The sequence below is a fragment of the Pseudomonas sp. TS_SC_3 genome, assembly GCF_056156225.1.
In genome coordinates this window covers 821,400-1,044,435 of record NZ_CM149586.1, presented here as the reverse complement: position 1 = coordinate 1,044,435, position 223,036 = coordinate 821,400, and the positions used below count along the sequence as shown (strand labels likewise).

Annotated in this window: 237 protein-coding genes, 6 tRNA genes and 3 pseudogenes (2 of these 246 only partly in view); 85 read left to right on the top strand and 161 right to left on the bottom strand. The window is 58.4% G+C overall.

Translation table 11 applies throughout. From position 1 onward, the window contains the following. From AC0J6G_RS05220 to AC0J6G_RS05210, 3 genes are all read right to left on the bottom strand, one after another. Positions 1–1,854, bottom strand: the 5' portion of a protein-coding gene (locus AC0J6G_RS05220; protein ID WP_475251939.1) for an NERD domain-containing protein. Its footprint begins 276 nt before the window's first position; only the first 1,854 of its 2,130 coding nucleotides appear in the window; it begins with the start codon at positions 1,852–1,854; the stop codon falls past the left edge of the window. Between the two features lie 113 nt (positions 1,855–1,967). Further along, a complete protein-coding gene (locus tag AC0J6G_RS05215; protein WP_475251937.1) occupies positions 1,968–3,335 on the bottom strand; it encodes a hypothetical protein in 1,368 nt (455 codons plus the stop codon). Positions 3,336–3,409: 74 nt separating this feature from the next. Continuing rightward, positions 3,410–4,288, bottom strand: a complete 879-nt coding sequence (locus AC0J6G_RS05210) for a tetratricopeptide repeat protein (RefSeq protein WP_475251935.1) — start codon at positions 4,286–4,288, stop codon at positions 3,410–3,412. Positions 4,289–4,371: 83 nt separating this feature from the next. Here AC0J6G_RS05210 and AC0J6G_RS05205 point away from each other — a divergent pair, with 83 nt between their 5' ends. From AC0J6G_RS05205 to AC0J6G_RS05180, 6 genes are all read left to right on the top strand, one after another. Next, positions 4,372–5,364, top strand: a complete 993-nt coding sequence (locus AC0J6G_RS05205) for a helix-turn-helix transcriptional regulator (protein WP_475251933.1) — start codon at positions 4,372–4,374, stop codon at positions 5,362–5,364. A 243-nt stretch (positions 5,365–5,607) separates the two neighbouring features. Then, on the top strand, positions 5,608–6,396 hold the full coding sequence (locus AC0J6G_RS05200; protein WP_475251931.1) for a hypothetical protein: 789 nt from the start codon (positions 5,608–5,610) through the stop codon (positions 6,394–6,396). 114 nt (positions 6,397–6,510) lie between these two features. Beyond that, positions 6,511–6,846 carry a hypothetical protein gene (locus AC0J6G_RS05195; RefSeq protein ID WP_475251929.1) on the top strand — a complete coding sequence of 112 codons (336 nt, stop codon included), beginning with the start codon at positions 6,511–6,513 and terminating at the stop codon, positions 6,844–6,846. Positions 6,847–6,955: 109 nt separating this feature from the next. Continuing rightward, positions 6,956–7,924 (top strand): DUF932 domain-containing protein, encoded by a 969-nt coding sequence (locus AC0J6G_RS05190; RefSeq protein WP_475251927.1) that lies wholly within the window; start codon positions 6,956–6,958, stop codon positions 7,922–7,924. A 75-nt stretch (positions 7,925–7,999) separates the two neighbouring features. Next, positions 8,000–9,004, top strand: a complete 1,005-nt coding sequence (locus AC0J6G_RS05185; RefSeq protein WP_475251925.1) for a YqaJ viral recombinase family nuclease — start codon at positions 8,000–8,002, stop codon at positions 9,002–9,004. A 77-nt stretch (positions 9,005–9,081) separates the two neighbouring features. Further along, a complete protein-coding gene (locus AC0J6G_RS05180) occupies positions 9,082–9,975 on the top strand; it encodes a recombination directionality factor (RefSeq protein ID WP_475251923.1) in 894 nt (297 codons plus the stop codon). 337 nt (positions 9,976–10,312) lie between these two features. On the opposite strand, the gene AC0J6G_RS05175 is transcribed toward AC0J6G_RS05180, so the two are convergent. Beyond that, positions 10,313–10,660: a helix-turn-helix domain-containing protein gene (locus AC0J6G_RS05175; RefSeq protein WP_475251921.1), complete on the bottom strand. Its 348-nt coding sequence runs from the start codon at positions 10,658–10,660 to the stop codon at positions 10,313–10,315. 177 nt (positions 10,661–10,837) lie between these two features. Between AC0J6G_RS05175 and AC0J6G_RS05170 the strand changes: the two genes are divergently transcribed. Both AC0J6G_RS05170 and AC0J6G_RS05165 read left to right on the top strand, forming a co-directional pair. Further along, a complete protein-coding gene (locus AC0J6G_RS05170) occupies positions 10,838–12,028 on the top strand; it encodes a hypothetical protein (protein ID WP_475251919.1) in 1,191 nt (396 codons plus the stop codon). 101 nt (positions 12,029–12,129) lie between these two features. Continuing rightward, the gene (locus AC0J6G_RS05165) at positions 12,130–12,624 is read left to right on the top strand and encodes a JAB domain-containing protein (protein ID WP_475251917.1); all 495 of its coding nucleotides are present in this window, start codon (positions 12,130–12,132) and stop codon (positions 12,622–12,624) included. 180 nt (positions 12,625–12,804) lie between these two features. On the opposite strand, the gene AC0J6G_RS05160 is transcribed toward AC0J6G_RS05165, so the two are convergent. From AC0J6G_RS05160 to AC0J6G_RS05150, 3 genes are all read right to left on the bottom strand, one after another. Further along, positions 12,805–12,999, bottom strand: a complete 195-nt coding sequence (locus AC0J6G_RS05160; RefSeq protein WP_475251915.1) for an AlpA family transcriptional regulator — start codon at positions 12,997–12,999, stop codon at positions 12,805–12,807. A gap of 34 nt (positions 13,000–13,033) precedes the next feature. Beyond that, positions 13,034–13,711 carry an inovirus Gp2 family protein gene (locus tag AC0J6G_RS05155; protein WP_475251913.1) on the bottom strand — a complete coding sequence of 226 codons (678 nt, stop codon included), beginning with the start codon at positions 13,709–13,711 and terminating at the stop codon, positions 13,034–13,036. Positions 13,712–13,934: 223 nt separating this feature from the next. After that, positions 13,935–15,179, bottom strand: coding sequence for a hypothetical protein (locus AC0J6G_RS05150; protein ID WP_475251911.1), 1,245 nt, complete (start codon positions 15,177–15,179; stop codon positions 13,935–13,937). 90 nt (positions 15,180–15,269) lie between these two features. Here AC0J6G_RS05150 and AC0J6G_RS05145 point away from each other — a divergent pair, with 90 nt between their 5' ends. The 5 genes from AC0J6G_RS05145 to AC0J6G_RS05125 all read left to right on the top strand — a co-directional run bounded on the left by AC0J6G_RS05145 (position 15,270) and on the right by AC0J6G_RS05125 (position 19,686). Further along, positions 15,270–15,869: a hypothetical protein gene (locus AC0J6G_RS05145; RefSeq protein WP_475251909.1), complete on the top strand. Its 600-nt coding sequence runs from the start codon at positions 15,270–15,272 to the stop codon at positions 15,867–15,869. Between the two features lie 1,145 nt (positions 15,870–17,014). Further along, positions 17,015–17,323, top strand: a complete 309-nt coding sequence (locus AC0J6G_RS05140) for a hypothetical protein (RefSeq protein WP_475251907.1) — start codon at positions 17,015–17,017, stop codon at positions 17,321–17,323. 67 nt (positions 17,324–17,390) lie between these two features. Then, positions 17,391–17,786, top strand: coding sequence for a hypothetical protein (locus tag AC0J6G_RS05135; protein ID WP_475251905.1), 396 nt, complete (start codon positions 17,391–17,393; stop codon positions 17,784–17,786). 2 nt (positions 17,787–17,788) lie between these two features. Then, complete coding sequence (locus AC0J6G_RS05130) at positions 17,789–18,448, top strand: hypothetical protein (protein ID WP_475251903.1); 660 nt, start codon at positions 17,789–17,791, stop codon at positions 18,446–18,448. 230 nt (positions 18,449–18,678) lie between these two features. After that, positions 18,679–19,686, top strand: coding sequence for a helix-turn-helix transcriptional regulator (locus AC0J6G_RS05125; RefSeq protein ID WP_475251901.1), 1,008 nt, complete (start codon positions 18,679–18,681; stop codon positions 19,684–19,686). Positions 19,687–20,384: 698 nt separating this feature from the next. Here the strand turns inward: AC0J6G_RS05125 and AC0J6G_RS05120 are convergent. Further along, positions 20,385–20,903, bottom strand: a complete 519-nt coding sequence (locus tag AC0J6G_RS05120; RefSeq protein WP_475251899.1) for a DUF2514 family protein — start codon at positions 20,901–20,903, stop codon at positions 20,385–20,387. Then, positions 20,903–21,340: a cell wall hydrolase gene (locus AC0J6G_RS05115; protein WP_475251897.1), complete on the bottom strand. Its 438-nt coding sequence runs from the start codon at positions 21,338–21,340 to the stop codon at positions 20,903–20,905. The genes AC0J6G_RS05120 and AC0J6G_RS05115 overlap by 1 nt, the downstream gene beginning before the upstream one ends. 56 nt (positions 21,341–21,396) lie before the next feature. Between AC0J6G_RS05115 and AC0J6G_RS05110 the strand changes: the two genes are divergently transcribed. Continuing rightward, on the top strand, positions 21,397–21,627 hold the full coding sequence (locus AC0J6G_RS05110) for a hypothetical protein (RefSeq protein WP_475251895.1): 231 nt from the start codon (positions 21,397–21,399) through the stop codon (positions 21,625–21,627). Positions 21,628–22,121: 494 nt separating this feature from the next. On the opposite strand, the gene AC0J6G_RS05105 is transcribed toward AC0J6G_RS05110, so the two are convergent. The 13 genes from AC0J6G_RS05105 to AC0J6G_RS05045 form a co-directional block, all read right to left on the bottom strand. Further along, positions 22,122–22,829, bottom strand: coding sequence for a hypothetical protein (locus AC0J6G_RS05105; RefSeq protein ID WP_475251893.1), 708 nt, complete (start codon positions 22,827–22,829; stop codon positions 22,122–22,124). Between the two features lie 23 nt (positions 22,830–22,852). Then, entirely contained in the window at positions 22,853–24,292 is a 1,440-nt protein-coding gene (locus tag AC0J6G_RS05100) for a hypothetical protein (RefSeq protein WP_475251891.1), read from the bottom strand. A 72-nt stretch (positions 24,293–24,364) separates the two neighbouring features. After that, positions 24,365–26,002 (bottom strand): hypothetical protein, encoded by a 1,638-nt coding sequence (locus AC0J6G_RS05095; RefSeq protein ID WP_475251889.1) that lies wholly within the window; start codon positions 26,000–26,002, stop codon positions 24,365–24,367. Continuing rightward, positions 25,999–26,424, bottom strand: coding sequence for a hypothetical protein (locus tag AC0J6G_RS05090; protein ID WP_475251887.1), 426 nt, complete (start codon positions 26,422–26,424; stop codon positions 25,999–26,001). The genes AC0J6G_RS05095 and AC0J6G_RS05090 overlap by 4 nt, the downstream gene beginning before the upstream one ends. A gap of 1 nt (position 26,425) precedes the next feature. Further along, positions 26,426–28,150, bottom strand: coding sequence for a hypothetical protein (locus tag AC0J6G_RS05085; protein ID WP_475251885.1), 1,725 nt, complete (start codon positions 28,148–28,150; stop codon positions 26,426–26,428). After that, positions 28,150–28,656, bottom strand: a complete 507-nt coding sequence (locus tag AC0J6G_RS05080; RefSeq protein WP_475251883.1) for a hypothetical protein — start codon at positions 28,654–28,656, stop codon at positions 28,150–28,152. Before AC0J6G_RS05080 ends, AC0J6G_RS05085 begins: the two co-directional genes overlap by 1 nt. Positions 28,657–28,726: 70 nt before the next feature. After that, entirely contained in the window at positions 28,727–29,107 is a 381-nt protein-coding gene (locus tag AC0J6G_RS05075; RefSeq protein ID WP_475251881.1) for a hypothetical protein, read from the bottom strand. Positions 29,108–29,117: 10 nt separating this feature from the next. Next, complete coding sequence (locus AC0J6G_RS05070) at positions 29,118–29,927, bottom strand: hypothetical protein (RefSeq protein WP_475251879.1); 810 nt, start codon at positions 29,925–29,927, stop codon at positions 29,118–29,120. A gap of 298 nt (positions 29,928–30,225) precedes the next feature. Next, positions 30,226–33,390, bottom strand: a complete 3,165-nt coding sequence (locus AC0J6G_RS05065) for a tape measure protein (RefSeq protein ID WP_475251877.1) — start codon at positions 33,388–33,390, stop codon at positions 30,226–30,228. 101 nt (positions 33,391–33,491) lie between these two features. Then, positions 33,492–33,791 (bottom strand): hypothetical protein, encoded by a 300-nt coding sequence (locus AC0J6G_RS05060; RefSeq protein WP_475251875.1) that lies wholly within the window; start codon positions 33,789–33,791, stop codon positions 33,492–33,494. Positions 33,792–33,848: 57 nt separating this feature from the next. Then, entirely contained in the window at positions 33,849–34,664 is an 816-nt protein-coding gene (locus AC0J6G_RS05055; protein WP_475251873.1) for a hypothetical protein, read from the bottom strand. Positions 34,665–34,749: 85 nt separating this feature from the next. After that, a complete protein-coding gene (locus AC0J6G_RS05050) occupies positions 34,750–35,721 on the bottom strand; it encodes a phage antirepressor N-terminal domain-containing protein (protein WP_475251871.1) in 972 nt (323 codons plus the stop codon). Then, positions 35,718–35,858: a ribbon-helix-helix domain-containing protein gene (locus AC0J6G_RS05045; protein WP_475251869.1), complete on the bottom strand. Its 141-nt coding sequence runs from the start codon at positions 35,856–35,858 to the stop codon at positions 35,718–35,720. Before AC0J6G_RS05045 ends, AC0J6G_RS05050 begins: the two co-directional genes overlap by 4 nt. A gap of 70 nt (positions 35,859–35,928) precedes the next feature. Here AC0J6G_RS05045 and AC0J6G_RS05040 point away from each other — a divergent pair, with 70 nt between their 5' ends. After that, entirely contained in the window at positions 35,929–36,285 is a 357-nt protein-coding gene (locus AC0J6G_RS05040; RefSeq protein WP_475251867.1) for an Arc family DNA-binding protein, read from the top strand. Positions 36,286–36,303: 18 nt separating this feature from the next. On the opposite strand, the gene AC0J6G_RS05035 is transcribed toward AC0J6G_RS05040, so the two are convergent. Continuing rightward, positions 36,304–36,501, bottom strand: a complete 198-nt coding sequence (locus AC0J6G_RS05035; RefSeq protein WP_475251865.1) for a hypothetical protein — start codon at positions 36,499–36,501, stop codon at positions 36,304–36,306. On the opposite strand from AC0J6G_RS05035, the gene AC0J6G_RS05030 reads away from it, so the two are divergent. Further along, positions 36,500–36,820 (top strand): hypothetical protein, encoded by a 321-nt coding sequence (locus tag AC0J6G_RS05030; protein ID WP_475251863.1) that lies wholly within the window; start codon positions 36,500–36,502, stop codon positions 36,818–36,820. The genes AC0J6G_RS05035 and AC0J6G_RS05030 overlap by 2 nt on opposite strands. A gap of 19 nt (positions 36,821–36,839) precedes the next feature. Here AC0J6G_RS05030 and AC0J6G_RS05025 read toward each other — a convergent pair whose 3' ends face one another. From AC0J6G_RS05025 to AC0J6G_RS04900, 26 genes are all read right to left on the bottom strand, one after another. Further along, complete coding sequence (locus AC0J6G_RS05025; RefSeq protein ID WP_475251861.1) at positions 36,840–37,580, bottom strand: phage tail tube protein; 741 nt, start codon at positions 37,578–37,580, stop codon at positions 36,840–36,842. After that, on the bottom strand, positions 37,573–37,761 hold the full coding sequence (locus AC0J6G_RS05020) for a DUF7210 family protein (RefSeq protein ID WP_475251859.1): 189 nt from the start codon (positions 37,759–37,761) through the stop codon (positions 37,573–37,575). The genes AC0J6G_RS05025 and AC0J6G_RS05020 overlap by 8 nt, the downstream gene beginning before the upstream one ends. Before the next feature lie 3 nt (positions 37,762–37,764). Further along, entirely contained in the window at positions 37,765–38,229 is a 465-nt protein-coding gene (locus AC0J6G_RS05015; RefSeq protein WP_475251857.1) for a hypothetical protein, read from the bottom strand. Then, a complete protein-coding gene (locus AC0J6G_RS05010) occupies positions 38,226–38,546 on the bottom strand; it encodes a hypothetical protein (RefSeq protein ID WP_475251855.1) in 321 nt (106 codons plus the stop codon). Before AC0J6G_RS05010 ends, AC0J6G_RS05015 begins: the two co-directional genes overlap by 4 nt. Position 38,547: 1 nt before the next feature. Continuing rightward, the gene (locus tag AC0J6G_RS05005; RefSeq protein ID WP_475251853.1) at positions 38,548–39,546 is read right to left on the bottom strand and encodes a major capsid protein; all 999 of its coding nucleotides are present in this window, start codon (positions 39,544–39,546) and stop codon (positions 38,548–38,550) included. A gap of 71 nt (positions 39,547–39,617) precedes the next feature. Then, positions 39,618–40,253: a head decoration protein gene (locus AC0J6G_RS05000; RefSeq protein WP_475251851.1), complete on the bottom strand. Its 636-nt coding sequence runs from the start codon at positions 40,251–40,253 to the stop codon at positions 39,618–39,620. After that, positions 40,250–41,431 (bottom strand): head maturation protease, ClpP-related, encoded by a 1,182-nt coding sequence (locus AC0J6G_RS04995; protein ID WP_475251849.1) that lies wholly within the window; start codon positions 41,429–41,431, stop codon positions 40,250–40,252. Before AC0J6G_RS04995 ends, AC0J6G_RS05000 begins: the two co-directional genes overlap by 4 nt. Further along, positions 41,431–42,879 (bottom strand): phage portal protein, encoded by a 1,449-nt coding sequence (locus AC0J6G_RS04990; RefSeq protein WP_475251847.1) that lies wholly within the window; start codon positions 42,877–42,879, stop codon positions 41,431–41,433. The genes AC0J6G_RS04995 and AC0J6G_RS04990 overlap by 1 nt, the downstream gene beginning before the upstream one ends. Beyond that, positions 42,879–43,103, bottom strand: coding sequence for a hypothetical protein (locus tag AC0J6G_RS04985; RefSeq protein ID WP_475251845.1), 225 nt, complete (start codon positions 43,101–43,103; stop codon positions 42,879–42,881). Before AC0J6G_RS04985 ends, AC0J6G_RS04990 begins: the two co-directional genes overlap by 1 nt. Positions 43,104–43,114: 11 nt before the next feature. Beyond that, positions 43,115–45,025: a phage terminase large subunit family protein gene (locus AC0J6G_RS04980; RefSeq protein ID WP_475251843.1), complete on the bottom strand. Its 1,911-nt coding sequence runs from the start codon at positions 45,023–45,025 to the stop codon at positions 43,115–43,117. Next, positions 45,000–45,527, bottom strand: a complete 528-nt coding sequence (locus AC0J6G_RS04975) for a terminase small subunit (protein ID WP_475251841.1) — start codon at positions 45,525–45,527, stop codon at positions 45,000–45,002. The genes AC0J6G_RS04980 and AC0J6G_RS04975 overlap by 26 nt, the downstream gene beginning before the upstream one ends. 222 nt (positions 45,528–45,749) lie before the next feature. Continuing rightward, a complete protein-coding gene (locus AC0J6G_RS04970; RefSeq protein ID WP_475251839.1) occupies positions 45,750–46,541 on the bottom strand; it encodes a hypothetical protein in 792 nt (263 codons plus the stop codon). Positions 46,542–46,553: 12 nt separating this feature from the next. After that, positions 46,554–46,928: a hypothetical protein gene (locus tag AC0J6G_RS04965; RefSeq protein ID WP_475251837.1), complete on the bottom strand. Its 375-nt coding sequence runs from the start codon at positions 46,926–46,928 to the stop codon at positions 46,554–46,556. A 270-nt stretch (positions 46,929–47,198) separates the two neighbouring features. Further along, on the bottom strand, positions 47,199–47,531 hold the full coding sequence (locus tag AC0J6G_RS04960) for an antiterminator Q family protein (RefSeq protein ID WP_475251835.1): 333 nt from the start codon (positions 47,529–47,531) through the stop codon (positions 47,199–47,201). Between the two features lie 10 nt (positions 47,532–47,541). Beyond that, positions 47,542–47,862, bottom strand: a complete 321-nt coding sequence (locus AC0J6G_RS04955) for a hypothetical protein (RefSeq protein WP_475251833.1) — start codon at positions 47,860–47,862, stop codon at positions 47,542–47,544. After that, positions 47,859–48,227, bottom strand: a complete 369-nt coding sequence (locus AC0J6G_RS04950; protein WP_475251831.1) for a RusA family crossover junction endodeoxyribonuclease — start codon at positions 48,225–48,227, stop codon at positions 47,859–47,861. Before AC0J6G_RS04950 ends, AC0J6G_RS04955 begins: the two co-directional genes overlap by 4 nt. Then, entirely contained in the window at positions 48,227–48,460 is a 234-nt protein-coding gene (locus AC0J6G_RS04945; protein WP_475251829.1) for a hypothetical protein, read from the bottom strand. The genes AC0J6G_RS04950 and AC0J6G_RS04945 overlap by 1 nt, the downstream gene beginning before the upstream one ends. 2 nt (positions 48,461–48,462) lie before the next feature. Further along, positions 48,463–49,494, bottom strand: a complete 1,032-nt coding sequence (locus AC0J6G_RS04940; protein ID WP_475251827.1) for a tyrosine-type recombinase/integrase — start codon at positions 49,492–49,494, stop codon at positions 48,463–48,465. Then, positions 49,494–49,934 (bottom strand): dATP/dGTP diphosphohydrolase domain-containing protein, encoded by a 441-nt coding sequence (locus AC0J6G_RS04935; protein WP_475251825.1) that lies wholly within the window; start codon positions 49,932–49,934, stop codon positions 49,494–49,496. The genes AC0J6G_RS04940 and AC0J6G_RS04935 overlap by 1 nt, the downstream gene beginning before the upstream one ends. After that, positions 49,934–50,269 (bottom strand): hypothetical protein, encoded by a 336-nt coding sequence (locus tag AC0J6G_RS04930; protein ID WP_475251823.1) that lies wholly within the window; start codon positions 50,267–50,269, stop codon positions 49,934–49,936. The genes AC0J6G_RS04935 and AC0J6G_RS04930 overlap by 1 nt, the downstream gene beginning before the upstream one ends. Continuing rightward, positions 50,266–50,475 carry a hypothetical protein gene (locus AC0J6G_RS04925; RefSeq protein WP_425915958.1) on the bottom strand — a complete coding sequence of 70 codons (210 nt, stop codon included), beginning with the start codon at positions 50,473–50,475 and terminating at the stop codon, positions 50,266–50,268. Before AC0J6G_RS04925 ends, AC0J6G_RS04930 begins: the two co-directional genes overlap by 4 nt. After that, positions 50,472–50,840 (bottom strand): hypothetical protein, encoded by a 369-nt coding sequence (locus AC0J6G_RS04920; protein WP_475251821.1) that lies wholly within the window; start codon positions 50,838–50,840, stop codon positions 50,472–50,474. The genes AC0J6G_RS04925 and AC0J6G_RS04920 overlap by 4 nt, the downstream gene beginning before the upstream one ends. A gap of 133 nt (positions 50,841–50,973) precedes the next feature. Further along, positions 50,974–51,843 (bottom strand): helix-turn-helix domain-containing protein, encoded by an 870-nt coding sequence (locus AC0J6G_RS04915; RefSeq protein ID WP_475251819.1) that lies wholly within the window; start codon positions 51,841–51,843, stop codon positions 50,974–50,976. Next, positions 51,840–52,499 (bottom strand): phage antirepressor KilAC domain-containing protein, encoded by a 660-nt coding sequence (locus tag AC0J6G_RS04910; protein ID WP_475253601.1) that lies wholly within the window; start codon positions 52,497–52,499, stop codon positions 51,840–51,842. The genes AC0J6G_RS04915 and AC0J6G_RS04910 overlap by 4 nt, the downstream gene beginning before the upstream one ends. A 147-nt stretch (positions 52,500–52,646) precedes the next feature. After that, the gene (locus AC0J6G_RS04905) at positions 52,647–53,111 is read right to left on the bottom strand and encodes a YmfL family putative regulatory protein (RefSeq protein ID WP_475251817.1); all 465 of its coding nucleotides are present in this window, start codon (positions 53,109–53,111) and stop codon (positions 52,647–52,649) included. A 48-nt stretch (positions 53,112–53,159) separates the two neighbouring features. Further along, positions 53,160–53,381 carry a helix-turn-helix domain-containing protein gene (locus AC0J6G_RS04900; RefSeq protein WP_475251815.1) on the bottom strand — a complete coding sequence of 74 codons (222 nt, stop codon included), beginning with the start codon at positions 53,379–53,381 and terminating at the stop codon, positions 53,160–53,162. A 42-nt stretch (positions 53,382–53,423) separates the two neighbouring features. On the opposite strand from AC0J6G_RS04900, the gene AC0J6G_RS04895 reads away from it, so the two are divergent. The 5 genes from AC0J6G_RS04895 to AC0J6G_RS04875 all read left to right on the top strand — a co-directional run bounded on the left by AC0J6G_RS04895 (position 53,424) and on the right by AC0J6G_RS04875 (position 56,185). Continuing rightward, a complete protein-coding gene (locus AC0J6G_RS04895) occupies positions 53,424–54,212 on the top strand; it encodes an XRE family transcriptional regulator (RefSeq protein WP_475251813.1) in 789 nt (262 codons plus the stop codon). After that, positions 54,212–54,928 (top strand): zeta toxin family protein, encoded by a 717-nt coding sequence (locus AC0J6G_RS04890; RefSeq protein ID WP_475253599.1) that lies wholly within the window; start codon positions 54,212–54,214, stop codon positions 54,926–54,928. The genes AC0J6G_RS04895 and AC0J6G_RS04890 overlap by 1 nt, the downstream gene beginning before the upstream one ends. A 4-nt stretch (positions 54,929–54,932) precedes the next feature. Beyond that, entirely contained in the window at positions 54,933–55,106 is a 174-nt protein-coding gene (locus AC0J6G_RS04885) for a hypothetical protein (RefSeq protein ID WP_475251811.1), read from the top strand. 438 nt (positions 55,107–55,544) lie between these two features. Next, positions 55,545–55,982 carry a tellurite resistance TerB family protein gene (locus AC0J6G_RS04880; RefSeq protein WP_475251809.1) on the top strand — a complete coding sequence of 146 codons (438 nt, stop codon included), beginning with the start codon at positions 55,545–55,547 and terminating at the stop codon, positions 55,980–55,982. Between the two features lie 32 nt (positions 55,983–56,014). Further along, positions 56,015–56,185, top strand: coding sequence for a hypothetical protein (locus tag AC0J6G_RS04875; RefSeq protein WP_475251807.1), 171 nt, complete (start codon positions 56,015–56,017; stop codon positions 56,183–56,185). 58 nt (positions 56,186–56,243) lie between these two features. Here AC0J6G_RS04875 and AC0J6G_RS04870 read toward each other — a convergent pair whose 3' ends face one another. Beyond that, positions 56,244–56,453 carry a hypothetical protein gene (locus AC0J6G_RS04870; RefSeq protein ID WP_475251805.1) on the bottom strand — a complete coding sequence of 70 codons (210 nt, stop codon included), beginning with the start codon at positions 56,451–56,453 and terminating at the stop codon, positions 56,244–56,246. Positions 56,454–56,465: 12 nt separating this feature from the next. Between AC0J6G_RS04870 and AC0J6G_RS04865 the strand changes: the two genes are divergently transcribed. The 17 genes from AC0J6G_RS04865 (at position 56,466) to AC0J6G_RS04785 (ending at position 66,391) form a co-directional block, all read left to right on the top strand. After that, positions 56,466–56,645 (top strand): hypothetical protein, encoded by a 180-nt coding sequence (locus AC0J6G_RS04865; RefSeq protein WP_475251803.1) that lies wholly within the window; start codon positions 56,466–56,468, stop codon positions 56,643–56,645. 730 nt (positions 56,646–57,375) lie between these two features. Beyond that, entirely contained in the window at positions 57,376–57,669 is a 294-nt protein-coding gene (locus tag AC0J6G_RS04860) for a hypothetical protein (RefSeq protein WP_475251801.1), read from the top strand. Then, the gene (locus AC0J6G_RS04855) at positions 57,651–57,995 is read left to right on the top strand and encodes a LytTR family transcriptional regulator DNA-binding domain-containing protein (RefSeq protein ID WP_475251799.1); all 345 of its coding nucleotides are present in this window, start codon (positions 57,651–57,653) and stop codon (positions 57,993–57,995) included. Before AC0J6G_RS04860 ends, AC0J6G_RS04855 begins: the two co-directional genes overlap by 19 nt. 15 nt (positions 57,996–58,010) lie before the next feature. Then, positions 58,011–58,409 (top strand): hypothetical protein, encoded by a 399-nt coding sequence (locus AC0J6G_RS04850; RefSeq protein WP_475251797.1) that lies wholly within the window; start codon positions 58,011–58,013, stop codon positions 58,407–58,409. Beyond that, a complete protein-coding gene (locus AC0J6G_RS04845; protein WP_475251795.1) occupies positions 58,409–58,738 on the top strand; it encodes a hypothetical protein in 330 nt (109 codons plus the stop codon). Before AC0J6G_RS04850 ends, AC0J6G_RS04845 begins: the two co-directional genes overlap by 1 nt. A 55-nt stretch (positions 58,739–58,793) precedes the next feature. Continuing rightward, complete coding sequence (locus AC0J6G_RS04840) at positions 58,794–59,189, top strand: hypothetical protein (RefSeq protein ID WP_475251793.1); 396 nt, start codon at positions 58,794–58,796, stop codon at positions 59,187–59,189. 216 nt (positions 59,190–59,405) lie between these two features. Further along, a complete protein-coding gene (locus tag AC0J6G_RS04835; protein WP_475251791.1) occupies positions 59,406–61,214 on the top strand; it encodes a DNA cytosine methyltransferase in 1,809 nt (602 codons plus the stop codon). Between the two features lie 350 nt (positions 61,215–61,564). Next, a complete protein-coding gene (locus tag AC0J6G_RS04830; protein WP_475251789.1) occupies positions 61,565–62,203 on the top strand; it encodes a hypothetical protein in 639 nt (212 codons plus the stop codon). Beyond that, positions 62,200–62,325, top strand: coding sequence for a hypothetical protein (locus AC0J6G_RS04825; protein ID WP_475251787.1), 126 nt, complete (start codon positions 62,200–62,202; stop codon positions 62,323–62,325). The genes AC0J6G_RS04830 and AC0J6G_RS04825 overlap by 4 nt, the downstream gene beginning before the upstream one ends. Then, a complete protein-coding gene (locus tag AC0J6G_RS04820) occupies positions 62,322–63,008 on the top strand; it encodes a DUF551 domain-containing protein (protein WP_475251785.1) in 687 nt (228 codons plus the stop codon). Before AC0J6G_RS04825 ends, AC0J6G_RS04820 begins: the two co-directional genes overlap by 4 nt. Before the next feature lies 1 nt (position 63,009). Next, positions 63,010–63,552 carry an HNH endonuclease gene (locus tag AC0J6G_RS04815; protein ID WP_475251783.1) on the top strand — a complete coding sequence of 181 codons (543 nt, stop codon included), beginning with the start codon at positions 63,010–63,012 and terminating at the stop codon, positions 63,550–63,552. Between the two features lie 2 nt (positions 63,553–63,554). Beyond that, on the top strand, positions 63,555–63,758 hold the full coding sequence (locus AC0J6G_RS04810; protein ID WP_475251781.1) for a hypothetical protein: 204 nt from the start codon (positions 63,555–63,557) through the stop codon (positions 63,756–63,758). 6 nt (positions 63,759–63,764) lie between these two features. After that, positions 63,765–64,190, top strand: coding sequence for a hypothetical protein (locus AC0J6G_RS04805; protein ID WP_475251779.1), 426 nt, complete (start codon positions 63,765–63,767; stop codon positions 64,188–64,190). Further along, a complete protein-coding gene (locus AC0J6G_RS04800) occupies positions 64,187–64,633 on the top strand; it encodes a hypothetical protein (protein ID WP_475251777.1) in 447 nt (148 codons plus the stop codon). The genes AC0J6G_RS04805 and AC0J6G_RS04800 overlap by 4 nt, the downstream gene beginning before the upstream one ends. Before the next feature lie 51 nt (positions 64,634–64,684). After that, complete coding sequence (locus AC0J6G_RS04795) at positions 64,685–65,026, top strand: DUF4097 family beta strand repeat-containing protein (RefSeq protein WP_475251775.1); 342 nt, start codon at positions 64,685–64,687, stop codon at positions 65,024–65,026. A 40-nt stretch (positions 65,027–65,066) separates the two neighbouring features. Further along, on the top strand, positions 65,067–65,279 hold the full coding sequence (locus AC0J6G_RS04790) for a hypothetical protein (RefSeq protein WP_475251773.1): 213 nt from the start codon (positions 65,067–65,069) through the stop codon (positions 65,277–65,279). Next, positions 65,279–66,391 carry a phage integrase Arm DNA-binding domain-containing protein gene (locus AC0J6G_RS04785; RefSeq protein ID WP_475251771.1) on the top strand — a complete coding sequence of 371 codons (1,113 nt, stop codon included), beginning with the start codon at positions 65,279–65,281 and terminating at the stop codon, positions 66,389–66,391. Before AC0J6G_RS04790 ends, AC0J6G_RS04785 begins: the two co-directional genes overlap by 1 nt. Before the next feature lie 88 nt (positions 66,392–66,479). Here the strand turns inward: AC0J6G_RS04785 and AC0J6G_RS04780 are convergent. From AC0J6G_RS04780 to AC0J6G_RS04735, 10 genes are all read right to left on the bottom strand, one after another. Next, a tRNA-Pro gene (locus AC0J6G_RS04780) sits at positions 66,480–66,556 on the bottom strand. A gap of 81 nt (positions 66,557–66,637) precedes the next feature. Continuing rightward, a complete protein-coding gene (locus AC0J6G_RS04775) occupies positions 66,638–66,994 on the bottom strand; it encodes a MerR family transcriptional regulator (protein ID WP_475251769.1) in 357 nt (118 codons plus the stop codon). Then, positions 66,975–67,277 carry an integration host factor subunit alpha gene (ihfA, locus tag AC0J6G_RS04770; RefSeq protein WP_475251767.1) on the bottom strand — a complete coding sequence of 101 codons (303 nt, stop codon included), beginning with the start codon at positions 67,275–67,277 and terminating at the stop codon, positions 66,975–66,977. The genes AC0J6G_RS04775 and ihfA overlap by 20 nt, the downstream gene beginning before the upstream one ends. Positions 67,278–67,280: 3 nt before the next feature. Beyond that, entirely contained in the window at positions 67,281–69,659 is a 2,379-nt protein-coding gene (pheT, locus tag AC0J6G_RS04765; protein ID WP_475251765.1) for a phenylalanine--tRNA ligase subunit beta, read from the bottom strand. Between the two features lie 45 nt (positions 69,660–69,704). After that, positions 69,705–70,721 carry a phenylalanine--tRNA ligase subunit alpha gene (gene pheS / locus AC0J6G_RS04760; RefSeq protein WP_090256188.1) on the bottom strand — a complete coding sequence of 339 codons (1,017 nt, stop codon included), beginning with the start codon at positions 70,719–70,721 and terminating at the stop codon, positions 69,705–69,707. Between the two features lie 95 nt (positions 70,722–70,816). Then, a complete protein-coding gene (rplT, locus tag AC0J6G_RS04755; protein WP_040069108.1) occupies positions 70,817–71,173 on the bottom strand; it encodes a 50S ribosomal protein L20 in 357 nt (118 codons plus the stop codon). 25 nt (positions 71,174–71,198) lie between these two features. Further along, on the bottom strand, positions 71,199–71,393 hold the full coding sequence (gene rpmI / locus AC0J6G_RS04750; protein ID WP_079202156.1) for a 50S ribosomal protein L35: 195 nt from the start codon (positions 71,391–71,393) through the stop codon (positions 71,199–71,201). A gap of 60 nt (positions 71,394–71,453) precedes the next feature. Further along, a complete protein-coding gene (infC, locus tag AC0J6G_RS04745) occupies positions 71,454–72,005 on the bottom strand; it encodes a translation initiation factor IF-3 (protein WP_169852835.1) in 552 nt (183 codons plus the stop codon). Next, positions 72,005–73,927, bottom strand: coding sequence for a threonine--tRNA ligase (gene thrS / locus AC0J6G_RS04740; RefSeq protein ID WP_475251762.1), 1,923 nt, complete (start codon positions 73,925–73,927; stop codon positions 72,005–72,007). Before thrS ends, infC begins: the two co-directional genes overlap by 1 nt. A 242-nt stretch (positions 73,928–74,169) precedes the next feature. Next, positions 74,170–74,246 (bottom strand) — tRNA-Val (locus AC0J6G_RS04735). Positions 74,247–74,431: 185 nt separating this feature from the next. Between AC0J6G_RS04735 and AC0J6G_RS04730 the strand changes: the two genes are divergently transcribed. Continuing rightward, a complete protein-coding gene (locus AC0J6G_RS04730; protein WP_475251760.1) occupies positions 74,432–75,715 on the top strand; it encodes an NAD(P)/FAD-dependent oxidoreductase in 1,284 nt (427 codons plus the stop codon). 61 nt (positions 75,716–75,776) lie between these two features. Here the strand turns inward: AC0J6G_RS04730 and AC0J6G_RS04725 are convergent, their stop codons facing one another. Continuing rightward, complete coding sequence (locus tag AC0J6G_RS04725; RefSeq protein WP_475251758.1) at positions 75,777–76,466, bottom strand: PA2778 family cysteine peptidase; 690 nt, start codon at positions 76,464–76,466, stop codon at positions 75,777–75,779. A gap of 223 nt (positions 76,467–76,689) precedes the next feature. Here AC0J6G_RS04725 and cbpA point away from each other — a divergent pair, with 223 nt between their 5' ends. The 3 genes from cbpA to AC0J6G_RS04710 all read left to right on the top strand — a co-directional run bounded on the left by cbpA (position 76,690) and on the right by AC0J6G_RS04710 (position 78,694). Continuing rightward, a complete protein-coding gene (gene cbpA / locus AC0J6G_RS04720; protein ID WP_475253596.1) occupies positions 76,690–77,637 on the top strand; it encodes a curved DNA-binding protein in 948 nt (315 codons plus the stop codon). Beyond that, positions 77,637–77,936 (top strand): chaperone modulator CbpM, encoded by a 300-nt coding sequence (locus AC0J6G_RS04715; RefSeq protein WP_475251756.1) that lies wholly within the window; start codon positions 77,637–77,639, stop codon positions 77,934–77,936. Before cbpA ends, AC0J6G_RS04715 begins: the two co-directional genes overlap by 1 nt. Before the next feature lie 161 nt (positions 77,937–78,097). Next, positions 78,098–78,694, top strand: coding sequence for a nucleotidyltransferase family protein (locus AC0J6G_RS04710; RefSeq protein WP_475251754.1), 597 nt, complete (start codon positions 78,098–78,100; stop codon positions 78,692–78,694). 61 nt (positions 78,695–78,755) lie between these two features. Here the strand turns inward: AC0J6G_RS04710 and AC0J6G_RS04705 are convergent, their stop codons facing one another. The 8 genes and pseudogenes from AC0J6G_RS04705 to AC0J6G_RS04670 all read right to left on the bottom strand — a co-directional run. Further along, the gene (locus AC0J6G_RS04705; protein ID WP_475251752.1) at positions 78,756–79,094 is read right to left on the bottom strand and encodes a putative quinol monooxygenase; all 339 of its coding nucleotides are present in this window, start codon (positions 79,092–79,094) and stop codon (positions 78,756–78,758) included. A 26-nt stretch (positions 79,095–79,120) separates the two neighbouring features. After that, the gene (locus AC0J6G_RS04700) at positions 79,121–80,332 is read right to left on the bottom strand and encodes an XdhC family protein (protein WP_475251750.1); all 1,212 of its coding nucleotides are present in this window, start codon (positions 80,330–80,332) and stop codon (positions 79,121–79,123) included. A 13-nt stretch (positions 80,333–80,345) separates the two neighbouring features. After that, complete coding sequence (locus tag AC0J6G_RS04695; RefSeq protein WP_475251748.1) at positions 80,346–81,566, bottom strand: cytochrome c; 1,221 nt, start codon at positions 81,564–81,566, stop codon at positions 80,346–80,348. A gap of 10 nt (positions 81,567–81,576) precedes the next feature. Then, complete coding sequence (locus AC0J6G_RS04690; RefSeq protein ID WP_475251746.1) at positions 81,577–83,769, bottom strand: xanthine dehydrogenase family protein molybdopterin-binding subunit; 2,193 nt, start codon at positions 83,767–83,769, stop codon at positions 81,577–81,579. Between the two features lies 1 nt (position 83,770). After that, a complete protein-coding gene (locus AC0J6G_RS04685) occupies positions 83,771–84,232 on the bottom strand; it encodes a (2Fe-2S)-binding protein (RefSeq protein WP_475251744.1) in 462 nt (153 codons plus the stop codon). A 416-nt stretch (positions 84,233–84,648) separates the two neighbouring features. Further along, positions 84,649–85,242, bottom strand: a complete 594-nt coding sequence (locus tag AC0J6G_RS04680; RefSeq protein ID WP_475251742.1) for a TetR/AcrR family transcriptional regulator — start codon at positions 85,240–85,242, stop codon at positions 84,649–84,651. 223 nt (positions 85,243–85,465) lie between these two features. After that, a pseudogene (locus tag AC0J6G_RS04675) lies at positions 85,466–85,993 on the bottom strand (methyl-accepting chemotaxis protein); the annotation flags it as partial. Between the two features lie 591 nt (positions 85,994–86,584). Beyond that, positions 86,585–87,382 (bottom strand): annotated as a pseudogene (locus AC0J6G_RS04670) (cache domain-containing protein); the annotation flags it as partial. A gap of 683 nt (positions 87,383–88,065) precedes the next feature. Here AC0J6G_RS04670 and dusA point away from each other — a divergent pair. Further along, the gene (gene dusA, locus AC0J6G_RS04665; protein WP_475251740.1) at positions 88,066–89,067 is read left to right on the top strand and encodes a tRNA dihydrouridine(20/20a) synthase DusA; all 1,002 of its coding nucleotides are present in this window, start codon (positions 88,066–88,068) and stop codon (positions 89,065–89,067) included. 41 nt (positions 89,068–89,108) lie between these two features. Further along, entirely contained in the window at positions 89,109–90,032 is a 924-nt protein-coding gene (gene tal / locus AC0J6G_RS04660; RefSeq protein WP_475251738.1) for a transaldolase, read from the top strand. A gap of 48 nt (positions 90,033–90,080) precedes the next feature. On the opposite strand, the gene rssC is transcribed toward tal, so the two are convergent. Beyond that, complete coding sequence (gene rssC, locus AC0J6G_RS04655) at positions 90,081–90,563, bottom strand: anti-sigma factor antagonist RssC (protein ID WP_475253594.1); 483 nt, start codon at positions 90,561–90,563, stop codon at positions 90,081–90,083. A gap of 8 nt (positions 90,564–90,571) precedes the next feature. Further along, positions 90,572–91,756 (bottom strand): two-component system response regulator RssB, encoded by a 1,185-nt coding sequence (gene rssB / locus AC0J6G_RS04650; protein WP_475251736.1) that lies wholly within the window; start codon positions 91,754–91,756, stop codon positions 90,572–90,574. A 216-nt stretch (positions 91,757–91,972) separates the two neighbouring features. Between rssB and AC0J6G_RS04645 the strand changes: the two genes are divergently transcribed. Then, a complete protein-coding gene (locus AC0J6G_RS04645) occupies positions 91,973–92,272 on the top strand; it encodes a PilZ domain-containing protein (protein WP_475251734.1) in 300 nt (99 codons plus the stop codon). A gap of 99 nt (positions 92,273–92,371) precedes the next feature. Here AC0J6G_RS04645 and AC0J6G_RS04640 read toward each other — a convergent pair whose 3' ends face one another. The 7 genes from AC0J6G_RS04640 to AC0J6G_RS04610 all read right to left on the bottom strand — a co-directional run bounded on the left by AC0J6G_RS04640 (position 92,372) and on the right by AC0J6G_RS04610 (position 100,758). Next, a complete protein-coding gene (locus tag AC0J6G_RS04640) occupies positions 92,372–92,911 on the bottom strand; it encodes a DUF2058 domain-containing protein (RefSeq protein ID WP_475251732.1) in 540 nt (179 codons plus the stop codon). A 141-nt stretch (positions 92,912–93,052) separates the two neighbouring features. Continuing rightward, complete coding sequence (gene mazG / locus AC0J6G_RS04635; protein ID WP_475251730.1) at positions 93,053–93,883, bottom strand: nucleoside triphosphate pyrophosphohydrolase; 831 nt, start codon at positions 93,881–93,883, stop codon at positions 93,053–93,055. A 96-nt stretch (positions 93,884–93,979) separates the two neighbouring features. Further along, positions 93,980–97,048 carry an efflux RND transporter permease subunit gene (locus AC0J6G_RS04630; RefSeq protein WP_475251728.1) on the bottom strand — a complete coding sequence of 1,023 codons (3,069 nt, stop codon included), beginning with the start codon at positions 97,046–97,048 and terminating at the stop codon, positions 93,980–93,982. After that, positions 97,045–98,076: an efflux RND transporter periplasmic adaptor subunit gene (locus tag AC0J6G_RS04625; RefSeq protein ID WP_475251726.1), complete on the bottom strand. Its 1,032-nt coding sequence runs from the start codon at positions 98,074–98,076 to the stop codon at positions 97,045–97,047. The genes AC0J6G_RS04630 and AC0J6G_RS04625 overlap by 4 nt, the downstream gene beginning before the upstream one ends. A 90-nt stretch (positions 98,077–98,166) precedes the next feature. After that, complete coding sequence (locus tag AC0J6G_RS04620; protein ID WP_090251084.1) at positions 98,167–98,946, bottom strand: ABC transporter permease; 780 nt, start codon at positions 98,944–98,946, stop codon at positions 98,167–98,169. 11 nt (positions 98,947–98,957) lie between these two features. Continuing rightward, complete coding sequence (locus tag AC0J6G_RS04615) at positions 98,958–99,890, bottom strand: ABC transporter ATP-binding protein (protein ID WP_275961486.1); 933 nt, start codon at positions 99,888–99,890, stop codon at positions 98,958–98,960. Positions 99,891–100,098: 208 nt separating this feature from the next. Next, a complete protein-coding gene (locus AC0J6G_RS04610) occupies positions 100,099–100,758 on the bottom strand; it encodes a transglutaminase-like domain-containing protein (protein ID WP_475251723.1) in 660 nt (219 codons plus the stop codon). A gap of 151 nt (positions 100,759–100,909) precedes the next feature. On the opposite strand from AC0J6G_RS04610, the gene AC0J6G_RS04605 reads away from it, so the two are divergent. Together AC0J6G_RS04605 and AC0J6G_RS04600 are read left to right on the top strand one after the other, a co-directional pair. After that, a complete protein-coding gene (locus AC0J6G_RS04605; protein ID WP_475251721.1) occupies positions 100,910–103,357 on the top strand; it encodes an acyl-CoA dehydrogenase in 2,448 nt (815 codons plus the stop codon). A gap of 66 nt (positions 103,358–103,423) precedes the next feature. After that, positions 103,424–103,834 carry a PA2817 family protein gene (locus AC0J6G_RS04600; RefSeq protein ID WP_475251719.1) on the top strand — a complete coding sequence of 137 codons (411 nt, stop codon included), beginning with the start codon at positions 103,424–103,426 and terminating at the stop codon, positions 103,832–103,834. Between the two features lie 113 nt (positions 103,835–103,947). Here AC0J6G_RS04600 and AC0J6G_RS04595 read toward each other — a convergent pair. The 4 genes from AC0J6G_RS04595 to AC0J6G_RS04580 form a co-directional block, all read right to left on the bottom strand. Next, a tRNA-Gly gene (locus AC0J6G_RS04595) sits at positions 103,948–104,023 on the bottom strand. A gap of 21 nt (positions 104,024–104,044) precedes the next feature. Further along, positions 104,045–104,120 (bottom strand) — tRNA-Glu (locus tag AC0J6G_RS04590). A 43-nt stretch (positions 104,121–104,163) separates the two neighbouring features. Continuing rightward, positions 104,164–104,239, bottom strand: a tRNA-Gly gene (locus AC0J6G_RS04585). 41 nt (positions 104,240–104,280) lie between these two features. Then, positions 104,281–104,356 (bottom strand) — tRNA-Glu (locus AC0J6G_RS04580). Positions 104,357–104,581: 225 nt separating this feature from the next. Here AC0J6G_RS04580 and AC0J6G_RS04575 point away from each other — a divergent pair. Beyond that, the gene (locus AC0J6G_RS04575) at positions 104,582–105,349 is read left to right on the top strand and encodes a hypothetical protein (protein ID WP_475251717.1); all 768 of its coding nucleotides are present in this window, start codon (positions 104,582–104,584) and stop codon (positions 105,347–105,349) included. Positions 105,350–105,400: 51 nt separating this feature from the next. Further along, the gene (locus tag AC0J6G_RS04570; protein ID WP_475251715.1) at positions 105,401–106,063 is read left to right on the top strand and encodes a glutathione S-transferase family protein; all 663 of its coding nucleotides are present in this window, start codon (positions 105,401–105,403) and stop codon (positions 106,061–106,063) included. Positions 106,064–106,121: 58 nt separating this feature from the next. On the opposite strand, the gene AC0J6G_RS04565 is transcribed toward AC0J6G_RS04570, so the two are convergent. Together AC0J6G_RS04565 and AC0J6G_RS04560 are read right to left on the bottom strand one after the other, a co-directional pair. Then, the gene (locus AC0J6G_RS04565) at positions 106,122–106,604 is read right to left on the bottom strand and encodes a GAF domain-containing protein (RefSeq protein WP_475251713.1); all 483 of its coding nucleotides are present in this window, start codon (positions 106,602–106,604) and stop codon (positions 106,122–106,124) included. Further along, entirely contained in the window at positions 106,597–107,490 is an 894-nt protein-coding gene (locus tag AC0J6G_RS04560) for an ATP-binding protein (protein WP_475251711.1), read from the bottom strand. The genes AC0J6G_RS04565 and AC0J6G_RS04560 overlap by 8 nt, the downstream gene beginning before the upstream one ends. A 99-nt stretch (positions 107,491–107,589) precedes the next feature. Here AC0J6G_RS04560 and AC0J6G_RS04555 point away from each other — a divergent pair, with 99 nt between their 5' ends. Beyond that, the gene (locus tag AC0J6G_RS04555; protein WP_475251709.1) at positions 107,590–109,908 is read left to right on the top strand and encodes a hybrid sensor histidine kinase/response regulator; all 2,319 of its coding nucleotides are present in this window, start codon (positions 107,590–107,592) and stop codon (positions 109,906–109,908) included. Here AC0J6G_RS04555 and AC0J6G_RS04550 read toward each other — a convergent pair. From AC0J6G_RS04550 to msrB, 3 genes are all read right to left on the bottom strand, one after another. Then, positions 109,884–110,357, bottom strand: coding sequence for a MarR family winged helix-turn-helix transcriptional regulator (locus AC0J6G_RS04550; RefSeq protein ID WP_475251707.1), 474 nt, complete (start codon positions 110,355–110,357; stop codon positions 109,884–109,886). The two genes, AC0J6G_RS04555 and AC0J6G_RS04550, sit on opposite strands and share 25 nt — an antisense overlap. Then, the gene (locus tag AC0J6G_RS04545) at positions 110,354–110,839 is read right to left on the bottom strand and encodes a glutathione peroxidase (protein ID WP_475251705.1); all 486 of its coding nucleotides are present in this window, start codon (positions 110,837–110,839) and stop codon (positions 110,354–110,356) included. Before AC0J6G_RS04545 ends, AC0J6G_RS04550 begins: the two co-directional genes overlap by 4 nt. Positions 110,840–110,949: 110 nt before the next feature. Then, a complete protein-coding gene (gene msrB / locus AC0J6G_RS04540) occupies positions 110,950–111,345 on the bottom strand; it encodes a peptide-methionine (R)-S-oxide reductase MsrB (protein ID WP_475251703.1) in 396 nt (131 codons plus the stop codon). A 388-nt stretch (positions 111,346–111,733) separates the two neighbouring features. Here msrB and AC0J6G_RS04535 point away from each other — a divergent pair, with 388 nt between their 5' ends. The 4 genes from AC0J6G_RS04535 to htpX all read left to right on the top strand — a co-directional run bounded on the left by AC0J6G_RS04535 (position 111,734) and on the right by htpX (position 115,171). Further along, positions 111,734–112,945: a pyridoxal phosphate-dependent aminotransferase gene (locus tag AC0J6G_RS04535; RefSeq protein WP_090247908.1), complete on the top strand. Its 1,212-nt coding sequence runs from the start codon at positions 111,734–111,736 to the stop codon at positions 112,943–112,945. A gap of 12 nt (positions 112,946–112,957) precedes the next feature. Further along, positions 112,958–113,701: an SDR family NAD(P)-dependent oxidoreductase gene (locus AC0J6G_RS04530; protein ID WP_475251701.1), complete on the top strand. Its 744-nt coding sequence runs from the start codon at positions 112,958–112,960 to the stop codon at positions 113,699–113,701. Continuing rightward, positions 113,701–114,153, top strand: a complete 453-nt coding sequence (locus AC0J6G_RS04525; RefSeq protein ID WP_475251699.1) for a hypothetical protein — start codon at positions 113,701–113,703, stop codon at positions 114,151–114,153. The genes AC0J6G_RS04530 and AC0J6G_RS04525 overlap by 1 nt, the downstream gene beginning before the upstream one ends. 145 nt (positions 114,154–114,298) lie before the next feature. Next, positions 114,299–115,171, top strand: coding sequence for a protease HtpX (htpX, locus tag AC0J6G_RS04520; RefSeq protein WP_475251697.1), 873 nt, complete (start codon positions 114,299–114,301; stop codon positions 115,169–115,171). Positions 115,172–115,226: 55 nt separating this feature from the next. On the opposite strand, the gene AC0J6G_RS04515 is transcribed toward htpX, so the two are convergent. Then, positions 115,227–115,883, bottom strand: a complete 657-nt coding sequence (locus AC0J6G_RS04515; RefSeq protein WP_475251695.1) for a thiopurine S-methyltransferase — start codon at positions 115,881–115,883, stop codon at positions 115,227–115,229. A 408-nt stretch (positions 115,884–116,291) separates the two neighbouring features. Beyond that, positions 116,292–117,980: a DEAD/DEAH box helicase gene (locus tag AC0J6G_RS04510; protein ID WP_475251693.1), complete on the bottom strand. Its 1,689-nt coding sequence runs from the start codon at positions 117,978–117,980 to the stop codon at positions 116,292–116,294. A gap of 363 nt (positions 117,981–118,343) precedes the next feature. On the opposite strand from AC0J6G_RS04510, the gene AC0J6G_RS04505 reads away from it, so the two are divergent. After that, the gene (locus AC0J6G_RS04505; protein WP_475251691.1) at positions 118,344–119,135 is read left to right on the top strand and encodes a crotonase/enoyl-CoA hydratase family protein; all 792 of its coding nucleotides are present in this window, start codon (positions 118,344–118,346) and stop codon (positions 119,133–119,135) included. Positions 119,136–119,157: 22 nt separating this feature from the next. On the opposite strand, the gene AC0J6G_RS04500 is transcribed toward AC0J6G_RS04505, so the two are convergent. Then, positions 119,158–119,931 carry a spermidine synthase gene (locus AC0J6G_RS04500; RefSeq protein ID WP_475251689.1) on the bottom strand — a complete coding sequence of 258 codons (774 nt, stop codon included), beginning with the start codon at positions 119,929–119,931 and terminating at the stop codon, positions 119,158–119,160. 293 nt (positions 119,932–120,224) lie between these two features. Between AC0J6G_RS04500 and AC0J6G_RS04495 the strand changes: the two genes are divergently transcribed. The 3 genes from AC0J6G_RS04495 (at position 120,225) to AC0J6G_RS04485 (ending at position 122,780) form a co-directional block, all read left to right on the top strand. Next, positions 120,225–121,571, top strand: coding sequence for a class II 3-deoxy-7-phosphoheptulonate synthase (locus AC0J6G_RS04495; protein ID WP_475251687.1), 1,347 nt, complete (start codon positions 120,225–120,227; stop codon positions 121,569–121,571). 272 nt (positions 121,572–121,843) lie between these two features. Beyond that, positions 121,844–122,017 (top strand): DUF2897 family protein, encoded by a 174-nt coding sequence (locus AC0J6G_RS04490; RefSeq protein ID WP_475251685.1) that lies wholly within the window; start codon positions 121,844–121,846, stop codon positions 122,015–122,017. A 22-nt stretch (positions 122,018–122,039) separates the two neighbouring features. Beyond that, on the top strand, positions 122,040–122,780 hold the full coding sequence (locus AC0J6G_RS04485) for a lysostaphin resistance A-like protein (RefSeq protein ID WP_475253591.1): 741 nt from the start codon (positions 122,040–122,042) through the stop codon (positions 122,778–122,780). Here AC0J6G_RS04485 and AC0J6G_RS04480 read toward each other — a convergent pair. From AC0J6G_RS04480 to AC0J6G_RS04470, 3 genes are all read right to left on the bottom strand, one after another. Then, entirely contained in the window at positions 122,731–123,501 is a 771-nt protein-coding gene (locus tag AC0J6G_RS04480; protein WP_475251683.1) for an amino acid ABC transporter substrate-binding protein, read from the bottom strand. The two genes, AC0J6G_RS04485 and AC0J6G_RS04480, sit on opposite strands and share 50 nt — an antisense overlap. 122 nt (positions 123,502–123,623) lie before the next feature. Next, entirely contained in the window at positions 123,624–124,400 is a 777-nt protein-coding gene (locus AC0J6G_RS04475; RefSeq protein WP_475253589.1) for a substrate-binding periplasmic protein, read from the bottom strand. A gap of 119 nt (positions 124,401–124,519) precedes the next feature. After that, entirely contained in the window at positions 124,520–125,143 is a 624-nt protein-coding gene (locus AC0J6G_RS04470; protein WP_475251681.1) for a TetR/AcrR family transcriptional regulator, read from the bottom strand. Between the two features lie 242 nt (positions 125,144–125,385). Between AC0J6G_RS04470 and AC0J6G_RS04465 the strand changes: the two genes are divergently transcribed. The 8 genes and pseudogenes from AC0J6G_RS04465 to AC0J6G_RS04430 form a co-directional block, all read left to right on the top strand. Further along, on the top strand, positions 125,386–127,185 hold the full coding sequence (locus AC0J6G_RS04465; RefSeq protein WP_475251679.1) for an acyclic terpene utilization AtuA family protein: 1,800 nt from the start codon (positions 125,386–125,388) through the stop codon (positions 127,183–127,185). A gap of 2 nt (positions 127,186–127,187) precedes the next feature. Further along, positions 127,188–128,051, top strand: coding sequence for an SDR family oxidoreductase (locus tag AC0J6G_RS04460; RefSeq protein ID WP_475251677.1), 864 nt, complete (start codon positions 127,188–127,190; stop codon positions 128,049–128,051). A gap of 4 nt (positions 128,052–128,055) precedes the next feature. Beyond that, a complete protein-coding gene (gene atuC / locus AC0J6G_RS04455; RefSeq protein WP_475251675.1) occupies positions 128,056–129,672 on the top strand; it encodes a geranyl-CoA carboxylase subunit beta in 1,617 nt (538 codons plus the stop codon). Positions 129,673–129,778: 106 nt separating this feature from the next. Further along, positions 129,779–130,936, top strand: a complete 1,158-nt coding sequence (gene atuD, locus AC0J6G_RS04450) for a citronellyl-CoA dehydrogenase (protein WP_475251673.1) — start codon at positions 129,779–129,781, stop codon at positions 130,934–130,936. Positions 130,937–131,135: 199 nt separating this feature from the next. After that, positions 131,136–131,936, top strand: a complete 801-nt coding sequence (locus tag AC0J6G_RS04445; protein WP_475251671.1) for an enoyl-CoA hydratase/isomerase family protein — start codon at positions 131,136–131,138, stop codon at positions 131,934–131,936. Between the two features lie 137 nt (positions 131,937–132,073). Next, positions 132,074–134,062, top strand: a complete 1,989-nt coding sequence (locus tag AC0J6G_RS04440; RefSeq protein WP_475251669.1) for an acetyl/propionyl/methylcrotonyl-CoA carboxylase subunit alpha — start codon at positions 132,074–132,076, stop codon at positions 134,060–134,062. 139 nt (positions 134,063–134,201) lie between these two features. Continuing rightward, positions 134,202–135,026: an SDR family oxidoreductase gene (locus AC0J6G_RS04435; RefSeq protein ID WP_475251666.1), complete on the top strand. Its 825-nt coding sequence runs from the start codon at positions 134,202–134,204 to the stop codon at positions 135,024–135,026. A gap of 126 nt (positions 135,027–135,152) precedes the next feature. Continuing rightward, a pseudogene (locus AC0J6G_RS04430) lies at positions 135,153–135,260 on the top strand (cbb3-type cytochrome c oxidase subunit 3); the annotation flags it as partial. A 130-nt stretch (positions 135,261–135,390) separates the two neighbouring features. Here AC0J6G_RS04430 and AC0J6G_RS04425 read toward each other — a convergent pair. The 5 genes from AC0J6G_RS04425 to AC0J6G_RS04405 form a co-directional block, all read right to left on the bottom strand. Continuing rightward, a complete protein-coding gene (locus AC0J6G_RS04425) occupies positions 135,391–135,720 on the bottom strand; it encodes a hypothetical protein (protein ID WP_475251664.1) in 330 nt (109 codons plus the stop codon). 515 nt (positions 135,721–136,235) lie between these two features. Next, positions 136,236–137,675, bottom strand: coding sequence for an aminotransferase-like domain-containing protein (locus AC0J6G_RS04420; protein WP_475251662.1), 1,440 nt, complete (start codon positions 137,673–137,675; stop codon positions 136,236–136,238). 200 nt (positions 137,676–137,875) lie between these two features. Further along, positions 137,876–138,688 (bottom strand): OmpA family protein, encoded by an 813-nt coding sequence (locus tag AC0J6G_RS04415; RefSeq protein WP_475251660.1) that lies wholly within the window; start codon positions 138,686–138,688, stop codon positions 137,876–137,878. Beyond that, positions 138,685–139,041, bottom strand: coding sequence for a DUF4398 domain-containing protein (locus AC0J6G_RS04410; protein WP_475251658.1), 357 nt, complete (start codon positions 139,039–139,041; stop codon positions 138,685–138,687). Before AC0J6G_RS04410 ends, AC0J6G_RS04415 begins: the two co-directional genes overlap by 4 nt. Before the next feature lie 9 nt (positions 139,042–139,050). Further along, complete coding sequence (locus AC0J6G_RS04405; protein WP_475251656.1) at positions 139,051–139,878, bottom strand: substrate-binding periplasmic protein; 828 nt, start codon at positions 139,876–139,878, stop codon at positions 139,051–139,053. 108 nt (positions 139,879–139,986) lie between these two features. On the opposite strand from AC0J6G_RS04405, the gene AC0J6G_RS04400 reads away from it, so the two are divergent. Beyond that, the gene (locus AC0J6G_RS04400) at positions 139,987–140,220 is read left to right on the top strand and encodes a hypothetical protein (RefSeq protein ID WP_475251654.1); all 234 of its coding nucleotides are present in this window, start codon (positions 139,987–139,989) and stop codon (positions 140,218–140,220) included. Positions 140,221–140,423: 203 nt separating this feature from the next. Here AC0J6G_RS04400 and AC0J6G_RS04395 read toward each other — a convergent pair whose 3' ends face one another. Together AC0J6G_RS04395 and AC0J6G_RS04390 are read right to left on the bottom strand one after the other, a co-directional pair. Further along, the gene (locus AC0J6G_RS04395) at positions 140,424–141,353 is read right to left on the bottom strand and encodes an electron transfer flavoprotein subunit alpha/FixB family protein (RefSeq protein WP_475251652.1); all 930 of its coding nucleotides are present in this window, start codon (positions 141,351–141,353) and stop codon (positions 140,424–140,426) included. Continuing rightward, positions 141,354–142,103: an electron transfer flavoprotein subunit beta/FixA family protein gene (locus AC0J6G_RS04390; protein WP_475251650.1), complete on the bottom strand. Its 750-nt coding sequence runs from the start codon at positions 142,101–142,103 to the stop codon at positions 141,354–141,356. 320 nt (positions 142,104–142,423) lie between these two features. Between AC0J6G_RS04390 and AC0J6G_RS04385 the strand changes: the two genes are divergently transcribed. After that, positions 142,424–144,088: an electron transfer flavoprotein-ubiquinone oxidoreductase gene (locus tag AC0J6G_RS04385; RefSeq protein WP_475251648.1), complete on the top strand. Its 1,665-nt coding sequence runs from the start codon at positions 142,424–142,426 to the stop codon at positions 144,086–144,088. Between the two features lie 69 nt (positions 144,089–144,157). On the opposite strand, the gene AC0J6G_RS04380 is transcribed toward AC0J6G_RS04385, so the two are convergent. The 18 genes from AC0J6G_RS04380 to AC0J6G_RS04295 form a co-directional block, all read right to left on the bottom strand. Continuing rightward, positions 144,158–144,727, bottom strand: a complete 570-nt coding sequence (locus AC0J6G_RS04380; RefSeq protein WP_475251646.1) for a DUF1285 domain-containing protein — start codon at positions 144,725–144,727, stop codon at positions 144,158–144,160. Between the two features lie 3 nt (positions 144,728–144,730). Then, entirely contained in the window at positions 144,731–145,333 is a 603-nt protein-coding gene (locus tag AC0J6G_RS04375; RefSeq protein WP_475251644.1) for a DUF4823 domain-containing protein, read from the bottom strand. A 76-nt stretch (positions 145,334–145,409) separates the two neighbouring features. Continuing rightward, complete coding sequence (locus AC0J6G_RS04370) at positions 145,410–146,300, bottom strand: radical SAM protein (protein ID WP_475251642.1); 891 nt, start codon at positions 146,298–146,300, stop codon at positions 145,410–145,412. A 27-nt stretch (positions 146,301–146,327) separates the two neighbouring features. Continuing rightward, entirely contained in the window at positions 146,328–147,296 is a 969-nt protein-coding gene (locus AC0J6G_RS04365) for a GTP 3',8-cyclase MoaA (RefSeq protein WP_475251640.1), read from the bottom strand. A 79-nt stretch (positions 147,297–147,375) separates the two neighbouring features. Further along, complete coding sequence (locus AC0J6G_RS04360) at positions 147,376–148,014, bottom strand: TetR/AcrR family transcriptional regulator (RefSeq protein WP_475251638.1); 639 nt, start codon at positions 148,012–148,014, stop codon at positions 147,376–147,378. 729 nt (positions 148,015–148,743) lie between these two features. Beyond that, on the bottom strand, positions 148,744–149,526 hold the full coding sequence (locus AC0J6G_RS04355) for a TatD family hydrolase (RefSeq protein ID WP_475251636.1): 783 nt from the start codon (positions 149,524–149,526) through the stop codon (positions 148,744–148,746). Between the two features lie 61 nt (positions 149,527–149,587). After that, positions 149,588–149,944, bottom strand: a complete 357-nt coding sequence (locus tag AC0J6G_RS04350; protein WP_090238100.1) for a PilZ domain-containing protein — start codon at positions 149,942–149,944, stop codon at positions 149,588–149,590. A gap of 36 nt (positions 149,945–149,980) precedes the next feature. Beyond that, positions 149,981–150,967: a DNA polymerase III subunit delta' gene (locus tag AC0J6G_RS04345; RefSeq protein ID WP_475251633.1), complete on the bottom strand. Its 987-nt coding sequence runs from the start codon at positions 150,965–150,967 to the stop codon at positions 149,981–149,983. After that, positions 150,960–151,592: a dTMP kinase gene (tmk, locus tag AC0J6G_RS04340; RefSeq protein WP_475251631.1), complete on the bottom strand. Its 633-nt coding sequence runs from the start codon at positions 151,590–151,592 to the stop codon at positions 150,960–150,962. The genes AC0J6G_RS04345 and tmk overlap by 8 nt, the downstream gene beginning before the upstream one ends. A gap of 9 nt (positions 151,593–151,601) precedes the next feature. Next, on the bottom strand, positions 151,602–152,654 hold the full coding sequence (gene mltG, locus AC0J6G_RS04335; protein ID WP_475251629.1) for an endolytic transglycosylase MltG: 1,053 nt from the start codon (positions 152,652–152,654) through the stop codon (positions 151,602–151,604). A 3-nt stretch (positions 152,655–152,657) separates the two neighbouring features. Next, entirely contained in the window at positions 152,658–153,473 is an 816-nt protein-coding gene (gene pabC, locus AC0J6G_RS04330) for an aminodeoxychorismate lyase (RefSeq protein WP_475251627.1), read from the bottom strand. Further along, positions 153,473–154,717 (bottom strand): beta-ketoacyl-ACP synthase II, encoded by a 1,245-nt coding sequence (gene fabF, locus AC0J6G_RS04325; RefSeq protein ID WP_475251625.1) that lies wholly within the window; start codon positions 154,715–154,717, stop codon positions 153,473–153,475. The genes pabC and fabF overlap by 1 nt, the downstream gene beginning before the upstream one ends. Positions 154,718–154,824: 107 nt before the next feature. After that, entirely contained in the window at positions 154,825–155,058 is a 234-nt protein-coding gene (acpP, locus tag AC0J6G_RS04320) for an acyl carrier protein (protein WP_058066290.1), read from the bottom strand. A 197-nt stretch (positions 155,059–155,255) separates the two neighbouring features. Then, positions 155,256–155,999, bottom strand: coding sequence for a 3-oxoacyl-ACP reductase FabG (gene fabG, locus AC0J6G_RS04315; RefSeq protein WP_475251622.1), 744 nt, complete (start codon positions 155,997–155,999; stop codon positions 155,256–155,258). A gap of 15 nt (positions 156,000–156,014) precedes the next feature. Continuing rightward, on the bottom strand, positions 156,015–156,953 hold the full coding sequence (gene fabD / locus AC0J6G_RS04310) for an ACP S-malonyltransferase (RefSeq protein ID WP_475251620.1): 939 nt from the start codon (positions 156,951–156,953) through the stop codon (positions 156,015–156,017). Between the two features lie 104 nt (positions 156,954–157,057). Continuing rightward, positions 157,058–158,068, bottom strand: a complete 1,011-nt coding sequence (gene plsX / locus AC0J6G_RS04305; protein ID WP_475251618.1) for a phosphate acyltransferase PlsX — start codon at positions 158,066–158,068, stop codon at positions 157,058–157,060. A 3-nt stretch (positions 158,069–158,071) separates the two neighbouring features. Then, on the bottom strand, positions 158,072–158,254 hold the full coding sequence (rpmF, locus tag AC0J6G_RS04300) for a 50S ribosomal protein L32 (protein WP_475251616.1): 183 nt from the start codon (positions 158,252–158,254) through the stop codon (positions 158,072–158,074). A gap of 13 nt (positions 158,255–158,267) precedes the next feature. Further along, entirely contained in the window at positions 158,268–158,795 is a 528-nt protein-coding gene (locus AC0J6G_RS04295) for a YceD family protein (RefSeq protein ID WP_298188197.1), read from the bottom strand. Positions 158,796–158,915: 120 nt separating this feature from the next. Here AC0J6G_RS04295 and AC0J6G_RS04290 point away from each other — a divergent pair, with 120 nt between their 5' ends. After that, positions 158,916–159,494 (top strand): Maf family protein, encoded by a 579-nt coding sequence (locus AC0J6G_RS04290; RefSeq protein WP_475251613.1) that lies wholly within the window; start codon positions 158,916–158,918, stop codon positions 159,492–159,494. A gap of 50 nt (positions 159,495–159,544) precedes the next feature. On the opposite strand, the gene sppA is transcribed toward AC0J6G_RS04290, so the two are convergent. Genes sppA through rluC form a run of 3 tightly spaced genes read right to left on the bottom strand, consistent with a single transcriptional unit; the run spans position 159,545 to position 162,183 of the window. Continuing rightward, a complete protein-coding gene (sppA, locus tag AC0J6G_RS04285) occupies positions 159,545–160,522 on the bottom strand; it encodes a signal peptide peptidase SppA (protein WP_475251611.1) in 978 nt (325 codons plus the stop codon). Beyond that, positions 160,512–161,222, bottom strand: coding sequence for an HAD-IA family hydrolase (locus AC0J6G_RS04280; protein WP_475253587.1), 711 nt, complete (start codon positions 161,220–161,222; stop codon positions 160,512–160,514). Before AC0J6G_RS04280 ends, sppA begins: the two co-directional genes overlap by 11 nt. A 7-nt stretch (positions 161,223–161,229) precedes the next feature. Next, positions 161,230–162,183: a 23S rRNA pseudouridine(955/2504/2580) synthase RluC gene (gene rluC, locus AC0J6G_RS04275; RefSeq protein WP_475251609.1), complete on the bottom strand. Its 954-nt coding sequence runs from the start codon at positions 162,181–162,183 to the stop codon at positions 161,230–161,232. A 580-nt stretch (positions 162,184–162,763) separates the two neighbouring features. Here rluC and rne point away from each other — a divergent pair. After that, positions 162,764–165,877, top strand: coding sequence for a ribonuclease E (gene rne / locus AC0J6G_RS04270; RefSeq protein WP_475251607.1), 3,114 nt, complete (start codon positions 162,764–162,766; stop codon positions 165,875–165,877). Between the two features lie 101 nt (positions 165,878–165,978). Here the strand turns inward: rne and murB are convergent, their stop codons facing one another. From murB to AC0J6G_RS04230, 8 genes are all read right to left on the bottom strand, one after another. Further along, positions 165,979–166,998: a UDP-N-acetylmuramate dehydrogenase gene (gene murB / locus AC0J6G_RS04265; RefSeq protein ID WP_475251605.1), complete on the bottom strand. Its 1,020-nt coding sequence runs from the start codon at positions 166,996–166,998 to the stop codon at positions 165,979–165,981. After that, positions 166,995–167,459, bottom strand: coding sequence for a low molecular weight protein-tyrosine-phosphatase (locus AC0J6G_RS04260; protein ID WP_305589423.1), 465 nt, complete (start codon positions 167,457–167,459; stop codon positions 166,995–166,997). The genes murB and AC0J6G_RS04260 overlap by 4 nt, the downstream gene beginning before the upstream one ends. Further along, positions 167,459–168,223 (bottom strand): 3-deoxy-manno-octulosonate cytidylyltransferase, encoded by a 765-nt coding sequence (gene kdsB / locus AC0J6G_RS04255; protein WP_475251602.1) that lies wholly within the window; start codon positions 168,221–168,223, stop codon positions 167,459–167,461. Before kdsB ends, AC0J6G_RS04260 begins: the two co-directional genes overlap by 1 nt. Continuing rightward, a complete protein-coding gene (locus tag AC0J6G_RS04250) occupies positions 168,224–168,409 on the bottom strand; it encodes a Trm112 family protein (RefSeq protein WP_090387286.1) in 186 nt (61 codons plus the stop codon). A 61-nt stretch (positions 168,410–168,470) separates the two neighbouring features. Next, positions 168,471–169,472: a tetraacyldisaccharide 4'-kinase gene (lpxK, locus tag AC0J6G_RS04245; RefSeq protein ID WP_475251600.1), complete on the bottom strand. Its 1,002-nt coding sequence runs from the start codon at positions 169,470–169,472 to the stop codon at positions 168,471–168,473. Positions 169,473–169,485: 13 nt separating this feature from the next. After that, positions 169,486–169,914: an ExbD/TolR family protein gene (locus tag AC0J6G_RS04240; protein ID WP_339409735.1), complete on the bottom strand. Its 429-nt coding sequence runs from the start codon at positions 169,912–169,914 to the stop codon at positions 169,486–169,488. Further along, positions 169,911–170,543, bottom strand: a complete 633-nt coding sequence (locus AC0J6G_RS04235) for a MotA/TolQ/ExbB proton channel family protein (protein ID WP_475251597.1) — start codon at positions 170,541–170,543, stop codon at positions 169,911–169,913. Before AC0J6G_RS04235 ends, AC0J6G_RS04240 begins: the two co-directional genes overlap by 4 nt. 72 nt (positions 170,544–170,615) lie before the next feature. After that, positions 170,616–172,838 carry a DNA internalization-related competence protein ComEC/Rec2 gene (locus AC0J6G_RS04230; protein WP_475251595.1) on the bottom strand — a complete coding sequence of 741 codons (2,223 nt, stop codon included), beginning with the start codon at positions 172,836–172,838 and terminating at the stop codon, positions 170,616–170,618. Between the two features lie 134 nt (positions 172,839–172,972). On the opposite strand from AC0J6G_RS04230, the gene AC0J6G_RS04225 reads away from it, so the two are divergent. Continuing rightward, positions 172,973–173,506, top strand: a complete 534-nt coding sequence (locus AC0J6G_RS04225; RefSeq protein ID WP_475251593.1) for a DUF2062 domain-containing protein — start codon at positions 172,973–172,975, stop codon at positions 173,504–173,506. Between the two features lie 51 nt (positions 173,507–173,557). On the opposite strand, the gene AC0J6G_RS04220 is transcribed toward AC0J6G_RS04225, so the two are convergent. From AC0J6G_RS04220 to AC0J6G_RS04210, 3 genes are read right to left on the bottom strand one after another with little or no spacing between them, the layout of a single operon-like run. Then, positions 173,558–174,802 carry a lipoprotein-releasing ABC transporter permease subunit gene (locus tag AC0J6G_RS04220; protein ID WP_475251591.1) on the bottom strand — a complete coding sequence of 415 codons (1,245 nt, stop codon included), beginning with the start codon at positions 174,800–174,802 and terminating at the stop codon, positions 173,558–173,560. Then, positions 174,802–175,485 carry a lipoprotein-releasing ABC transporter ATP-binding protein LolD gene (gene lolD, locus AC0J6G_RS04215; protein WP_170049072.1) on the bottom strand — a complete coding sequence of 228 codons (684 nt, stop codon included), beginning with the start codon at positions 175,483–175,485 and terminating at the stop codon, positions 174,802–174,804. The genes AC0J6G_RS04220 and lolD overlap by 1 nt, the downstream gene beginning before the upstream one ends. Before the next feature lie 22 nt (positions 175,486–175,507). Continuing rightward, on the bottom strand, positions 175,508–176,758 hold the full coding sequence (locus tag AC0J6G_RS04210; protein WP_475251589.1) for a lipoprotein-releasing ABC transporter permease subunit: 1,251 nt from the start codon (positions 176,756–176,758) through the stop codon (positions 175,508–175,510). A 94-nt stretch (positions 176,759–176,852) separates the two neighbouring features. Between AC0J6G_RS04210 and AC0J6G_RS04205 the strand changes: the two genes are divergently transcribed. From AC0J6G_RS04205 to AC0J6G_RS04195, 3 genes are read left to right on the top strand one after another with little or no spacing between them, the layout of a single operon-like run. Continuing rightward, positions 176,853–177,434, top strand: coding sequence for a PilZ domain-containing protein (locus AC0J6G_RS04205; protein ID WP_475251587.1), 582 nt, complete (start codon positions 176,853–176,855; stop codon positions 177,432–177,434). A 12-nt stretch (positions 177,435–177,446) separates the two neighbouring features. Then, positions 177,447–177,749 carry a phosphodiesterase gene (locus tag AC0J6G_RS04200; protein ID WP_475251585.1) on the top strand — a complete coding sequence of 101 codons (303 nt, stop codon included), beginning with the start codon at positions 177,447–177,449 and terminating at the stop codon, positions 177,747–177,749. After that, complete coding sequence (locus AC0J6G_RS04195; RefSeq protein WP_311088596.1) at positions 177,746–178,462, top strand: glycerophosphodiester phosphodiesterase; 717 nt, start codon at positions 177,746–177,748, stop codon at positions 178,460–178,462. The genes AC0J6G_RS04200 and AC0J6G_RS04195 overlap by 4 nt, the downstream gene beginning before the upstream one ends. Before the next feature lie 157 nt (positions 178,463–178,619). Here AC0J6G_RS04195 and sthA read toward each other — a convergent pair whose 3' ends face one another. From sthA to AC0J6G_RS04150, 9 genes are all read right to left on the bottom strand, one after another. Beyond that, positions 178,620–180,014, bottom strand: coding sequence for a Si-specific NAD(P)(+) transhydrogenase (gene sthA / locus AC0J6G_RS04190; protein WP_475251582.1), 1,395 nt, complete (start codon positions 180,012–180,014; stop codon positions 178,620–178,622). Positions 180,015–180,137: 123 nt separating this feature from the next. Beyond that, the gene (gene nqrM / locus AC0J6G_RS04185) at positions 180,138–180,365 is read right to left on the bottom strand and encodes a (Na+)-NQR maturation NqrM (RefSeq protein ID WP_167141192.1); all 228 of its coding nucleotides are present in this window, start codon (positions 180,363–180,365) and stop codon (positions 180,138–180,140) included. Continuing rightward, entirely contained in the window at positions 180,362–181,387 is a 1,026-nt protein-coding gene (locus AC0J6G_RS04180) for an FAD:protein FMN transferase (protein ID WP_475251580.1), read from the bottom strand. The genes nqrM and AC0J6G_RS04180 overlap by 4 nt, the downstream gene beginning before the upstream one ends. Before the next feature lie 2 nt (positions 181,388–181,389). Continuing rightward, a complete protein-coding gene (gene nqrF, locus AC0J6G_RS04175) occupies positions 181,390–182,616 on the bottom strand; it encodes an NADH:ubiquinone reductase (Na(+)-transporting) subunit F (RefSeq protein WP_475251578.1) in 1,227 nt (408 codons plus the stop codon). A 15-nt stretch (positions 182,617–182,631) separates the two neighbouring features. Further along, positions 182,632–183,240 (bottom strand): NADH:ubiquinone reductase (Na(+)-transporting) subunit E, encoded by a 609-nt coding sequence (nqrE, locus tag AC0J6G_RS04170; protein WP_090238197.1) that lies wholly within the window; start codon positions 183,238–183,240, stop codon positions 182,632–182,634. Continuing rightward, the gene (locus tag AC0J6G_RS04165; protein ID WP_475251575.1) at positions 183,240–183,914 is read right to left on the bottom strand and encodes an NADH:ubiquinone reductase (Na(+)-transporting) subunit D; all 675 of its coding nucleotides are present in this window, start codon (positions 183,912–183,914) and stop codon (positions 183,240–183,242) included. The genes nqrE and AC0J6G_RS04165 overlap by 1 nt, the downstream gene beginning before the upstream one ends. Beyond that, complete coding sequence (locus AC0J6G_RS04160; protein ID WP_475251573.1) at positions 183,911–184,699, bottom strand: Na(+)-translocating NADH-quinone reductase subunit C; 789 nt, start codon at positions 184,697–184,699, stop codon at positions 183,911–183,913. Before AC0J6G_RS04160 ends, AC0J6G_RS04165 begins: the two co-directional genes overlap by 4 nt. Next, positions 184,692–185,903 carry an NADH:ubiquinone reductase (Na(+)-transporting) subunit B gene (locus AC0J6G_RS04155; RefSeq protein ID WP_475251571.1) on the bottom strand — a complete coding sequence of 404 codons (1,212 nt, stop codon included), beginning with the start codon at positions 185,901–185,903 and terminating at the stop codon, positions 184,692–184,694. Before AC0J6G_RS04155 ends, AC0J6G_RS04160 begins: the two co-directional genes overlap by 8 nt. 3 nt (positions 185,904–185,906) lie before the next feature. Further along, complete coding sequence (locus AC0J6G_RS04150; protein ID WP_475251569.1) at positions 185,907–187,244, bottom strand: Na(+)-translocating NADH-quinone reductase subunit A; 1,338 nt, start codon at positions 187,242–187,244, stop codon at positions 185,907–185,909. A gap of 268 nt (positions 187,245–187,512) precedes the next feature. Here AC0J6G_RS04150 and AC0J6G_RS04145 point away from each other — a divergent pair, with 268 nt between their 5' ends. Further along, on the top strand, positions 187,513–188,073 hold the full coding sequence (locus tag AC0J6G_RS04145) for a chalcone isomerase family protein (RefSeq protein ID WP_475251567.1): 561 nt from the start codon (positions 187,513–187,515) through the stop codon (positions 188,071–188,073). Between the two features lie 121 nt (positions 188,074–188,194). Here the strand turns inward: AC0J6G_RS04145 and AC0J6G_RS04140 are convergent, their stop codons facing one another. Further along, positions 188,195–189,661 (bottom strand): glyceraldehyde-3-phosphate dehydrogenase, encoded by a 1,467-nt coding sequence (locus AC0J6G_RS04140; protein WP_475251565.1) that lies wholly within the window; start codon positions 189,659–189,661, stop codon positions 188,195–188,197. Between the two features lie 131 nt (positions 189,662–189,792). On the opposite strand from AC0J6G_RS04140, the gene mfd reads away from it, so the two are divergent. After that, entirely contained in the window at positions 189,793–193,230 is a 3,438-nt protein-coding gene (gene mfd, locus AC0J6G_RS04135; RefSeq protein ID WP_475251563.1) for a transcription-repair coupling factor, read from the top strand. Positions 193,231–193,241: 11 nt separating this feature from the next. Further along, positions 193,242–193,781, top strand: a complete 540-nt coding sequence (locus AC0J6G_RS04130; RefSeq protein WP_475251561.1) for a CsiV family protein — start codon at positions 193,242–193,244, stop codon at positions 193,779–193,781. Between the two features lie 51 nt (positions 193,782–193,832). On the opposite strand, the gene AC0J6G_RS04125 is transcribed toward AC0J6G_RS04130, so the two are convergent. From AC0J6G_RS04125 to AC0J6G_RS04110, 4 genes are read right to left on the bottom strand one after another with little or no spacing between them, the layout of a single operon-like run. Further along, complete coding sequence (locus tag AC0J6G_RS04125; protein WP_475251559.1) at positions 193,833–194,570, bottom strand: S-methyl-5'-thioinosine phosphorylase; 738 nt, start codon at positions 194,568–194,570, stop codon at positions 193,833–193,835. A 10-nt stretch (positions 194,571–194,580) separates the two neighbouring features. After that, positions 194,581–195,579 carry a beta-N-acetylhexosaminidase gene (nagZ, locus tag AC0J6G_RS04120; RefSeq protein ID WP_475251557.1) on the bottom strand — a complete coding sequence of 333 codons (999 nt, stop codon included), beginning with the start codon at positions 195,577–195,579 and terminating at the stop codon, positions 194,581–194,583. A gap of 21 nt (positions 195,580–195,600) precedes the next feature. Next, a complete protein-coding gene (locus tag AC0J6G_RS04115) occupies positions 195,601–196,125 on the bottom strand; it encodes a L,D-transpeptidase family protein (RefSeq protein ID WP_475251555.1) in 525 nt (174 codons plus the stop codon). A gap of 47 nt (positions 196,126–196,172) precedes the next feature. Continuing rightward, on the bottom strand, positions 196,173–196,880 hold the full coding sequence (locus AC0J6G_RS04110) for a TetR/AcrR family transcriptional regulator (protein ID WP_475251553.1): 708 nt from the start codon (positions 196,878–196,880) through the stop codon (positions 196,173–196,175). Between the two features lie 272 nt (positions 196,881–197,152). Here AC0J6G_RS04110 and lexA point away from each other — a divergent pair, with 272 nt between their 5' ends. Together lexA and sulA are read left to right on the top strand one after the other, a co-directional pair. Continuing rightward, on the top strand, positions 197,153–197,764 hold the full coding sequence (lexA, locus tag AC0J6G_RS04105; protein ID WP_475251551.1) for a transcriptional repressor LexA: 612 nt from the start codon (positions 197,153–197,155) through the stop codon (positions 197,762–197,764). A gap of 83 nt (positions 197,765–197,847) precedes the next feature. After that, positions 197,848–198,324, top strand: coding sequence for an SOS-induced cell division inhibitor SulA (gene sulA, locus AC0J6G_RS04100; protein WP_475251549.1), 477 nt, complete (start codon positions 197,848–197,850; stop codon positions 198,322–198,324). Positions 198,325–198,431: 107 nt separating this feature from the next. Here sulA and AC0J6G_RS04095 read toward each other — a convergent pair whose 3' ends face one another. From AC0J6G_RS04095 to fadB, 6 genes are all read right to left on the bottom strand, one after another. Further along, positions 198,432–198,665 carry a hypothetical protein gene (locus AC0J6G_RS04095; protein ID WP_475251547.1) on the bottom strand — a complete coding sequence of 78 codons (234 nt, stop codon included), beginning with the start codon at positions 198,663–198,665 and terminating at the stop codon, positions 198,432–198,434. 78 nt (positions 198,666–198,743) lie between these two features. Then, the gene (locus AC0J6G_RS04090; RefSeq protein WP_475251545.1) at positions 198,744–199,262 is read right to left on the bottom strand and encodes a DUF6586 family protein; all 519 of its coding nucleotides are present in this window, start codon (positions 199,260–199,262) and stop codon (positions 198,744–198,746) included. A 65-nt stretch (positions 199,263–199,327) separates the two neighbouring features. After that, on the bottom strand, positions 199,328–201,937 hold the full coding sequence (gene topA, locus AC0J6G_RS04085) for a type I DNA topoisomerase (RefSeq protein ID WP_475251543.1): 2,610 nt from the start codon (positions 201,935–201,937) through the stop codon (positions 199,328–199,330). 125 nt (positions 201,938–202,062) lie between these two features. Further along, on the bottom strand, positions 202,063–202,299 hold the full coding sequence (locus AC0J6G_RS04080; RefSeq protein WP_475251541.1) for a DUF1653 domain-containing protein: 237 nt from the start codon (positions 202,297–202,299) through the stop codon (positions 202,063–202,065). A 161-nt stretch (positions 202,300–202,460) separates the two neighbouring features. Further along, on the bottom strand, positions 202,461–203,636 hold the full coding sequence (fadA, locus tag AC0J6G_RS04075) for an acetyl-CoA C-acyltransferase FadA (RefSeq protein ID WP_475251539.1): 1,176 nt from the start codon (positions 203,634–203,636) through the stop codon (positions 202,461–202,463). A 30-nt stretch (positions 203,637–203,666) separates the two neighbouring features. Next, entirely contained in the window at positions 203,667–205,814 is a 2,148-nt protein-coding gene (gene fadB / locus AC0J6G_RS04070) for a fatty acid oxidation complex subunit alpha FadB (RefSeq protein WP_475251537.1), read from the bottom strand. Positions 205,815–206,294: 480 nt separating this feature from the next. On the opposite strand from fadB, the gene AC0J6G_RS04065 reads away from it, so the two are divergent. Then, positions 206,295–207,113 carry a hypothetical protein gene (locus AC0J6G_RS04065; RefSeq protein ID WP_475251535.1) on the top strand — a complete coding sequence of 273 codons (819 nt, stop codon included), beginning with the start codon at positions 206,295–206,297 and terminating at the stop codon, positions 207,111–207,113. A gap of 81 nt (positions 207,114–207,194) precedes the next feature. Here the strand turns inward: AC0J6G_RS04065 and AC0J6G_RS04060 are convergent, their stop codons facing one another. Next, positions 207,195–207,632, bottom strand: a complete 438-nt coding sequence (locus tag AC0J6G_RS04060; RefSeq protein WP_475251533.1) for a hypothetical protein — start codon at positions 207,630–207,632, stop codon at positions 207,195–207,197. 84 nt (positions 207,633–207,716) lie between these two features. Between AC0J6G_RS04060 and AC0J6G_RS04055 the strand changes: the two genes are divergently transcribed. After that, on the top strand, positions 207,717–208,157 hold the full coding sequence (locus AC0J6G_RS04055; protein WP_475251531.1) for a universal stress protein: 441 nt from the start codon (positions 207,717–207,719) through the stop codon (positions 208,155–208,157). Between the two features lie 38 nt (positions 208,158–208,195). Here the strand turns inward: AC0J6G_RS04055 and AC0J6G_RS04050 are convergent, their stop codons facing one another. Together AC0J6G_RS04050 and AC0J6G_RS04045 are read right to left on the bottom strand one after the other, a co-directional pair. Then, complete coding sequence (locus tag AC0J6G_RS04050) at positions 208,196–208,882, bottom strand: DUF6901 family protein (RefSeq protein ID WP_475251529.1); 687 nt, start codon at positions 208,880–208,882, stop codon at positions 208,196–208,198. Between the two features lie 75 nt (positions 208,883–208,957). Next, positions 208,958–210,871: an ATP-binding cassette domain-containing protein gene (locus AC0J6G_RS04045; protein ID WP_475251527.1), complete on the bottom strand. Its 1,914-nt coding sequence runs from the start codon at positions 210,869–210,871 to the stop codon at positions 208,958–208,960. Between the two features lie 369 nt (positions 210,872–211,240). On the opposite strand from AC0J6G_RS04045, the gene AC0J6G_RS04040 reads away from it, so the two are divergent. After that, the gene (locus tag AC0J6G_RS04040; protein WP_475251525.1) at positions 211,241–213,166 is read left to right on the top strand and encodes a transglycosylase SLT domain-containing protein; all 1,926 of its coding nucleotides are present in this window, start codon (positions 211,241–211,243) and stop codon (positions 213,164–213,166) included. A 50-nt stretch (positions 213,167–213,216) separates the two neighbouring features. Here the strand turns inward: AC0J6G_RS04040 and AC0J6G_RS04035 are convergent, their stop codons facing one another. Next, a complete protein-coding gene (locus AC0J6G_RS04035; protein WP_475251523.1) occupies positions 213,217–214,023 on the bottom strand; it encodes an MOSC domain-containing protein in 807 nt (268 codons plus the stop codon). Between AC0J6G_RS04035 and AC0J6G_RS04030 the strand changes: the two genes are divergently transcribed. Next, on the top strand, positions 214,022–214,501 hold the full coding sequence (locus AC0J6G_RS04030; protein ID WP_475251521.1) for a DUF1499 domain-containing protein: 480 nt from the start codon (positions 214,022–214,024) through the stop codon (positions 214,499–214,501). The genes AC0J6G_RS04035 and AC0J6G_RS04030 overlap by 2 nt on opposite strands. 35 nt (positions 214,502–214,536) lie before the next feature. Here AC0J6G_RS04030 and AC0J6G_RS04025 read toward each other — a convergent pair whose 3' ends face one another. Both AC0J6G_RS04025 and yegS read right to left on the bottom strand, forming a co-directional pair. Beyond that, positions 214,537–215,472 carry a chemotaxis protein CheV gene (locus AC0J6G_RS04025; RefSeq protein WP_475251520.1) on the bottom strand — a complete coding sequence of 312 codons (936 nt, stop codon included), beginning with the start codon at positions 215,470–215,472 and terminating at the stop codon, positions 214,537–214,539. A gap of 116 nt (positions 215,473–215,588) precedes the next feature. Then, positions 215,589–216,485, bottom strand: a complete 897-nt coding sequence (gene yegS / locus AC0J6G_RS04020; protein ID WP_475251518.1) for a lipid kinase YegS — start codon at positions 216,483–216,485, stop codon at positions 215,589–215,591. 198 nt (positions 216,486–216,683) lie between these two features. Here yegS and AC0J6G_RS04015 point away from each other — a divergent pair, with 198 nt between their 5' ends. Further along, positions 216,684–217,382 carry a pirin family protein gene (locus tag AC0J6G_RS04015; RefSeq protein WP_475251516.1) on the top strand — a complete coding sequence of 233 codons (699 nt, stop codon included), beginning with the start codon at positions 216,684–216,686 and terminating at the stop codon, positions 217,380–217,382. 124 nt (positions 217,383–217,506) lie between these two features. On the opposite strand, the gene AC0J6G_RS04010 is transcribed toward AC0J6G_RS04015, so the two are convergent. The 3 genes from AC0J6G_RS04010 to AC0J6G_RS04000 form a co-directional block, all read right to left on the bottom strand. Further along, positions 217,507–219,066 carry an FGGY-family carbohydrate kinase gene (locus AC0J6G_RS04010; RefSeq protein WP_475251513.1) on the bottom strand — a complete coding sequence of 520 codons (1,560 nt, stop codon included), beginning with the start codon at positions 219,064–219,066 and terminating at the stop codon, positions 217,507–217,509. 85 nt (positions 219,067–219,151) lie between these two features. Further along, positions 219,152–220,735 (bottom strand): glycerol-3-phosphate dehydrogenase/oxidase, encoded by a 1,584-nt coding sequence (locus tag AC0J6G_RS04005; protein ID WP_475251511.1) that lies wholly within the window; start codon positions 220,733–220,735, stop codon positions 219,152–219,154. 2 nt (positions 220,736–220,737) lie between these two features. Beyond that, complete coding sequence (locus AC0J6G_RS04000) at positions 220,738–222,333, bottom strand: FAD-binding oxidoreductase (protein ID WP_475251509.1); 1,596 nt, start codon at positions 222,331–222,333, stop codon at positions 220,738–220,740. Between the two features lie 139 nt (positions 222,334–222,472). On the opposite strand from AC0J6G_RS04000, the gene gliR reads away from it, so the two are divergent. After that, positions 222,473–223,036, top strand: partial view of an AraC family transcriptional regulator GliR gene (gliR, locus tag AC0J6G_RS03995; protein ID WP_475251507.1) — the 5' portion only. Its footprint extends 459 nt past the window's final position; the window shows 564 of its 1,023 coding nt (coding positions 1–564); it begins with the start codon at positions 222,473–222,475; the stop codon falls past the right edge of the window.

Here is a 223,036-nt window from a genome sequence, read left to right as displayed (position 1 = left end):
GTTACGCAAGTCAGAGTCCGTCAGCAATGCTGTGAGCACCGCAGGGCTTTTACGCTTCAGCTGCCTTGCAGCCTTACGCAACGTATTCGTGCGGTGAAGCCAGACTTCGTGGCCGTTGGAACGGATAAATCCTGACTTGACCTCAAGCAATAGCAGCACACCTTCGAGACACGCCAGTACATCGATCTCTCCTGCATCGCCCTCATCCATACGAGGCGGCTGGTAGCCCACAACCACGCGAAAACCTCTCTGCCGAAGAGAAACAGCCAGTTCGTGCTCGACCCGCTCTGTTTCGGAGCGCAGTTCCGGTCTGCGCGAATCTACGCGACGCAAATTGTTTACTGCGGCGGTGAGACTGTTCTGTCTTCCCGCAACCCAGGGAAACTGGAAGCTAAAGCGACCGATTTTATAGAACGGCCTCTCGTAGAGTCTGGGCGTCGGTTGATTAGGCGCTTGCTTGATTTGCTCGGACAGCGCCTGAAGATCACTGGTCCAAAACTGCAGAATGGCTTTGGCGGCCTCGGGATCGCCGGTGGGATGCTCATCACTGACCGTCCAGGCGCGTATCCGAGCCAATTTTTCCGGCAACTCCGACCACGTCATGGGAAAGCGATTCTCTCCCTGCTGCAGACCTTCAAAAGCCAAACGCCGCAGTGCCGCTAAGGGGTCACCAGATTCAGCCAAGTTTCGTCGATAAGGCTGCAGATAGGCCTGCTCGAAAAAAGCGTTAGTCAGCTCACTGGCCAACATGGCGTGGTGCAGCGTGACCTCAGCCCCATTGTTGAGCCTGATGCTGTCGTCCAGCCCAAAAACCACCTGTAGATAGAGCTGGCTGCGTATCGCTTTGATGTACGCGAGCTGGTTGGCTTCATGATTTTCAGCACTACCGATGACCTGCCCAGCCAGCTCAGACGCCGCAAAGACATCAACCGCGCGACGCATCCAATAACACCACAGCAGCTGGCTTTTCCGCTCAGTGCGCTGCCAGCGCAGGGTACCCTCGTCTGTTTTGTTGAAAATGACTGATTGCCCTGGCTTGAGTTGGTAATCGCATTCTGCATCGAAGCAAAACCAGTCGATGGAGCGCTCATAGTCAATGAGCTCGCGCGTTGCCTCAATCATCACGCCGACCGCTTCTAGGTTCACAGCGCACCCCGCTCCCTCCCCGGGCTGCGGAAACAACATAGGCGACAAATGTTGTCTCAACGAACGGCCAAGCACCTCCGTAGAAAGCCGAAAGTCGGACTCGCTACAAGACTTCAGCTTACGCAGGATGATCCGCTCATAAGCAACCCAATCCATGCCTGCAGGATCGTCACCAGCCTCCCCGAGACGGACATAGGCCAATACGCTGAGATAGGAAAGCAGTTCTAAAAGCGTCAGAGACTGCAGTTGGCGCTCAGCACTCTTAATCATGGCCTCAAAGGGTTCCAGCTGCAGCAGCAGGCGCTCGCAACCCCCGAAGAACGTCTGCCACTGCTCGCAAGTGCAACTTTCTCTAAGGTGAATCCAGGGAGGCGAATCCCTACGAGTGAAAAGCTTGGAGTAGCGAATGGCCCAGCGCAGTTGATCCGGGTGATGAACTGCCAGGTGATCCAGCAGTTCAGTACTGATCGCGTCATCAAAATGCAGTACACGCGCAAGCGCCAGGCTGACCAGAGCAGCCCCCTCTATCTTTGCTGGATGCCACCAGAAATCGGCTTCAGCAAGGCCGGATGCACGATTCCTCTGGGTGTACTTTCCGCTTGGTCGCTGATCGAGAAAGTCATGTAGGCATTCATCAAGCGCAACGCCTGATGCCAGGTAGCGCGCATACCCTGCGAACTGCGTCTGGTAGTAGTCCTTGCACCGCAAGTTAGGCTCCACTAGCACTCCCCTGGACAATAGCACCGAAGGCTAGAGCCACCTGACCTGCAGCCGATGACAATGAGCCCCTTATGCCCGTGAAATGCCTAACGTGCAAAAAATCAGCCTTCCTGCTCAGCACCTAGCACCTCAGCCCAGAAAGAAGCGATATCAAGTGTACGCGCCCGCTGATCGAGCCCAAGCCGGCGCAAATCAAGCGTCCAACTCAGCGATCGAGGCGAATATCCCGCAGCTGGGACAATCGCCCCCAGCTCCTCCAAGGCAGCAGCGAGCTTACTGGTATTGGGCGGATTTGCGCCGGTCGCCTGAAAGTAGGCTACCCCCATACCTTTTGGAGCGGTGCCATCACGAACATCGGTAGCGCTGTTTGCGAGGGGGAACGCACTCGAACCAAAGTCAGTCCAGAGCTGCATCAAGGTTGAAGAGATGTCCGTCAGCGTAAAGGTCGGACCATTCTCGATAACAATGCCATTGTCAGTCAGTCTGTAGCGAAAGGGATTCCCCTTGCTTAGCGTCTGACAGTCGTTCCAAAAACTATCGGCCTCATCGTCCAGGGCGCAGTCCATGATCGGCTCGGGAATCTCCGCATATGCGCCTGCCTTAGTAGCATCCAAGTCATACCCGATCATGAAAAGCGCCGCCTCTAGAGCACGGAGACGCGTGTCAAAACGCTCAACCTGATGGAATTGACTGTTCTGCACCGAATCCTGTTCAAGCACGGCACTGAGCAGCCAACTGGCCTTCAGATTCCAAGCAGCATGGTTAGAACCAGACTTTAGTCTCGGAAAGATGAATCCCGACTGGCCTGCGTTACGCCGTTTTGGGGAGGGATCCTTGGCTGCGCTCTTTGCAGGAGCCCACGGGAAACGAAGCTCTTGCGGCACCTCCGATAGCTCAGCGGCCTGGCAAAACTTCACCACGGCCCAACCCAACGCCGCAGCAACCCGGCTGTCGTAAATAACAAAGCGATCGCAAATGAGGGAATAGACCTTGGTCATCCCGGCATTGAATCTGAGGTCTTTGGCGACTAGCAGAGGATGACCGGTGTTTCCTGCATCCAAAGCTTGCCTGGTGCTGGATAGAACCCGAGGTAGGCTGGCTTGGTTCGCATGCAGCCAACGTACGTTGCCAGCACGTACGCCACCCCATGTCATGACATCGACTGCAGCAGTTACAACCGAATGATCGCTTCCCTGGGATCCCAACGCGCTCTGAAGATCCTGACTGAGCGCCTGCAGAGTGGTTGCGCTAGATTCGAAAGTGGTACCAGCAGGCTCGCCGAGACGCTGGTTACCTGGATGCGGCCAGTGATACTGAGCATAAGCGTCATAGAGGCTATCGCAGCGCCAGACACATCCCGAACGACGGTTCGTGTACTGATGCGCGAATGTGTCGCCGTCAAGGTTCTCACTCATCCATTTAACGAAATTCGCTACGGCAGGGGTCTGTAAATAGGTGTTCTTTTCCATTCTTAACGTCCCTGAAAATAATCTTGAATCAACCTGGTTGCTGCGCCAGACCAAAGCCTAAGGTTGGGAGTAAATCAATTGTCCTCAGCGAAGCGCAATCTAGAAACCTCATCTACATCCCTCATCGCGATCGTTGTGTTACTCCCCTGCTCAATAGCGAAATCACGCCAGAAGCGGTACAGCCGACGCTCGGGATCAGGTGGTGTATTGAACGGTGAACCGTACAGATCAACAAGCGCTTCGCTCGCGCATCGTTCACCGAGCATTGCAGACCATTGCAACCAGTACACTCCGCAGGCCATGTCGTGCTCTGCCGATGCTTCATTCAGTGCCAGCCGCCCCAGATAAAATCCTGCTAGTACATCCCCCTCCTCGACCGCCCGCTTGTACCAGAGCATTGCCCTGCCATGGTCGACAATGACACCTTCATCGCCCTCCTCGTAAATTGCTCCAATCGCCAGCGCAGCACTTGGCACGCCGTACTCGAACGCTTGCTCGTAGTAGTCGATAGCAAGAGCAAGATTCGCGGCCATACCCTTGCCGTAGTAAGCCTGCTCAGCCAGGTTGAATAGCGCCTCGCCACTGCCCTCGACAGCAGCTAGCTTAAACAGCCGCCTAGCCAATGTCGGGGCATAGGCCAACTTAGTGCCGTTAAGCCATAGCCAGCCCAAGTCATTCATTGCATCGGAGTCACCTTCAACAGCCGCAGCCCTCAGACAGGCATACGCCTGATGGATCTCGATCGGGTCAACCAATCCCAGCAGCGAATTGGCCGCTTTGACTTCGTGCAGATTGGCGAACCTGGCCTGCCCCACGAGCTCCGCGGTGCGCAAGGATGGAATTCCAACCCCGCTGTAGAGACGCTGCATCTCACCCGGTTCGACAACCACAACCTGCTCAGGAATCGGGAGTAATCGCTCCAGCAGATTGAACACACAGACCGATCTGCTCATGCTGCTGCCCTCTCGTTGATCGCAGGGCTATTTTCCGTGAGTCTTGCGACACCTCATGTCGTGTTGAGCACAAGGATGCACAAGTGGATCAGCTATTTCGCCAGGACCTGATTCTGGGAATTCTTCCCGGCAAGGAAAACGCCTTGGGCAGCGCAGCCGTTCATGAACGTGTGACTCGACAAGGCCTAAATGTCGACCTGCGGACAATCCAACGAGACCTGAACGATCTCAAGGAAAAGTATCCTCATGTACGCAGCCGGGAAGACGGAAGCTCAAAACTTTGGTGGGCGGAAAAGTCTTTGTCTCGACTATCGATGTTGCCAACAGATGCAATGAATCTGGTCATGATCATGAATCACGCCACTCGCTTTGGGATGGCGGCACAGGTTGAACGATTATCTCCGCTGCGCAATTACGCTGTTTCACTACTCAAAGGCAGCCGCCCCACTCAGGATGTGTCCGGCAAGATCACCAGCAACACGCGCTTCATCACCCTGCAGCCCAGCGTGGTCAAACCAGAGGTGCTGGATGTCATTCAACAAGCCCTGTTAGACGGCATGTCAGTCGAAGCGCTCTACCAAAAACGTGGCGCCGATGAGCCCAAGCGTCTCCAACTGAAGCCGCTGGGGCTGTCCTATCAAGACTCCAACATTTACCTCTCGTGCGTATTCAAGGGACTGCCCCAAGGCAGTATCGCTGCGCTCCCCCTGCATCGTTTTAAAACCGCACGCACGATGCGCGAGGATATCGCTTCGCCAGATGACTACGACATCAATTCAGTTCCTGCACAACAAAGCCTGGTGGGCCTGCGAACGGATCATCCTGTCCAGATCCGCCTCCGTGTCAGCCAGGCCTTGAGCGAGCGCCTACATGAGAACCCGCTCACCGATGACCAAACGCTGGAACCGGAAACGACGGGCTGGTGGCTTATGAGCGGCAGCATCCACCTCAGCCAGGGCTTGGACTTGTGGCTGCTAAGCCAGGGTGAGCATCTGGAAGTTCTCGAACCCACTGCACTGCGTGCACAAATTGCAGCGTCGGCCAAGCGTATGGCCGCCCTTTACAATGAGGATTGATTGCGACATAGGACGTCGCTCATCTGCAGCAGCATGTCTCCCACTTCAATAGGGAGACTCGCCAATGAAAACCTACTCTGCCTTTTTGCAACGTGTGGTGGCGAATGCCGGCCCCCGCGCGAACTTCAAGATCACTGTACAGGCAGTGAACTCGGAAATGGCACGTGTGACAGCGGAAGCTCAGTACCCCGGGTACAGGTGCATCAATGCTCCGGTGCAAGTCCGATAGCGGTGCACGCGGTCATGCGGCCTAGAGATTATCTCTTCTACCTACTGGGCATTGGCGACGATCCGGACGCCGCCTCGTCGATCATTACGCAGCAGTCACTACTACCGATTCAGGAAGGTTTCTACGAGGTTGCCTTGCTTGCTGCTACAGAGGCTGATGCGATTCAGGCATGCAAGGCATTCCATGATGCAGGTAAGCGTTCACACGGAGTGCTCAAGCTTAGGCAATCACACCACCGTTTCGAAGCCATCGGACTGGATGCCCCCTGGCCGAAACTGCGATTCCATGAGCTCCATTGGTTATGCGGCCATCTAGCCTCACCAGCCGATATTGAGCGCCTGAAGGGACTCGCCTACATCATCCATGTGCATCACCTCCAATCAGTTACTTCATTGTCGGCGCCCGGTGTTCGTGTCTATCAATGGCGGAAAGAACAAGACATATTCGACTTCTGGCACGCCCTATACGCGGCCCGAGACAATCCAAATTCGTTTGGGCTGGACTGGGGCAGTTATGCCAACTGGAGTCCGCAACAACTGATCGGCAGGTACGTCTCAGCGCAAGCGAAATCCGCCCTTCAAGCATTGCAGCGTTTACGAAGCCGCGCGCGACTGCACCAGTCAGATCGTGCGCAGGAGGCACTGCTAGTCGTTGAAGGCACGCCTACGCTTACGCTCGGTGAATACGCACAGATAATCGACGGTCTGGAGGAAGTACTCGGATGTGAAGTCGCTCCAGTGCTTCATCTCTCAGATCGGCATGAAGGGTGCAAAATGAAACTACTGTTTTTTTCTCCGCAGTGACGAGCACCGCTACTGACTGCAGCGACCAGATATAACGAAATTTCAGACCTGAATCATTCAAGGGAAGACGGGTGCGTATTGCCCTCTTAAGCCTTCCCTTTTTCAGGAGTCTGAATGATGTCGATCAACTGCCCTTTCTGTAACTCTGAACGCGTCAGAACACGTAATCATGCCCGCAAGGTAGGCGGAGCTGCTGGCGCTGTCGGTGGCGCTGCAACCGGTGCGGCGAGTGCTGTGGCCGGCGCGCAAAGCGGCGCGGCCCTTGGTGCGGTCGCAGGTCCTATCGGCGCTGCCTTGGGTGGCTTAGCCGGTGCAATCCTCGGCGGTTTGGCCGGCGGTGCCGTAGGCAGCCTGGCCGGTGCGCGCATGGGGGAAGAAATTGATGCCCGCGTGCTCGATAACTTCGAGTGCCACGCTTGCGGTCACGTCTTTTCCCTCAACGACCAGTAATCCCTTCTCGGTGTCCAGGCGCGTCATCCGCCTTCATTTATTCCCTCTACTCAACGACTCGGCACTCATCTGCCGGGCGATAGCCAGTTCCTCTGGCAAGGAGATCGTTATGGCTCATCAAATCGAGCAAATTGCCTATGTCGGCACCACACCTTGGCATGGCCTGGGTAATCAGCTCACGCAAAAGCAGCCCCTTGAAGTCTGGCAACGCGAAGCCGGTATGGACTGGCAGATTATGGAGAGCCCGGTGCACTTCAAATCAGACGCCATCGGTCACCTCGGTACGATCCACTCGTTTCCAGAACAGAAGGTGCTCTTTCGTTCGGATACCAAGGTCCCGCTGTCGGTGGTCTCCAGCCGCTACCACACCGTGCAACCGCGTGAAGTACTGGAGTTCTATCGGGATCTGACCGAAGTCTCCGGCTACGAGTTGGAAACTGCCGGTGTGCTCAAAGGGGGGCGTAAGTTTTGGGCGCTGGCGCGTACCGGACAAGGTGCGGCCTTAAAGGGTAATGACCAGGTGAATGGTTACTTGCTGCTGGCGACTTCCTGCGACGGCACCCTGGCCACTACAGCAACGCCCACCACCGTTCGCGTGGTGTGCAATAACACCCTGACCATCGCCCTTGACGGCACCAGCCGCGCGATCAAGGTGCCGCACAACACCCGTTTTGATCCAAACACGGTGAAAAAGCAGCTCGGTATCGCCGTCTCGCAATGGGACGACTTTATGTACCGCATGCGAGCACTGGCTGAGCGCAAAGTGCAGTGGCATGAAGCGCTGGGCTTTTTCATGAACGTGATGTGCGAGACCAGCCCCACTGCTCAGCTACCCGAACAGCTGCCCAACGAGCGCGCCCTGCGCAAGGTTCAGGAATTGTATGAAGGCCGTGGCCGAGGCAGTCAGTTGGATTCGGCGCGCGGCACCGCCTGGGGCCTGCTCAATGCGGTGACCGAATACGTCGACCACGAACGCCGTGCCCGAAGTAACGAATACCGTATGGACTCGGCCTGGTTCGGCCAGGGCGCACAGATTAAGCAGCGCGCGCTGAATGCAGCACTGCAACTCGCCGCCTAACCCTCTATTCCATCAACCCTCGCGCCCGGTCAGCCTTGTGCTGGCCGGGCGTTTTTATGTCTGCAGGTAAATACGATGAAAGCAACGTCATTGAATGGCAGCACCACTAAGAAACGCCCTGCCCTGCGCCTGGTCAGCACCAAGGAGCTGCCGCGCGAGGACTGGCTGCAGATCCGTAAGCAAGGCATCGGCAGTTCGGATGCTGCAGCGGCAGTTGGCCTTAACCCTTACAAATCCCAGCTGGAACTGTGGCTGGAGAAAACCGGTCGTGACACCAAGCTGCCGAAGACCGATCCCCACGACGAAGAAAGCCCCGCGTACTGGGGCAACGTGCTGGAACCCATCGTGGCCTGGCACTACAGCAAGCGCACCAAAAATCGCGTACGGAGGATCAATGCCGTACTGCAACACCCCAACTCTGAACTGCCTTGGATGCTGGCCAACATCGACCGTGAGGTGATCGGGGCCGACGATGTGCAGATCCTCGAATGCAAAACCGCCGGCATAAACGGCGCACGCCTCTGGAAAGAAGGCGTGCCCGAGTATGTGCAATTGCAGGTCATGCACCAGCTCGCCGTTACCGGTAAGCAGGCGGCCGATGTGGCCGTCTTACTCGGCGGTCAGACGCTGGAGATTCACCGTATCGAGCGAGACGAACAGATGATCGTTCGCTTGATCGAGTTGGAGCGCCGTTTCTGGCAGTACGTCGAAACAGATACGCCGCCGCCTGCCAATGGCAGCGCTTCGGCTGAGCTAGCGCTGCGATGCTTGTATCCGCAGGACAACGGCCAGACCGTCGACTTTAGTGGCCGGGCCGGTTTGACAGCCGCCTACCTGGAGCTCAAGGCCGTTCGCCAATCCATTACTGATAAGGAAAAACGTGAGGCCGAGCTCAAACAAATGTTGCAACAGGCCATGGGCGATGCCACACGGGCGGAGTTCTCCCACGGCTACATCAGCTGGAAGAAAGCCAAGGACAGCAACGTGCTCGATGTCGAGCGCATGCTTAAAGAAAAGCCTTACCTGCAGGCCCGCTATTCCAAGCTCAAGGAAGGCAGCCGGCGCTTTCTGATCAACTGAATTACCCCACTCACTCGTTCCCTCTTGGCCACCTGGGCATATGCCCGGTGGCCTTTTTTATGTTCAGGAGAACCATCATGTTGAAAGGTCTGGCACTCACGCCCCCGGTGATTGGGCGCATTTCTATTGGCAAGGTCGTTGAGAGGAACGGCAAACGACTGCCGGAAAAGGACGATCAATTCACCATCACCTCGCAGGTCCAGGGCAAGGATGGCTGGCTGCTGCATCCACTCAATGACCAGCTACGCCCAGGCAAAGAAGACAAGCTGCGCTGCATTCCGATTCGTCTTATGTTCAACGAACCCGAGCTCAACTTCCGTGCGGACTACACCCTGTTCGACCGGCAGACGGGGCGACCGGTGTGTGTGGGTAATGGTGAAACCTGCAAGCGCATCTGTCAGGAAGGCATCCAGTCACTGCCCTGCCCCTCCCCCGATGCCTGCCCGCTGGCCAAAGGCGGTGCCTGCAAGCCCTACGGTCGACTGAATGTCGTCATTGGCGATGACGACCCGCTGGGCAGCTTTGTCTTTCGCACCACTGGCTTCAACAGCATCCGAACCCTGGCGGCTCGCCTGCATTACCTCCAAGCCATCTCCGGCAACCGCCTGGCCTGCCTGGCGCTGGAACTACGTTTGCGCGGTAAATCGACCCGGCAAAGCCATGGCACACCGATCTTCTACGTGGACATCACTCTGCGTAGCGGAATGAGCGTGGAGGAAAACCTGCTGGCTGCCCAGCAATTGGATGAGGCGCGGCAATCTGCCGGCTTCGATCAGCGCGCACTGGATAGCGCAGCACAGCAGGGGCTGAGCAATGGAGCCTTCGAAGACAACGAGGAGGACAGCGGCGCTATTGCCGAAGAGTTCTTTCCGCTCACTGACCCCGCACCAGCGGCCAATGAGTCCTTGCCTCCACAACGCGCAACCCTGGCCGCCAAGCTGGAGTCGCTCAGCGGAGAGCCGGCGTCCTGACCCACGAGGAGATCCATCATGGAAACACGATGCCTTATCTGCGAATCAACCCTGATCATCACCAAAGCGCAAGCGCAAGCGCAAGCCTGCTCGCTGCTACTGGGAACGCTGGGTGGCTTTCTGCGCGGCTTCACGCAGACACAACACATGAATGATCGTGTAGGTGTGAGCGTTCAGGCTGGGCTTGAGCTGGTAGCACGAGGAGTAGATGGTGCGACATCAGGGTGCGCCCAGAGCTGGGAATTCGCCCAAGATGTTCAGCGCTATCACTTCGGAGATTTTGACTGCCTGTGCCTGCGTTGCGGCGCGCGCTTCGACCAGCAGCCCAGCGCTGGCCTTACGCCTCAGCCAGGCGATCCACCAGCTGTTCAACCAACCCCAGGATCAACTGGCGATCAGTCGATCCTACCGTAGCCAACAACCGACTGATCCGCTGGGCCTGGTCGTCAGGCCGTGGGCTTGCCTCTGTCAGCAAGTCTGCGGCCTCACATTCGAAGATGGCGGCAAACTCCAGTAGGCGCGAGATGTTTGGGATCACGACACCTCGCTCAATACGAGACACCGCCTCGCCGCCAACGCCCAGGCGTTCGGCAACTTCCTCCTGGGTCATGCCCTGGCGCACTCGCTGCTTGGCAATTGCCCGGCCTACCGCTTCTGCCAAGTGCTTCTGATCAATCTCGGACATGTCGCCTCCCATCTCAACCTAGATGGTTGGCCAACGACCCATTGACATGAAGGACACAAAAAGCCGAACCTCAACCTTAAAGGTTGAAATCCCTCCTAAACACTCAGGAGATGCACCTGCAGGAAGCAGCCCGCGCAACATCCCCCCAATTCATATCACCTACAAATCGAGGATCACATGAGCCTGCGAAAGATCATTCTTGTGCCATTTCTGCCGATGGCTCTGGCCGGATGCAACGAGTCTATCGACACCGTCAAAAACGCCCGCCTGAAGGTGAACGAGCAATACACTGTTGATCAGGCATTCAGTAATCGAGACATCTGTGACAGCGTCGAATGGGATGTCATCACCGACAACAGAGATCGTGAGCTCGTCCAGTACAAGTGCCACATCACCGGTATCGAGGCGTTCTACAAGACTGAATACGATCGGCAGAAGAACTACCTGATCAGCTACTACGAATCGGTAAGACCTGCCATCAAGCCGCACTTGGAAGGGTGGCAGCAGGAGTTGGAGTCAGCCGAAAATGCCCTGAACAAGCCTGCCCCCACTAATCGCGCACCACTGGAAAGCGATCGCCTCGTTGAACTGCAAAATCTGAGTGAAATGCTCAACGAGAACCCGCCACCTAGAAGCCTGTATAGCAACCTCCCGCTTGCACAAGAAGTCGTAGCGCTCACCCAGCGCTATTACAACGGATACGTTCTAGACCCTACATCACGAGGGTTTCATGAACATAAGCAGACTGAGAATGAGTTGCGCCTGGCCATAGAAGCCACCCTCCCCAAAATACAAGCCGCTATTGAAGAAGAACGCGCTCGCCTAGCTGGCGTCCAGCAAGCTCGGGGTGCCGAGTCTGCCGCCTATGCACAGGAGAGGGTCAGAAAGGCGCAAGAGACCATTGCGCAGATGCAGAGTCAATACGAAGCCCAGCAGGCAGCGCTTGAAGCCGAGCGCAGCCAAAAAATGGCCGAGTTTGAAAACGCTGCCTTTATCGAGTCAGTAGCTGAAGTCTTTCAGTGGGTCGTCAAAGACGAAAAAATCGAGCTTGTTTGGTCAGGCCTGGAAGGCATCTATAGCGACGGACAGGCTAGAACCTTTGGGCACGGTAATGCCGGACTTGGCAGCCTCCGAGACGTTTACGGCAATACGCCAAAGACATATGCAGAGATGCGCCATAAAGCACCTCTGCTAATAAAACTGGATCGTATTCCTGAACCAAAGCCCGCTTCTGCGGGTTTAAATCCTGATGCTTGCCTGGATGCGTGGATTGCAGCTTATCGCGAGGAGGAAGGTGAAGAGGTAGCAATCATCCGTGACCAGATCAGCGAGTGGGAAGACTGGTGCAGCAAAGGCAAGCAGCCCTGACTCCGCCCTGACCCCGCTCAGTCCGCCCCATCAAGCCGCCAGATCATCGACTGATCTGGCGGTTTTTTTATGCCCATTCAAAACAGCCTCATGGAGGTCTTATGACTGCCAAGTTCAGGGCCGGTGAATCGGCCGGCACCTACATCGCCGATGCACCTGTGACCGAAAATGACATACTGCAGATGGCCCAGCGCCTTGCCTGCCAGCGGCTGCGCAAAGGGCAGGTCCTGCATCAACCCAAGGAAGTATTCAGTTACCTGCAGATCCTGCTGCAGGACTATGAGCACGAGGTGTTTGCATTGGTACTGCTGGACTGCAAGCACCGTGTGATTCGATTCCAAGAGCTTTTTCGCGGCACTCTGGACGCCGCCAGCGTCTACCCGAGGGAAGTCGTGAAACTCGCCCTTACTCATAACGCGGCTGCCGTCATCCTGGTTCACAACCACCCTTCAGGTGATCCTGAACCCAGCCAAGCAGACCGCGTGCTGACCAGTAAGCTCAAACAAGCACTAGAGTTGGTGAGCATACGCACGCTCGATCACATCATTGTGGGCTCTGAAGGCTGCGTATCACTGGCCGAACAGGGATACCTGTGAAAGCTAATTCAGGGCTACCTGAAGAAGAAAAATGGAACAGACAGGCACTGGCTTTGATCAGCGTGGGCAGCTCAGCGGCTGCCCACGCTGATTCATTGCCCTGATATTTTTTTGTCTTGATAGAGTGATCCCCTGCAGCAGCCAGTGGGACACATGTCCCACTACCCGCTATACAGCGCATCACAGAGATGGCTGACCGTCTCGCTCACGGAGCCGGGCCAGGATCCACTCCTGCACTTCAGACTCAACCCAGGCTACAGCCTTGCCTCCCAAAGCAACCGAGCCAGGGAAGCGCCCCTCTTTCATGACCTTGTAAACAGTAGAGCGGCCAAGGCCGGTCAGTCGCATCACTTCTTTCAGTCGAATCAGTCTCATGGTCGGCACTCCGATAGTTAGTCCATGAGATGGCTCAGGGCTGTAAGGTTTGAAGACGGCTAAGCTGACTCATGCCAAAGTTACGCTGCCCGTCCCCATACACCTTGGTCTTCTTTTTGGCGAAGTAGCTCAGGCGATAAAAGACCGAACGAAACTGTTTCTCGAAGTCTTCGTCCTGGACCTGTAGAGGCGATACGGGGTTAAGTACAAATTGAACGCCATTCATGGCGACCGTCCAATCTAGGCCCAGCGCAACCCCCCAAGCCTTGCACATGCGGCCAGCAAGCATTTGGTCATAACTGCAATCAAGTGACTGTAAATTCGTATAATTTCCCAGGGAAAAATAAGCATCACGGTTGAGCATTAGCGCCACGTGGTAATGCGGATTACTAGCACTCTCCCATTCGCGTACCCAGACATAGCGGAGCATCGGGTTGTACGCTCTCTTCCCTGCTGCAGCCTTGATAGACTGAGCATGAGCAAGCTGGCTTTTGAGAGATTCAATGAATTCGGTTATTACCCTCTGGGGCATAAAACATCCCTCGGGCACATGCAGGTCTAACCGAATCACTGTCCACCGTGGGTGGATCATCACAATATCTGAGAGCAAGGAGTGGATGCTCTCCAGATAGTCAAAGTTAATTTCATGGGGTCGGCAGTGGACAGAGAGTCCTCGCCATTGAGTCGAGCCAAGTGGTGGTTGATAGTACATGAGCAGTTCCTATGATGAGCTTCATAGGAACTACCCCGACCGGTAAACATTCACATACTCACACCTACCAGCACAAACTACACACAGTAACAGCCCCTGGCTAACACTAGGGTTAAACACCCCAGTATCTAATAATAATATTAACTAACCAACACAATAGCAGTGCTCAATGATCAGCCTTTAGCCGCAGATGATCAGGTAAATCAAGCAGACCTCGTTGGTGTCAGACCAACAAATTTGCTCTGAACTTATCCCCTGCATCGCTGTTATCAGCGACAAGGTCAAGGCGCATCTTGCATGCCTCACCCTCACCCACGAGATAGCAAACCATATGCCGACTCCCTCGCCCAAACTCCTTAGAACCAAGAGCAAAGGAAAGCAGCTTCTTTAACTCGACACCCAAGAAAAATGCAACCTGTTCTGCAAAGACAAATAACACTCGAGATCTGGCATCAAGTTTACTTAAGTCCATATCCTCAATGGCCTTGTGGTACCAGCCATGACCTGCCACTGGCATTCGTAATAGCCTTAACAGCGCCGCCTGCACTCTAGGATAAAAAATATTTGCATTCAAAAAATCACTTCCACCATGGGAGAAGGCATGTGAGATAGCAGCGCAGCACTGATGAAAGACAAAGTCACGACTGGCCGCATCATTAAAGAGTTGAAGTAACTCAGCCCTGACACCGATCTCAATTTCACTTACCCTTAACGCCCTACTATCAACAAGCTGCATCAGCTTTCTAGCGCTGAACTGATCTTCCTTTCCTGCAAACCAACCTAACACACCCGTCAAATCAAGTGTCCATGTGTAGGCTCTGGGCCAACACTCTATCACTGCGGGTCCGAGCAAAAAGTAAGTCTTGGTCTTATCCCTCGCTCCGCCAGAAGCAAACGCCGCACCAGGCACCACCAGCATCTTCTTCTGCTCGAGCCTACGGACGTTTTCATTAAAAGTGGACCGATCAACACCGGCCAATTTTGATAGACGTTGAACACTCCAGCCATCAAGCACACATAACATCGGTTTAGGGAGCAAACCCCACAAGATCGCTAATAGAGTTCTTTCAGATATCGAAAGTCCGCTAAAAACAGGATCATCTGAGCCCAGCAATCGGGCCAGCCAAGGCGCCTGAAAATCTCGTGGCGACTTAGTGAGCACTTCCTCCTTCAAGTCCGGCGAAAGGCTGTAGGTCTTTCTGGGCCTCCCGTTGGTTAACTCACGCTCCTCTATAAGCACGCCCTGATCAACGAGAGCCTTTAAGGTATTACTCAGCGAGCCCTTGCTAAAGCCAGCGGCTTCGGCAAGACGCTGCACTCCACCTACCCCACGCTGATCAACCACCCCTAGACCATAAAACTCAACCAGTCTGAAAAGAAGGAAGCGCGCCCTAAGCGAGAGCTCCTTCTTACAAGCGAAAACACGGCATGCAGCGTAAACCTGAATCCCTTTATCCTTGTTTTCCACCCTGTTAATCCTCTTTTCCCACCCCTTTACACCTTGAAAAAATACCACGTAAGATCTCATGTAATACTAGAATAAATCACAAGAGATTACATGAAAAAAAATCTATCACGCAGCGACTGGTTTAACCAAGACCCAAACATCCATGACTGGCTGAAAAAAACAGCTCCGATTTGGGCACGCGATGACCATAGCATCCTGAAATATTTAAATATGCTAAATGAGGATGACTTTAAGAAGACAAAGCAACGCTGGTATTCACACATATACAGAGCAAAGAGAAAATCTCTTAGCTGCGATATTTCACCGACAGCCTTTAGTACACTTAAAAAAATTCAAGGCAAACGCGGCCTGACCGAAACCCTAGAAGAAATAATTGACCTCAACCACGCAGCCAAACAACACTACAAGCGTGTTTTTGAAGAAAAAGTAAAAACTATAAAAACCAAGAGAGAGATCGGCATTTCTAGGGAGATTAACAAGCTCAGCAGCACTATAGAGAATACAGCAGCCCATCGCTCTGAACTTTCTGAATTGAAAAATAAAATTAAAGAGCAAGAAGGACAGATAGAGGCACTCAGAATCATAGCTTTAACATTATCAGAAAAACTACTTAACGAAGGGGTATCATTAGACTTAGGCACTATAGAAAAATTAAAAACCACTTTAAACCCGACAAGCCAGGACGACTAATTCTATTCCTAAGAAAAATCTCAGACCAAATAAACCCGACGGCGCGCACTGCGAAAAACTTAACACATACAAAAATCTACACAATTGCGACTAACCCCCTAAACTGGTTCAGTTAAAAATGATTGATGGCAATTTTCAAGCAGCATGGCCAAGTTATTTCGACGTAATAGCAGAAATTAGGTGGTCCGAGCCAGTATCTCACCAAGACCTATTCACTACAGGCATACCCGACAACGAAACAGCCTATTTCTATTCTATCGTTGCTCAAAACAGTGACGCTTGGATTCCTTATTACATTGGAATTACCACTAGGCAAACAGTCGCATTACGCAATCAACAACGAGATCACAGAGAGCGACTCGCAGAACTCAAGGCATCTCACCCTAAACTTCAATTCATGCTAACTCTTGGGACACCGAAATTTGAGCGAGGACGGGCCACAGACGAAACTATTAGCCTAATGGAAGGCCTTCTCATTTATTGCAATTGGCACGACGAAATGGCGAACACAATGAAAGCCCAAACATATAGTTCAATGAGGCATGTTTTTATTCGAAACGTTGGATGGTCGCACCACATTGAGCCCGAGGTCGGCTTTGGCGCCTTCTATAAAGGATACGCGTAGCGGACTCAAAATTTTAGTTTTGTACTGATACTTTCAATAGGCCACGCCAATTAGACTATTGCATGAGCATGCACGGTGGAGCATCCATAGCTTCATAATAGAACAGCGAGAACAGTAATAGTCAATTTCAATGAATAATCAACTGACGCACCGCCTGTACACCGATTTTCCGAATCTATACTTTGGCCATACCAAACCACCAACAGGAAGCTCAATGTGCTGAGGATTCGAATGCGATGATAGTTGATATCAACTGTTACGAGTATTCAGCGAAAAGCTAATAGCACATCTTGAACAACACCCTGACCTCAAATTTTGAATTACCCAAATCAATAGCAAAGATCATTCATTACGTATCCATTACCTGGGAGGAGATAGCATTTTCTGGGCTCATTGCTGACACTTGCCAACTGGCACTTTCAACGCCTGAAAAACTTTAGCTGCCAAGCCTCTTTTTCTGCTATCCACCCTGTGGCATAAATAACAATACAGTGCTGTAGCATCTACTAAGGAAATCATCATGAACTGCTACCCTAACTCCGAGATGATCAGTACCTATGCAGGCTACACTGGAGAAGAGCACTGCCACTGTACAGTGGTACTACGTGACGATGAGATAGTCGTGGAGTATATGGACGGCAGCGCCAGGATCACTTACCACGGGCGCATGACTGAAGATGGCCACTTCATACTTCAGCATGATGAGGATGGATATCGATATAGCGCCACACTGAGGCGTACCGCCGAGGATCTGCTGGAGGGTAAGTGGCAAACCAACCGACCCGGTGCAACTTATAGCAATGGCACCTGGAGCATTGAGCTCGGCTGAAAACATCGCGACGCATTCTGTCGCACCAATGCAACATGCTCCCTACACGTCATTCGGGAGCGTGCCCATGGATCGCCTGATTAAAGAAAACCTCGAAGCCCTGCTGCAAGACGCCTCTGGTAGCAAACGCCTGGGACGCAGGCTCATCAATCTCGCCGGTTTTCTTGGTACAACTGCGCCACCAGTCAATATACAAGTCCAACTCAATTGCTTGTCGCGACTTCTGGTCTTGCAAGATGCCTTCGACGCCTTGCTGGAGCCTGTCACCCTGCAATCCCGCGCTGGTATGTCACGCATGCTCGACGCACAGGCGATGCACGCGATGATCGCCAGCCTGGAGGCAACCCGCCAAGCCATCACAGAGGTGGGTGAGATTAATTACGCCGAACTGATCGCATGGCTAGTGGGGCAAGCCCAGGCACGCCGAATTCTCCGCGTGAAAAATCTGGAAGCCGGAGGCTGATCATGGCAGACCTGAGCAACCTAATCCCTCCACTGCCGCTGCGTTTACGCGTGATGGATTTCAATTCGCGTTGTGAATCCATACATACGCGACTCAACTGGGAGCACCAACGTACCCTGCTCGACCCCAGCGATATAGCCTTCGTGATCAACGCCCCTCTGCATTATCTGGCTGACGACGACGACGCTAGCCACGTGTTCTTCATCGAGCCGGCTCCCCGCGCCCGGGAGCTTGGACGGCGTGGCTACCAGATCTTGCCGGCGCCGCACATCGCCTCTACCGAATTCCAAGCCTGGTCCGCACAGGTCGTTCGCTATGTTCGCCATGCAGCCTTGGGATGTGACTGGCCTGGTCGCAACTACACCGACTTTTGCCAGTTCCTGTCCCATAGCAGGGGCAGACAGCTGCACTTCTCACTTTCGGACTTCGACTACACAAGTCCGCTGCCACTGCTGCACCTACCCTGCCATGACTTCCGTACGCTTTACCTGCTACTCATCGACAACGAGATGCCTGACCTACATGCGCTTTGCGAACTGGCAGAAGTCGCGGAGGAAATGAATCCCAATCTTGAGGCGATGGTATTTGGTACCGCCATCCTGCCGGACGAGCCCGCCAAGGTCATGCTGCTGGGAGAAACAGTAACCAGCCTGATCGGTTGACTCGGATCACCCCTCCATAAGGGATGCAGGATGAAACCTACGCTGACCGCCTAGATGACGTTTTCAGCCAGGGAAATGAATTTGGTGCCCACGAACGCCCCTGCACGACATCCGTTTCGGCAGGGATGCCAACCATTCAGCTGCGTCACCCTGAGCAGACTGCAGCCGCTAATTGCGCTGGCATCGAGCAAAAGACATCATCTGCTAACACATAGCCAAGGGATGCTCAGGTGCCCAATAACTCATCCCGCCGTACGCTTGCTCGTCAGTGGGAACTGCTCAAGCTCTTGCCCAACAAACCTCCGGGCCTAGCCGCATCCGACCTGCTGCAACGCTTGCAGGAAGCTGGGCATGAAACCAGCAAGCGCACAGTTGAGCGCGACCTGATCGAGCTCTCGCAGTTGTTTCCTTTGCAGTGCAATGACAAAGGCTTGCCGTATGGCTGGTATTGGGTACCAGGCAGCGCGACCGAATTACCTGGACTATCCCTGAGCGATGCTTTGACCCTGCAATTGATGGAGGGCAGTCTGCGCCCTCTGATCCCAAACCACCTACTGAAAACCCTAGAGCCTAGGTTCCAGCAAGCTCGCCTGAAACTGCAGGCTTTGGGCGAGGAAGTCCCGACAGCCAGCTGGCTGGACAAGGTAGCTACGGTGAACCCCGAGCTGGCTCTAGTTCCGCCAGTAGTTGACGAAACGCACCTGGAGACAGTCCAGGAAGCACTCCTACACAACAAGCAACTTGAGTGCAGCTATTACGCTGCCCACAAGGATCGTCACCATGAGTTCACTCTCAACCCGCTCGCACTCGTGCAACGCGGTCAGGTGACGTACCTGCTGGCGACGGTAGAGCCATTCGAGGACGTTCGCCAGTTTGCACTACACCGACTCAAAGCACTGCAACAGACCTCAGTTGCAGCGAACAAGCCTAATGGTTTCAATCTGAAGACCTATCTAGCCAGCGGTGCAATGCAATTCGGCACACCGGCAAAGATGGTGATTGAAGCCTGGATAAACGAGGGTCTGAGCCGGCTCCTTGCAGAGACGCCCTTGTCAAACGACATGCTTCTCGCACCAGAGGACGGCGGTGCTCGCCTGACGGCAACGGTCAACGACAGCTGGGAACTCCGCTGGTGGATTCTTTCTCATGCGGGCTCGATTCAGATTCGAAAGCCCAGACAGCTACGAGATGAAATAAGCCAGCGTTTACGCTCGGCTCTAGAGCTTCAAGAAAGCTGACCAATCAGCTAACGTTTAAGGCAGATCGGCAGCAAAGCATGGCGGCCCGTCAAGCTGAACACGGCTTCGAGGTTGTGGATGAGTCACCTCAAGTAAGGCTTCATACTCGCGATGGCTCAGGCAGCCCAATGAGCTCAGCGAACCATGCTCTTTTAGTTGTGCCACTCTAATCTGCTGCCAAACTTTGCGGTGGCACAAAAAGTGGCACAAAATTCCGGCTCCAGACAAAACACCCGCCCATAAAAAAATCCAGTCACCGCTAAGTGACTGGATTTTCTAGGGTTTTTTGGTCGGGACGGAGTGATTCGAACACTCGACCCCTTGCACCCCATGCTACAGCCTTTACAGCGCTAAGCTGTTGATACATAAAGAGAATAGCACCATTCACGCGCCGCAAAAAACGAGATTATTTGTGCTTTTGCAAACCACAGCACGCGGCCTGCAGCGGTGGTTTTGCGCAGCAATGGCCGGGGTTTCAAATCCCCCCGGCTCCACCATACAAGGCCCGGAAATACTGGGCTACAGATAAAAAGCTGCTGAAAGTTGTTGTGGATTAAGGCTGTTTTGGGCCGAGTTCAGCGACTTTTCAGCAGCTTTTTTATTTGCCTTAGATTTACAGCCAAATCGCAGGCACAAAAAAAGGCCCGGCACATGGGGGTAATCCCATGTGCCGGGCCTTTTTGCTTTCTGGCGTTCTGCTAACCGCCCCCGCCTAGGGCATCAAATGCACCTTCACACCCAAGCCCTCTTACTCGGCTTTCATCGGCGACGGCTGCATAGAGTCCAGCAGCCTCACCAAGCCGGCCGAGCAGGTCGGCGTGCACTCGGGCAGTGGCGGTACTTGCCTGGCTGAGCTGGGCAGTGATGGTATTGCCGGCTGCTCGACTGCGCTGTTCGGCAGCGGCAAGGCGCTGCTGCAGGCGCTCAAGAGCGGCACCAGCGCCGGCAGCATCAGCGCGGGCCACTTCAAGTTGCTGTTCAGCATGCCTCTTCACCTCATCAATGGCCGCCATGCGGCGCTTGGTTTCCTGCAGGGCTGCCACGGCCGCTCGGCGGTCACGCTCGGCCACCTCGGTTTTGTAGTCGGCAAGCGCCGATACAGCGCCAGCAGCATCTGACTTTGCAGCAGCAACCCTCAACTGCTGGGTGCCGGCAACAATGCACATCGCCAGCACCCAGTACCCCCAGGCCGGGACCAGCTTCAACCAGCCGGCCATCACGGCACATCCTTAAAGAAGATGTGGCGCCCAATCTTGCAGGTGCGCGTCGCCACCTTCGCCCAGGCTGGCGGGTCTTTCATGGTTGTTGAGTAGTAATGAGTGGCTTGGCCGGTCGGGTCTTTCTCATGGCCATCTATAACTGCCAGCGCAGCTTCACGGCATTGGATGAACTGCGCGGCCGGGATCTGCTTCGCGCCGCGCAGGTAGGCCGAGTTCGGGTCGTTGCGGTTCCAGCAGCTGAACTGCCATGGCGCGCGGCACACACCGGCATACCCCTCCCCCCACCAATCAGGCTTGCCATCATTGTGCAGATCAATCTCTACCCGGTTGCGGATGCACCAGCCAACGGCGATCTGCCCGGCAAGCCCTTCGCCTCTGGCTTCACCCCATATCGTGCGGGCCAGCACATCAATGTCACGGTCACGCTGAGTCATACTTTTCTCCAGGCAACAAAAAGCCCGCACAGGGCGGGCATTGATAAGAGGTGGTAATGGCACTCAGATTTGGGCGAAAGCGAACGAGCCTGATACGCGCAACAGCAACCAGGCTCGCAGCCGAGGCACTGGCCGATATCGACCTGAACGAACACGACTTCAACAAAGAAGACCGGCTCACGGCAGAAGAGCGCGTGGCCATTTATGCAGAGATCAGATCGATCTCTAACAAGCTGCTACTTGAAGCTGAGCAGATCGAGGCCAGGCTGCAGATGCCAACGGATTAACGCACCCGGTGCAACGTAGCGCGAGGCGCTAGAACGGCGGCATTACGTGATAACCGGCGATACCCAGGATGACCCGGAGAAGAATAAGGCTTAGGGCAGCGGTGATGATAAACGTGCGCACGTGACTTCCTGTCTTGGCGATGTTGCTTGAACAATAGCACTTGTGCGGGCTCTTAATAAATCATCAAACGGACTACTCTGGGCCTTAGTAGTTATCTTGTAGCGGTATATTCTGGGGGCCTCCAGGCACCCACGGAGCGAACGTGAGCAAACAAATCTGGATTGTCCGCTCAGAGCAGGCGACGGCCCAAAACCTATAAGAGCCTACGAAACTCAGCAGACGCCTGAACTATACGCCGCGCCCGAAGGCTTCGCCGTGGGCGAGGAAGGCTACTATGCCGAGCCGATCACGCTCTACCCGTAAGCGCTAAACATCCACATCGTAAAAGGCCCGCGCGGGGCGGGCAGATATACCCGATTTTACACAACGGCTATTACCCGTTCGGGAACGGCACGGCGTCCGGTGTATATGCCTCAACCCCGCGAGATGCTTTAGTAATTCGCAGTTCGTCAATCACACCGTTTACCGCTAAATTTCCTTCGCTGGCCAGTGAAGCCTTGGCCGTTCCGATTAGCAAACCGTAATCGGAAGAATTCCGGGCTCCGAAAGAAAACGGAGTTAGCGGAATCAATACACCGTTAATCAAAATAGCAAAACTGCTGCCAGTGCTAACTAGTCTGAAGGAGAAAAATTGCCTATGCGATATGGGCAAATTATACGCCGCGTAAGCGGTCGCGGAACCCTGAGCATAGCAAAAGGCAGACCAGTTACCGAGATACCGGCTGAAATACATTCCCGCCTGGTAAGGGCCGCTAGCGGAAAGCTCAAAAACACCGGCGTCAACATCCCCCGTTCCCTCGACATCGAAGTAAACCCGACCCTCTACCGTCCAAGCGTCCGAATAGCCGAACCCAGCCGTGTTCGGGCTCTTAGGGGCGCGCAGGTATGTTCCAGTCGGATGCCTTAGTGCTGTCGGCCCGAAAACCTTAACTGTATCGTCCAAGACACAGGCTCCGACTCTCTCTGCAATCTGGCCATTCTTACTATCGATGAAGGTAGTGCCCCCGGCGGCACCATCAAAATGCCACAGGCCCATTACGGAAGCCCACAAAGAGTCCGTTGCGGCGGCTGTCAGGCGCATTTGACCCGCTGTTATGCCGGGGATCATGCCGGCACCGTCTGGCCGATCACATCCCACACATCAGGCGCTACGCGCTTAATGGTTGCACTCATGCGATCCGTCATAACTAAGGTTCCTCCACTCGGAGCGTTTAGGGCTACGCCTGCGCCTGCGGCTAGGGTTAGATTGCCGGCGCCAGCGCGCCGAATGTGTACCTCGGTATCGGCAGCCCATGCCGCTTGGCCTTGCGGAGCAACCGTGACGGTGGATGCTGCTGCGTTTGTGAACCGGATGTAAGCGCCCGCATCGTTCACGCCAAGGGTGCGAGCGGTTGTTGACTCGGTGGTGACGGGTGCCGGCGCTGCTGAAACGGTCAGGTTGCCAGCCCCCAGTAGCGACTGGCCGTTGACGGTCTTGATATTGGTGCCGCTGACCAGCGCGGCCTGCTTGCCCTCCACCACTGTAGTCAGGTCGCTGATTTGCTTCTGCAGCTTGCCGATAGCGGATAGCACGTTATCGGTCGCAGATACCGCCGCCGCGGATGCCAGGCTAAGGCCAGTTAGTACGGCAGCCCGAACGCGAGCAGCGGTGTGATACAAATTGCTGCTGCCTTCGCTCAAGCTGTCGGTGTTCGTGTTGGCTGTGGCGCCCGTGGCAATACCTCCGAGCTTTGCCTTTTCCGCATCGGTGTAGGCATTGGTATCGGCGTTGATTTCGTACAGCACCTTTACCTGAGCTGCTGTTATAGGATCAGCGCTGCCTGCCTGCGCCACCCACACGCCGTCATTGTCGTCCCAGATATAGCGCAGTACGGGGTCGCCGGCACCCGCATCGACGTTCGCAGAGCTTCCTGGCGCTGCAGTTGGGTGCGCAGCCTGCAGCGCAACAAGTGTCGGATACTCGCCCTTCCACAGGCTGCCGTCTAAAGCTGCCAGCTTAGCCTTCTCGTCCGGCGTGTAGTTTTCTTGGCTGAGGCCGTAGCCCGCCACCTTGTCGACTTTTAGGGACAGCCCTGCTGTTAGTGCTGCAGGCTGTACCGCTGTGTCAGCAAGCGCACCCTGCGCAGCTGTGCCGGCGCCTATATCGCCTGGCGCGGCCGGGATAAATGGTTTGCTGGCAAGGTCTGAGTAGCTTCCACTGGTAGCGACCTCGGCCAGGCTGCTGGGCTGAACAGCAGAATCAGCTTTGGCACCTTGCGCGCTTGTAGCCTTGCTGTTTAGCGCGGCCTGTAAATCTGCCTGGTTGGCCAGGGAGCCGGCGATCCCACCCCAAGTCGCGCCCGCAGCCGCGAAGCTCTCCAGCATCTCGGCAGTTACCGAGGCGGTGATCGTGCTACCAGAAAGCCAGCTTTGCGCGGCGGTGCCCTCAAGGCCTCGCGTTAGCGCGGCGGTGCCGCTCACGACTGCAGCATCAACCACTTCAAATTGCGAGCGGTCGGCATTGCTGATGCAAAGCCGGTATGTGCCATCAGGCAAATCCAGCACGGCCGTAGTCGCGCCGAGCGCCAGCGTCAGCGGGCGGCTCCAGTTGTTCACGTAATCCATGGGTTACCTCGGTTATATCCAGCAGACGGGTTCATCCTGGTCACGCATGACCTGGCCGGTGGCGGGGTTGTAGCTGCCGTAAAATCGGCCCTGAGCGCCGGAAGCAAGCCCGCCGCTATGGAGGCCGCCTGGGTGGGCGGCCGGGCCGGTGCGGTGGACGTAGCTGTAGCTGCCGGCTTGAAAATCAAACGGACCGCTGCTCACGACTAGAGCCAACAGGTTATTGCTGTAACGGCGTGGCGTGGCCTGCGCCGCTATCCAGTCAGTCATGAAAATCTCGCCGCCCCAGCCAGAGCTGAGAACGGCGATACGGGCTAGGTTTGCAGTGCTGCCTGAAAACCGCACGCTCATGCGGCCATTCAGTAAGGGGTCAAAAAAAGCAGTGTTGATGTCCGTTGGCATGCTCTGCACGATGCTGCTCGACTGGCCGTCTAGCGTGCCGCTGCCCGTTTCTGTGCGTGTAGCGCCAACGGGGCCGCCAGCTGAATCCACCACCACCCGGCGCAATGCCGAGGCGTTGCTGGCATTGCCGCTGAACTGATCAACAACGCTGCCGTTGAGCGCAAGCTGCACGGTGAGGGTGCTGGTGATTTCGCCGGCGCGGTCGATGCGCTGGTAGAGCGAATCCTCCAGCACGGTAACGGGGCCGCCGTCATCATCGCGGCGTACCACGCGCTGGCCCGTTGTTGTTTCTGTCGGCACCTCATTGCCGCCGCTGCTGCTGTAGCTGAGCGAAACCGTCACCTCGTCCAGCCCAGTCGGCGAGTACCACAGCGCCAAAATGCGCCCGCTAAACGCCGCGCTATCGGCGAGGTTCAGGCTGTCATAACCAAAGGTGGCGCCTGCGCCGGCCACCCACGTTGTTGTGTCGATGCTGTAGCCGTCGAAGCCCTGAGTTGTCGTCACCTGTCCGGCGAGCGTGTGGCTGCCGACGCCTGACCAGTTCTGCAGGGTAAGCGACTGGCTGCCCAGGGTTTGAATGCGAGTGCGCACAACGGTCAGTGCCGCGCTTAGGCCGTCTACGCCGCCGGCAATGGTCAGCTCTAGCCAGCCCATCGGGTGCCGGCAAATGTCCTGCCGCCCCTCCCGCCACGCCTGCAATACGGCCGCCGGCACGCACAGCATCAGCAACGCGGCGCTGCCGTCCGGGCGGATGTCGCACACAGACAGTTCCGCTTGATTACCGATGCTCTGCTGCGGGTCTTCGTCCGCCTGCCCCATGTCCGCCAGCGTGGCAATGAGCTGGAAAGGCTCTGCCGCCGGACTGCGAAAATCGCCGAAGCGCCGCACTTGTAGGCTCAGAGTAAGCGGCTGATCGGTGGCCACGTTAGGCAGCTGCGCGGCCTCGATCAGCCAGCGGCTGCCATCGGGCGAGCAGTACACGTAGCCGCCAACGGTGTGGCCGTAGAGGTCCATGTTGCCACCGCCGATCAGCGCATCCGTACGCCATGTGTAACCCCGCGCGGCATCGTCGGCTAACTCGTCCGGCGTGCGGCTAACTGCGGCGCTGGGGCCGCGCTGTAGCAGTGTGTTGCCGTATGCATCGGTCAGCCCATCGCCGCCGGGCTGCTGTACAGGCCGAACAAAGCCTCCGGGCAGCGCTAAGGCTCCGTTGCGCGCCAGCCCCCGGTGCGGGTTGCCCCAGGTCATACCGGCTGCGCCAGATTGATAATGACCTCTGCGCCATCAGCATCGGCCAGCACCAGTTTTTTAGCCGCAGGCAGTGTGAGCAAGCCGTCATTGCTGTACTCGCCGTTGGGCCAGTATTCACGCAGCGCGTAGTTTTGCTCGGTCAGCGGGCTGGCGATGCCGCCGCCACCGCCGGTAGCAGGCGGTGTATACGTACCAGTGCCAACCTGGGCGGCCAACGGTCCGCGCGGCGATACCGGGCGCAACCCCTGGCGTGCCCGCGGCTTATTGACCACGGAATTGATTTCATCAACCTGACTCTTGCCGGTACGCCGCTCGATCATGGCGTCACCACTTGCGCGGCGGGCAGCGGCACCATCACTGGCGCGGCGCTCGGCGGCATTAGCGGCGCCGGATGCCCGGCGCTTTTCTGCGTTGGTCATGTCACAGCTCCAGCGGGTCGTTGGGGATAGCCACACGATAGGTGGCGGCCACTTCAGCAATCAGCTCATCGCGATAAATCGCGCCGACCTCAACACCCGCAACCTTGAAGCGGCGCGGGAAGTCTTCGGCGGTCAGGTCATCTTTGGCGTCCCAGTTGCCCGAGAAACCAAGACGCTCTTCGTCATAAGGCGGGATCGGGAATCCGCTGATCGGGTCATTACGGCGACCGCCAAGCTGGGTTGGCAGCGAGCCGCCTGAGCCGGGTATCGGCGGCAGGCTAGTATCCGGCGCGGCCGGCACCGTGAGCGGGTCTGCCACACCACCACCACGCATCACCGCAACGCTCAAGGTTGTTACGGCGCGGCCTGAGCCAAGGTCTATGTTGTGCTGAATGCGGCGGCACTTGCCCGTCGCTTTGGCGGTATCGTCAAGGCGCAAGGTATGGGTGAGGTCAACGGCCAGGGTCATATCCGTGGGCACTTGCCAACTTAGGGTGGTGCCACGGTGGGCGCTCACTAGCGTGGCCTCCCCCTTGCTCAGCAAGCACGATAAGAAGCTGACTCGACGGCTCTCATCGGCCAGATCTTCAATCCGCCCATTGCCACTTGGCGGCTTGCTCTCCCAGTCATCAGCTCGGCTATCTTCAATTTCAAAGCTGCTCGACTCACGCACAATAACGGGGGTTTGCAGATTGCCGGCCGTCATGGTCAGCGTGTAGCGATGAGTTACCGATTGCACCCAGCGCAGCGCGCCACTTGCAGTGAGCGAAAGCCATAGGTTGTCGAAGGGGTTTGCCCAGGCGTTGCCATCGCCACATGGGTTGGCCATGTTACCCGGCAGCTTGAAGCCACCCACGCGACCAACAACAGTAAGGCCAGCCCCACTGATGGCGCTTTCGATCATGTCAGAAGTGGGCAGCTCACTCGTCCAGGTGCGCCAGTTACAAAACCCAGCAATACCGCCGCTGCCGCCTGTCTGTGGGTGCGACCAGCCATATTGCACGTTGTGCTGATACAAACGCGGGTAGCGGTAACTGGCCTCAATTTCGACTTTATTGCTACTCGCGCCCTGCGGCTGCAGATCAATCTGCACGCTTTTGTACAGCGTGGTGCCGGGGCCGAACACGAATGCAGCCGGGCCGGCGTACCAGCTGGTGGTGCGCAGCTCACCGGTTGCTGAGCAATCCAGCGAGGCAGTGACCGTACTCAGCAGTTCCTCGGCGTACTCCCAGCGGCTGCGGCCTTCAAGCGGCTCAAAGGCATCAGGCGACCAGGTGCCCGGGATCAGCGCGTTGATCTGCTCGATCGTCAGCGCTTCTACCCTGTCCTGGCGTTGATCGCTGCACTCACACGACAGAATGCGGGTGGTGCTGTCCCAGGCTGGCATTTCCAGCGTACCGGTATACAGCCGCGCTGTGGTCACCACGCCCTCACGGTTGCGGCTGATGTAATCCAGCTCAAGCGGCTTGCCGGTCCAGTCCGGTGGCACAACAGGGCCAGGCGGCAGCAACAGGCTAAAGCCCGCCACCCCGGCGGCACCTTCTTCGCGGTCGATATCGATCAGGCCAGTCAGCAGCTGGGTAAGATCGACACCGCCCACCAGCAGGCGCACACGCCATACAAACGAGATACCGCGCACCACATAAACCGGCTCGGGCATAGGCGCAGCGCTTGCGCCGGCACTGCCCAGGGGTGCGGAGCCCAGTTGGCTGAAACCGATAAGCATTAGGCTTCTTCCCAGCTGATGGACCAACCCTGCGTGCCAGCACCCGAGGATTGGGTTTTAGGCGGCTTGCTGGCGAAGACCGAATACACCGGCATCCACCACACTTGATACAGCGTCGCACCGGGTACCGCGGGTACCGTGGCAACGCCTTCAACGGTGACCACAGCGGCCGGCACCCACTGCTCATCAACCAGGGCAAACGCCCATGGCGCTTGGTCTGGGCGCGGGGTGCTGGTGAGCGTGAACACCAGGCCAGTGCCCTGGATGTTGCTCACCTGCGTAGTGCGCAACTCAAGCGGGCCGCTGTAGTCCAGGCCATCAAGGCCCGGCGGCATCCAGCCCTGAGCGCTAATGGTGCCGCTGGCCTTCTCCCAGTGGGTTTGCTTGACCAGGGCGCCGTCACTCATGCGGTCCTGCGACCAGCCGCCAATGGGCTGCTCGGTCAAATCCGGGGCGCCAGCATGCAGCACAATCGGCACACCGCCGAGCATGAGGGGTACGGACATTGGGGGAACTCCAGGCAGTAAAAAGCCCGCTCAGTGGCGGGCTCTAAAATTATTCAACTGATTACTGGCCTTATAACTGGGACGCCCTGAGCGAAACCAGCTGATCTATAACAGCCTTGCAACCTGCTAGGTGTTTAGTAACTTCAGCAGAAGTTATGGACTCAGAAATTTTGTAATCGGCATCTGCACGGGCTTTCTTGAGTGCATACATCCGATTGCCGATGATGCTAAGGCGTTTGCCACCTACCTGGAAACGGGATATCAACTGATCATGCTCCCCCGTATTCGTCTTGCCTAGGGCTAGAGAAAGCGCATCAGCTGTTAATTTAGCCTCATGATAAGTGGAGTAGTAGGCTCTATTTATAATAGTGCGCAAAGTAATTTCATCACAGTTTGAGTTACCAAACAAATCGTTGGCAACCGTCATGAAATCACAAGATAAAACCGCCATAAAAATCCCTTTAAGACGCCCACTTAAACATATTTATACCAAAAGGCTTTGTTGAAAAAGCAATCACCTCACCTAGAGGATCTTCAAAAGTATCTACCAGTGCCGAAGAAATCTCCCAGTCAATTTCAACAAGTTTATCAACTGGTAGATCTAAAGGAAATTCAAAGAGCAGCCCCGCATCGTAAGTCACTGAGTAGCCGTAAACCACAAATGGCTTTCCTAGAGAATACTTCGACACAACCTGCGCTGCTACGTGTGTAAGTTCGGATATGTCAAAATCAGTAAGACCATTACGGCGAATTATTTCAGCGCCAATTCTAATATCTTCCACGGAGTGCTTATCGACGCCTGTAAAATTCTCAGGCGCTAAATCGACATTCATTTTTGACAATCTATCATTGCACTTATCTGCAAGACAAAACATGCCGGCATGCATGGCCATAATTCGAAGCTCACGAACTGACTCAGGCGACATCTCAAAATCAGTATTGTGCATGCACTCATATGCACCTTTAACATCCCAACAGTAAAGCTTTGCATTTATTTCAGCGAGCAAAGCGTACTTACTACCAGCACCAAAGATCTGTCCAGCCCTGCGAATGTTATGCATTGCGTCATCATATTTGAATCGCATCGCTTGAAGAAGCCCAAGCTCTACCCGAGCACTACCTTCAAAATCATGCATCTTACAAAGATCTTTAAGTTCGCTCTCAAGCTTCTTATATGCTAACTCATTAAACTGACCGCACTGCGCATAGTGGCTTAGGATTTCACCCCTAGCCTTAGAGAGCTCACTTAACTTTAGCTTGGGAACAGCCATCTAAATCACCTGTACATGGTTTGGCAGCCTTGCCGCAAAAAATCATGCGGACACGGGGAGCGAAAACGATTGACCTCGCAAGTCAGACCCAGCCTCTAGAGGCCATCGTATTCTTCTCGTTTTCTGGTTTTTAGACTCAGCATGCGGCCTCCCCTTTAAGCCAAGCAAAATACCGCTTCGGGTGATTTTTACCCATAGCTGTGGATAAGTCCAACAGCGATATAGTCAAGAACCTGGGCGCCCACCTCGCAATTCTTACTTGGCGGCCCAGCAATAGGTGCTGGGCGGGCTGCTATTACTAGCGCCGCCCCGGGCGAGCGAACTTTCGCGCAAGCCGCTGGATGTTCAGCGCCTCGCTGCGCGGGGCGGTGACGTTGATCTGCTCGCCACCCATATCGAATACAACGCGCACCTCATCCCGAGGCCCGGCGCTTTCCATTAGCGCCGGGCTCATCGCTGGTATAGCCGGCAGAGCCCGCTCGCTGACGTAGCCGCCCTCGGCAAACTTCGGCAGGCGGCGGGCATTCATCTGAGCAAGCAGCTCGGGGCCGTAGTGGCTTACGGCATCAGCGCGCATTACAAACTCGCCGTTGCTCAGGCGAGCCAGAATGCTGTCGCTTGTGCCAGTACCAGGCCCGTTTACGCGGCCGCCAGTGGCATAACCGGGCGGCTGCAGGTCTTTCAACACAAAGTCACCCGAGTAAGGTGCTACATCTTTCAGGATTGGCCCGTCCGGATGAACAACGCGCACCGGCAGCACAATCTCCTTCTGGCCCATTTCCGTTACAAGCGCCTGTATCTGTGTGCGCACAGCCTCGATGCTGGACTCGTCAGACTTAATACTAAGCGGCAGTTCCTTCAGCTTGGCGGCGTCCGTCTCCAAGCTTTTGATCTGCTCGCGGATAGCCTCGATCTTGCTCTCTGCGTTGGTTTGCTCGATGTCGTTGGCGGCCAGCTCAATGGCTTGCAGCTCCTGAATAAACCCGCTGAAGCCGTAGGTGTTTTCGCCGGCGGCGGCCAAGTCTTGCAGCATTTTCAGGGCGGCTTGGGCTTGGGCCTGGGCACCCGCTACATCGCCGGATTGCAGCGCATTGCGGGCGCCAATCTTGAGATCCTGCGCCGCATTGTAAGAAGCCTCGCCCTCACCACCCAGCCCAGCCAGGGCTTCCTTGTAGCGGGTTTCTATCGTGAGCCGATCCTTGCGGACTTTCTCCAGCTCGGCGTTGGCTTTTTTCTGAGCGCTGACCAGAGCTTTGCTCTGCTTTTCAGCATCATCAACCAGTTGGCCTTGCAGCTTCTTCAGCTCGCCGATGTACTTGGTGTTCGCGTCCACCTCTTTTTGGCGGCCGGCTTCTGCGGCGGCAGCAGCGACCTCAGAAAGGAATTGCATTTCCTCATTGAGGCCACCTTGCTGCTCAATTAGCGCAGCGCGGGCCTTAGACAGCGCGTTGATTTCTGCCTGAATTTCTTCGTCAGTGGTGCCTGTAAAGAAATTAAAGACAGCGTCAGTGGGGCCGGAATCTGAGAGGGTGGTGCGTAGCATTTTAATCTTCGCATCTAGGCGATCCAGCTCAGTTAGGTTTCCTGTAATAGCAGCAGCGATAGTCCCAAACTCCGGGCCTAGCCGGGCAAAGTCACTCACCAGCCCTATGGCGAGTGCGCTCATCTCTATAAGAAGACCTGTAAAAAACTGAAGCGCCTCCTGGAACGCTGGGTCAGATACGGCCAAGGTCAACCGCTTGATCTGGTCAATTAGCGGCTGAACATCGGTGCCGCCAATTGCCATGTTCCACTGATCCATGAGGGCGGTCATTGCACCGCCAACTGTTTCTGGCAGGGTCTCTGCCTCTTTGCGGAGTACTTCAAGCTGGCTCACAAGAGCATCAGAGACCACGTCTGCTGTAAGCAAGCCCTGGGCGGCCATTTCTTTCAGGGCGCCGACCGGCACACCGATTGATGCCGCCAGCGCCTGCATTAATCTCGGTGCTTGCTCAGCCACGCTGTTGAACTCTTCACCGCGTAGCGCACCAGCACCCAGTGCTTGTGCAAACTGAATGACGCCGTTCTGTTGTTCCTCGGCAGTTGCGCCGGATACCCGGAACGAGGTGGCCACAGCCTCGGTTACTTTGAGGATATCGGCCTGGCTGCGCCCGGCTTCTTTTAGTGGGCGGCTGATGCGGCCGTACAGCGTAACCAGCGAAGCCAAGGGGCTTTGCGTGGCCTGGGCAATACGCGCCAGCTCGGTTTGCGCAGTGGTGAACTCTTGCTGCGAGCTGGTGGCCAGCTTCAAGCGGGCACTCATCAGGTTGTAGGCATCCGCCTGGGCAGCAATGCCCTTAATCGCGGCCACCGTGGCATAAGCCGCGCCCACACCGCTAACCAAACCCGGCAGCATCGAGCCGCCTGCACCCAAGCGGCGCTGCTCGGCGGCAAGCTGGCCCATGGCGGTTTTGGTTTCGATAACGCGCTGGGTGTAGGCCCGCTGGGCAATCGATAGCTCGCGGGTTGTCAAGTTGCCATTGCGGCGCAGCAGCTGGTACTGGCTATTAAGCTGTGCCAAGGCCCCTTCGTACTGGCGTGCACGGCTGATACCGAAGTCGGCTTTGGCCTGTTCCAGGTTGGCTTGGCGTTGCTCGCGGGCCAGCTGACCCAAGGCTGCAGCCTGAGCGCGAATGCCTTGTACGGCCTCACCCCGGCGCCCATCAACTTGGGCCTTGGCCATCTCTGCTTGAAGACGCTGCTGCTCGCCGGCCAAGTTGCGGGTATCTATACCGGCGGCTTTAAGCTCAGCACGCTGCTCACGCACTTTGACCTTTTGCCGGTCGAACTCTTGCGTGGTGCGCGCCAGGTTACGCTCAGCCTTGCTCAGCTCCGCGTCCAGAAGGCGAACCGGTTGCGTAGCGGCCTGGTACTCATCACCCAATACTTTTACGCTGGCACGGCTAGCGCTAAGGGCTTGCTGGTGGGAAGCAAGGGTGGTGCGCTGCTTTTCATACTCAGCAGTTGCCGCGGCAACTGCTTGCTTGGCAGCAGCCATCGCTGCTGTATCCCCATCGCTTTTAGAACCACCATCGACACCGGCCTGAGACTTCTTGAGGGCATCAAGCGCCTGCTTGGCGGCCAGCACAGCAGCACGCTGAGCATCAAGCTTTTGCTTCTGTCGATCCACGGCAGAGCTGGCGCGGTTCATCTCCTTTTCTGCCTGGCTCAACGCCTGACCAAGCTTGGCGGCGGGCGGGCTGACTTTCTCCAGAGCCTGCTGCAGGTTGGTAACTTTTTGCCGGGCGTCAAAGAAGGCGGCACTGGCTTGCTTGGCGCTCTCCTGCACCTTCTGCAGGGTGTCAATCTGGCGCAGCGGTTTTTCAATCGCTTTAACCGTCTGCTCATATTCCTTGCGGAAGCCACCCACGCCTTTGGTGGCCTGGGCTACGTCAGCGGTCAGGCGCAGTTCGATATCAGTCATGGGTTAGCCCTTCAAGGCGCGGCAAAAGAGTGGCCAGGGGTAATCCAAAACACGGTGATGGCCGAGCACCGTGAGCTTGCAAATCAGGTTGTCGAGCTGGCTTAGGCTGGCGTCTGCGCTTTGAGCCGGGCCAGCATCGCGAAAAAATCGGGGTTGGCCTTCTTGCAGCCCGCCACCACTTGCGCCAACTCGCTTGGGCGCATGGCGTCAATGTCGCTTTCGGTGAGGTTAGTGAGCGCCGGCAGGTCGCCGAGGCGTAGGTCTTGGAACAAGGCGTCCTTGACCAGATCACCCGAGCCAGACGCAGCGATAAGCTGGCGCACACCGGCCACCGTCAATTCACGGCAGATCACTTCCTTATCGCCAATCTTTACTAGTGTGGTGCTGCCTAATTCACTCATGCTTTTCTCCGGGTAATAAAAAACCCGCCGAGGCGGGTCTATTAAAATTCAAAAAAACTAATTAATTTCCCATTTTTCTACGGGAAACTTATGCCCACTACTTTCATTTAGCCGCGCACCCACAAGACCTATTCGCTCAACAGCCTTCGCTAAATCCTTTTGAGCTGTGTCAAAAGAGGATTCTGCAATATCAACCTCGTCCTTTGATTTTAGATAATTAATCCTCAGGGTGTGCACATTACCTATATCAGCAGCCTTTTTTAGCAGGTCGACTTTCTTATAAAGCTCAGGCTCATTCTCTACAGCAGCAAGCGCCGCCTTTCCCTCCGACTCAATCTGAGCAGGCGTGCGACTAAGTAGCAGCCGAAAGTTTGGATCATTTTCGTGTTTTTCGTAAACAGAATGCCCGGCTTTCGCTACTGACAAGGCAATCTCGGCGTGCTGCTGCACCCCAATTGCTTTGATTAATGATCTGGCCGCCTTTCCGTATGCTGCCGCCTGCTGACTCAACCCAGGCATTACGGAATCATCTACCGACAAAGTTTTGGCGATGGTTGCATCTATATCAATCACTCGGCGATTAGCTTTCTCGAAAAACTGGCCGCGAGTCATGCCTGAACCTTGATCTAACAGCTCGCCAACCAAACCATTAACAACTCTGACTTGCTGACTTAGCTGAGAAAATAGCAGTTCCTTTTTCTGTCTGCTGTCATTCAACTGCCACCCAAAAACAGCAGCCGCTAAAATAGCGGCCGATAAAAAAACAAACCCAGCAATTTTTACGGGCTTAGACGCAAAGCGGGTTTGCTTATAGCTCTCATAGTCGGCGCCGCATTTAATGCAGTTCCCAGCGCTGCGCTGCATCTCTACCATTGTTGGTTCGTACTTACACTTTGGGCACTGCATAGGGCATCCCTCCCAATTGAATGGGAGGGACTTTAGCCCAAGGCGTTACCGATTAACCAGCCCGGCGCAGCTCCGCCTTTACCGGCGCCGTAAGGTTTCGGGCCAGCAGGCCGGCTGAAACAAAGTGCTCATGAAAGTCCGATTCAATCTGGCTGCGTACATGGCGCAGGGCTGGGGCTAGCGTAGCGTTCCAGTTGCGCAGCAGCCATTCCGCATGGTGGCAAAGTGCGCGCAAGTTGGCGGCGCTGTTTTCGTCCAGGGCCATAGCGCACTGCATGGGTTGTTCTTTGCCCAGCCACTCTCCTTCCAGCGCGTAAGCCGCAACAAAGTTGCAAGCTGCTTCAAACTGTTCAACCGGAATCAGCTCAGTGCGCGGCACATTGAAGCGAGTATGCAGCCGACTGTGCAGCGTCTGCTGGCAGCTGAGCCGGTGCTCAACCGGCACCGCCTTGGCCTTGTCGCGAATCAAACCCTTGATGACGTTAAGCTCGGACATTCCGATCAGCTCATCAAGCACGGTCATGGCGTTACGGCCGTGAGTACGTACCGCCAATCCATCGTTCCAGTAAGACCACAGCACATCGTCGCATTCGTTCTGGTATGCGGTTATGCCTTCGCGAAGCTCGGGGCGGACCTTGCTAGCATGAATCGACATGAGCCAACCGGACAGCTTGCGCAGCGGGAGGCAAGCCATCATGTATTGCTTACCATCTGAACCAGTTGTGGTGATCATCACCATAACTGAATTGAATCGGCCGCCCTGGAGCTTGGCGTGCTGGCTCTTCCAATCAAGCCCCATCCCTTCGACAACCGGCTTCATCGGCACGAATGGCACACCGGAATTGTCGACCAGCAGCAATTCTTTCTGACGGAACGGGATGATCTTCGCTGTCGAGGCCTGGACATTGTTTTCTTTCGGAATTGCGGTAGCATTACTCATGACGTTTTCTTCCTGGTAGTTGAACTCGTTATCCGAAGCCCTAAGTGTTCCCGCACTTGGGGCTTCTTCGTTTCCAGCGGTCATAACGCTGCGCTCTTGAGCTGGCTCAAAAAGGCAACAAGCTGTGCGTTCATGGAGCGGTTTTCTTGCTTAGCTTTCTGCTTAATCCATTCCATCAAATCATCAGGTATGCGCACCTGTGTACGAACTATCTGGCTCATCACTCAAAACTCCAATGTAGTGACACACTGTCACTATACGAATGAGTTTTCGTAGTGTCAAGCTAGTGACATGGAAGAAATATACCGATCCCAATTCCGATTGCCCTATCAGCTCTATGAGCAGCTAAAGGCATCCGCAGATAAAAACCACCGCTCAGTCAATGCGGAGCTTGTCGAACGCCTTGAGCGGACCTTTGCGAGCGACAATCAGCTCAATGAAGCTGCTGAGTACATGGCGTGGCGTAAAGAAAACCCTGATGAAGCTGACGGTGAAAACATTGTTGGCATGCTGGCCCATCTTCGCTCGCTAATCAGCAGCGCAGAGACCGGGCTAAAGGCCGTCGAGCGCCTCTACGACCAGAAGACCGGCGAACACTCCCAGACCGTTGATGATGATGGCAACCTTATAAAGAGCTACGAACGCTAACCCTCAGCCGAGGAGCGGTCATGCCTGATCAGCAATGTAGCTATCCGGCGGGCCGTTAAGTGGGTCATAGCAAGCCATCAACTCGCCTTCCTTGCTGAAGTACAGGTTAATAATCCGTTCGGGGTTTGCTTTTGAACCATCGCCACGGTGAGCGGGCACATGGATCAATTCGACAATCTCCACTCTGCTGGGTGGGATATGGAAAGGGACTGGCATGGAAGACCTCCAGAAAGCGCTGAAGGATCTCGAAGAAATCGAGCAGATCCTCAACCATCACAATTACGCTGAGCCAAACCCTAATGCCGTCAGGCGCATACGATTCCTGGCGGCCCAGCTTTCGGGAATCGATGCTTACATCGCAGAGAAAGCCTCCCGGATCGCGAGCCTTGCCGACATTTTCTATAGCGACCGCAAGCACCTACGCCACCCTGGCGGCGCGCAAAGCCTGCACACCGAGATAAGCTATGACCTGCCCAGCCGAATCAGGGGGCAGATCAGCACGCTGAAGGGCAGAGCCATTCAGCGCGACGATTAGGCCCTCCTTGGCCGCCCGATCAATCCACGTCCTTGATGGTCATGTACTGCGAGATGCCGTTACCAACCTTAGTGGCATCTTTCTCAGCCTTGGCGGTGAATTCCATGCCCTGGAACTCGTCACCGATAAAGCTGAGCGAGGCCGGCGAGTGGTTGATCTTGAACACTTCGATCACCACCGGCTTGCCAGAGCGCGCTTCGTTGAGGCCGATGAAGACCATACGGAAGCGTTTACCGGACTTAACCAGCGCCTGAATGGTGACGTGCTTGGCGTAGGCGTAATCCACTTGGATTTCTTGGCCGGCGGTGATGGTCCCGCTCTCGATTACTTCAGGGAATCCCGCCGCGTTGATCACGTAGTCGGTATTTTCCACAAAGGTGGTCGTGCCTGTTTTGTCCTTCACCACAACACCAGTAGCGCCAGGGTTTGCCAGCAGGATCATTGCGCCAGGGTGGGCGGTGTGCGCTTCACCGGTTACGGTTCCGGCGGCTACTTCGGTGCTGGCACCGTAGATAGCGCGACCCATGTTGGCCTTGTTGAAGTGCCGGGCGTTGTAGTTGATGTTGAGCGCTTGGATACGCTGCACGGACGAATCCAGGCCGCCACCGGGGGTGGTGTAGTCCTGCTCTTCGATTTGCTGCGGGGTGGCCTCATAGGTGAGGCTGCTGCAGTTGCCGATGAAGATGAGCCCCTTCGGGTCGTCCAAGTCTTCCAGGTAGATTTTGCCTACACCGAGGTAAGCGCCGCGAAGATCAGTCATTGCCCTGCTCCTTTTGCTGGCCGCCGATCACGCCGTGCTTAGTCAGCCACACTTTTTGATCTTCGGTCACTTTGATTTTTTCGCCGGCCTTGTACTGCTTGCCTGCGTGTTCGTGGGCTTTATCGAGGACGACCTCGACCAAGGCGGGCTGCTGAGCAGCCGCCTGCAATTCTTTGCTCATGGGTCACTCTCCGAGGGTAATGACGGTGTGTAGGTGTATGGGCAGCAACACGCTGGCGGCGCGCTCGCCGTTGCCGGGGGGGTAATGCTCTGCGGCGCCCAAGGTGAAGCCGGTAACGCCAATGCCGGTGGCCCACTCCACGTACTGGCCGCCGGATGGCATGAGGCAGCGCAGCAGGTCAAGTTCTAGGTCATCCAGCGCGGCCTCATAACCATCAAGGCCAACATCCACTGCGCCGATCACGTTGAAGCCAGAGAACACGCGCAACACGCCGGCACCCTGCTCAGGCGGCTTGCCTTTGGCTTGCTGCACAACGATTAGGGGGAAGCCGGTTTCTTTTGTTGCAATGACTTCGTTGAACCACCCTGTTTTGACGTTTGCGCCGGCAGCCGTCATGTAGCCGTTGGCGGGCGTGATGACGGACAGGCGAGCAATCAGCGCGTTGCGCGCAGCAGTTAGGCGGTTCATGAGGCCACCATGCAGGCAGCGGTAACCATGTGTCCGTCGTCTGCGATCACATCCTCTACGCAGTAACGCTTGCAGCCGCGCTTGAAAATGCCACCACGAACAGCAGCAGGCAGATCACGCTTCTTCCATGTAAAGCCCACTGCATCCGTTCGGAAAAGGCCGTCAGGACCAACGCGCTGCAGGTTGTGATCAATGATGACTTCAATGCCATAAGCCGGCGACTCAACCTGTGGGCCCAGGTAGTCGCAAGTGCCATCGTTGAGTGACGACATGATCATGGCGTCCATGTCGTCTACTAGATCGCCGAAGCCAGCCATGTCAGATCTTGAGCTCGCGCACGGCCAGCGGGCGGGTGCACAGGTGCAGTGGGTTGGACTGCGCCTCACCCATCACACCTTTGTCGAACGGCAGGCGCTCCAGTTTGGCGTAGTACGGCAGGCCTTCGGTGTTGACCGTTTCCATGTAGTCCGCCGGGGCGAAGGCGCTGATGAACAGCTCCGGTACGCCTTCTGGAATCACACGAGCACGGTCGTCAGCGATAAAGCCCTCACCGGCATAGCGACCACGCGAACGCTCCCAGAGAATGCCACCGAAGCTGAACGACTCGCGGCGGTCGCCGCGAAGAGCGGATGCCGCCTCGCTCGCCAGATACGTCTCACGAACGTTTTTGTGAGCAATCAACTTGGCCCAGTAGGTGCGACCACACAGGGCGCGTGCACCGCTGCTGGCAACGTTACCCAGTGCATCTTCCTGAGCCTCGAGTACGGCAACGCATTTGGCGCTTACATCGGTGGTCTCATCGGCCAGGCCCATGGATACCACCGGTGGGCGGGTGATGCCGAAGCGCTGGTAAATGTCGAGCAGTACAGTTGTACCGTCAGAGTCCAGCACCTTGCCACCCAGCGCGCCAATACGCTGGAACTCGTGGGTGAGGTCGAGCTGGCGGCGGGCCTTTTCAACACGCCGCGCTACGACTGCTTCAACCCCTTGCAACTCAGTCATGCTGCCGACTGCACGGATGCCCTGAATCTCATCAGCGAGAATCTGAAATACCTGCGGCAGGTGCACGGTGTTGAAAGGGATCAACTGGCGCTTGTCTGCGATAACTGCAAAACCGGTACCGCCGCGTGGCGCAGCTGGGACCAGCGCTAGGACGTTGCCGTCCTTCTCGATCTGAACAGTGGTAGTGGAAACACCCTGCTCCTCGAACAGGCCCATGCCAGCGATCTGGCCTGGCAGTGCGTGCTCTTCGTTGATGACGGTGAGCAGCGAGGAGACGCTGAACGCCTCGTCTTCAAAAATGGAAATCTCGGCCATGATGGGCTCCTAGAAATGACAAACCCCGCAAAGGCGGGGTTTAGGGTGTCGGGTGGGCGGATGGACTTGCGTCAGGGGCGAACAACGATACCCAGTGCGGCCAGGTCGGCTTCGCCGTTGGCATCTAGGCCTGTGAGCAGACGCTCAATCACTTCTGCATCGCGCACGATGGCGGCGGCGAGGATGTCATTGTCGGTTGCGTCAACGCCGGCATAGAGAATGGCGCTGGCCGTGCGACGGCCATCGTCGGTACCGTCATCGTCGTAAGGCGTGTACTCACCAAGCCCGGCCTTGACTGCCAGGTTGAAGCCGTCGCCCACCGCAAAATCGGTGGCGCCATCAGCCAAGGTGAAGGTGATGCCGCCGCCGGTAAATGCGATGCCTACCGTGCCGGCACCCACTGAAATACCCAGCGGGTTAATCACTTCGAACTTACCGCCGTCAGCGGCAGCCTCAGTGATTTCCACTACGTAGGTGCCGGTGATGGCAGCAGTGGTTACGGTAGCCGAACCAATTATGCCGTTGCCGGTGTTGCCAGCCTGAGCAGTGGGTACCAGTGCGTTGGCGGCAGTCAGTACGGCCAACAGGGTGCCAGCAGCAAGAATGCCGGAACCGGCGCTGATGACGATATTTTCGCGGCTGCGCGCACCGTTGGCCTCCGAACGGAGGAATTCACCGGCGTGCACGCCTTCGGTTTTGATGTTCATTGATGCGCTCCTTTCGAGGCATTGGGTTTGCGGCTGGCGTAGACAGCCTTGGGAGTTACTGCGGTGATTGTCGGTGCTGGGTCATCCGGCAACGGCGGGTGGTTGTTGAGCTCGACCTGGTTGCTATTGGCCAGCAGCTTGTCGAATAACTTGGCGCGGACCTGGTCAGCGGTGAGGCCGTCTTTGATGAACTGCTCGGCCTCACCCGGTAGCTTGGCCACCACGCAGATATCGCGAACATCGATGGCGTTTTTCACAGCGGCCTGCACAGCTGCTGGGCTCTTCAAGCCGCTGGCATTGATGAGTACATGGGCCACGTTGGCCAGCCCAGCCGCCTGACACTCAGTGGTCAGCTGTGCCGCCAGGGCTAACAGGTCGGGCGCAGGGTCTGGTTCAGAGGCCGGATCAGGTTCAAGTTCAGGTTCAGCCGGCTGGCTGCTGACCAAATCAAGTGCGGCTTGGGGGGTGTTGCGATACCGATTAAGTATCTTGCCGTGGGCGCAGTTACTGACTTGTGGGAGGCTGCCCTCAAGCACTTCATCTACAAAGCCCATCACCTTGGCTTCGGCGGGCGTCAGCCATGTTTCGTCATTGATGAGCCGACGCAGCTCAACCTCATCAATTGTCAGAGGCCGGCGCTGATAGCTGACCACAATGCCGTCCAGTGCCTTGTCCATCATGTCGGCCATCTTGCGCAGCTCGTCACTGCCGCCGGCCATGTAGGTCCAAGGGTTGTGGATCATAAACAAGGCGTTGTCGGCCATTTCGACCCGATGCGCGCCACAGGCTGCGACGCTGGCAGCACTGAAACAGGCTCCCACAATCCGTGCGGTGCAGCGCTCACCCAGGGCGTTGAGCGTGTTGTGGATGGCAATGCCGTCGAAGAGGTCGCCACCGATGCTGTCGAACAGCACCATCACCGGCGAGGTGCCATCATCCTGTGACTTTAGGTCGCGAATAAAATCGCCAGAGGTGATGCCCCAATAACCAATCTCGCCATAGACGTAGATTTCAATGACCTTCTGATCGGCCTCACCGACTGCACGGATGCTGTACCAGTGCTCGGCCTGCAAATCAGGCGTGGCGATTTTATTCATGATGCGCGGATGTGCGAGGGTGCACGCCGCCAGCCCCGCCATGGCGCAGGCGAGAGCCAGTGCGCTTGGAATTCGTTTCATTACTGATCCTCTTTTTCGGGTGCCAGGTCGGCGGTGTCGGTGGAGTAGTTGAGGCCGAGTTTGTCGGCACGCTGGTTGTCCTGGGCGTTCTCTTGGTCGATCAGCTCGGCGTCGTAACCGGTGCGCAGCACTTGCTCGCTGCGGCTGGTGAGGCCGGCGCGAATCTCCAGAATCTTGCCCTGCGGGTCTTGCACGGGGTGGATGTAGGTCCAGCCTTGCGGTACCCAGCGGGTGCGCAGGTAGTCACGGCGCCGGACTGCGTAGTCCGGCAGGCGGATAACACCTGACAGCACCGCGGCGTCCATCCAGGCTGCACGTATAGGCCGGCACAGCTGGTGAACGTAAACAGCAAATTGCAGCTGCTCGATGCGCCGGCGGAAGTCGTTGAGCAATACGCGCAGCACGCGGTCGCTGATGTCACCCATATCACCGGTCAGCAGTTCATAGGGCAGCTCGACACCCACTGCTGCGGCCTGCAACTGCTGCCGCATAAAGTCGATGTAGGTGTTGCCGGCATCCGGCGGATCGGAGAATTCAACCTCCTCGCCTTCGAGCAGTTCCTGCATTGAGCCAGGCTCAAGGGCAACCAGTGGAGCACCGTCACGATCCGCCTGAATCGGTTGCCCGGTCAGCGGGTCGAGCGGTGTTTGACCTTCAGATGCAGGGCGCTTGATAAAGCCGGCAAACAGGTTGCTGACCTCTTGCCGGAACAACACGGCATCGTCGTAGTTGTCCAGTGAGCGCAGGCGCAGCAGTACCGGCGCTAAGCGCGGGATGCCACGCAGCTGGCCGGCATCAACAACTTCGTAGATGTGCAGCACCTGGTCTGCCGGTACGCGGTGCAGGGTGTTGTAGCGCAGCCCGGCAGTTACAGAGTCGCCGGGGTTGTTGTGGTACATCCAATAAGCAACCCGCTTACCGATGCTGTTGAATTCAATGCCCGCACGCACGTTGTTGCCCGCACGGGTTTTGAAGTTCTTGTCCAGGGGCACGAACTCAGCCGGGAGCAATTGCAGCTGCAGGGGAACCGCTAGGCCATCCTCAGCACGGCGAAGGCGTAGGCGCACAAAGCACTCGCCGGCCTCCTCCACCATGCGACAGACCAACGCTTGCAGGCCGTAAAAGTCTGAGCGGTCGTCGGCGTCCGCTTCGTCTACCCAGTCCTCCCAGAGTTGATGCAATGCCGCGCGCTGATTAGCGTCAGCCAATTGCGAGCGCGGCACGATGCCTGTGCCGATGATGTTAGTGACGCGCTTGGAGATAGCACTGAACGCATAGGGGTCATTGCGCACCGCAGCCCGGGCCCGCTTGCGCAGGGCTGGTAGGGCCGGGATTGCTACCGCGTTCAGCGCTGCATCCGGGGCGTCCCAACCTTTGGCACGGCGGCCCGTGCCTGCACCTTCGTAACTGTTGCGGATGCGCTTGGGGGTATTACGGATGCGAGTCATCAGATGCCCTTGCCTCCGTGATAGAGCCGCGACACTCGCGGGCGACCGTTGAGTGCCGTCGCTTCACGGGCGGCTTGCTTGGCGTACTGCTCTTCCAAAATACGCATGCTGGCCAACTCTGCGCGCTGGACCTCGCGGTCGCCTTTACGCAGCCGCTGACCTTGGCTCAGCACGCGGTCGATTTCCGCACGGACGTTATCTAGGCGCTGCTGGGCAGTGGTCATGGTTGCTCCGGTTAGCGTTTCAAGTAGGTGCTGGAGGTAGTGCGACGGCGTGAAACTGGAGCCGAAGGCGCTTCATTTGGGGTGATTGTCAGACTGATGCCAAAGTTCTGTTGGGCAAGTCGCACCATCGCCAGCGCGCCAACCAGGCAGTCGAGTGCTTCGTTACGACGACCGCCCGCATCCCATAGATGGACACGGCGGCCCTTTACGATTTTTAAGACCTTGGATTCAGCAGTTAGCTGCTTAAGCTCGGACTCATCACAGATGGCATCGTTAGCTGGTAGGTGGATCACTCCGGGGCTCACGACACCTGGTTGTGGCTGCAAGCGCAGCCGACTACAGATCAGTTCTTTGGCGTTGTCGGTGCCGATCATCGTCAAGTACACGCCGGCCTTGCTCTTAGTGCGCGGGAAATCTGCGATGGGTTTGCCGTAGATGCTGTGGCCTTTAGTCGGGATAACCCAACGTATGCCGTGCTTCCGACTCTCGGCATACACCTCATCGGTGTAGTGACCGCCAGAGTCCCAGCCCCACAGCGCTACGCGAAGATGCTGACCATCTTCACGGAGGTAGGTGTTATGAAGTTTTACCCCGACCTTGCGGCGCAGTTCCTCGCTGGCTGGGTCGCCGTAAAGTATCCATCGCTCAACCAGCCAGGCCTCCTCGCCCTCGGCCCACGCCCACACCCGTCCTTCATACCGATCATCCTGCGTATCGATAAAGCCCGTGAGAACAACAACCCTAGCGGGCAAACTCGGCCAGATCTCTCGGCGGGCGTATAAGTGCTCCCACTCAATTTTCTCGCCCTGGTCTTCTTCCCAGGTTTCACCCAGCGTGGTGTTAGTGAAGGTCTTGAGCTTACTGATGTCGCCCTTGGCCTTGTAGAAGTCGAGGACGATGCGGCCCCAGGTGGTGAATGGGCTGTAGGCCGTCCATACGTGGAAGGTCAGCGACTCAGGCGTCGGTATCGGTTGGCTTTCGGCATCGAAGTAATCAATTCCGTCTTGCGTCCAGATGCCGGTGCGCTCACATATCCAACGACCTTTAGCGTGCTGCTCTTGCATTTCGTGCTGCTGGATCACGCAGCCGTTGTGCTCGCAAACGTACCAGGCGCTCTGCGGTTTTTCCGGGTCCCACTTGATGCCGTAGGCGCAGTCCTTGCCGCCCCACTTCAAATGCTGCTCACCACCACAATGCGGGCATGGCACGTTGAGGCGCAGCAGGTGCGGCGATTCGCTGGACGCAGCCTCGATCTGGCAGATACCTTTGATCTTGGGTGTGCTGCCCCGGATGGACTTGGGGAAGGTCGAGCCTTCAATCCGCTTGTCACCCAGAAAGGTCGGACTGCCTTCTTTCTCTACGTCCGGCTCAAAAGCTGCCAGCTCGTCATAGATGATGGTGTCGACAGACTTCTCACGGTAGTTCTTCGCAGCCGCACCACCCAGGCACCAGAGCTGCTTGGAATGGCTGAAGCGCTTGGTATCGAGCGTATTGTCGCGATGCTTCTTGCCGTACCAGGGAGCCAGCGCATAAATGCTCGGTACGTCACGGATCATGGTTTCGACTTGAGACTTCATGAAGCCCTGCGCCGCGCCATCGGTTGGCAGCAGAATCAGGATGTTCCGGCGCTTGTGCTCGATCTGGTAGGCAGATGCTGCGAGCAGCATTTTGGAGTAGCCGACGCGGGCGGACTTGATCACGTTGACGGTGCGGATCTCGTCGTTGCCCATGGCGTTGAGCATGGCCACCTGAAACGGCAGTGTTTCCCACTTACCCTCTTGGTAGCTGGACTCACTCGACAGATAGAAGTTGTCATCATCCGCCCACTCAACGGGCGTCTGCGGTACCGGGCGCATGAGCGGCACAAGCCCCTGACGAACAGCTGTTTGCAGCTCTTCAATCTGCGGCGTCGAGATACTCATTCAATAATCCAGGCAGGCGATCATCCAGGGTCGCCGACCTGTTACGAGCTTTGGCCAGCTCGCGCTGTACAGATTCAATGTGCCTAACCTCTAGGTCAGGGTGCCGGCGTTTCAATGTGAGTGGCAAGGTGTCGAGAATCGAGCCGATTTCGGCGGCCAAGCGCGAGAGCACAAACACGGCAAAGTCAGTCGGTACCGACTTGCGCTTGGTGACTTCGTTCTTCAGCTCCTGCCCTTCGGCCTGGGCGGCGGTGAGCCTCAGGCGCTCTTGTGACAGCTTGGCCTCGACGCTGGGGTCAACACCCTCAAAACCCTCTGGCACTTCCGGTCGTACTTGGCCGTTGTTCAGGCCTCGCAAATAGCGGATGTACGCCAAGCGGCAGGCGTCAATATCAAGACCGCCAGAACCTTTAGAGCCAGGCAATACGCCATCTGCGAGCAAGCTGCGCACTTGTCGATCACTCAGATCGATGTGAGCAGCTACTTCAACTTGCGTTGCCATGATTACCCCAAGCGGAACCGGAACCGGCTTCCCTGGAAAAAGTTCGTATGAAGCGAAAGGTCGGGGCCCGAATTACCCTTGACGGGCCAAAGCCCCTAGGGGCCCCGCCGTGTTTTCGGCTTAAAAAAATATGATTCTTATAAATCTATAAAAGCGCCGCTGAATTGACGCTGATCGCAGCATGTCTAGCGCCCGAGCTCGAACCTCGTCGGCAATGAGTCGTCAGCCACGCCGCGTAGCTAGGGCCTGAGCCATAGCCTTCTCGAACTCGATAGGCAGCGCGTCGTCGGCTGTCCGTTCGGCAACCTTGAAGAAGTCGAAGCCTATGCCGTACGCGGGACGCTTAACGAATGCCAGTGCCATGCGTATGTTGTTCTGGGTGCCCTTGCCGTAGCCCAGGCGCTCAGCAATACCCATGGGCCGACTGCCCTTCCTTACAAGGAAGAAGCGTCTGTTGCCCTTTGCTTGCGACCTTTCACTATCAGTTGCGTTGGCGTCATAGCCCGCGCCTGAGAGAACCCCGGCGCCCGATAGGATCTTGTTTAGCTTGCCCTTACCTATGTTGCCGTAAGAGTCGAGCTTGGCTGAGTCGCCAGGGACAACGTACTGGCCTGGGGCTAGAACGCCTGATCTTTCGAGGCGCCGCTCAAACCCCTTCTTGCTTCGCTGCCCACCATAGACCTGAGGCTGCAGCCACTTACTCGCGGCTCGGCCCTTACCCCAAGCCCCACTCTCACCAACGATCGTATTGCCGCTAGCGCTGCGGGACCTGCCATCCTTGATCCAAACCCTTGCCTCCAGCTTTGCCTTTGTTGCCGGCTGCACATACAGGCTGTTCAGGGTCGCGCGCGTGGGGCGGTCAAAGGCTATCTGCATCTCGGCATACAGCGCAGATTGCACTTCCTGGGCTGTCCTGGTCAGGGCAAGAGCAGCCGCAAATGGAAGCTGCTCACGCTCAAGGCGATCAAGGGTCTGCAGTCTTTCGCGCAATCCCTTGAAGGTCACCTGGATCATGCTGGGCCTCTGCTACTTCCACACCACCGCTTTAAGCTCACGCAGCATGTCAGGCAGGCTCATGTGCTTGCTCAGCTCGGCATACACGAACCAACCGCGCACCATCACCCAAGCAGGCAGGCCGCACACAAAGAAGGCGCCGGCCAATGCAATCAGCCCGATATCGTCGTTGGCCCAATGCTGCAGTTCAAACCAGCGGATCACGAACGCGCCACCAGTCAGGCTGGATACAACGGTGCAGATCAAGGCCACCACGAACTCACGCGGCGTCTTTGGCAATGTCATGGCCATCACAACGATGGTCACCAACACAGCAGAGAACGCGCCCAGCAGGCCCAGCTTGTAAAGCGCAATCCCGCCAAATGCGGTGGATGCTGGCTCAGTCATGTCACGTGCTCGCATAGTGGATACCTTGGCCATCGCCGGCCGGTCTCTGCTTATAGGTCCAGCACAGCAATGCGCCGCCATCTGCTCGGGGCAAGGAGGCGGGCATGCGTGCTGGGTGTCAGGGATAAAAGGCCCGGTGTGATCGGGCAAGGGCTGTTGGGTAACAGCTGAGGGATAGCGGAAACGAAAAAGCCCCGGCGGTTAGGCCAGGGCTTTTCAAGCGGTACAACCGCAAATTAGCTGTAATCTATAGGTTTCGGCCCGGGGACGTCAAGCGGCTAAGCGACGAGTTTCGAGAGCACCATCAATCCAGGCCACACCAGCTTTCCACAACTGCCGCGTCTTCTCCTCACCGAACCCCATCCGCTTACCAACTTGGGCAAAGGAGCTGCTGCTGGTGTAATAGCGCAGCATGACCTCGCCGCACTCTGGATAGCGCTTCCCCAAGCGCCCCATGAGCCGGTCAATTAGCAACGCCTCATCATCGGTGATCATCGGCGTACGCTGCTCAGTTGGCACCGCACAACCAGCCACGCCTGAACCCTGAACCACCCACAGGCCCCACTGTTCAAGCATTTCCTCTGTATCACGTGTGACCTGCATGGCTTTCCCCTCAGTCGCCAGTTCGATGCGCGCCGCCCGCGCCCTTCTTGTTGTTGCCCTGGTAGTCAGCTGCAGGCCCCGTTACGGGAACCAGGCCAGCACGCTCCAGTTGTTCTCTTTGCTGCTCAACCCGCCGATTGGCCCGGTTAAGCCTTAACCTCAGCTGTTGCACCATCTGCTCAAGGCTCAGCGCCTCATTGGTCGCCCGATCGATCAACCCCGCGCCGTTGCAGCCCGCGCAATCCATCACATGAAAGATGCCCTTGATAACGCCCTGCCCTTGGCACACCTCGCAGCGCACCAGAGGGATCACCGCCACCTGCCTGCTCACTGCGCCGCCTCGACATAAGGCTTGAGCGTTACCCGCACGGCGCCGCCTGGCCGAACCTCAGTGCTCAGGCTGCACTGCGTCACAAACAGGCAGTCATCAACGCCCAAGGCATCGGCCAAGCCGTCACGGCCAGACTTGAACGCGGCGATCAGGTTGTCGTCATCGCGGCGCCGGCGGTTCGGCGGCAGGAACTCAATCACCAGCAGCAACCGCCCAGCAGGCGCAGTCAGGCCAACCAGCTTGGCGTGCAGAAAGCAGCTGTCGCGGTACGCCTTGGCAGCACGGCTGCGGGTCGCCCAATGGCTGCGAGCATTCGGGCTCAGCACCTTCGGCGGCCAGGGCAGCAGCACCTGGTTAGCAGTCATCAGCTCAAACTCCGGCCACTGCTAACCGGAACAGCCAGCTTCACCTCGATAGCGCCAAGCAGCAGGTCACGCTGGCGGGTTACCTCTGCCAGCTCACGGCGAGTTGCCTGATGCTGCTCATGGCCGCACATGTAGCACTGAGGAACAGGGGAATCTTTCTTGTCCGCCCAGTCGTCAAACTGTTCGAAGCGCAGGCCGTGCTTGGTGCACTCCAAAGTCTGTTTTCCGTTCATCTTCATCCTCTACCCGTGAATACACTGGAAACGCCCGGAGTGCCCGCAGCATCTAGGCTTGCGTCTGTTTGCGGGGATGCAGCAGCGGCAACATTTAGGCCGTGCGCGATTGAAAAGCCGCACTCATCAAGACGGGCGTGCCATAGCTCAAGCGCCTCACGGCAGCGGCCTGCCACGTCGCGGGTCAGGTAGGTTTCAGCCGTCTTGCCAAGGCTGTGGTTGATCAGCCGCTCGCCAATGAAGTGATCCACACCCAGCTCAGACAGCGAGGCCCGCATCAGCTTGCGCAGGTCATGGCTCGACCACTTGCCGCCCGATATCGACCGGAACATTGAGTGAGCCGTAGTGGCCGACAACCGAGCACCGCCCCTCACTGGGAACACCCAGTCCCCCTGGGCGCGGGCGTCAGGCAACGCAGCCCGATAGCGCGCCAGCAACGCCAGCACCTGAGGCGTCAAAGGCAGCTCATGCAGGCGGCTGGACTTGTTCGCGGGGATCACCCAAAAGCGCTCAGCCCTCGAAATATGCGCCCAGGTGGCCTTGAGCGTTTCCGATATGCGCGTGCCGTGGGCCAGCATCATCAAAGGCAACAGACCGTTCACCGGGTCTTTGTCGAAGGCCTCGGAAAGCTGCGCAACCAAAGGCGGCAGGTCGATGCGTGACAAAGCAGCAGGCTTGCTCTTGATGGGCGCGCTGTCGAAATCCTTGAACGTGATCGAGGCCATCGGGTTGATCTTGATGCGACCCGTCTTCTCGGCCGTCGCGAACGCCCGGCGCAACACCTGAATAGCCTTCTGCTGGGTGGCGGGCGCCTTCCCGTCGCCACCCATGCGCCAGATCAGCTTGTCATCCACAACCCGCCGATCCAGCTTCTTGATGGCCACACGCGCCAGCGCCGGGAGAATGTTCACCTTGGCCATCGAGACCACATTCTTCCTGTAGTCCGAGTTCGCCGGATACTTCTGCTCAACCCTGCGCAGCCACCAGAGAACCACATCACCCGTGGTGCGCAGCTCCCCGCCTTTCGCAGCCATCAGGGCGCCACCTGGTCAGCGATGGTGAAGTGCTTCGGCGCGCGATCGGCGTGCACGTCCTGCAGGCGCGGCACATGCTGGGTCAGTGCATCAATCAGCGAGCGGTAACCGCCTGGCACTTGGCGATCATCCACCAACAGACCAGCTGCCTCCGCATCCACCAGAATGGCCAAGCACGCAAGAGCATGTGACAGATGCGGCAAGCCGCTATCAGGGTCGACCGCCTCACCTTCGAACCACGCATTGAGGTGGCGGCTTGCTGCGTCAAAGTAGATCGAAGCCCGCACACCACTAACCCGCCAGTTGGCACGACCATACTTCAACGCACCGTCCATCAGCCCCAAGCAACCCATGGCAGTGGCAGTAGTTGGCCACAGGTGCAAAGGCAGCTTCTGCGACCCGATAGAGTCCTTGGGGTTGGCTTCTTTTAGGCCGCCCATCACACCACCTCTTTCTTTGCTGGGAAAACAGTCCAGTCACCAATGCCGTTCCAAGTGCCTGCACCACCCATGTGAGAGACAGAGCCCTTTGACCCGCAAAGCTCAACCACAAAGAACTCCCACCAAATCAGCGGGGCATACATCCAGGCTGGGAATCGGCGGCGCTTAAAGCCGTGAACCTTCGCGCAGGCCCACGCAAAGCGCACGAATGAGGTGGCAGCAACCACTGAATAAGCCAGTCGGCCCAATAGGCCGCCAAGCTTCACGCCAAGCCATAGATTCAAGGCCAGGCCACAGATCACAACCCAGTACACGTACCATTCAACGACCATCACGCCACTTCCTTCTCTTCGCCAACAATCATCAAATGCCGCTCGCAGATCGCCTGAGCCTCTTTCGGGTCATCGCACACCTTGCCGATGAACTCCCCGCGCACGCTGGCTCGGTAAAGCGCTGCGCCGTCGACGACGAACTTCGCCACCTTGTAGGTCGGCGTGGTGTTGCTCAGCGCAACGAACTCGGATTGCTTGGCCCACTTCATTGAACTGAGCCCCCGCGCAGTGCCGCACGCAAAGCGGCCAGCCCTTTGCGCCCACCTTCCTCGGTGCGCACGGATGAAACCGAATACGGGTCAGGCAGCCCCAGCGGGATCGCCTTCAGCGGCTGGCCATCCATCACCATCCGGCAGGCGGCCTGGTAGTTGCGGGCAAACAGCTTGCGACTCACATCGGCTTTCGAGCTGAGCAGGCAGTGAAAGCCCGTCTCAAGCGCGGCGTGGCAAACAGCTGGATGGCTCCACGGCGCATCAAGCGAACCACCAGCCGGGTGAGCACGCTTGCAGGCCTCTTGGTAGGCGGCCCCCTCAGCCGGCAAACCAAACGCCTCAGGGTCACGGTTCTCACACATTGCCCGGAACTCAGGTGCCGCCGGCGGCCACCGTTTCAACTGCGGGTCCTGGGTCACTGCCAACGCCGAGAGGCCAACCGCGATCTGCGCACCAGTAAGCCCGCCAAGCGTTGCCGCCCAAGCATGAGTCTGATCAGCCGACACGCCGAAACTCCCCGTCCAGCGGTGCCCGTAAAGCTCCGTCATCTTGAGCCACAGGTTGTCCAGCAGCCCCTGGCGTAGCTTCTCGGGCTTCACGGGCGGCAATGGCGGCGCGCACTTGCCCAACGGCTGACTTGTCACCTGCTGGGCGATTTGGCTGGCTGGCGTCATGAGTAATCTTCTCCGGGAAAATGCCCGTCCAGCCGTTGGCCATTGACTGGCTCAGCACGGCATCGGGGTTGTGGTGGCCAGCCAGGGCGGCGGCTTGGTTGCGAACGGTGGTGGCGGTCAACGCCTTGCGGATTTCACGGCGGTACTGGCACCACTCCGCCCAAATGCTCGGGCTGACGTTGCCAGGGCACTCAGTCACCGGGTCGTACTTCGCGGCACCCGGCGCACAGGTGCGCCCAGCTTTTGGTTTAACTGATGGATTAGTGGACGGATTGGGTGCAGCTGCTGCACCCCGTTCCTGCGTCAGTTGCACCCCGTTCGTGCAAGAGCTGCACCCCGTGCCCTCACAACGGCATGCATCTACTGCACCCCGCTCAGTGCCGCATGCAGCAGCTGCACCCCGTTGCATGGCCAGGTCATAAACCACCGGGCGGCGGTCGTGACGGTCGATATAAGCCGCCGCAATGGCCTGGTTACCCGGAGCAATAGCGCCCACCTCACGCAGATGATCAAGCGCGCTGCGCACGGTACGCACAGACAACCCAGTGTCTTCACTCAAGCTGTTGGCGGAAGGGAAAGCAGCGCGACCGTGCTTATCTGCGTAATTGGCCAGGCACAGCAGCACATGGCGCGCGGTTGGGGTTTTAACCAGGGTCTGCTCAAGCGCCCAAGTCATTGCCTGCACACTCATCGGGTGGCCCCCATCTTCTGCGCAAGCACCGCCAAACCCTTCGGGGTAACGCGCACCTGGCCGGCAAGGCGCTGCTCGCCGTCATCATCCAAGCCAATCACCGAAACCTTGTGCTCAAGCAGGCCAGAAGCCTCACGCGGCTGGTAAGCCACCAAGCGCATCGAACCCTCACGGCGGTAAACCCAGCGGTTCTCACGCAGCCAAGCGATCAGCACCTTGCGCTGTACGCCCAGGTGCTTGGCCGCATCTGTCAGGCACATCGAGCCGCGCGCCGCCGCAATGCGCGCCAGCGCCTCAACCTTCGGCGCCTGCTCGGTTACCACAAGGCGCAGCTGGTTGTTCTGCTCGGCAAGGTCAGCGGCCAAGCGCAACGCCTCAGGCAGGCTCTGCGGGATGACCGGAGCCAAAGCCCCCTGCTCCAGTTCATGCCAACGGCGGATCACCTTCATACGCAACGGCACGCTGTATCCGCTCAGCAAGCAATCGGTGTGCTCACGATCAAGGTGATACTCGGTTTGCTCACGGTTTTGGCTGTCCCGATAGATGCGCGCAAAACTGCTCACATCTCCATTCAGCGCATCGAGCATGGCCGCAATGTCACGCTTCACATCCGGGTGACGCTTGCCAGTCAACTCGGCAATCTCTCGGCTGCTCATCGTCCGCGCCACGTTTTCACATTGCGCAAAACGTGGCGCGGTAAGGGTGGTATTGCTCGGGGAAGGCTGCATGTGCATAATCGACTCCGTGTGTTGTTGTTGAAGAAGCCGCTCTAGACCAGCGGCTTTTTTTTGCCTGCGATTTGGCTACTGCTCGCGGTACAGGCTGATGGTTGCCAGCAGCTCAGAGGCGTGCGCCGCCTGGTAGCTCGATAGCGCCGCATGCAGAAGCTCGGCCTCTGCCTTAGTGATCTTGTTGTCCGCTAAGGATTCAGCGATCAGCACGTCAACGCGCCCGCGCTTGGCTGCAACGTCAACCGAGCGGGAATGCAGCTCAACGCTGTCAATCTGGTCAGCCACCGGCAGAGGCATAAATGCGCCGCCATACATGCGGCAGATGTAATCCGGCAGGTGATGGGTGCCGGAAACCTGCTCAAGCGCATGAATTTCGGCGTCACTCAGGGGCGTGCAACCGGCCGTCTCATAAACCTGGTTCTCCAAGCGCTTTGGCTTAATGCCAAGCTTCGCGGCGGCGCAGTCCTGCCCACCTGGGAAATGCTTGGTGACTTCCTTCATCACTTCTCTGCGGGTCTCTAGCACTTGCTTGCTCATGTCCTAGTTTTTTCCTTGAGGCGGCGCCTCTACTCTGTAATTGCTGGCTCAGGCGGCAGCGGCAGCGGCAGCAGCCGGGAAGACCGAATCAAGGTCGCAGTCAGCGCCCAGGTGATTCAGCGCGGCGACAAGCTCGCGCGCTGCATTCAAGTCAGGGGTGCGGCGGCCGTTCTCAAAGTTGCTCAGACGGCTTTGTTTCCAGCGCAGGCGGCTGTACAAATCCACCTGCTTAATGCCAGCCGCCTCGCGAACTTCACGGATACGGTTCATGGATTCTCTCCTGATTAACTATGCACAGGATAAACACGCATCGTGATTACTGCAAACACAATTAGTGAAAGGCCGCCATTACGTTCCGTGTTTATTATTTCGGGTATGAAAACGCTCGGATCGCGCATTGCGCACTACAGGAACATCAAGGGTTTATCCCAAGCAGGGCTGGCCAAGGCTTGCGGCTGGGCGAGCCAGTCGCGTGTCGGCAACTACGAAAGAGACACCCGCGAGCCAACGCTTGAAGACATTGCGCTTATGGCCAAAGTGCTAGGCGTAAATGAGCGGGAGCTGCTTACAAACCAGCCCCGTGCAGGAATCGAAGCCAATGCCGAGCTGATCGGCACCATGTCAGCCTGGGACAGCAGCACACCATTGGGTGACGATGAAGTCGCCATACCGCTATACAAGGAGGTTGAGTTGGCTGCAGGAGGCGGAGCTACCCAGGTAATCGAAGTGCCAGGCAGATTGCTGCGCTTCGCTAAGTCAACCCTGCGTGAAGCTGGCGTGATGCCTGCCAACGCCGTGTGCGCCACCGTCAAAGGCCGCAGCATGGAGCGCCTCATCATGGACGGCGCCACCATCGGCATTGATACCGGCAGCAAGCACATCGAGGACGGCGAGATATACGCCTTCGACCAAGACGGCATGCTGCGCGTCAAATACCTCTACCGCCTGCCCGGCGGCGCGGTGCGAGTGCGCAGCGAGAATGATGACGAGTTCCCCGACGAAACCCTGAGCGCCGAACAGTTCGCCAACATCCGCATGTTGGGCTGGGTCTTCTGGTGGTCAACCGTGCGCCGCCGGCGCGGGCTTAGCATTGCCAAATGATGAATCCCGATGAGCAGCACATACACGACGAAGCCGTGGCATTTGCGCGCGCCAACAAAAAGAAGATTGCCCGCCGCCTGACAGACCTCGCCATCTTCCCAAGAGAGGAAGACCCGGTGTCAGTCTTTATGGCTGGCTCGCCAGGAGCGGGCAAAACTGAGGCGTCAAAAGCGCTAATCGGCCTATTCAGTGACAGCCACACCCTACGCATAGACCCCGACGAGCTACGCGGCGAGTTTGAGGCCTACACCGGGGGCAATGCATGGCTGTTCCAGGCGGGCGTTTCGATCCTAGTCGAGAAGATCATTGATCGTGCGCTTAGCCAGTCTCAATCGTTCGTGCTGGACGGCACGCTCTCAAACTACTCGAAGGCTAAGGGCAATATAGAGCGCTCGCTCTCCAGAAATCGCACAGTACAAATACTCTACGTGTACCAAGAGCCAGAGCTGGCCTGGAACTTCGTGGCCGCGCGCGAGATAGCCGAAGGGCGGCGTATACGCCCAGAGCATTTCGTCGAGCAGTACTTCGCGGCGCGTGACGTAGTGAACCGACTCAAGCTAAAGTACGGCAAGGCAATCAGCGTCGACTTGCTGCTGAAGAACATCGACAACAGCGGGCGCCTTTACAAAGCGGGTGTCGACAAGATCGACTACCATATACCCGAGAAGCACACTAGAGCCACGCTAATGGCCATGCTTGGGGTAACTGAGGGGTAATATCATGAATGTATTCAACATGGCATTCGGGGCCAAAAAAGGCACCAAAAGCAAATTCGCAGACTTCATCCGCAACGCGAAGTCCGAAGAAAAGAAGCGCGTTTATTCCGCCGTCTTGGTTGAAGCAACCCGCCAGCAGAATCAGGTAATGAGCAGCGCTCAACCCCAGCACAATTAAAAACACAGCGTCCTAAAAAGCCCCGCCACTCGCGGGGCTTTTTATTGCCCATCCAAAAGCCGATACCCCGGCACCAATAGCCAGCCCCCGAGCCCGTCACTGTGCGGGCTTTTTTGTGCCTGCGCGAAAATAAATCACGAAACGTGTTTGACAGATTAAACACATTGCGTGATTATTAGACCAAGCCGAAGCAACACCGGCCAGGCCGAAAGGCCGCCACTCTTTAACAACCTGCAGCAACACAAACCGCACGCCTCTACCGGCGACCGGCGTCAGACAGGCGAACGAGGAAAGCCTGCCAACGGTGCGAACGCACACGGCTGACGATGGATTACCACCCGAGCGAATGACCCGGAAAGCAGTGCGGCTGCAAGTTTTCACTGATGCGCCTTGGCAACAGGGCGCATTGGGAAAACCCCACCAGCAAGAGGAAAGACCATGTTCGGTTTAGGCAAGAAGCTGTTTGGCGCCAAGCGCGCCGTGAAGAAACTGGAAAACCGTGACCTGATGCAGGCCATCGTCGGTGGCTGCCTACTGGTAGCGGCATCCGATGGCGAAATCAGCAAGAACGAAGCAGCGCAGATCGATATCCAGATCCGCGCCAACAAGGCGCTTGAGCACTTCGGCAGCGAAATCACCACCACCGTCAACCTGTTCACCGAGCAGCTGCAGGCCGGCTTTCGCCTGGGGCGCATGAACATCCTGCGCGAGATTCGCGACATCAAGAACAACCCGGCAGACGCCGAAGAAGTGTTCGTCAACATGCTCACCGTGGCCGAAGGCGACGGCAACATCAGCCCCGAGGAAATGAAGGTGCTGGCTGAAATCGGTAACGAGCTGGGCCTGCGCCTTAAAGACTTCGGTATTGAGGCGTGAAGCGCCGGCTTAGGCCGGTGCTGATTGTTGGGATGCTGCTGCTAATCGCGGCAGCAATCGTGAACAGCGCCATCAGCCGCGGCGCTTGCGCCTACTACGGCTACAAAACCGACCGCGACACCCGCTACGCCGCCTTTGTGGGCTGCATGGTGTCGGTCAATGGCAGCTGGGTGCCACGGCAAGAGCTGCGCGTGGCGCAGTAGCGGACAGCATCACTGAGCAGCCTTGGCGACAGGGCTGCTTGGGATGACAACCGGGAGGTCAGTTGTTTTCGTTTTCTTCAGCTACACGCCGAGATTCATCCAGGCTGCGCTTGGCGTCCTGCAAATAGCCAATAAGGCTATCCAGCTCGCCTTCATCAAAGATCAAAACCACATCATCGTGATCGCCTTGGTTCTGCTTGATGCAGATTTTATCTGTTTCGGAGATATAAACCTCTGCGCCATAGCGAGGTTCGATTTTGCCAAACATGGAGATATCCCTATGCAATTTACGTATGAGGTGAAAGGCGAACAATACCTCTACCGGGGCCATAAGGGCCACGCCGGCATCGCTTATTCACTTGATGAAATACACCGCCGCCTAACCACGCATTACGGCAAAGACGGTTACACGCTGAGCCTCGAATCCCCGCCCGACAAATCCGGGGCGCCCACTAGCTGATCAGGAGAGAGGCTAGCGCTATGCAGGTTTGCCGCCTGGGCATAAGGCACCGATCACCTGCATGCAGGGCGTATCGGGAAGCGATGAATGCGCAGGCTGATGCGCGAAGACGTGGCTTGGAGGATGGAGCAAGGCGAGGCTCTATGGCGCTGCGTACTGGTGAAGTTCGCCGTTAAGCCAGCAGTGAAACCAAGAATGCCGGGTTCAGCTCCGGCCATCACTTCCCGATGCGCACTTTCGCGCATCACAACCTAGAGACGAATCGTTCATTCCGACTGGGTAGGTACACCGCCGGGAGGCGGCAAGCACTCGGGCCACGGCTAAGCAGGAGCGAAGCCGCCAGGGGATTAGATCACCCCGCAGGTCAGCCGGAATGGTCGCAAGCCGGCACCAATTCAATAGGTGGCCACTGCCTGCCCAGTGAGCGCGCAACCGGAGGCCATAGCCATGAAGTAAGCCATCGCAACACCTGCGCGGCGCAGTAAGCCTGAAGGCTGCGCCCAACACCTGACAGGCAGCGGCCAAGCGGGGCGACGATGTGACCGCGCATCATTGGGCCAAGCCCAAAGCCCCACCCGAACGTACAGCGCAATTCCCGGCACAGGGTTCCCGATGCCGGGCTTTTTCGCTACCCCGTACCCATAAGCAGCCAACCCAGCACGCAGCCTTGCGGAAGTCTGGCGCGTTGGTGCGGCTGACTTATGGGTATGACCAACCGAGAGGCCACATCATGAATGCCATCCAGCAAGCCAAAGCCAGCGCCGCAGAACTCACCGACCTGCTCACCCTGGCCCGCAATGCCCGCGCCGCATTTGCTGCGCGCAGCCTGCACCAGGGCTACCGCCCGGACAGCACCCAGGCCTACATAAGCGGCAAGGGCATGGTTCGCGTCATCGACAGCACCAGCCACCGCGTCCTGGGCTTTCGCCGCACTGCCAAAGAGGCCGCATGGCTCCAGCAGGCGCTGGAAAGCGGCGCCCACCTGCCTGCCAACCAGGGGGCAGCATGCAGCGCTCAACAGTAAAGGCTCAGTACCGGGGCAAACCGGTGGTGTGGCCTGTCGAGCAGATCACCCACTTCCACTCGGCTGACAAGTACACCGTGGCGCACCACGTCGACGGCCGCGAGCTGCTGCTTAACGACAGCCTCCGGGCGCTGGCTGATGAGTTCCGCGAGCACTTCCTGCTCATCAACCGCGGCGTGCTGGTGGCGCGCGGGCGGATCTTGCAGGTCATCCCTGAGCCCAAGCACATCGCCGGGCTTGTGTACCTGCAGGGCGTTGCCGATCCCCTGCCCTGCAGCCGCTCACGCCTGCCAGTGGTGCGTGAATTTCTCAACTGCGCCGCATAACTTGCGAGTCACACCATGATCGACCAATCAAGCATCGAGGCGCGCAACAGCTTGCGCCACAACCTGGCCGCCAAAATGGCCGCATTCGAAGCCCACAACGGCCCCGTTCAAACGCTGCCCATCCGCATCGGCAACGAGCCCATGCCGGCTTTCCGCATCAACTGCCCCGACAAGCCCAAGGCAATCCCGGTGGTGCGTGTGCGCAAGACGGCGAGCGAGCGCAAGCCACGGCCCAACATGGTGCTCAAGCAAAGAAAGATCGCCGCCATCACCGAGCTGGCCGGCAAGGGCCTGACGATTGAAGACATCGCCGACCAGGCGCCCTTCACGCCAAAGCTCACGCCCAAGTACGTGCTCAACATGATCTGGACCCACCGCATTCCACGCGGCCGCCAAACTGATCTGGAGGCGTGATGGCCAAGACTACCAAGGAGCGCTCAGCGAACTCGGCCAAAAAGGCGGCAGCAGCCGGCGAGGAAGAACTGCGCAACAAGCTCCGCCCTGGCACTCGCGCCATGCTTGCCGACCTCATGCGCTGGCACGGCATCACGGTTATATCCGAAGCCATTCAGAACATGATCATCAACCTGCATGCCCTCGGGCCGGAAGGCTCAGCCCATGCACTAAAAAGCCCGCGCCACACTTTCGAGATAACCGAAAACGTGGCGCAGCAATTCCACAATGAAAGCCTGCGCGAACTCCGCGCCGACCCGGGCGACGAAAACACCGCCCACATCACGTAACCCAACCAAGCCCAGCGCCAGCAGCGCAACGGGCTGCTATTGCCTGGAGAAAGTTATGCCCAACGTACTTTATGCCGGCCTGCGCAACCCTGAGCGCGACCAGAACATATTCAACGCCCTGGCTGACAGGTCGATCAGTGAAGTAGCTGAGCTTATGGCGCTGCAACCGAGCACGGTGCGTGCGGCACATAAGCGCATCGCTGACCTCGCCACCTTCAACCTAACCCTCACAGGGGGGGGTAAGGACATACCGATTGGGCCGGTGGCTGCCAAGTCATTCCGCCGCGCTGCACTGGGTGCGTACCGTCACTTTTGCGGCACCTTCCGCAGCCTAGAGCTGAACCAGTGGGCCGTAACTGATGGCACCACAACCCTCACCATTCAAGAGCTTCGTGACCTCGACTCGGGTGTCGCGTCGGTCACAGAAGATGATCCGGAATCAAGTGCATGAACTACTACCCCAAAGGCGGGCGCTGCCTTGCTTGCACCAAGCGCATAAACAAATGCAACCACCTGCCCTTCCACACCATGCCAGTGCACCGGCACGACGGAGTAGATGCGGTGGTGATCTGCACAGAGTTTGTTGCCGAGAAGGCGGGGGCGGACAAGCCATTCCTAAGCGCACGGCGCGGCCAGCGGTTATAACTCTTTCCACGGAGCAGTTCGCATGACCTCAATGAAGAAGCCAGCGCCGTTCGACTTCCACACCCAGTACGGCCTGCCGCTGGTCGAGACTGACGACGAGATAAACGTCGACCTCTTCGCCGGCGGTGGCGGCGCCAGCACCGGCCTTGAGATGGGCCTTGGTCGCCCGGTGCACATCGCCATCAATCACAACCCGGCAGCCATCAGCATGCATGAGGCCAACCACCCGGGCGCACTGCACCTGCAGACGGACGTGTGGGCGGTTGATCCGGTTGAGGTGCTGGCTGGCCGGCATATCGGATGGTTTCATGCATCACCAGACTGCACCCACCACAGCCAGGCGGCTGGTGGGCAGCCTCGCAAGAAAGAGGTGCGCGACTTGTCCTGGGTGGTGATCAAGTGGGCCGGGATCGGCAAGCCACGAATCATCAGCCTGGAGAACGTGAAGCAGATCCGCCAATGGGGTCCGCTTATCGCCAAGCGCTGTAAGAAGACCGGCCGGGTTATGAAGCTGGATGGCACTGTTGCAGCACCAGGTGAGCGCACGCAGCGCGGTGAGCAGTTCCTAGTGCCTGACCCGAAACGCAAAGGCACCACCTGGCACAAGTTCCTCAGCTGCCTTCGGGCGCTGGGCTATACCGTCGAGCACAACATTCTCAAGGCCTGCGATTTCGGAGCACCAACCAGCCGAGAGCGTTTGTTTCTGGTGGCCCGCCGCGACGGAAACCCGATCGTATGGCCAAAGCCAACGCATGCAGCCAAGCCGGGCAAGGGCCAGAAGCCATACCGCACCGCCGCCGAGTGCATTGATTTCAGTCTTCCAACGCAGAGCATCTTTGATCGCAAGAAGCCACTGGCCGAAGCTACCGAACGGCGCATTGCCAAGGGCATCAAGCGGGAGGTGCTGCAAAAGGCCAAGCCCTTTATCGTGCCAATAGCCAACTGGTCACGCGATGCGCTGCACTCGGTTGATCAGCCTCTGAACACAGTAACAGCCTGGCCGAAAGGCGGCTCATTCGCGGTGGCAACCGCCTTTCTTGAGCAGGCCAACGGCGGTTTCAACACCATGCTGTCTCGCGGCATGGATCAGACAGTCTCAACGGTCACCAACAGCGGCAGCCAGCAGCGACTGGTGACAGCCAACCTGGTGCACCTACGCGGCAACTGTGATGCGAGAGATGTAGAAGACCCACTGCACACCGTCAGCGCCGGCGGCACGCACCATGCTCTGTGCACGGCCTTCCTTTCGCGTCAGTTCGGCGCAAGCGTTGGCCAGGCCGTGGATGAGCCGTCGCCAACCATAACCGCAGGCGGTGGCGGCAAGTCGGCACTGGTAACAGCTCACCTGACTGCGATGGCAGAGAACGTGATCAGCGTTGATCCTGAGGAACCACTGCCGACTGTTCTGGCTGGTGGCACCCGGTTCGGATTGGTTGAGCTGAAGCTTTCGCCTGACGCCGAAAAGGGAGCGCTGCGTTGTGCGGCCTTCCTGATGAAGTACCACGGCATCGGCGAGAACGTGATCGGCATGGGTGAGCCAGTCAGCACCGTGACCACTAAGGACCGGCTGGCACTGGTCACAGTCTGGATCGGCGGCGACCCGTATGTGATCGTCGACATCTGCCTGCGCATGCTGCAGCCGCATGAGCTTTACGCAGCTCAGGGCTTCCCGCCAAGCTACATCATCACCCACGGGCACGATGGTCGGAAGTTCACGAAGTCGGAGCAGGTGTTCATGTGCGGCAACAGTGTCAGTCCGCCGCCAATGGCCGCCATCGCAGCAGCCAACGACACCTGGTCACCCCGATCACGGCAGGCCTTGGCCGCCTAGTCACCACCCTACCCGCCCGCTCCCTGTCTGATACCTGGGCGGGAGGGTGGACTGCAAACCCATGGGGCTGGGTCGACGCATCCTCAAGCAGATCACAACCAGCCAGTACGGATGATCAATTCGGCCAGGCGGATCAGCGCGGCTATCAGATTTATCGCATCAGTGAGTCGTTTCATGCGGTAGAGCTCCGGTAGTGGTTACGCACCTAGCTTGGGGCGCACCTGCCCCGCTATGCGCACCTAGGGTGCCGACCGCCTCACAACCAATCCTCTTGGGCTTTTTCCACTGCTATCACGACGCCTGGCGCGTCAATCCACCTAATCGAATCACGCCACTGGCGAGGGATAACCATGCAGATTGAAAACTTCCTGCGGGATGTAAAAGACCACCAGCTTAGCGTCCTGCGCGATGACGGCCTTTACCGTCACCTCCGCTTCAAGCGTCCAGGCTCAAGCGCCTATTACTTCGACTTGATCACTTGGCCAGGCGCGCTTTGCTATACGGGCGATATGGGCACATTCGTGTTTAGCCGCCTGGCCGATATGTTTGAGTTTTTCCGAACAGATCGGCATGAGCTAGGCGAGCTACGCATTAACCCTGGCTACTGGTCAGAGAAATTGCTTGCCGTCGACGGCGGGCGGCGGAACGGCTCGGCAACTGAGTTTGATCCGCTCAAGTTTGAGCGCGTCATTAAGGAGTTCTTAGTCGGCTGGATGCGCCATAGCGGACTTAATCGTGAGCAGCGCGCCGAGCTGCGCGCAACGGTTCAGGACGAAATTCTGGACTACATCGACGAGGACGAGCGCGGAAACTTCGACCGAGCCAATGAGTTCCACACCGAAATCGGCGGCCATGAGTTCCAGTTTGAAGACCTGTTTGATTACACCTTCACCAAGTACACCAACACTTTCCTTTGGTGTTGCTACGCACTGAGCTGGGGCATTCAGCAATACGACCTCATTGAGCCGGAGCTGAAGAAAACAGCATGAGCCGCCCCACCTACTGCCGCACCCAGCGCCTGCCTGCAGCCGAATGCCAGTGCCTGCGCTGCACACCTATCAACCCAGAGCACCTCACTAACAACAACCAAGTGTGGGAGAAATTGACGTGAGTGATAAACCCAAAGGCCACGGCCACGTAACGCCTAACGCAAACGGCGACAAAGCGCGCTGCGGCGGCCCGAAAATCTGCAAGGTTTGCATGCAGGAGCTGGCTGAACTGAAAGCCCAGCCGAGCGGGGTTTTTCTGAGTCAAGCAAGTCTTACTGCTGCGGTAGACGCGGCAATGGTGGAAATGCAGAACATCAGCCCGCCTCTCGGGCGCGGAGAGTGTGCGCGATTGATACGCGCTGCGTTCGCTCGCCTCCGCCAGCCTGCCAGTGCTGGCGATGAGCAGCAGGCGGGAACCAAAGTTAGTGACACCTCGATTAACTGCTGGTCCTGCAAATTATCCGTCTCGCTCGATGAGCGCGCAGATGCGGATGGTAACTGCCCGCACTGCCGCGTGGAGCTGGATTTGGAAGAATACCTACGCTCCGCCCTATCCGCTAACCATAGTGAGCAGGTGCGTGCGTGGGTTCCGGTCAGCGAGCGGTTGCCTGACGAGACACATGCTTATGGCTGCCACACCAATGACGTTCTCTGCCGCACTCGCTCAGGGAAGGTAATTATCGCCCTTCTTGCTAGAACAACCACTGGTGTCGCCTGGTATGACCAGCAATCTCAAGAGCGCGATGTAACCCACTGGATGCCGCTGCCCGCCACCCCATCAGCAGGCAGTCAGGGCGGCGAATAACATGGACAACAATCTGAATGAGTTGATCAAAGACCTGTTCGCCTACGACGCAGACACTGGCGTTATCCGGCGCACAAGAAGGGCTGGCGGGAAATCTGCCAGCAGCCCTGTAGGCAAAACAAACAGCCATGGATACCTAAGCATCATGTGCATGGAGAAAACGATCCTTGCGCATCGCCTTTGCTGGTTTCTTCACTATGGCGAGTGGCCAGAACATCCGATTGATCACATTGATGGCGACCGCAAGAACAACTCCATATCCAACCTTCGGCTTTCGAACAGGGTAGAAAACGCCAAAAACTCTGGAATTTCAATCGCCAATAAATCAGGCGTGGTTGGTGTTTGCTGGGTAAACGGCACTTCGAAATGGCAGGTTCAGATAGCGGCCGACAAGAAGAAGTATTACCTGGGCCAATACAGCAGCCTGCTTGACGCTGTGGCAGTCAGGAAGTCGGCAGAGCTTCGCCATGGATTCGACCCAATGCATGGGCTGCGCCCTTCTCACGCCCTAATCGCCACCACCAACCAGCAGCGGAGTAGCTAACGATGCGCACAACATTCGATCAAGTTGCAGTGACCGCAACAAAACGCTGGACGGACGAAGCCGGCAAGAAGCGCCAGAAAACCCGCAAGTTCTGGCAAACAATCAACCCGTTCAACAAGTGCGCGGATGGCTCGCTAAAGACTCGCGATCAGATCATGGTTGAGATTAATGCGCAGCGTGACGCATGGCTCGCAGATAAGGAGTAGCTGACGATGAGCATGCACAAAATACCACTTACGCCGATTGAAGAAGCTGGCCTGCGCGCCCACGGCCTGGATATTGGTACGCCAAGCCAGCTTTCTGACGCATTTCGCCAAGGCGTGCGATATGCCCGCGCCCAGCAGCCCAGCCAAGGGGGCGAGGCGGTTGCGTTCATCCCGGTAGATCGTGAAACGGGCGAGCACTGGCACCCAGTCAAGTACAAAGGCACTGGGCATATCTGCGATTACATCCCGCTATACGCTCACGCGAAAAACACACCAGCAGACAGCCGCGTTGTGCCGGTGGAGTTGCTGCGTTTGATCGAGCAGAGCTGGCGAGTGCCGAACGGCTGGCCTAAAAGCGTGCCAGAAAGTGTTGAGCTACGGATATGCCAGGGGCTAGCCGAACTCCGCGCACTGCTGGAGGTGAAGCCGTGAGCGCGCCAATTGAACCGCAAGACTATCTCTACGGCACCAAGGTCGTGCAGATAGAAGACTTACGGGTTGCTCGCGGAATGACACGCCGGCCCGTTTCGTCCTGTCGCCACCGCAAGCTGGTCTACGACAACAAGGAGCGGCGCGTCTGGTGTAGCGATTGCGAGGCTGAGGTTGAGGCTTTCGATGCGTTTGAATACCTGGTCGATGTTTTTGCCAATGGCGTGGCCAGCTTGGAACGACAACGTAAAGAAGTTGAGCAAGCAGCCACTTTCAGAATTATCAGCCGTGCAGCCAAGGTTATGGATCAAGCATGGCGAAGCCAGAAAATGGCACCACTCTGCCCACACTGCATGACGGCAATTCTGCCCGAAGACGTTGCCAGCGGCGTGGCGATGACAAGCAAGTCGCTTGTGAAAGCTAAGCGCAGCCGCACCACCAAGTAACCAATTCTTATCAAACAACTGTGCCGGCCATGCCGGTGGAGAGGTATTCCTGTGCAAATCAAAACCAGCGGCTCAAGCGTGACCATTGACGGCAAAACATTCAGCGGGCGCAGCGTGAGCATTGTCAGCAACAAGGTGGTGGTCGATGGCGTTGAACAGCCTGGCGAACTGGTCGGGCCGGTCAGCGTAACCGTCAACGGCAATGCTGAGTCGGTAGAAAGCGGCTCCGGTCGCATCGAGGTCGCGGGCAGCGCTGGGCGCGTTAAGACGATGAGCGGCGATGTTCAGTGCGGCGACGTGACCGGCGACGTAGGAACCATGAGCGGAGACGTTACCTGTGGGGCAATACGCGGCTCAGTCAAAACAATGTCTGGCGATATTCGCCACCGCTAACCTTTTCCACACTCCCCGGAATGGGGGTAGAGAGTTTTCTATGAAGCGCGAACTGATCAAGATCAGCGAGTTCCGCCGCCGGCGCTGGGGTGAAAACGGCACGCCGATGTGCTCACAGGCCATCCGCAACCAGATCCGCAACGGCGATCTACCCGGCGAGCAAATCGGAAAGCTGTGGTATATCGACTGGACTGCATTCAACAAATCGAACGGCAACGACCTTGTTGCCATGGTGCTGAAAGGAGCTGCGTGATGGTTCCACGGCCTCGCAATAAGGCGAACAAGGGTTTGCCGCCAAACCTGTATTACGACGCCAGGCGAGGCACCTACCGTTATCGCCGGCCGACCGATGGCAAGTGGTTCCAGTTCGGAACCGACCGTATAAAGGCCATTGACGCCGCCAAGCAGCTGAACATTGAGTTCCTGCAGGGCGGTGACCTGGTGTCGGCGGTGATGGGCAAGCATTCCGACCTGTTCAATACCTTCCTCGACCACTACGAAACCCAGGTTCTGCCGCAGCGCGAGCTGGCAAAGGGCACGCTTGACCTGTACGCGGTGCACTTCCGGCGCCTTCGCAAGGCTTTCGAAGGCAAAGGAATCGATGAAATCACCATTCGCATGGTGGCCGAGCTGCTCGACAGTCTGACTGCTCGGGTTGCTAATCAGGCCAGGGCCTACCTGATAGACATATTCAACCACGCCGCGGCTAAGGGTTTGTGCGTCGACAACCCAGCAGCGTGCACCATCGCCCGCATCGAGAAGAAACAGCGCAAGCGGCACACCGTCGACGGCATCCGTGCTATTCGCGCCCGGTCGCCCGACTGGCTCCAGAATGCCATTGATCTGGCGCTGATCACTGCCCAGCGGCGCACCGACATTCTGTCGATGAAGTTTGAAGACGTGCGCGATGGCCACCTGTACGTGATCCAGCAGAAGACGGCAAAGGCCACTGACACGGCCTGGATACGATTCAAGGTAACGCCAGAGCTGCAGGCGGTAATTGATCGGTGTCGCGACAACATCCTGTCGCCCTACCTGATCCACCGGCGGCCTGAGCGCAAACGGCAAAAGCAGGCCGAACAGAAAGCGCACTGGACGAAGATCGAGGAAAGGTTTTTGACCAGGGCATTCAAGGATGCGAGGGATGCAGCCGGGTGCTATGCCAGCTGGAAGGATGAAGAGCAGCCGGGCTTCCACGAAGTGCGGGCGCTATCACTGCACCTGTACAAGAAAGCCGGAAAGGACGGTCAGAAAATCGCAGGCCATGCCAGCGAGGACATGACGAAAAACTATCAGCGCGATCACGCCGAAATCATCTGGTCTGAAGCTATACCCGACCTAGATATCAGCGAAATCGCCGGTTAGTTTTGCGCGCATTTTGCGCCAGTTTTGCGCACGGCCCACAAAATAAAACGGCCCAAGCACGTAAGTGCTTGAGCCGCTTAGGGTTTTTTGGTCGGGACGGAGTGATTCGAACACTCGACCCCTTGCACCCCATGCAAGTGCGCTACCGGGCTGCGCTACGCCCCGACGATGCTTACAAGTTACTGCAAGCGGGAGGTACCTTACAATAAACCGCTGATTTGTGGAAGTTTTTTTACTTTTACCTGCTTACTTACGAAGCACTAGAAGCACATCTTCAAGCTCGGCAATCATTTGCTTGATGAGCTGCTTGTACTGCGTATTGTCATCTTTGGCTTCATCACCGGACAGACGCTGACGCGCGCCACCGATGGTAAAGCCCTGATCGTATAAAAGCGCACGGATTTGCCGAATCATTAGTACATCTTGGCGCTGATAATAGCGGCGATTACCCCGCCGCTTAACCGGGTTGAGTTGTGGGAACTCCTGCTCCCAATAACGCAACACATGCGGTTTAACAGCGCAGAGCTCACTAACCTCACCAATGGTGAAGTAGCGCTTACCGGGTATGACGGGTAGTTCGTCGTTATGACTTGGTTCCAGCATACGCCTCGACCCTGGATTTAAGTTTTTGGCCCGGACGGAAAGTCACCACACGGCGAGCCGTGATCGGAATTTCCTCTCCTGTTTTTGGATTGCGACCGGGGCGCTGACGCTTATCGCGCAGATCAAAGTTGCCGAACCCCGAGAGCTTGACCTGTTCGTTGAGTTCCAGCGCTTGGCGGATCTCTTCAAAAAACAGCTCCACCAACTCCTTGGCTTCCCGTTTATTCAGGCCCAGCTCTTCATACAGACGTTCCGCCATCTCAGCTTTCGTCAGAGCCCCCATACGCTACTTCCTTAACGTGGCGTTGAACCTTTTTTCCAGGGAGGTGAGAATATTTTGCGTTGTGGTACTCACCTCATCGTCATTAAGAGTGCGCGATGGATGCTGCCAGGTCAAGCCAACAGCAAGGCTTTTTCTATGAGGATCAATGCCTTTACCGTGATACACGTCAAATAGCTTGAGGTCAGTCAGCCACTCGCCTGCAGCTTCACGGATCGCACCGAGCAAATCCTGCGCCGGCACATCACGATCGACCAGCAAAGCCAGGTCACGTCGCACCTCAGGGAACTTAGACAGCTCCTGGAACTTCGGCATAACGCCCTGAGTGATCTCACCCAGCACCAGCTCAAACATAAAGACGGCTTGATCCAGCCCCAGTGCCTTCGACAACTCGGGATGAATAGCGCCGAGGAAACCGACGACACGCCCTTCACGCTCAATGCGCGCCGTTTGCCCCGGATGCAGCGCCGAATGCTCACCCGGCACAAATGCAAAACTATCGCCCGCACCTGCGCTGGCCAGCAATGCTTCAACATCGGCTTTCACATCATAGAAGTCGACATCATCACGACCGTGCGCCCAACCTTCTGGCAAGCGCCCACCACAAATCACGCCAGCCAGCATCGGCTCTTGTTTCAAGCCTTCAAGCTGACCAACAAAGCGCAAGCCGCTTTCGAACAGACGCACACGCGGCTGCTGACGATTCAGGTTGTGCTCAAGCGCCTTAATCAGACCGGGCCACAAGGAAGAACGCATCGCCGCCATATCTGCGGAAATAGGGTTCGCCAGCATCAGCGGCTCAACGCCTGGATTGAACAGCTCGAACAACTTGGGATCGATAAAGCTGTAGGTAATCGCTTCCTGATAACCACGGGCAACCAGCAAACGGCGCAACGCAGGCAGTTCGACAGCTGCCTCTGCCTTGGCTTGCGGAGCCAAACGCGCTTGCGGGTAACGTACTGGCAAGCGGTTGTAACCATACAAACGGGCAAGCTCTTCGATCAGGTCAACTTCCAGGCTGATATCGAAGCGGTGGCTTGGCACACCCACCTTCCACTGCCCTTCGCCATCGGCACTAATGTCCAAGCCCAAAGCCGCCAGCAAACGGACAATTTCGGCATCATCCATCTTCAGGCCGAGCATCTGCTCGATGCGCTCAGCGCGCAGCGTGACCGGCGCAACGCTCGGCAAGTGCTCCTGATTGACGACCTCGATAATCGGCCCGGCTTCGCCACCGACGATTTCCAGCAACAGCGCAGTCGCCCGCTCCATCGCCTCGCGCGCCAGCTGCCAGTCCACGCCACGTTCGAAGCGGTGCGACGCATCCGTGTGCAAACCGTAGGAGCGAGCTTTGCCAGCGATGGCAATGGTGTCGAAGAACGCACTTTCAAGGAACAGATCGCGGGTCTTTTCGTTGACGCCGCTGTGCTCGCCGCCCATCACGCCGGCAATTGCCAGGGCGCGGCTGTGATCAGCAATCACCAGCGTATCGCTACGCAGGCTGACTTCCTGACCATCAAGCAGGACAAGCTTCTCGCCCTCCTCGGCCATACGCACACGGATGCCGCCATTGATCTCGGCAAGATCAAACGCATGCAGTGGCTGACCCAGTTCAAGCATCACGTAGTTGGTGATGTCGACCGCTGCATCGATACTGCGCACATCGGCGCGACGCAGGCGCTCAACCATCCACAACGGCGTGGGCTTGGACAAATCGACATTGCGCACAACTCGACCGAGGTAACGCGGGCAGGCTTGCGTAGCCAGAATTTCAACTGGGCGTACTTCATCATGGCTCGGCGCAACTGCAGCAACTACCGGGCGGACGACAGGCGAGGCGTACAAAGCACCGACTTCACGCGCCAGACCAGCCAACGACAGGCAGTCACCACGGTTCGGGGTCAGATCCACCTCGATGCTGGCGTCATCCAGATCCAGGTAGACACGAATATCCTGGCCCACCGGCGCATCAGCCGGCAGTTCCATCAGACCGTCATTTTCTTCGCTGATCTGCAGCTCAGAGGCCGAGCAAAGCATGCCGTTGGACTCAACGCCGCGCAGCTTGGCTTTCTTGATTTTGAAGTCGCCGGGCAGTTCAGCGCCGATCATGGCGAAAGGAATTTTCAAGCCGGGGCGCACATTGGGCGCGCCGCACACTACCTGAAAAGTTTCCGCACCATTGCTGACCTGGCACACGCGCAGCTTGTCCGCATCGGGGTGCTGCTCGGTGCTCAGCACCTCACCCACCACCACACCGCTGAATACACCGGCAGCCAGCGATACGCTGTCGACTTCAAGGCCGGCCATGGACAGGCGGGCAACCAGATCGTCGCGGGAAACCTGCGGGCTTACCCAACTACGCAGCCATTGTTCACTGAATTTCATACTGTCTGTTCTCCTGAACCAATTCGATTACGGAATGCGAGGGCGCTAGCGAAATTGCGCCAGGAACCGCAGGTCGTTATCGAAGAACAGCCGTAAATCGTTGACGCCGTAACGCAGCATGGCCAGACGCTCAACACCCATACCGAAGGCGAAGCCGGAGTATTTTTCCGGATCGATGCCAGACATGCGCAGCACATTCGGGTGCACCATGCCGCAGCCCATGACTTCCAGCCAGCCGGTCTGCTTGCACACGCGGCAGCCTTTGCCGCTGCACATCACGCACTGCATATCGACTTCGGCCGATGGCTCGGTGAAGGGGAAGAACGAAGGCCGGAAACGCACACCCAGCGGCTTTTCGAAGAACACACGAAGGAACTCTTCGATGGTGCCTTTGAGGTCAGCAAAACTCACACCCTCATCGACCAGCAGGCCTTCGACCTGGTGGAACATCGGCGAGTGAGTGATATCGGAGTCGCAGCGATAAACGCGGCCGGGACAAACGATGCGGATCGGCGGCTGCTGCGATTCCATGGTGCGCACCTGAACCGGAGAGGTGTGGGTGCGTAGCAACATGTTCGCGTTGAAATAAAAGGTGTCATGCATCGCCCGGGCTGGATGATGGCCTGGGATATTGAGTGCTTCAAAGTTGTGATAGTCGTTTTCCACTTCCGGGCCTTCGGCAATGCCGTAGCCAATACGGGTGAAAAACTGCTCAACGCGCTCCAGGGTCCGGGTGACTGGATGCAGACCACCAGAAGTCTGACCACGGCCTGGTAGGGTTACGTCGATTTTTTCGGCGGCGAGCTTGGCGCTCAGCGCGGCTTGTTCCAGAGTTGCCTTACGGCTGTTCAGCGCATCCTGAACCTGATCCTTGGCGGCATTGATCAACGCACCGGCTTGCGGGCGCTCTTCTGCCGACAGATTGCCCAGGGTCTTCATCACCTGAGTCAATTCGCCTTTCTTGCCCAGATAGTGAACCCGCAGTTGTTCCAGGGCATTCACATCGTCGGTGTGGCTAACGGCCTCAAGCGCTTGCGAGACCAGCACATCCAGATTTTCCATTTACAGACTCCAGATACGAAATAGGGGAAGAGCTTGAAGGCTCTTCCCCTATTGGTGACGTTTAGCACCGGGCGAGCCCGGTGATTGTCGGGGACTTAAGCCAGTACGGCTTTCGCTTTCTCGACAATCGCAGCAAACGCCGCTTTTTCGTTCACTGCCAGATCAGCCAGAACCTTACGGTCGATCTCGATGGACGCTTTTTTCAGGCCGGCAATGAAACGGCTGTAGGACAGACCGTTAACACGAGCACCAGCGTTGATACGAGCGATCCACAGAGCGCGGAACTGACGTTTTTTCTGGCGACGGTCGCGGTAGGCGTACTGGCCTGCCTTGATCACCGCTTGCTTGGCAACGCGGAACACGCGCGAGCGTGCGCCGTAGTAGCCTTTAGCGAGTTTCAGAATTTTTTTGTGACGCTTGCGAGCGATAACGCCGCGCTTAACACGAGCCATGAGTAATTTCCTCTATCTTGACCGATTAACGAACGCGCAGCATGCGCGCCACTTTTGCTACGTCAGACGGATGCACCATGGTGCTACCGCGCAGTTGACGCTTACGCTTAGTGGACATCTTGGTCAGGATGTGGCTCTTGAAAGCGTGCTTGTGCTTGAAGCCGTTAGCGGTTTTGAGAAAACGCTTGGCTGCACCACTCTTAGTTTTCATCTTTGGCATGTTCGGATACTCCGCATTCAGTTGATAAACATAACCGCAAGGCCTGCCGTGCCCTGGTGGTTACTTCTTCTTTTTGGGGGCGATGACCATTATCAGCTGGCGTCCTTCCATCTTTGGATGCTGTTCAACGGTGCCGTATTCAGCAAGGTCACCTTCAACCCGCTTCAACAACTCCATGCCCAGCTCCTGATGCGCCATCTCACGGCCGCGGAATCGAAGCGATACCTTGGCCCTGTCCCCATCACTAAGGAAACGTACCAGGTTGCGTAGTTTTACCTGGTAATCCCCTTCCTCCGTCCCTGGACGAAACTTGATTTCTTTAACCTGAATCTGCTTCTGGTTTTTCTTTGCAGCAGCAATCTGCTTCTTCTTTTCGAAGATCGATTTGCCGTAGTCCATCAGCTTGCAAACAGGGGGCACTGCATCGGCAGAAATCTCTACCAGATCCAGCTTGGCCTCTTCGGCCTTAAGAAGCGCGTCTTCAATTGACACAATCCCAAGCTGCTCACCCTCAGCGCCAATTAACCGAACCTCGCGTGCCGAGATATTCTCGTTGATCGGGGCCTTCGGTGCAGCTCGTTTATCTTGTCTCATTTCACGCTTAATAATGATTACTCCAAATCTTGGCGACCACGCCGGGAAACCGCCTGCGCAAGGAATTCAGCGAATTGAGTGACGGGCATTGAGCCCAGATCAGCACCTTCACGAGTACGCACGGCGACAGTTTTCGTCTCAACTTCCCGATCTCCGATAACCAAGAGATAAGGAACCTTGAGCAAAGTATGCTCACGGATTTTAAAGCCTATCTTCTCGTTCCTCAAGTCAGACTTGGCACGAAAACCGCTTTGATTGAGCGTTTTTTCCACTTCGAGGGCAAAATCGGCCTGTTTGTCAGTGATATTCATCACGACGGTCTGGGTCGGAGCCAGCCAGGCAGGGAAAGCACCTTCGTAGTGTTCGATCAAAATACCGATGAAACGCTCGAACGAACCGAGAATCGCCCGGTGCAACATGACCGGCACCTTGCGGCTGTTGTCTTCAGAAACGTAGCTCGCTTCCAGACGCTGCGGCATATTCGGATCGTACTGCAGCGTACCGCACTGCCAAGCACGACCAAGACAGTCGAGCAGCGTGAACTCGATCTTCGGGCCATAGAACGCACCCTCACCTGGCAGATACTCCCAAGGCAAGCCCGCTTCATTCAGCGCATTGGCCAGCGCCTCTTCAGCACGATCCCAGAACGCATCATCACCTACACGCTTGGCTGGGCGCGTGGAGAGCTTCATCTTGACGTCGCTAAAACCGAAATCAGCGTAAACCTGCAAGGTCAGCTTGATGAAATCAGCCGCTTCTTTCTTAACCTGCTCTTCAGTACAGAAGATGTGCGCATCATCCTGAGTGAAGCCGCGCACGCGCATGATGCCGTGCAAGGCGCCCGAGGCCTCATTGCGATGGCACGAGCCAAACTCAGCCAAACGCAGCGGCAGCTCGCGATAGCTCTTAAGCCCTTGATTGAAAACCTGCACGTGACACGGACAGTTCATCGGTTTGATGGCGTAGTCGCGACTCTCTGACTCCGTGGTGAACATGTTGTCGGCGTAGTTACCCCAGTGCCCAGACTTCTCCCACAGCACGCGATCAACGATTTGCGGGGTCTTAATCTCTTGGTAACCATTCTCGCGCTGCACACCACGCATGTACTGCTCAAGCACCTGATAAATGGTCCAGCCATTCGGGTGCCAGAACACCATACCCGGCGCTTCTTCCTGAGTATGGAATAGATCAAGGCGCTTGCCGATCTTGCGATGATCGCGCTTCTCGGCCTCCTCGATACGCTGGATATAAGCCGCCAGCTGCTTCTTGTCAGCCCAAGCCGTGCCATAGACGCGCTGCAATTGCTCGTTCTTGGCATCGCCGCGCCAGTAGGCACCGGACAGCTTGGTCAATTTGAAGGCTTTGAGAAAACGCGTGTTCGGCACGTGCGGACCACGGCACATGTCAACGTATTCTTCGTGGTAGTACAGGCCCATAGCCTGTTCATCTGGCATGTCTTCAACCAGACGCAGCTTGTATTCCTCACCACGCGCAGCGAACACCTCAATCACCTCAGCGCGCGGCGTCACTTTCTTGATGACGTCGTAATCCTTCTCGATCAGCTGCTGCATGCGCTGCTCGATGGCGGCCACATCATCTAAAGTAAAGGGGCGCTCAGACGCGATGTCATAGTAAAAACCGTCATCAATGACTGGACCAATCACCATTTTCGCGGACGGAAACAGCTGCTTGACCGCATGACCAATCAAGTGCGCACAGGAGTGGCGAATGATCTCGAGACCTTCTTGGTCTTTCGGCGTAATGATCTGCAGGGTTGCGTCGCTATCGATCAGGTCACAAGCATCAACCAACTTGCCATTGACCTTACCGGCCACCGTGGCTTTTGCTAGACCAGCACCAATAGATTGCGCCACCTCAAGTACGGATACCGGGTGATCGAACGAACGCTGACTGCCGTCGGGAAGAGTAATGATGGGCATGGCGCCTCCTCTCCTAGTGGTGACCTCTACCAAAGGCCACATGGGTTGGGATGAGCCAGTAAGCGATTCGGCGGTAAACCTGCCATACAGAAGCAGAAGCCTGTGAGCCAAACCAAAACCGAACCGCAGTCACTGGAGGTTTAAACAGCTACGAACCGCAGGGATGCTTGCAGAAAGCCAGGCTTACTGACAAGAACCCAATAAAAAAGGGCCGCCTAAGCGACCCTTTTTCCTACCAAATCTGGTAGGCACGATTGGACTCGAACCAACGACCCCCACCATGTCAAGGTGGTGCTCTAACCAACTGAGCTACGTGCCTACGATGGGTGCGCATTCTACGGCCACGGAAAAAACTGTCAACCTATTTTTCCGCTAACTGCCTGAATAATTGAATTATTTACTGTTCTACAACGCGTTTTATATTTCACACAGGCTACTAGCCGGGCATTTTTAACTCAGGTAGCATCCGCTCATTCGTAAAAAATAAAGAACAGAGGTTGCAATATGGCGCACACAGCTTATCCACAATCCTATTACGCGGCCTCCGCCAATCCTGTTCCGGCGCGCCCGGAGCTAAATGGTGAAGTTGAAACTGACGTGTGCATCGTCGGCGCTGGCTACACCGGCTTGTCGACGGCCATCGCCCTACTGGAAAGCGGCTTTAAGGTGAGCATCGTTGAAGCGGCTAAAGTTGGCTTTGGCGCGTCCGGTCGTAATGGCGGGCAGATTGTTAATAGTTACAGCCGTGATATCGATGTGATTGAGCGCAGCGTTGCACCGAAGCAAGCTCAGCTACTCGGCGATATGGCCTTTGAGGGCGGCCGGATCATTCGTGAGCGCATCGCCAAGTACAACATTGACTGCGACCTTAAGGACGGTGGGGTATTCGCCGCCAACACGCCCAAGCACATGAAACACCTCGAGTCGCAAAAAAAGCTGTGGGAGCGCTACGGCCATACCCAGCTGGAACTCATGGATGCCAAGCGCATCCGTGAAGTGGTCGGCACCGACATTTACGCCGGTGGCATGCTCGATATGAGTGGCGGTCATATCCACCCACTCAACCTGGCACTGGGCGAAGCCGCTGCGGTTGAGTCCCTAGGCGGCGTTATTTACGAACAGTCACCTGCCATCCGCATCGAGCGCGGCGCCAACCCGGTGGTGCACACGCCTAACGGTCGGATCAAAGCCAAGTTCGTGGTCGTCGCCGGCAACGCTTACCTGGGCAACCTGATTCCGGAACTGTCGGCCAAATCGATGCCGTGCGGCACTCAGGTCATCACCACCGAGCCATTGTCTGCCGAACTGGCGAAAAGCCTGCTGCCGCAAGACTACTGCGTAGAAGACTGTAACTACCTGCTGGATTACTACCGTCTCAGCGGTGATAACCGCCTGATTTTTGGTGGTGGCGTGGTGTACGGTGCGCGCGACCCCGCCAATATCGAGGCAATTATCCGCCCGAAAATGCTCAAAGCCTTCCCGCAGCTGAAGGATGTCAAAATCGATTTCGCCTGGACCGGTAACTTCCTGCTGACCTTGTCGCGACTGCCGCAAGTGGGTCGCCTGGGCGACAACATCTACTACTCGCAAGGCTGCAGCGGTCACGGCGTGACCTACACCCACCTGGCTGGCAAGGTTCTGGCTGAGGCACTGCGCGGTCAGGCCGAGCGCTTCGATGCATTCGCTGATTTGCCGCACTACCCCTTCCCGGGCGGCCGTCTGTTCCAAGTGCCGTTCAGCGCACTGGGCGCCTGGTACTACACCCTGCGCGACAAGCTGGGCATCTAAAGCGGCGCAGACAGAAACGGCACCTCAAGGGTGCCGTTTTGCGTTCTAGCTTTTAACGCGTTTACAGCTGCGCATCCGGCCACCTTTGTTGCGCTGTTCGTAACGCGCGCTGCGCAGCCTCGGCTCGGCCTTGTTGTTGCAAATCACGGGCAGCTTTCAACCATACGTCTTTGCTCGGTTGCGCCGGCAATTGATGGGTAGGCGTGACCAATACCGCCCAACGCCCCGCCTCTTCCCATGCATCGTCAAAACTAGCGAAGCTGGTGTACCAACGCCGGGTATTACCCGAACGCAACACCAGCGTGCGCTCGCGCTGGTCATAGCCCACCAGCAGTGCAAACTGCGACCCTGGCCCGCCGAACAGACGATCTTGCATCACCAGCACCGGGTGCCCTGCCGACACCTGTTGCATCAGCGCATCTAGATTGCCGGCTAAGGGATAGACCAACAGCTCATACGATCGCGCCACCACCTCGAGCCCTGCTTGTACATCCTGCCCTTTAGCCAGCTGCTGTATGCGCTCATCCACCAGGCCTGGGCTACTGATCACCCCATGATGATTAAGCAGCGCCGCCAACGCCGAAGGCCCGCCCTGCGCATCACTGAGCTGAAAGAACGGCACATCCGCCAGCTCAACCCGCTCGGGCAGGCGCTTGGTCTCAGGCAGCAGCTGCGGCCCACCAGCGCAGCCAGTAAGCAAAATAAACAGGGCAACCGGCAGAAGCTTTACTACGCGCACAGACTGAAACATCACTCACCCACTGACTTGTTTGTGGCGCAGAGCATAACGATGAAGTGCCGATGACCCAACCCATCCCAGCCATTTGCCGCTGGATACCCCAGCAGCGTGTAGAGAATCGCCACCGTCAGCAATTGAGCGATATGCAACTATCCTGATCACTGGCAAGACGCTTGCCTCCGGCATGCGTCAACAGGGGTGGGAAATTAGTCAGCAGACGAACCAGGGTGGCTCGATGGACTTCAAGGATTACTACAAGGTGCTCGGGCTTGAGCCAGGAGCCGATGATAAAGCCGTGAAAACGGCTTATCGCAAACTAGCACGCAAATACCATCCCGACGTCAGCCAGGAAAAAGACGCGGAAAACAAATTCAAAGAAGTCGCCGAAGCCTATGAGGTGCTGAAAAACGCCGAGAAGCGTGCTGAGTACGACGCACTGCGCCAATACGGGAATCAAGGCCAACCCTTTGAGCCGCCACCCGGCTGGCAACCACGAAGCGGCGCGGGCTTCACTGATGACATAAACAGCCAAAGCGAGTTCTCTGACTTCTTTGAGTCGCTGTTTGGTGGCGCGGGCCGTCATCAAAACGCAGGTCGCAGCAGTTCACGGCGCGGCCAGGATGTGGAAATGGCGCTGCCGCTGTTACTAGAGGAAACCCTGGCCGAGGAAAGTAAACAAATCGCTTTTCAGCTTGCGCAATACAGCGCCGAAGGCCAGCCATTACCGGCCATCAACAAGACCTTAAATGTGAAAATCCCCCGCGGCGTAAGCAATGGCGAACGTATCCGCATAAAAGGCCAGGGGGGGCCTGGAGTGGGTGGTGGTGCGAACGGTGACCTGTATTTGATTATTCAACTGGTGCCACACCCGCTGTTCGATGTTGAAGGACACAACCTCATCCTCACGGTGCCGCTAGCACCCTGGGAGGCCGCACTGGGCGGGCAAATCACAGTGCCTACGCTGACCGGCAAAATAAACCTGCGCATCCCTGCCAACACACAAAGCGGGCAACGGCTGCGGATCAAGGGTAAGGGGCTGGTTAATAAACTTGGTGAGCCAGGTGACCTGTATGCGCTATTCAAAATCGTCATTCCCGCCCAGACCGATGACGCCACGCGCCCACTGTGGGCGCAACTGGCCGAACAAGCCGCTTTCAACCCGCGCGCGCAGTGGAGTCAGTGATGAGTAGCCTGATCATGCAACTAAACATTCACGAGTTCTGCCAATACGCCGAACTGCCGCAAACCGTTTTGCTGGAAATTGTCGACCACGGCATCATCGAGCCACGCGGCAGCTCTCCTGAGCAGTGGCTGTTCGATGCCAACGCCCTGGCCATCGTCAAACGTGCGTTTCGCCTGCAAGCCGAACTGCAGATCGAATGGGCAGGCGTTGCTCTTGCACTGCAACTGCTCGATGAGCTGGAACAGCTGCGCGCCGAAAACAGCCACTTACGCCGGCGTTTGGCGCGCTTCGAGCAATAACCGCCTGGGCAAGGGTGCTGACAATTGAACCTGACGCGACTGGGTGAAAGTGCCTTTACCCAGTCGCTTTATGGCCTCAGCATTGCCCACCTTCAATTCTTTCCCCGCACAGCGGCGGGCTGAAGATAAACAGCCCCGCAAAGCATGAAGGATATTTCCTAATGACAGTCCCCTACGCCAACTCCGAGTGTGTTGGCCTGGTGCTCGCAGCCGGCAATGGCCAGCGCTTTGGCAGCGACAAACGCCTTGCCCAACTAGCAGACGGTAACAACCTGCTGCTGGCGACATTGCTGCGGGCGCAGGAAGCCTTCGCCGATGTGCGCGTGGTGTTAAAGACTGAGGATGATGCGCATGCCCTGGCCATTCCGCCTGGCATTCAGGTTGTTCGTGCGGCGCATGCCCACCAGGGTATGGGCTCAAGTTTAGCGGCAGGCATCAGCAGCCTTGCCAATAGCCAGGCCAGTGCAGTGGCAGTGCTGCTCGGGGATATGCCCTGGATTTCTGGTGCAACGCTGCGCCAACTGCGCGCACATGCCCATGCGGACCGTATCGTTGTCGCTTACTGCGACGGCCAGCGCGGACACCCGGTGCTGTTTGGTCGGCGCTTCTGGCCCGAGCTGATGCAACTGCAGGGAGAGCGTGGCGCCAAGGGTTTGATCAGCGCCTACCCGCAACAGGTGATTGAAGTGGCGCTCGATGACAACGGCATTTTGCAAGACGTCGACAGGCCGGCGGACCTCCGCCCCGTTACGCAGTGAGCGGCTGGATGCACGCAGGGCGATAGGGACATTTAAGTCAACAGCGCCCCTTCAACGACCCTCAGCCGGCAATGTCCGCAGGCGAAACAGCAGTGGGTTCGCTGTCTTCCGCCAGCGCTTCAAGCACATAAACCTGACGCTCAAGCAACAGATCGCCCAGCGCATTGGCCATTGCTTGGTAATGCGGCATCTGCCGATGGAGTGCTATCGCCTCGTGACTGGCCCAGCGCTCGACAAACACAAAACGGCCGGCCTGCTCCGTGCACCGATTCAGGCGGTAAGACAAACAGCCATGCTCCGCTTGCGAGGGCTGCACACACGCGCGCAGAACTCGCTCGACCTCTGATGCTTTGCCCTCTTTGGCAGTCAGTACAGCCACAACGCTTACAAATTCACTCATGCATATGCCCCTCGGTGGATAGCGCGTCAACGCGGCGCAGCTAGAAGCTGAGAACACTCTGCCGTAACAGCCGGCGCACCCTGCTCAGCCACCCGCACAGGGGCACTGTCATGGATGCTCGCGGACCTGAACCGCAGGCTGCCGCCACTGCGACCGTTAAGCACTGCCTGAATTTCCGCCAGCATGGCCATGGCCACGCTTTCCGGGGTGTCGCCTCCCAAGTCCAGGCCAATCGGGTAATGCAAGCGCGCCAGCCCCGGCAACTCGCCCTGTTGTTTGTCCACCTGCTGGTGGATGCCGGCTAACAAGCGCTCGGTGCGCTCGCGCGGCCCTAACTGGCCGACATAGCAGGGTTCACTGTGCAACACGCCGTGCAACCAGTGTGCGTCTTGCACCAGGCTATGCGTCATTACCGCCACCGCCGCGCCGCGCACCACATCGCGATAGGCGAAAGGCTGCTCAACATCACCGACCAGCACTTGATCAGCGTCGGCAAAGCGCTCGGCTCGGGCGAAGTGCGCCCGTCCATCGATTACCGTCACGTGCCAGCCCAGCAACTTGGCCATGCGCACCAGTGGTTGAGCATCATGGCCCGCACCGAATATCACAAGGCGTCGCAACGGAGGCAGGTACTCCAGAAGCACCTCCACCGCATCTTTACCATCGGGGTAGAGGCACCGCGCTGACGTTGCACGGGCCAGGGTTTGCTGCAGGTCGGCAGTGATTTGCTCAGCCAGCGGGGAGCGCAGCAGCTCACCCGTGGCGCACTGCCCAGGCGCTAAAAACAGGCGCTCACCTAAGCAAGGCGAAGCACCCGCCGGGCGGGTAATCACCGTGGCGATGGCCGCCGGTTGCTGGGTGTCGCGAACGCCAAGCAAGGCATCGACCAATGCGCAGGGCGCGTTGGCGGGGAGGCGCTCGAACAGCACAAAAACTGTGCCGTTACAGCCCAGGCCAAAGCTCAGAGCTTCCTCGCTGGCTTCATCCGCTTCGGCGGTGCTGTAGCTGCGCAGCGCAGGCCCCGCTTCAGTCAGCCACCAGGCTTTTTTGGCCACTTCCGCCTCCAGGCAGCCACCACTGATGGTGCCCTCAGGCCGGCCAAACCGCGAAACCAGCATGCGTGCGCCCGGCCGCCGGTAGGCCGAGCCTTCGACCTTTACCACAGTCGCCAGCACCGCTTCGCGGCCGGCCTCACGCTCCACAAGAAGCGCATCGAGCAGTGCATTCAGGCCCGACATGACATACCTCCACTCAATGCAGGGACTCGGTCCGCCGCTTGGCGACGGCCTCTGCCGACACCTGCGCAGCACTGTCGCCAAAGCGCTGCAGCACAAAGCTACTCAGCGCCGCCAACTCCTGGTCGGTGTAGATGGTGGCGAACGACGGCATACGCCGATCCACCCCGGTGTCGGCCGCGCCATGACCACTCAGCAGAATGCCCAATAAGTTACTGGCCGCCGGGTCGTTGACTGTCTTCAAGCCCAGCAGCATGGCCGTTGCACTCTGGCTGCCAGTGCCATCCCAGCGGTGGCAACTGGCACAGGCTTCGGCGAACAGCTTATGACCGAGGGCATTGCTACTGCCCTGTTTTGTCAACGCTGCCAACTGCGGCCGAGCCACACCTTCGCTGCGCGCCGGAGAGTCTTTGAGGAAGACGGCTATCGCGTGGCGGTCGGCGTCGGTCAGATGGCGCAAGCTGTGCTCCACCACATCCGCCATAGGCCCGGCAGACATGCCCAAACCTGGCGCGGCACCGTCTTTCAAGTAGTTGGCCAGCACGTCCGTAGGCCAGGCGCCCACGCCATACACGGGATCGGCGCTAATGTTGTAGGCATTCCAGCCCTGGATCAGGTTACCGGCCAGCGAGCGGTCGCTGCTGACGGCCTGAAACAGGTTACGCGGGGAATGGCATTCGCCGCAGTGGCCTGGTCCTTCGACCAAGTATTTACCGCGATTCCATTCGTCAGAGTGCTGACTGTCCGCTTGAAGGGGCTCATCGTTTAGGAAGAGAAAATTCCAGAAAACCATGCCCCAGCGCTGGTTGAAGGGGAAGCTGATCTGGTTTTCGCGCGGCGCCTGCTCCACAGGCTTTAGGCTGGCGAGATAGCCTTTGATGGCGAGAAGGTCATCACGCGACATCTTGCTGTAAGAGGTGTAGGGAAACGCCGGGTAGTAATGCTTGCCATCACGGCCCACGCCGGTCTGCAGCGCGCTGACGAATTCGTCATCCGTCCAGGCACCGATGCCGGTTTGCCTGTCCGGGGTGATGTTGGGTGAAAACAGAGAACCGAACGGCAATTTGAACTCCACGCCACCAGCAAAGGGTTCACCGCCCGCCACGGTATGGCAGGCCACACAGTTGGCGGCGCGCGTCAGGTATTCGCCCTTGGCCAGCACCTCGTCCTGCGCGTAGACCGATTGCCCCAGCACAACACCGCTGGCGAGCAGCAGTAGGCTTCTGAGTAATGTCATTAGTAACTCCTTAAACCGGGTAATAGCCGGAGCGGCTCAGCGGCAGTCGACGGATACGCTGGCCGGATGCCGCGTGCAGGGCATTAACCAGAGCCGGACCGATCAGTGCGGTACCGGCTTCGCCGACGCCACCGGGCGCCTCCAGGCTAGGCAGCAGATGCACCTCCACCGCCGGTGCTTCGCTGATGCGCAGCTGCCGGTAGTTGTGGAAGTTGGTCTGTTGCACCTGGCCGTTTTCAATCAGGATTTCGTTGAACAGCGAGGCAGACAGGCCGAACAGCGTACCGCCCTCGATCTGCGCCTTAACCGAGGTCGGGTTGGTCGCAAAACCGCAATCCACCACACTCACCAGGCGCTTGATGCGCATACCCAAGTCGCCCTGCATCTCCAGCTCAACCAGGGTCGCCACATAACTGCCGAACACCGCACTGACCGCCACACCACGGCCCTGCCCTGCTGGCAAAGGCTGGTTCCAGTCAGCTTTCTCGGCCAGCAAGCGCAGCACGGCCTGAGCGCGGGGCTGGTCCGCCATCAGCTCCAAACGGTAAGCCACCGGGTCGGCCTTGGCGTTGTGCGCCAGTTCATCAATAAAACACTCCAGAGCATAAGTGCCGCGCATGGGGCCCACACCTCGCCACCAGGACACAGGCACAACGCTCGGCTCCTGCCGGATGTAGCGAACCTGCAAGTGCGGCAAGCTGTAGATGGGATCCACCGCCACTTCAACAGCATCGGCATCTACGCCGTTCGCCGGCAGGCTGCCGACATAGCGGGCGAGAATCGAAGCGCCGGCTATGCGGTGCTCCCAACCCAGCGGACGCCCCTGCGCATCGAGTGCAGCCTGCATGCGGTCGGCATACAACGGCCGGTAGAGGTCGTGGGTCATGTCCTCTTCACGGCTCCAAATCAGCTTGATCGGGTAATCAACCTGACGCGCGATAGCGACTGCCTGGGTGATGAAATCAAACTCCAAACGCCGGCCAAATGCGCCACCGATCAGCTGGTTATGCACTTGAATTTTTTCGACAGGTAAGCCGGTAATGGCGGCCGCCGTCTGCTGGGCGAAAACAGGGACTTGGGTGCCCACCCACAGCTCGCAGGCGTCTTTGCGCACGTGAGCCACACAGGTCATGGGCTCCAGCGGCGAATGTGACAACAGCGCTTGCTCGTAAACGGCCTCGAACTGACTGACCGCTTGCTGCGTGGCTATCTCAATGTCGCCCGTACGCTTAGCCACTACGCCATCGCGGCGGCTGGCTGCGAGCAGCTCCTGGTCTAACTGCTGGGAGCTGATCGCGGCATTCGGGCCGAGATCCCATTCGATTTTTAGCGCTTTGATCGCCTGTTGGCAGGCCCAAAAATTACTCGCGGTGACGGCAACGGCATTGTCCAGACGCACGATATCGCGCACGCCAGGCACGCGGCGCGCTTGAGTGTCATCAAGCGTACGCAGCCGCCCACCGTGCACCGGGCAGGTGATGCTGGAGGCCACCAGCATGCCGGGGATTTGCAGGTCGATCGTAAACCGCGCTTTGCCGTTGACCTTCGCCGGCGTGTCCAGGCGCTGCGCGGGAGTGCCCAGTAGCTTGAATTGCTCAGGCGTTTTCAGCGCTACGTCACTGGGCAGTGGCAGCGCTGCGGCGGCGTCAACCAGATCGCCATAGTGCGCTTGCAGGCCATTGGGGCCAACAACGTAGCCGTTATGCGCATGGCACAGGCTAGGCGCGACACGCCATTGCAGAGCAGCCGCATGGATCAGCAGGACGCGCGCCGTAGCACCCGCCCGGCGCAGCGGCTCCCAGGTGTAGCGAGTCGAGGTAGAGCCGCCGGTGGCCTGAAATTGCAGCAGGGTATCGGTATACAGCGCCGAGTTGGGTGGTGCCTCTTGGATGACCACCTGCTCAAGGCTGACCTCAAGCTCCTCCGCCACCATCATGGCTATGCCTGTCTGCACACCCTGGCCCATTTCAATTTTCGGCGAGATAACCGTGACCACACCATCATGGCCGACACGCACGAAGGCACCAAAACCTTCAGCAAAGTGGTCGCCCAACCGGCCCGCGGCAGCAGCCTCAGCGGCGGCCCCCTTGGCCATCAGCGGCGGTAACCAGGCACTCAACACCAAACCACCCAGGGCGATACCACTGCCTTGCAAGAGGCGGCGGCGAGACATATCAACATTCATTTCGTTGGGCTTTTTCATCTCACGCCTCCTCCACACGGCCAACACTGTGAATGGCCGAACGAATCCGGGTGTAGGTGGCGCAGCGACAGAGATTGCCCGCCATGGCCGCATCAATCGCTTGGTCATCCGGCGCAGGCTGGCTTCGCAGCAGAGCCGTGGCCGCCATGATCTGCCCTGACTGACAGTAACCACACTGCACCACCTCATGCGCCAGCCAGGCCTGTTGTACGGCTTGGCCCACGGCTGTTTCACCGATAGCTTCAATGGTGGTGATGGCGCGGCCGGCCACAGCGGCAACCGGCGTCACGCACGAACGGATCGGCTGGCCATCGAGATGCACAGTGCAAACCCCGCACTGGGCAATGCCACAGCCATATTTGGTTCCGGTCAGGCCCAGCACATCGCGCAGAACCCACAGCAGAGGCATATCCGCAGCAACATCAACCTGCTGCGACTGTCCGTTGATGATTAACGTTTGCATGGTATTTCCCCTGCCTAAAGTGTTGTGGCCGACAACTGGGGTTGTCGCTTTGTGCATGTTTTACGGCACGTGGCGCTTACTGAAATCGCCTCACGCAGTCATTAATTAACCTGCTTTAACCCAGCAGCCCGGTGCCCCGTCAATGCACAGGAAATAAGCAGCGTGACAAGCGCTCATAACGCAGTGTCCATCGGGACTCTTAACAGGCAGTGAAGCGTGGGCCTTGCCCCACAAGAACGGGCTTCAAGGAGCGCCCCGTGCTCGCGCGATGCCAGAGCAATGCGCCGATTGATTAGCGTTAACGGAGGGCAAACTCCTGGCGGTGCTAAAGACGTGGCTATTTCGGTAAAGATCAATGAGATCAGCCAGCTATGTAAACCGGTCATAGAGCCCACCGTCAGGTGGGCGAGTCGTCTTCAGGTGTTGTCAACGCTCAGCATGAGCAAGGTCGTGGCCATGGCGTTTTCCAGCGGCCGGCTATTGCGGTGCAGCTTGCTCAGCAGGCTGGCACCCAGCCAAAGTTGGTAAAGGGCCATGGCTGTTCGGTAGGCATCCCCCTGCGGCAAGGAAGTATCGCCCTGCCCCTGCTCGATACAGCCAAAGATGCGCTCGATAATTTGATCGGCACCATCACGCAGGGTAAGACGCATTGACTCAGAAAGATCCGCCACCTCTGCGCTCAACTTCACGACCAGGCACTTTTGCTCATCGCAAGGCTCGCAATAGCTATCCAGCCACTGTTGCCAATAGCCCATGAGCCGCTCACGGCCGGTATTACCCGTCGCGGCGAAACGCTCATCCATCTGCGCTAAGTAATGGCGGAAGTAATCCTCAAGCAAGGACTGCCCGAATTGCTCCTTGGACTTGAAGTAGTGGTAGAACGAGCCTTTCGGCACGCTTGCGGCTTGCAAAATCTCGTTAAGGCCCACACCCGTAAAGCCTTTCACGGCCATTATCCGGTGGCCGGTGTCGAGTAAATGCTGGCGTGTATCGTCGTAGGCTTGCTTCATCGGCGCAGGCTACCAATAAATTAGACCAGTCGTCTACAAAGGCATTAATACATAGCCAGAACACACCGACACCGTCTCAACCCTTTGGGGACCTGTCCACTCGCCTAATCTCTGATTGCTACAGCGCCTGTGGCAATCAGAGCCAGAAGGGGCTTGGGCTGACGCCTTCATCTGCGGAGCTTGGCCCACCCTGTCGGCAGCGCCAGGCCCCGCGCGTACATAACTAGCCTCTGCTCAACCCCGTCAGGCGTGATGACAACGCTTGCATGGCGTTGCTGACCTCATCCAGCGCCTGAGCATCACGGGCATTCTCTTCACTGATGCTGTGGATACGCACCGCCAGCTCGTTGATCTCTTGGGTGACATGGCTTTGCTGCTGCGCTGCCACGGCGATCTGCTGGGCGCGCTGGGAGATGTCATCGAAACTCTGCACCGTGCTGGAGAGCGCCGACGCTGCGCCCTCGGCTTCAACAACGGCGTGTTCGGTACGCGCCTCGCCGGCTTGCATCGCCTGCACCGCCTGGCGTGAAGCCTGCTGCAACGCACTGATCATGGTACCGATCTCATTAGCTGAGGCCTGCGTTTTACCCGCCAGGGTACGCACTTCATCGGCGACCACGGCAAACCCGCGACCTTGCTCACCCGCACGCGCAGCCTCAATGGCGGCGTTGAGTGCGAGCAGGTTGGTTTGCTCGGAAATGGCTTTGATTACATCCAGCACCGCGCCAACCTGCTGACTGTCCTTCTCCAGACGTGTGATTACCGAAGCCGCATCAGCCATTTCCGCCGACAGCGCCTTGATGGCAGAGCTATTGGACGCGACCTTTTGCTGCCCCTGCTGCACGACCACCAGCGAACTCTGCGCGGTATTGGCGCAGTCGTTGGTGTTCTGCGCCACTTCCTGAGCACTGGACGACATCTCGGTAATCGCTGCCGCGAGTTGGGTGTTCTCTTGCCGCTGCTGCTCGGCGCGCCCGGCCAGGGTGCTGCTCAGACCGCCGAGTTGCGCCGCTTCGCTCTGCAAATGGTCGGCTTCTTCGGCGATGCGCTGGAGCATCATGCGCAACTGCCCAGCGTAGCGATTGACCGCATGGCGCAGCGCGCCGATTTCATCCTCGCGCTCGACGCTCAACTCGACATCGCGGCTGGCCGAACCACGGCCCAGGGAGTCGATCTGCGCAGTGGTTTCTTCCAGTTGGCCGATCAACTTGCGCCCGGCCAACCAGGCCAGGGCCAACAACACCGCAAGCAAAGGCAGCAGAAACAACAGAATCTCCCAGGTCAGTGCACGCGCCAAACCCGTCACTCGCTCTTGCGGGGTCGCCAGGCCGATTACCCAGCCGGTATCAGGCATCACAAACAGGCTGACGCGGCTGGCCTGTTTAAGCTGCTCATCGTTTTCCAAATCCAGGTTACGAATGGCACCCGCACTGCCGCTGCTCAGCGCCGCCTGCACCGGCTTAAGCCAGCTGTGCTGCTGCGCCAGGTCGGCAAACTTAACCATCGCGCTGCCCTTGGCGCCGGTCAAATTCGGGAAATGCAGCACGTTTCCGGCCTGATCAAGGGCAAAGGCATAGCCATCAGTCACCTTGCCCTGCTCGGTTAGAAAACGCGCCAGATCGTCCAGCAGCAGGTCCAAGGTCGCAACACCAGCAAAGCGGCCTTCCAGCTGGTAAGGCACGCTACAGGTGACCATCGGCACGCCGGTCACAGCATCCTGATAAGCCTCCGACCACAGGCATCGGCCCGGCTTGCTGCTGCGCGCGCCGGTGTACCAGGCATCGTTGTGGTAGCCAGGGCCATCAACCGCGTTGTAATCGTCGGAATAGCTCAAACGGCCATCTGCGCCCCGCGCCCAGAAGAAACTGCGCCGCGCCGCGCCCTCGCTAAAGGCATTTGGCTCCGGCCACACACCGCCACCGGCAATCGCCCGGTCACCCTGGCTATCGATCACATTGGGCAAACTATTGAGGTACAGCGACTCTTCACGCGGCAGCACTTCGGCGAGGTGCGCCAGGCTGGACGTCACCCCCTCAATACGGGCCAATTGCAGCGCCAGCTGACGCACAATGGCACTACCAGTTTGCTCAATCAGCTCGCCACTGGCCGCCACCACACGCGGCTGGCCACGCAAGGCCATCACGGCAAACACCGCCAGCGCAGTAAGAATCAAAAGAACGATACAACCCAGGGTCAAACGCTGCGACAACCGAGCGGGGACAAACGTCATACCATTACTCCTGCGTGGAAGGATGCTTAAAGGGGACTACCAGATCTGCTTACGAACCGCTCCTAGTTCCACCAGCAAAATCAGGCACTGCGATACGCCGTTGCCCCGGCCATTTATGTACGCGATTTAAACGGTAATGACTGCAATGAGTTATAGATGAATAAGCGTTAAGCCACCCTACTCAATCGGCGGGAGAAGAGCGGGCTTTAGCGAAATTACAAAAGTGAGGTTTCCCCGGCCGCTAAGGCCCAGGCAGGCGAGACGAAAGATCTACAGCACCAGATGGATGCAGGCCGGCCCAGAAAGTCATTAATACGGCCAGCGAATGTCAGTGTCTTTTCAGGTCTAATAACGGCCGGGGCGTAGCTCTGCTCAAGCTGAGCCTCTTTCTGCTTGGTAAAAGCCCTTGCAAGGTTTTCTGTAAAAAACGTTTCGTTGACCGGCGCGCATCCCTTTTGGCGGCTTGAACACGTCAAAGGCCACCAGGCAACTCAGTCATTGACGCAATTTCTCGCACACTACATGCATATGAAGACCAAAAGACAGGCATTTACCTACACTTCAACCAGAGCATTTAAAAGATAAATATTCATATGAATCAATCAGTTATAGATTCAACCCACTATCAATTTTCAAGAAAATTCAGCGTCGCGCCGATGATGGATTGGACAGATCGCCATTGCCGCTTCTTTCTGCGCCAGCTGTCACATCACGCCCTGCTGTACACCGAGATGGTTACCACCGGGGCGATTTTGCATGGTGATACTGCGCGTTTTTTACGTCATAGCGCGGCGGAGTATCCGCTGGCCTTGCAGCTGGGCGGCAGTGTGCCGGCGGACCTGGCGGCCTGTGCCAAGCTCGCACAGGAAGTGGGTTATAACGAGGTCAACCTTAATGTTGGCTGCCCCAGTGATCGGGTGCAAAACAACATGATCGGCGCCTGCCTGATGGGGCATCCGCAGCTGGTCGCTGACTGCGTGAAAGCCATGCAGGATGCTGTTGAAGTACCCGTGACAGTCAAACACCGTATTGGCATCAACGGTCGCGACAGCTATGCCGAGCTGTGCGATTTCGTCGGTACGGTGCGCGATGCCGGCTGCCGCAGCTTTACCGTACATGCGCGCATCGCCATTCTTGAAGGGCTATCGCCCAAGGAGAACCGCGAAGTGCCGCCGTTGCGCTACGACATTGCCGCGCAGCTCAAACAGGACTTCCCCGAGCTGGAAATCATTCTGAACGGCGGGATCAAGACCCTAGACGATTGCCAGCAGCACCTGCAAACCTTCGATGGTGTGATGCTTGGTCGCGAGGCGTATCACAACCCTTACTTGCTGGCTCAGGTTGACCAACAACTGTTTGGCTCCACACGCACGGTGATAAGCCGCTTCGAGGCCATGCACAGCATGCGCGACTATATCGCTGCGCACCTTGCCGAGGGCGGCAGCATGCACCACATCACGCGTCATATGCTCGGCCTGGCTCAAGGTTTTAATGGCGCGCGACGCTTTCGCCAGCTGCTTTCTGTGGATATTCACAAAACCAGCGACCCGCTGGCGCTATTCGACCAAGCGGCGCAATTGCTGCAAGGTCGCTGAGTCGGGTAAGGTCGGTGCATCCGCAATCACAAGGCTGTGTCATGACCTCCAAGCTGGATCAACTCAAGCAGTTCACCACAGTAGTCGCCGATACCGGCGACCTTGATGCCATCGCCCGCCTGAAGCCGGTCGACGCCACCACCAACCCATCTCTGCTGCTCAAAGCCGCTGCCATGCCTGGTTACAGCGCACTGCTGAACAGCGCAGTGACTGCCGGCAAAGGCGATCTAGGCCTGGCCTGCGACCATTTTGGCGTCGCTGTGGGCGGTGAAATCCTCAAGATCATCCCCGGGCGCATCTCCACCGAGGTGGATGCGCGCCTGTCCTTCGACACGCAAGCCACCCTGCGCCGCGCTGAACGCCTGATTGGCCTGTATGAAGAGGCCGGCATTGGTCGCGAGCGCGTGCTGATCAAGATCGCCTCGACCTGGGAAGGTATTCGCGCCGCCGAGCAGCTGGAAAAGACTGGCGTCCAGTGCAACCTGACCCTGCTGTTCACCTTCGCTCAGGCCCAAGCCTGTGCCGATGCCGGCGTGTTTCTGATTTCGCCTTTTGTCGGGCGGATTTATGACTGGTACAAGAAGAGCGAAGGGCGTGATTTTGTCGGTGCCGAAGACCCTGGCGTACAGTCGGTGACACGCATCTACAACTACTACAAAGCTAACGCCTACCCAACCGTGGTGATGGGCGCAAGCTTCCGTAATATCGGCCAAATCGAACAACTGGCAGGCTGTGACCGCCTGACAATAAGCCCCGAGTTGCTGCAGCAACTGGCCGATGATCCGCAGCCACTGGCGCGTCTACTCAGCCCCGGCAAAACCGCCGAAGCCAAGCAGAACCTGAGCGAAAGCCAATTCCGCTGGGCCATGAATGAAGACGCCATGGGCACCGAAAAACTGGCCGAAGGCATTCGCCTGTTCGCCCGCGACCAAGAAAAGCTGGAAAAGCTACTGACCCGCGCCTAAATACAAAAGGGGCGCTGATCAGCGCCCCTTTGATGTGCCTCGCAAGCATCAATGATGTTCGAGGGCATTAACCAAGTCATGAAAGGCTTCACGGTTGGATTCGTTCAACCCCATCAGAATTCGGTGCGCTTCCAGCACCTTGGCGCGTACCAGCTCTTCCGATTGATCCTGCGATGGCAAATCATCCAGGCAATCCGGGCAAGGCAGCGGCGTATCAACAATATTGAAGACCTGATCAAAGCCCATCGATTGCAATAAACGGTTGATGTCGGCGTGGGTGGTCACCACCGTTGGCAGCAGACCGATTTTCTGCCGCGACAAGATCGATAGTTTGGCCAGTAGGCCCAGTGTTGTGCTGTCGATACTGCGCGTTTCGGTGAGATCAATCACGATGGCTGAAAAATTCAGCGCGGTAAAAATCTTCTCGATGGTTGAATCCAGAGCCGAGCACAGGGTCAGACGCACCTCACCCACAAACTTCAGGATGAAGGTGCCATCTTGTTCGGCAAACTGAATTCTACCGGGGGTTATCCCAGGGTTCATGCAAGGTTCCTGCTTAACACCAGCAAGGCAATATCATCCGGCATATCCCCCAGATTGGCCAGCCCAAAAGCCTTGCGCAAGCCATCTAGCGTGCCGCCGGCACTGCTGATTAGTTGCGGCAACAAGGTTTCCTTATCCTTCAAGGTATCGCCCGGCAGCAAATCGAGGATGCCATCAGAGAGCAGCGTCAGGCTGAAGGCCTCGGGCAATTCAAGTTCCAAGTCGTTGTATTCAGCCTCAACAAACAACCCCACCGGCAAGCCGCGACCTTCTAAATAGTGCGCCTGGCCGTCGCTGTACAGCACCGGCAGTGGCAGATGCCCACCAATGCTGTAGGTCAGGCGATTGTTTACATGATCAATCACCCCGCCGAGCATGGTGACGTGCTTACCCAGCTTGCAGTTGATCAGGCCACGGTTTATGTGCCCAAGCACTTCGGACGGTTTGAAGTCCGGCAGGTTGCCAGCGCGGCGCGACTCATAGAGCAGGCGCGTGGTCATGAACTTCAGCAACACCGTGATAAACGCCGAAGAGGCGCCATGCCCGGACACGTCAGCCAAGTAGAAGGCAATGCGGCTGTCATCAACGCGGAAATAGTCGACAAAGTCGCCCGACAGATACAGCGAAGGAATAATCTGATGCGCAAAATCCAGTCCATCCGCATGCCAGGGCGTAACTGGCAGCATATTCATCTGCACCTGGCGACCGGCGTTCTGGTCTTCTTGCAGCAAGTGCAGACTGGCTTGCAACTCGCGGTTGGCCGTTTCCAGCTGGTCACGGTAGCGCTGGTTTTCTAAGCGCAAATTGGCGCGATCCAATGCCCGGCGTACCGAATGCTCAAGCACGGCGAGATCAGCCAAGGGTTTAATCAGGTAGTCCGCAGCCCCCAAACGCAATGCCTCGACGGCATCACTCATCACCCCCGCGCCGGACACCACGATAACCGGTGTCTCCACGTGCAGGGCATTGATACGACGGATAAGCTCAAGGCCATCGACTTGCGGCATGCGCAGATCGCAGATCACCAGATCCGGCGACTGAGCATGAAAGACTTCCAGCCCCTGCAAGCCATTGGCGGCTTGCAGCACGTGAAAACCACTGTCTTCCAGGTAGGCGGCGAGGCTTGCACGCACTACATCGTCGTCATCGATTATCAGCAGTGTGGCACTGGTCTTGTGCATGGGGTTTCCAGGCAAACAGCGCCGGGTATGGGTTGGCTTGATACGTCAGGGCAATTTCCTGAACGCGCGAACTCAGCTTGCTTCAAGGCGCAGACGGTACTCCCATCCGCTATGCGATTCAAGCGCATGCCAGTCGTCGAAACACGCCTTTACACCTCAAATCAGCCAAGGTTATAAGAACTGCAGGACAGCCCCCATAACAACAGGAAAATGCCCATGAGCCAAAATGATCGTGACTACAGTGAAAAACGCGATTACATCCGCATGCGGCTAGAAGCCCCCGTCACCTTGCACCATGACGGCAAGGAAATTCCCGCGCTGTGCCTCGATCTATCCAGCACTGGCATGCAACTGGAGGCGGAAAGCGCCGTGCGCATGGGCGACAACGTCCGTGTCCATATCGCTTCAGACCACAACGAACTGCGCGGGCTGGATGCACACGCCGAGGTGGTGCGTGTAAGCGCCATGGAAGATGGCCGCCAGGCAATTGGCCTATCAATCATTTCCATGAACTGAATGTGTCCAGGCAATAAAAAGGCGACCTTGATAAGTCGCCTTTTTATTGCCTGTAACCTACGAGCAGGGCTGACTTTTAATAAGCCCACGCTCAGCTGATCACCACATCAGATCATCCGGCACTTGGTAGGCTGCGTAAGGATCATCGGCATCCGGTGCTTCGGTCGGCGTATTGAGCAGCACCACACGCTGCGCGTCGCGCTCTTGGATCTTCAGCGCCGCCTCGCGCGGGATCACTTCATAGCCGCCGCCATGACGAACAATGGCCAGCGAGCCGCTGCTGAGCTTGTTACGCACCAGGGTGTTGACCGACAAGCGCTTGACCTTCTTGTCGTCGACGAAATTGTAGTAATCCTCGGTGGTCAGCTTGGGCAGACGTGAGACTTCGATCAGCTGCTTGATCTGCGCAGCACGGGCCTTCTGCTCGATCTTTTCCTGTTGCTGGCGATTGAGCTCCTGGTCACGCGCAGCTTTTTCAGCCATGGCCTGCAGAGCGGCGAGCTTTTGCGACTCGTCCTTCTCGATATGGCCTTTCTGCTCCAGACGCTGCTTTTTCTGTTTTTCCTTGCCGGCCTGCTTGGCCTGCTTTTCGTTGACCAGCCCGGCTTTAAGCAGCTGATCGCGTAGTGAGAGAGCCATAACCTACCTTTCCAACCTTCAATATTGACTGGGCGTACCCAGCATAATCGTAACGCGTTATCCGTAGGGTGGATGGCGCTTCACCCCACCACAGAGTCCCTGGCAGTGGTGGATAAAAGAGCGTCATCACCCCCTACGGGCTCAGCAACTCGGGGGTTGTTTTTCCAGCTTTTTGGCTTCACCCCAGAGCGCATCCAATTCGTCCAGGGCGCAATCTTCCATGTTGCGCCCCGCGTCGCGCAATGCCTGCTCGATAAAACGAAAGCGCCGCTCGAACTTAGCGTTGGCCGCACGCAAGGCGCTTTCCGGCTCTACCTTGAGGTGCCGCGCCAGGTTGCTGACCACAAACAGCAGATCGCCAATTTCTTCGGCGATGGCGTCAGCATCGTTCTCGCTCATGGCTTCGAGCACTTCATCCAGCTCTTCGCGTACCTTGTCCACCACCGGCAACGCCTCGGGCCAGTCGAAGCCGACTTGGGCGGCGCGCTTTTGTAACTTGATCGCCCGACTTAGGGACGGCAGCGCCGTGGGTACGTCGTCAAGCAACGACAGTTGCTCGGGAGCAGCAGCCTTTGCGGCGCGCTCTTGGGCTTTGATCGCTTCCCAACGCTGCTTGACCGTCGCCTCTTCAAGCGTGATCACACCCGGCGCGCCATACAGATCGCCGTCGGGGAATACATGGGGATGGCGGCTTAGCAACTTGCGGGTGATGCCATCGACCACCTGCGCAAACTCGAAGCGGCCTTCTTCACGAGCCAACTGGCTGTAATACACCACCTGAAACAGCAGATCACCTAGCTCACCAGGCAAATGCTCAAAGTCGCTGCGCTCGATGGCATCGGCCACCTCGTAAGCTTCTTCGATCGTATGCGCCACGATGGTCGCGTAGCTCTGCTTGAGGTCCCATGGACAGCCATGCTGCGGGTCACGCAGCCGGGCCATCAGATGCAGCAAGTCGTCGAGTTGGTACATGGCGAATTCCGGTTAAGACGCATCCGCAGGGTTGGTCAGCGGCGCAAAGCGCGAATAATACCGCGTTGATTAAACCACTGCCCCGCGTAAGCCTTTCTATACCACTGCCATGTCTTCGTCTTGCGTTTTAACTGGCCGCCAGCGGCGCAGCAGCATGTACAGCGTCGGGATTACAAACAGGGTGAAGAAGGTGCCGACCACCAGGCCGCCGACAATCACCATACCGATCTGCTGACGGCTTTCCGCACCCGCCCCAGTGGCAATCGCTAACGGCAGCGAACCCAACACCATCGCCCCGGTCGTCATCAGAATCGGCCGCAGACGCTGCACCGACGCCTCAATCACCGCCCCTCGCAACTCATGCCCTTGTCGCAGCAACACGTTGGCGAACTCGACGATCAGGATGCCGTGCTTGGTAATCAAGCCAATTAACGTCACCAAGCCGATCTGCGAGTAGATGTTCAAAGTGCCGCCGAACATCGTCAGGGCCAGCAAGGCGCCAGCCATCGACAGCGGCACGCTGAACAGGATGATCAGCGGGTCAGTAAAGCTTTCAAACTGCGCCGCCAACACCAGGAAGATAAACGCCAAAGCCAGCGCGAAGATCAGTGCAATGCCTGCACTGGACTCCTTGAAGTCCCGCGACGTGCCGGTGTAGTCGTACTGCGTCTCTGCCGGGAATACCGTGCGCGCTGTGCTTTCCAAGTGTGCCAGAGCTTCACCCAGGGTGTAGCCGGAGCCCACGTTGGCACTCACCGTCACGGCACGCAGTTGGTTGAAGTGGTTGAGCTCGCGCGGCGCCACGGTTTCGCGCACTTCAATCAGATTGGATAGCTGCACCATGCTGTCATCGCGGCCGCGCACATAGACGCGGTCGAGATCTTGCGGGTTGCTGCGGTCCATGTCCTGCAACTGCACCAGCACGTCGTACTGCTCACCGTTCTGCTTGAAGCGCGTAACCTGGCGGCTGCCGAACAGGCTTTCCAGGCTGCGGCCGATGGTGGCCACATCAGTGCCCACGGCTACGGCCTGTTCACGGTTAACCGCGACCTTGAGCTGCGGCGCGTTGAGCTTCAGATCGCTGTCCAGGCTTTCCAACCCCGGGTAATCGCGCAGTTGATTGAGCAACTGATCGACATAACCCTGCAACTCGCTGTACTCCATGGATGAGCGAATCACGAAGTTCACCGGCTGGTTTCGCGCGCTCTGCCCGAGCGGTGGACGGTTGACCGGGAAGGCGCGCACCCCGGCAATATCCTGCAGTTTGGGCAGCAGCTCATTACGAATCTCGAACTGGCTGCGCGAGCGGTCCGCCCAGTCTTCCAGCTTCATAAAGGAAATGCCCTGAGCCACCGTGGGGAAGCCAGCGATGACCATGTAGCGATTGGTTTCCGGGATGCTGTCGTAGGCCGCTTCGATCTCGCGGGCATAACGCCCGGTGTAGTTGATAGTGGCGCCGTCAGGGCCGTTGAACACACCGACAATGGTGCCGGTGTCTTCGGTCGGCGCCAGCTCGGATTTAAGCCCTGAGAACAGCAGCACGCAGGCCACAATAGTCAGTAACAACACGCCCACCACCAACACCCAGGCACTCAGTGCTTTGGCCAATAGATGCTTGTAGCTGTAAGTCAGGCCATTGAGGAAATTCTCGATCAGATTGTACACCCGGTTGTGCCGCTCACCGGTCTGATGCGGCTTAAGCAACAACGCGCACATCATCGGCGTCAGGGTCAGGGCGACAAAACCCGACACCAGCACCGCGCCGGCCAGGGTCCAGGCGAATTCTGTAAACAGTTTGCCGGTGGTGCCCTGCATAAAGCCGATGGGGGCGAATACTGCGGCCAGGGTCAGGGTCATGGCGATGACAGCAAAGGCAATCTCGCGACTGCCCTTGAGCGCCGCCTGCAGCGGCTGCATGCCCTCCTCGATATGCCGGTGGATGTTCTCCAGCATCACGATGGCATCGTCCACCACCAGGCCGATGGCCAGCACCATCGCCAGCAGGGTCAGGGTGTTGATGGTGAATCCCATCAACGACATCAAGGCAAATGCACCGATCAGCGACACCGGGATGGTCACCAGCGGAATGATGGTGGCACGCAGCGAACGCAGGAAGATAAAGATGATCAGGATGACCAGCCCCACCGCTTCCCAGATGGTGATAAACACGTTATCGATCGACTCGCGAATAAACTGCGAGTTGTCGTTGGCCACGGCCATTTCCATGCCTTCCGGCAGCAGCGCACGTACATCGGGCATGGCCTCAGCCAGGCCGTCGGAGATATCCAACGGGTTGGCGGTAGCCTGCTTGATCATGCCCATCGACACCGCCGGCTTGCCCTTGTAGCGGACGATGCTGCGCTCATCCGCAGCACCGATTTCGGCGTAACCGACATCCGCCAGGCGTAGCAGGTAACCGCGCGAATCATCGAGGATCAGCTGATTAAACTGCTCCGGGGTGTTCATGTCGGTTTCCGAGAGCACGGTGAATTCGCGCTGCTGCGATTCGATACGCCCGGCGGGAATCTCGACATTCTGCCGGCGCAGTGCGTCTTCCACGTCCTGCACGGTGAGGTTGTGCGCGGCGAGCTTCTCCGGGTCCAGCCAGATGCGCATGGCGAAGGTACGCGCGCCGCGAATCTGCACTTCGGAGACACCGGGGATGGTCTGTAGACGATCCTTGATCACCCGCTCCAGTACGTCGGTAATCTCCATGGCGCTGTAGCGTTCGCTGTAGAAGGCGATCCAGATCACCGGCTGGGCGTCGGCCTCGACCTTTTGCACAATGGGCTCAGCAATTTCATCCGGCAGCAGGCCACGCACCCGGCCCAGCCGGTCGCGTACATCGTTGGCAGCTTCATCGGAGTTGCTGCCCAGGCGGAACTGCGCGGTGATCTGGGTGTTTTCCGAACGGCTGATGGAGCTGACGAAGTCCAGCCCGTCGATACCCGACAGCACGTCCTCGATCGGCTGGGCGACCTGAGACTCCATGATCTCCGGGCTGGCGCCCGGGTAGGTAACGTTGACCGTGACAATCGGCACGTCGATATTCGGGTACTCGCGCACGGCCAGGCGGTCATAGGCCATTAAGCCAAGCAGCACCACAATCAGCGACAGTACGGTGGCGAAAACCGGCCGCCGGATGCAGATATCCGACAGAGTCATGACGCGTGCTCCGCCACCTTGGTGCGTACCGGCGCGCCGGCCCGAACCTTCTGCCAGCCGGCGCTGATCAGGGTTTCATCACCCTGCAGGCCTTCCAGCACCTCGACCTTGCCAGCCAGACGCTTACCCAGTTTGACCTCACGCAGCTCGACCTTGCCCTCCACAACCAGATTGACCAGCAGCTTGTCGCCCACCGGCATGATGGCTTCTTCTGGAATCACCAGAGCATTCGGCCGCTCGGCGAGGATCACCGAAACCCGCACGAACTGCCCTGGGCTCAAGCGACCATCGCTGTTGCTGATGTGCGCGCGAATCGCCTGACTGCGTCCGGCTTCGTCCAGGCGTGGATTGATGGCGAATATCTCACCGTTAAACCGCTCACCCGGGTAAGCATCCAGGCTGACTTCAATGAGCTGCTTGAGGCGAATCTGGCTGACGGCTTTTTGCGGAATGCGGAAATCCACCTTGAGCGGATCGAGCACTTCCAAGTTAACGATGTCCTGACCTTCGCTGAGGTAATCGCCGGGGCTGACGGCGCGCAAACCCAGCACGCCGTCGTAGGGGGCGAGGATGCGGGTCTTGTCCAAACGCGCCTGAGACAGCGCTAGGCTGGCGCGCGAAGCCTGTTGTTGCGCACTGGCTTCATCCAGCGCTTGGGCGTTACTGGCGCCGCGCTTGAATAGCATCTGCGCGCGCTGAAAGTTCTTTTCCGCGAGGTTCAGGTTGGCCTGCGCTTGGGCAAATTCGGCGCGGGCAATCGAATCATCCAGGCTGATCAGCAACGCACCGGCCTCGACGCGTTGGCCTTCACGAAAATGCAACTGCGCCACTCGCCCGGCGATTTCCGGTCGGATCATCACCGACTCGTCAGGGCTCAGCGAGCCAAAGGTCACCAGCTCATCGCGCACCAGGCTTTGTTCGACCTTGACCACCTCGACCAGCGGCCCTTCATTGGCTTGTGCGTGCACATTGGCAAGCGAACACAGCCAGAAAACTGTACCGAGAAGAGCAGGTGCGCGGGCAAACATATACAACCCCTAATTCTTTGTAGAGGCTGAGTCTAACGGCCGAGCCGTGCAGATCAGCCGTTAAAAATGTTTCCCGATGTTGGTTGCCGGTTACTGGCGCATGCCCCGACCGCTAACCAGCAAGCGGATGCACACGCCATACAGCACGGCAGTTGCGACCAGCATAAAACCGATGGCCACGCCGATGCGGATATCGGACACCCCGAGAATGCCGTAGCGGAAGGCGTTGACCATATGCAGCACCGGGTTGGCCAAGGACACGGTTTGCCAGAACTGCGGCAGCAAGGTGATTGAATAAAACACCCCGCCCAGGTAGGTCAAAGGCGTCAGCACAAAGGTTGGAATGATCGAAATATCATCAAAGTTACGCGCGAACACCGCGTTGATAAAACCGCCCAGGGAGAAGATGGTCGCGGTCAGCAGCACCACCAGCACCGTCACGCCGAGGTGATGCACCTGCAGCTTGGTGAAGAACAGCGACAGCAGAGTGACGATAAAACCCACCGCCAGGCCGCGCAGTACGCCGCCGACCACATAGCCGGTAAGGATGATATGCGGCGACACCGGCGAGACCATCAGTTCCTCGATGGAGCGCTGGAACTTGCTGCCGAAGAAACTCGACACCACGTTGCCGTAGGAGTTGGTGATCACCGACATCATGATCAACCCCGGCACGATGTACTCCATATAGGTGAAGCCACCCATGTCGCCAATCTGGCTACCGATCAGGTTGCCGAAGATCACGAAGTACAGAACCATGGTGATCGCCGGCGGCAGCAGGGTCTGCGGCCAGATGCGGGTAAAGCGGCGGATTTCGCGGTAAACGATGGTGCGCAGCGCCACCATGTTGGCGGTGAATTCAGAGTTCAGATAAGCCGTGCTCATACCGCCACCTTCGCCAGATTCTTCTCGACCAGGGAGACGAACAGCTCCTCCAGGCGGTTGGTTTTATTGCGCAAGCTGAGCACCTCAACATTCTGCAGAGCCAGCTGACGGAACAGCTCGGTAATGCCCTGAGCCTTGTCCACCTGCACTTCCAGGGTATGCCCGTCGAGTAACTGCGCCGGGTAGCCAATCAACTGCGGCGCAACCAGCAGCGACTCCTTGAGGTCGAGCAGGAAGGTCTCCACATGCAGCTTCTTCAGCAGGTCCTTCATGCTGGTGTTCTCGACAATACGCCCGTGGTCGATGATGCCGATATTGCGGCACAGCTGTTCGGCCTCTTCCAGGTAGTGGGTGGTCAGGATAATGGTGATGCCCTGCTCGTTCAGCTCGGTGAGAAAGCTCCACATCGAGCGGCGCAATTCAATATCAACCCCAGCTGTCGGCTCATCGAGAATCAACAGACGCGGCTGATGCACCAGGGCGCGGGCGATCATCAAGCGGCGTTTCATACCGCCGGAAAGCTCGCGCGACGGCACATTGTGCTTGCCCCACAAGCCGAGCTGGTTGAGGTACTGCTCGGCGCGCTCCTTGGCGATTTTCGCCGGGATACCGTAGTAACCGGCCTGGGTCACGACGATGTCGAAGGCCTTCTCGAACTGGTTGAAGTTGAATTCCTGCGGCACCACGCCCAAGCAGCGCTTGAGCGCCGAGGGCTGTTTGTCCAGGTCGTGACCGAACACATTTACCGTGCCGCTGCTTTTAGTCACCAGGGTGGAAAGAATGCCGATGGTGGTGGATTTGCCGGCACCGTTGGGGCCAAGCAAGGCGAAGAAATCGCCTTCAGCCACGTCCAGGTCGATGCCGTGCAGCGCCTGGAAGCCGTTGCCATAGGTCTTGGTCAACTGGCGAATGGACAGAGCAGTACTCATAAAAATGCGCACACCTGATCAGAGAAAAGAAATTCGAGAGGGGCTGCGCCACGCAGCGCGAAGTGGCCCAAGTCTAGCGCCTGGAACCTCTCCACCACAGCATCTTTGCGCAAAACTGCCGCCCCCACGGCTGGGCAGCAGCCTACCAGCGCCAGGCGCAGATTAAACCCGGCCGTTTCCGATGGTGCTTATCAACCCTGTCGATAAATCATCCAGGCACGGCCTCAGCGGCGAAGTCGCCACTGATCGACAACGCGTCATCGGCAAACAGATGTGGGTAACACGTAGCCAGATGACCGAAGAACAGCGGCTCCGGCACATCGGCAAACTGGCCGTGGTCGTGCAGGTATTCCATATAACGCTCGCCCTGCTGGTTGAACGGGTGAAATACGCTGTCGCTCAGGCCATCGAATTCCAGCGGCGCCACCTTGAATACCCGACACAGCGCCAGGTTGAACGCCGGCGTGGCCTTGACCCAGCGGCCCTCAAGGTACAACTCGGTGTAGCCGTGCATGGCGAACACTTCACTGCGCAGCATTTCCAGCAGCCGTGGAGTGGCCAGGTGGTTGCGTACATCGGCCAGGCCGATGCGCGCCGGAATGCCGCAATGACGGGCGCAGGCAGCCAGCAAAGTGGCTTTGGGCACGCAGTAACTTTCGCCCGCCTGCAGTGCGTGACTGGCGTTCAGGGTGTCGGGGTCGCGGCTGAACACATAGGGGTTGTAGCGAATTTCATCGCGCACCGCGTAGTACAGATTGATCGCCTGTTGACGCGGGTCGCGGCTGGCCCCGCGAAACTTTTCTGCGAACTCCACCAGCGCAGGGTGGTCACTATCGATGAAGCGGCCGGGCTCGAGGTATTCACGCATCAGGGTTTCTCCATGACAGAGACCCAGTCTAACGACGCGGCTCCGGCCAATGTCACGACGATTCGGCCAAGCTCACCGCTCTTGTCGCCATCAATGACGACTACGCTCGTGATGGTGCGTAACAACGCATTGTCATCATGGAGGATTCTGCATGCTCGCTCTCTGGTTACTCGCCCTGCTGCTTAGCACGGCCTTTCTCGCTCACCGCCGCACCGCGCCTCTGCCCGCACTGGGCATCGTGGCCGGCTTGCTGATTCTGATGGGCGTGTTCAGCCATGCACCGGTCTGGCTGATGGGCCTGTTCTGGTTGCTCCTGCTGGCCGTGGCTTTACCACTGCTGTTGCCACAACAACGCCGCAGCCTGTTCACAGCACCGCTGTTTGCCTGGTTCAAGCGCGTACTGCCGCCGATGTCGGCCACCGAACGCGACGCCATCGAAGCCGGCACGGTGTGGTGGGATGGCGAACTGTTCAGCGGCCGCCCGGATTGGGACACCCTGCTTGCCTACCCCAAGGCGCAACTCACCGAAGAAGAACAGGCGTTTATCGACGGTCCGACCGAATCCCTCTGCGCCATGGTCAGCGACTGGCAGATTGGCCAGCAGATGGACCTGCCCGCCGAGGCCTGGGCACATATCAAACAACACGGCTTCTTCGCCCTGATCATCCCCAAGCAATATGGCGGCAAGGGCTTTTCTGCCTATGCCCACTCTCAGGTCGCGATGAAACTGGCCACCCGCTCCGGCGATCTGGCTTCCACCGTGATGGTGCCCAACTCCCTCGGCCCTGCCGAACTGCTGCTGCACTACGGCACCGAAGCGCAGCGTGACCATTACCTGCCACGCCTGGCGCGCGGTGAAGACATCCCCTGCTTCGCCCTTACCGGCCCTCTGGCAGGCTCAGACGCCGGCGCCATGCCGGATACCGGGATCATCTGCAAAGGCCAGTGGCACGGCGAGGAAGTCATCGGTCTGCGCCTGAACTGGGAAAAGCGCTATATCACCCTCGGCCCCGTCGCCACCCTGCTTGGCCTAGCCTTCAAGGCTTACGATCCCGAGCATCTGCTGGGTGAAGAGGAAGACCTCGGCATCAGCCTGGCCCTGGTACCCACAGAAATAACCGGCGTCGAAATCGGCCGCCGCCACCTGCCGCTCGGCGCCGCCTTTATGAACGGCCCGAACTCCGGCAAGGATGTGTTTATCCCGCTGGAATATCTGATCGGCGGCAAGGAGATGCTCGGCAAGGGCTGGATGATGTTGATGAACTGCCTGTCCGTGGGCCGCTCCATCTCCCTGCCGGCCGTCGGCACCGGCGCCGCCAAGTTCACCAGCCTGACCACCGGCCAGTACAGCCAGGTCCGCGAGCAGTTCAACGTGCCGCTCTCGGCCTTTGAAGGGATTCAGGAAGCCCTGGCCCGCATCGGCGGCAACGCCTGGCTGATGGACAGCGCACGCATCCTCACTGCCAATGCGGTGGACCTGGGCGAAAAACCCTCGGTGCTCTCGGCCATCCTCAAATACCACCTGACCGAACGCGGCCGCGAATGCATCAGCCACGCCATGGACGTGCACGGCGGCAAGGGCATCGTCATGGGCCCGAACAACTACCTGGCCCGCTCGTGGCAAGGTGCGCCGATTTTTATCACCGTGGAGGGGGCCAATATCCTCTCGCGCAACCTGATGATCTTTGGTCAGGGCGCGATTCGCTGCCACCCCTACGTGCTCATGGAAATGGCCCTAGCCAGTCGCGAAGACCAGGATCAGGCGCTACAGGAATTTGACGAACTGCTGCTGCAACATATCGGCTTTGCCGTGAGCAACGCCGCCAGCAGCCTGCTGCTCAGCCTCGGCTTTGGCGTCTTCAGCCAGGTGCCGGGCGACCGTATCAGCCGCCCTTATTTCCGCGCGCTCAACCGGCTGGCAGCGTCCTTCGCCCTGCTCGCCGACACCAGCATGATGCTGCTCGGCGGCGAACTGAAACGCCGCGAACGCCTGTCGGCGCGCCTGGGTGATGTACTCAGCCACCTGTACCTGGCCTCGGCGGCACTCAAGCGCTACCACGACCTCGGTTACCCGGACCATTCGCAGCCCATGTTGCGCTGGGCCGTGGAAGAAAGCCTGGGCAAGGCCGAACAAGCCTTGGAAGAGCTGCTCAGCAACTTCCCCAGCAAACTGCTCGGCTGCGCTCTGCGCCTGCTGGTATTGCCGCTGGGCCGCCGTCACAAAGGCCCAAGCGATGAACTGGACGCCGAAGTGGCCGGCATTATCGGCCGCAACAGTGGCGATCCGGCGCTGGAGGAACTGCTCGAAGGCTGCTACCGCCCACAAGGCGAACAGGACCCCGTAGGGGCGCTGCAATATGCGATGAACCTGCTTCAGGGCGTACAGGGCCTGCAGAAGAAACTACACAAGGCCGTCAAAGCCGGCCAGGTACAGGAACTGCCAGGGCAAAGCCTGATCGATGCCGCGCTGGCTGCTGGGGTTCTCAACCCGGAAGAGGCGCACAGCCTGCATCAGGCCGAAGCGGCGCGGCGGGTGGTGATTGATGTCGACGACTTCGCCAAGGAGGAACTGACCTTAGGCTCCGGCAGGGTCCGTTAAACCGACAGGACAGCGGGCGACGCGAGCCTTATACTTGCGCGCCCGTTTTACCTACAGGATTGCCCCATGGCCAACACTCATATCGATCATCACCTCGCCCTGCTGCAGCACCTGCGCACCATTCTGGTCGCCTTGGGCGAAGCAGAGCAGATTCTCGATGACAGCCACGCCATGTACCTGGAGCGCTACGACGAACTACTTAGCGACCTGCCGAGCGATCCGGAAGCAAGCCTCTACCTGGGCCAGGACCTGATCAGTCAGATCTTCCAGCGCTACCCGCAGATCGCCCACCTGGTACCGCGCGACCTGCTGTGGTTCTTCGGCGGTGACTGCCTGCACTTCATGCCCGACGAAGAAATCGGGATGTACCAAGCCCTCGAAGAACGCCGCTTCTACGCCGAAGAAAACGACGAACCCTTCGACTGGAATCAGGAAAAGCAACTGCTGGCCATGCCCGCTCAGGGCGGTACACACTAGGCCACAGCCCAAAATAAGAAAGCCCGCACGGCATAACCGGCGGGCTTTTTTACATGCATCAAAAAACAGCAGAAACAAAAACGCCGCTCAATGAGCGGCGTTTTCGTTTTATTTGGAGCGGGAAACGAGACTCGAACTCGCGACCCCGACCTTGGCAAGGTCGTGCTCTACCAACTGAGCTATTCCCGCAATACAGCTTGGTACTAAAAATGGCGTCCCCTAGGGGACTCGAACCCCTGTTACCGCCGTGAAAGGGCGGTGTCCTAGGCCACTAGACGAAGGGGACCTTGGAACTTGTCGGCTACCTGCCTGGGCAGATGACCTGAATCTGGAGCGGGAAACGAGACTCGAACTCGCGACCCCGACCTTGGCAAGGTCGTGCTCTACCAACTGAGCTATTCCCGCTTTATAACAATCTAGATCGAACAACTCACTTCAATAAGAAGTGGCGTCCCCTAGGGGACTCGAACCCCTGTTACCGCCGTGAAAGGGCGGTGTCCTAGGCCACTAGACGAAGGGGACGCAGCCCGGAAATTATAACTTCTATCCGGCTTCAAAGTGCTTTGCTGTTAAGCATTGCGCTATGAAGTGGCGCGCATTCTATGGAGCCTTTAAAGCCCCGTCAACCTCCATGTAAAAAATTTTATAAATCAATGACTTCAGCACCGAATATGAGGCTGCCCTATCAGCCTCCTGGCTAAGGCACTACACTCGGACGAAAAACCGGTAACCGAGAGGCTCCACCCCATGTCCCCACTCGTGATCACCATATTGATTGCTTCTGGCATAGCCCTATTGATTGCCATTGCCTACATCAATCATATGGTCGAGAACAAAAACCTGGAGAAGGCGCGCCTCAAAGCCGAGCTCAGCGATCGTTTGCGCCGCTGCCAGGATCTTGCCGAAACACTCCCTGGCCAACTGATCACGCCAGCACTGAAACTGCTACTGAGCCGCCTGCAACTGCATTTCAATGAACGCATGCTGCCTTTGGATAAAAGTAGCAACGCTGTCAAAGCGCGTATTGAAGAGCTGCGCAAGCTGATCGCCCTGGGTGAATCAATTCCGGTAAACAACCCACCACAGCCCATCATCAGTGAAGACAAGGCCAAGGAAGTGCGCTTCCAGCTGGAAAACCTGCATAGCCAACTGACCCGCGCCGCCAAAGACGGGATTATCCCGACCAATGAGGCCAAACACTGGCTGAAGGAAGTGCGGCTTATGCTGACCCAAGTGCATATCGAGTTTTTCAGCACCCTCGGCCAGCAAGCCTTGCTCCAGAACCAGCCTGGTCAGGCCCGCTTGGCATTCGAGCGCGGCGTTCAGTACCTGCGCAAACAACCTGACCCAACTCTTTACCAGAACACCTTGAAGAAGTTTGAAGAACAACTCACGCGTGCCAATGCCATGGTGCTGGAAACCAGCCAGCCGGTAACCGAGCAAACCAGTGAGCTGGATGCCGGCATCGAATCGCTGGGCGAGAATGAGTGGAAAAAGAAGAATATCTACGACTAACCCCTGCGGCGCGCCGCATGCGCGCCAACGCCTAGCCAACGAGAGCCATACATGAGCCTGATTGTTTACGGTGCACCCCTGTCGCCCTTCGTCCGCAAAGTCCGCCTAGTACTCGCTGAAAAGGCGCTGGACTACCAGCTGGAAATCATTTTGCCGTTCGCCCAGCCAGCCTGGTTCAAAGAGCTGAACCCACTGCAACGTATTCCGGCCCTCAAAGACGGCGAGTTTACCCTCGCTGACTCCAGCGTGATCTGCCAATACCTCGACGAGCAGTATGCTGAAACCACTCCCCTGCTCGGCCAGTCTGCGCAACAGCGCGCACAGGTGCGCTGGCTGGAGAAATACGCTGATTATGAACTGGCGCCCCTGTGCACCTTCAGCGTGTTTCGCAACCGCGTACTAAAGCCCAGCATGGGGCAGAGTTGCGACGAGACTGCAGTGCAGGACACCCTGCACGAGCAGCTGCCGGCACATTTCGACTACCTAGAAACAACCCTTGGTGCAGGCGAATACCTGGTCGGCGACAGCCTGACCCTGGCCGATCTGGCGCTCACCTGCCAACTGGTCAATATGGAACATGGCGGTGAGTTGGTAGATGCGCAGCGTTGGCCTAACCTGAGCGCCCACTACGCACGAATCAAAGCACGCACGTCGCTGCAGAACGTCTTGCCGAGCGAACAAAAGATGCTCGCCAAGATGGCCGCCAAGGCCTGAAAGCGCCCACTGGACAGCAAAGAGCCCGGTTAATCCGGGCTCTTTGCTGTCTGCCAACCTAACAGTCGGTAAGCTCGATAAACACCTCAGCCAACCGCTCAATACCTGCCTGATCCGCTGCACTGAAACGCCCCAGCAGCGGGCTGTCGAGATCGAGCACGCCGAACAGTCGCCCGTCCTTGATCAAAGGCACGACCAGTTCGCTATTGGATGCGCTGTCGCAGGCGATATGCCCGGCAAACGCATGCACATCCTCAACCCGCTGGGTTTGCCCAGTGGCCGCGGCGGCGCCGCATACACCGCGCCCGAAGGGAATTCGTACGCACGCCACATTGCCCTGAAAAGGCCCCAGCACCAGCTCTTCACCACGTGTCAGGTAAAAGCCGGCCCAGTTCAAATCAGCTAACTGCTGGAACAAAAACGCAGAAAACTGCGCAGCATTGGCAATAAAGTCACGCTCATCGGCCAGCAGCGCCTGTAACTGCGCCACCAGTAACGGATAGTCTTCGGGCCCCTGCCCGCTTGGTTGTAGATCAATCATCAGCCTTACTCAGTAATTGCAGCCCTACCCAGTCACGGGCAAATTGATACGCACAGCGGCCATTGCGATTGCCGCGCCCCAAGGCCCAGCGAATGGCCGCCTTCTCTAACGCCTCATTCCACTGCCAGATCAAACCCGCCTGCTCAGCGTGCACCTCGACCCAATGGCGCACCACGTCAAGAAAGTGCTCTTGGGTAAAGGGATAGAACGACAGCCACAGGCCAAAGCGATCAGACAACGCGATCTTGTCCTCTACCGCCTCATTGGGATGCAATTCGCCATCCACTCGCTGCCAGCTTTCATTGTCACTTTGCTTTTCCGGCACCAGGTGACGGCGGTTGGACGTGGCATACAGCAGTACATTGTCTGGTGCCCGCTCTAGAGAGCCATCGAGCACGGTTTTCAGCATGCGGTAGTCGCCTTCACCCGCTTCAAACGACAGGTCATCGCAGAACAGCACAAAGCGCTGCGGCAAGCCCGCAACCTGCTCGACGATACGTGGCAGATCAGCCAAGTGATCACGCTCAACCTCGATCAAGCGCAGCCCTGCCGCCGCGTATTCAGCTAACAGCGCCCGGACCAACGATGATTTGCCCGTCCCACGTGCGCCCCAGAGCAACGCATGGTTGGCCGGCAGGCCCTGCATAAACTGTTGGGTATTGCGCGCCAACTGGTCGCGCTGACGATCCACGCCGATCAAACCGGCCAGACCGACGTCCAGACTGACCTTGAGCGGCGCAAGAAAACCACTACTCCCCTCTCGCTGCCAGCGGGCCGCAAGCGTTTGCTGCCACTCAATCAGCGGGCGTGGCGCCGGCAACAATGGCTCTAACCGCGCCAGCACGCCCTCGGCACGCAACAAAAAATCACTTAAACGCGCATCCACAACACACTCCTGAAGGCCGAGCAACTCAGCCACTGCCGCCAGAGAAAGCAGATGGGCTATGCTTGGCAGGCAATTCAATACGGGAATAATCGGCTCAATATGGATATAGCGCTAACCCAACGCCTGTCATTTAAACAGGCTGCCTTGACCGTGTTGGTAGCCTTTATCCTCGGCACGACGCTTAGCTTTATCCAAGTGGGCGTGGATTATGCCAGCGAAGATGCCTCCATCAACCGCGAGATTAATGCGCTGATGGAAATCAGCCATAACCCCGCGGCGCGCATCGCCTACAACATCGACGCAGAACTGGCCCAAGAACTGGTGTTGGGCCTACTGCGCTCCCCAGCCGTGATCAGTGCCGAGATCGTCGACAACAACCAGTTGACCCTGGCCCGCGTTAGCCGCCCAGCACTGGAAAGTCGCTACAGGGTACTCAGTGACTTCATCTTCGGCCCGCGCCGCCACTTCGCAACCGACCTGTTCGTCAGCCACGCGCCTACCGAAGCGCTGGGCAAGCTCAGCCTTGAGGTGGACACCTATGCGTTTGGCAGCCACTTTCTGCGCCGATCACTGCTGACCCTGGCCACCGGCTTCGCCCGCAGCCTGCTGTTGTCGTTGATCTTGCTGGTGCTGTTCTATTCCATGCTGACCAAACCGCTGACCAGCTTTATCCGCGCCCTCAGCGAGCGCGATCTGCGCAGCCCTAATAACGCCAAACTGCCCTACCCGCCCAACCATGAGCGCGATGAAATTGGCGTACTGGTGGATGTGACCAACCGCCAGCTGAGCAGCATTGCCAGCGAAATCGCCCAGCGCCAGCAGGCAGAAGACCGCCTCACTCACTACCTGGCCGAATTGGAAGATATGGTTTCGGCGCGCACCGAACAGCTGGAAGCCGCCAACAGTCGCCTGCTTGACTCTAACCGCGAGCTTGAAGCCGCCAAGCGCACAGCGCTGGACATGGCCCAGGCGCGCTCGGTATTTCTCGCCAATATGAGCCACGAGATTCGCACGCCGCTTAATGGCCTGCTGGGCATGCTCGCACTGTCGCTGGACGGGCCGCTGAATAACGAGCAACGCCAACAACTATCAATTGCGCATGACTCCGGCAAGGTGCTCGTTGAGCTGCTCAACGACATTCTCGACCTGTCGAAATTCGAGGCCGGCCAGCTGGAGCTGGAACACATCCCCTTTGACCTCGGCAGCATGGTCGAAGAAACCGCCAGCCTGCTTTCGCAAAATGCCGCACCTAACGTCGAACTGACCTGCCTGATCGATCCACAATTGCCCAAACAACTGCTCGGCGATCCGACCCGGATCAGGCAAATCGTCAGCAACCTGCTGTCCAACGCACTGAAGTTCACCCGCTTCGGCCGCGTCGACATCAGCGTCAATACACAGGCTGGCGGCGTCAGGATCATCGTGCGTGATACCGGGATTGGCATCGCCGAAGAAGCCCTGACACGGATCTTCCATCCCTTTGCCCAAGCGGAGGTTGGGATCACCCGGCAATTTGGCGGCACCGGTCTCGGCTTGGCCCTGACCCGCCGCTTGTGCGAAGCCATGCATGGCCAGCTCAGCCTGGAAACCCAGGAAGGCTTTGGCAGCACTTTTTGCGTGGACCTGCCCCTGCCCCCTCCCAGCCAGGGCAGCAAAGCACAGCCGCCACAGCTACGCGGCCGCGTTATCGGGCTTACCCCCGCCAGCTCGGGGCTCAGTGAACAACTGGCATGCCTGCTCCCCAGCTGGGGGCTGCACTACCAGCACCTGGATACCGATACGGCCCTTGGCGAAATTGACGCGGACCTGCTCATTAGCGATTGCCCGCAGCGCCTGAAAGAACTGCGCACCTTTTCCAGCCTGCCCATTCTGCTGGTCAGCGCCTATGGCAATTTTCTGAGCAGTGAGCAGGTCGACAAGCTCTCACCCATCGAGCAGCTGGCCCGGCCGATGTCGCGCCAGACTCTGCTGCAGGCCTTGCAGCGCAACCTGGGCCAAAACGAGGCACAGACCACCGCCAGCATCCGCGAACCGCAACGCAAGCGCCAAGCCCGCGTGCTGCTGGTAGAAGACAATCACGTCAACCAACTGGTGGCCAAGGGCATGCTCGGCAAACTTGGCTGCGCGGTGCTGCTGGCCAATCACGGCGCCGAAGCCCTAACCCTGCTGGAAACCGAAGCGGTTGACCTGATCCTGATGGATTGCAACATGCCGGTCATGGATGGCTATGAAACCACTCGCCGAATTCGTCAAAAACCTGAACTCGCCAAACTGCCCATCGTTGCCCTGACGGCCAATGCACTGTCCGATGAACGCGAGCGTTGCCGCGCGGCAGGGATGGATGATTATCTGGCCAAGCCCTTCCGCAAAGATGAGCTGGCCGCGCTGCTGGATCAGTGGTTAAGCAACTTGAACTGATCCAGCAGCGCGCCAACTTGCTCGCGCAACGCGGCGACCGCTTCGAGGTCAACCCCACGCTCACACAGCAGCTGGCTTTTCAACGGCAGCACCTGCTCACGCAACGCACAGCCTGCTGGCGTCAATGCCAGGTGCACCTCACGCTCATCACCGGCTGAACGCTGGCGCTGCAGCAAACCTTGCAGCTCCAGGCGTTTGAGCAGCGGCGTTAGCGTGCCGGAGTCGAGCAATAGGCGCTCACCCAAGGCCTTGACCGTCGGCAGCGCTGGCGGTTGCCGCTGCCATTCCCACAGCACCAGCATGGCCAGGTACTGCGGGTAGGTCAGGCCGAGCTGATCGAGCATCGGCTTGTAGGCGCGAATCACTGCCCGCGAGGCCGCGTAAAGTTTGAAGCACAGCTGGTTATCCAGCTGCAGCCCGTCATCCGCGTGCAGACTGGCCTGGGTCATTTCAGCAGCGCTTCGATTTCGGCAGTCAGGTCTTCAGGTTTGGTGGTGGGGGCAAAGCGCTTGATCACTTGACCGTCGGCGCTCAGCAGAAATTTGGTGAAGTTCCATTTGATGCCCTGGCTACCGAGTAAGCCCGGCGCGCTTTTTTTCAGGTTGACGAACAGTGGGTGGGCATCGCTGCCATTGACATCGACCTTCTTGAACAACGGGAAGCTCACGCCAAAGTTCAGCTCGCAAAACTCGCTGATCGCGCCCTCATCGCCCGGCTCCTGCTTGCCGAACTGGTTGCAGGGAAAACCCAGCACCACCAGACCTTGATCCTTGTACTGCTGCCAGACACTCTCAAGCCCCTTGTACTGCGGGGTGAAACCGCACTTGCTGGCGGTGTTGACCACCAGCACGGCCTTGCCGCCGAAATCAGCCAAGGTCTTCTGCTCGCCCTTGATGGTGGTAACCGGAATATCGAAGAGTGCGTTGCTCATGCGGGTCATCCTGATGAGTGGGAATGAACGCAAGATAGCTAGCAATTAAATTGCATGCAATTTAATTAAAGTAAAATAAGGCCCGCTGATAGCAGGCCTGTGCAATGGCATTAAGCCTTCGGCACTAACTTGAGCGATGCCGAGTTGATGCAATAACGCAATCCCGTGGGGGCCGGCCCGTCGGGGAACACATGACCCAAGTGAGCGTCACACTGGGCACACTTCACCTCAATGCGGTGCATGCCATGACTAAAGTCATCCAAGCTGGCGATAGCCTCCTGACTGACCGGCTGAAAGTAACTCGGCCAGCCGCTGCCAGAGTCGTACTTGGCATCCGAGTCAAACAGCTCGGCCTGGCAACAGGCGCAGTGATAAATACCCGGCACCTTGCTGTCGTGGTATTGGCCAGTAAACGCGCGCTCGGTGCCGCCCAAGCGGCAGACGTGAAACTGCTCCTCGGAAAGCTCTTCGCGCCAGGCTTCTAGGGGTTTTTCCAGCTTGTCCACAGGCAGGTCTCCTCAATAGAAAAATCGCAGGGAGCGATTTTTAACGTCGCGCAGCGACGGCCCAAAGGGTGGCGGCCATGGATGGCACGCCATAAAAAAGCCCGACCAGTACCTTTGCCAAGGTCGGGCTGCCACGTATCATTCGACCCCAGTCTGTCACCGGCGTTACAACCTGCCAAGGCGCGTTAGATCGCGTCTTTTTGCAGGGTAATTCAGAGGGTGTTTACAAAAGTAGCGAGCGATGGCCAGGCAAGGCGAAAACAGCCGAAAAAGCGGAGTGTGCAAGTTGTACATGAGCATTTTGAGGCTGGTTTCAACGCTGCATGGTCGAGCGCAGTAATTTGTAAACACCCTCTCAGCGGCGTTCCACCATTCGGGATCACTTAATATGCAGTTCAGCAAATCGAACAAGCTCGCCAACGTCTGCTACGACATCCGCGGACCGGTGCTCAAGCACGCCAAACGCCTGGAAGAGGAAGGCCATCGCATCCTCAAGCTGAACATCGGCAACCCGGCACCGTTCGGTTTTGAAGCGCCTGAGGAGATCCTTCAGGATGTGATCCGCAACTTGCCCACCGCGCAGGGCTACAGCGACTCCAAGGGTTTGTTCAGCGCACGCAAGGCGGTGATGCAGTACTACCAGCAAAAGCAGGTGGAAGGTGTCGGCATCGAGGACATCTACCTCGGCAACGGCGTCTCCGAGCTGATCGTGATGGCCATGCAGGCGCTGCTGAACAACGGTGATGAAGTGCTGATCCCGGCACCGGACTACCCACTGTGGACAGCAGCCGTGGCTTTGGCTGGCGGCAAGCCGGTGCATTATCTGTGCGACGAGCAGGCGGGCTGGTTCCCTGATATCGCCGACATGCGCGCCAAAATCACCCCGAACACCAAGGCCCTGGTGCTGATTAACCCGAACAACCCCACCGGCGCGGTGTACTCCAAAGAAGTACTGATGGACATCGTCGAGCTGGCGCGCCAGCACAACCTGGTGCTGTTCTCCGACGAGATCTACGACAAGATTCTTTACGACGAAGCCCAGCATATTTCTACCGCCTCGCTGGCGCCGGACGTGCTCTGCCTGACCTTCAACGGCCTGTCGAAGTCCTACCGCGTGGCGGGTTTCCGCTCCGGCTGGGTGGCGATTTCCGGGCCCAAGCACCGCGCACAAAGCTATATCGAAGGCATCGATATCCTTGCCAATATGCGCCTGTGCGCCAACGTGCCAAGCCAGCATGCGATCCAAACCGCATTGGGCGGGTACCAGAGCATCAATGACCTAGTGTTGCCGCAAGGTCGCCTGCTGGAGCAGCGCAACCGCACCTGGGAACTACTCAATGACATTCCGGGCGTCAGCTGCGTTAAGCCAATGGGCGCGCTGTATGCCTTCCCGAAGATCGACCCGAAAGTCTGCCCAATCCATAACGACGAGAAATTCGTGCTGGACCTGCTGCTCTCGGAAAAACTGCTGATCGTTCAGGGCACCGCCTTCAACTGGCCGTGGCCGGATCACTTCCGCGTGGTCACCCTGCCGCGGGTGGATGAGCTGGAAATGGCCATCGGCCGCATCGGCAGCTTCCTCAAGACTTACCAACAGTAATCGGAGCAAGCCATGAGCCAGGGCAAACGCTATCTGCTGACTGGGGCCAGTTCTGGCATCGGTGCCGCCCTGGCCCGCGAGTTGGCGGGCAAGGGTTACGACCTGGCCCTGGCCGCACGCCGCGAAGACAGCCTGCACCTCTTGGCCGCCGAACTGCAGGCGCGCTTCAAGCGTAAAGTGGTGGTCTTGCCGTTGGATGTGACCGACTACGACGCATGCCAGGACGCCGTAGGTCTAGCCGCGAATCTGCTCGGTGGTCTGGACGGAATTATTGCCAATGCCGGTATCGCACTGACCGGTAAAGCCGGCGGTGGACACTTCAAGCGTGCCCGACTGACCGTGGAAACCAACCTGATCGGCGCGATTGCCTGCCTGGATGCCGCCTGCGCACTGTTTCGTCAGCAAGGCCACGGCCACCTGGTTGCCGTCGCCTCAGTCGCCGGTAAACGCGGCCTGCCGCATACGGCGGCCTACTCGGCGAGCAAGGCCGGTCTGATCAGCTATATGGAAGCCACCCGCGCCGAGTTGCTGGGCAAGAACATCGACACCACCCTGCTACTGCCGGGCTTTATCGACACGCCACTGAACAGCGACATGGCCAACCGACCGTTTCTGATTGACGTGGAGCGCGGCGCAGCGCTGATCGCCAAGCACATCGACAAACGCCATGTTAGTGCCTATGTACCTGGCTGGCCTTGGGCGTTACTGGGCCGCGTGCTGCCATACCTTCCAACCTCCATGATTGGAAAATTCTGATGGACCTGCAGATCGACGACTTCTACAAGGACGCCGCCGCCGGCATGCTGACCCTGTACCAGGCGTTCCCCAGCAAAGCCGCGCTGTATGTTGAAGACCTGATCGGCCGCGAAGATCCGGACGAATTTGGCCTGCCTACACCACGCCATCAAAATTGCCTCGGTGCCCTGCTGTGGTTGGCCGAGGAAGGTTATATCCGCTTCGACACCACCATCGGTTACGACGCCCTGGATCAAGCCGTACTCAGCGAAAAAGGCTTTCTGCGCCTGACCCGCGGCGTGCCTCACGCCCTGCGCGAGGGTGATGCCCTGCCGCCTAGCGTGCGCCGCGTGCATGCCACCCTGGCCTTTCAATTGCGCGAAGCGCTGTCCCAACGCCATGGCGAACGGGTCGCCCGCCTCACACGCCTGTTGTTCGAATCCAACCTGAACGGCGCAAGCGACATAGTTTGAAATAGTCGCCAGGTTGAAGTGCCAAGGGGTGCGCCCTTATATAGCCGTCATAACCAACAGTGGTTGTTGAAAAACTAGGCGAAGCAGCCAAAACAGGGTTTTCAGCGGCCTGACAGATCTTTCCCGTGAGGAGTCTCAATACACCATGATGCGCATTATGCTGTTCCTGGCCACCAACGTTGCGGTGTTAATCATCGCCAGCATCACCCTGAAATTGCTCGGGGTCGACCGCTTTACCGGCCAGAACTATGGCAGCCTGCTGGTTTTCTGCGCCGTGTTCGGTTTCGCCGGTTCGCTGGTCTCGCTGTTCCTGTCCAAGTGGATGGCGAAGATGAGCACCAAAACCGAAATCATCACCCAGCCACGCACCCGCCACGAACAGTGGCTGATGCAGACCGTGGAAGAACTGTCCCGCGAAGCCGGGATCAAGATGCCCGAAGTGGGTATCTTCCCGGCCTACGAGTCCAACGCCTTCGCCACCGGCTGGAACAAAAACGATGCACTGGTCGCGGTAAGCCAGGGCCTGCTGGAGCGCTTCTCGCCTGACGAAGTACGCGCGGTGCTGGCCCACGAAATCGGCCACGTGGCCAACGGCGACATGGTCACCCTGGCGCTGATCCAAGGCGTGGTGAACACCTTCGTGATGTTCTTCGCACGGATTTTCGGCAACTTCGTCGACAAGGTGATCCTGAAAAACGAAGACGGCCCGGGCATCGGCTACTTCGTCGCCACGATCTTCGCCGAGCTTGTTCTGGGCATCCTGGCCAGCATCATCGTTATGTGGTTCTCGCGTAAGCGCGAATTCAAGGCCGATGAAGCAGGCGCCCGCCTGGCCGGCACTGGCGCGATGATCGCCGCCCTGCAGCGCCTGCGCGCCGAACAGGAAGTGCCAGTCACCATGCCAAACAGCCTGACCGCCTTCGGCATCAACGGCGGCCTGAAAGGCGGCCTGGCTGGCCTGTTGATGACTCACCCGCCACTGGAAGTGCGTATCGAAGCTCTGCGCCAGCGCGGCTAAGCTCAGCAACAACGCAAAAGGCGGCCCAAACGGGCCGCCTTTTTCTTTTCAGGTTTCAGGCTTTACCTAAGCGGTAAACCCGTTCATCCAGGCGCTCAAGCCCACGCTTGAGAAATCGCCAGTTCTCGCCCAGCACATCAGCGCTGGCCAGTTCCTGCAACTGCCAGCCGGGCGCAAACAATCGCTGCACCTCATCATCTGCCACGGCAAAGGGCGGGCCATCCATCTGCGCCTGTGCATAATCCAGAGTCACCAGTAACCCCTGGCTGCAGCTGGGTAAAACCTGCGTCAGGTGCGCCACATAACGCGCGCGCATCTCCGGCGGCAATGCAATAAGCGCGGCGCGGTCATACAACGCCGTACAACCGGCAAGGTGCTGCGCCGTCAGGGCGAAAAAATCACCGCAGTAGATCTCCACAGCCCCGGCCCGGTACAGCCTGAACGCGCCGACTTCGCTGACCACCGGCTGCAGCTTATGCTCGGCAAAGAAGTCCTCCACCGCACGCTGCGCCAGCTCAACGCCCACCACCTGATGGCCCCGCCCCGCCAGCCACGCCAGGTCCAGGCTCTTGCCACACAGCGGCACCAGCACTCGCGCGCCATCCGTTAAACCCAGCGTTGGCCAGTGCTGCTGCAGGTAAGGATTGACCTCAGCCAGATGGAAGCCAATTTCACTGCGCGACCAACGCGCCTGCCAAAATTCTGCGTGCATAACGACTCCTGTAAATATTTACCGGCGATCCTGCCGCAAAGCAGCCGCGAAAACCAACCTCATACCACCACATACACATAATCGATAGGTGATGTTGAGAGTGATCAGAAGCACGCCACGTCATTGGCGGCTCGATTCACCCCACGCCCTACCCGCCCAGCAACACAGGACACGGTAAAAACGAACGCGGGATCGAAGTACCTAGGTGCGCTTGCCCAGCGCATCGGCAGGTCGGGTTTGCCCGTGGCGCACATTCGCGCGCGCAGCGAGCAAGCTATTAAAGATCAGGCACCACGGCCTCGCCCTTAGCACCAAGAGGAGAATATCTAAGCCGAGGTAGAAATCTGCCCCAGCAAAACAGCAAAAAAAAGCCCCGCACAGGGCGGGGCTTCTTTACTCAGCGAAGCATTAATCTTCGCGATAACGACGCAGTTTGAGCGGCTTACCACCCACGCGGGTGTCTTTCAGCTTGCCCAACAGGCGATCAAGACCTTCTTCCGGCAACTCGACCAAGCTGAAGCTCTCGCGCACCTGGATGCGGCCGATGTCTTCGCGGACCAAGCCGCCTTCATTGAGGATCGCACCCAGCAGGTTCTTCGCGGCGATACCGTCGCGAGCGCCCAAGGCGGTGCGGCAACGCGCTTTACCTTCACTCAAGGGAACTGGAGCACGACGCTCACGGCCACCTTCACGTTCGGCGCGCTCAGGACGGTCACTGCGCTCGCTGCGTTCACGCGGAGCGCTGCTGCCGCTACCCGGAACCAACGGCTGATCACGCTGGACTTCAGCCAGGGTCAGGGCTTGGCCATTGGTGGCCTTGCGCAGCAGAGCTGCGGCCAAAGCACGTGGGCTGCAACCGATATCGGCCGTCAAGCGATCAAGCAGATCACCATGGCTGGCTTCGGCATCGGCCACCAGCGGTGCCAAGCTGTTGGTCAATTTCTTGATGCGTGCGTCCAGTACTTGCTGGGCGTCCGGAAGCTTCACTTCACCGACTTTCTGCCCGGTTACACGCTCGATCACCTGCAGCATGCGACGCTCACGCGGCGTTACCAGCAGCAGCGCACGACCGGTACGGCCAGCACGACCGGTACGGCCGATACGGTGAACGTAGGATTCCGGATCGTACGGCATGTCCACGTTCATCACGTGGGTGATGCGCGGTACGTCGAGGCCGCGAGCAGCAACGTCGGTGGCGATCACGATGTCCAGACGGCCATCTTTCAGCGAGTCGATCACGCGCTCACGCTGGTTCTGCGCGATGTCACCGTTCAACGCAGCAGCCTTATAACCCTTGGCTTCCAGCGCGGCGGCCAGGTCCAGGGTAGCTTGCTTGGTACGCACGAAACCGATCAGCGCGTCGAACTCTTCGACTTCAAGCAGACGCAGGACAGCGGCGTGCTTCTGGTCGGCGTGAACCATCAGATGCACCTGCTCAATAGCAGTTACGGTCTGGGTTTTGGTTTCGATTTTGACGTGCTTAGGATCACGCAGGTGTTTTTCAGCGATGGCACGGATCGAGTGCGGCAGCGTGGCGGAGAACAGCACGCTCTGACGACTTTCCGGCATGGCCTTGAAGATGACTTCGAGGTCATCCATAAAGCCCAGCTTGAGCATCTCGTCGGCTTCGTCGAGAACCAGGTGCTGAATGGTCGACAGCACTTTCTCGTCGCGGCGCAGGTGGTCAACCAAACGACCTGGGGTGGCTACAACAATCTGTGCGCCATTGCGGATGGCCTTGAGCTGCGGGCCCATCGGCGCGCCGCCGTATACGGCAATCACGTTAACGCCCGGCATTTGCTTGGCGTAGGTTTCAAACGCGGTGGCAACCTGCAACGCCAGTTCACGTGTCGGCGCCAGGATCAGCGCTTGTGGCTGACGCTTGGCCGGGTCGATGCGGCTGAGAATTGGCAGGGCGAAAGCGGCGGTTTTACCGGTGCCGGTCTGCGCCTGGCCGATCATGTCGTGGCCAGCGAGGATGACGGGAATCGCTTGAATCTGAATAGCCGAAGGCTCTTCATAGCCAGTGGCGATAACAGCAGCGAGAACATTGGGGTGTAGATCGAGAGCGGCGAAGCCGCCGATTTCCTGGGTCATGGGTCTGCCTCAAGTGCATCCGCAAAGACCCATATTCCAAAGCTACGCATGCCGTGTAAGACCCGAGAGTCACCCTGGCAGCCATGTCGGCGGGGATTTGCGAAAACGTGTGATAAATGAATCGTCAAGGATAGTCCGCAAAACGGACTAACTGCCAAAGTTAACCTTCGGGCGAGCTGTACTACCTGAACGTGGCCAAGAATTGACCGGCGCGCACTATACCGGAAAACCTGATTGATGTGCCGAAATTTCCACTAAAAGATCATAAATAATGCCAATAGCGTGCCACATGACTGGCCTTCGAGAGGCTGAAACGGCCATCCCCCTCAATCATCACTCAATTTGCGCACAGGACTCACCGTCATGACCCCAACCAGCAACGGCCGCGTCAGCCGCGAAAAACGTGGCCACATCATGTTGATCGGCCTAGACCGAGCGAGCAAACGCAACGCATTCGACCTGTCCATGCTCGACGATATGTGTTTGGCCTACGGCGAGTTCGAACGCGACAACGAGGCACGGGTGGCGTTGGTGTTTGCACATGGCGAGCACTTCACCGCCGGCCTGGACCTGGCCAACGTCGCGGCGCAGTTTGCAGCTGGCTGGCAAATACCTCAGGGCGGCTGCGACCCCTGGGGCGTATTCGGCGGGCCGCGAGTGAGCAAACCGGTGATCGTCGCCGCGCAAGGCTACTGCTATACCATCGGCATTGAACTGATGCTGGCCTCGGACATTAACCTGTGCGCCAGCAATACCCGTTTTGCGCAGATGGAAGTGCAACGCGGGATATTCCCGTTCGGCGGCGCCACCTTACGCATGCACCAAGCAGCAGGCTGGGGCAACGCCATGCGCTGGCTGCTGACAGGTGATGAGTTTGACGCACATGAAGCCTATCGTCTCGGTTTGGTCCAGGAAGTCGCTGCCAGCGAGGAGTTGCTGCCCAAAGCGCTGTGGCTGGCCGAGCGCATTGCCGCCCAAGCTCCGCTGGGTGTGCAAGCCTCTCTGGCTTCGGCTCGCCAGGCGGTAAACGAGGGGCAGGCAGCAGCGATCGCCAGCTTGCACCCGAACATAACCCGGCTTATGGCCAGCGAAGATGCGCAGGAAGGCGTGAAGGCCATGTTAGAGCGGCGCCCGGGTGACTATAAGGGACGTTGAAGCGACCTGTTTGGCGTTCTGCTCAAGACGCCGGACGCACAGCCTTAATCAGTGACTCCAGCGAATAACCGAACTGCGGCGCCAGCACGGCATTACGGCGTCGTAACTCGTCAAAATCAATTTCCTGATCCATATCAGCTGGCACCAGCAACACCACGTTGCCCTCTTTCACTGGGCACTCCCAGTAATGCCGGTGATAAAGGCCGCGCAGCAGCGGCGCACCCAGTGGTTTACCGTCACTGCCAGCCCACTGGTTGATGATCAACCAACCACCCGGGTTGAGTTGCTTCTGGCAATTTTCCAGAAAGCGCCAGGCCAAATGCCCCGTTGCCGGTCCATGATCGGTGTAGAGATCGACAAACAGCAGGTCGGTCTTTTCCGCACTCTCCAACAACTCCAGGGCGTCGCCGATACGGATGGTCAGCCGAGGGTCGTCTTCCAGACCCATGTGCTCCATGGCCAAACGCGGCACATCGGCGCGCAGCTCAATAACTTCCACATCATCGAGCGGCAGAAATTTCAGGCAGGCCTGGGTCAGGTTGCCGGCACCAAGCCCCAGAAACAACGCACTTTCCGGATGTTCATGGCACAGCGCACCGAGCAGCATCGCACGGGTGTAGTCGTACTCCAGCCAGCTCGGGTCGGGCATGTAGACGCAACTTTGCTCAATCGCCTCGCCGAACTCCAGAAAGCGGTAAGCGCCCATTTCGACCACTTGGATCACCCCAAAAGCATCGTGCACTTCGGCGATCAACAACGGGTCCGGCATTTCACCGACCGGGGGTAAACCTGGCATCCACCACTCTCCACCGTGACATCCCCAACCATTTCGGCCGGAGCAAAGGTAATGATTGTCATGGAGGTGCACCACCTGGGTCACGCAATAATTACCCATCGGCTCGCTGAGCCATCACAGCGGCTTAATCAACACCTGCTGCTGATGACAGCTGCTGGTCATAAATGCCTACTCAATTAGGCGATAAGCCGTGTGACCTCATGCAGCCGCTCTATCGCGCCTATCGGCTTGCCCACCGGGGCTTATCGGTTACCATGCCTGTCCGCCTAATTTGACTTAAGCCGAGAGCCACAATGTCGCAACCCTGGAGCCCTGAAAGCTGGAGAGCCAAGCCGATCCAGCAGCAACCGCAATACCCTAACGCTGCGCAACTGGCCCAGGTCGAGCAGACCCTGGCTGGTTATCCGCCGCTGGTATTTGCCGGTGAAGCCCGCGAGCTGCGCCGTCAGTTTGCTGAGGTGACTCAGGGCCGCGCGTTTCTGCTGCAGGGCGGCGACTGCGCCGAGAGCTTTGCCGAGTTCAGCGCCGCGAAAATCCGTGACACCTTCAAAGTACTGCTGCAGATGGCCATCGTTATGACCTTTGCAGCCGGCTGCCCGGTGGTCAAAGTCGGACGCATGGCCGGCCAGTTCGCCAAGCCGCGCTCAGCCAACGATGAAACCATCGACGGCATGACCCTGCCCGCCTACCGTGGCGATATCGTCAACGGCATCGGCTTTGACGAAAAAAGCCGCGTACCGGATCCGGAGCGCTTGCTGCAGGCCTACCACCAGTCCACTGCCAGCCTCAACCTGCTGCGCGCTTTTGCTCAAGGCGGCTTTGCCGATCTGCATCAGGTGCACCAGTGGAACCTCGACTTTATTGCCAACTCAGACCTCGGCGAGAAGTACAGCCAGTTGGCCGGGCGCATTGATGAAACCCTGGCCTTTATGCGTGCGTGTGGCATGGACGGCTCATCGCAGGTTCGCGAGACCAGCTTCTTCACCGCCCACGAAGCCCTGCTGCTCAACTACGAACAGGCCTTCGTGCGCCGTGACAGCCTGACCGGCGGCGACTACGCCTGCTCAGCCCATATGCTGTGGATTGGCGACCGCACCCGCCAGCTAGACGGAGCCCATGTCGAGTTCCTGCGCGGCGTAGGTAACCCCATCGGGGTGAAAGTCGGCCCAAGCATGGACAGCGAAGAGCTGATCCGCCTGATCGACATCCTCAACCCGGACAACGATCCCGGCCGCCTCAACCTGATCGTGCGCATGGGCGCCAACAAAGTCGAAGCAGGCTTGCCGCGCCTGATTCAGGCCGTGCAACGTGAAGGCCGCCAGGTGTTGTGGAGCTCAGACCCGATGCACGGCAACACCATCAAGGCCTCAAGTGGCTACAAAACCCGTGACTTCGCGCAGATTCTGGCCGAAGTGAAGCAGTTCTTCGCCGTGCACCAAGCCGAGGGCAGCTACGCCGGCGGTATCCATATCGAGATGACCGGGCAGAACGTCACCGAGTGCATCGGCGGCGCGCGACCGATTACCGAAGATGGCCTGTCGGACCGCTACCACACCCACTGCGACCCGCGGATGAACGCCGACCAGTCGCTGGAACTCGCGTTCCTGATCGCCGAAACCCTCAAGCAAGTCCGCCGCTAACGGCTACTGCTCGCACCGTTCCTACGCCGCTTACGGACGTAGGAACGGGTGACTGCCTGCCCGCGCCACCACCGCGCCTACTCGCGGCATGCGCTGGTCGCTGCCGATAAGCGGCACGCACTTGCTTTTCAGGCACGCCGTTGTCATGGCAGTGCCCAGTTACTGCCGTATTGGCCGTCAATACGGCCATTCCTCCGCGAAGGGAACTGTTGTCGTTTAATTGCCGCCCGCCGCGCGCTAAGGTGGAGACTCAACTCTGCAAGGATGAACGTATGACCTGGTATATCTGGCTGCTGATGTTTGTGGTGCTAGGTTCCATTGTCGGTGGCCTGATGTTGCTGCGCAGCAGCAAACAACCGCCGCTAAGCGAAGAGCAACTGGAGAAAATCCGCCAACGCCAGCTTGAACAGGACGCCAAGGATGCTGAGGACGCCCGCGAGCGTTAACCGCCAACGACAGGACGTAACCCTGCCATTGCATCTGCGCATGATGCTGCCGGCCCTGTGCCTGGCAAGTGGTTTTGCCTTGGGTTATATCCAACTGTCGGGGCTCGCCGCAGGGGCCGCTCTGGGCGCCTTACTGCTTTATGGCGACAAGTACCTGCCCAGCGCGCTATGGGCAAGCCTGAGCCTGCTGGCCTGCATCGCCCCCGGCTTTAGCGCCACACCGCTGTGGCCGCCGCGCCAACTCAGTGTCGATGCCGCGCCTTACGCCCTGCGTTTGTCGTGGGATAAGTTGCTGGTAGGCGTCACCCTGCTGACCTGGTGGCTGGGGCAAAAAACGCCGAGCAAACAACTCTCAAAAAGCGTCTGGCTGACGGCGGCACTGACTTTGCTAGGCGTACCGCTACTGGCAGTGGCGCTGGGCCTCGTCGGCTGGCAGCCGAAATGGCCAGACGGGCTTTTGCTGTGGTTGGCGGTTAACCTGGGTGTGGCGGTGCTGGCCGAAGAGTTGCTGTTTCGCGCTTTGCTGCAAAGCCGCCTGGTCGGCTGGCTCGGGGCGTGGGCAGGAATTGGTCTGACGACGCTGCTGTTTGCCACTGTGCATGTGCCGTTCAGCCCGTTATTCGCCCTGGTCGCGGGTATCGCAGGCCTGGGCTATGGGCTGATCTTTCACTTTAGCGGGCGGATCAGCCTGGCCATCGCCCTGCATGGCGCGGTCAATCTGCTGCATCTGTTGCTATTGAGCTATCCGTTGCGCGTGGCATAACGGCGACCTGATAGCGGCTAAAAATTTTCTCTAGCTGGCCGTTCTCACTCAACGGCTCATAAATCGCCATAAACTGCTCAGGTGTAATGGGCGCCTGCGGGCGCAGCAGCACATGATGGCGATAGCGCTGGTCGACGCGTTCAGATATCAGCAACTGGCCGGCGTACTGCCGGTTACGCTCAAGGAATTCGCCGATATAAGACCGCGTTACCAAAGCAATTTCTGCTCGCTGATGCAGCACCATCAACAGGTTGCTTTCATGGGAATGGGTCAAGGTGGCGTTGTACGTCCTGCCCAGGTAATCCGGGTCGGCATTGAAGCCAGCGAAGGCATAGTGATAACCGTGGTAAAGCGCCAGCCGCTTGCCTTCGAGCGAGTCGAAATAGCCCTGATCCCGACCTGGCGCAACACGGGCTACAAACACCTCGGAGTCTTCCAGGCGCATATCCAGCGCCTGGTGCGGAATATTCTTCCAGCCCCAGTCTGGATTCTCGAAAATCGCCAAGTCGATGCGCTGCTGTTCGAAATCACGAAAGCGCCGCTTTAGCGAGGTTGGCACCATCACAAAGCGGTAGTCAGCCTGCGACTGATTCAGCGCAGCCACCAGTTCATCAAGCAAACCGCTGGCCTGGGTATGTTCTGTCTTGAACACATAAGGGGGGAAATATACGGCCGCCACGCGCACTTCCTGCGCAGCCATCAGTGGCCCGGCAAGCAGCATTGCCAAACCGACACCTAAAAACTTGCTTAACCCACGCCTGATGAAGCCCATTTGACGCCAACTTCCCTATTTTTCGAATGACCGCAGCCTAACTCAGACGAATCGGCCCGAACAGCACACGTTCAGTCACTTATCGGCGCGGATGTGTCATACAAGTGATAGCGCGCCAGCAGCTTATCCAGCTGTTTGTCGTGATTAAGCTGCTGGAGCAACTCGGCCAGGGCTTGCGGCTGCAGCGCCGACTCGGGGCGGAACAGCGCCTGGTGCTGATAAACCTGGTCAACCCGCTGGGAAACCAGCAAAGCGCTGCTCTGCTCCGGGTAACGCTGCTGGTAGGCACGCAGATAAGAGCGCGTGACCACCGCCACATCGGCCCGACCGCGCAGCAGCATGACCAAATTGCTGTCGTGGGAATAAGTCAGCACCGCATTGAATGAGTCGGTGAGGTACTTCTGGTCCGAGTTGAACCCGGCAAAGCCATAGTGATAGCCGCTGTACAAGGCCAGGCGCTTACCCGCGAGTGAGTCGAAGTAACGCTCATCACGCCCCGGCTGCTGGCGGGCGACATAAACCTCGGCATCTTCGATGTGCAGATCCAGCGCGGTGCGCGGAATGTTTTGCCAACCCCAGACCGGGGAATCAAACAGGATCAGGTCAAAACGGCCGCTTTGCAGGTCGCGGTAGCGGCGCTTGGCCGAAGTTGCTACCAAGGTAAAGCGGTAGTCGCTTTGCAGTTGATTGAGCGCCAGTAGCAACTCTGGCAGCAGGCCACCCGGGCGCTCACTGTCCGCTTTAGTCACATAGGGAGGGAAGTGGTAGGCCCCCACTCGCACTTCTTCCGCAGCCTGCGCAACGCAGCCCGCAACAAGCATCAACCCGAGCAGCAAACCTCGTAACAGTGTGGCCAAACGGTGAACCTCAGCAAAAGATGCAGCAACTTCTTCCGTGACCCAAACCACTCACAATCCATTGGCGCCAAAGTACTATCAAAGTGCCACCTGAGCGTAGTCGAATTTCCTCAAGCTTCTTTGATCACCAGCGACAACGCCTCTTCGGCCAGCTGGTCAAGGGTCATCGGACCTTCTGGGCGAAACCAGGTCGTGGTCCAGCTGAGTGCGCCAGTCAGCAAACGCCGCAGAATAAACGGATCGGCTTTGAAGTAACCGGCGGCCTTGGCCTCGCCCAGCACCTGCAGCCAGAGCTGTTCGTAGTTGTCACGTAGCTCAAGGATAAAAACCTGCCCGGGCTCTGACAGCGAACGCCATTCGTACACCAGCACCGCCATGGCCTCGCCGGTGCCGCCCATGATCGACTGCAGCTCGCAGCGAATCAGCGCCAGCACTCGGCCGCGCAGGTCACTCGCTTCAGCCAGCGACGCCTGCATCAAGGCGGTGTTGTAGCGAATGGTTTCTTCCATCACTGAGCGCAGGATTTCGTCCTTGCTCTTGAAGTGATGAAAGATGCTGCCGGACTGAATGCCCACGGCGCTGGCCAAGTCACGCACCGTGGTGCGCTCATAGCCCTTGCTGCGAAACAGGTGCGCTGCGGTTTGCAGCAGCTTGCCGCGTGCGCTGTCTGGGTCGGTAATCTGCCCACTGGCCACCAGGTCACGCATCACCGCCTGCGCTTGTTGATCATCCACGCTAAATACTCTCCAACTCTCTTTATATGCCTCGGGCCAACCGTTAGCGCCTGCAAATGCACGCTGGTTCTCAGCAGGTTTACCCAAGTGCTTGTCGTAATTAGTGAAATTTATGCTGCGCCAGCCACCCAAGCAAGCGCTTGGGGATAGTTTGTGTGAGAAATATCGCCCCCGGGCTTTTCAACCAAGCGCTTGCTTGGTAGCCTTCAAGTCACCTTATTCCTGTGTTGCGGATAACTCCAATGACCAAGACCGTACGCATCGGCTGCGCCTCCGCCTTCTGGGGCGACACCAGCACCGCCGCCGCCCAGTTGGTAAAAGGCACTGAACTGGATTACCTAGTATTCGACTACCTGGCTGAAGTGACCATGTCGATCATGGCGGGCGCACGGATGAAAAAACCGGACGCTGGCTACGCCACAGATTTTGTCGAGACACTCGCGCCGCTTTTGGGTGAGATCGCCGCGAAGAACATCCGCGTGATCAGCAACGCCGGTGGGGTCAACCCCAGCGCCTGCGCTGCGGCATTGGCAGCGGCGTGCGCACAGGCTGGTGTGGATCTAAAAATCGCCTTGCTGCGCGGTGACAACCTGCAACCCAAACTCAGCGAACTGGCCAAAGCCGGCACCGTGGAGATGTTCAGCGGTGCGCCGTTGCCGCCCTTCTGCGTCTCGGTCAACGCTTACCTGGGCGCGCCCGGCATTGTCGAAGCCCTGAAGCTGGGTGCCGATATCGTCATCACCGGCCGCGTGGTGGACAGCGCCGTGGTCAGCGCCGCACTGGTGCATGAATTCGGCTGGGGCTGGAGTGACTATGACCAGCTGGCTCAGGCCGCCTTGGCCGGGCATATCATCGAATGCGGCGCGCAGTGTACGGGCGGCAACTTCACCGATTGGGACAGCGTGCCGGACTACGAACATATTGGCTTCCCGGTAGTAGAAGTGGCCGCCGACGGCAGCTTTGTCGTAACCAAGCCGGAAGGTTCTGGCGGCTTGGTCACGCCCTTTACCGTGGGCGAGCAGATGCTCTATGAAATCGGCGATCCACGGGCGTATTACCTGCCCGATGTACTGTGTGATTTCACCCAGGTGCAACTGACTCAGGTGGGCGAAAACCGCGTGGAACTTAAAGGCGCACGCGGCCTGCCGCCCACCGCTCAGTACAAGGTCAGCGCCACCCACCCGGATGGCTTCCGTTGCACCGCCAGTTGCTTACTGGCCGGTATCGATGCGGTGAAGAAAGCCCAACGCGTCAGCCAGGCGATTATCAATAAAACCGAAGAAATGTTCGCTGAGCGCGGCTGGGGAGCCTACAAAGAAGTCAGCATTGAGTTACTCGGCAGCGAGGCGACTTACGGCAGCCGTGGCCAGCGTGCGGACACCCGCGAAATCGTGCTGAAAATCGCCGTGCGCCATGCCAAGAAAGAAGCCTTGATTCTCTTCTCCCGCGAGATCGCTCAGGCCGCCACCGGCATGGCACCCGGGCTGACCGGCATCGTCGGCGGTCGCCCGACGGTGTATCCGGTGATTCGCCTGTTCAGCTTTCTCGCGGATAAAAATGCCTGTGCATTGTCGGTGGAACTCAACGGTGAGCACACCCCCGTCAGCCTGCCGCAGATTGACGCGCTGGATAGCGCACAGATTGCCGCCGATATCGCCGCGCCGCTGCCAAGCGGTCAGGCGGATGGCAGCGTGCCGCTGATCAAGCTGGCCGTGGCCCGCTCCGGTGACAAAGGCAACCACAGCAATATCGGCGTGATGGCCAGAAAGCCCGAATACTTGGCGTGGATCGCCGCTGCGCTGACGGAGGCCGCCGTGGCCGAATGGATGCAGCACACACTGGATGAGAAAACCGGCCGCGTGAGCCGCTGGTATCTGCCGGGTAGCCACAGCCTGAATTTTTTATTGGAGAACGCCCTGGGCGGCGGCGGCGTCGCCTCGTTGTGGATCGACCCGCAAGGCAAGGCCTTCGCCCAACAGCTGCTGGAATTCCCGATACCGGTGCCCAAGGCGCTGGCCGCTAGCCTCGAACAAGGACAATAACAATGAGCTACGACTCGGTGTTTAAACCCGGCCTGTTTAGCGGCCAGACCATCATGGTCACCGGCGGCGGCAGCGGCATCGGCCGTTGTACGGCACATGAACTGGCACACCTGGGTGCCCATGTGGTGCTGGTGGGGCGCAAGCTGGAAAAGCTTGAAGCCACCTGCGGCGAGATTATTGAGGACGGCGGCCAAGCCAGTTTTCAGGTGTGCGACATCCGTGACGAAGACGCGGTCAAGGCCATGGTCAAAAGCGTGGTCGCCGAACGCGGGCAGATCCACCATCTGGTCAACAATGCCGGTGGCCAATTCCCCGCGCCGCTGATCGGCATCAACCAGAAAGGCTTCGAAACCGTGGTGCGCACCAACTTGGTCGGCGGCTTTCTCATCGCCAAGGAAGTCTTTCTGCAAAGCATGAGCAAACACGGCGGCTCAATCGTCAACATGCTCGCGGACATGTGGGGCGGCATGCCCGGTATGGGCCACTCGGGTGCGGCACGCGCCGGTATGGAGAACTTCACCAAAACCGCCGCCTACGAATGGGGCCATGCTGGGGTGCGGGTCAACGCCGTGGCACCGGGCTGGATCGCCTCCAGCGGCATGGACACCTACCCCGAATCGATGAAGACCATGATCCGCTCGCTCAAGGATCACGTGCCGCTGCAACGCATCGGCAGTGAATCGGAGGTAGCGTCCGCCATCGTCTTCCTGCTCACGCCGGGGGCCAACTTTATCAGCGGCAACACCATCCGCATCGACGGCGCGGCCAGCCAGGGCACACGCGCCTGGACCCTGGGCAAGGCGAAAAACAGCGGATCCTATAACGGCTTCCACCGGGCCTATGTGCCTGCAGTATTGAAGGAGTAAGGCGATGCCCGTCATTCAGTCCGACATCGATGTGCATGGCGCAGACTTCGCGAAAAACCGCGAGGCCATGCTGGCCGCCGTGGCCAGCTTCCGTGATGTGGAGCAAAACTGCCTGAACAAGGCCGCTGAAGCCAAAGCCAAATTCACCAAACGCGGCCAACTGCTGCCACGCGAGCGCCTCAACCTGCTGGTCGACAGCGGCGCCCCCTTTCTGGAGTTGGCGTCACTGGCTGGTTACAAACTGCACGATGACAAAGACGGCACCCAGGCCGGCGGCGGCATTATTGCCGGGATCGGCTACATCGCCGGGGTGCGTTGCCTGGTCATCGCCAACAACAGCGCCATCAAGGGCGGCACCATCTCCCCGAGCGGGTTGCGTAAATCCCTGCGTTTGCAGCAAATCGCCTTCGAGAACAAATTGCCGGTGGTGACCTTGGCCGAGAGCGGCGGTGCCAACCTCACCTACGCCGCCGAGATTTTTGTGGAAGGTGCGCGCGCCTTTGCCAATCAGGCGCGCCTGTCGGCGGCCGGCATTCCGCAAGTGACCGTGGTTCATGGCTCCAGCACGGCGGGCGGGGCTTACCAGCCGGGCCTGTCGGATTACGTGGTGGTGGTACGCGGCAAGGCGAAAATGTTCCTCGCCGGCCCGCCCCTGCTAAAAGCCGCCACCGGTGAAATCGCCACCGACGAGCAACTGGGCGGCGCTGAAATGCACGCACAAATCGCCGGTACGGCTGAATACCTGGCGGAAAACGATGCCGATGGCGTGCGCCTGGCGCGCGAGATTGTCGGCATGTTGCCGTGGAATGCGCAGCTGCCTGCCAGCCCCGCAAAAGCCTGGCGCGAGCCGTTGTATTCGGCGAAGGAGTTGCTCGGCATCGTCCCGGCGGATGCGAAAAAGCCCTATGACGTGCGCGAGATCATCGCCCGCATCGCTGACGGCTCGGAGTTTCTCGATTTCAAAAACGAGTTCGACAGCCAGACCGTCTGCGGCCACCTGCAGATCGAAGGCCACAGCTGCGGCATCATCGGCAACAACGGCCCGATCACCCCGCGTGGCGCAGCCAAAGCCGCGCAATTTATTCAACTGTGCGAGCAGAGCAATACGCCGATTCTGTTCTTCCACAACACCACCGGCTTTATGGTCGGCACCGAGTCGGAACAAAACGGCGTGATCAAGCACGGCTCGAAGATGATTCAGGCCGTGGCCAACGCCACCGTGCCCAAGCTGACCATCGTCGTCGGCGGCTCCTACGGGGCCGGCAACTACGCCATGTGCGGCCGGGGTTTGGACCCACGCTTTATCTTCGCCTGGCCCAACAGCAAAACCGCCGTCATGGGCGGCGCGCAGGCGGGCAAGGTGCTGCGTATCGTCACCGAGGACAAACACCTCAAGGAAGGCAAGGAAGCCGATCCGAAAATGCTCGACATGCTTGAGCAAGTCACTGCGCAAAAACTCGACAGCCAATCCACCGCGCTCTATGGCACCGCCAGCCTGTGGGATGACGGTCTGATTGACCCACGTGACACCCGCAAACTGCTGGGCTACTTGCTGGATATCTGTGCCGAAGCGGCCAGGCGGCCACTGAAAGCCAACAGTTTCGGTGTTGCCCGACTTTGACATCGTGTAGGAGCCAGCTTGCTGGCGATACGCTTCTGCTGCCCTGATCGCCAGCAAGCTGGCTCCTACAGAACGAACACCACCCGAATTTCTGAGGAAAACAACAATGATCATCACCCAGGAACACGAAGAACTGCGTCGCACGGTGCGTAACTTTGTCGACAAGGAAATCAACCCGCATGTGGCGCAGTGGGAAAAGGACGGCCGCTTCCCCATCCATGAAATCCTCAAACAAGCCGGCGACCTCGGCCTGCTGGGCATATCCAAACCAGAGAAATTTGGCGGCATGGGCCTGGACTACAGCTACTCGATCGTTGCCGCAGAAGAGTTCGGCACCATCCACTGCGGCGGCATTCCGATGTCCATCGGCGTGCAAACCGACATGTGCACCCCGGCCCTGGCCCGCTTTGGTTCGGATGAGCTGCGCGAGCAGTTCCTCAAGCCAGCCATCAGTGGCGAAATGGTCGGTTGCATCGGCGTCTCCGAAGTCGGTGCCGGCTCCGATGTGGCGGGTCTGAAAACCACGGCAAAAAAAGACGGCAGCGACTATGTGATCAACGGCAGCAAGATGTGGATCACCAACTCGCCGAGCGCCGACTTTATCTGCCTGCTGGCCAACACCAGCGACGACAAGCCCCACGTCAATAAGTCGCTGATCATGGTGCCGATGAACACGCCGGGCATCACCGTCAGCCCGCACCTGGACAAGCTCGGCATGCGCAGTTCGGAGACCGCCCAGGTGTTCTTCGACAACGTCCGCGTGCCGCAGCGCTACCGCATCGGCCACGAAGGCGCAGGGTTCATGATGCAGATGCTGCAGTTCCAGGAAGAGCGACTGTTCGGCGCGGCCAACATGATCAAAGGCCTGGAGCACTGCATCAACACCACCATCGAGTACTGCAAAGAGCGCAAGACCTTTGGCAATGCGCTGATCGATAACCAGGTCATTCACTTCCGCATGGCCGAACTGCAGACCGAAATCGAGTGCCTGCGCGCCCTGGTCTACCAAGCCACCGAGCAATATGTGCGCGGCCGCGACGTGACCAACCTGGCCTCCATGGCCAAGCTCAAGGCCGGTCGCCTGGGCCGTGAAGTGACCGACAGCTGCCTGCAATATTGGGGCGGCATGGGCTTTATGTGGGACAACCCGGTGTCACGTGCCTACCGCGACGTACGCCTGGTGAGTATCGGCGGCGGTGCCGACGAAATCATGCTGGGCATTATCTGCAAGCTGATGGGCATTCTGCCGGGCAAGAAAAAATAGCCGGGAGCTATTTTTAACGTCGCACAGCGACGGCCCGAAGGGTGGCCGCCAAAGATGGCAGGCCATCAAGAAGGGCTAAGACCGGAAACCGTAGGGTGGACGTCGCTGTTTACGTCCACCGTGGCACCGCTCGATGGGTCGATAAAGCGTGACCCACCCTACGGCCTGCGTATTCAGCGCCATGTAAGAGGATTACCTGATGTCCGCTCTACCCGATTGCCAAACCCTGCTGCTGAACCTCGACGCCGGTGTGCTGCACGTCACCCTCAACCGCCCGGACAGCCGCAATGCGATGAGCCTGGCCATGGTCGGGGAACTGCGCGGGGTACTGGAAAGTGTGCGCCACGACGCCAGCGTGCGCGCCATTGTGCTGCGCGGGGCCGGTGGGCACTTCTGCGCTGGCGGCGACATCAAGGACATGGCAGGTGCACGCGCCGCTGGCGCTGAGGCCTACCGCACCCTTAATCGCGCCTTCGGCAGCCTGTTGGAAGAAGCGCAGCATGCACCCCAGGTGCTGATTGCCGTGCTGGAAGGCGCGGTGCTGGGCGGCGGCTTCGGCCTGGCCTGCGTATCGGATATCGCCCTTTGCCAGCAGGACGCCAAATTCGGCCTGCCAGAAACCACGCTGGGCATTCTCCCGGCGCAAATCGCGCCCTTTGTGGTCAAGCGCATCGGCCTGACGCAGACCCGCCGCCTGGCCCTGACCGCCGCCCGTTTCAATGGCAGCGAGGCCGAACGGCTGGGCCTCGTGCATTTCAGCGAAGTCGACAGCGAGCACCTCGATGCCCGCTTACACCAGGTACTGAGCCAGGTACGCCAGTGCGCGCCGCAGGCCAACGCACAAACCAAAGCCCTGCTGCTGGCTGCCGAACACGAAGCCCTCGGCCCGTTGCTGGACCGCGCCGCCGAGCAGTTTGCCGCCGCCGTCACCGGAGCCGAAGGCATCGAAGGCACCATGGCCTTTATGCAAAAACGCCCACCGAAGTGGGCCGCTGAATAACAACGTGGGAGGGGCTTTAGCCGCGATGGGTATCGCTGTTTCGCGACTAAAGCGGATCGCCGCCCGGCCCCTCCCACACACCCTGATCGCAAATCACCGCCCGGATGCCATCCGGGTCGACAAGCAGGAGCACCCAGATGCCCGCCTTCAATAAGATTCTGATCGCCAACCGTGGGGAAATCGCCTGCCGGGTGGTGCGCACCGCCCAAGACCTCGGTTACCGCACCGTGGCTGTTTACTCCGCAGCCGACAGCGATGCGCGCCACGTGCACGTTGCCGATGAGGCGGTATGCATCGGCCCGGCGCAGGTCAACCAGTCCTACCTGGTGATCGACAACATCATCCACGCCGCGCAACAAACCGGCGCGGATGCGATCCACCCCGGCTACGGCTTTCTCTCGGAAAACGCCGACTTCGCCCGCGCCTGCGAAGCCGCCGGCATCGTGTTTATCGGCCCGACCGTGGAAGCCATCCACCTGATGGGCAGCAAGCGCCTGTCGAAAATTGCCATGCTCGAAGCCGGCGTGCCGTGCATTCCCGGCTACGAAGGGGCGGCTCAGGATGACGACACCCTGAGCCGCGAGGCCGAGCGCATCGGCTACCCGCTGATGATCAAGGCCAGCGCCGGTGGCGGCGGCCGTGGCATGCGTCTGGTCCATGCATCCAGCGAGTTGCTCGCGCAAATCCGTACGGCGCGCTCGGAAGCGCAGAACGCCTTTGGCAGCGGTGAACTGATCCTTGAGCGTGCGGTGATCCAGCCGCGCCATGTGGAAATTCAGGTGTTTGGCGACCAGCACGGCCACATCGTGTACCTGGGCGAGCGCGACTGCTCGGTGCAGCGCCGTCACCAGAAAGTGGTTGAGGAAGCGCCCTGCCCGGTGATGACGCCCGAGCTGCGCCAAGCCATGGGCGAAGCGGCGGTCAAGGCCGCTGCCTCGGTCAACTATGTCGGCGCCGGCACCGTCGAGTTTCTGCTGGATCAGAGCGGCGAATTCTTCTTTCTGGAGATGAACACCCGCCTGCAAGTGGAACACCCGGTCACCGAACTTATCACCGGGCAAGACCTGGTCGCCTGGCAAATCCGCGTCGCTGAAGGCCAGCCGCTGCCACTCAAACAAGACGAAATTCGCCTGACCGGCCACGCCATGGAAGTGCGCCTGTACGCCGAAGACGCCGCCCATAACTTCCTGCCGCAAACCGGCACCGCGTTGCGCTGGGAACCGGCGCTGCGTGACGGCATCCGCATCGACCATGGCCTGCTTGAAGGTCAGGTGGTCAGCCCGTTCTACGACCCCATGCTGGCCAAGGTGATTGCCTACGGTGCCACCCGCGAAGAAGCACGGCGCAAGCTGGTGCGTGCTGTCGAGGATTGCGTGCTGCTGGGCGTGAACGGCAACCAGCGCTTTCTCGCCAACCTGCTCAGCCACCCTGAATTTGCCGCTGGCAACGCCACCACCGCGTTTATCGCCGAGCACTTTGCCAACGACCCAAGCCTGTCGCCGCAGCCGCCTGCCGCCGGCGAACTGGCTGTTGCTGCCGCTTTGCTGTTCCAGCAATCGGCCAACGCCCGCGCTCATCAGCCGGGGCTGGCCGGGTGGCGCAATGCTGGCAGCGCGCCGTGGCACTTTGTCCTCAAGCACGGCGAACAATCACTGACGGTTGAGCTGGAAGTGCGCGCAGAGGGCCTGCAGCCAAGCCTGTTGGCCACTGCGGGCGAACAACAGGTGAGCCTCAGGTTGCTCGCCACTGACGGCCGCTGGGCCACTGTTGAGCGCGATGGCATTCGCCAGCGTCTGGCCTATCACCTGGATGGCGAACACATCTGGTTATACGGCCACGCGGGCAACCTGCACTTCACCGACATCACCCACCAACCGGTCAGCAGCGCCGCCGGGGCCGGTTCGGGCAGCGTCAAGGCGCCCATGGACGGCGCAATTGTCGAGGTGCTGGTTGAAGAAGGCGCAACGGTGAGCAAAGGCCAACTGCTGGTGGTGCTGGAGGCGATGAAAATGGAGCACCCGCTGAAAGCCAGCATCGACGGCGTGGTGCGCCGCATTGGCGTCAACCGTGGCGATCAAGTGAAGAACCGCCAGCTATTGGTGGAAATCGACGCCAGCGAGGCCTGACCGTCACCGCCATCCTCCAGGCCAATTGCGTAGGGTGGATGGCGCTTTATCCATCCACCATCAGGTCCTCACGGTGGATGAAAAGCTCCAGCTACTCGCCCCGATCCACCCTACATAACAACAAAAATGGAGAAGCCCCATGTCACTGCACGGCAAAACCCTGTTTATCACCGGTGCCAGCCGCGGCATCGGCCGGGAGATCGCCCTGCGCGCCGCGCGCGATGGGGCCAACATCGTGATTGCGGCGAAAAGCGCCGAGCCGCATGCCAAGCTACCCGGCACCATTCACTCGGTGGCCGCCGAGGTCGAGCAAGCTGGCGGCAAAGCCCTGGCCCTGCAGGTTGATGTGCGCGATGAACACGCGGTCAAGGCTGCCATGGCGCAGGCCGCCGCGCACTTTGGCGGCATCGATACGCTGATCAACAACGCGGGTGCGATCAAGCTGGTGGGCGTGGAAAAACTCGACCCTAAACGCTTCGACCTGATGTTTCAGATCAACACCCGCGCGGTGATGGTTTGCAGCCAGGCGGCCCTGCCGTTTCTTAAGCAGAGCAGCAATGGCCATATCCTCAACCTGTCGCCGCCGCTGAATATGGACAACAAGTGGTTTGCCCAACACGGCCCCTACACCGTGACCAAGTACGGCATGAGCATGCTGACCTTGGGCATGCATGAGGAATTCAAGAAGTACGCCATCAGCGTCAACTCGCTGTGGCCGAAAACCATGATCGCCACCGCCGCCATCGAGTTCGAACTGGGCAGCCGTGATGCCTTCAAACGCGCCCGAACCCCAGCCATCATGGCCGACGCGGCCCACGCCATACTCTGCAGCCAGGCACGCAGCATCAGCGGGCGCTTGCTCATTGACGAAGACCTCCTGCGCGAGCAGGGTGCGACTGAGTTCGAGCACTACCGCTTCGACCCGCACGGTGGCGCGCTAATCCCTGATCTGTTTGTCGACTAAATAAACCAGCACACTCACCCTGGAACGCTCTCAGGCTTGCCGCTGAACGGCGGCAAGCCTGCAGGCGTTCACCTGTTGTAAACCCTCAGCGGCTCATGCTGCGCGGCACGCAGTAGCCAGCACGACCTTGATGAGGCCGCTATGCTGCCCTTCGCCGACGACCCCGAAGTGGCCCGTCGCGTCGAACGGCAAACAGGCCGCAGTGTCAGTGGCTGCAGCGGCCCCGGTCGCTGTAACAGCAGTGCGATTAAGCGGGAAGCCAAGAGTTCCAGGTGTTTAACGCTTAACACGCCTGCAGGGGCTCAACTGCGACCGCCGTCAGCCCTGCTGGCAACCACGGTGAACGCACGCGTGGGCTAAACGCCTAGTGCTTGAACTCGAACTGCAACTGCGCGCCCTCAACTGACTGCCAGTAGTCGTCATCGCGTTCATTGGTGATCAACTTGCCATTGAGCTGGAAAGGACTCTCAGGCTCCACCTTCTCGCCAAACAACGGCGGTAATAACGGCATCGAGGCATCGTTAATCGGCGCCAATGGCTGCAGGGGGTCAAACACGTTTGGGTGCAGACTCAAATCCAGCGGAGCGGTTGGCTCAGGCTCAGATGCCGGTGCGGGTGCAGGCGGTTTGACGGGCGTACGGCTCGGCGCCTTCTCCGCGGATTCAAGTGCAGGATTAGCAGGGACTGGGCTCACCGCCACGGGCGCCTTCTCAGCAGGCGGTTTGGCGGGTTGTACCTGAACGACCTGTGGCTTGGGTGGCGCAGAGGGCGCTGCGGGTTGCTCGCAAGCAGTCAAGGACAATGCCGTAAACAGCAGCGCGAGGCGTCGAATAGAGGTCATGGGAAATACAAACACAGAGGCATAGAACGCTATGCTCGCCGCTGATGGACACCTCTGGCAAGCCTGCAATCTATACGGTCTGAAATATCATCACGCATTGCAGCCAAACCGCCTACGGCAATGCGCGGCCAAGTGAGCGGGTGTTGCCAACCGCCCTACTCAGGCGACTACGAATGCGCAGCCAAGCCAACTCACTCGCCTGACTGCCGGCCTTAGCCGTTGGTTAATCGCGCGGCGGCTCCAGCCAGCCCTTGCCGCCCACCGGCACCACTTCATACAACGCAGTTACCGTGCGGCCTGCGCCAGTGATGAAGCAAGCCATTCGCTCAGGTAGACGCAGTGCTTAGCCGATTCGGGCTAGACCGCTGTTAAAAACTGCTCGCTCCTTCTTGGCACAGCTGGCCGGCGAGCATGCCCAACGTCATCAAGGCGCGCTCGGCTTCACGGTCCCATGGGATGCCGCAGTTCAGACGGATGCAGTGATTGAACTGCTCGGTTGTACTGAAGATCAGCCCCGGCGCGATGCTAATACCCTGCTGCAGCGCGCTGACGTGTAGGTCTTTGGTGTTAACCCGCGCCGGCAGGCTGACCCAGAGGATAAAGCCGCCCTTGGGCCGGCTCATCTGCGTACCTTCTGGGAAGTACTGCTGCACGGCCAGCTGGAAGGCGCTGAGATTTTTGCGGTACTCCTGACGGATAAAGCGCAGGTGACGATCGTAACCGCCGTTTTCCAGGTAAGCCGCTACCGCCATCTGGGTCACGCTGCACGCCGAGTGAGTGCTGAAGGTTTGCAAGCGTTGAATTTCATCTTGGTACTTACCGGCCACTATCCAGCCGATGCGCACGCCGGGCGACAGGGTTTTCGAGAAACTGGAGCAATACACCACCCGCCCTTCGCGGTCATGGGACTTGAGCGCCTTGGTCGGCCCCTGCTCGAACATCAGCTCGCCATAGATGTCGTCTTCGATAATCTGGATATCGTAATCACCCGCCAAACGCAGCAATTGGCGCTGACGTGCCTCAGGAATAGTGCCGCCCAGCGGGTTACTCAGCCGCGCAGTCAGCACCAATGCCTTGATCGGCCACTGATTGGCCGCCAGCTGCAGGGCTTCCAGGCTGATACCCGTGGTCGGATCGCTAGGGATTTCGATGACTTTCAGGCCGAGCAGATCAGCCAGCTGCAGCAGACCATAGTAAGTCGGCGACTCAACGGCAATCAGGTCACCCGGCTTAGTCAGCACCCGCAAGCTCATCTGCAGGGCATCCACGCACCCGTGGGTGATCACCACTTCACTGGGGTCGACCACCACACCGGCGTCGCGCATGCGGATCGCCACTTGCCGACGCAACGGCTCGAAACCCGGGCTGAACATATAGCTAAAGGCCCGCGCACTATGAAAACGCGTGACCTTAGCCAGTTGTTGGTGCAGCGCGCGCACGGGCAGGTAATCCACATGCGGCACCGCCGCACCAAGGGGGAAGACGCCCTCGCGGCGCGACTCAGTAAGCACTTGGTTGATGATACTGCTGCGGGTTACCAAGCCTGGGCGCTCTACGCGAGCAATGTCCGGGGTTGGCGCGGTCAGGGCCGGCGTCTGGTGCACGTAGAAGCCGGACTGCGGGCGCGCGCGGATCAGGCCCTGGTCTTCCAGATTGGCGTAAGCCTGCAGCACCGTGGCATGGCTGACATTGAGCTGCGCACTCATCTTGCGCACCGACGGCACACGTTCGCCGGGTTGGTAAACGCCACGGCGAATATCTTCCGCCAGCTGCTGGGCAATGCGCTGATAGAGCAACAGACTGGTCATAACCGCGTTCCTGCTTGACTGAACCGTAACAGTAAACCGGGCTTTTACAATTGCACCGGTACAGCTCAGTCAATTGTCGGCGATACAGTACCAAGCCGCCAGGACTGTATCGGTTCAGCGGGCGGATTTAACCGATTGCCTGGCGCTGAGAACCTAATAAAAAGCCCCGGTATACCGGGGCTTTTTGACCTGCAAACGCACTAGCGCGGCGAACCGAGCCGGCCTTGCTCATCAGAGAACACAATTTCCACACGCCGATTCTGCGCCCGCCCTTTGGCTGAGGCATTTTCGGTTACCGGGAAGCTTTCGCCATGGCCCTGCACTTCGATGCGCTTGGCATCGATACCCAGATCGACCAGTACATCGGCCACTGCCTGGGCGCGAGCGCGGGACAGCTCAAGGTTTTCCTGGGCATCACCACGGCTGTCGGTATAGCCCTCAATGCGCACAATGCGTCGAGGGTTGAGCTGCAGGAACTGCACCAGTTTCAGCACAGTGCGATTGGCTGAGCCTTTCAGATCACTGCGCCCGGCATCAAACAGTACATCCCCCAGGGTCATCACCAAGCCGCGCTCGCTCTGAGTGGTGGCCAGGCTGACCATCTGCTCTTCAAGCCAGTTACTCTGGTCCTGCACGCTGAGCAACTTGGCCTCGCGCAGTGCCAGTTGCAGGCGTTGGCGCTCCAACTCCAACTTGGCCGCGCGCTCCTGATTCAGGTTAAGGCTGCTCTTCTGCCCGGCAATGGCGCTGTACTGCTGGCTCAGATAGGCATAGTGAGCCACATCATCCCGACTGCCCCAGTAACTCGACAAGCGATCAGCCTTGGCCAACGACTCACCCGCTCGAATCAGGTCTTTGGGCGCACTGCGCAGCACGTCTGCATCATCCTTAACCTGCTGGAAGGCACTCTGTGCGGCAGCCAACGTGTGGTCACTGGCGCTGTGCGACGAAGCACAGCCACTTAGCAATAACGCACAGCAGGTAAGCGCCATACCGGCATGAAAGAACCTCATGGCATGCTCCCCAACTGTTTGCGCAAGCGATTGATGGCGTTACTCAGCTCTGTCAATTGCTGCTGACTCTTTGCGGTCAAGTGCTCAGCTTCGGCTAGACGGGCGTCCAGCTCGGCCTGCTCGGCGTATACCCGCGCCTGCTTGTAGTCCTCGTCCTGCATGGCTGCTTGTGCCAAGGCGTACTTTTCCTCGGCTAGACGCAGTGACGCGGACTGCTCCGCGGAAATACCCAATGCCTTGGCCTGGCTGAGCGCCTTCTCAGTCAAAAGCAGCTGTTCATTAGGCGCAGGATCGGTTGCGCAGGCACTGAGCATGAGCGGCAGCAATGCCACACAGATATGTCGATTAATCACAGAATTTCCCTACTGTTCAGCATCACTGTCGGCGGTGTGCTGTTGGACTTTCCAGCGCTGTAAATTGGCCTGCAGAAAGGCCTCAGGCAAACCAGCGGCCACTGCCTCGGTCATTTTTTTCGCCAACATGCCACGCAGCCAGGCATCGTTACAGGCCGAGTTATGTGACAGCGTCAGATACAGGCCTTCACTGGAGATGGGCGGATCCAGCACCAGCAAGTCATCTTGCATACCCAGGCTGTCGGCGAGTGCCTGACCAGGGTAACGCTCGTACAGCACATACTCAGTACGCCCTAGTACGAGCTTTTGGAAGGCTTGGGTAATGCTGGAAACGCCTTCTAAGGTCAAATTGCCCTCGGCGTAAGCATCAAATTGCTGGCCGAAACTGTTACCGACCAAGGTATCGCCGGTACGGTTACGCAAGTCTTCCCAACCGGCGTAGGGGAACTCGGCACCTCGATGCACCCACACCACGCTGGGCGTGAAGTAGAATGCAGGGTGCACATAGTCCATTACATCCAGACGTGGCAGCGTCAGAAACGCGCCGGCAATCAGATCAACCCGCCCCGTTCTGACTTCATCCTGCGCGCGCGACCAAGGCCCGGTATAGATGATGTCGATCACCACGCCCAGCTCTTTGGCCAAGTGCTGTAGCAGGTCGGCATTGGCACCGATCAGTTGCTGGGGGTTCTGCGGATCACGCCATAAATAAGGCGGATATTCCGGATTACCGGTAGCCACCAAACGTTCGCACTTGCCCGCGGCAACGCCCATAACCGGCACCAGCAGCAGACCGAATAACAGCAAAATTGATTTATATAAACCACGCTCAAGCATTGGCGACTACTCGATTTAACCTTGAATGGGCGTCTGTGGACACGCACGGGAAAACACATTCTTCATGCTAGCTTAATACGCATTCTGACAAATTCGCGATAAACACCCATGATGAAAAAACTGATCGCAGGCTTGGCACTCTTACTTGCGGCGAGTGCAACCCTGCTCTGCCTGTCGCCAGCCGCACAGCTGAAAAGCCTGCAACTACTTGAGCGACAACGAGCAGGGCTCAGCCTCAAACAAATCAGCATGGGCGATCTTAACATTCATTACTACGAAGGCGGCCCGAGCGGCGCACAAACCATCTTGATGGTGCATGGCTTTGCCGCCAACAAATACTGAACTTTATCTTCATGCAGCCGCCTTACCGACCGACTCACTCGAGGGTTATTTCGCCGAGCAGGCCATGCGCCAATGATCGAGCGGACGGAACTAACCGCACAGCACCACCGGGCCTTTCTCCAAAACCTGCCGGATTAGCAGAAAAATGTAGGCATAAAAAACCCGCTCAGTGAGCGGGTTTTTTATGCACTGGGGAAACCGGCTTAGACCAGCTTCTCCAGCTCAGGTACGGCTTCGAACAGATCAGCGACCAGACCGTAATCAGCGACCTGGAAGATCGGCGCCTCTTCGTCCTTGTTGATCGCAACGATCACTTTGGAGTCTTTCATACCGGCCAGGTGCTGGATCGCGCCGGAGATACCGACAGCGATGTACAGCTGTGGCGCAACGATCTTACCGGTCTGACCGACCTGCATGTCGTTCGGTACGAAACCTGCGTCAACCGCAGCACGCGAAGCACCCACGGCAGCACCCAGCTTGTCAGCCAAGGTGTACAGATGCTTGAAGTTGTCACCGTTCTGCATACCGCGACCGCCGGAAACGACTATTTTGGCAGCGGTCAGTTCTGGACGATCGGACTTGGCCAGTTCTTCACCGACGAAAGACGATTTGCCAGCGTCAGCGGCGCCGCCAACGGCTTCAACTGCGGCCGAGCCGCCTTCAGCAGCAACCGGATCAAAACCAGTGGCACGCACGGTGATGACTTTAACGGCAGCGGAAGACTGCACGGTGGCGATGGCGTTACCGGCGTAGATCGGACGCTTGAAGGTATCAGCGCTTTGAACAGCAATGATTTCCGAGATCTGATCAACGTCCAGTGCAGCGGCAACGCGCGGCAGAATGTTCTTACCGTTGCTGGTGGCGGCAGCCAGGATGTGGCTGTAGCCCTTGCCCAGTTCGGCAACCAGCGGCGCAACGTTTTCCGGCAGCTGGTGAGCGAAGGCTGCGTTATCAGCAACCAGCACTTTAGCGACGCCAGCCATTTTTGCGGCGGCTTCAGCAGCAGCGCCGCAAGCGGCACCGGCAACCAGAACGTGGATGTCACCACCGATCTTCGCAGCAGCTGCAACAGTGTTCAGCGTGGCTGGAGCCAGGGCGGCATTGGTGTGTTCAGCGATAACCAGGATAGTCATTTAGATTACCTTCGCCTCGTTCTTCAATTTCTCGACCAGTTCAGCCACAGACTTGACCTTGATGCCGGCGCTGCGGGTAGCAGGCGCTTCGACTTTCAAGGTTTTCACGGTGGAAGCGGTGGAAACGCCCAGATCAGCCGGGGTAACAGTTTCCAACGGCTTTTTCTTGGCTTTCATGATGTTCGGCAGCGACGCGTAGCGCGGCTCGTTCAGACGCAGGTCGGTGGTCACGATGGCCGGCAAGCTCAACGCAACGGTCTGCAGACCGCCGTCGATTTCGCGGGTTACGTTGACCTTGTCGCCTGCTACTTCAACTTTAGAAGCGAAGGTGCCTTGGGCAAAACCGGTCAGCGCGCCGAGCATCTGGCCAGTCTGGTTGTTGTCGCTGTCGATGGCCTGCTTGCCCATAATGACCAGCTGCGGCTGCTCTTTATCGACAACTGCTTTCAACAGCTTGGCTACAGCCAGGGAGTTCAGCTCATCGGCCGATTCAACCAGGATGGCACGATCAGCACCCAGTGCCAGCGCAGTACGCAGCTGCTCTTGAGCAGTGGCCGGGCCGATGGTGACGACGACGATTTCGCTCGCCACACCCTTCTCTTTCAGGCGTACAGCTTCTTCCACGGCGATTTCGCAGAAAGGATTCATCGACATCTTGACGTTGGCAAGATCAACGCCGCTGTTGTCCGCTTTGACGCGCACTTTGACGTTGTAGTCGACCACTCGTTTGACAGCTACAAGAACCTTCATGGATTCCTCGTTACTCTCCGGTGAATAAGAATGTCGCCAGAAGCGAACATGGCGTGAACTGCAAGCCGGCCGGAACCGGGAGTCGGCCAATCACGGCAGACACAAAACCGCCGGTATCTTGACCGCACGACCTAGGCTGGTCAATACAACGCAGCGGCCAATCGTCAGCGATGTAGTAAGATTCTAACAGCCCTACAGAAAATTCAAACAAACGTTTGTATTGGCCCGCTCGGAGCGTCTGGATATAATGCGCCAGCATCGCTCACGGAACGAGCTTGATCGCCAAATAAAATTAGAGAGCCTTGAGTAGGAGATAGCCTGTGGAACGCGAATTTATGGAATTCGACGTCGTCATCGTCGGCGCCGGCCCTGCTGGTTTGTCCGCCGCCTGCCGATTGAAGCAGAAAGCGGCCGAAGCCGGCAAAGAAATCAGCGTCTGCGTGGTCGAAAAAGGCTCCGAAGTCGGCGCACACATCCTCTCTGGTGCGGTGTTTGAACCGCGCGCACTGAACGAACTGTTCCCGGACTGGAAAGAGCTCGGCGCCCCGCTGAACACGCCGGTCAAGCGTGACGACATCTACGTACTCAAGGATGCAGAGAAAGCCACCAAAGTTCCGGATTTCTTTGTACCCAAGACCATGCACAACCATGGCAACTTCATCATTTCCCTGGGCAATCTGTGCCGCTGGCTGGCGCAGCAGGCGGAAAACTTGGGCGTTGAAATCTACCCGGGCTTCGCTGCTCAGGAAGCACTGATCAACGAGAACGGCGCAGTCTATGGCATTCTCACTGGCGATCTGGGTGTTGACCGTGAAGGTCACCCGAAAGAGGGTTACTTCACCCCGGGTATGGAACTGCGTGCCAAGTACACCCTCTTTGCAGAAGGTTGCCGAGGCCACATCGGCAAGCAGCTGATTAAGCAATTCAACCTGGACTCCGAAGCCGACGCTCAGCATTACGGCATTGGCATCAAGGAAATATGGGACATCGACCCGGCCAAACACGAACAGGGCTTGGTAGTTCACACCGCGGGCTGGCCACTGGATCTCGTCGCCAAAGAAAACACTGGCGGCTCCTTCCTTTATCACCTGGAAAACAACCAGGTGGTCGTCGGCCTGATCGTCGACCTGTCCTACAGCAACCCACATCTGTCGCCATTCGATGAGTTCCAGCGCTACAAGCACCACCCGGTGATTGCCCAGTACCTGGAAGGTGGTAAGCGTGTGGCTTATGGTGCTCGCGCCCTGGCCAAAGGCGGCATCAACTCGCTGCCGAAAATGGTCTTCAACGGTGGCGCCCTGATCGGTTGCGACCTCGGCACCATGAACGTTGCCAAGATCAAAGGCAGCCACACGGCGATGAAGTCCGGCATGCTCGCGGCGGAAGCCGTGGCTGATGCACTGTTTGCAGGCAAGGAAGGCGGCGACCAACTGACCGGCTATGTTGATGGATTCAAAGCCAGCTGGTTGTATGAAGAGTTATTCACCACCCGTAACTTCGCTCCGGCCATGCACAAGTTCGGTCCATTGATGGGTGCAGGCTTCAACTGGCTGGATCAGAACATTTTCGGCGGCAAACTGCCGTTCACCCTGCACGACACCAAGCCGGATTACGCCTGCTTGAAGCTTGCTGCAGACGCACCGAAAATCAGCTACCCGAAACCCGACGGGAAGCTCAGTTTCGACAAGCTCAGTTCGGTATTCCTCTCCAACACCAACCACGAAGAGGAACAACCTTGCCACCTGAAGCTTACTGATCCGAGCATTCCGCTGAGCAAGAACCTGCCGATGTATGACGAGCCAGCGCAGCGCTACTGCCCGGCCGGCGTATATGAAATCGTCACCAAGGAAGATGGCGAGCAGAAGTTCCAGATCAATGCGCAGAACTGCGTGCACTGCAAAACCTGTGACATCAAGGATCCGGCCCAGAACATCACTTGGGTGGCACCTGAAGGTACAGGCGGGCCTAACTACCCCAATATGTAAGACAAAAAGAAAGGCTCCTTCGGGAGCCTTTTTTATTGCGCTGAATTCGACAGCTACTGGGAGAGAAGATCAGTCCGGCTGCGGGCCAATGGGAAAGAATTCGCCACTGCTCCACACACCGAGCCAGTTCTGGCCGTCAATCTCGCGCGGCACTGCCAGCTCAACCAGTTGGTAGAACACATTGCGGTGAATCAGCGCCTCAAGATTGCTACGCACGTGCACATAGGGCGCTGGCTCTTCGGTCAGGGCGTCCAGCTCAACCCGCAGCGGATGCTCGCTACCGGCCACCACCTCATCGTCGACATTGGTGATAAAGCGCAGCACCTGCGCGTCACCCTCACCCTCCACTTGCAGGCTGATCGCCACAAAGGGCGCATCATCCACTTGAATACCCACCATCTCCACCGGCGTCACCAGCACGTACTTATCGCCGTCACGGCGGATAATGCTGGAGAACAGCTTAACCATCGGCTTGCGACCAATCGGCGTACCCATGTAATACCACGTGCCATCGCGGGCGATGCGCATATCGATATCACCGCAAAACGCAGGGTGCCACAGGTGTACTGGAGGCAGACCCTTGCCTTCGCCTTTGGGTATCTGCGCCAGCAGGTCGCCGGCTTTATCAGTATCTGTCATCAATCAATGCCCCAACCCTAATAAACGCCGCGCATAGTCCTGCAGCGCCGGACCAATCAAGTCCTCCGGCTTAGCATCATAGAGTGTCAACAGACCTCCGCGGCTGCGAATGCGCGCAGTGTCGACCAAATAGCGGGTATTGGTTTCAAGCAGCATCAACTGGATCACCCCATTGTCGACGCCTAAGCGGTCCAGCGCTTCTTGATCCTCCCACTCCTCCACCGTGCCAATACGGTCATCGGCATAGGCAAAGCGACTGTAAAGCAGATAATGCGCACCGGCTGAACGCGCCTCAGTAAGAGCCTCTTCGAGCCCCAACGGCGACTTGGCGCGACGCACCATTGGGAAGTACTCGACAAAACCCTTGTAGGCCTCTTCGGCCACCACATTCGGTCGCGGATAAGCGCCGCCCGGCGGCACAAAATGCCCCTGAGCGATGTAGATAAAGGAATCAGCCTGCAACCGCCACGGGCTGGCGCGACGGGCTTGGCTGTGGTCAAGCACGCCAACATCACGCAATTGATAAATAGCCTTATCCGCCAGATCACTGGGTTTCATACAGCCGCCAAGCAGCAACACACCGACTAGCAACACCACACCACGCATCACGCTTCTCCCACAGCCAGTGACAAAAACCCGGCAGATAGCGCCCAGATGCAGATTTCACGCCACCTGCCGCAGCTCAAAGGCCGCGCTGCCACTCTTGACGCAGGTGTGCCTGCTGCGGCTGCTCGATGGCCTGCCGCACTTGCGCCAGGAGGCGCTGTTTATCCGCACCGAGAGTGCCTTTAAGCACCAAGTAGTTGGAGGCATGGTCGCTGCGAAAAACCGTATCGCGCAGCTCAAGACCGCTCAGTAAACGCTCAACCTCGACAAACAACTGCTGCTGATTGAGGGGCTGGAAATCGGCAAAGCCCTCACGAAAACGAGCATCGCCCTGAGGAAAGCTCACCACCAGAGTCGAAAGAAACTCAGGCGGCGCCTCATTCATCAGACGCGCCGAGTTATCCGCATGCTGCGCGCTCAAGCTCGTGCCGCCCAGACCATTGAGGATCATCACCGAGCGGGTGATCCCCGCCTGCCCCAGCTTATCCAGCGCACTCAGGCTGGACGCATAGGTCTCACCCTTATTGACCCGCGCCAGCACTTCGTCATCCCCCGACTCGCAGCCCACATAGGCCATACGCAGGCCGGCATCGGCGAGCTCTTTCAGCTCGTCAACTGACTTCTTACGCAAGTTACGCGGCAAGCAATAGCTGGAGACCCGTGAAACCTCAGGCATGAGCTCACGAATGGCGCGAAGAATGGTCAGCAAGCGTCGCGTCGGCATCACCAGCGCATCACCATCAGCCAGAAACACCCGCTGCACGATCATCTGCGCACCTGTGCGGCGAATCTCCTCAAGCACCTGCGCCTCATCACGGGCGCGAAACTTCTTTTGCTCTTGGGTATACATTTCGCAAAACGTACAGCTGTTCCAAGAGCAGCCATTGGTCACCGGCAGAATCAGCGAGTGGGCCTCGCTGGGCGGACGGAATACAGGCTCGATATAGCTGATGGGGAACGTTTGCATGGTTTGCACTCAAAGCAGGCAGCGGCCTCAGCCGCCAATAATCTTCATAACCGTCGCACCGCCAGAAAACGCCAGATCCTGCTTATCACCCAACGCTTTCACCAGCAGCCCCTGCAGAGCGGGTAAAGCCTGGTGGCGCGGTTTGTCGAGCAGATCACCGACGTAGTGACGATTACTGGATGACAGGCAGCCATGTAGCCAGCCGGTCGATGACAGACGCAGCCGCGAGCACGTGCGGCAGAACGGCACGCTTTCGTTGGCAATGACGCCGAAGTGGCCAACACCGGGGATGGCGTAACGCAGCGCAGTAGCATCCAGCGCAGCATGGGCCTGGACATACTCATAGTGATTGCCGATCAACGCCAATAACTCAGGCATGCCGACAAACTGGCGCTGAAAGCTGTTGCCGTCACGGGCCAAATGACCCATGCGCATCAACTCGATAAAGCGCAGTTCAAAGCCATTGGCTAGGCAGTAGTCGAGCATCGGCAGCACTTGATCAAGATTCTGCCCACGCAGCGGCACCATATTGACCTTGATCTGTATGCCCGCTGCGCGCGCCTGCTGTAAACCATCCAGCACGGTGGCCAAATCACCGCCACGGGCAATCGTACGGAAAGCCGCCGCGTCGAGGGTGTCCAAGGAAATGTTTAAGCGGCGAATGCCGCACTCCAGCAACAGCGGTAATTTACGCGCTAACAGCTGACCGTTGCTGGTCAGGCTGATGTCAGCCAGCCCCAACTGACTGACACCCCGTAGAAAGGCTTCTAGCTTGGGGCTTACCAGGGGCTCACCGCCGGTAACACGCAATTGCTCAATACCGGCGGCTTCAATTAGATAGGCCACGCCACGCAACATGGCCTCAGCAGATAACTCATCCTGCGCCGCCACCAAGCGTTTACCATCGGGAACGCAGTAGGTGCAGGCATAGTTGCAAGCAGCTGTCAGGCTAATACGCAAGTTGCGAAAGCGTCTGCCTTGGCGGTCAACGATCATGCACGACTCCAGCAAAAGTATGCGCCGAGTATAGGGGCACCCCCTGCACTGCAGGTTGGTTATCTACTCGCTGAATACTTCAGGTAGCCGGCGTATCGCCTTCACGCTTGCGCTTATTGCCCATACGCACGCCGATGTCCATCAGGAACTGAAAGAAGCCCTCCTGATCTTCCAGCACATTGCTCCAGAACGGCGAGTGATACAGCGCCACAGCGCCATGCACCAGCGCCCAGGCGGCGCAGTAATGGAAATACGGCGGTACGTCTTCCAACTTGCCTTCGGCTATACGGCCTTTGATCAACTGGGTCAGGCGCTCAAAGTTGGAGGCGCGGATACTGTGCAGCTGCTCAACCATCTCGGGTACTTGGTTACCCTTGACCACCTTCTCTTCCAGCCGATCAAACAGACGATAACGCTGCGGGTCGCGCATACGGAACTCAAAATAAGCGCGCGACAGGGCTTCCTTGTCACGGTCGACATCCGCTGAGTGCAGCAACTCGTTGAGATCGCGCTCGTAATCGAGCATCAGGCGCAGGTAAATCTCCGCCTTGGATTTAAAGTGCTTATAGATGGTGCCTTTGCCGATGCCAACCGTGTCGGCAATCATCTCCACGGTCACACTGTCTTCACCTTGATCGAGGAAGAGCTTCAGTGCGGTGTCGAGAATTTCTTGTTCGCGGCGGCGAAACTCACGGACTTTGCGGGGTTCTTTATGCATAAAAGGACTATGGAGTCGAAAAAACGAAGGCGCGTATTATGCCTAAGTAGCGGCAAATTGCACGGATCATCCGACCATTTACGCAGTTCATGTCGCGTTCGCGCCACTTCCAGATAGCGCAGAAAGGATCATCAAACCGCCAGCCGCTGACCGTAGCGCACCTTCATAGCCGTCAGGCAGCCACATAGGCAATGGCAGCCGAGCAGTGAACGCTGCTTGCATGGACGTCGCCACTCTAACGCCAGGCCTGGGTCCTGCCGCTTTATTCAAATAGTTAGCGGTATCCAGACCTGCCTGCATGCCGGACAGAACAACAAAGCCACATTAAGGTGCGTCACAATCAGACGTCAGCCGGTCGCCAAACCGCAATAGCGAACTCGTGGTTATTAGGCACGCGCCGGTAGCGCGGCAGTAGCTGGCTGCTGGTTGAGGACTCAGCAGCGCGATCTGTATTCCAAATACGTTTAAGAATGAGGGTAATTAGCCTGGACGATCAGCAATCTTCGCCAATACTCGTACTTACTGGTGTGCGGCGTATCCCCCAAGCGCCCCACCAGGCAAGGTACCGTGGACCGCGTGCCTTGATTTACTCCTAATGGTCTTGACCCGGTCTCATCCCCCAGAGCCCGGGTTTTTTTATGGCCGCCATTCCAGCTAGTCACCTGCCAGGGCGCCGCTAAGCGGCGTCAAGATTGCTCAGCGCATAGTTGGCGCTCGACACGACGAAGCTCAGCTCACGCGCGCCAGAGGGAACAAGCGCTTGAAGTTGGCTGTAGTCTGCTCGGCCAATTGCTCAGCGCTGACGCCACGCAGCACCGCGAGGTACTCAGCCACCTCGCGCACATACTCAGGCAGGTTGGGTTTACCGCGATGGGGAATCGGCGCCAGGTAAGGCGAATCGGTTTCCACCAGCAAGCGATCAGCCGGCACCTGGCGCGCCACCTCACGCAGCGCGTCAGCATTGCGGAAGGTGACGATGCCGGACAGCGAAATATAAAAGCCGATATCCAACGCGGCCTTGGCCATTTCCCAATCTTCGGTAAAGCAATGCAGCACGCCGGCCTGCGGCAATGCAGCCTCGCGCAGCAGCGCCAGGGTGTCGGCACGCGCCTCGCGGGTATGCACGATCACCGGTTTGCCGGTAATACGCGCCGCCTCCAAATGCAGATGGAAGGATGTTTGTTGCAGCGCAGCAGACTCCGGCTCGTAGTGATAATCCAGGCCGGTTTCGCCGATAGCCACCACCTGCGGGTGGTTCAGCTCACCGAGCAACCAATCCAGCGCCGGCGCCGCACCCGGCTCAAGATCCAGCGGGTGCACGCCGACCGAGCAATCGACATCGGCATAGCGCTCCGCCAGGCCTTTGACCGCAGCGGCATTGTCGGCACTGACGCCGATACACAGAAAATGACCAACGCCGCGCGCCCGCGCAGCATCCAGCGCCGCATCCAGTGAACCGCCATGGGCGGCCAGATCAAGGCGATCAAGGTGACAGTGGGAATCAACCAGCATGGGAACCAATTATTTGAGAGTCGGTGCCGCAACGTGCGCACCGCAGTACGGAGGAAACTGCTTACATGGTGTGCGTCGGGCGATCCGAGGTCAGCGCGCCGGCCAAGTAGGTTTCGATCTTGTTGCGCGCAGTGTTGTCGCCATCGTTGAACTGCACACCCACACCGGCAGCGCGGTTGCCCTGGGCACCTTTGGGAGTGATCCAGACCACCTTGCCGGCGACCGGAATCTTCTCCGGTTCATCCATGAGGTTGAGCAGCATGAATACTTCATCACCGAGCTTGTAGCTCTTGTTGGTTGGAATAAACAGGCCGCCGTTCTTGATAAAGGGCATGTAAGCGGCATAGAGCACGGATTTGTCTTTGATTGTCAGCGACAAAATTCCGTTACGCGGGCCCAAGTTAGGAGGCAGACTCATGCGGCATTCCTGATTTTATTCACTCAATAGCCGATTCTAGCCCGGCCCGGGCAAGCTTGCCCACTGCACCAGCAAGGCTTCGAGAAGCAAGACACGGTTAAGGTTAGCCTTGCCGAGCACTTTCTGACGCTGCGCCAGCAACCAATCCTGCATGTTCAGCACTTTCGCTTGCGGGGTTTTATCCGCTAGGTACTGCACCACTTTGCGCATATCCGCCTGCCCAAGCCCGCCTTCGTCAAGGGTCAGCTGGTAGCGCAGCACCAGTTGTGACCACTGACAGAACCAGTCGAACAGCAATTGCAGGGATACCGCATTCCAGCTTTCGGCCAGCTGGCTGGGCGCAATCTGCTGTTTGAGCAGCTTCTTCACCCCCTCGACCACCTGCGCACGCTGAGCAATGACGCCCTGCTCATGCATCTTCACCGCCGCCAGCGGCGAGCCGGCAGCAAGAAATAGCAACTCGTTATGTTCTTCAGCGCTGCAGCTTGGCAACGCTCGCGCCAGCCATGCCAAGCTCATCGCCTCGCTTGGCAACGGACAGGCCTGCTGCACGCAGCGGCTTTTCACCGTCGGCAACAAACGGCTGGGTTGATGACTGATCAAGAGCAGCACGGTATTGCCGGACGGTTCTTCCAGGCTTTTCAGCAAGGCGTTGGCGGCGTTGGTATTCATCGACTCGGTCGGCTCGACCAGTACCACTTTGCGCCCGGCCAGCTGCGCGGTCTGCACCACAAAGCTGACCAGCTCCCGCACCTGATCAACCTTGATCGCCTTGTCGGCCTCTTCCGGTTCCAGAATGTAGTTATCCGGGTGGGTGCCAGCCGCCAGCAAATGGCAGGACTTGCACTGCCCACAGGCATCCAAGCCAGCCGGCTGCTGACACAACAACCGCGCCATCAGGCGCTCAGCCAGCGCGCGCTTGCCGATGCCCGCCGGGCCGTGCAGCAGATAAGCATGGGCATGCTGCGCGCGCCCCGCCAGTTGCTGCCAAAGTGAATCCTGCCAGGGGTAAGCCTCAGCCACGCTGCAGCTCCAGCAGTTGCGGCAGCAATTCATCCAGCGCGCACTGAACCTGACTCAACGATTGCGCAGCATCAAGGATGCGGTAGCGCTGCGGCTGCTCAGCAGCGCGGCGCAGGTAGGTATGGCGCACAGCATCAAAAAACTGCCTACCTTCCTGCTCGAAGCGATCCAACCGACCACGCGCCGCAGCACGGGCCAAACCCACTTCAATCGGCAGATCGAACACCAGGGTCAGGTCAGGACGTAGCGCGCCCTGAACAAACTCCTCCAGCAAGGCGATACGTTCCTCGCAGAGGCCACGGCCACCGCCCTGATAGGCGTAAGTAGCATCGGTAAATCGATCACAAATCACCACCGCGCCACGCGCCAAGGCTGGACGAATAACTTGCGCGAGGTGCTGGGCGCGTGCGGCAAACACCAACAGCAGCTCAGTATCAGCCGCCATCGGCTCATCACTGGGCGCCAGCAACAGTTCACGCACCCGCTCAGCCAACGGTGTACCACCGGGCTCACGGGTCAGCAGCACATCAATACCCTGCTCACGCAAACGCTCAGCCAGGTAATCACGATTGGTGCTTTTACCTGCCCCCTCGGGCCCTTCTAGGGTGATAAACAAACCGCTCACAGATTGTCCTTAGTGATTATTGGGCGCTATGGGAGCTGGGCTCGAACGATAATCCGCACGGCGTTTGAGCTGATACTCGCGCACGGCGTGATTGTGCTGCTCGAGGGTATCGGAAAACACATGGCTACCATCGCCACGGGCGACAAAATACAGACTGCTGCCGGCAACTGGGTTCAGCGCGGCATGAATCGCCTCACGCCCTACCAGGGCAATCGGCGTCGGTGGCATCCCGTCAATGGTGTACGTGTTGTAGGGCGTCGGCTCGCGCAGATCATTGCGAGTAATACGGCCGCTGTAGCGCTCACCCATACCGTAGATCACCGTTGGATCGGTCTGCAGGCGCATGCCGATACGCAGACGCCGGACAAATACGCCGGCGATTTCGCCACGTTCATGCGGCACGCCGGTTTCCTTCTCAATCATCGACGCCATGATCAGGGCGTCATAAGGCTCTTTATAGGGTAGATCCTCGGCTCGCTGCGCCCATTCCTCGGCCAGCACCTGCTCCAGTCGCACATGCGCCTGCTTGAGCAGCTCCACATCCGTCATCCCGCGAACAAAGCTGTAGGTGTCCGGGAAGAACCGCCCCTCCGGGTTAAGGCCTGGCAGACCAAGCCGCTTCATCAGCTCGGCATCGCTTAGCTCGCTCAAGGTCAGATTGAGGCGCGTTTCACGCGCCAATGCTGCGCGCACCTGACGAAAACTCCAGCCTTCAACCAGCGTCAGGCTGTACTGCAGCACTTCGCCGCGCTGCCAAAGGCCGAGCATATCGATCACCTTGGAACCCGGCGTCAAACGGTACTCACCGCTGTGCAGAGGTTGATCACGCAGATTGAAGCGCCAATACAGACGTAACCAAAACGCCTGATCGAGAATGCCATCAGCCTCAAGGCGATTGATTACACCACCAGGGGTCGCACCGGTGGGCACATCAACCAAGTAGTCTTCGGTGAGTTGTAAAGGTTGATGCAGCGCCGTGTGCACCTGCCAGGCGGCAAAAGCAATCAGCAAACCGGCCAGCAACACGCCGGCTTCGAGCAGCAGCAAAAGTTTGCGTATCACGAATCAGCAGTCCAATAAATCGCGGGAAATGGCCTGCAGTTTACGGGTGAGCGGGCCGACCGACCAGCCATGTGTAAGCAAAGCGCGTACCGGCCAGACACCGTACAGGCTGTTACACAGCAGCACTTCATCTGCCGCCAGCAACTCGGCATACGTGAGATCACGCACCTGACAGTCAATGCCCAGCGCGGCTGCCTGAGCCAGTAGCTCGGCACGCATCACACCGGCAACCCCGCAGCGCGACAGGTCGGCCGTTATCAGCACACCCGCGCTGACCAGTAACAGGTTGCTGTATACGCCCTCGATCACCCGGCCGCTGGTGTCCAGCATTAAACCTTCGGCATGTTCGGCGTCATGCCACTCACTGCGTGCGAGCACCTGCTCAAGGCGATTAAGGTGTTTCAGGCCCGCCAGTAAAGGCTGCTCAGCCAACCGTGTGGCGCAAGGAAAGAGACGCACACCCTGCTCTGCATAAGTCGCTGGATAAACCGGCTTGGCGCCGGCCTGAAGTATCAGGCGCGGTTGTGTGGGCTGGGGCAGCGCATAACCACGCTGTCCATCACCCCGACTGAGGATGAGCTTGGCCACGCCCTCACCGAGCTGCTGACTGAAAGCCAGCAACTGCGAGCGCACTGCCGGCAGTTCAACGGGTATCTTCAGCCGCGCACAGCCTTCGGCTAGGCGCGTCAGGTGCCGCTCAAGCAGCGACGGGCGCCCGCCGCTCACAGCGATGGTTTCAAACAACCCATCGCTGTAAGCCAAGCCACGATCCTTGACGGACAGCCACTCGGCCGGCTGACCATCGATCCAGCTCAGCATCAACCGGCGAACCGGCGGAACACCAGCGAGCCGTTGGTACCACCAAAACCAAAGGAGTTGGACAGCACTACGTCCAGTGCCATGGCTTTGGCCTGATGTGCGACGAAGTCCAGATCACAGCCTTCGCCTGGGCTATCCAGGTTGATGGTCGGCGGAGCCACCTGATCACGCAGCGCCAAAATGCTGAAAATTGCTTCCACTGCACCGGCCGCACCGAGCAGGTGACCCGTCATGGATTTGGTTGAGCTAACGGCGAGCTTGTACGCGTGCTCGCCAAATACCGACTTGACCGCCGCCACTTCAGCTTTATCACCGGCTGATGTCGAGGTGCCATGAGCGTTGATGTACTGCACTTGCTCAGGATTCAGGCCGGCATCACGCAGGGCATTAGTCATGCAGCGTGCTGCACCTGCGCCATCGTCCGGCGGCGAGGTCATGTGGTAAGCGTCGCCGCTCATGCCAAAACCAATCAACTCAGCATGGATGGTCGCACCACGCGCCTTGGCGTGCTCCAACTCTTCCAATACCAGTGCACCAGCGCCATCGGACAACACAAACCCATCACGGTCTTTGTCCCATGGTCGGCTGGCCTTAGTTGGCTCGTCATTACGGGTCGACAGCGCACGGGCAGCACCAAAGCCGCCCATCCCCAGGCCGCACGCCGCCATTTCAGCACCGCCAGCGACCATCACATCAGCTTCGCCATAGGCAATGTTACGCGCCGCCATGCCGATGCAATGCGTACCGGTGGTACAGGCCGTGGCGATGGCATAGTTAGGCCCCTGCAACCCCAGATGGATCGACAGGAAGCCGGAAATCATATTGATGATCGAACCGGGCACAAAGAACGGCGAAATGCGCCGCGGCCCCTGCTCGAGCAACGATTTGCAGTTGTTCTCGATATTGGTCAGGCCACCGATACCAGAACCCATAGACACACCAATACGCTCACGATTGGCGTCGGTAACTTCCAGGCCGGAACTACGCACAGCCTGAAAGCTGGCCGCGAGACCGTACTGGATAAACAAGTCGATCTTGCGCGCCTCTTTGGCGGACAAGTACTCCTCGACATTAAAGTTCTTTACCGCCCCACCAAAACGCGTGGAAAAAGCGGAAAGATCCATATGCTCAAGCAGACCAATGCCACTGCGCCCGGCCAAAATGCCCTGCCAGCTACTCGGCACATCGTTACCCAGCGGCGACAACATGCCCATACCGGTAACCACGACGCGTCTACGCGACACAGCAATCTCCTTTTCTAGTTATCAACGCCTGGAAAGCGCTTAAAGAAAAGCCGCACGCCTGATCAAGGGCGTGCGGCTTTTCCGAGTCGGGATCCGACGATTACGTCTTACGCGTGAGCGGTAACGTAGTCGATCGCTTCCTGAACAGTGGTGATCTTCTCGGCTTGCTCGTCCGGGATCTCAGTCTCGAATTCTTCTTCGAGAGCCATCACCAGCTCAACGGTGTCAAGAGAGTCGGCACCCAGGTCTTCAACGAAAGAAGCGCTGTTGGTTACTTCTTCTTCTTTAACGCCCAGCTGCTCGGCAACGATTTTCTTGACGCGTTCTTCGATGGTGCTCATACCTTGTTCTCACTCCTAATGGGACATGTCTAGGCCACTAAATCTGCGGCCAAGTGTATAGAAAGGGTTTTTAGCATTTCAAGCTGAATGCTGGGATGCCCCACAAACACTTCAACGATCTGCCTATAAACCTGTTGCAGCTTTATAACGGATTTTAGACAGCACCTATGACAGTTTTCTGAAGCCATCCGTCACATTCAGCTCATGTACATTCCACCGTTAACAGGGATAGTAGCGCCTGTAACGTAGGCTGCGCCATCAGAAGCGAGGAAAGCGACCACTTTTGCGATCTCTTCGGCCTGCCCCAAACGGCCCAACGGAATCTGTGCCAGCAGCGCATCACGCTGCGCTTCCGGTAATTCTCGGGTCATATCGGTGTCGATAAAACCGGGCGCAACGGCGTTCACGGTAATCGCCCGCGAGCCCACTTCACGCGCCAGCGCACGGCCAAAACCTTCAAGGCCAGCCTTGGCAGCGGCATAGTTGACCTGCCCGGCGTTGCCCATGGCACCCACCACTGAGCCTATATTGATGATGCGGCCATAGCGCGCTTTGGTCATACCGCGCAGTACGGCTTTAGTCAGGCGGTACAAGCTGCTCAGGTTGGTGTTGATGACATCGAACCACTCGTCATCTTTCATCCGCAACATCAGGTTATCGCGGGTGATACCGGCGTTATTGACCAGAATCAAGGGCTGGCCAAGATGTTGCTGAATATGTTCAAGGGTGCTGGCGACTGATTCGCTGTCACTGACATCCAGCACCAAACCAGCGCCCTCAATGCCATTGGCTTTGAGGGTTTCAGCAATGCGTTCGGCCCCCGAAGCGGTAGTGGCAGTACCGACAACCACCGCCCCCTGGCGCCCCAACTCCAGGGCGATCGCCTGGCCAATACCGCGGCTCGCGCCGGTCACCAATGCAACTTTACCTTGCAGGCTCATAACGTTTCTCCTTAATCAGACTAGGGCCGCGTTCGCAGCAGCGAAAGCGTCCGGGGTGTCCAGGTTATGTGTATTGATGCCTTTGACGCAGCGCTTATTCAAACCAGACAACACCCTGCCCGGCCCACACTCAACCAGATCCGTCACGCCTTGCGCAGAGAGACAGACGATTGACTCAACCCAGCGCACCGGACTGTAGAGCTGAGCCAGCAAATCACGCTTAAGCCCTTCCAGATCCGTCACTGCCGCAGCGCTGACGTTCTGCACCAAAGCAATCTGCGGAGTTTGCCAGTCAATTGCCGACACAGCTTCGGCAAAACGCTCAGCCGCGGGCCGCATCAGTGCACAATGCGACGGCACGCTAACTGGCAACGGCATCGCGCGCTTGGCGCCACGCGCCTTGCACGCCTCAATGGCGCGCACAACTGCAGCAGCGCCGCCTGCGATCACCACCTGGCCCGGCGCATTGAAATTCACCGCACTAACCACTTCCCCCTGCGCCGCCTCGGCGCAGGCCGCCAATACATCGGCATCTTCCAAACCTAGGATCGCCGCCATGCCGCCCTGCCCGGCTGGAACAGCCTGCTGCATCAGTTGGCCGCGATGCTCCACCAGTTTGACCGCTGCGGCCAAGGACAGGCTACCGGCCGCAACCAGCGCCGAGTATTCACCCAGGCTGTGCCCGGCGACAAACGCCGGACGCGCGGCGCTTTCGGCAAGCCAGGCACGCCATAACGCTACTGAGGCGGTGAGAATCGCTGGCTGAGTCTTGTCGGTTTGATTGAGTTGCTCTTCAGGACCTTGCTGGGTCAGCGCCCAGAGGTCATAGCCAAGGGCTTCGGAAGCCTCGGCGAAGGTTTCGAGGATCAGCGGTCGCTGCGCACCATGCTCGGCGAGCATGCTCAACGACTGGGAACCCTGACCTGGAAAGACGAATGCGAGAGATGCAGACATGGAAACCTGTTCCTAATGATCGTGGTCGTCGGTAATGCGCGCCTAGTCTAGCCAAGCGCAAGAAACTGACAGTTGGATGACAGGCTGACGGCTGTAGTCACATTCTAAAGCAGGTGCTCACCCAGGCGACCATGCAAACGCTGTGGAAGATTTTCTTCAATCTCCTGCAAAGCTCGGCGAATCGCGCTTTTAAAGCCATCAGAACCGGCCGCACCATGGCTTTTCACCACAATAGCCTGCAACCCTACAAAACTGGCACCATTGTGCTGCGCCGGGGCCAACTCACCCTGCAAACGCCGCAACAGCGGTAACGCCAAAAAACCCACCAAGCGCGCCGCCAGGCTAGAGCTGAACAGCAACTCAATCCGCCCGGCAATCATCGCCGCAAGCCCCTCACTGGACTTGAGCAGAATATTGCCGACAAAACCGTCGCACACCACCACATCAGCCTCACCGCGATACAACCCATCACCTTCGATAAAGCCGATGTAGTTCAGACCTTGCGCGTGCTGCAACAGGCTGGCTGCCAATTTGACCTGCTGATTACCCTTAATGTCTTCAGTGCCGACATTCAGCAGCGCCACGCGTGGACGCACTGTACCCAGCGCCTCAGCGGTAACCGAACCCATCACGGCAAATTGGTAAAGGTGCTCGGCACTGCAATCGACATTGGCACCTAGGTCGAGCAGATGGCAGAAACCCGCCTGCGTTGGAATGGCGGTAACCATGGCTGGGCGATCAATGCCAGGCAGGGTTTTCAGCACATAGCGCGACAACGCCATCAGCGCCCCGGTATTACCAGCACTGACGCAAGCCTGCGCCGCACCACTGCGCAGTAACTCAAGGCTGATACGCATCGACGAATCCGGCTTGCCACGCAGCGCTTGGGCCGGACGCTCGTCCATGGCGATAATCTCACCAGCATGCTCAACGCGTAGGCGTGCACGATCAACACCGGCATAGCGGGCGATCAGAGATTCAAGTAGAGAGGATTGGCCGACGAGGACCAGGTGCAACGAAGGGTATTCAGCCAGGCAGGAGATGCAGGCTGGAACAATGCAGTGGGGACCGAAGTCCCCACCCATTGCATCAATCGCGATGATCGAGACGGACAAGATTTACTCGTCAGCGCCCTTGTCGACCACTTTACGACCACGGTAGACGCCTTCTGGCGATACGTGGTGACGCAGGTGGATTTCACCCGTGGTTTTCTCAACCGACAGAGTGCTTTCAGTGAGAGCGTCGTGCGAACGGCGCATGTCACGGGCGGAACGGGATTTTTTGTTCTGCTGAACAGCCATAACTAATTAACTCCTAAACGTTTGGGTCACGCTTTAACTGCGCCAATACACTGAACGGGTTGGACCGCGTTACCTCGTCCTCGCTCGACTCGGGCTCTTCGAGGCCGGCCGGCTGCTGGCAATCTTTAGGGTCATGAGCAGGGACAATGGGCAAGGCAAGCAAAAGCTCCTCCTCAACCAACGCCAGCAGATCCAATGGATCTTCATCTAACTCAATCACGTCATAGCCTTGCGGCACTGACTGGGTATTCCCACCCACTTTCACTACGGCGTAATCACACTCGCTGTAGATCGGCAAAGTGACTAGTTCCAGGCAACGCTGGCAAACCATTTTGACTTCAACCTCGAGCTCGCTGTGAAAAACTACAGCATTGCGCTCGTCGCGCTCGAAAGAAAACTTCGTACGCACCATGCCTTGGTTATCGGCAAGCGGGCCGCATAGACGCTGCAAATCAGCGAGCTGCAGCTTACCCTCAAGGGTAGCGCTGCGATCTGCTAACTTGCGCGGATCAACGTGAGGTGGAATCGGGTCATTTGACATAGGCGGCGCATTTTAGGGATGCAACCCGCCGCTGTCAAAAGAAATTCGGCCTGTCCAGCATTTGAGGCGACGACTAGAATCGACCACCCTCCGCAGACCCTAATATAGAAGGAAACTACCGTGCTGCCTCTGGTGCTCGCCTCAAGCTCACCTTATCGACGCGAACTGCTAACCCGCCTGCACCTGCCCTTCAGCTGGAGCGCCCCGGACATTGATGAATCAAGACACAACAATGAAGACGCAGAAGCCCTGGTTCGCCGACTGTCACTGGAAAAAGCCCAAGCACTGAGCGCAACCCACCCGCAACACCTAATCATTGGCTCGGACCAAGTAGCGGTGCTCGGCTCACAGATCATCGGCAAACCACACACAGCGGAACGTGCTCGCGAGCAGCTAGTAGCCGCCAGCGGCAACAGCGTGACCTTCCTGACCGGCCTGACCCTACTCAACAGCGCCACCGGCCAGCTACAAACCGACTGCGTACCCTTCACCGTACATTTTCGCCCACTTAGCGAAGCGCAGATCATGCGCTACATAGCCACCGAACAACCCTTCGACTGCGCCGGCAGCTTCAAGGCAGAGGGTTTGGGCATCAGCCTGTTTCGCAGCACTGAAGGCAGCGACAGCACCAGCCTGATAGGGCTCCCCCTGATTCGCCTGGTAGACATGCTGCAGGCCAGCGGCATCGATATTCCTTAAAAGCAAAAAGCCCGATCAATGACCGGGCTCATTTGCAACAAATCTAGACCTCAGCGCAACGCCGGCCCCTGAAAACCCATCCACAGGGCAATACGCTCAGCCATGCTGGTGCCCAGGGTTTTCGCAAAACGATCAAAAGGCGACTCCTGCACGGTGAAGTCAACAACTTCCTTCTCGCCAATCACTTCCCGCGCTACATAGCTGGTATTGCCCAAGGCATCAACCAACCCTAACTTTAACGCTTGCTCGCCCGACCAGACCAAACCGGAGAACAACTCAGGGTGCTCGGCATCCTTCAAGCGCTCACCACGCCCCTGCTTAACGCTGGTAATAAACTGGCGATGAGTGGTTTCCAGCACGCCCTGCCAGAACTTGGTTTCTTCGGCTTTTTGCGGCTGGAACGGGTCAAGAAACGCTTTATGCTCGCCGGAGGTATACACGCGGCGATCGACTCCTAACTTTTCCATCACCCCAACAAAGCCAAAGCTTGCCGCCGTCACGCCGATAGAGCCAACCAGGCTGGCTTTATCGGCATAAATTTCATCAGCCGCACTGGCAATGTAATAGGCACCCGACGCACCCAAATCAGTGATCACCGCATACAGCTTGATCGCCGGATATTCGGCGCGCAGGCGGCGAATTTCGTCATAGATGTAGCCCGACTGCACCGGACTGCCGCCCGGGCTATTGATGCGCAGGATCACACCCTTGGTGTTGGCATCCTCGAACGCCGCACGGAGGCTGCTGACGATATTGTCGGCACTGGCCGATTCCTGATCGGCAATCATCCCGCGCACTTCGATCACCGCAGTATGACTGCCGGTGGTCGCGCCTTTTTTCATCGCCAGCATGGGCGAGAACAGCGCCAATGCGCCGAAGATATAAATGAAGGTCAGCAGCTTGAAGAAAATCCCCCAGCGCCGCGCGCGACGCTGCTCCTGTACACCGGCCAGCAGGGTCTTCTCCAGCAGCTGCCAGCTTTTACCGTCGCCATCAGCCGCTGCCGACGCCTTCCATTCATCTGCCATGCAAAACCACCTCAACTGACTGATTAGACGCACGCCGACCTAGCCAGGCGCGCAACTCGGTAAAACATTCTATTGCCAGCGTTGGCTGACACTCACGCAATACCTGCAAAGGCTGCGCGCCATAGCCGACCGCCACACAATCCACGCCAGCGCGCTGCGCCATCAACAGATCGAAGGATGAATCACCAACCATCAGCGCCTGATCAGCGGTGACGCCACTTTGCGCAAGGATCTCGTGCAGCATCAGCGGATCCGGCTTGCTCGCCGTTTCGTCGGCGCAGCGGCTGTAGTCGAAATAATCCAGCCAGCCCCGGTCCGCCAACACGCGCTGCAAACCATGCCGTCCTTTGCCGGTCGCGACCGCCAGACGATAACCCTCTGCACGAAACGCTTCCAACCCCTCAGCCACACCATGGAACAGCGCCGAAGGCTCGGACTCAAGCGCCAGGTAGTTTTCGCTGTAGCTTTGTCGCAGACGCTGCGCACGAAGTGCATCATGCATATCCGGATAAAGACAACGGATGGCCTCAGGCAAATCCAAGCCGATAATGCCGCGCACCTGCTCATCCGTGCAGCGCGGTAACTCACAGGCATCGGCAGCCAGATGCATCGCCGCGACGATCCGACCAATGGAGTCAACCAGCGTGCCGTCCCAATCGAAGATCAGCAGCTGATAGCCGTGCTCCCGACAGCCACGCATCTGAGAATCACGCACCGAGACGCACCATAGTCCGCGCCCACATCTCATCGACCGGCGCTTCAAGCTTAAGTTGACCACCTTCAGGCAGCGGCACAACCAACTCATAGGCATGCAGAAACAGGCGCTTGCCGCCTAGATCGCGAATTTCCTTGGTGAAATCGTCATCACCGTACTTGCTGTCACCGGCAATGCAGTGCCCGGCATGCTGCGCATGCACACGAATCTGGTGGGTACGCCCGGTAACCGGCTTGGCCTCGACCAGCGTGGCGAACTCACCAAAGCGGCGCAGCACACGAAAGATGGTCAGTGCTTCCTTACCTTCAGGATTGACCTCGACCATGCGCTCACCAGAACGCAGATTGCTCTTAAGCAGCGGCGCATTAACCTGTTTCTTGGCCGTCGCCCAGTTACCACGCACCAACGCCATATAACGCTTATCCACACCATCGCCACGCAAGGCTTCGTGCAGGTGACGCAACATGCTGCGCTTCTTGGCAATCATCAATAGACCCGAAGTATCACGATCCAGGCGGTGCACCAACTCCAGATCCTTGGCATCCGGACGCAACTGACGGAAAGCTTCAATAACCCCATAGTTCAGACCGCTACCGCCATGCACAGCGATGCCAGCCGGCTTGTTCAACACGATCAGCGCCTTGTCTTCATAGACAATTGCCGCCTCAAGGCGCTGCAAAAGCCCCTGAGCCAGCGGCTCGGGCTCATCGCGCTCAGCCAAACGCAGTGGCGGCACACGAATAATGTCGCCAGCCTGCAGCTTGTACTCGGGCTTGATCCGACCTTTATTCACGCGCACTTCGCCTTTACGCAAAATCCGGTAAATTAAAGTCTTGGGCACACCTTTGAGCTGGGTGCGCAGGAAGTTATCAATGCGTTGGCCGGCAAGTTCCGGCGCAACCTCGAGCAGCTGAACGCCGGAGGTTGGAGGGGAAGGATTTGTCATCGCGCAATCATAACAATTTTTTATGGAATTGAAGCACTTAATCATTGCTGCTATAGTCGGGAACGCCGCCAAAAGCGGTCTGGTTTGCGGATGATCGCCAAAACTGCCATCCCCTACCAACGCAACCCATTTGGGACGTGAGGCCGTCCAACGGGTTATTCAGTGAAAGAAACGCCTGCAAGGCTGTGAATAACTCGGAAACAAAGCCTAATAAGCCATGATGCGCAGCCTGCCCCCTGGACAGTTGCGGTAATAGTTAACCCGCTGCGGATTTTCGCGAGCGGCACCCGAGTTTCAGCGATACGTGTAGGGTGGAGATGTACAACTGTTGGTCCGCGTAGCAGCTCGCTTTACCAAGACGCTTTATCTCGTCCGCTACCAACAGCTGATTCCTCCTCCTGACTTAGTGCTTTCTGTTATCACAGCGAGCAGGAGACGTCCGTCGCGGCCCAGCACAATTGGCTGATCGCCGCTAGACACTGGAACGCTTTACGACCGTTCCTGACGCACCTGACACCGACCCCTGAAGTCGTGTGTGCCGAACGCCGCTTCCGCCAGCACCGGAAACCGACGGTACTACATGAAAAGAATGCTGATTAACGCCACTCAACCCGAAGAGTTGCGTGTTGCCCTGGTAGATGGGCAGAAACTCTACGACCTGGACATTGAGTCCGGCGCCCGCGAGCAGAAAAAATCCAACATCTATAAGGGTAAAATCACCCGCGTAGAACCTAGCCTTGAAGCCGCGTTCGTCGACTTCGGCTCTGAGCGCCACGGCTTTCTCCCGCTCAAAGAAATCTCCCGCGAATACTTCAGCAAGGCCCCAGAAGGCCGCGTCAATATCAAAGACGTGCTCAAGGAAGGCCAGGAAGTCATCGTTCAGGTCGAGAAAGAAGAGCGTGGCAACAAGGGTGCAGCCCTCACCACCTTTATCAGCCTCGCTGGTCGTTACCTGGTACTGATGCCGAACAACCCGCGCGCCGGTGGCATCTCGCGCCGTATCGAAGGCGAAGAGCGCAATGAACTGCGTGAAGCCCTCAATGGCTTGATCACCCCTAGCGACATGGGCCTGATCGTGCGCACTGCCGGCCTGGGCCGCTCCAGCGAAGAAATGCAGTGGGACCTCGATTACCTGCTGCAACTCTGGACCGCGATCAAAGAAGCTTCGCTGGACCGCGCTGCGCCGTTCCTGATTTATCAGGAAAGCAACGTAATAATCCGTGCCATCCGCGATTACCTGCGCCAAGACATCGGTGAAGTGCTGATCGACAGCATCGAAGCCCAGCAAGAAGCCCTGAGCTTTATCAATCAGGTGATGCCGCAGTACGCCAGCAAGATCAAGTTATATGAAGACAGCGTGCCGCTGTTCAACCGCTTCCAGATCGAAAGCCAGATCGAAACCGCCTTCCAGCGCGAAGTGAAACTGCCGTCCGGTGGCTCCATCGTCATCGACCCGACCGAAGCCCTGGTGTCCATCGACATCAACTCGGCCCGTGCGACCAAAGGCAGCGACATCGAAGAAACTGCGCTGCAGACCAACCTGGAAGCGGCTGAAGAGATCGCCCGCCAGTTGCGCTTGCGAGACATCGGCGGCCTGATCGTGATCGACTTTATCGACATGACCCCGGCGAAGAACCAACGCGCCGTGGAAGAAAAAGTCCGTGAAAGCCTGGAAGCCGATCGCGCCCGCGTACAAGTGGGTCGCATCTCGCGCTTCGGCCTGCTGGAAATGTCGCGTCAGCGCCTGCGTCCATCCCTGGGTGAAAGCAGCGGTATCGTCTGCCCACGCTGCAACGGTCAAGGCATCATCCGCGACGTCGAATCGCTGTCGCTGGCCATTCTGCGCCTGATTGAAGAAGAGGCACTGAAAGACCGCACAGCTGAAGTTCGCGCCCAGGTGCCAATTCCAGTTGCCGCCTTCCTGCTCAACGAAAAACGCAACTCGATCACCAAGACCGAACTGCGTACCCGTGCGCGCATCGTGATCATTCCTAATGACCACCTGGAAACACCGCACTTCGAAGTTACGCGCATCCGTGACGACAGCCCGGAAGCCCAATCCATTCAATCCAGCTATGAAATGGCGACCATTGAAGTGGAAGAAGAGAAACAGGCTGCCGCCACGCGCACCTTGGTTCGCCAGGAAGCCGCAATTAAAGCTGCGCCACAGCGCACAGCACCAACACCTGCTGAAACAGTGGCCGTAGCACAGCCTGTAGCGGCCGCCGAGCCAAGCCTGTTCAAGGGGCTGGTCAAGTCGTTGGTCAGCCTGTTCGCCAGCAAGGAAGAAGAAAAGCCTACCGTCGTTGAGAAGAAAACCAGCGAACGCCCGCAACGCAGCGATGAGCGTCGTAACGGTCGCCAGCAGAACCGCAGCCGTGGCGGTCGCAGCACCGAAGAGCGCAAGCCGCGCGAAGAACGTGCACCGCGTGAAGAGCGCCAGCCCCGCGCAGCCCGTGAAGAACGCGCGCCACGTGAGGAGCGCGTACCGCGCGAAGAGCGTGCCCCACGCGAGGAACGCACACCGCGTGAAGAACGCAGCCCACGTGACGTCGTAGAAGTTCGTGAGCCGCAGGAAGTTCGCCAATCGCGCCCACCGCGCGAAGAGCGTCAGCCACGCGACCGCAAACCACGTGAAGAGCGCCAGCCGCGCGAACTGCGTGAGCCACTGGATGCCGCACCAGGTGACAGCGCAACCGTTAGTGAAGAAGCCCGCGCTGAACGCCCACAACGCGAACCGCGCCAGCCGCGCGCACCGCGTGAAGAGCGCCAGCCACGTGCCGAACAAGCCGCAGTCGCTGCCGATGAAGACGTACTGAACACTGAAGAAGCGCTGCAGGACGATGAGCAGGAAGGCAGCGAAGGTGGCGATCGCCCACGTCGCCGCTCCCGTGGTCAGCGTCGTCGCAGCAATCGTCGCGAGCGCCAGAACGACGCCAACGGCAATCCGATTGAAGGCAGCGAAGAGGGCGCAGAAGCACCAAGTGCTGCCGACAACGCAGTCGTTACATCAGCCGTCACCACTGCCGTTATCACTGGCGCAGATGAAGCCGTCCAAGCAGCAGCTGACGCCGCACCGGCAGTTGTCGAGCAGGAGCAGCCTCGCGAAGCCGCTGTAGTTGAAGCGCCGCAACCTGTTGTTGAAACCACAGCTGAAATCGCGGCTGAAACCGTTGCGGTAGAAGCAGTAAGCAGCCCGGCTATCGAAGTCAGCGAAGCACCGACACAAACCGCCGAGGTCAACGAAGCTGCACCAGCACCCGCTGCTGTAGAAACGCCAGCCCCGGTTGCAGAGGTTGTTGAAGCACCTGTTGTGGTGAAAGCTGCCGAGTCAGTTGTAGACGTTGTAGTGGCTCAAGCTGTGGTAGCAGAAGCTGCACCTGCACCTGCAGTCGCTGTCAGCAGCACCGGTCGCGCACCTAACGACCCACGCGAAAAGCGTCGCCTGCAGCGTGAAGCTGAGCGTTTGGCCCGCGAAGTAGCCGAAGCGCCAGCGGCTGCTCCGGTAGCCGAAATGCAAGTGGCGGAAGTAGTTGTCGAAGCCGTCGTGGAAACTACAACCGAAGCACCTGCAAGCACCGCAGCAGTCGAGCCAAAAGCTGAAACAGAAGTAAGCCAGGCGCCGCAGAGCTCGCTGTTTACTGAAGTAGAGGCTGAACAACAGGACAAAGAAGCGACCAAACCGCAGATTTGATCCGTTAGGCAATAAAAAAGGGGATGCTTTGGCATCCCCTTTTGCGTTGTAGCGTTTATTACAGCGCGATCCATCCGCTAGGCAGCTGGTCGTAAAACGTCTTACAGCACGTTCGGCTCGATCTCCAATTCCACCGCAAAACGCTGCGCGACATCCGCTTGGATACGCCGCGCCAGCGCTAACAACTGCGCACCGCTGGCTGTGCCGTAATTCACCAGCACCAGCGCCTGCAGACGGTGCACGCCCGCATCACCTTCACGAAAACCCTTCCAGCCCGCCCGCTCAATCAACCAGCCTGCGGCCAGTTTGACCTGCCCATCCGCCTGGGCATAGGCCACTAGATCGGCATGTTCGGCGCGCAAGCGCTGTCCCAGCTCGGCCGAGACCAACGGGTTTTTGAAGAAGCTGCCAGCATTACCCAATTGAGCCGGGTCAGGCAGCTTTTCACTGCGAATGGCGCAAATCGCCTGGCTGACATCCCGCGCCGTCGGCGCAGTGATGCCCTGCTCCGCCAGACGCTGACGTACCGGGCCGTAATCCAGATGCAGTGCAACCGCACGACTCAAGGCGACGCGCACCCGCAGGATGACCCAGCGCCCGCTTTCGCGTTTGAACAGGCTATCGCGGTAGGCAAAGGCGCAGTCCTGCAGAGAAAACTCACGCAGCTCGCCGGTCAACCGGTCGAGCGCCGTCAACCCGGCAAACAGGTCTTTAAGCTCGACGCCATACGCGCCAATATTCTGCACCGGCGCCGCACCCACGGTGCCAGGGATCAAGCTGAGGTTTTCCAGGCCGGCAAAGCCCTGGGCAAGCGTCCACTGCACAAACGGATGCCAGCACTCCCCTGCCTCAGCCTCGACCACCACACGCTCGCCGTCATCGCTGAGCAGGCGAATACCGCGACTAGCCATACGCAGCACCAGCGCCTCAACGTCGGTGGTGAGCAGCAGATTGCTGCCGCCACCGAGCAATAACAGCGGTAACTGCTGCGTTTGCGCATAGCTCAGGGCTTCGCGCACCTGCTGATCGTTCTCAGCCTCGGCAAAATGGCTGGCCCGGGCCTCGACGGCAAAACTGTTATAGGGTTTCAGCGAGACCTGGGTGCGCACCTGCAAGTTCATAAGCGCCCCTTGAGTTCGATAACCAGGGCATCACAGGCCTGTTCGATCAAATCCAGCACCTGGGCAAACCCGGCCTCACCACCGTAATAGGGGTCCGGCACTTCATCCAGCTCCAACTGATAACGACGCAGAAACAGGTCCAACTCGGCAGCATCATTGCCTGGACGCAGCTGCTGCAGGTCGTGCAGGTTGCTGTTATCCATCGCCAGAATCAGGTCAAAGGCATGAAAATCCGCCGCCTTGACCTGCCGACCGCGCAGCGCAGACAGATCATAGCCACGCTGCTGCGCCGCCTGACGCGTGCGGATATCTGCCGCCTTGCCCACATGCCAGTCGCCAGTGCCGGCTGAATCGACCTCTACGCGCCCTTCCAGCCCTGCTTCACGCAGCTTATGGCGCAACACACCTTCGGCCGTGGGCGAGCGGCAGATATTGCCCAGACATACGAACAGAACGCGCATCAGGCCCCCAGCAGGCGACGAACCCGCTCCAGGTCTTCCGGCGTGTCGACGCCCGCAGGTGGCGCTTCCAGGGCATCGGCGACATGGATACGCACGCCATGCCAGAGCGCGCGCAGCTGCTCCAGGCACTCGGTGTCTTCCAGCCAGCATGGGCCCCAGGCGACGAAGTCATGCAGAAACTGCGCACGGTAGGCGTAGATACCGATGTGGCGACGGTACGGCACGCCGGCGGGCAGCTCGTCACGGCTCTTGGCGAAGGCATCCCGCGCCCAGGGCAGCGGCGCGCGGCTGAAGGTCAGGGCCAGGCCAGTCTTGTCACTGACCACCTTGACCACATTGGGGTTGAATAGCGCCTGCACATCCTCAATCGGCTCGGCCAGGGTGGCGATGGCCGCCTGCGGATTGGCCGCCAGGTTGGCCGCCACCTGATTAATGATCGATGGCGGAATCAGCGGCTCGTCGCCCTGCACGTTGACCACAATGGCGCCAGCCGCCAGCCCCAGAGCCGTAGCAACCTCAGCCAGACGGTCAGTGCCCGAGTTGTGAGAAGCGTCAGTCAGCACCACCTGTGCACCAAAGCTGCGGCAGACCTCAACGATGCGCGCATCGTCGGTCGCCACTACCACTTGCTGAGCACTGCTTTTGCACGCCTGTTCCCAGACATGCTGAATCATCGGCTTGCCAGCAATATCCTGCAGCGGCTTGCCCGGCAGACGGCTGGAAGCGAAACGTGCCGGAATCACAACGGTAAAGGCAGTGCTCATTTATTTGTCCAGACGCTCGTCGACGTTGAGGGTGCGGGCTTCGGTTTCCAGCATCACCGGAATACCATCGCGAACCGGGAAAGCCAGTGCGTCGGCCTTGCAGATCAGCTCACTCTTGTCAGCTGCGAGCTTCAGCGGGCCCTTGCACAGTGGGCAGGCGAGAATGTCGAGTAGTTTCGGGTCCATGGGAGATCCTTGATAGGAAGCAGCTGCTGGGGCGGACGAAACCGCCGAATGATCAGAACAGTCAGGCGCGCGGCACAAGACGCTGCAATTGCTGATCAAACCAGGCGACAAACGCGGCCGAAGGCTCGGCATCCACCGCCAGGTACCACCAATCGTCAGCCGCAAAGGCACGGCACTTGACCGCATCCTTTTCCGTCATCAGCACCGGCAGCGCCGGGCTGAAATTCAGCAGCTCGGCGCTGTACGGCGCGTGGTCGGCAAAGGCATGCGCTACAGGCCGCCAGTGTAGCCCTTCGAGGGTGTTGAAGAAACGCTGCGGGTTGCCAATACCGGCGACCGCATGCAAGGCCTGACCGGCCGGGAAATGACTAAGCGGATGCTGCTCGCCACTGCGCAGGTTGACCAAGGTGCGCGGCCGCAGGGTAAAGCCGTAGCCATCCTGCGGATCGCTGGACGCGCCGTTATACAGCAGCGCATCCACGCTCTGCAGACGCTCAACCGGCTCACGCAGCGGGCCGGCAGGCAGGCAATGGCGATTGCCCAAGCCGCGCGCGGCATCGATCAGCACCAGTTCGAGATCTCGGGCCAGACGGTAGTGCTGCAAGCCGTCGTCACTGAGGATCAGATCCAGCGGCTCAGCCGCCAGCAAGGCCGCCACTGCGCACCCACGATCAGGATCAATCATCAGCGGCACGCCGCTGCGTTGCACAATCAGCAGCGGTTCATCACCGGCAACGCTGGCAGCCTGATCGGCCTGCACGCGCCAGGGCAGCTGCGGCGGCTGGGCGCCATAGCCACGGCTTACCACACCGACGCGCAGCCCTTGGCGGCGGCAACGTTCAATCAGCCAGAGAATCATCGGGGTTTTGCCGGTGCCGCCGACGGTGATATTGCCGACCACCACTACCGGCACGGGAGCACGGTAGATCTCGCCCTCACCCGCCAGGAATCGCGCGCGCTTGCGCAGCACCACCACGCGATACAGCCACTCCAGCGGACGCAGCAGGCCCAGCGCCGGATGACCGGCGTACCAGGCAGCAGTAAGGCGTGCGGACAGGCTCATCAGTAGGCAACCCTCAAGGCGCGGCTTGCGCCTCGATGGTGGTCATGCGCAGGTGGGCAAAACCCAGCTTGCCGGCCGCATCCATGGCGGTAATCACCGCCTGATGCTGGGCCTTGGCATCGGCGCTGATGATCAGCGGCAGGCTGTTATCACCTTCCGATTCCTTCTGCAGCGCTGCCATCAGGCTTTGCAGATCGCTTTTCAGCAACTGTTTGGCATTCAGCGAGTAGCTGCCATCGGCGGCAATCAGGATTTCCAGTTGCTTCAGTTCGGTCTGCTCCGGCGGCGTGCCAGTGGCGGCCTCCGGTAGATCGACCTTGAGCTGGGTCTCACGGGTAAAGGTGGTGGTGACCACGAAGAACAGCAGCAGGATAAACACCACGTCGATCAACGAGGCCAGGTTGATTTCGACGTTCTCCCGCGGTTTGCGCCGGAATTTCACGCCTTGTCCTCGCCCATATCGACGTCACGGTCGCCCTGCACCACTTCCACCAGGCGAATCGCCTCCTGCTCCATACCGACCACCAGCTCATCAATGCGGCGTTGCAGGTAACGGTGGAAGAACAGTGCCGGAATGGCCACCATCAGACCCGCCGCCGTAGTGATCAGCGCCTTGGAAATACCGCCCGCCAGCAAGGACGCATTGGCCATGCCCGAGCCCATAAAGGAGCTGAAGATTTCGATCATGCCCAGCACCGTACCGAGCAAACCCAGCAGCGGCGCGATACCGGCGATGGTGCCCAGGGCATTCAGGTAACGCTCCAGATCGTGAATCACCCGTGCGGCAGCTTCCTGAATGCACTCTTTCATGATCTCGCGACCATGTTTGGAGTTGGCCAGGCCAGCGGCGAGGATCTGCCCCAACGGCGAGTTGGCGCGCAGCTCCTTGAGTTTCTGGTTAGTGAGTTTTTTCTCTTTGATCCATTTCCATACCTGACCGAGCAGGTTGGGTGGGGTGATGCGGCTCGGCCGCAGCGTCCACAGGCGCTCGGCAATGATGCCGGCCGCAGCGATAGAACACAGAATGATCGGCAGCATCATCCAGCCGCCAGCTTTAACCAGTTCCCACACGGTGGCAGATCCCCTTCACAAAAGTGGCGCCACTCTAGCATAGGGTCGCGGCCTCGCCGACCGCTCCAGCGCTCATTTTTCCCGCCAAAAACGTGCGTGATCACGCAAACCTTGCGCGGACTCAAACGCGCCTAAACGAATCCGCACTGCGCCATGCCGGGCTGTGTCGTAGGGCTGCGCCGCAATCGCCTGGTAACGCCTCATGACCTCGGCATGCGGGTGGCCAAAGGCGTTATGGGCACTGCGAGAAATCAAAACAAACGCTGGCTGAACCTGTGCCAAAAACGCCGCTGACGATGAACTGCGACTGCCATGGTGCGGAGCCAGTAGCCAGCGCGCCGACATAGGCAATGTGCTGGCGAGCAACGCCCGCTCGGCGCGACTGTCGATATCCCCAGTCAGCCATAGGCTTTCGCCATTAGCCTGAATACGCATCACGCAGGACGCTTGATTACCATCGCTCGCATTTTCCCAGCGCCAAGTGCTGAACTGCACACCGTCCCATTGCCAGCGCTGCTGAGTGCAGGCCTCAACCTGGAGTGAACCTGGCAATTTATCGGGCTCACCGCTGAGCACTTGCCGAACGGGTAGCCCACGTGTGATTGCAACAGCGCCGCCGGCATGATCGTTATCGGCATGACTGAGCACCAGCAGATCAAGCCCACGTACATCCAACGCACGCAAGGACGGCACGACCACGCGCTCGCCGGTATCGAACTCGCCAAAGCGCGGTCCGGCGTCATACAGCAAGTCATGCGTGTGCGTACGCACCAGCACCGCCAAGCCCTGACCGACATCCAGCATCCACACTTCGGCCCGCGCATATTCTGGACGCTGCTGCGGGCTGTACAACAAAGGCAACAGCAGTAGTACGCCCAAACTGCGCATCGGCAAGGCGGCGGGTAGAAGCAGTACCAGCGCGCCAAGCGCCACCAGCAGCCAGGCCCAGAAAGGCAGCACACTGGGCAACCAGGCCGGTAGCCACAGGGATAATTGACTCAGCACTGCAAACAACACATCCAGCAGCCACCCTGCACCACCGAGCAGCGTAGCCCCCACCCCAGGCAAAGGCAGCAACAACGTGCCAAGTAATGCCAGTGGCACCACCAGCAGGCCGATCACAGGCACGGCGACTAGATTAGCAACCGGTCCACTGGCACTCACTGGCAAGCCAAGCGCCAGCATCAACGGCAGCAAACCAATGGCCATGGCCCACTGCGCGCGCAGCAGAGTGACCCACCAAGGCCATGCACCCAGCCGACCGCTGAAGATCAGAACTAACAACATCACCGCCCCGAAGGACAACCAGAAACCTGGCTGCAAACTAGCCAGCGGCTCCAGCAACAGCACTGCAAGCAGTGCCAGCAGCAAGGGCAACCACACGCCCAGATGACGAAAGCGCCAGCGCCACAGCAGCACTAGGCCGACCATGACGCAGGCGCGCTGCACCGGCACTTCAAAACCTGCCAGCAGGCCGTAAGCCAATGCCCCAACAAAAGCCAATCCACAGGCCCAGGGCAGCCAGGGCCAGCTGCGCGGCCAAAAACCGAAACGCGCCAACCCAGCCACTAGCGCATAGAGAAACGCGGCCAGCAGGCCGATATGCTGGCCAGAAATCACCATCAGGTGCACCGTGCCGGTGTTTTGCAACACCTGCCAGTCCGCCGTTGATAACCCCGAACCATCGCCCAACACCAAAGCTGCCAGCGCCCCCTCACGACCATGCGCAGGCGTCGCCAATAGGTGCTGCCGTAAACGGTCACGCCAGGCACCGGAGCCGCTGGCAGGCGCGATCAACTCGCCACTTTTCACCATGCCCGTGGCGCCAATGCGCTGCGCCAACAGCCAGGCTTCGTAATCAAAGGCCTGCGGATTGACCAAGCCATGTGGGCGTTTGAGGCGAACCGCTAAGCGCCAGGTTTCACCCGCACGTACCGGCTGCCCGCCGTACCAGGACAGGCGCAAACGCGCGGGCAATGCATCGCGGCGTGAAACCACCTGTTCCAACTGAAAACGCACGGCCTCCTCACCCACCTCAGGCAGGCCAACCACCTGCCCTTGCAGCCAGAGCGTGCGAGAGTCTAACGGTTTCGCCAGGCGATCATCCAACGCCCACTGCGCCGACACACAGGCCCAGCTGAAACCGAACAGAAACAGAGCGATGGGGTAGGTGCGAAACGGCAACAGCATCAAGCCGACTATGGGTAAAAGTCCCAACAGCCACAACGGAGGCAAGACCGGAAGAAAGCGTAACGTCAGCAGCCCGGCCACCAACGCCAATATCCCTAAACGCATAGACTCGCTCCATGAGTCGACTAGAGCATTTAACCTACTGATGCATCGTTAAATACTTGCTGTCACAAACTGTGAAAGCAGGCTGGCGGCAATGGATGCATAATGTCGGCGCTTTTATCTGCCAGAGAGCCTTCATGCCGCGTCGTTTATTCAAGCGCTACATGCCTCACCCAGACCGGATCAAGGATAATAAATCCCTGCGCTTTCTGGGCAACGTGATTCACGACCCCAACCTCTGGCACCTCAACCGTCATTCCGTTTCGCGCGCCATGGCCATTGGTCTGTTCTGGGCGATGATCCCGATGCCCATGCAAATGGCCGCCGCTGCCGCAGTCGCCATTCCGGCTAGGGCCAATCTGCCCATCTCAATTGGTCTGGTTTGGCTGACCAACCCGATCACCATGCCCCCCGTGTTTTATTGCAGCTACAAGTTCGGCGCCTGGCTGATGAACACGCCCACGCTGCAAATGCCCGATCACATTACCCTCGGCTGGGTCGGCCATGTGCTGCAAACCCATTGGCAGCCGCTGTATCTGGGTTCTCTGGCGCTCGGTTTGCTGTTTGCTGCAATCGGCTATTTCGGCACCAACGCTTACTGGCGCTGGTGGGTGCAGCATAGCTGGCGTAAGCGCCAAGAAAAGCGTCGCCAACAAAACGCTCAGCACTGACACAAAAAAACCGTTACTCAGTAACGGCTTTTCTGCATCTATGAGCGTGGTTTATTCGTAACGCAGCGCATCGGCCGGCTGAATCTGCGCGGCCCGCCAGGACGGGTAGACGGTGGCCAAAAAGCTCAAGCTGAACGCCGCGCCACAAATCAGCAGAACGTCAGACAGCAGCAGTTCCGACGGCAGGTTACTGATGAAATACACGTCCGAACTCATCACCTGCTGGCCGCTTAGGCGCTCGATCCAGCCCACCAGCTGACTGACATTCAGCGCCGCGAGAATACCCAGCACCGCACCGATCAGGGTACCGACCACGCCGATCACGGTGCCCTGCACCATAAAGACGCCCATGATCTGCCCCGGCGTCGCGCCCAGGGTGCGCAGGATGGCGATATCCGCGCCCTTGTCCGCCACCACCATGATCAACGTGGCGATGATATTGAAGGCTGCCACCGCGACGATCAGCAGCAGCAACAGACCAATCATGGTCTTTTCCATTTTCATCGCACTGAACAGGCTGCCCTGAGTCAGGGTCCAGTCTGCGGAGCTGTAACCCGCGCCCAGCTCACCGACAATCTGTGCGGCCACTTGCGGCGCCTGATACAGGTCCTGCAATTTCAGCCGCACGCTTTGCACCTGGCCCGGCTGCATGCGCTGGATATGCGCTGCATCGGCGACATGAATCAGCGCCAGCGAGCTGTCCAGATCGGCGCCAACCTTGAAGATGCCGACTACGTTAAGGCGCTGCATGCGCGGGCTGATACCGCCCGGCACGCTGCTCAGCTCCGGCACAATCAGCGCTAGCTTGTCGCCCACCCGCAGCTGGAAGCGCCGCGCGGTGATCTCGCCCAGCACTACGCCGAACTCACCTTCACGCAAATCGCTCAGGCGGCCCTGCTGCATATGCTTGTCGATAATCGACACCTGCGGTTCCAGCGCCGGATCGACGCCGTGCAGCTGAACCGGCTGCATCGCGCCACGCACCGAAAGCATGCCTTCGAGCTCGGCAAACGGCACTGCCGCGACTACTTGCGGATTCTTTTTGGCTGCAGCAGCGACCTGCTGCCAGTTATCCAGCGGCTGCGTCCCGGCGATGCTGGCGTGCGGCACCATACCGAGGATGCGCGTGCTCATTTCCTTCTGGAAACCGTTCATCACCGACAGCACCACGATCATGGCCAACACGCCCAAGGCCAGGCCGATCATCGAGGTCATCGAGATAAAGGAAATAAAGTGGTTGCGCCGCTTGGCCCCGGTATAGCGGATACCGATAAAGATACTCAGCGGACGAAACATCAGGCGGCCACCAGCTTGCCGTCTTCCAGACGCAGGATGCGGTCCATTTGCTGGGCCAGCGCCATGTCGTGGGTCACCACCAGAAAGGCGGTTTGCGACGAGCTGCTCAGCTCCTTCATCAGGTCCTGAATGCCTTGCGCAGTGTGATGATCGAGGTTGCCAGTGGGCTCATCGAGCAGCACCAGGCCAGGCTGATTGACCAGGGCACGGGCAATCGCCACACGCTGACGCTCACCACCGGACAACTCCGACGGCTTATGCGCCAGGCGATGGCCGAGGCCAACTCGCTCCAACAGCGCGGTGGCACGCTGACGCGCTTCACTGATCGGCGTGCGACCAATCAACAACGGCATGCACACGTTCTCCAGGGCGGTGAACTCCGGCAGCAGGTGGTGGAACTGGTAAACGAAACCCAGGGCGCGGTTACGCAGCAGGCCGCGCTGCTTTTCATTCAGCGCCGACAACTCCTCGCCAGCCAGCCAGACGCTGCCGGTGCTCGGCGTATCCAGGCCGCCGAGCATATTCAGCAAGGTGCTCTTGCCCGAGCCGGAGCTGCCAACAATCGCCACGCGCTCACCAGGGTGCAGTTCCAGCTGCAGGTCCTGCAGCACCACCACCGATTGCGGGCCCTCGTCGTAGCTTTTACCGAGGTTGCGACAGCTCAACACTGCACGATCTTGCATAACCGAATCACTCATAGCCTGATCATTCATAACGCAGAGCCTCCGCGGGCTGGGTACGCGCCGCGCGCCAGGCCGGATACAGGGTGGCGAAGAAACTTAGAATCAACGCCGCGCCGCAAACCAGCAGCACGTCCGCCAGCATCAGCTGCGATGGCAGATAGTCGATGAAATACACATCGGCATTGAGGAATTTGATCCCCAACAGCCTTTCCAGCGCGGCAATCGCACTGCTGATATTCAATGCCGCGAGACAGCCCAGCACCGCGCCAATCGCCGTGCCGAACACGCCGATCACCGTGCCCTGGACCATAAAGATCGCCATAATCTGCCGCGGCGTCGCACCCAGGGTGCGCAGGATAGCGATATCGCCCTTCTTGTCGGTGACCACCATGACCAGGGTGGAGATGATATTGAACGCTGCCACCGCGACGATCAGTAGCAGCAACAGGCCAATCATCGCCTTCTCCATGCGGATCGCCTGGTACAGGTTGCCGTGGGTACGGGTCCAGTCGCGGGCGTAGTAATCGCCCTCGCCGAGCGTTTGCGCCAACGCCCAGGCAGTGCGTGGGGCTTCGAACAGGTCGGCGAATTTCAGGCGAATGCCCTGTACCTGATCGACCTGCCAACGCTGCAAACGAGCCAGATCCTGCACATGAGTCAGCGCTAAGTGGCCGTCGATCTCGCCAGCGCCGACATGGAAGATACCAACCACGGTAAAGCGCTTGAGGCGCGGAAACATGCCGGCAGGAGTAACCGTGACTTCCGGGGCGACGAAGGTGACCTTGTCACCCAGGTCGACGCCGAGTTTGGCCGCGGCCTTGTCGCCCAGCACCATGCCGAACTCGCCGGGCTGCAGATCCTCCAGGCGGCCCTGCTTGAAGAAGTTGCCGATGATCGAGACCTTGGCTTCTTCCAGCGGATCGACCGCATTGATCAGCACTTTCTGCACCTTGCCGTCGTTGGTCAGCAGGCCCTGCATCTGGCTAAAGGGCGCAACCGCGAGCACCTGCGGGTTGCTCTGCGCCTGGTTGGCCAGGCTGCGCCAGTCCTTGATCGGCGTAGCGCTCTCGACGGTGGCGTGCGGCACCATGCCGAGCACGCGGGTGCGCATTTCATGGTCGAAGCCGTTCATCACCGACAGCACCAAAATCATCACCAGCACACCAAGTGCAAGCCCGATCATCGAGGTCAGGGAAATAAAGGATACGAAGTGGTTGCGACGCTTGGCCCGCGTGTAGCGCGTGCCGATAAATACGAACAGAGGTCTGAACATGTCGGGGCTGATTCGAGGGAAAAAGAAACGTCCTTGTGGCGGGGCTTGGCGAGCAGCCTTACACTCTGACCACTACTGCTGCCATGGGTTCGCCATGCCGACTCAAGATGAAGATGATCGCCGCGAATACTATCGTATCGACGATACGATCGCACTGGAATTCACCCTCCTGTCGGGCCCCGAAGCCCTGCCCAGTTATGAACTCCACGATAATTCACCCCTATTCAACCTGCTGAGCGATCTTCACCTGATGGACTTTGAGTCGCAGCATCTGCTGCGGCACATTACCGAGCGTGATCGTACTTTGGCCAATTACCTCAAGGTGATGAACAAGCGTATCGACCTGCTCGGGCAGGCCATGGCGCAAAGCCTGCTGCGCGACATTGGTACACCACGCAAGGTCAGCCTCTCCGAGGGCGGCGTGAGTTTCAATAACGCTCAGCCGGTGGCCGAAGGCGCGCACCTGGCGCTGAAAATGGTGCTGATGCCACAAGCACTGGGCTTGCTGCTGCGGGCCAAGGTGGTGCATTGCCAAGCATTGTCGTCACAGCAATTTGAAATTGGCGCAGAGTTCGAAGCCCTCAGCGACGCCCAACGCCAGCTATTGGCTCGGCATATTCTGCAACGCCAGGCCTTGGAGCGTCGCCAAGCCCGCGAGCAGCCTCTGCAACCGTAATAGTGAGCCGCCATGCCCCGTCTGCTTCTGCTTATCGCCCTGTTACTGCCCCTCGGCACTGTCGCCGATACCCTACAAATCCCTATTGGCCAACAAGGCGGCAGCACGCTGCAGCTGCCGCAGCTTGGTGAATCCCAGCGCGCGGTGCTCGAGCGCTTCGGCCTAGCCGATGAAGAGCACCCAAGCGTCGGCAACCCGCCGATCACCCGCTGGGATTACCGCGAGTTCAGCATCTATTTCGAGCACAAACACGTAATCAACAGCGTGCGTCATCATCAGCCCGGCGCCGCCCTGCCCGACAAGGAGCAACAGTGACAGTCATCTATGGACATCGCGGCGCCAAAGGCGAGGTGCCGGAAAACACCCTGGCCAGCTTCCAGCAATGCCTGAAGCATGGCGTACGCCGCTGCGAGCTGGATCTGCACCTGTCGCGCGATGGCGAGTTGATGGTGATTCACGACCCGACCCTAAAGCGCACCACCGGCCACCGCGGCAAGGTAGTCGAGCATGACGCCGCCGAACTGGTGACCTATGACGCACGCAAAGGCGGCCCTGGCGCAGTCACGCCCTGCCCGATCCCACGCCTGGAAGAGCTGTTCCAGCACTGCGATTTCGAGCACTGGCAACTGGAAGTCAAAAGCGCCTCGAAGGTTCGCTCGGCGCGCATGGTCAAGGCGATTGCCGAACTAGCCGAACGCTACAAACTGACGGATAAGGTCACCGTCACCTCCAGCTCCCGCGAAGTGCTCGGCGCCTTACAGCGCCTGACGCCGCACCTGCAACGCGGGCTGGTCGCTGAATATGCCTGGCTCGACCCACTGAAGGTCGCCAAGCACTACGGCTGTCATCTGCTCGCGCTGAACTGGACGCTGTGTACCCCAGAGCGCCTGCTCAAAGCGCAGAAAGCCGGTTTGCATGTCTCGGTGTGGACGGTCAACGAACCGGCACTGATGCGCCGCCTGGCAGACTTCGGTGTAGACAGCATCATCACCGACTTTCCCGGCCTGGCAGTGGCGACCCTGGAATAACCTCCCGGATAGCCCCAGCTACAGAAACGAAAAACCGGCCGCAAGGGCCGGTTTTTCGTTAAGCCTGATCAGAAACTTTCACGATTGGGCCATCGCCAGTCGCGGGAGTCGCTGAACGGGTTCTCCCCGACCGGCTCAGGCCACCGGCCGGAGCCGCTCAAAAAAGCCGATTAAGGCCGTCGAACGCTGCTACCCGGTAGGCTTCCGCCATGGTTGGGTAGTTAAAGGTGGTGTTGACGAAGTACTTGATGCTGTTGGCTTCACCCTTCTGGTTCATGATCGCCTGGCCGATATGCACAATCTCTGAAGCCTGATAACCAAAGCAGTGCACACCCAGCACTTCCAGCGTTTCACGGTGGAAGAGGATTTTCAGCATACCCACCGGCTCATTGGAGATCTGCGCCCGCGCCATGCCCTTGAAGAAGGCTTTACCGACTTCGTAGGGAATCTTGGCTTGGGTCAGTTCGCGTTCATTCTTACCAATCGAGCTGATTTCCGGAATGGTGTAGATGCCCGTCGGCACGTCATCGACAAAACGCCAGCTGCCATTGTCGACAATGCTGCCAGCCGCTGAACGCCCCTGGTCAGCGGCCGCGCTGGCCAGGCTCGGCCAACCGATTACATCGCCCGCGGCATAAACGTTAGGGACTTGCGTGCAGTAGGACTGGTCAACTTCGATCTGCCCACGGCTGTTGACCTTGACGCCGATATTCTCCAAGCCCAATTGGTCGGTGTTACCGGTACGGCCATTGCACCAGAGAAACGCATCAGCCTTGATCTTCTTACCGGATTTCAGGTGCAGCACCACACCGTTTTCCACCCCTTCAACGCGCTCATACTCCTCGTTGTGACGGATCAGCACGTTGTTATTGCGCAGGTGGTAACTCAGCGCATCGGAAATTTCCGCATCGAGGAAGCTCAACAGCTGGTCACGGTTATCAATCAGATCAACCAACACGCCCAAGCCACTGAAGATCGATGCGTATTCGGAACCGATTACCCCGGCGCCGTAAATGATGATGCGCCGCGGGGTATGGCCCAGGCTGAGAATGGTGTCGCTGTCGTAGATGCGCGAGTGATGAAAGTCCACGTCCACAGGGCGATAAGGCCGCGAGCCGGTGGCAATCACGATCTGCTTGGCGACCAGGGTTTCCACCACGCCGTTCGGGCACACCACTTCGATGGTGTGATCATCAGCAAAACTGCCGGTGCCGAAAAACAGGTCGATGCGGTTACGCGCGTAGTAGCCCGTGCGCGAGCTCACTTGCTTGGCGATCACCCGCTCGGCACTTTTCAGCACATCGGGGAAGGAGAACCAGCGCGGCTCGCCGATCTGGCGGAACATCGGGTTGGTGTTGAACTGCATGATCTGCCGCACCGAATGGCGCAGCGCCTTGGACGGAATGGTGCCCAGATGAGTGCAGTTGCCGCCGACTTCACGTCGGCTATCAACCACGGCCACCTTGCGCCCGGCTTTGGCCGCGTTCATTGCCGCGCCTTCACCCGCAGGGCCGGAACCCAGCACCACTACGTCGTAGTTGTAGACCGCCATGTTTACTCCTTCAGATCACACCGGAGCACTTATACCGCGCTCTCGGCAGGGCCAGCACTGCACGCGCAGCCTGACAATCAATTCGTAGCTGCAAGCCTAGCCGTTTAGCCGACCGCAAGACGACTAGCGTTTGGTCGCGTCGTAGGCCAGGTCTTCGGTTTTGCCTTGTGGGTCGCTGTTGATCTCCTCGCACTTCTCGCGGCTGCCACCACAGATCGAGCACTCTTTCTCGATACCCAGGTTGGCGATACCGCCGCAGGAACCGGCGATGGGCTTGCGCCCCATGATCACACCCACCGCCATCATGCCGACTACCAGCACCATGACCAGAAACACCACTAAAAACGTCATTGCTCGTCTCCTGCAGCAAATAGCTGCTCGAAAGCCTGAGTTGTCTGTGTGACGAAGGCGTCACCTTCGCGGGTCACGAAAAACGCTGCAATCCCCATGCGTTCAGCAAATGCTAAGCCACGCTCAGTGCCCATCACCATTAGCACTGTAGACAAGCCGTCAGCACGCAGGGTCGATTTATCCACCACAGTTACCGCCGCCAGCTTGTGAGTGATCGGTGCACCGGTCAATGGATCAAGGGTGTGCGAATAGCGCTGGCCCTCTTCCTCGAAGTAATTGCGGTAATCACCTGAGGTGGAAATGCCGTAACCATCCACCGCCAGCACCCGCTGGGCGACGCGCTGGCCGTCCTGCGGTGCTTCCAAGCCGATGCGCCACGGCTGACCATCGGGCTTTTTGCCCGCTGCTTTAAGCTCGCCGGTGACCTCAATCATGTAGCTGGTCACGCCCAATTCGGTAAAGCGCTGCACGAGGGTGTCCACGGCATAACCGGCGGCAATGCTGTTGAAGTCGACCTGGACATCAACCGCTTTGCACAGTTGCTGCCCGTCACGCCGCAAATACTGCATGCCCATTCGCGCACGCGCAGCGGCCAGTTGTTCAGCCGTCGGCACCTTTTCGGCGCGTGCCTTGGGGCCAAAGCCCCAGAGATTGAGCAGCGGCTCCAGGGTCAGATCTAACGCACCCTGGCTTTGCTCATGCAGTAATCGCCCAGCCTCGACCAGCTCCAGCACAGCATCGGGCATGACCTGACAGGTACCCGCTGGAGCCTGGTTGAATTGCTCAATAGCGGAATCATCACGGTAGGTCGACATCTGCACGTCAACCTCAGCCAGGATTGCATCCGTTTCGCGCTTGAGTAATTCAACGCTCGGCGAATCCTTGCTGCGCACATATTTGACCGTGTAAGTGCTGCCCATAGTCGGGCCGCTGAACTCTTCTACTGGCTCTGAAAACCAGCAGCCCGTTAGGGCTGCCAGCAAGCTGACAGCGATAACGGGCCGTAGTACCGCATAACTCATACTTAACCGCCGAAGTCGTCGAGCAGGATGTTCTCCTCCTCCACACCCAAGTCGACCAGCATTTTGATCACTGCGGCGTTCATCATGGGCGGGCCGCACATGTAGAACTCGCACTCCTCAGGCGCCGGATGGTCCTTGAGGTAGTTTTCATACAGCACGTTGTGGATAAAGCCCTTAAGACCCGTCCAATTGTCTTCCGGCTGCGGATCAGACAACGCCAGGTGCCACTTGAAGTTGGGGTTCTCGGCCTGCAGCTGATCGTATTCTTCAACGTAGAAGGCTTCACGCATAGAGCGCGCGCCATACCAGAAGCTGATCTTGCGGGTCGACTTCAAGCGCTTGAGCTGGTCGAAGATGTGCGAACGCATCGGTGCCATACCAGCACCCCCGCCGATAAACACCATCTCAGCGTCGGTGTCTTTGGCGAAAAACTCACCGAATGGACCGTACACGGTAACCTTGTCGCCCGGCTTGAGGCTGAACACCCAGGAACTCATCTTGCCTGGCGGCAGATCGTCCTTGCCCGGTGGCGGTGAAGCAATACGGATATTGAACTTCACCAAGCCCACTTCTTCCGGGTAGTTGGCCATGGAGTAAGCGCGGATCACGGTCTCTTCGACCTTAGATACATACTTCCACTGGTTGAACTTGTCCCAGTCGCCGCGATATTCCGGCTGAATGTCGAAGTCCTTGTAATGCACTTCGTGCGGCGGGCACTCGAGCTGCACGTAACCACCGGCGCGGAAGTCGACGCTCTCACCTTCCGGCAGTTTCAGCGTCAGCTCCTTGATGAAGGTGGCCACGTTAGGGTTGGACTCAACGGTGCATTCCCACTTCTTCACACCGAAGACTTCTTCCGGCACTTCGATCTTCATGTCCTGCTTGACCGGCGTCTGGCAGGATAGACGCCAGCCCGCCTTGGCTTCACGACGGGTGAAAGCGGCCTCTTCGGTCGGCAGCATTTCGCCGCCGCCATGCTCAACCACACACTTGCACTGGGCGCAGGTACCACCGCCGCCACACGCCGACGACAGGAAGATATTGTTGGCCGCTAGGGTCTGCAGCAACTTGCCGCCCGCAGGTACCACAATGGTTTTTTCGCCGTTGATCTCGATGCTCACGTCACCGCTGGAAACCAGCTTGGCGCGCGCCGCGAGAATGACCAGCACCAACGCCAGCACAATGCCGGTGAACATGCCGATGGCGATAAGAATCTCTAAATTAATCATCTATGCACCCCTTCCTTACAACTGCACGCCGGAGAAGGACATAAAGCCCAGAGACATCAGACCGATGGTGATAAAGGTGATGCCCAGGCCCTGCAAGCCTGCAGGCACGTCGCTGTACTTGAGTTTCTCGCGGATACCCGCCAGTGCAGCAATCGCCAGTGCCCAAGACAAACCAGAACCGAAGCCATACACGGTACTTTCCGCGAGGTTGTAGTCACGTTCGACCATGAACAAGGTACCGCCCATGATGGCGCAGTTCACCGTGATCAGCGGCAGGAACACGCCGAGAGCGTTGTACAGGCTGGGGACATACTTATCCAAGAGCATTTCGAGGATCTGAACGATGGCCGCAATCACCCCGATGTAGCTGAGCAGACCAAGGAAGCTCAGGTCCACTTCCGGCAAACCGGCCCAAGCCAGCGCACCATCTTTCAGCAGGTAGGTGTAGATCAGGTTGTTCGCCGGCACAGTAATAACCTGCACCACGATAACCGCGATACCCAGGCCAATGGCCGTCTCGACTTTCTTCGAGATGGCGATAAAAGTGCACATGCCGAGGAAGAAGGCCAACGCCATGTTCTCAACGAACACCGCCTTGGCCAGCAAGCTGAGGTAATGCTCCATTAGTACGCCTCCTTGTTCGAGACCTGCGGAGCCATCTTGAAGCTTGGCTTCTCAACCTGGTCTTTTTTCCAGCTACGCAGTGCCCAGATAAACAAACCGATCAGGAAGAACGCCGAAGGCGGCAGCAACAGCATGCCGTTAGGCTGGTACCAGCCACCGTCGTTGATCACCGGGATGATCTCGTAGCCCATCAGTTTGCCCGCACCGAACAGCTCACGAACGATACCCAGCACGATCAACATGGCGCTGTAGCCCAGGCCGTTACCGATACCATCGAAGAACGACAGCACGGGCGGGTTCTGCATGGCAAAGGCTTCGGCGCGGCCCATCACGATGCAGTTGGTGATGATCAGACCAACGAATACTGACAGCTGCTTAGACAAACTAAAGGCATAGGCCTTGAGCACCTGATCGACCACGATCACCAGGGACGCGATGATCACCATCTGCACGATCATGCGGATGGAGCTGGGGATCTGGCTGCGAATCATCGAGATAAACAGGTTGGAAAACCCGGTTACCAGCGTCAAGGCAATCGACATCACCAGCGCGGTTTTCAGGTTCGAGGTCACCGCCAGGGCGGAACAGATACCCAGAATCTGCAAACCAATCGGGTTGTTGTTGAAAATCGGGTTAAGCAGGACTTCTTTAATAGTCGGCTGCGACATGATCAAGCCTCCCCTTTTTGCAGATTGGCGAGGAACTGGGCGAAGCCGTTCTCTCCCAGCCAGAAGTGCAGCAAGTTATTCACACCATTGCTGGTCAGGGTTGCACCCGCCAGGCCGTCGACCTGGTGAGTCGCCTGCGCGCTTTGCGCATCGACGTTACCCTTGATGATCTGGATCGCTAGGTCACCCTTGTCATCAAACAAGGTCTTACCCAGCCACAGGCTTTTCCATTTTGGGTTATCCACTTCGCCGCCCAGACCCGGGGTCTCGGCATGCTGGTAGAAGCCAAAACCAGCAACGGTATTGAGGTCACCCTGCAGCGCCATAAAGCCGTGCAGAGTCGACCACAGGCCATAGCCACGCACGGGCAGAATCACGGTCTCCAGCTTGCCATCCTGCTCCACCAGATAAACAGTGGTGAAACGCTCGCGGCGCTTGATCGAGGCGATATCGTCAGAGCCTTCAAGCACAGCCGACAACTTTGGATCCTTGGACGCTTTAAGCGGATCAAACGTAGCGGGGTTCTGCGCATCGCTGAAAGTGCCCGTTTCGAGGTCAACAATCCGCGCGCTGATGCGTTCGGCGAACAGCGCTTTGACCTGCGCGCTGCTCATGCTGGCATCACCCAGCCCGGCAATCGCCAGAATGCTGCGCTGTTTATCCAGCTGGCGGTTTTCCACCTGCGTCGGTTTCAGCGCGATGGCTGCACCTGCCACAAACACCGAGCACACCAGGCAGACCAACAGGGCCACCACCAAGGTACGGACGGTGGATTCTTTTTGACTAGACATTACGTGCCAGCCTCCGCTTGATATTGGCTTGAACGACAAAGTGGTCGATCAGCGGTGCAAACAGGTTGGCGAACAGAATCGCCAGCATCATGCCTTCCGGGAAGGCCGGGTTGATCACACGGATCATCACCACCATCACGCCGATCAGTGCACCGAAAATCCACTTACCGGTATTGGTCATGGACGACGATACCGGGTCGGTGGCCATGAAGAACATGCCGAAGGCAAAACCACCGACGACCAGATGCCAGTACCACGGCATGGCAAACATCGGGTTGGTGTTTGAACCGAGCAGATTAAGCAGCAGGCTGAAGCCGATCATACCCAGCAGTACGCCGGTCACAATTCGCCAGGAAGCAATCTTGGTAATCAGCAGAATGCCGCCACCAATCAGGATTGCCAGGGTGCTGGTTTCGCCCATGGAGCCGTGAATGGTGCCGACAAAAGCATCCATCCAGGTGATGCCATTGCTCACCACGTTCTCAATGCCACCCGCTGCCGCCAGGCTCAGCGAGGTTGCGCCGGCAAATCCGTCAACCGCAGTCCACACAGCGTCACCGGACATCTGCGCCGGGTAGGCGAAGAACAGGAATGCACGCCCCGTCAGCGCTGGGTTGAGGAAGTTTTTGCCAGTACCGCCAAACACTTCTTTACCGATCACCACGCCGAAGCTGATACCCAGCGCGACCTGCCACAGCGGAATGCTCGGCGGCAGAATCAGGGCAAACAGTACGGAGGTGACGAAGAAACCTTCGTTAACTTCGTGCTTACGGATCGAGGCGAACAGTACTTCCCAGAAGCCGCCGACGATAAACGTCACCGCATAGACCGGCAGAAAATATGCAGCGCCCTGGATAAAGTTATCCCACAGGCTGTTTGGGTCAAACCCAGCCAACGAACCAATCAGCGCGAAACGCCAGCCTTCCTGAGCGGCCAGCAGATCAGGGCTGTTAGCAAAGATCAGGTTGGCCTGATAACCGGTGTTCCACATACCAAAGAACATGGCCGGGAAGGTGCACAGCCACACCGTGATCATCATGCGCTTGAGGTCGATACCGTCGCGCACGTGAGCAGTGGTTTTGGTGACGCTGCCAGGACGATAGAAGAAGGTGTCGATGGCCTCATAGAGGGCATACCACTTCTCGTATTTGCCGCCTTTCTCAAAGTTGTGCTCGACTTTATCGAGGAATGCACGGATACCCATGACTTAACCCTCCTTCTCGATGCGCGCGAGGTTATCGCGCAGGATCGGGCCGTATTCATACTTGCCCGCACACACGTAGCTGCACAGCGCCAAGTCTTCTTCATCCAGTTCCAGGCAACCGAGTTTTTGAGCCATCTCGGTGTCCCCGACGATCAGGTAGCGCAGCAGTTGCGTCGGCAGGATATCCAGCGGCATAACCGCTTCGTAGTTACCGACCGGCACCATGGCGCGCGGGCTACCGTTGGTAGTGGTGGAGAAGGCAAACTTCTTCGCCGCATTGAGCTTGGAGACGAAGATGTTCATCACCGAATGCTTGTTCACCCCAGCACGCAGGTAATGCATCATTTCCCGGTCATTGCCCTCAGCCAGGCAAGACACCTGCAGGTGATAGCGACCGAGGAAGACAAACGCGCCGTGCGCGGTACGACCGCCCAGCACCGAACCGGAAATAACCCGATTGAACCCAGGCTGCAGCTCACCGGCCGTCAGCTCACTGAGGCTGGCACCAAGACGGGTGCGCACCAAGCGCGGTTGCTCGACCACAGGGCCGGCCAACGCCACAACGCGCTCAGCCCAGAGTTGCCCGGTGGTGAACAGTTTGCCGACTGCAATCACGTCCTGATAGTTAATCGTCCACACGCTCTTGCTCGCGCTGACCGGATCCAGGAAGTGAATGTGAGTGCCCGCCAAGCCCGCCGGATGCGGACCCGCAAAGGCTTCGGTGTGCACCTTGCTCAGCTGCTCGCCAGGCAAGCTGGCACCTTCGGCCTTGCACAGAAACACCTTGGCCAGATTGCTCAGCACTTGCAGGCCGTTAGTGAAGTCAGCGGCGTACTCGGCAATCACCACCGCCGGATCGGCAGCCAGCGGATGGGTATCAATGGCCGTGACGAAAATCGAGCTGGGCTGCGCGTCAGCAGCCGGCACCTTGCTGAACGGACGGGCCCGCAATGCGGTCCACAGCCCTGATTGCAGCAGCACCTCACGCACTTTGGCATCGCCAACAGTCGCCAGCTGATCCACGGCCACGTGATCAAAGGTGATGTACTCATCGCCCTCAACATCGATGACCACGGACTGCAACACCCGTTTCTCACCGCGATGGATAGCGCTGATCACGCCCGCAGCTGGAGCGGTGTATTGCACGCCTGGCGATTTCTTGTCCGAGAACAGCACCTGGCCACGCTTGACCCGGTCACCGACCTGAACCTCCATCGAAGGTTTCATACCGTGATAATCGAAGCCTATGACGGCGACGCTACGCACTGGCCTTGCGGCCTCGATGCGCTGCACCGGCACGCCGGTGATGGGCAAATCAAGCCCATGGTTTATTTTGATCATAGGTTTGCCTAACCACTGATTTAAAAGCTTTTTAGAATACGGGCGACACCAACGCAAAAGATGCACCGCAACGCCAGAAACAGAGTGGGCGCTGGGCAGGATGTCGGTCGCGGAAAAAATCTGGCCGATTATAAGTCGCGCCCTCGGCCACTGGCCACCCAAGCGCTTGCTTTTATCCAGTTAAACGTAACAGAAGGCAACAGATCGCGGCTTGACTGCTGAAGCCAGGCGCGCGACATAAGACCAATAGACTAAACGGAGCTCTGCCATGCGCCTGCTAATAGCGCTTACCACCCTACTGCTACTCAGTGGCGAGCTATTCGCCAGCAACCGCGAACGCCTGCAAGAAGCCAACTTCCCCGCTAGCCATACGCTGACCCAGAGCACCCTGGAGCGCAAGAACCAGAGCGTGCTGAATTACCTATGGGTCGATGTATACGCAGCAGCTTTTTACGCCCCCGCCGCCACCAGCGCCCGCAAAGCGGTCGACAAGCCACTTACGCAGCGCCTGGAGCTTTACTACTTTCGCGATATCGACAGCCAAGACGTGATCAAAGCCGCCTGGGTCGCACTTGAACGCCAGCACGACGCCGCCACGCTTGAACGCCTGCGCCCAGAGCTAGATGCACTCCATGGCACCTTTCGTGACATACGCCCCGGCGATCGCTATGCCCTCAATTTCAATACTGACAGCGGCCTGACGCTGGAGGTGAATGGCAAGGTCGCCCACACCAGCCAGAACCCAGCCCTAGCCAAGGCCTACTTGGGCATCTGGCTCGCTCCCGAAGGCTTGTCAGATAAGCTGCGCGCCAGCTTGCTGGCCGACTAACTCCAGGCAATAAACAATCACCGGAAGTCATTTTTAACGTCGCGCAACAACGGCCCGCAGAATGGCCAGCCATAAAAAAACGGGAGCCGAAGCTCCCGTATTTTTTATCTACTAACCAGACTTAGCGCGGGAAAGCTGGCGCGTTAACCCCGGCCATGTCTTCCATCACGCGAACCACCTGACAGCTGTAACCGAACTCGTTGTCGTACCAGACGTACAGAATCACGCGGTTATCGTTGCAGATAGTGGCCTCAGCATCGACCACACCGGCATGACGCGAGCCAACGAAGTCAGTGGACACCACTTCCTGCGACTGAACAAAGTCGATCTGCTTTTGCAGGTCAGAGTGCATGGCCATCTGGCGCAGGTACTCGTTGACCTCATCACGGCTGGTGGCTTTCTCAAGGTTGAGGTTGAGAATGGCCATCGACACGTTAGGCGTCGGCACGCGAATGGCGTTGCCGGTCAGCTTGCCCTTCAACATCGGCAACGCTTTAGCCGCAGCGGTGGCCGCGCCCGTTTCGCTGATAACCATGTTCAGCGGCGCCGAACGACCACGGCGATCGCCTTTGTGGAAGTTGTCGATCAGGTTCTGGTCGTTGGTGTACGAGTGCACGGTCTCGACATGACCATTGGCAATGCCGTACTGGTCATTGATTGCTTTGAGAATCGGCACGATGGCATTGGTGGTGCAGGATGCTGCCGAGATGATTTTGTCATCCGCAGTGATCTCAGCATGGTTAACGCCGTGCACGATATTCTTCAGCGCACCCTTGCCCGGTGCAGTCAGCACCACGCGGTCAATACCCGGGCAGGTCAAATGCTGACCCAAGCCGTCGGCGTCACGCCACACACCGGTGTTATCCACCAACAGTGCGTTCTTGATGCCGTATTGGGTGTAGTCGACTTCTTTCGGGTCTTTGGCGTAAATCACCTGAATCAGGTTGCCGTTGGCCGTGATGGTGTTGCTGGCTTCATCAATGGTGATGGTGCCATCGAACGGGCCGTGTACCGAGTCGCGGCGCAGCAGGCTGGCACGCTTGGACAGGTCGTTGCTTGCACCTTTGCGCACAACAATGGCGCGCAGACGCAGACCGTCGCCACCACCGGTTTTCTCGATCAGGATGCGCGCCAGCAGACGGCCAATACGGCCGAAACCGTAGAGCACCACGTCGGTACCTTCACGGGCTTCGCTGCTCTGCTTGCCAACCACTTCAACCAGCTCGTCTTTGACGAACTGCTCAATGCTGCGACCCTTACCGTCGGTCTTGAACTTGCTGACCATCTTGCCCAGGTCAACAGACGCGGCGCCCAGCTTGAGCTCGCTCATAGCCTTGAGGATCAGGAAGGTATCGTGCACCGACAATTCGCTGCCGTCCGCCAAGCGGTGACGAGCGAAGCGGTGGGCCTTAAGAATGTCGATCACCGAGCGGTTGATCAAACCACGGCCGTAGATCGAGGTGACCACGTTGTTGTTACGGTAGAGTTGGCCAATCATCGGAATCATAGCTTCCGCAAGGGCTTCTCGATCGATCCACTCACCGAGACACTGGTCGGGCTTCTGAGTCACGGGCAGTACCTTCCACATGTAGGGGCTGAAAAAAGGGGCTACATTATGACGGCGCAGCCACACATGAGCAATGCACGACTGTCGAAACTGACACCGCACATAAACGCCCGTTACAATCGGCGCCCTTGTGCCATGACCGTGAGCCGCCTGTGTCCGTACTGCGCCTACCGTCCCTGCCGGCCACCGCCGGCAAACAACATTGGGGCAACCTGCCCGGAGCCGCGCTGAGCCTGGCGATTGCCGAAGCGGCCAGCGATGCCAAACGCTTCACCCTGCTGCTGACCGCTGACAGCCAGAGTGCTGAACGCCTGCAGGAGGAGCTGAGCTTCTTCGCTCCGGATTTGCCGGTGTTGCATTTCCCCGACTGGGAAACCCTGCCCTACGACTTGTTTTCGCCGCACCAGGACATCATTTCTCAGCGGATTGCCGCGCTTTATCGCCTGCCGGAACTGAAGCACGGCGTCTTAGTAGTGCCCATTACCACCGCCCTACATCGCCTGGCACCCAAGCGCTTCCTGCTCGGCAGCAGCCTGGTCATGCAGGTCGGTCAGCAACTCGACGTCAACCAGATGCGCGCCAACCTGGAAGCCGCAGGCTATCGCTGCGTCGATACGGTGTATGAGCATGGCGAATTCGCCGTACGCGGCGCGTTGATTGATCTGTTCCCGATGGGCAGCCACCAGCCGTTTCGCATCGACCTGTTCGATGACGAAATTGAAACGCTGCGCACCTTTGACCCGGAAACCCAGCGCTCCATCGATAAAGTTGAATCGATCAAGCTGCTGCCGGCGCGTGAGTTCCCGCTGGAGAAAAAAGCCGTTACCGATTTCCGCGGGCGTTTTCGCGAACGCTTTGACGTGGATTTCCGTCGCTGCCCGATTTACCAAGACCTCAGCACCGGCATCACCCCTGCGGGCATTGAGTACTACCTGCCACTCTTCTTCGAAGAAACCGCCACCCTCTTCGATTATTTACCTGCCGACACCCAGGTATTTTCCCTACCGGGTATCGAGAAAGCCGCTGAGCAGTTCTGGGTGGATGCACGCAGCCGCTACGAAGATCGCCGCGTAGACCCGGAACGGCCACTGCTGCCACCCGCCGACATTTTCTTGCCGGTGGACGACTGCTTCGCCCGCCTGAAAAACTGGCCGCGTGTAGTGGTCAGCCAGGATGACATCGAAGCAGGTGTCGGCCGCCTGCGCTTCAACGCCAAGCCACTCCCCGACCTGGCGATCCAGGCCAAGGCCGGCGAACCACTGGCCGCGCTGCGGCGCTTTATCGAGGAATACCCAGGCCGCGTGCTGTTCTGCGCCGAGTCCGCCGGCCGCCGCGAAGTACTCCTAGAGCTGCTTGCCCGACTCAAGCTGAAACCCAACGAATTCGAAAGCTGGCCCGCGTTCACCGCCAGCAAAGAGCGCTTGGGCATCTGCATCGCACCGCTGGATGACGGCCTGCTACTAGAAGACCTGGCTCTGGTCGCGGAAAGCCCGCTGTTTGGTCAGCGCGTCATGCAGCGCCGACGCCGCGAAAAATCCCGCGATGGCGGCGATAACGTCATCAAAAACCTTACCGAGCTGCGCGAAGGCGCGCCGGTGGTGCACATCGACCACGGCGTCGGCCGCTACCTGGGCCTGGTGACCATGGAGTTTGATGGCCAAGCCGCCGAATTCCTCGCCCTGATGTACGCCGAAGAAGCCAAGCTGTATGTGCCGGTCTCCAGCCTGCACCTGATCGCCCGCTACACCGGCAGCGATGATGCCCTGGCGCCCATGCACCGCCTGGGCTCAGAAATCTGGCAGAAAGCCAAACGCAAAGCCGCCGAACAGGTGCGTGATGTGGCCGCTGAACTGCTCGACATCTATGCCCGCCGCGCGGCCCGCGAAGGCTATGCCTTTGCCGACCCCAAGGCTGACTACAGCACCTTTAGCGCCGGCTTCCCCTTCGAAGAAACCCCTGATCAGCAAGCCGCCATCGAAGCGGTGTACCGCGACATGCTCTCCGCCAAACCGATGGACCGCCTGGTATGTGGCGATGTCGGCTTCGGCAAAACCGAAGTAGCGATGCGCGCCGCCTTTATTGCGGTGCACGGCGGCAAGCAGGTCGCAGTGCTTGTACCGACCACCCTGCTCGCCCAACAGCACTACAACAGCTTCCGCGACCGCTTCGCCGACTGGCCGGTAAAAGTCGAGGTGATGAGCCGCTTCAAGTCGGCCCGCGAAGTCAGCGACGCCATGCAGCAACTGGCTGAAGGCAAGGTGGATATCGTCATCGGCACCCACAAGCTGCTGCAGGCTGATGTCAAATTCAACAACCTAGGCTTGGTGATCATCGACGAGGAACACCGCTTCGGCGTGCGCCAGAAAGAACAGCTGAAAACTCTGCGCAGCGAAGTCGATATTCTCACCCTCACCGCCACCCCGATCCCGCGCACCCTGAACATGGCCGTCGCGGGCATGCGTGACCTGTCAATCATCGCCACACCGCCGGCGCGTCGCCTGTCGGTACGCACCTTCGTCATGGAGCAGAACAACCCGACCATCAAGGAAGCGCTGCTGCGTGAACTGCTGCGCGGCGGCCAGGTGTACTACCTGCACAACGACGTAAAAACCATCGAGAAATGCGCCGCCGACCTTGCCGAACTGGTACCGGAGGCCCGCATCGGCATTGGCCACGGGCAGATGCGCGAGCGCGAGCTGGAACAGGTGATGGGCGACTTCTATCACAAACGCTTCAACGTGCTGATTGCCTCGACCATCATCGAAACCGGCATCGACGTACCCAGCGCCAACACCATCATCATTGAACGGGCCGACAAATTCGGCCTGGCGCAGCTGCACCAGCTGCGTGGCCGCGTCGGCCGCAGTCACCACCAGGCCTACGCCTACCTGTTGACGCCGCCACGCAAGCAGATGACGGATGACGCGCAGAAGCGCCTGGAAGCTATTTCTGGCGCCCAGGATCTCGGTGCAGGCTTCCTGCTGGCCACCCATGACCTGGAAATTCGCGGTGCAGGCGAACTGCTCGGTGACGGCCAAAGTGGGCAGATTCAGGCGGTGGGCTTTACCCTCTATATGGAAATGCTCGAGCGCGCGGTGAAATCCATCCGCAAGGGCGAGCAACCCAACCTCGACCAGCCGCTGGGCGGCGGCCCGGAAATCAACCTGCGCGTGCCAGCGTTGATTCCCGACGACTACCTGCCGGACGTGCACGCCCGCTTGATCATGTACAAACGCATTGCCAACGCCACCGACGAGGATGGCCTGAAAGAACTGCAAGTGGAGATGATCGACCGCTTCGGCCTGCTGCCTGAGCCGAGTAAAAACTTGGTGCGCATGACTCTGCTGAAATTACAGGCAGAAAAACTTGGGATCAAAAAGGTTGATGCCGGCCCTCAGGGTGGGCGTATCGAGTTTACCGCCGACACCTGCGTCGAGCCGCTGACGCTCATCAAACTGATCCAAAGCGCGCCAAACCGCTACAAGTTCGAAGGCGCAACAATGTTTAAATTCCAAGTGCCGATGGAGCGCGCGGAAGAACGATTCAATACCCTGGAAGCGCTGTTTGCGCGCCTAACTCCCTCTCAGTAAAGGACCGCCCCATGCGCACGCTCCACACCCTGGCCCTGCTACCGCTTATTCTGCTGAGCCTGCTCGGCAGCACGGTCACCCTGGCGGACAGCCTGCACCAAGTTGAAGTGATCGTCTTCCGCCAGGCAGGCGAGCCGATCTCAGCCGGTCAGTTGCCGCCCGACAACTGGGCGCAGAGCGCGCTGCCAGTGGACAGCAGCAACAGCATCAGTCCCGCACTCAATGCTGAAACTGGAAAACTCAACCCATCCAGCGGTTACCAAGTGTTGCTGCATCAAGCCTGGACACAGAGCGTGGGTGAATCGAGCAGCCGCGTCGCCATTAGCACCGGCGCAGAGCAGTTCGGTCACCATCCCGTCGAAGGCACCATCAGCCTCAAAGGCGGCCGCCTGATTGAGCTGGACAGCGACATCTGGGTCAACCAGTTCGATACCAGCGGCACCTTGATTGACAGCGAGCGCATCAAGCAAAGCAGCCGACTGAAAAGTGCTGAGCTGACGTTTGTGGATAACGGCAGCTTGGGTTTGCTGATCCGGGTCAGGCCGCTGTAAGGGCATAAAAAAGGGCCGCATCATGCGGCCCTTTCTTTGAAAAAAATCCACTTAGCTAGACAGCACCCTCGCCAACACAGCCTTGACCGTACCCATACCCTCTTCAAGCGCACGCTCGATTTCCGCCATCGTGATCAGCGCACGTGACTTGCCCGCTGCCGGGTTTACCACCAGCGCCAGGCAGGCATACGGCAAGGCCAACTCACGGGCCAGCACCGTTTCTGGCATGCCAGTCATGCCAACGATATCGCAGCCATCACGTTCCATCCTTGCAATTTCAGCCACGGTTTCCAAGCGCGGCCCCTGGGTACAACCGTACACACCATGGGTGCTGAATGAGCAGTACTCGGCGGTCAGCGCATGAGTCAACCTGGTGCGCAACCCTGCATCGTAGGGATGGCTGAAATCCACGTGGGTGACATGCTCAAGCTCGCCCTCAAAGTAGGTGTGCTCGCGCCCATAGGTGTAGTCGATGACCTGATGTGGCAAGCAAAAGTGCCCCGTGCCCATGGCCGAATGAATACCGCCGACCGCATTCACCGCGATAATGGCTTGGGCGCCCGCCTCACGCAGCGCCCACAGGTTGGCGCGATAGTTGACCTGATGCGGCGGGATGCGGTGCGGGTGACCGTGACGCGCGAGAAACAGCACTTCGCGGCCGGCATAGTCGCCTTTGAGCACCGAAGCAGAAGGCGCGCCATAGGGCGTATCCATATGCAGCGCGGCCTTGATGGTCAGACCGTCCAGCTTGGTCAGACCCGTACCGCCAATGATCGCGTAAACCGTCATCTACCCTTCCTCAGTCGATTAATTGCGCATCGCGCAGGCTGCTAATTGCCGCCAACCAACGCGGGCGCTGCCGATATTCAATCCCCGTAAACTGCTGACGACGCATCCGCGCCAGACCTTGCGGTGGCGTGACCTGAAGGCGCTGCAACGCGCTCAACGCCAGCTCTGCCGCAGCTCGGTCGTTGCATACCAGCCCCATGTCACAGCCTGCCGCTAGCGCCGCTTCAATCCGACATGCAGCATCACCGACCACGTGAGCCCCGGCCATGGACAGGTCGTCGCTGAAAATAACCCCATCAAAAGCCAGCTCCCCACGCAAAATGTCTTGCAGCCAGCGCCGAGAGAAGCCAGCGGGCTGGCTATCCACTTGCGGGTAAATCACGTGGGCCGGCATTACTGCGGCTAATTGCCGACTCAGCTGGGCAAACGGCTGCAGGTCATTGGCTCGAATCTCCTCCAAGCTGCGCTCATCCACCGGGATGGCGACGTGAGAGTCGGCCTCAGCCCAGCCGTGCCCAGGAAAATGCTTGCCGCATGCTGCCATACCGGCAGCATTCATCCCGCGGATAAACGCGCCAGCCAGCAAGGTGGCACGCTGCGCATCGCCCTCAAAGGAGCGACTGCCGACCACGGCACTGCGCTGATGGTCGAGATCCAGCACCGGGGCAAAGCTCAGGTCCAAACCTGCAGCCAGCACCTCGGTAGCCATGACCCAACCGCACTGCTCAGCCAGATGCTCGGCATTGGCGTTGTCGGCCAGCGCACGCATCGCCGGCAAGCGCACAAAACCCTGACGCAGACGCTGTACACGCCCGCCTTCCTGATCCACCGCCAGCAGCAAGTCCGGCCGCACCGCGCGAATGGCTGCAGACAGTTCGCGCACCTGACGCGGGTCTTCGATATTGCGGGCAAACAAAATCAGCCCAGCCACCTGCGGCTGGCGCAGAATCTGCCGATCCTCAGCGGTCAGCCAGGTGCCGGCGATATCCAGCATCAATGAACCTTGCATGCGTGTACTCACAACCCGTCCTTAAATAAGAGGCGCCGCGGCCCACTCGGGGCAGGCAGCCTCGTCAATCTGCACCGCGCATTGAATCGGCACGCGCGCAAACAGCTCCAGCAGGTCGCTGTTGCGCATACGCACGCAGCCATGCGACAGCGCCACGCCCATAGGCTCGCTGTCCGGCGTACCGTGTATGTAGATATAGCGGCGAAAGGTGTCGACAGCGCCCAAACGATTGCGCCCAGGCTCACAACCACTCAACCAGAGAATGCGCGTAAGAATCCAATCGCGACCAGGGAATTGCGCGTGCAACTCGGGCGACCAAACTTCGCCTGTCCAGCGTCGTCCGCGCAGTACAGCCGCGATGGGTAAACCGTCACCAATCTTCGCCCGCACCTTATGCAAACCACGTGGTGTACAGCCAGAACCATTGCGCTCTCCGGCACCATTGAGCGCGGTGGAAACACTTAAGCGAAGCTGCAGCTGCCCGCTGGCAAAGCCATACAGACACTGATCAGCGAGGGAAATATGCAGGAAATCGAGAGAAACCATGGGCGGCTAGCTTAGCGGATAGCATCCACCAAGCCCACCCACAGCAATCAAACTTTGCTAGGAACAGCCGCTGTCTTAGTGCGCGGTTTGAGCTGGGCGCTGGCCAAGGCCTCGTCAGTCAGCGCCGTTTCGGAGCGCATGCCTGCCGCCAAAAAGGGCACCATCAAGCGCATGACCTGCTCAATCGAGGTGTTCACTCCAAAATCCGTTTCCGACATGGCCCGCAGAGCTTTGATCCCAGACATGCTGAATGCGGCGGCACCCAACATAAAATGTACGCGCCAGAACAGTTCAAGCGGTGGGATACGCGGCACGGCTTCATGCACCAGCTGCATATAGCGGCGAAACACCTTGCCGTACACCTCTTCGAGGTACTTACGCAGGTGACCCTGGCTCTGACTGAAGGCCAAGCCCAACAAACGCATGAAGATTGAAAGGTCGTTACCACTGCGCGGCTTTACGACCAACGCTTGCTCAACCAGCAACTCAAGCAGTTCTTCCAGATTGACCTTGCCATCCGGCTTGGCCTGACGACGGTCAAGCTCACGCTCCAAGCTCACACAAAAAGGCCCGAGAAAACGCGAGAAAACCGCCTGAATCAACGCTTTTTTCGAACCGAAGTGATAGTTCACCGCAGCCAGATTCACTCCGGCCTTACTGGTGATCAAACGCAGAGATGTTTCTGCGAACCCCTTCTCCGCAAAAAGCTGCTCTGCCGCATCAAGAATGCGCTCAACGGTTTCTGACTGGGCCATGGCTTTTTTCATCTAAACAAACACTTGTTTGAAACATACGTTTCAGCCGCCTGCCTTGTCAAGCCGGGCCGACCATCTTGTGGCTAAGCGGTCACGTAATATCCAGCAGGACCGCACACTCATCCTAGCTAGACGCCCAAAGAACACCCCGAGTAACAGTGCACTACACGGACAGTACTGAGGTGGATTGAGCACCGACAAGGTCGCAAAGATTGCCAACCGCCAATCACTGTATATAATCCCAGTCACTGTACAAAAGAACAGAGTCCCTCATGCTCAAACTGACGCCGCGCCAAGCTGAAATCCTAGCCTTCATCAAGCAATGCCTTGAAGACAATGGCTACCCGCCCACACGAGCAGAAATCGCCTTAAAACTGGGTTTTAAATCACCCAACGCAGCGGAAGAACACCTCAAAGCACTGGCCCGTAAAGGCGCAATTGAAATGACTCCGGGGGCCTCACGCGGCATCCGTATCCCAGGCTTTGAACCTAACGCCGAAGATGAAGAAGGCTTGCCGGTAGTGGGGCGCGTTGCCGCTGGCGCCCCGATTCTGGCGCAGCAAAATATCGAAGAAGTCTGCCGCATCAACCCAGAATTCTTCCATCCCAAGGCTGACTACTTGCTGCGCGTGCGCGGCATGAGCATGAAGGACATCGGCATCTTTGATGGCGACCTGCTAGCCGTGCACACCACACGCGAGGTGCGTAACGGCCAAGTGGTAGTGGCACGCATCGATGACGAAGTCACAGTCAAACGCTTCAAGCGCGAAGGCAACAGAGTCTGGCTAATTGCGGAAAATCCGGAATTCTCACCCATTGAGGTCAACTTGGAAGACCAGGATCTGATTATTGAAGGCTTAAGCGTCGGCGTTATTCGACGCTAGCCGGACACAGAAACCCAGGCGAGGCCTTTAAACGCGCCATCGACAGTACAGGTAGCACGCAGCCGCCTGCTCGTGGAGGATCTATGCAGTTTCCACATTCACTGAACCGTACACAGCTACCCTTGTTCGATGCGTTTCTGGCCTCAACTGTGCCGCCATTACTTGCCAAGAGCGACGATGTACCTTGGCAGGATGAGGCAACAGAGGCTTTCAGTGAGCTGTCGCTGCGTGGCGCAGCCGGACACTGCCTGAGCCTGCTTGCGCCAATATTGCGTGACCTCAGCGAAAACCATGACGGGCGCTGGCTAACGTTGATAGCCCCACCATCGAGCATAACTCAACGCTGGCTACGCGAAGCGGGTCTAAACCGTGAACGCATCCTCCTGCTACATCTGCGTGGCGCACAAAGCGCCCTACAGCTCGCGCAACAGGCGTTGTCGCTGGGCCGAAGCCATACGGTGATTAGCTGGTTGCATCCGCTTGAACGGCAAACGCGGCAGCAACTTGAGCAGGCTGCTCGCCAGGGCAAAGCACAGAGCCTAAATATAAGCTTGGGATGATCAAACAAGGTGGCGCACAAGGATTGTGCACACCTCCGACAGCGGTTTGATACCAAGAGAGTCAGGGGCAGATAGAGCGCGCTACGTCAAAGCGAGCCCCTCTGTACTCAGTGCAGAACTCGAGGCCCGTCTTCGTGCTGAAAGTTATTTTCTGCCAACCGACCCGCCATCTGTACACCGACATTGAGCATGGCCTTGGCCACTTCGACATGTTGCCCCTGCAAAAACGCCTTGGCATCAGCAGAGAAGTCCAACACGACTAACGACTCTTCATCTTCTCCACGGCGCAGGGCGATGCGCCCGTCGGGTAACTCGACAATTTCCAGGAATGATGTAGGCATTAACTTGGCTCTCCGTGAAAGTCGCACAGTGTAACAGCCGACCTGAGCTCGCCCTAGCCCACCGATCCAATCAGCGCCTTACCACTCGCTCAGCGTCTCTCGAAAGCGCTGCGCCACGGCTTTCAGCTGTTGACGCCAGGCCTCAAGCGCTTCATGAGCTAACAACTCGACTTCTTCATCAAGGTTAACGGCTGTGATCAAAGGCGTAGCGGGGTCAACCTTAGCTTTCTTGCCAGCCTGTGGTGGCTGAAACAGCTGCGCGTAGGCGTTTAGAAGCTGAGCCACCCAGCTATCGGGCGACTGTGCCAGCTCCACCAACTCGCCCAGCTCTTGGCTCGGAGCCGCCTGTAGCACCGCTTCAGTAAGAAAGCGCTCAACACGCGGCGCGGTGCTATCCGGCAACCGGTAGTAGCCGGCAATTTCATGGCACAGCCCCAACAAGGCGCCGTACAAATGAAACAGCGCAGCCTCGCGCTCAGCCTGGATCAGGGCCAATGCGTTCATGCTCTGGTCCTGTTCGGCTTTGCGCCAGGACTCCAGCGCTAACCCGGCGTAAAAGATTTTCTGGTTGGTGCGGGTATAGAGTTCATTAGCCATACGGCCCCCATTTGCTCGGATAACCCTGCACGCGCCGATCATCGACAGGCGCGTATTCAGCGCAATCAGCTCTTGTCTTCGACCTGCCACTTGCCGCCATCGTAAAACGCACGCCAACCAGTCGGCTTACCTTCAACCTCAGTTTGCACGTACTGCTCTTTGGTCTTGCGGCTGTAGCGGATGACTGCTGGACGACCTTGCGGGTCCTTCGCCGGCGCATCGCAAAGGAAGTGGTACTTGGGATCAATCTCATCGCGATGCGGGATTATTTCCAATACCAGTGGCGCTCGGGTTTCGCGGTTTTTTGGAAACTGACTGGCCGCCAAGAAAAGCCCAGAGGCACCGTCACGCAAGATATACGTGTCGTTAACCTTCTCGCACTTCAGCTCCGGCATTTTCACCGGGTCCATCTTCGGTGGCGCCGCCTCGCCGCTTTTCAGCAGCTTGCGGGTGTTTTTACACTCGCTGTTGGTGCAACCAAAGAACTTGCCAAAGCGACCGGTCTTGAGCTGCATCTGGCTGCCACATTTATCGCAATCCAGGCTTGGGCCTTCATAGCCCTTGATCCGATACTGGCCCTGCTCGACCTCATAACCGGCGCAATCCGGGTTATTACCGCAGATATGCAGCTTGCGTGTTTCATCGAGCAGATAGGCGTCCATTGCCGTCGAGCAGATCGGGCAGCGGTGCTTGCCGAGCAGCACGCGCGACTCCGACTCACCCTCATCATCAGCGGCAATTTCATCGCCTGGCACCAAGTTGACGGTGGCCTTGCAACGCTCTTTGGGCGGCAGCGCATAACCCGAACAACCGAGGAACACACCGGTAGACGCAGTACGTATTGTCATTGGCCGCCCACAGTCGCGGCAGGCAATATCAGTCAGCGTCGGCTGGTTGGCACGCATGCCACCTTCGCCGGCTTCGGCCACCTCAAGCTTCTTCTTGAAATCACCGTAGAACTCATCCAGCACGTGCTTCCACTCGCGCTCGCCATGAGCCACATCATCCAGATGCTCTTCCATGCCGGCGGTAAAGCCGTAGTCCATCAGGTTAGAGAAACTTTCAGATAGACGCTCGGTGACGATCTCACCCATTTTCTCGGAGTAGAAACGACGGTTGTGCAGCACCACATAACCGCGATCCTGGATGGTGCCAATGATCGCAGCGTAGGTCGACGGACGGCCAATACCACGCTTTTCCATCTCTTTAACCAAACTGGCTTCCGAGTAGCGCGCCGGTGGCTTGGTGAAGTGTTGGCTGGGATCGAGCTTGATCAGTTTGAGCGCGTCACCCTGATTCATTTCCGGGAGCACGTCGTCATCGCCCGGTTTGCTCAGCTGCGGCAGCACGCGGGTGTAACCATCAAATTTGAGAATACGGCCCTTGGCACGCAGTTCAAATTGCGCAGCGGTCACGGTAACCGTGGTCGACAGGTATTCGGCCGGTGGCATCTGGCAGGCCACGAACTGGCGCCAGATCAGCTCGTACAGACGCTCAGCGTCGCGCTCCATACCCGACAGTTGAGTCGGCTTGAGGTTGACGTCGGAGGGACGGATCGCTTCGTGCGCTTCCTGCGCGCCTTCCTTGCTGCTGTAAGCAATCGGGTTGGCCGGCAGGTACTTTTTGCCGAACTCGCCCTCGATAAAGTCACGCACCATGCTCACAGCATCGGCCGAGAGATTGGTCGAGTCGGTACGCATATAGGTGATGTAGCCGGCCTCATACAGACGCTGGGCCATCATCATGGTCTTCTTCACCCCAAAGCCTAGGCGGTTACTCGCGGCCTGCTGCAGGGTGGAGGTAATAAACGGCGCCGAAGGCTTGCTGCTGGTCGGTTTGTCTTCGCGCTTGCTGATGCTGTAGCTGGAGGCTTTCAGCGTGGCCAGGGCCGCCATAGCCTGGGCTTCATTCAGCGGTTTGAAGGCTGCGCCGTTCTCGCGCGCCACTTCAAAGCGCACATTGGCGCCTTTGGCCGTGCCAAGATCGGCATGCACTTCCCAGTATTCTTCAGGAACAAACGCGCGGATCTCTTTCTCACGCTCGACCACCAGCTTTACCGCTACGGACTGCACACGGCCAGCCGACAAACCGCGGGCGATCTTCGCCCACAGCAGCGGCGAGACCATATAGCCCACTACGCGGTCGAGGAAGCGCCGCGCCTGCTGGGCGTTGACGCGGTTGATATCCAGCTCACCCGGCTTGGAAAACGCTTCCTGAATCGCCTTCTTGGTGATTTCGTTGAACACCACGCGTTTGTAACGGCTGTCGTCACCACCAATGGATTCGCGCAGGTGCCAGGCAATGGCTTCCCCCTCGCGGTCCAAGTCGGTTGCGAGGTAGATGGTGTCGGCATCCTTGGCCAAACGGCGCAGCTCTTCGACCACCTTCTCTTTGCCCGGAAGGATCTCGTACTTGGCTTTCCAGCCGTGTTCGGGATCAACCCCCATGCGCGCAAACAACTGACGCTTGGCTTTCTCCTTGGGTGACAGCGCCGGCACTTCGCCCGCCGCAGCCTTGCCACGCTTGACTGGCTCTTTGGCGGTGCTTGCCGAACCACTGGTGGGTAGGTCACGGATGTGGCCGATGCTCGACTTCACCACGTACTCGTTACCCAAGTACTTGTTGATGGTCTTGGCCTTGGCCGGGGATTCCACGATGACCAGCGATTTGCCCATGGATTGGAAAATTCCTGAAATTCGATAAATAAATGCGGGAGGCGCTGTACTGCCTGCTAGCGCGGCCCCGCTATATATAGTGGTGGTCCGGCAGAGGTCAAGCGCAGCAACGGCCCGATGTCAGCTCACGGCCGAGTGAATAGCGCGGTTTCAGCCTGAATCAAAGCAAAGCGTGGAACCTTCTCGCCGTCCACCTCAACATTCTCACAGAACATCTCCAACGGTCGCACCCACAAGCCAAACTCGCCGTACAGCGCCTGATAGACCACCATCGCCTGTTCCGTTTCGGAGTGCTGGGCGACGCCAAACACACGGTACTCAGGGCCTTTGTAGTGACGATAAAGGCCTGGCTGTAACTGCATAAATGCATTCCTTGAAGTTTTCTGCTGATAAACATATTACGAAAGACATGTTGCATGCAGCCAAACGCCAGCGCGGGGAGTGATGACTGTAATGGGGCGAACCAAAAAACAAAAACCGGGGCGCTTGGCCCCGGTTTTTCCACCTTCTAAATCTGTAAAGCTTACAGACGTTCGAAGACGGTGGTGATGCCTTGGCCGAGACCTACGCACATGGTCGCCACACCGAAGGTGCCGCCATTTTGCTTCATCACGTTCAGCAGGGTACCGGAGATACGCGCACCGGAACAACCGAACGGGTGACCCAAAGCGATCGCGCCGCCGTGCAGGTTGACCTTCTCTTCCATCTTGTCGAGCACTTTCAGGTCCTTCAGCACAGGCAAGGCCTGGGCAGCGAAGGCTTCGTTAAGCTCGAAAAAGTCGATGTCATTGATGGTCAGGCCAGCACGCTTGAGGGCCTTGTGAGTCGACGGTACTGGACCGTAACCCATGATCGCCGGATCAACGCCGGCCACTGCCATGGCGCGAACCACAGCCATCGGCTGGATGCCGAGATCCTGAGCACGTTGGGCGCTCATGACGATCATGCAGGAAGCGCCGTCAGTGATCTGCGAGGACGTACCTGCAGTCACGGTACCGCCTTTCGGGTTAAACGCAGGCTTCAGCGCCGCCAGGCTTTCCAGAGTGGTTTCCGGACGAATGGTTTCGTCGTAGTCGAAGACCTTCAGGAAGCCGTTCTCGTCGTAGCCTTGCATCGGGATGATTTCATCCTTGAACTTGCCTTCGACGGTGGCTTTCTGAGCCAGACGGTGCGAACGCTCACCGAACGCATCCTGCTGCTCACGGCTGATGCCATGCATCTTGCCAAGCATTTCAGCAGTCAGACCCATCATGCCCGAGGCCTTGGCCGCGTACAGAGACAGGTGCGGGTTTGGATCAACGCCATGCATCATGCCGACGTGGCCCATGTGCTCCACACCGCCGATAACGAACACGTCACCGTTACCGGTTTGGATCGCCTGTACTGCAGTGTGCAGGGCGCTCATGGACGAACCACACAGTCGGCTCACGGTTTGAGCAGCACTGGTGTGCGGGATCTGGGTCATCAGCGACGCCATGCGCGCGATATTCCAGCCCTGTTCCAGGGTCTGGTTAACGCAGCCCCAGATCACGTCTTCCACTTCAGCTGGATCCAGCTTGGTGTTACGTGCCAGCACGCCGCTGATCAGGTTGGCCGACATGGTCTCGGCACGGGTGTTGCGATGCATGCCGCCCTTGGAACGACCCATCGGGGTACGACCGAAGTCGACGATGACTGCATCTCTAGGATTCAGGCTCATAAATTCACTCTCGCTCTAGTCGTTGCGCGATTAACCGAAAAACTTCTGGCCGTTAGCAGCCATTTCGCGAAGCTTGGCAGTCGGGGTGTACAGCGCGCCCAGCTCGGCGTATTTGTCGGCCAGGGCAACGAACTCGGCTACACCGACGGTATCGATGTAACGCAGCGCACCACCGCGGAAGGGCGGGAAGCCGATGCCGTAGATCAGGCCCATATCGGCCTCAGCTGCAGTATCAACGATGCCGTCTTCCAGACAACGCACGGTTTCCATGCACAGAGGAATCATCATGAAGTTGATGATGTCTTCATCAGTCACTTCACGCTGCTCGGTCACGATGGACTTGAGCAGATCGTAGGCAACCGGATCAGAAACCTTCTTCGGCTTGCCGCGCTTGTCCATTTCGTAGGCATAGAAGCCTTTGCCATTCTTCTGGCCCAGGCGATCTGCTTCATACATCACGTCGACCGCAGTACGGCCTTCAACAGCCATGCGATCCGGGAAGCCTTCAGCCATTACGTCACGGCCATGGTGACCGGTGTCGATACCGACCACGTCGGACAAGTACGCCGGGCCCATCGGCCAGCCGAACTTCTCCATGACTTTGTCGATACGCATGAAGTCCACACCGAAACCGAGCAGCTTGGAGAAGCCACCGAAGTACGGGAACAGCACGCGGTTAACCAGGAAGCCTGGGCAGTCATTGACCACAACCGGGGTCTTGCCCATTTTCTTGGCGTAGGCAACGGTGGTAGCAACAGCTACATCGCTGGACTTCTCGCCACGAATCACTTCAACCAGCGGCATCATGTGCACCGGGTTGAAGAAGTGCATGCCGACGAAGTTTTCCGGACGCTTGAGGGCCTTGGCCAGCAAGTTGATCGAAATGGTCGAGGTGTTGGAAGCGAGGATTGCATCCTCTTTAACAACGCCTTCCACTTCAGCCAGCACGATCTGCTTGACCTTAGGGTTCTCGACAACCGCTTCAACCACGATATCAACAGCGCCGAAGTCGCCATAAGACATGGTCGGGCGAATAGCGGTGAGAGCCTGAGCCATCTGCGCAGCAGTCATACGACCCTTGGCAACACGACCGCCGAGCAGCTTGGAAGCCTCGGCCAGACCCATCTGGATACCCTCTTCACGGATATCCTTCATCAGGATCGGCGTGCCTTTGGACGCCGACTGATAGGCGATACCGCCACCCATGATGCCGGCGCCGAGCACGGCAGCCAGTTTCACGTCTTTGGCGATCGAGTCGTATTGCTTGGACTTCTTCTTCAGCTCCTGATCATTCAGGAACAGGCCGATCAGGCTGGCAGCCACTTGGGTTTTAGCCAGTTTAACGAAACCAGCCGCTTCCACTTCCAGCGCTTTATCGCGGCCGAAGTTAGCAGCTTTCTGAATGGTCTTGATCGCTTCAACCGGCGCCGGGTAGTTCGGGCCAGCCTGACCTGCAACGAAACCCTTAGCGGTTTCGAAGCACATCATTTGCTCAATTGCGTTGAGCTTGAGCTTTTCCAGCTTCGGCTGGCGCTTGGCCTTGTAGTCCAGCTCGCCAGAGATGGCGCGCGCGATCAGGTCAAGAGCGGCGGCTTGCAGCTTGTCAGCAGCAACCATGGCGTCCACTGCGCCTACTTTCAGGGCGTCAGCGGCTTTGTTTTCTTTACCACCGGCAATCCACTCAACAGCGTTATCGGTACCGATAACCCGTGGCAGACGCACGGTGCCGCCAAAACCTGGGTAGATGCCCAGCTTGACTTCTGGCAGGCCAACTTTGGCGCCTTCAGCCATGACGCGATAATCCGCGGCCAGGCACATTTCAAAACCACCGCCCAAGGCGATGCCATTGATAGCGGCGACGGTCGGAACATTGAGGTCTTCAAAATCACTGAAGATCTTGTTGGCTTCGAGGTTGCCAGCCACCAGCTCTTCGTCTGGTAACTTGAAGTTATCGACGAACTCGGTGATGTCAGCGCCGACGATAAATACGTCTTTGCCACTGGTGACAATCACGCCCTTGATCGAACCATCGGCCTTGATCGCATCAACAGACTGACGCAGTTCATTGAGGGTAAGACGGTTGAATTTGTTGACGGATTCACCCTTGAGGTCGAATTTCAATTCGACAATGCCACTCTCAAGAGCCTTAACCGTGATGGCTTTACCTTCGTAAATCATCAACTGATCTCCACGGTATGGAAGCTGAACAGTACACATCGGAGCCAACCAGCAAGCTACTCCACGGCATAGCCGCCTCAGAGTAGCCCCTATCAGCCTGGCACACCCACCGACGCGATAATCGGGCTGTGAAGGCGGCGCCTTTGCAGGCAAACGCTCAATTCATACGCCCGTTTGATTTGGGTGTGCACACCTTCAAGGAAAAGCACCTGCTTGTCAATTGGCCTGCAGTGCCTGTAAGGGCGTACAAAAAATTACGTTCAGGCTGCCAGCAACGCACAGACCAACCTGTAGCGAACAGGCGACCATCCGCAGCGATCTTTAGCAAAACCGCTAACTTTTTACGCAACGAGCGACCCCGTGCATTTCTAGCAAAATGATTTGGCTGCAGGTACAGTCCGCTCAATACGGGCGCTTTAAGCAGCCCGTAGCAATAACAAAAACAATTAGAGCCCAGTAAAGGGCGTACGGAGTATCCCCATGACGAGCCGCATGCTTGCCATCGTTTTGAGCACCTTGCTCGCAGCAACCCTCCCCCTATTTAGCGCCACCCTCCACGCCGCAGACGCCGCCACCAGCTTGTTAAAGCTGCACCAGCTTCGTCTTGCCACACAAAAATCCCTGGGCGACTTCTATATGTTCAATGGCATGGAAGGCGATCAACGCTATGCGCGGATGATCAACGACTCGCTGAGCGAGGTGAATAGCCACCTGACGACGCTGACGGACATGCCCGGCGAAGGCGCCAAAGCCCTGCGCGCGCAGCTTGACCAGCAATGGAAGGGTTATGAGATGGATCTTAACAACCTGGTCAACGCCCTGAAGAGCCAGGGCTACACCGATCTTCAACCGGTGGCAGATTTAGCTGCACGCAACCAACACCTGATGACCCTGAGCCAGGAGCTGTATAGCAAGATTCAACAGGAGGGCAATTACAGCGTGCCCGCTCTAACTCAACGCAGCCGCGAGCAGAGCCTGCTGATGCAAGGTATCGCCGTAGACTATGCCTCACGCAGCGCCTCGGTCGGCGCCACCTTTATGGGCGGTGGTGACACGCGCTCGATAGAAGACATGGTGAGTGAGTTCAGCAACAACATGAAGACACTGAAGAAAGACCCGAAGAACACCCCGCAGCTTGCGCAGTCCTGGCAGGGGGTCGCCACCAAATGGCGCTATATTGAAAAATCGTTGATCAATTACAACGAGAACAGCGTGCCATTTCTGGTCAACAAGTACTCCAACACCATCATTCAAGGCATCGAACAGATTTCCAGCGAATACGCGACGGCCAATCTCTAACAGCCCCTGCTATCAATATCCGCTTCACCGGCCTGCCTGGCCGTACTCCAGCCCAGTGCCTTTACTGGGCTTTCTTTTTCTTCAGGCTTGGGCCTGGAGAAGGTCAACAATCTTTTGCAGGGCTTCGTTGCCTCCTCGCTCACCCCAGCATACCGACAGCATCTGATCGCTGGCCTCAACCTTGAATACATCCACCGGCAACACCTGCAACAGGGCCATCAAGGGCTGATCAGCACAGGGTTCGCGCCATCTATTAACCCACTGGCCCGGCTCCAGCTGCCAGTAGCACCAACTGTCAGACCGACCAGGCCGGCGCGCGCGATAGTATTGCGGGCACGAGTCTGGTGGCAGACTCGACAACCAGTGCGGCCACTCCTGCGGCGACAATTGCATGGCCACGCCCAAGCGACGCGCCTGCATGCGCACATCCATCAGCCCGCGCTGGCGTCGCGACGGCGCCAACCATGTCAACGGACTTAACATTACGGCCAGCAGTAAAAGCGCAAACCAGGGATTCATATCATTATCTCGCAGGCAAAAACCTGTCATAAGCATTCAAGAAAGCCATACTAAAGCCATTGACCCACTTGCAAGGAGCTAACCATGCCCTACCAGCACATCTTGGTCGCCGTCGACCTCACCGAAGAATGCGACCCCGTCATGCAGCGCGCGCAAAAATTGGCTACCAGCAGCGCCGCCAAGCTGTCCGTGGTGCACATCGTCGAACCCATGGCCATGGCCTTTGGCGGCGACGTGCCAATGGACCTGTCGATGCTGCAGCAGCAACAGTTCGACCAAGCTCGTGAGCGCCTGGATAAATTTGCCAACAAGTACCCTGAACTCGGCACCGAGCATCGCCACCTGGCCTATGGTCAGCCGCGCCAGGAAATCCATCGGCTTGCCGAAGAACAGCAGTGCGACCTGATCATTGTTGGCAGCCACGGCCGCCACGGCCTAGCCCTGCTACTCGGCTCTACCGCCAACGACGTGCTGCATGGCGCACCCTGCGATGTATTGGCAGTGCGACTAAAGAAAGCCGAGTAATCGTGTGCCACGCATAACGCAGGCGTGTTCCGCAGGCGTTATGCGGTGTGATCGCGAGGCCCCATGACCAACGGACGAATCTTCTGCAGCTGAGTCTCCAGCGAATAGGTCATGCTCGACGCCATGGAGAAGAAGGTCAGGAACGCCTTAAGGTTGGAGTCGCCTTCACAGGTGGCATGAATGCGCTGCCAGAACGCCTGATTAACCAGCTGCAACTGCTGGAACATTCGCACCAACCCCTTCAGCTCCCAGTCTGCCGCCTGCCCTTCCCGCAAATTGAAATATTGCTGCGTGAGGTACAGCGACACCGCGCGCAGAACAAACTCCTGGCTGTTGGCGAAGGGTAGATGGTGCTGCGCCATGGGCTTGAGCTTACCCAGTACCGGACACGCACTGGTCGCCATAATCACCCCGAGCAGCGCCCGCAAGCCCTCTTCCAGACCGACCTGCTTGTTGTACTCGCGCTCAGGCGTGCGCACCCAAACAGCGACTCTCTTGAACGCCGGCAGGCCCTGAAAATCCTCAATCACCCGGTGCAAGTCGACAGCCGCCGGACAATGGCTGAAGTTGTCCTTGCTCAACGGGCAATTGCTGCACTGCTGATACTCAAGGCGCGCCCAGGCTGGCGCACTCTGCGCAGCTTCTGCCGAATACACCCGATCCAGTTCAATCCTGTAACTGAACTGGTGATCATCATCGAGTGTAATGCTGTATTCGATGGCCATGACCGTCTCCACCAGAAGCCTGAAAGCTCACCTGAGCGCTAACTTTTTATCCGCGCAGTTTAGTTAGGCGCGTGCTTAACCTTCCAGCTCAGCCCAGCGCTCAACCAACTGCTCCAACTCATGCTGCGCAGCCTGCAGCTTTGCCAGTACCTCAGCGCTCTTTTCCGCAGGCTGCTGATAGAAGCTCGACGCAGCAATCTGCTCCTGCAGGCTGGCAACGTGGGTTTCCAGTGCATCGATCTGCCCCGGAATGGCTTCCAGCTCGCGCTGCAGCTTGTAGCTTAGCTTTTTCTTGTTCGACGCTGCCGCCACCGGCTCGACTGCCACCGGAGTCGGGGTCACTGCTGAAGCAAGCTCAGGCTTGCCAGCTTTACTCTCGCCAACTCCAAGCAAGCGCGGCGAACCGCCCTGGCGCAGCCAATCCTGATACCCACCGACGTATTCACGCACCTTGCCTTCACCCTCGAACACCAGGGTGCTGGTCACCACGTTATCGAGGAAGGCCCGGTCGTGGCTGACCATCAGCACAGTGCCCGGGAAGGTCAGCAACACTTCTTCCAGCAACTCCAAGGTTTCTACGTCGAGGTCGTTGGTCGGTTCGTCCAGCACCAGCAGGTTGGCCGGTTTACTGAACAGCTTGGCGAGCAACAAACGCGCCCGCTCACCGCCTGACAGCGCTTTGACCGGGGTGCGCGCACGCTGCGGACTGAACAGGAAGTCGCCCAGGTAGCTCAGCACATGGCGGTTCTGCCCGTCGATCTCGATAAAGTCACGGCCTTCTGCAACGTTATCGATTACAGTTTTTTCCAGATCAAGCTGATGACGCAGCTGGTCAAAGTACGCCACATCAATGCGCGTGCCTTCGGCTACTTCACCGCTGGTGGGCTGCAAACCACCGAGCATCAGCTTGAGCAAGGTGGTTTTGCCGGTGCCGTTGGCGCCGAGCAGACCGATGCGATCGCCGCGCTGCAGCACCATGGAGAAGTCCTTGATCAGGAACGGTCCGCCCGGATGCGCAAAGCTGACGTTGTCCAGCACCATCACCTGCTTACCGGATTTCTCCGCGGTTTCCAGCATGATATTGGCCTTGCCGGTGCGCTCACGGCGCTCGCTGCGCTCCACGCGCAGGGCCTTCAGGGCGCGTACACGACCTTCGTTACGGGTGCGGCGGGCTTTGATGCCCTGACGGATCCACACTTCTTCCTGAGCCAGGCGCTTATCGAACAGCGCGTTGGCGGTTTCTTCGGCAGCCAGGGTCGCTTCCTTGTGCACCAGGAAGCTGGCGTAGTCACCGTTCCAGTCGATCAAGCCGCCACGGTCCAACTCGAGAATGCGCGTGGCCAGGTTCTGCAGGAAGGAACGGTCGTGGGTGATAAACAGTACCGCCCCCTGGAAATCGGCCAAGGCTTCTTCCAGCCAGGCAATCGCGCCGATATCCAAGTGGTTGGTTGGCTCGTCGAGCAGCAGTAGATCCGGCTCGGAAACCAGCGCCTGGGCCAGCAGCACACGGCGACGCCAGCCACCGGACAGTTCGGCAAGGGTTTTATCAGCCGGCAACTGCAGGCGGCTCAGGGTGCTGTCGACCAGCTGCTGCAAGCGCCAGCCGTCACGGGCTTCGAGGTCTTGCTGCACATGCATCAGCTTGTTCAGGTCGTCTTCGGTAACGCAGTTCTGCGCCAGGTGGTGATATTGCGCGAGCAACTCACCTACGCCATCAAGCCCCTGGGCGACGACATCGAACACGGTACGATCATCGGCGACAGGTAACTCCTGCGGCAGCTCACCAATTTTCAGCCCAGGCGCACGCCACACGGCGCCGTCATCGGCCTTTTGATCGCCCTTGACCAGCTTCATCATGCTCGACTTGCCGGTGCCGTTACGGCCGATGATGCACACCCGCTCGCCACGGGCAATCTGCCAAGACACCTTGTCCAACAGCGGCATTGCGCCGTAGGCCAGGGAAATATCAGTGAACTTGAGCAGGGTCATGGCGCGCCTCAACAAAAAAACGACGGGTGAAAGCTGGTAAATCCGCAGCTGAGCAACGGGCTTCGTTGCATTCAGTGCACAGCGGCAACCTGAAACACCCAAAAAATCATCTGCAGCTGCCCGAGGCACCCGCAAAACAGGGCGCGTATTCTAACCGAGATGCGCATTGGCCGAGCAGGCAATTTCGGCCGGTCGCCGGGCGAGTTACGTCGCTGCCTTGTGCCATCCGGCCAGCAGACGCTCTAGCGCGCCCCATCAACGCTAAGCACAGCTCGAGCGCGGCAATTACGCGTTGCAACGCATTGAGCCTTCACCCTCTTGGGGCAAAAGACTAAGCTAGGGCTATACGCACTATTGCCTGGAAGTGTCATGCGCGGTTCCTTTATTAGCCTATTGTCCTGCTTAGTACTGTCCTCTTTGGGGTTATCTGCGGCGCAGGCAGCTCCCTTAGCGCAACAACGCCTGTATTACGACCAAGCCAAAGCCGCACTGGAAAAGGGCGATAAAGGCCCCTATGAACGCTATGCCAGTGCCCTGCGTGACTATCCACTGGAACCTTATCTGGCCTATGACGAGCTGACCGCGCGGCTGAAGTGGGCCAGCAATGACGAAATCGAAAAGTTCCTCGCCGAACACGGTGACCTGCCGCAAATCAGTTGGATGAAGCTGCGCTGGTTGCGCTGGCTGGCTGAGCGCGGTGAATGGCAGACCTTTATTAACTACTACGACCCTGCACTCAACTTTACTGAGCTCGACTGCCTTTACGGTCAATATCAGTTGAGCCACGGCATGCAGGTTGAAGGTAACGCCACCGCAGAAAAGCTCTGGCTGGTGGGGAAATCGCAGCCCAACGCTTGCGACCCGCTGTTCGAGCGCTGGGCCGCCGCTGGCCAGCTGACGGAGCAGAAACGCTGGCAGCGCGCCAAACTGGCAGCCGAAGCGCGTAACTATGGCCTGGTCACTCACCTGATCAAGACCCTGCCAACCCTCAGTAACCAGGGCAAAAACTTGCTGGATGTAGCGCAGAAGCCAGAGCTGCTAAAACAAACCAGCCGCTTCACCCAATCCGATCCGGCCACGGCCGATGTAGTCAGCCTCGGCCTGCGCCGCCTGGCCCGCCAAGATCCGGAAACCGCACTAAAACTGCTCGACAGCTATGCCCCACGCATGAAGTTCTCTAGCGAGGAAAAGGTCGCTATCGCCCGCGAAATCGGCCTGACCCTAGCGAAGCGTTTTGATGCCCGCGCCTTGCCGGTGATGGCCAAGTATGACCCTGAACTGCGCGACAACACCGTGAGCGAATGGCGCGCGCGCCTGCTATTGCGCTTGGGACGCTGGGAGGAAGTCAACCAGCTGACCCGCAGAATGCCCGCTGAACTGGGCAACACCAACCGCTGGCGTTACTGGCAGGCGCGCAGCCTGCAATTGGCGCAGCCCAATAGCCAAGAGCCGAAAGCGCTTTACCAATCACTGGCCAAGGAGCGCGATTTCTATGGCTTTATGGCCGCCGATCACGTGCAAGCGCCTTATCAGCTGAAAAATCAGCCGCTAGCCCTAAGCCCGCAAACCATCCAGAAAGTGCGTAATTCGGCTGCCATTCGCCGAGCACTCGAGTTCCATGCGCGCGGTCAGGTCGCCAATGGGCGGCGTGAGTGGTACAACGTCACGCGCCTATTCAGCCGCGATGAAATGGTGGCCCAGGCCCGCCTGGCCTACGAGATGGGCTGGTACTTCCCGGCCATCCGCACCATCAGCCAAGCGCAGTACTGGGATGACCTGGATGTTCGCTTCCCCATGGCCCACCGCGACCAACTGGTTCGCGAAGCGCGTAACCGCGATATTCATTCCAGCTGGGTGTTTGCCATCACTCGGCAGGAGAGCGGTTTTATGTCCGACGCCAAATCCCACGTCGGCGCCATGGGCCTGATGCAGTTAATGCCGGCCACCGCCAAGGAAACCGCCAAGCGTTTCGGTATCCCGCTGTCTTCGCCGCAACTGGCTTACCGACCGGAAATTAATATTCAGCTGGGGACCGCTTACCTAAGCCAGATTTACGGCCAATTCAACGGTAACCGCGTGCTCGCTTCTGCCGCCTACAACGCCGGTCCAGGCCGCGTTCGCCAGTGGCTGCGCGGGGCAGACCATCTGTCGTATGACGTGTGGATCGAGAACATCCCGTTTGATGAAACCCGCCAGTACGTGCAGAACGTGTTGTCCTACTCGGTGATCTACGGCGAGAAACTCAACGCGCCGCAGCCACTGGTGGCCTGGCACGAGCGTTACTTCGACCAGTAATGACTAATATAGGCACGCTCAACCGCAACGGTTGGGCGTGCACGGCCTACTCACTCCAGCACCTGCACCGGCATATCCAGACGCAATTGCCCTTCGCCACAGGCGATCAGGTTCTGCCCGAAATACACATTGCCGTCACGCTCACGGTAGGTTTTCAGGGTAGTGAGCGGTTCACGATCCGCGCTGCGCTCACCAGTCTGCGGGTCGAGGGTGGTCATGATGCAGCGCGAGCAGCCCTTGACCACACGGAATTCCAGCTCACCGATGCGGATGCGCTTCCAGCTGTCCTCGGCATAAGCTTCGCTGCCGCTGACCACTAAATTCGGGCGAAAACGCAGCATTGGCAGCGGTCGACCAACCCGCATCGACAGATCATCCAGTGACGCCTGACCGATCAGCAGCAAAGGGAAACCATCGGCAAACGCCACATTGTCACCCATCTCGGCATAAGCCGTATCGACTTGACGGGCACGCGCTTGTGAAAAATGCACCAGCCGGCAAGCTCGGCCGAGCCACTGGCTCAGCCACTGCGCAGCCTGATCACCAGCATCCGGCACTTGCAGGCTGTCGCTCCAGATGGTCACGTGCTGCAACGGCTCCTGCTCATCCGGCACGGCCACCTGCAGTTCAGCCATGCCCGGCGCACTCAGTTGCAGGTGCGTACTACCCAACCAGCGCGCCTGAAGCTGAGTCAGTTGCGCCAGTAACCGCTGGGTAAGGAAGCGCCCCGATTGCGCATCGACTACCATCCAGCGGCGATCACCCAGCACGCCCAAGGCATCCAGCGCCGTTTCGCGCAGAGCCTCGCCTGCCGCAGACTTCAATGGATAACGATACAACCCGGAGAGATGCAGCATGAACCCAGTTTCCCTTTGGCAAAACGCACTTATACGAATAACCCAGCGCGCCCACAAGCCTGCACTGGCATTACCTTTGGCCATATTGCTCAGTGCCTGCAGCGGCACCGCGCCAGATAATCTGGGCATCCACAAAGGCCGTTTGGCCGCCTGCCCGGATTCACCCAACTGTGTGAATAGCCAGGCCAGCGATGCTCAACACGCAATCGAGCCACTGCCGTTGAAAGGCACGCCCGAGCAAACTCAGGCACGCTTAAAAGCGCTAATCAGCGAAGAGCCGCGCGCGACGCTGGTGGAGGAAGTGCCGGGTTATTTGCGCGCGGAATTCAGCAGCAAGCTGATGCGCTTCGTCGATGATGTGGAATTTATGATCGGTGATACTGCCGTGCAGGTGCGCTCTGCATCACGTCTGGGTTATGCCGATTTCGAGGTCAACCGCGAGCGCATTGAGCGCCTGCGCCAGCGTCTGAGCGAATAACACTACTGACGTATGCACTGGCGCTGACGCCCGGCTTATTCAGCCGGATGCAAAAGCGCCAAGCGTTCAGAGACGACATCCACCAGTTTGTCCGGCTGGAACTTGGAGAGGAAATTATTGCACCCCACCTTCTTCACCATGGCCTCGTTGAAGCTACCGGACAGTGAGGTGTGCAGCACCACGTACAGGTCTTTAAGCCGCGGGTCACTGCGGATTTCGGTGGTCAGGCGGTAGCCATCCATCTCCGGCATTTCCGCATCGGTGATCACCATCAGCAGTTTCTCGTGCACATCGACCCCGGCGTCAGCCCAGCTTTTCAGCAGGTTCAGCGCGCGCAGCCCATCACTGGCCGCATGGCAGCGAATATCCAGCTGCGCCATGGTGCCCTTGAGCTGACTCATGGCGACGCTGGAGTCGTCCACCAGCAAGACTTCACGGCCTCGGGCGTATTCAAGCAGCGGCTCGGCGAGTTTTTCCGGAGAGACCTTAGTGCTCATTGGGGTGATTTCCGCCAGCACCTTCTCCACGTCGATGACTTCGACGATCTGGTCTTCGATCTTGGTAATCGCCGTCAGGTAATGCTGGCGGCCGGCGCCACCTGGCGGCGGCAAAATGGACTCCCAGTTGAGGTTGAGAATGCGCTCAACGCCACCCACCAGGAACGCCTGCACGGAGCGGTTGTACTCAGTGACAATAATGGTGCTGCGCTCATCCGGCACAATCGGGCGCATGCCAATGGCCTGGGACAGGTCGATCACCGGCAGGGTCTGCCCACGCAAGTTGACCACACCGCAAACAAACCGGTGACGCTGCGGCATCAGGGTCAACTTGGGCATTTGCAGAACTTCCTGCACCTTGAACACGTTGATGGCAAATAGCTGCCGACCGGCTAGGCGGAACATCAGGATTTCAAGGCGGTTCTCACCCACCAGTTGGGTGCGTTGGTTCACTGAGTCGAGAATACCGGCCATTTTTGGCTCCTGTTTGTTGATCAATTTAGCCTAGCTCAAATGGCCATAACCTGATGTATCGGCCTTATACCGCGCATCTGAAGGCAGATACTCGGCGAAGGCCAGCCAGACCTTACCTAGGCGGTCAGCAGCGGTGAATTTTCCGGCAAATGCACCCGAAGAGCAGCCGGCAAAGCCATAAACCGCAATTTACGACTGTCCATCGGCTCACCATCCAGATTGAGGTCAAGCCCTTCCGGTGCCTCAACCTCCAGCCAAGCCACCCGCGCACTCAGGGCCACGCTCTGCAAACCATTGATGCCGCCAGACAACAGCGTGCCCAAGGTGCCCACCACATCAGTCGCCGCCGGCACAATACACACATCCAGCAGACCATCATTGACCCGTGCCTGCGGGCACAGCACATGCCCACCACCGGCCTGGCGACCATTACCGATACCAAGCGCAAGAAACTCGCCCTCCCAGTTAAAGTCCGGCCCGGTAAAGCGGCCGAACGAAGACTGCACTTCGGCAAAGCGGGTCAGGCCCGTCAAAAAATAGGCCGCGCCGCCGAGCACGCGCTTGAGATCCTCCGAGGTATTGGCGGTGACGTTGCAGCCAAAACCACCGGTGGCCATATTGAGGAACACTTGGCCGTCGACTTCCCCCAAATCAATAGGTTGTGCCGGCTCATCCAGCAAGGCCAGTGCCGTCAAAGGCAGTAATGACACACCTGCAGCACAAGCAAAGTCATTGGCGGTCCCCAGAGGCAGCAGCGCCAGGCTGGCGTTGGTTTTAGCCAGCACCATGGCTTCAGCCACATCACGCAGGGTGCCATCCCCCCCACCGGCAATCAGCGTCGGGTAACCTGCCTGCAGGGCTTCCTTCACCAGACGCTGCGCATCACCCGACTCCCAGGTAACCCTTACGTCCAGTTGCCAACCTTCTTTGCGTCGGGCTTCTACGGCAGCTCTTACATCAGCATTGAGGGCTTGCTTGCCGTGCAGAATCAGCAGCGCTTTACGTTCTTGCATGCCCGGCATTCCTTTCGCATTTTCACAGGGTTTGGCCATCACTCAGTTTGTCGAACACCGACCCAACAAAACATCAAATAAACAGATTATTAAACTCAGTATTTCCACATTTTTAATCGTATTGATTTATTGGATTATCTGTTCATCGCCACTGAACACCGCCGCTGCAAGCCGGTGCTTCTCAATGAGGATACGCAGATGATCGAAGTACGCCCCTTCGCCGAGCTCGGCGGTGCCCATCATGGCTGGCTGAATGCCCGTCATCACTTTTCCTTTGCCGAATACTATGACCCAGCGCGTATGGGCTGGGGGCCACTGCGGGTTTGGAATGATGATGAAATCGCGCCGCACACGGGTTTTCCGCCCCATCCGCACCGCGATATGGAAATCATCACCTATGTACGCCAAGGCGCCATCACCCACAAGGACAACCTGGGCAACCACGGCCGCACCCAAGCCGGTGATGTGCAGGTGATGAGTGCCGGCACCGGGATTGCCCACAGCGAATACAACTTGGAAGACAGCACGACAAAGATTTTCCAGATTTGGATTGAGCCCAATCAATCCGGGCTACCGCCGTCCTGGGGCAGCAAGCCGTTCCCCAGAGGCGAACGCGCTGGCACCTTTATCACCTTGGCCAGCGGTTTTGCCGAAGACCAGGACGCCCTGGCGATACGCACCCCCGCGCGCATGGCTGCCGCCACCCTGCAAGCTGGCCAAAGCACCGAATATCCGCTGGGCGCTTCTCGCAAGGCGTATCTGGTGGCCGCCAGCGGCAGCATTGAGGTCAACGGCGTAAGCGCCCAGGCCCGCGATGGGGTAGCCGTCAGCGATGTCGAGGTGATCCGAGTGACGGCTATCGAAGACAGCGAAGTCATCTTGGTGGATGTGGCCTAAAGCGCCACTGAGAACCCGTCCAAAGGCTCGCGAGCTAGAGCCCGTAGGATGGGTCGGGCCGCGCAGGTTAGCCGAAGGCGTTACCCATCGATATGCCGATGGGTATCGCTGTGTTCAACCCATCCTACGCCGGGTAGCCAGTGATCTTGCGGATCGCCTGATACAGCGGCTTAAGCTGCTTGTACATGCGTTGATAAACCTGCGTGTACAGCTGCTCATAGGTGCGCAGGGCGTCATGGTTAGGCGTAAAAACCTGCCCCACCCGCGTCATGGCGGCAATCGCCGTGGGGTAATCGGGGTACAAGCCCAGCCCGACCGCACAGTTAATCGCCGCGCCCAGGCCGCTGGTTTCATACAGATGCGGGCGCTCGGCCGGCAGGCCGAAGATATCCGCCGTCAGCTGCATGGCCGCATCGCTCTGCGAGCCGCCGCCTGACACCCGCAAACGGGTGATGCGCGTGCCAGAGCGTTGCTCGATTTTTTCTTTGCCCTGACGCAGGGCATAGGCCAGCCCTTCGAGAATCGCCCGGTAGATGTGCGCGCGGGTATGCACGTCGCCAAAGCCGATAATCGAGCCTTTGGCCTCCAGCCCCGGCTCACGAATCCCCGGCGACCAGTACGGCTGCAGCATCAAACCCATAGAACCAGCCGGCACGCTGTTGACCAATTCATCGAACAGCGCTTCGGGCTCGACGCCCAACTCGTTGGCTCGCTGCATTTCGAGCAGACCAAATTCCTTTTTGAACCAACTGACCATCCAGAAGCCGCGATAAATCATCACCTCGGTGTTGAAGTGATCAGGAATCGCCGATGGGTATGGCGGAATCAGCGGGATGGTTTCCAGGTAGGTGCTGCGCGTGGTGTTGATGGTCGCCGTGGTGCCATAAGACAAACAGGCCGTACTCGCCTCCACCCCGCCAGCGCCGAGCACCTCACAGGCTTTGTCGGCACCAGCGGCAATCAGCGGCAAGCCTTCGGGAATCCCGGTATGGCGGCTGGCCGCCGCCGTGATATGGCCCAGCAACTCACCCGGTTTGCGTAATTCAGACAGTTGCTCGCGGCGCACCGATAGCGCCTGCCACTTCCAGTCGCCGGGTTTGGCCCATTGCAGGCGCTTGTAATCGAATGGCAGATAGGCCACGCAACTGGTCAGGGAATCGACAAACTGGCCGCACAGCCGGTGGGTGAGAAAGCCCGAGAGCAGCAGTACCTTGTGGGTAGCGGCCCAGATGTCCGGCTGGTTCTGCGCAATCCAATTGACCTCGGCTTGAGCGCGAAAATAATCCACGGTGGCCTGCGCTCTGACGATCTTGAATAACCAACCCCAAGGCCCTTTGATTGGCTCGCGCACTTCTGCCTGACGCTGATCGAGCCAGAGCATCGCCGGGCGCAGCGGCTGGCCGTGCGCGTCAACATTGATCAGGGTGCCGCGCTGGGTGGTTAGCGATACGCCACGGATTTGGCTACGGTCGATGTCCACCTGTTGCCACAACTGCGCGCACGCCTCGCCCAGGCTAGCCCAGTAGTATTCCGGGTCTTGCTCGGCCCAACCGGGTTGTTTGGAGTAGTAGGCCTCAAGCTCCACCTTGCCCTTGGCGAGCAGGTTGCCCTGAAGATCGAACAGCAGCGCCCGGATGCTCTGGGTGCCGTTGTCGATGGCCAGCAGGTAGTTTTTATCGCTCAAGACACAACCCTTTCTATAAATGCGTGCCGTATTCCGGATGTAATCCGGGGAAACCGCTCCCGGATTGCATCCGGGCTACTGTTCTTCAGGCCTCTGTTGGCAAGCTGTAGCAGTGTTGCCACAGCGCCAAATAATCCTGTTGTTCCTGTTGCCAGCGTGTATCGCTCCAGCCCAGCCGCGCCTGACACAACGCCCGGACACGTGGCAATTCAGCCGCCGCTCCACGCGCCAACAACAGGCCCAGGCGGGTACGGCGCAGCAACAGGTCATCCAGATGCAGCACCAGTTCCTGTTCGGCGGCCCAGGCCAGCTCGGCCCAGAGCGTATCGGTGCCGACCACCTGTTCGGATCCCAGTTCGTCAACCAGCGCTAGCAACTGCGGCAACGCGCGGCCATAGCGGCCGATCAGACGCCGCTGTTGAGCCGGACTGAGCGCGGGCATCGGTTGAGGGGCGAGCGCTGCAAATGTCTGCGCGCCGTGATCATGCACGGCACGGCCAACAAAGGGCGCGCAGGCCTGCAAGACTTCCAACGCCAGCAAGCGGAAGGTGGTCAGCTTGCCGCCCGCCAAGGTCACGCAACCGGGTTCCACCCAGAGCGCATGCTCGCGTTTTTCATCCGAGGGTTTGCGTCCCGGCGCGCCATCGCTGACCACCGGGCGTACGCCAGCCCAGGTCGACAGCACATCCGCCGCACCGATTTCGGCGGCAGGGAACTGCTGGGCGCAGGCGGCCAGCAGGTAGTCCACTTCATCCGGGCTGATGCGCGCTTCTTCAGCCAGCGGAGCCGGGTGATCCAGATCAGTGGTGCCGATCACCGTTGCGCCTTCCCAGGGGAAGACAAACACCGGGCGTTTATCGGCGGCGTGCATAAAGCTGAAGGCATGGGCCACTGGCAAGCGCCAGGCCGGTATCAGCAGATGGCTGCCGCGCAGCGGGCGAATATATTCCAGCTCGGTTTTCTGCCGCAGCTGATCGGCCCAAGCTCCAGTAGCCTGCGCCACGGCGCGGGTCTTGAAGCCGTAGCGCAGGCCAGTCTCACTGTCTTCGGCGAGCAGGCCAGTGACGCGCCCGTCTTCGCGCAGCAACTCGACCACGCGCATGCCGTTGAGCGCTTCACCGCCCTCGGCACGCGCCTCGCCCAGCACGCGCTGGACCAGCCGCGCATCGTCGGTCACCGCATCGAAGAAGCGCGTGCCGCCGAGCAGGCCATCTTCCTTGATGCCGGGTGCCAGGTAGCGCAGTTGCTGCAACGGGTAGTACAGATGATTGCGCTTGCCAGCCAGGGCGTCATACACCGCCAGCAGGCCGCCGAATACCTTGGGGCCGGGAAAGCCGCCCTGGTAGTGGGCCATGATAAAACTCAAGGGATCGACCAAGCCTGGCGCTTCCTGCAGCAGACGCTGGCGCTCGCGCACCGAATCGCGGGTCAGGCCGAACTGGCCCTTGGCGATGTAACGCAGTCCGCCATGCACCATTTTCGAGGAGCGACTGGACGTGCCCCAGGCGAAGTCGCGCTGCTCCAGCAGCAGGCACGTCCAGCCGCGCCGCGCGGCTTCACGCAGAATCCCGGCACCGCTGATGCCGCCGCCGACGACGATCAGGTCCCAATCGCGGGGGGCCAGTTCAGGCAGTGCTCGCTCGCGCCAGGCGGCGTTCCAGTTGTTCATCATCAATCCTGAATCAATACGCCAGGAGCTAGGCGCTGCTCAGGGTCGAAATGCCCAGCCAATGCCTTGAGCGTGGCCATGCCCAATTCGCCTTTCTCAATAGGCAGATAGGGCGCGTGATCGCGGCCGACGCCGTGTTGGTGGCTGATGGTGCCGCGGTTTTCGGCGATGGTCAGGCTGGCGGCATGTTTGAGCTTCTGCCAGCGCGCCATGGCCTCGGCATAGTTGCTGCCGGGGCGGAACACGTAGGTGGTGTAGATGCTCGAGCCTTCGTTGTAGACGTGGGACAGGTGGGTAAACACATGCACCTGTTCGCCCTCTTCGCTCAAGCCGTTGCGCAAGCTGGCCTCAACCTTGTTCAGCAGGTTGTCGACATTGCTCCAGTCGGTGGCGGTTTCCAGGGTGTCCACCACATAACCGGCAGCCCACAGGCCATGGCGCAGGTAGGGGAAGCGGAAGCGGTTTTCTGCCCATTTTTTGCCCAGCAAGGTGCCGGTAAACACGCCGTAAAAGCGCTTGAGCAACTTCTTCGCCTGCTTCAGCGAGGCGGCATTTTGTGTGCGGCTGCCGGTCACGCCGAAGGTCAGCATGCACTTGCCATCGCGCGCGCCGCGCAGGTCCAGGTATTTTTCCAGCCAGGCGATCTGCTGCGGATGGCCGGCCAAGGCCAGCTGAGTTTTGGTTTCAATGGCGTTGGACAGGCGCAACATCGACAGCGGCACGCGCGCCTGAGCCAAGCTGCGAATGGCGTTCAGCGCCTGCTGCCAGCTGGGCAGAAACACCGCGTAGAAATTCTCCTGCTCGGCCAGGCGGGTGATGCGCACTTTGACCTCGGAAATGATGCCGAAGCGCCCTTCCGAACCCATGAGGATTTCGCGCAGATCAGGCCCCGCGGCAGACGCCGGGAAGGTCGGAATTTCCAGAGTGCCGGCAAAGGTCTCGACCTTACCGCCAGCAAACAACTGCTCGATGCGCCCGTAGCGCAGCGACTGCTGGCCACTGGAACGGCTGGCCACCCAACCGCCCAAAGTCGACAGCTCCCACGACTGCGGAAAATGGCCGAGGGTATAGCCCTGCGCGCGCAACTGGCTTTCCACCTGCGGGCCAGCGGCACCGGGGCCGAAGGTAGCGATCAGGCTGTCGTGATCGATCTCGATCAGCTTGCCCATGCGCTCAAGCGATAACGTCAGCACCGGCTTGCTGCTGGCCTGCGGGTTGATATGCCCGGCCACCGAAGTGCCACCGCCGTAAGGAATCACGATCAGATCCTGCTGACTGGCCCAGGCCAGTAATTCGCGGATCTGCGCGGCGCTTTCCGGGTAGGCCACGCCATCGGGGAACACACCGAAATCGCCGGAGCGCATCGCCAACCAGTCCGGCAGGCTTTGGCCACGGGCGTGACGCACGCGGTCTTCGGCATTCAGGCAGATCAGTGGATGAGCCTGCAGACGCGAGGCAGGCACCGTCGCCAGCACCTGCTCCAGGCTGGCATCAGCCAGCGTCTGACCTGCGCCAATCAGCTCGGCCAGAAAAGCCTCACCATGGGCGGGCAGCTCCACCACCGTTGCGTCATCACCCCAGCCGTTCCAACGTCGCATCTGTGTCTCCCGGATATTTCAGTCACCTGCAATGGCTGCCTATACTAGCGGGCCACACGTGGGCGTCACTGTCGTATCGAGCCAGCCGATATCGCCAATCAAGCCATTCAGAATATGCACTCAGAACAAGAACAGGCCCATGGAAAACCTCGGCTACACCTCTGTGCCCTCCCTGCTCAAATACCTGCGCCATGCCGAACAACTGGGTCTGGATACCGATCAGGCCTTGGCGGCAGCCGGCATTAACGCCGCTGAACTGACCGACAACAGCAAACGCATCCCCAGTGAAACCCACGAGCGCCTGCTCGGCCATCTGCTGCAGGCATCCGATGACCCGCTGTTTGGCCTGCACTGTGCGCGGTTTGTGCAGCCGGGCTCCTGGAGCGTGCTGGGCTATATCACCATGAACTGCGCCACCCTCGGCGAAGCCATGAGCCGCATCATGCCCTATGAAAAACTGGTGGGTGATATGGGGGTCAGCCGGGTCGAGGCGGCCAGTGATCACGTCAAAATGATCTGGACCTGCCGCCATCAGGCCGAGCCGATTCGCCGGCACATGGTGGAAAACGTCTTGGCCTCCTGGCTGCTCTATGCGCGCTGGATCGCCGACATGGACCGCTCACCCACAGAAGCCTGGTTCGAGCATGCCCTACCGCAGGGCGTGGATGTGGCTGAGTACGAAGCGATTTTTGGCTGCCCAATT

Excerpts from the sequence above, each read along its gene's own strand:
- AC0J6G_RS05000 (WP_475251851.1), bottom strand. The coding sequence starts at position 40,253 with ATGAACATCAAAACCGAAGGCGTGCACGCCGGTGAATTCCTCCGTTCG.
- rpmI (WP_079202156.1), bottom strand. The coding sequence starts at position 71,393 with ATGCCAAAGATGAAAACTAAGAGTGGTGCAGCCAAGCGTTTTCTCAAA.
- ihfA (WP_475251767.1), bottom strand. The coding sequence starts at position 67,277 with ATGGGGGCTCTGACGAAAGCTGAGATGGCGGAACGTCTGTATGAAGAG.
- AC0J6G_RS05180 (WP_475251923.1), top strand. The coding sequence starts at position 9,082 with ATGTTGAAAGGTCTGGCACTCACGCCCCCGGTGATTGGGCGCATTTCT.
- rne (WP_475251607.1), top strand. The coding sequence starts at position 162,764 with ATGAAAAGAATGCTGATTAACGCCACTCAACCCGAAGAGTTGCGTGTT.
- AC0J6G_RS04680 (WP_475251742.1), bottom strand. The coding sequence starts at position 85,242 with ATGAAGCAAGCCTACGACGATACACGCCAGCATTTACTCGACACCGGC.
- AC0J6G_RS04050 (WP_475251529.1), bottom strand. The coding sequence starts at position 208,882 with ATGGCCATCGAATACAGCATTACACTCGATGATGATCACCAGTTCAGT.
- AC0J6G_RS04630 (WP_475251728.1), bottom strand. The coding sequence starts at position 97,048 with ATGACTCTGTCGGATATCTGCATCCGGCGGCCGGTTTTCGCCACCGTA.
- AC0J6G_RS04210 (WP_475251589.1), bottom strand. The coding sequence starts at position 176,758 with ATGTTCAGACCTCTGTTCGTATTTATCGGCACGCGCTACACGCGGGCC.
- AC0J6G_RS04805 (WP_475251779.1), top strand. The coding sequence starts at position 63,765 with ATGAGCATGCACAAAATACCACTTACGCCGATTGAAGAAGCTGGCCTG.
- AC0J6G_RS04155 (WP_475251571.1), bottom strand. The coding sequence starts at position 185,903 with ATGGGTATCCGTGCATTCCTCGATAAAGTCGAGCACAACTTTGAGAAA.
- AC0J6G_RS04415 (WP_475251660.1), bottom strand. The coding sequence starts at position 138,688 with ATGAGGTTCTTTCATGCCGGTATGGCGCTTACCTGCTGTGCGTTATTG.
- AC0J6G_RS04395 (WP_475251652.1), bottom strand. The coding sequence starts at position 141,353 with ATGACTATCCTGGTTATCGCTGAACACACCAATGCCGCCCTGGCTCCA.
- AC0J6G_RS04000 (WP_475251509.1), bottom strand. The coding sequence starts at position 222,333 with ATGCGACGTTGGAACGGCTGGGGTGATGACGCAACGGTGGTGGAGCTG.
- thrS (WP_475251762.1), bottom strand. The coding sequence starts at position 73,927 with ATGCCCATCATTACTCTTCCCGACGGCAGTCAGCGTTCGTTCGATCAC.
- AC0J6G_RS04205 (WP_475251587.1), top strand. The coding sequence starts at position 176,853 with ATGCCGACTCAAGATGAAGATGATCGCCGCGAATACTATCGTATCGAC.
- AC0J6G_RS05040 (WP_475251867.1), top strand. The coding sequence starts at position 35,929 with ATGGAAGAAATATACCGATCCCAATTCCGATTGCCCTATCAGCTCTAT.
- AC0J6G_RS05050 (WP_475251871.1), bottom strand. The coding sequence starts at position 35,721 with ATGACCGCTGGAAACGAAGAAGCCCCAAGTGCGGGAACACTTAGGGCT.
- AC0J6G_RS04880 (WP_475251809.1), top strand. The coding sequence starts at position 55,545 with ATGTTCGGTTTAGGCAAGAAGCTGTTTGGCGCCAAGCGCGCCGTGAAG.
- AC0J6G_RS04460 (WP_475251677.1), top strand. The coding sequence starts at position 127,188 with ATGAGCTACGACTCGGTGTTTAAACCCGGCCTGTTTAGCGGCCAGACC.
- AC0J6G_RS04140 (WP_475251565.1), bottom strand. The coding sequence starts at position 189,661 with ATGTGGAAGGTACTGCCCGTGACTCAGAAGCCCGACCAGTGTCTCGGT.
- AC0J6G_RS04505 (WP_475251691.1), top strand. The coding sequence starts at position 118,344 with ATGACCCCAACCAGCAACGGCCGCGTCAGCCGCGAAAAACGTGGCCAC.
- AC0J6G_RS04940 (WP_475251827.1), bottom strand. The coding sequence starts at position 49,494 with ATGGCTGCGAAAGGCGGGGAGCTGCGCACCACGGGTGATGTGGTTCTC.
- AC0J6G_RS04080 (WP_475251541.1), bottom strand. The coding sequence starts at position 202,299 with ATGCAGTTACAGCCAGGCCTTTATCGTCACTACAAAGGCCCTGAGTAC.
- AC0J6G_RS04350 (WP_090238100.1), bottom strand. The coding sequence starts at position 149,944 with ATGAGTCTGCCTCCTAACTTGGGCCCGCGTAACGGAATTTTGTCGCTG.
- AC0J6G_RS04855 (WP_475251799.1), top strand. The coding sequence starts at position 57,651 with ATGCAGCGCTCAACAGTAAAGGCTCAGTACCGGGGCAAACCGGTGGTG.
- AC0J6G_RS04705 (WP_475251752.1), bottom strand. The coding sequence starts at position 79,094 with ATGAGTGAATTTGTAAGCGTTGTGGCTGTACTGACTGCCAAAGAGGGC.
- mazG (WP_475251730.1), bottom strand. The coding sequence starts at position 93,883 with ATGTACCAACTCGACGACTTGCTGCATCTGATGGCCCGGCTGCGTGAC.
- AC0J6G_RS05055 (WP_475251873.1), bottom strand. The coding sequence starts at position 34,664 with ATGGTAGAGATGCAGCGCAGCGCTGGGAACTGCATTAAATGCGGCGCC.
- AC0J6G_RS05020 (WP_475251859.1), bottom strand. The coding sequence starts at position 37,761 with ATGAGCAAAGAATTGCAGGCGGCTGCTCAGCAGCCCGCCTTGGTCGAG.
- AC0J6G_RS05175 (WP_475251921.1), bottom strand. The coding sequence starts at position 10,660 with ATGTCCGAGATTGATCAGAAGCACTTGGCAGAAGCGGTAGGCCGGGCA.
- AC0J6G_RS04380 (WP_475251646.1), bottom strand. The coding sequence starts at position 144,727 with ATGACAGATACTGATAAAGCCGGCGACCTGCTGGCGCAGATACCCAAA.
- AC0J6G_RS04965 (WP_475251837.1), bottom strand. The coding sequence starts at position 46,928 with ATGACTGAGCCAGCATCCACCGCATTTGGCGGGATTGCGCTTTACAAG.
- AC0J6G_RS04465 (WP_475251679.1), top strand. The coding sequence starts at position 125,386 with ATGACCAAGACCGTACGCATCGGCTGCGCCTCCGCCTTCTGGGGCGAC.
- AC0J6G_RS05135 (WP_475251905.1), top strand. The coding sequence starts at position 17,391 with ATGGATCGCCTGATTAAAGAAAACCTCGAAGCCCTGCTGCAAGACGCC.
- AC0J6G_RS04550 (WP_475251707.1), bottom strand. The coding sequence starts at position 110,357 with ATGACCCAGGCCAGTCTGCACGCGGATGACGGGCTGCAGCTGGATAAC.
- AC0J6G_RS05010 (WP_475251855.1), bottom strand. The coding sequence starts at position 38,546 with ATGGCTGGCTTCGGCGATCTAGTAGACGACATGGACGCCATGATCATG.
- fadB (WP_475251537.1), bottom strand. The coding sequence starts at position 205,814 with ATGATTTACGAAGGTAAAGCCATCACGGTTAAGGCTCTTGAGAGTGGC.
- AC0J6G_RS04565 (WP_475251713.1), bottom strand. The coding sequence starts at position 106,604 with ATGATTGATCTACAACCAAGCGGGCAGGGGCCCGAAGACTATCCGTTA.
- AC0J6G_RS04885 (WP_475251811.1), top strand. The coding sequence starts at position 54,933 with ATGAATGTATTCAACATGGCATTCGGGGCCAAAAAAGGCACCAAAAGC.
- AC0J6G_RS04935 (WP_475251825.1), bottom strand. The coding sequence starts at position 49,934 with ATGGGCGGCCTAAAAGAAGCCAACCCCAAGGACTCTATCGGGTCGCAG.
- sppA (WP_475251611.1), bottom strand. The coding sequence starts at position 160,522 with ATGGCAGATGAATGGAAGGCGTCGGCAGCGGCTGATGGCGACGGTAAA.
- AC0J6G_RS04730 (WP_475251760.1), top strand. The coding sequence starts at position 74,432 with ATGGCGCACACAGCTTATCCACAATCCTATTACGCGGCCTCCGCCAAT.
- AC0J6G_RS05045 (WP_475251869.1), bottom strand. The coding sequence starts at position 35,858 with ATGAGCCAGATAGTTCGTACACAGGTGCGCATACCTGATGATTTGATG.
- AC0J6G_RS04260 (WP_305589423.1), bottom strand. The coding sequence starts at position 167,459 with ATGCGCGTTCTGTTCGTATGTCTGGGCAATATCTGCCGCTCGCCCACG.
- AC0J6G_RS04985 (WP_475251845.1), bottom strand. The coding sequence starts at position 43,103 with ATGACCACTGCCCAGCAGCGCCTAGATAACGTCCGTGCGGAAATCGAC.
- kdsB (WP_475251602.1), bottom strand. The coding sequence starts at position 168,223 with ATGAGCACTGCCTTTACCGTTGTGATTCCGGCACGTTTCGCTTCCAGC.
- AC0J6G_RS04090 (WP_475251545.1), bottom strand. The coding sequence starts at position 199,262 with ATGGCTAATGAACTCTATACCCGCACCAACCAGAAAATCTTTTACGCC.
- AC0J6G_RS05105 (WP_475251893.1), bottom strand. The coding sequence starts at position 22,829 with ATGCGCCTGACAGCCGCCGCAACGGACTCTTTGTGGGCTTCCGTAATG.
- murB (WP_475251605.1), bottom strand. The coding sequence starts at position 166,998 with ATGAACTTGCAGGTGCGCACCCAGGTCTCGCTGAAACCCTATAACAGT.
- AC0J6G_RS04145 (WP_475251567.1), top strand. The coding sequence starts at position 187,513 with ATGCGCCTGCTAATAGCGCTTACCACCCTACTGCTACTCAGTGGCGAG.
- AC0J6G_RS04910 (WP_475253601.1), bottom strand. The coding sequence starts at position 52,499 with ATGAGCAGCCGAGAGATTGCCGAGTTGACTGGCAAGCGTCACCCGGAT.
- AC0J6G_RS05195 (WP_475251929.1), top strand. The coding sequence starts at position 6,511 with ATGATGTCGATCAACTGCCCTTTCTGTAACTCTGAACGCGTCAGAACA.
- AC0J6G_RS04625 (WP_475251726.1), bottom strand. The coding sequence starts at position 98,076 with ATGTTTGCCCGCGCACCTGCTCTTCTCGGTACAGTTTTCTGGCTGTGT.
- pheT (WP_475251765.1), bottom strand. The coding sequence starts at position 69,659 with ATGAAATTCAGTGAACAATGGCTGCGTAGTTGGGTAAGCCCGCAGGTT.
- AC0J6G_RS04510 (WP_475251693.1), bottom strand. The coding sequence starts at position 117,980 with ATGACCCAGGAAATCGGCGGCTTCGCCGCTCTCGATCTACACCCCAAT.
- AC0J6G_RS04845 (WP_475251795.1), top strand. The coding sequence starts at position 58,409 with ATGGCCAAGACTACCAAGGAGCGCTCAGCGAACTCGGCCAAAAAGGCG.
- AC0J6G_RS05185 (WP_475251925.1), top strand. The coding sequence starts at position 8,000 with ATGAAAGCAACGTCATTGAATGGCAGCACCACTAAGAAACGCCCTGCC.
- lexA (WP_475251551.1), top strand. The coding sequence starts at position 197,153 with ATGCTCAAACTGACGCCGCGCCAAGCTGAAATCCTAGCCTTCATCAAG.
- AC0J6G_RS04825 (WP_475251787.1), top strand. The coding sequence starts at position 62,200 with ATGAGCCGCCCCACCTACTGCCGCACCCAGCGCCTGCCTGCAGCCGAA.
- atuD (WP_475251673.1), top strand. The coding sequence starts at position 129,779 with ATGATCATCACCCAGGAACACGAAGAACTGCGTCGCACGGTGCGTAAC.
- AC0J6G_RS04160 (WP_475251573.1), bottom strand. The coding sequence starts at position 184,699 with ATGTCTAGTCAAAAAGAATCCACCGTCCGTACCTTGGTGGTGGCCCTG.
- AC0J6G_RS04640 (WP_475251732.1), bottom strand. The coding sequence starts at position 92,911 with ATGGCTCTCTCACTACGCGATCAGCTGCTTAAAGCCGGGCTGGTCAAC.
- AC0J6G_RS05165 (WP_475251917.1), top strand. The coding sequence starts at position 12,130 with ATGACTGCCAAGTTCAGGGCCGGTGAATCGGCCGGCACCTACATCGCC.
- AC0J6G_RS04005 (WP_475251511.1), bottom strand. The coding sequence starts at position 220,735 with ATGAACAACTGGAACGCCGCCTGGCGCGAGCGAGCACTGCCTGAACTG.
- rssB (WP_475251736.1), bottom strand. The coding sequence starts at position 91,756 with ATGCACAAGACCAGTGCCACACTGCTGATAATCGATGACGACGATGTA.
- AC0J6G_RS05095 (WP_475251889.1), bottom strand. The coding sequence starts at position 26,002 with ATGACCTGGGGCAACCCGCACCGGGGGCTGGCGCGCAACGGAGCCTTA.
- dusA (WP_475251740.1), top strand. The coding sequence starts at position 88,066 with ATGAATCAATCAGTTATAGATTCAACCCACTATCAATTTTCAAGAAAA.
- atuC (WP_475251675.1), top strand. The coding sequence starts at position 128,056 with ATGCCCGTCATTCAGTCCGACATCGATGTGCATGGCGCAGACTTCGCG.
- AC0J6G_RS04200 (WP_475251585.1), top strand. The coding sequence starts at position 177,447 with ATGCCCCGTCTGCTTCTGCTTATCGCCCTGTTACTGCCCCTCGGCACT.
- AC0J6G_RS04150 (WP_475251569.1), bottom strand. The coding sequence starts at position 187,244 with ATGATCAAAATAAACCATGGGCTTGATTTGCCCATCACCGGCGTGCCG.
- AC0J6G_RS04615 (WP_275961486.1), bottom strand. The coding sequence starts at position 99,890 with ATGAGTACTGCTCTGTCCATTCGCCAGTTGACCAAGACCTATGGCAAC.
- AC0J6G_RS04695 (WP_475251748.1), bottom strand. The coding sequence starts at position 81,566 with ATGACATTACTCAGAAGCCTACTGCTGCTCGCCAGCGGTGTTGTGCTG.
- AC0J6G_RS04890 (WP_475253599.1), top strand. The coding sequence starts at position 54,212 with ATGAATCCCGATGAGCAGCACATACACGACGAAGCCGTGGCATTTGCG.
- AC0J6G_RS04040 (WP_475251525.1), top strand. The coding sequence starts at position 211,241 with ATGCGCGGTTCCTTTATTAGCCTATTGTCCTGCTTAGTACTGTCCTCT.
- AC0J6G_RS05170 (WP_475251919.1), top strand. The coding sequence starts at position 10,838 with ATGAGCCTGCGAAAGATCATTCTTGTGCCATTTCTGCCGATGGCTCTG.
- cbpA (WP_475253596.1), top strand. The coding sequence starts at position 76,690 with ATGGACTTCAAGGATTACTACAAGGTGCTCGGGCTTGAGCCAGGAGCC.
- AC0J6G_RS04130 (WP_475251561.1), top strand. The coding sequence starts at position 193,242 with ATGCGCACGCTCCACACCCTGGCCCTGCTACCGCTTATTCTGCTGAGC.
- AC0J6G_RS04115 (WP_475251555.1), bottom strand. The coding sequence starts at position 196,125 with ATGGTTTCTCTCGATTTCCTGCATATTTCCCTCGCTGATCAGTGTCTG.
- AC0J6G_RS05030 (WP_475251863.1), top strand. The coding sequence starts at position 36,500 with ATGGAAGACCTCCAGAAAGCGCTGAAGGATCTCGAAGAAATCGAGCAG.
- AC0J6G_RS04225 (WP_475251593.1), top strand. The coding sequence starts at position 172,973 with ATGCCGCGTCGTTTATTCAAGCGCTACATGCCTCACCCAGACCGGATC.
- AC0J6G_RS05190 (WP_475251927.1), top strand. The coding sequence starts at position 6,956 with ATGGCTCATCAAATCGAGCAAATTGCCTATGTCGGCACCACACCTTGG.
- AC0J6G_RS05155 (WP_475251913.1), bottom strand. The coding sequence starts at position 13,711 with ATGTACTATCAACCACCACTTGGCTCGACTCAATGGCGAGGACTCTCT.
- AC0J6G_RS04535 (WP_090247908.1), top strand. The coding sequence starts at position 111,734 with ATGCAGTTCAGCAAATCGAACAAGCTCGCCAACGTCTGCTACGACATC.
- AC0J6G_RS04865 (WP_475251803.1), top strand. The coding sequence starts at position 56,466 with ATGCAATTTACGTATGAGGTGAAAGGCGAACAATACCTCTACCGGGGC.
- AC0J6G_RS04525 (WP_475251699.1), top strand. The coding sequence starts at position 113,701 with ATGGACCTGCAGATCGACGACTTCTACAAGGACGCCGCCGCCGGCATG.
- AC0J6G_RS05035 (WP_475251865.1), bottom strand. The coding sequence starts at position 36,501 with ATGCCAGTCCCTTTCCATATCCCACCCAGCAGAGTGGAGATTGTCGAA.
- AC0J6G_RS04440 (WP_475251669.1), top strand. The coding sequence starts at position 132,074 with ATGCCCGCCTTCAATAAGATTCTGATCGCCAACCGTGGGGAAATCGCC.
- AC0J6G_RS04295 (WP_298188197.1), bottom strand. The coding sequence starts at position 158,795 with ATGTCAAATGACCCGATTCCACCTCACGTTGATCCGCGCAAGTTAGCA.
- yegS (WP_475251518.1), bottom strand. The coding sequence starts at position 216,485 with ATGCAAGAACGTAAAGCGCTGCTGATTCTGCACGGCAAGCAAGCCCTC.
- nqrM (WP_167141192.1), bottom strand. The coding sequence starts at position 180,365 with ATGACGTTTTTAGTGGTGTTTCTGGTCATGGTGCTGGTAGTCGGCATG.
- AC0J6G_RS05085 (WP_475251885.1), bottom strand. The coding sequence starts at position 28,150 with ATGCTTATCGGTTTCAGCCAACTGGGCTCCGCACCCCTGGGCAGTGCC.
- AC0J6G_RS05075 (WP_475251881.1), bottom strand. The coding sequence starts at position 29,107 with ATGGCGGTTTTATCTTGTGATTTCATGACGGTTGCCAACGATTTGTTT.
- AC0J6G_RS05130 (WP_475251903.1), top strand. The coding sequence starts at position 17,789 with ATGGCAGACCTGAGCAACCTAATCCCTCCACTGCCGCTGCGTTTACGC.
- AC0J6G_RS05005 (WP_475251853.1), bottom strand. The coding sequence starts at position 39,546 with ATGGCCGAGATTTCCATTTTTGAAGACGAGGCGTTCAGCGTCTCCTCG.
- AC0J6G_RS04725 (WP_475251758.1), bottom strand. The coding sequence starts at position 76,466 with ATGTTTCAGTCTGTGCGCGTAGTAAAGCTTCTGCCGGTTGCCCTGTTT.
- AC0J6G_RS04375 (WP_475251644.1), bottom strand. The coding sequence starts at position 145,333 with ATGCGTGGTGTGGTGTTGCTAGTCGGTGTGTTGCTGCTTGGCGGCTGT.
- rpmF (WP_475251616.1), bottom strand. The coding sequence starts at position 158,254 with ATGGCTGTTCAGCAGAACAAAAAATCCCGTTCCGCCCGTGACATGCGC.
- AC0J6G_RS04860 (WP_475251801.1), top strand. The coding sequence starts at position 57,376 with ATGAATGCCATCCAGCAAGCCAAAGCCAGCGCCGCAGAACTCACCGAC.
- AC0J6G_RS04715 (WP_475251756.1), top strand. The coding sequence starts at position 77,637 with ATGAGTAGCCTGATCATGCAACTAAACATTCACGAGTTCTGCCAATAC.
- AC0J6G_RS04095 (WP_475251547.1), bottom strand. The coding sequence starts at position 198,665 with ATGCCTACATCATTCCTGGAAATTGTCGAGTTACCCGACGGGCGCATC.
- pheS (WP_090256188.1), bottom strand. The coding sequence starts at position 70,721 with ATGGAAAATCTGGATGTGCTGGTCTCGCAAGCGCTTGAGGCCGTTAGC.
- AC0J6G_RS04180 (WP_475251580.1), bottom strand. The coding sequence starts at position 181,387 with ATGAGTTATGCGGTACTACGGCCCGTTATCGCTGTCAGCTTGCTGGCA.
- lpxK (WP_475251600.1), bottom strand. The coding sequence starts at position 169,472 with ATGAGCCTGTCCGCACGCCTTACTGCTGCCTGGTACGCCGGTCATCCG.
- nqrE (WP_090238197.1), bottom strand. The coding sequence starts at position 183,240 with ATGGAGCATTACCTCAGCTTGCTGGCCAAGGCGGTGTTCGTTGAGAAC.
- AC0J6G_RS05060 (WP_475251875.1), bottom strand. The coding sequence starts at position 33,791 with ATGAGTGAATTAGGCAGCACCACACTAGTAAAGATTGGCGATAAGGAA.
- fadA (WP_475251539.1), bottom strand. The coding sequence starts at position 203,636 with ATGAGCCTGAATCCTAGAGATGCAGTCATCGTCGACTTCGGTCGTACC.
- AC0J6G_RS04685 (WP_475251744.1), bottom strand. The coding sequence starts at position 84,232 with ATGCAAACGTTAATCATCAACGGACAGTCGCAGCAGGTTGATGTTGCT.
- AC0J6G_RS05140 (WP_475251907.1), top strand. The coding sequence starts at position 17,015 with ATGAACTGCTACCCTAACTCCGAGATGATCAGTACCTATGCAGGCTAC.
- sulA (WP_475251549.1), top strand. The coding sequence starts at position 197,848 with ATGCAGTTTCCACATTCACTGAACCGTACACAGCTACCCTTGTTCGAT.
- AC0J6G_RS04830 (WP_475251789.1), top strand. The coding sequence starts at position 61,565 with ATGCAGATTGAAAACTTCCTGCGGGATGTAAAAGACCACCAGCTTAGC.
- AC0J6G_RS04990 (WP_475251847.1), bottom strand. The coding sequence starts at position 42,879 with ATGACTCGCATCCGTAATACCCCCAAGCGCATCCGCAACAGTTACGAA.
- AC0J6G_RS04975 (WP_475251841.1), bottom strand. The coding sequence starts at position 45,527 with ATGGCAACGCAAGTTGAAGTAGCTGCTCACATCGATCTGAGTGATCGA.
- AC0J6G_RS04700 (WP_475251750.1), bottom strand. The coding sequence starts at position 80,332 with ATGTCGGGCCTGAATGCACTGCTCGATGCGCTTCTTGTGGAGCGTGAG.
- AC0J6G_RS04500 (WP_475251689.1), bottom strand. The coding sequence starts at position 119,931 with ATGCCAGGTTTACCCCCGGTCGGTGAAATGCCGGACCCGTTGTTGATC.
- AC0J6G_RS04995 (WP_475251849.1), bottom strand. The coding sequence starts at position 41,431 with ATGAAACGAATTCCAAGCGCACTGGCTCTCGCCTGCGCCATGGCGGGG.
- AC0J6G_RS04570 (WP_475251715.1), top strand. The coding sequence starts at position 105,401 with ATGAGCCTGATTGTTTACGGTGCACCCCTGTCGCCCTTCGTCCGCAAA.
- AC0J6G_RS04970 (WP_475251839.1), bottom strand. The coding sequence starts at position 46,541 with ATGATCCAGGTGACCTTCAAGGGATTGCGCGAAAGACTGCAGACCCTT.
- AC0J6G_RS04405 (WP_475251656.1), bottom strand. The coding sequence starts at position 139,878 with ATGCTTGAGCGTGGTTTATATAAATCAATTTTGCTGTTATTCGGTCTG.
- AC0J6G_RS04220 (WP_475251591.1), bottom strand. The coding sequence starts at position 174,802 with ATGTTTCGTCCGCTGAGTATCTTTATCGGTATCCGCTATACCGGGGCC.
- AC0J6G_RS04030 (WP_475251521.1), top strand. The coding sequence starts at position 214,022 with ATGAACCCAGTTTCCCTTTGGCAAAACGCACTTATACGAATAACCCAG.
- topA (WP_475251543.1), bottom strand. The coding sequence starts at position 201,937 with ATGGGCAAATCGCTGGTCATCGTGGAATCCCCGGCCAAGGCCAAGACC.
- AC0J6G_RS05145 (WP_475251909.1), top strand. The coding sequence starts at position 15,270 with ATGAAAAAAAATCTATCACGCAGCGACTGGTTTAACCAAGACCCAAAC.
- AC0J6G_RS04365 (WP_475251640.1), bottom strand. The coding sequence starts at position 147,296 with ATGATCGTTGACCGCCAAGGCAGACGCTTTCGCAACTTGCGTATTAGC.
- AC0J6G_RS04980 (WP_475251843.1), bottom strand. The coding sequence starts at position 45,025 with ATGAGTATCTCGACGCCGCAGATTGAAGAGCTGCAAACAGCTGTTCGT.
- AC0J6G_RS04945 (WP_475251829.1), bottom strand. The coding sequence starts at position 48,460 with ATGAACGGAAAACAGACTTTGGAGTGCACCAAGCACGGCCTGCGCTTC.
- AC0J6G_RS04420 (WP_475251662.1), bottom strand. The coding sequence starts at position 137,675 with ATGACCAGTCTGTTGCTCTATCAGCGCATTGCCCAGCAGCTGGCGGAA.
- AC0J6G_RS04055 (WP_475251531.1), top strand. The coding sequence starts at position 207,717 with ATGCCCTACCAGCACATCTTGGTCGCCGTCGACCTCACCGAAGAATGC.
- AC0J6G_RS04230 (WP_475251595.1), bottom strand. The coding sequence starts at position 172,838 with ATGCGTTTAGGGATATTGGCGTTGGTGGCCGGGCTGCTGACGTTACGC.
- AC0J6G_RS04250 (WP_090387286.1), bottom strand. The coding sequence starts at position 168,409 with ATGGACCCGAAACTACTCGACATTCTCGCCTGCCCACTGTGCAAGGGC.
- AC0J6G_RS04280 (WP_475253587.1), bottom strand. The coding sequence starts at position 161,222 with ATGCGTGGCTGTCGGGAGCACGGCTATCAGCTGCTGATCTTCGATTGG.
- AC0J6G_RS04710 (WP_475251754.1), top strand. The coding sequence starts at position 78,098 with ATGACAGTCCCCTACGCCAACTCCGAGTGTGTTGGCCTGGTGCTCGCA.
- AC0J6G_RS04850 (WP_475251797.1), top strand. The coding sequence starts at position 58,011 with ATGATCGACCAATCAAGCATCGAGGCGCGCAACAGCTTGCGCCACAAC.
- sthA (WP_475251582.1), bottom strand. The coding sequence starts at position 180,014 with ATGGCGGTCTACAACTACGACGTAGTGGTGCTGGGTTCCGGCCCTGCG.
- AC0J6G_RS04790 (WP_475251773.1), top strand. The coding sequence starts at position 65,067 with ATGAAGCGCGAACTGATCAAGATCAGCGAGTTCCGCCGCCGGCGCTGG.
- AC0J6G_RS04915 (WP_475251819.1), bottom strand. The coding sequence starts at position 51,843 with ATGAGTGTGCAGGCAATGACTTGGGCGCTTGAGCAGACCCTGGTTAAA.
- AC0J6G_RS05200 (WP_475251931.1), top strand. The coding sequence starts at position 5,608 with ATGCGGCCTAGAGATTATCTCTTCTACCTACTGGGCATTGGCGACGAT.
- AC0J6G_RS04835 (WP_475251791.1), top strand. The coding sequence starts at position 59,406 with ATGACCTCAATGAAGAAGCCAGCGCCGTTCGACTTCCACACCCAGTAC.
- AC0J6G_RS04490 (WP_475251685.1), top strand. The coding sequence starts at position 121,844 with ATGACCTGGTATATCTGGCTGCTGATGTTTGTGGTGCTAGGTTCCATT.
- AC0J6G_RS05115 (WP_475251897.1), bottom strand. The coding sequence starts at position 21,340 with ATGACTCAGCGTGACCGTGACATTGATGTGCTGGCCCGCACGATATGG.
- AC0J6G_RS04960 (WP_475251835.1), bottom strand. The coding sequence starts at position 47,531 with ATGCAGGTCACACGTGATACAGAGGAAATGCTTGAACAGTGGGGCCTG.
- AC0J6G_RS04920 (WP_475251821.1), bottom strand. The coding sequence starts at position 50,840 with ATGTGTGAGAACCGTGACCCTGAGGCGTTTGGTTTGCCGGCTGAGGGG.
- AC0J6G_RS04645 (WP_475251734.1), top strand. The coding sequence starts at position 91,973 with ATGAGCCAAAATGATCGTGACTACAGTGAAAAACGCGATTACATCCGC.
- AC0J6G_RS05110 (WP_475251895.1), top strand. The coding sequence starts at position 21,397 with ATGGCACTCAGATTTGGGCGAAAGCGAACGAGCCTGATACGCGCAACA.
- AC0J6G_RS04060 (WP_475251533.1), bottom strand. The coding sequence starts at position 207,632 with ATGAATCCCTGGTTTGCGCTTTTACTGCTGGCCGTAATGTTAAGTCCG.
- AC0J6G_RS04925 (WP_425915958.1), bottom strand. The coding sequence starts at position 50,475 with ATGAAGTGGGCCAAGCAATCCGAGTTCGTTGCGCTGAGCAACACCACG.
- AC0J6G_RS04480 (WP_475251683.1), bottom strand. The coding sequence starts at position 123,501 with ATGCTGCTTGCCGGGCCACTGATGGCTGCGCAGGAAGTGCGCGTGGCG.
- AC0J6G_RS04840 (WP_475251793.1), top strand. The coding sequence starts at position 58,794 with ATGCCCAACGTACTTTATGCCGGCCTGCGCAACCCTGAGCGCGACCAG.
- AC0J6G_RS04495 (WP_475251687.1), top strand. The coding sequence starts at position 120,225 with ATGTCGCAACCCTGGAGCCCTGAAAGCTGGAGAGCCAAGCCGATCCAG.
- acpP (WP_058066290.1), bottom strand. The coding sequence starts at position 155,058 with ATGAGCACCATCGAAGAACGCGTCAAGAAAATCGTTGCCGAGCAGCTG.
- AC0J6G_RS04605 (WP_475251721.1), top strand. The coding sequence starts at position 100,910 with ATGCTCGCTCTCTGGTTACTCGCCCTGCTGCTTAGCACGGCCTTTCTC.
- AC0J6G_RS04875 (WP_475251807.1), top strand. The coding sequence starts at position 56,015 with ATGCTGCTGCTAATCGCGGCAGCAATCGTGAACAGCGCCATCAGCCGC.
- AC0J6G_RS04775 (WP_475251769.1), bottom strand. The coding sequence starts at position 66,994 with ATGCTGGAACCAAGTCATAACGACGAACTACCCGTCATACCCGGTAAG.
- AC0J6G_RS04435 (WP_475251666.1), top strand. The coding sequence starts at position 134,202 with ATGTCACTGCACGGCAAAACCCTGTTTATCACCGGTGCCAGCCGCGGC.
- AC0J6G_RS04515 (WP_475251695.1), bottom strand. The coding sequence starts at position 115,883 with ATGCACGCAGAATTTTGGCAGGCGCGTTGGTCGCGCAGTGAAATTGGC.
- rluC (WP_475251609.1), bottom strand. The coding sequence starts at position 162,183 with ATGACAAATCCTTCCCCTCCAACCTCCGGCGTTCAGCTGCTCGAGGTT.
- AC0J6G_RS04400 (WP_475251654.1), top strand. The coding sequence starts at position 139,987 with ATGATGAAAAAACTGATCGCAGGCTTGGCACTCTTACTTGCGGCGAGT.
- AC0J6G_RS05215 (WP_475251937.1), bottom strand. The coding sequence starts at position 3,335 with ATGGAAAAGAACACCTATTTACAGACCCCTGCCGTAGCGAATTTCGTT.
- AC0J6G_RS04545 (WP_475251705.1), bottom strand. The coding sequence starts at position 110,839 with ATGAGCAACGCACTCTTCGATATTCCGGTTACCACCATCAAGGGCGAG.
- nagZ (WP_475251557.1), bottom strand. The coding sequence starts at position 195,579 with ATGCAAGGTTCATTGATGCTGGATATCGCCGGCACCTGGCTGACCGCT.
- AC0J6G_RS04445 (WP_475251671.1), top strand. The coding sequence starts at position 131,136 with ATGTCCGCTCTACCCGATTGCCAAACCCTGCTGCTGAACCTCGACGCC.
- AC0J6G_RS04905 (WP_475251817.1), bottom strand. The coding sequence starts at position 53,111 with ATGAGCAAGCAAGTGCTAGAGACCCGCAGAGAAGTGATGAAGGAAGTC.
- AC0J6G_RS04035 (WP_475251523.1), bottom strand. The coding sequence starts at position 214,023 with ATGCTGCATCTCTCCGGGTTGTATCGTTATCCATTGAAGTCTGCGGCA.
- lolD (WP_170049072.1), bottom strand. The coding sequence starts at position 175,485 with ATGCAAGATCGTGCAGTGTTGAGCTGTCGCAACCTCGGTAAAAGCTAC.
- AC0J6G_RS04025 (WP_475251520.1), bottom strand. The coding sequence starts at position 215,472 with ATGGCCGGTATTCTCGACTCAGTGAACCAACGCACCCAACTGGTGGGT.
- AC0J6G_RS05080 (WP_475251883.1), bottom strand. The coding sequence starts at position 28,656 with ATGTCCGTACCCCTCATGCTCGGCGGTGTGCCGATTGTGCTGCATGCT.
- AC0J6G_RS04065 (WP_475251535.1), top strand. The coding sequence starts at position 206,295 with ATGACGAGCCGCATGCTTGCCATCGTTTTGAGCACCTTGCTCGCAGCA.
- AC0J6G_RS04575 (WP_475251717.1), top strand. The coding sequence starts at position 104,582 with ATGTCCCCACTCGTGATCACCATATTGATTGCTTCTGGCATAGCCCTA.
- AC0J6G_RS05070 (WP_475251879.1), bottom strand. The coding sequence starts at position 29,927 with ATGGCTGTTCCCAAGCTAAAGTTAAGTGAGCTCTCTAAGGCTAGGGGT.
- AC0J6G_RS05015 (WP_475251857.1), bottom strand. The coding sequence starts at position 38,229 with ATGAACCGCCTAACTGCTGCGCGCAACGCGCTGATTGCTCGCCTGTCC.
- AC0J6G_RS04355 (WP_475251636.1), bottom strand. The coding sequence starts at position 149,526 with ATGCTGGTTGATTCCCACTGTCACCTTGATCGCCTTGATCTGGCCGCC.
- pabC (WP_475251627.1), bottom strand. The coding sequence starts at position 153,473 with ATGCTGAGCTGGATCGATGGTCAGCCGGCCGAGTGGCTGTCCGTCAAG.
- AC0J6G_RS05120 (WP_475251899.1), bottom strand. The coding sequence starts at position 20,903 with ATGGCCGGCTGGTTGAAGCTGGTCCCGGCCTGGGGGTACTGGGTGCTG.
- AC0J6G_RS05160 (WP_475251915.1), bottom strand. The coding sequence starts at position 12,999 with ATGAGACTGATTCGACTGAAAGAAGTGATGCGACTGACCGGCCTTGGC.
- AC0J6G_RS05065 (WP_475251877.1), bottom strand. The coding sequence starts at position 33,390 with ATGACTGATATCGAACTGCGCCTGACCGCTGACGTAGCCCAGGCCACC.
- AC0J6G_RS04810 (WP_475251781.1), top strand. The coding sequence starts at position 63,555 with ATGCGCACAACATTCGATCAAGTTGCAGTGACCGCAACAAAACGCTGG.
- AC0J6G_RS04045 (WP_475251527.1), bottom strand. The coding sequence starts at position 210,871 with ATGACCCTGCTCAAGTTCACTGATATTTCCCTGGCCTACGGCGCAATG.
- htpX (WP_475251697.1), top strand. The coding sequence starts at position 114,299 with ATGATGCGCATTATGCTGTTCCTGGCCACCAACGTTGCGGTGTTAATC.
- tal (WP_475251738.1), top strand. The coding sequence starts at position 89,109 with ATGACCTCCAAGCTGGATCAACTCAAGCAGTTCACCACAGTAGTCGCC.
- AC0J6G_RS04785 (WP_475251771.1), top strand. The coding sequence starts at position 65,279 with ATGGTTCCACGGCCTCGCAATAAGGCGAACAAGGGTTTGCCGCCAAAC.
- AC0J6G_RS04390 (WP_475251650.1), bottom strand. The coding sequence starts at position 142,103 with ATGAAGGTTCTTGTAGCTGTCAAACGAGTGGTCGACTACAACGTCAAA.
- fabG (WP_475251622.1), bottom strand. The coding sequence starts at position 155,999 with ATGAGCCTGCAAGGTAAAGTTGCATTGGTGACCGGCGCGAGCCGCGGT.
- fabD (WP_475251620.1), bottom strand. The coding sequence starts at position 156,953 with ATGTCTGCATCTCTCGCATTCGTCTTTCCAGGTCAGGGTTCCCAGTCG.
- AC0J6G_RS04610 (WP_475251723.1), bottom strand. The coding sequence starts at position 100,758 with ATGCGTGAATACCTCGAGCCCGGCCGCTTCATCGATAGTGACCACCCT.
- AC0J6G_RS04900 (WP_475251815.1), bottom strand. The coding sequence starts at position 53,381 with ATGAACCGTATCCGTGAAGTTCGCGAGGCGGCTGGCATTAAGCAGGTG.
- AC0J6G_RS04690 (WP_475251746.1), bottom strand. The coding sequence starts at position 83,769 with ATGAAAAAGCCCAACGAAATGAATGTTGATATGTCTCGCCGCCGCCTC.
- AC0J6G_RS04815 (WP_475251783.1), top strand. The coding sequence starts at position 63,010 with ATGGACAACAATCTGAATGAGTTGATCAAAGACCTGTTCGCCTACGAC.
- nqrF (WP_475251578.1), bottom strand. The coding sequence starts at position 182,616 with ATGATTAATTTAGAGATTCTTATCGCCATCGGCATGTTCACCGGCATT.
- AC0J6G_RS05090 (WP_475251887.1), bottom strand. The coding sequence starts at position 26,424 with ATGACCAACGCAGAAAAGCGCCGGGCATCCGGCGCCGCTAATGCCGCC.
- AC0J6G_RS04015 (WP_475251516.1), top strand. The coding sequence starts at position 216,684 with ATGATCGAAGTACGCCCCTTCGCCGAGCTCGGCGGTGCCCATCATGGC.
- AC0J6G_RS04530 (WP_475251701.1), top strand. The coding sequence starts at position 112,958 with ATGAGCCAGGGCAAACGCTATCTGCTGACTGGGGCCAGTTCTGGCATC.
- AC0J6G_RS04360 (WP_475251638.1), bottom strand. The coding sequence starts at position 148,014 with ATGCATAAAGAACCCCGCAAAGTCCGTGAGTTTCGCCGCCGCGAACAA.
- AC0J6G_RS04870 (WP_475251805.1), bottom strand. The coding sequence starts at position 56,453 with ATGTTTGGCAAAATCGAACCTCGCTATGGCGCAGAGGTTTATATCTCC.
- AC0J6G_RS04555 (WP_475251709.1), top strand. The coding sequence starts at position 107,590 with ATGGATATAGCGCTAACCCAACGCCTGTCATTTAAACAGGCTGCCTTG.
- AC0J6G_RS04370 (WP_475251642.1), bottom strand. The coding sequence starts at position 146,300 with ATGCAAACGTTCCCCATCAGCTATATCGAGCCTGTATTCCGTCCGCCC.
- AC0J6G_RS04125 (WP_475251559.1), bottom strand. The coding sequence starts at position 194,570 with ATGACGGTTTACGCGATCATTGGCGGTACGGGTCTGACCAAGCTGGAC.
- AC0J6G_RS04110 (WP_475251553.1), bottom strand. The coding sequence starts at position 196,880 with ATGGCCCAGTCAGAAACCGTTGAGCGCATTCTTGATGCGGCAGAGCAG.
- AC0J6G_RS04600 (WP_475251719.1), top strand. The coding sequence starts at position 103,424 with ATGGCCAACACTCATATCGATCATCACCTCGCCCTGCTGCAGCACCTG.
- AC0J6G_RS05210 (WP_475251935.1), bottom strand. The coding sequence starts at position 4,288 with ATGAGCAGATCGGTCTGTGTGTTCAATCTGCTGGAGCGATTACTCCCG.
- rplT (WP_040069108.1), bottom strand. The coding sequence starts at position 71,173 with ATGGCTCGTGTTAAGCGCGGCGTTATCGCTCGCAAGCGTCACAAAAAA.
- AC0J6G_RS04950 (WP_475251831.1), bottom strand. The coding sequence starts at position 48,227 with ATGACTGCTAACCAGGTGCTGCTGCCCTGGCCGCCGAAGGTGCTGAGC.
- AC0J6G_RS05025 (WP_475251861.1), bottom strand. The coding sequence starts at position 37,580 with ATGACTGATCTTCGCGGCGCTTACCTCGGTGTAGGCAAAATCTACCTG.